The organism is Ruegeria sp. YTSC192 (assembly GCF_059609705.1).
This window is the reverse complement of sequence record NZ_JBXWMG010000001.1, coordinates 393,652-619,494: the sequence shown is the minus strand read 5'-3', so window position 1 is coordinate 619,494 and position 225,843 is coordinate 393,652. Positions and strand designations below refer to the sequence as shown.

Annotated in this window: 220 protein-coding genes, 2 tRNA genes and 1 riboswitch (2 of these 223 cut by a window edge); of the genes, 124 read left to right on the top strand and 98 right to left on the bottom strand. The window is 59.1% G+C overall.

The window, feature by feature from the left end:
- The 3 genes in view from coaE to AC2FD8_RS03040 are tightly spaced (each overlapping or abutting the next) and all read right to left on the bottom strand, a layout consistent with a single transcriptional unit that may run on beyond the window.
- On the bottom strand, positions 1–564 hold the 5' portion of the coding sequence (coaE, locus tag AC2FD8_RS03050; protein ID WP_496853365.1) for a dephospho-CoA kinase. 30 nt of this gene lie to the left of the window's left edge; 564 of the gene's 594 nt are visible here — the first part of the coding sequence; the start codon lies at positions 562–564; its stop codon lies off the left edge, out of view.
- On the bottom strand, positions 561–1,394 hold the full coding sequence (locus tag AC2FD8_RS03045) for a shikimate dehydrogenase (protein ID WP_496853366.1): 834 nt from the start codon (positions 1,392–1,394) through the stop codon (positions 561–563). The genes coaE and AC2FD8_RS03045 overlap by 4 nt, the downstream gene beginning before the upstream one ends.
- Positions 1,391–1,990: a Maf family protein gene (locus tag AC2FD8_RS03040; protein WP_496853367.1), complete on the bottom strand. Its 600-nt coding sequence runs from the start codon at positions 1,988–1,990 to the stop codon at positions 1,391–1,393. Before AC2FD8_RS03040 ends, AC2FD8_RS03045 begins: the two co-directional genes overlap by 4 nt.
- A gap of 403 nt (positions 1,991–2,393) precedes the next feature.
- Between AC2FD8_RS03040 and hemJ the strand changes: the two genes are divergently transcribed.
- The 7 genes from hemJ (at position 2,394) to AC2FD8_RS03005 (ending at position 9,771) form a co-directional block, all read left to right on the top strand.
- On the top strand, positions 2,394–2,843 hold the full coding sequence (gene hemJ / locus AC2FD8_RS03035; protein WP_496853368.1) for a protoporphyrinogen oxidase HemJ: 450 nt from the start codon (positions 2,394–2,396) through the stop codon (positions 2,841–2,843).
- A gap of 135 nt (positions 2,844–2,978) precedes the next feature.
- Positions 2,979–4,250: a transcription termination factor Rho gene (gene rho, locus AC2FD8_RS03030; protein ID WP_170462843.1), complete on the top strand. Its 1,272-nt coding sequence runs from the start codon at positions 2,979–2,981 to the stop codon at positions 4,248–4,250.
- Positions 4,251–4,280: 30 nt separating this feature from the next.
- Positions 4,281–5,567, top strand: a complete 1,287-nt coding sequence (mnmE, locus tag AC2FD8_RS03025; RefSeq protein WP_496853369.1) for a tRNA uridine-5-carboxymethylaminomethyl(34) synthesis GTPase MnmE — start codon at positions 4,281–4,283, stop codon at positions 5,565–5,567.
- A 12-nt stretch (positions 5,568–5,579) separates the two neighbouring features.
- Positions 5,580–7,448 carry a tRNA uridine-5-carboxymethylaminomethyl(34) synthesis enzyme MnmG gene (gene mnmG / locus AC2FD8_RS03020; protein WP_496853370.1) on the top strand — a complete coding sequence of 623 codons (1,869 nt, stop codon included), beginning with the start codon at positions 5,580–5,582 and terminating at the stop codon, positions 7,446–7,448.
- The gene (gene rsmG, locus AC2FD8_RS03015; RefSeq protein ID WP_496853371.1) at positions 7,445–8,056 is read left to right on the top strand and encodes a 16S rRNA (guanine(527)-N(7))-methyltransferase RsmG; all 612 of its coding nucleotides are present in this window, start codon (positions 7,445–7,447) and stop codon (positions 8,054–8,056) included. The genes mnmG and rsmG overlap by 4 nt, the downstream gene beginning before the upstream one ends.
- The gene (locus tag AC2FD8_RS03010) at positions 8,049–8,852 is read left to right on the top strand and encodes a ParA family protein (protein ID WP_496853372.1); all 804 of its coding nucleotides are present in this window, start codon (positions 8,049–8,051) and stop codon (positions 8,850–8,852) included. Before rsmG ends, AC2FD8_RS03010 begins: the two co-directional genes overlap by 8 nt.
- 22 nt (positions 8,853–8,874) lie before the next feature.
- Entirely contained in the window at positions 8,875–9,771 is an 897-nt protein-coding gene (locus tag AC2FD8_RS03005) for a ParB/RepB/Spo0J family partition protein (protein ID WP_496853373.1), read from the top strand.
- Here the strand turns inward: AC2FD8_RS03005 and AC2FD8_RS03000 are convergent.
- Genes AC2FD8_RS03000 through rph form a run of 4 tightly spaced genes read right to left on the bottom strand, consistent with a single transcriptional unit; the run spans position 9,761 to position 12,586 of the window.
- The gene (locus AC2FD8_RS03000; protein WP_496853374.1) at positions 9,761–10,114 is read right to left on the bottom strand and encodes a YbaN family protein; all 354 of its coding nucleotides are present in this window, start codon (positions 10,112–10,114) and stop codon (positions 9,761–9,763) included. The genes AC2FD8_RS03005 and AC2FD8_RS03000 overlap by 11 nt on opposite strands.
- Before the next feature lie 3 nt (positions 10,115–10,117).
- On the bottom strand, positions 10,118–11,272 hold the full coding sequence (hemW, locus tag AC2FD8_RS02995; protein ID WP_496853375.1) for a radical SAM family heme chaperone HemW: 1,155 nt from the start codon (positions 11,270–11,272) through the stop codon (positions 10,118–10,120).
- Positions 11,262–11,876 (bottom strand): RdgB/HAM1 family non-canonical purine NTP pyrophosphatase, encoded by a 615-nt coding sequence (gene rdgB, locus AC2FD8_RS02990; protein WP_496853376.1) that lies wholly within the window; start codon positions 11,874–11,876, stop codon positions 11,262–11,264. The genes hemW and rdgB overlap by 11 nt, the downstream gene beginning before the upstream one ends.
- Positions 11,873–12,586, bottom strand: a complete 714-nt coding sequence (gene rph, locus AC2FD8_RS02985; protein WP_170412685.1) for a ribonuclease PH — start codon at positions 12,584–12,586, stop codon at positions 11,873–11,875. The genes rdgB and rph overlap by 4 nt, the downstream gene beginning before the upstream one ends.
- Before the next feature lie 112 nt (positions 12,587–12,698).
- Between rph and hrcA the strand changes: the two genes are divergently transcribed.
- Together hrcA and AC2FD8_RS02975 are read left to right on the top strand one after the other, a co-directional pair.
- Positions 12,699–13,763 (top strand): heat-inducible transcriptional repressor HrcA, encoded by a 1,065-nt coding sequence (gene hrcA / locus AC2FD8_RS02980; RefSeq protein ID WP_496853377.1) that lies wholly within the window; start codon positions 12,699–12,701, stop codon positions 13,761–13,763.
- 10 nt (positions 13,764–13,773) lie between these two features.
- Positions 13,774–14,337: a nucleotide exchange factor GrpE gene (locus AC2FD8_RS02975; protein WP_496853378.1), complete on the top strand. Its 564-nt coding sequence runs from the start codon at positions 13,774–13,776 to the stop codon at positions 14,335–14,337.
- Positions 14,338–14,395: 58 nt separating this feature from the next.
- Here the strand turns inward: AC2FD8_RS02975 and mutS are convergent, their stop codons facing one another.
- Positions 14,396–17,008 carry a DNA mismatch repair protein MutS gene (mutS, locus tag AC2FD8_RS02970; RefSeq protein WP_496853991.1) on the bottom strand — a complete coding sequence of 871 codons (2,613 nt, stop codon included), beginning with the start codon at positions 17,006–17,008 and terminating at the stop codon, positions 14,396–14,398.
- Between the two features lie 162 nt (positions 17,009–17,170).
- On the opposite strand from mutS, the gene AC2FD8_RS02965 reads away from it, so the two are divergent.
- Entirely contained in the window at positions 17,171–19,432 is a 2,262-nt protein-coding gene (locus AC2FD8_RS02965) for an NADP-dependent malic enzyme (protein WP_496853379.1), read from the top strand.
- Positions 19,429–20,301: a ribokinase gene (locus AC2FD8_RS02960; protein WP_496853380.1), complete on the top strand. Its 873-nt coding sequence runs from the start codon at positions 19,429–19,431 to the stop codon at positions 20,299–20,301. The genes AC2FD8_RS02965 and AC2FD8_RS02960 overlap by 4 nt, the downstream gene beginning before the upstream one ends.
- Here the strand turns inward: AC2FD8_RS02960 and msrA are convergent.
- Both msrA and AC2FD8_RS02950 read right to left on the bottom strand, forming a co-directional pair.
- Entirely contained in the window at positions 20,298–20,969 is a 672-nt protein-coding gene (gene msrA / locus AC2FD8_RS02955) for a peptide-methionine (S)-S-oxide reductase MsrA (RefSeq protein WP_496853381.1), read from the bottom strand. The two genes, AC2FD8_RS02960 and msrA, sit on opposite strands and share 4 nt — an antisense overlap.
- Positions 20,970–21,133: 164 nt before the next feature.
- Positions 21,134–21,904, bottom strand: coding sequence for a transporter substrate-binding domain-containing protein (locus AC2FD8_RS02950; protein WP_496853382.1), 771 nt, complete (start codon positions 21,902–21,904; stop codon positions 21,134–21,136).
- Between the two features lie 120 nt (positions 21,905–22,024).
- Here AC2FD8_RS02950 and AC2FD8_RS02945 point away from each other — a divergent pair, with 120 nt between their 5' ends.
- From AC2FD8_RS02945 to AC2FD8_RS02935, 3 genes are read left to right on the top strand one after another with little or no spacing between them, the layout of a single operon-like run.
- Entirely contained in the window at positions 22,025–22,765 is a 741-nt protein-coding gene (locus tag AC2FD8_RS02945; RefSeq protein WP_496853383.1) for an amino acid ABC transporter ATP-binding protein, read from the top strand.
- Between the two features lie 9 nt (positions 22,766–22,774).
- Complete coding sequence (locus AC2FD8_RS02940) at positions 22,775–23,533, top strand: amino acid ABC transporter permease (RefSeq protein ID WP_496853384.1); 759 nt, start codon at positions 22,775–22,777, stop codon at positions 23,531–23,533.
- Between the two features lie 11 nt (positions 23,534–23,544).
- Entirely contained in the window at positions 23,545–23,886 is a 342-nt protein-coding gene (locus AC2FD8_RS02935; protein WP_496853385.1) for a carboxymuconolactone decarboxylase family protein, read from the top strand.
- Here the strand turns inward: AC2FD8_RS02935 and AC2FD8_RS02930 are convergent.
- Positions 23,883–24,164: an SCP2 sterol-binding domain-containing protein gene (locus AC2FD8_RS02930; protein WP_496853386.1), complete on the bottom strand. Its 282-nt coding sequence runs from the start codon at positions 24,162–24,164 to the stop codon at positions 23,883–23,885. The two genes, AC2FD8_RS02935 and AC2FD8_RS02930, sit on opposite strands and share 4 nt — an antisense overlap.
- Positions 24,165–24,407: 243 nt before the next feature.
- The gene (locus AC2FD8_RS02925) at positions 24,408–25,634 is read right to left on the bottom strand and encodes an argininosuccinate synthase (protein WP_496853387.1); all 1,227 of its coding nucleotides are present in this window, start codon (positions 25,632–25,634) and stop codon (positions 24,408–24,410) included.
- 91 nt (positions 25,635–25,725) lie between these two features.
- Between AC2FD8_RS02925 and AC2FD8_RS02920 the strand changes: the two genes are divergently transcribed.
- The 4 genes from AC2FD8_RS02920 (at position 25,726) to AC2FD8_RS02905 (ending at position 30,536) form a co-directional block, all read left to right on the top strand.
- Positions 25,726–26,544, top strand: a complete 819-nt coding sequence (locus tag AC2FD8_RS02920; RefSeq protein ID WP_496853388.1) for a hypothetical protein — start codon at positions 25,726–25,728, stop codon at positions 26,542–26,544.
- Positions 26,545–26,600: 56 nt separating this feature from the next.
- Positions 26,601–27,827, top strand: a complete 1,227-nt coding sequence (gene ilvA / locus AC2FD8_RS02915; RefSeq protein ID WP_496853389.1) for a threonine ammonia-lyase IlvA — start codon at positions 26,601–26,603, stop codon at positions 27,825–27,827.
- A gap of 184 nt (positions 27,828–28,011) precedes the next feature.
- Positions 28,012–29,646, top strand: a complete 1,635-nt coding sequence (locus AC2FD8_RS02910) for an SAM-dependent methyltransferase (RefSeq protein ID WP_496853390.1) — start codon at positions 28,012–28,014, stop codon at positions 29,644–29,646.
- On the top strand, positions 29,643–30,536 hold the full coding sequence (locus AC2FD8_RS02905; protein WP_496853391.1) for a glycosyltransferase family protein: 894 nt from the start codon (positions 29,643–29,645) through the stop codon (positions 30,534–30,536). Before AC2FD8_RS02910 ends, AC2FD8_RS02905 begins: the two co-directional genes overlap by 4 nt.
- Before the next feature lie 23 nt (positions 30,537–30,559).
- Here the strand turns inward: AC2FD8_RS02905 and AC2FD8_RS02900 are convergent, their stop codons facing one another.
- From AC2FD8_RS02900 to AC2FD8_RS02890, 3 genes are read right to left on the bottom strand one after another with little or no spacing between them, the layout of a single operon-like run.
- Entirely contained in the window at positions 30,560–30,706 is a 147-nt protein-coding gene (locus AC2FD8_RS02900; protein ID WP_496853392.1) for a hypothetical protein, read from the bottom strand.
- Positions 30,707–30,754: 48 nt separating this feature from the next.
- The gene (locus AC2FD8_RS02895; protein ID WP_496853393.1) at positions 30,755–30,886 is read right to left on the bottom strand and encodes a hypothetical protein; all 132 of its coding nucleotides are present in this window, start codon (positions 30,884–30,886) and stop codon (positions 30,755–30,757) included.
- Between the two features lie 52 nt (positions 30,887–30,938).
- Positions 30,939–31,277 (bottom strand): Hpt domain-containing protein, encoded by a 339-nt coding sequence (locus tag AC2FD8_RS02890; protein ID WP_496853394.1) that lies wholly within the window; start codon positions 31,275–31,277, stop codon positions 30,939–30,941.
- A gap of 157 nt (positions 31,278–31,434) precedes the next feature.
- Here AC2FD8_RS02890 and AC2FD8_RS02885 point away from each other — a divergent pair, with 157 nt between their 5' ends.
- On the top strand, positions 31,435–32,706 hold the full coding sequence (locus AC2FD8_RS02885) for a PP2C family protein-serine/threonine phosphatase (protein ID WP_496853395.1): 1,272 nt from the start codon (positions 31,435–31,437) through the stop codon (positions 32,704–32,706).
- Here AC2FD8_RS02885 and AC2FD8_RS02880 read toward each other — a convergent pair.
- Positions 32,703–33,146 (bottom strand): NUDIX hydrolase, encoded by a 444-nt coding sequence (locus AC2FD8_RS02880; RefSeq protein WP_496853396.1) that lies wholly within the window; start codon positions 33,144–33,146, stop codon positions 32,703–32,705. The genes AC2FD8_RS02885 and AC2FD8_RS02880 overlap by 4 nt on opposite strands.
- A 76-nt stretch (positions 33,147–33,222) precedes the next feature.
- Between AC2FD8_RS02880 and hslO the strand changes: the two genes are divergently transcribed.
- From hslO to AC2FD8_RS02840, 8 genes are all read left to right on the top strand, one after another.
- The gene (gene hslO / locus AC2FD8_RS02875; RefSeq protein ID WP_496853397.1) at positions 33,223–34,209 is read left to right on the top strand and encodes an Hsp33 family molecular chaperone HslO; all 987 of its coding nucleotides are present in this window, start codon (positions 33,223–33,225) and stop codon (positions 34,207–34,209) included.
- The gene (locus AC2FD8_RS02870) at positions 34,202–34,798 is read left to right on the top strand and encodes a CoA pyrophosphatase (RefSeq protein ID WP_496853398.1); all 597 of its coding nucleotides are present in this window, start codon (positions 34,202–34,204) and stop codon (positions 34,796–34,798) included. Before hslO ends, AC2FD8_RS02870 begins: the two co-directional genes overlap by 8 nt.
- Complete coding sequence (locus AC2FD8_RS02865; protein ID WP_496853399.1) at positions 34,795–35,949, top strand: CCA tRNA nucleotidyltransferase; 1,155 nt, start codon at positions 34,795–34,797, stop codon at positions 35,947–35,949. Before AC2FD8_RS02870 ends, AC2FD8_RS02865 begins: the two co-directional genes overlap by 4 nt.
- 192 nt (positions 35,950–36,141) lie before the next feature.
- Positions 36,142–37,980, top strand: coding sequence for an ABC transporter ATP-binding protein (locus tag AC2FD8_RS02860; RefSeq protein ID WP_496853400.1), 1,839 nt, complete (start codon positions 36,142–36,144; stop codon positions 37,978–37,980).
- Positions 37,977–39,809, top strand: coding sequence for an ABC transporter ATP-binding protein (locus AC2FD8_RS02855; RefSeq protein ID WP_496853401.1), 1,833 nt, complete (start codon positions 37,977–37,979; stop codon positions 39,807–39,809). Before AC2FD8_RS02860 ends, AC2FD8_RS02855 begins: the two co-directional genes overlap by 4 nt.
- A gap of 38 nt (positions 39,810–39,847) precedes the next feature.
- Entirely contained in the window at positions 39,848–41,077 is a 1,230-nt protein-coding gene (locus tag AC2FD8_RS02850; protein ID WP_496853402.1) for a class I SAM-dependent RNA methyltransferase, read from the top strand.
- Positions 41,078–41,092: 15 nt separating this feature from the next.
- Complete coding sequence (locus AC2FD8_RS02845; RefSeq protein ID WP_496853403.1) at positions 41,093–41,878, top strand: ion transporter; 786 nt, start codon at positions 41,093–41,095, stop codon at positions 41,876–41,878.
- A 57-nt stretch (positions 41,879–41,935) separates the two neighbouring features.
- Positions 41,936–42,454: a L,D-transpeptidase family protein gene (locus AC2FD8_RS02840; protein WP_496853404.1), complete on the top strand. Its 519-nt coding sequence runs from the start codon at positions 41,936–41,938 to the stop codon at positions 42,452–42,454.
- Here AC2FD8_RS02840 and AC2FD8_RS02835 read toward each other — a convergent pair.
- The 7 genes from AC2FD8_RS02835 to cysQ form a co-directional block, all read right to left on the bottom strand.
- Positions 42,451–43,872: a nodulation protein NodH gene (locus AC2FD8_RS02835; RefSeq protein WP_496853405.1), complete on the bottom strand. Its 1,422-nt coding sequence runs from the start codon at positions 43,870–43,872 to the stop codon at positions 42,451–42,453. The two genes, AC2FD8_RS02840 and AC2FD8_RS02835, sit on opposite strands and share 4 nt — an antisense overlap.
- Positions 43,873–43,878: 6 nt before the next feature.
- Positions 43,879–45,579, bottom strand: a complete 1,701-nt coding sequence (locus AC2FD8_RS02830) for a DUF5927 domain-containing protein (protein ID WP_496853406.1) — start codon at positions 45,577–45,579, stop codon at positions 43,879–43,881.
- Complete coding sequence (locus AC2FD8_RS02825; RefSeq protein ID WP_496853407.1) at positions 45,576–46,562, bottom strand: glycosyltransferase family 2 protein; 987 nt, start codon at positions 46,560–46,562, stop codon at positions 45,576–45,578. Before AC2FD8_RS02825 ends, AC2FD8_RS02830 begins: the two co-directional genes overlap by 4 nt.
- A 160-nt stretch (positions 46,563–46,722) precedes the next feature.
- A complete protein-coding gene (locus tag AC2FD8_RS02820) occupies positions 46,723–47,775 on the bottom strand; it encodes a glycosyltransferase family 2 protein (RefSeq protein ID WP_496853408.1) in 1,053 nt (350 codons plus the stop codon).
- A gap of 7 nt (positions 47,776–47,782) precedes the next feature.
- On the bottom strand, positions 47,783–48,766 hold the full coding sequence (galE, locus tag AC2FD8_RS02815; protein WP_496853409.1) for a UDP-glucose 4-epimerase GalE: 984 nt from the start codon (positions 48,764–48,766) through the stop codon (positions 47,783–47,785).
- A 69-nt stretch (positions 48,767–48,835) separates the two neighbouring features.
- Positions 48,836–49,636 (bottom strand): 3-deoxy-manno-octulosonate cytidylyltransferase family protein, encoded by an 801-nt coding sequence (locus tag AC2FD8_RS02810; RefSeq protein ID WP_496853410.1) that lies wholly within the window; start codon positions 49,634–49,636, stop codon positions 48,836–48,838.
- Positions 49,636–50,433, bottom strand: a complete 798-nt coding sequence (gene cysQ / locus AC2FD8_RS02805; RefSeq protein WP_496853411.1) for a 3'(2'),5'-bisphosphate nucleotidase CysQ — start codon at positions 50,431–50,433, stop codon at positions 49,636–49,638. The genes AC2FD8_RS02810 and cysQ overlap by 1 nt, the downstream gene beginning before the upstream one ends.
- A gap of 122 nt (positions 50,434–50,555) precedes the next feature.
- Between cysQ and AC2FD8_RS02800 the strand changes: the two genes are divergently transcribed.
- Complete coding sequence (locus AC2FD8_RS02800; RefSeq protein ID WP_496853412.1) at positions 50,556–51,377, top strand: ABC transporter permease; 822 nt, start codon at positions 50,556–50,558, stop codon at positions 51,375–51,377.
- Here the strand turns inward: AC2FD8_RS02800 and AC2FD8_RS02795 are convergent.
- On the bottom strand, positions 51,374–51,976 hold the full coding sequence (locus AC2FD8_RS02795) for an alpha-ketoglutarate-dependent dioxygenase AlkB family protein (RefSeq protein WP_496853413.1): 603 nt from the start codon (positions 51,974–51,976) through the stop codon (positions 51,374–51,376). The two genes, AC2FD8_RS02800 and AC2FD8_RS02795, sit on opposite strands and share 4 nt — an antisense overlap.
- A 214-nt stretch (positions 51,977–52,190) precedes the next feature.
- Between AC2FD8_RS02795 and dnaK the strand changes: the two genes are divergently transcribed.
- The 13 genes from dnaK to radC all read left to right on the top strand — a co-directional run bounded on the left by dnaK (position 52,191) and on the right by radC (position 63,864).
- Complete coding sequence (gene dnaK / locus AC2FD8_RS02790; protein ID WP_496853414.1) at positions 52,191–54,098, top strand: molecular chaperone DnaK; 1,908 nt, start codon at positions 52,191–52,193, stop codon at positions 54,096–54,098.
- Between the two features lie 74 nt (positions 54,099–54,172).
- On the top strand, positions 54,173–55,321 hold the full coding sequence (gene dnaJ / locus AC2FD8_RS02785; protein ID WP_496853415.1) for a molecular chaperone DnaJ: 1,149 nt from the start codon (positions 54,173–54,175) through the stop codon (positions 55,319–55,321).
- Between the two features lie 247 nt (positions 55,322–55,568).
- A riboswitch (TPP riboswitch) is annotated at positions 55,569–55,673 on the top strand.
- A 44-nt stretch (positions 55,674–55,717) separates the two neighbouring features.
- Positions 55,718–56,521: a bifunctional hydroxymethylpyrimidine kinase/phosphomethylpyrimidine kinase gene (gene thiD / locus AC2FD8_RS02780; protein ID WP_496853416.1), complete on the top strand. Its 804-nt coding sequence runs from the start codon at positions 55,718–55,720 to the stop codon at positions 56,519–56,521.
- Entirely contained in the window at positions 56,518–57,495 is a 978-nt protein-coding gene (locus AC2FD8_RS02775; protein WP_496853417.1) for an FAD-dependent oxidoreductase, read from the top strand. Before thiD ends, AC2FD8_RS02775 begins: the two co-directional genes overlap by 4 nt.
- On the top strand, positions 57,479–57,673 hold the full coding sequence (thiS, locus tag AC2FD8_RS02770) for a sulfur carrier protein ThiS (protein ID WP_170660915.1): 195 nt from the start codon (positions 57,479–57,481) through the stop codon (positions 57,671–57,673). The genes AC2FD8_RS02775 and thiS overlap by 17 nt, the downstream gene beginning before the upstream one ends.
- 2 nt (positions 57,674–57,675) lie before the next feature.
- The gene (locus tag AC2FD8_RS02765; protein ID WP_496853418.1) at positions 57,676–58,440 is read left to right on the top strand and encodes a thiazole synthase; all 765 of its coding nucleotides are present in this window, start codon (positions 57,676–57,678) and stop codon (positions 58,438–58,440) included.
- Positions 58,437–59,033: a thiamine phosphate synthase gene (locus AC2FD8_RS02760; protein ID WP_496853419.1), complete on the top strand. Its 597-nt coding sequence runs from the start codon at positions 58,437–58,439 to the stop codon at positions 59,031–59,033. Before AC2FD8_RS02765 ends, AC2FD8_RS02760 begins: the two co-directional genes overlap by 4 nt.
- Positions 59,030–59,992 carry a HesA/MoeB/ThiF family protein gene (locus AC2FD8_RS02755; protein ID WP_496853420.1) on the top strand — a complete coding sequence of 321 codons (963 nt, stop codon included), beginning with the start codon at positions 59,030–59,032 and terminating at the stop codon, positions 59,990–59,992. Before AC2FD8_RS02760 ends, AC2FD8_RS02755 begins: the two co-directional genes overlap by 4 nt.
- Before the next feature lie 20 nt (positions 59,993–60,012).
- Positions 60,013–60,948, top strand: coding sequence for an ABC transporter substrate-binding protein (locus tag AC2FD8_RS02750; protein WP_496853421.1), 936 nt, complete (start codon positions 60,013–60,015; stop codon positions 60,946–60,948).
- Positions 60,945–61,619 carry a thiaminase II gene (tenA, locus tag AC2FD8_RS02745; RefSeq protein ID WP_496853422.1) on the top strand — a complete coding sequence of 225 codons (675 nt, stop codon included), beginning with the start codon at positions 60,945–60,947 and terminating at the stop codon, positions 61,617–61,619. The genes AC2FD8_RS02750 and tenA overlap by 4 nt, the downstream gene beginning before the upstream one ends.
- On the top strand, positions 61,616–62,341 hold the full coding sequence (locus AC2FD8_RS02740; RefSeq protein ID WP_496853423.1) for an ABC transporter ATP-binding protein: 726 nt from the start codon (positions 61,616–61,618) through the stop codon (positions 62,339–62,341). Before tenA ends, AC2FD8_RS02740 begins: the two co-directional genes overlap by 4 nt.
- Positions 62,338–63,072: an ABC transporter permease gene (locus AC2FD8_RS02735; protein WP_496853424.1), complete on the top strand. Its 735-nt coding sequence runs from the start codon at positions 62,338–62,340 to the stop codon at positions 63,070–63,072. The genes AC2FD8_RS02740 and AC2FD8_RS02735 overlap by 4 nt, the downstream gene beginning before the upstream one ends.
- Positions 63,073–63,108: 36 nt before the next feature.
- Positions 63,109–63,864 carry a RadC family protein gene (radC, locus tag AC2FD8_RS02730; protein ID WP_170462892.1) on the top strand — a complete coding sequence of 252 codons (756 nt, stop codon included), beginning with the start codon at positions 63,109–63,111 and terminating at the stop codon, positions 63,862–63,864.
- A 111-nt stretch (positions 63,865–63,975) separates the two neighbouring features.
- Here radC and AC2FD8_RS02725 read toward each other — a convergent pair whose 3' ends face one another.
- The 4 genes from AC2FD8_RS02725 to secA form a co-directional block, all read right to left on the bottom strand.
- The gene (locus AC2FD8_RS02725; RefSeq protein ID WP_496853425.1) at positions 63,976–64,674 is read right to left on the bottom strand and encodes an imm11 family protein; all 699 of its coding nucleotides are present in this window, start codon (positions 64,672–64,674) and stop codon (positions 63,976–63,978) included.
- A 9-nt stretch (positions 64,675–64,683) separates the two neighbouring features.
- A complete protein-coding gene (locus AC2FD8_RS02720) occupies positions 64,684–66,240 on the bottom strand; it encodes a phosphate ABC transporter substrate-binding/OmpA family protein (RefSeq protein ID WP_496853426.1) in 1,557 nt (518 codons plus the stop codon).
- A 24-nt stretch (positions 66,241–66,264) separates the two neighbouring features.
- Positions 66,265–67,173 (bottom strand): hypothetical protein, encoded by a 909-nt coding sequence (locus AC2FD8_RS02715; RefSeq protein WP_496853427.1) that lies wholly within the window; start codon positions 67,171–67,173, stop codon positions 66,265–66,267.
- A gap of 100 nt (positions 67,174–67,273) precedes the next feature.
- A complete protein-coding gene (gene secA, locus AC2FD8_RS02710) occupies positions 67,274–69,991 on the bottom strand; it encodes a preprotein translocase subunit SecA (RefSeq protein WP_496853428.1) in 2,718 nt (905 codons plus the stop codon).
- A 176-nt stretch (positions 69,992–70,167) separates the two neighbouring features.
- On the opposite strand from secA, the gene AC2FD8_RS02705 reads away from it, so the two are divergent.
- From AC2FD8_RS02705 to AC2FD8_RS02640, 14 genes are all read left to right on the top strand, one after another.
- A complete protein-coding gene (locus AC2FD8_RS02705) occupies positions 70,168–71,016 on the top strand; it encodes a peptidylprolyl isomerase (protein WP_496853429.1) in 849 nt (282 codons plus the stop codon).
- Positions 71,017–71,021: 5 nt separating this feature from the next.
- Positions 71,022–72,248, top strand: coding sequence for a bifunctional glutamate N-acetyltransferase/amino-acid acetyltransferase ArgJ (gene argJ / locus AC2FD8_RS02700; protein WP_496853430.1), 1,227 nt, complete (start codon positions 71,022–71,024; stop codon positions 72,246–72,248).
- Positions 72,245–72,643, top strand: coding sequence for an 8-oxo-dGTP diphosphatase MutT (mutT, locus tag AC2FD8_RS02695; RefSeq protein WP_496853431.1), 399 nt, complete (start codon positions 72,245–72,247; stop codon positions 72,641–72,643). Before argJ ends, mutT begins: the two co-directional genes overlap by 4 nt.
- Before the next feature lie 69 nt (positions 72,644–72,712).
- Positions 72,713–73,126 carry a hypothetical protein gene (locus tag AC2FD8_RS02690; protein ID WP_496853432.1) on the top strand — a complete coding sequence of 138 codons (414 nt, stop codon included), beginning with the start codon at positions 72,713–72,715 and terminating at the stop codon, positions 73,124–73,126.
- Positions 73,127–73,448: 322 nt separating this feature from the next.
- Positions 73,449–75,392 (top strand): AMP-binding protein, encoded by a 1,944-nt coding sequence (locus tag AC2FD8_RS02685; RefSeq protein ID WP_496853992.1) that lies wholly within the window; start codon positions 73,449–73,451, stop codon positions 75,390–75,392.
- 79 nt (positions 75,393–75,471) lie between these two features.
- A complete protein-coding gene (locus AC2FD8_RS02680) occupies positions 75,472–76,290 on the top strand; it encodes an ABC transporter ATP-binding protein (protein ID WP_496853433.1) in 819 nt (272 codons plus the stop codon).
- A 29-nt stretch (positions 76,291–76,319) separates the two neighbouring features.
- Positions 76,320–77,306 (top strand): branched-chain amino acid ABC transporter permease, encoded by a 987-nt coding sequence (locus tag AC2FD8_RS02675; RefSeq protein WP_496853434.1) that lies wholly within the window; start codon positions 76,320–76,322, stop codon positions 77,304–77,306.
- Between the two features lie 2 nt (positions 77,307–77,308).
- Entirely contained in the window at positions 77,309–77,566 is a 258-nt protein-coding gene (locus AC2FD8_RS02670; protein ID WP_171178538.1) for a hypothetical protein, read from the top strand.
- A gap of 3 nt (positions 77,567–77,569) precedes the next feature.
- Entirely contained in the window at positions 77,570–78,646 is a 1,077-nt protein-coding gene (locus AC2FD8_RS02665; protein WP_496853435.1) for a branched-chain amino acid ABC transporter permease, read from the top strand.
- A 74-nt stretch (positions 78,647–78,720) separates the two neighbouring features.
- The gene (locus AC2FD8_RS02660) at positions 78,721–80,004 is read left to right on the top strand and encodes an ABC transporter substrate-binding protein (protein ID WP_496853436.1); all 1,284 of its coding nucleotides are present in this window, start codon (positions 78,721–78,723) and stop codon (positions 80,002–80,004) included.
- Between the two features lie 66 nt (positions 80,005–80,070).
- Positions 80,071–80,904: an ABC transporter ATP-binding protein gene (locus tag AC2FD8_RS02655; RefSeq protein ID WP_496853437.1), complete on the top strand. Its 834-nt coding sequence runs from the start codon at positions 80,071–80,073 to the stop codon at positions 80,902–80,904.
- A 19-nt stretch (positions 80,905–80,923) separates the two neighbouring features.
- Positions 80,924–82,141 (top strand): phenylacetate--CoA ligase family protein, encoded by a 1,218-nt coding sequence (locus tag AC2FD8_RS02650; protein ID WP_496853993.1) that lies wholly within the window; start codon positions 80,924–80,926, stop codon positions 82,139–82,141.
- Between the two features lie 115 nt (positions 82,142–82,256).
- Positions 82,257–83,921 (top strand): ABC transporter permease, encoded by a 1,665-nt coding sequence (locus tag AC2FD8_RS02645; protein ID WP_496853438.1) that lies wholly within the window; start codon positions 82,257–82,259, stop codon positions 83,919–83,921.
- A gap of 73 nt (positions 83,922–83,994) precedes the next feature.
- Entirely contained in the window at positions 83,995–84,345 is a 351-nt protein-coding gene (locus AC2FD8_RS02640) for a DUF2794 domain-containing protein (RefSeq protein ID WP_496853994.1), read from the top strand.
- On the opposite strand, the gene AC2FD8_RS02635 is transcribed toward AC2FD8_RS02640, so the two are convergent.
- From AC2FD8_RS02635 to AC2FD8_RS02625, 3 genes are all read right to left on the bottom strand, one after another.
- Positions 84,342–85,079 carry a C40 family peptidase gene (locus tag AC2FD8_RS02635; protein ID WP_496853439.1) on the bottom strand — a complete coding sequence of 246 codons (738 nt, stop codon included), beginning with the start codon at positions 85,077–85,079 and terminating at the stop codon, positions 84,342–84,344. The genes AC2FD8_RS02640 and AC2FD8_RS02635 overlap by 4 nt on opposite strands.
- Entirely contained in the window at positions 85,076–86,458 is a 1,383-nt protein-coding gene (locus AC2FD8_RS02630) for a leucyl aminopeptidase family protein (protein WP_496853440.1), read from the bottom strand. The genes AC2FD8_RS02635 and AC2FD8_RS02630 overlap by 4 nt, the downstream gene beginning before the upstream one ends.
- A gap of 64 nt (positions 86,459–86,522) precedes the next feature.
- Positions 86,523–86,912, bottom strand: coding sequence for a hypothetical protein (locus AC2FD8_RS02625; RefSeq protein ID WP_170640975.1), 390 nt, complete (start codon positions 86,910–86,912; stop codon positions 86,523–86,525).
- Positions 86,913–87,056: 144 nt separating this feature from the next.
- Between AC2FD8_RS02625 and AC2FD8_RS02620 the strand changes: the two genes are divergently transcribed.
- Positions 87,057–87,707: a carbonic anhydrase gene (locus AC2FD8_RS02620; RefSeq protein WP_496853441.1), complete on the top strand. Its 651-nt coding sequence runs from the start codon at positions 87,057–87,059 to the stop codon at positions 87,705–87,707.
- An 88-nt stretch (positions 87,708–87,795) separates the two neighbouring features.
- Positions 87,796–88,332 carry an SRPBCC family protein gene (locus tag AC2FD8_RS02615; protein WP_496853442.1) on the top strand — a complete coding sequence of 179 codons (537 nt, stop codon included), beginning with the start codon at positions 87,796–87,798 and terminating at the stop codon, positions 88,330–88,332.
- Here the strand turns inward: AC2FD8_RS02615 and AC2FD8_RS02610 are convergent, their stop codons facing one another.
- From AC2FD8_RS02610 to AC2FD8_RS02595, 4 genes are all read right to left on the bottom strand, one after another.
- Positions 88,333–89,964, bottom strand: coding sequence for a DUF4139 domain-containing protein (locus AC2FD8_RS02610; RefSeq protein ID WP_496853443.1), 1,632 nt, complete (start codon positions 89,962–89,964; stop codon positions 88,333–88,335).
- A gap of 126 nt (positions 89,965–90,090) precedes the next feature.
- Positions 90,091–91,113, bottom strand: a complete 1,023-nt coding sequence (locus AC2FD8_RS02605; protein ID WP_496853444.1) for an aspartate-semialdehyde dehydrogenase — start codon at positions 91,111–91,113, stop codon at positions 90,091–90,093.
- Positions 91,114–91,216: 103 nt separating this feature from the next.
- Positions 91,217–92,248, bottom strand: a complete 1,032-nt coding sequence (locus AC2FD8_RS02600; protein ID WP_496853445.1) for a glycosyltransferase family 4 protein — start codon at positions 92,246–92,248, stop codon at positions 91,217–91,219.
- Between the two features lie 21 nt (positions 92,249–92,269).
- Entirely contained in the window at positions 92,270–93,442 is a 1,173-nt protein-coding gene (locus AC2FD8_RS02595; RefSeq protein WP_496853446.1) for an MFS transporter, read from the bottom strand.
- Positions 93,443–93,583: 141 nt separating this feature from the next.
- Between AC2FD8_RS02595 and AC2FD8_RS02590 the strand changes: the two genes are divergently transcribed.
- The 3 genes from AC2FD8_RS02590 (at position 93,584) to AC2FD8_RS02580 (ending at position 96,485) form a co-directional block, all read left to right on the top strand.
- Positions 93,584–94,726, top strand: coding sequence for a DUF3095 domain-containing protein (locus tag AC2FD8_RS02590; protein ID WP_496853447.1), 1,143 nt, complete (start codon positions 93,584–93,586; stop codon positions 94,724–94,726).
- Between the two features lie 99 nt (positions 94,727–94,825).
- Positions 94,826–95,260 carry a homoprotocatechuate degradation operon regulator HpaR gene (hpaR, locus tag AC2FD8_RS02585; RefSeq protein ID WP_496853448.1) on the top strand — a complete coding sequence of 145 codons (435 nt, stop codon included), beginning with the start codon at positions 94,826–94,828 and terminating at the stop codon, positions 95,258–95,260.
- Between the two features lie 529 nt (positions 95,261–95,789).
- The gene (locus AC2FD8_RS02580; RefSeq protein ID WP_496853449.1) at positions 95,790–96,485 is read left to right on the top strand and encodes a fumarylacetoacetate hydrolase family protein; all 696 of its coding nucleotides are present in this window, start codon (positions 95,790–95,792) and stop codon (positions 96,483–96,485) included.
- Positions 96,486–96,488: 3 nt separating this feature from the next.
- Here the strand turns inward: AC2FD8_RS02580 and AC2FD8_RS02575 are convergent, their stop codons facing one another.
- On the bottom strand, positions 96,489–97,703 hold the full coding sequence (locus tag AC2FD8_RS02575; RefSeq protein WP_496853450.1) for a winged helix-turn-helix domain-containing protein: 1,215 nt from the start codon (positions 97,701–97,703) through the stop codon (positions 96,489–96,491).
- 4 nt (positions 97,704–97,707) lie between these two features.
- Positions 97,708–98,733 (bottom strand): LacI family DNA-binding transcriptional regulator, encoded by a 1,026-nt coding sequence (locus tag AC2FD8_RS02570; RefSeq protein ID WP_496853451.1) that lies wholly within the window; start codon positions 98,731–98,733, stop codon positions 97,708–97,710.
- Between the two features lie 115 nt (positions 98,734–98,848).
- On the opposite strand from AC2FD8_RS02570, the gene AC2FD8_RS02565 reads away from it, so the two are divergent.
- Positions 98,849–98,925 (top strand) — tRNA-Arg (locus AC2FD8_RS02565).
- A gap of 435 nt (positions 98,926–99,360) precedes the next feature.
- Here the strand turns inward: AC2FD8_RS02565 and AC2FD8_RS02560 are convergent.
- The 5 genes from AC2FD8_RS02560 to AC2FD8_RS02540 form a co-directional block, all read right to left on the bottom strand.
- Complete coding sequence (locus AC2FD8_RS02560; RefSeq protein ID WP_496853452.1) at positions 99,361–99,633, bottom strand: hypothetical protein; 273 nt, start codon at positions 99,631–99,633, stop codon at positions 99,361–99,363.
- Between the two features lie 199 nt (positions 99,634–99,832).
- Complete coding sequence (locus AC2FD8_RS02555; protein ID WP_496853453.1) at positions 99,833–101,575, bottom strand: adenylate/guanylate cyclase domain-containing protein; 1,743 nt, start codon at positions 101,573–101,575, stop codon at positions 99,833–99,835.
- A gap of 531 nt (positions 101,576–102,106) precedes the next feature.
- Positions 102,107–102,949, bottom strand: a complete 843-nt coding sequence (locus tag AC2FD8_RS02550; protein WP_496853454.1) for a PhzF family phenazine biosynthesis protein — start codon at positions 102,947–102,949, stop codon at positions 102,107–102,109.
- A gap of 117 nt (positions 102,950–103,066) precedes the next feature.
- Entirely contained in the window at positions 103,067–104,029 is a 963-nt protein-coding gene (locus tag AC2FD8_RS02545) for an alpha/beta fold hydrolase (RefSeq protein ID WP_496853455.1), read from the bottom strand.
- Positions 104,030–104,042: 13 nt separating this feature from the next.
- Entirely contained in the window at positions 104,043–104,708 is a 666-nt protein-coding gene (locus AC2FD8_RS02540) for a pyridoxamine 5'-phosphate oxidase family protein (RefSeq protein WP_496853456.1), read from the bottom strand.
- Positions 104,709–104,825: 117 nt separating this feature from the next.
- Here AC2FD8_RS02540 and gcvA point away from each other — a divergent pair, with 117 nt between their 5' ends.
- The gene (gcvA, locus tag AC2FD8_RS02535) at positions 104,826–105,731 is read left to right on the top strand and encodes a transcriptional regulator GcvA (protein ID WP_496853457.1); all 906 of its coding nucleotides are present in this window, start codon (positions 104,826–104,828) and stop codon (positions 105,729–105,731) included.
- 185 nt (positions 105,732–105,916) lie between these two features.
- On the opposite strand, the gene AC2FD8_RS02530 is transcribed toward gcvA, so the two are convergent.
- The 3 genes from AC2FD8_RS02530 to AC2FD8_RS02520 are packed head-to-tail and all read right to left on the bottom strand — an operon-like array spanning position 105,917 to position 110,142.
- Complete coding sequence (locus tag AC2FD8_RS02530) at positions 105,917–107,530, bottom strand: AMP-binding protein (protein WP_496853458.1); 1,614 nt, start codon at positions 107,528–107,530, stop codon at positions 105,917–105,919.
- Between the two features lie 16 nt (positions 107,531–107,546).
- Positions 107,547–108,356 carry a methylthioacryloyl-CoA hydratase gene (gene dmdD, locus AC2FD8_RS02525; protein WP_170379890.1) on the bottom strand — a complete coding sequence of 270 codons (810 nt, stop codon included), beginning with the start codon at positions 108,354–108,356 and terminating at the stop codon, positions 107,547–107,549.
- Between the two features lie 22 nt (positions 108,357–108,378).
- Positions 108,379–110,142 (bottom strand): acyl-CoA dehydrogenase family protein, encoded by a 1,764-nt coding sequence (locus AC2FD8_RS02520; protein WP_496853459.1) that lies wholly within the window; start codon positions 110,140–110,142, stop codon positions 108,379–108,381.
- 113 nt (positions 110,143–110,255) lie between these two features.
- On the opposite strand from AC2FD8_RS02520, the gene AC2FD8_RS02515 reads away from it, so the two are divergent.
- Both AC2FD8_RS02515 and AC2FD8_RS02510 read left to right on the top strand, forming a co-directional pair.
- On the top strand, positions 110,256–111,284 hold the full coding sequence (locus AC2FD8_RS02515) for an AraC family transcriptional regulator (RefSeq protein WP_496853460.1): 1,029 nt from the start codon (positions 110,256–110,258) through the stop codon (positions 111,282–111,284).
- A gap of 108 nt (positions 111,285–111,392) precedes the next feature.
- Positions 111,393–112,799 (top strand): bifunctional enoyl-CoA hydratase/phosphate acetyltransferase, encoded by a 1,407-nt coding sequence (locus tag AC2FD8_RS02510; RefSeq protein ID WP_496853461.1) that lies wholly within the window; start codon positions 111,393–111,395, stop codon positions 112,797–112,799.
- Positions 112,800–112,804: 5 nt separating this feature from the next.
- On the opposite strand, the gene arsB is transcribed toward AC2FD8_RS02510, so the two are convergent.
- Genes arsB through AC2FD8_RS02485 form a run of 5 tightly spaced genes read right to left on the bottom strand, consistent with a single transcriptional unit; the run spans position 112,805 to position 117,105 of the window.
- Entirely contained in the window at positions 112,805–113,827 is a 1,023-nt protein-coding gene (gene arsB, locus AC2FD8_RS02505) for an ACR3 family arsenite efflux transporter (protein ID WP_496853462.1), read from the bottom strand.
- Positions 113,824–115,089 (bottom strand): organoarsenical effux MFS transporter ArsJ, encoded by a 1,266-nt coding sequence (gene arsJ / locus AC2FD8_RS02500; RefSeq protein WP_496853463.1) that lies wholly within the window; start codon positions 115,087–115,089, stop codon positions 113,824–113,826. Before arsJ ends, arsB begins: the two co-directional genes overlap by 4 nt.
- On the bottom strand, positions 115,086–116,084 hold the full coding sequence (locus AC2FD8_RS02495) for an ArsJ-associated glyceraldehyde-3-phosphate dehydrogenase (protein ID WP_496853464.1): 999 nt from the start codon (positions 116,082–116,084) through the stop codon (positions 115,086–115,088). Before AC2FD8_RS02495 ends, arsJ begins: the two co-directional genes overlap by 4 nt.
- Position 116,085: 1 nt before the next feature.
- The gene (locus AC2FD8_RS02490) at positions 116,086–116,913 is read right to left on the bottom strand and encodes an arsenate reductase/protein-tyrosine-phosphatase family protein (protein WP_496853465.1); all 828 of its coding nucleotides are present in this window, start codon (positions 116,911–116,913) and stop codon (positions 116,086–116,088) included.
- A gap of 3 nt (positions 116,914–116,916) precedes the next feature.
- Positions 116,917–117,105, bottom strand: coding sequence for a hypothetical protein (locus AC2FD8_RS02485; protein WP_496853466.1), 189 nt, complete (start codon positions 117,103–117,105; stop codon positions 116,917–116,919).
- Here AC2FD8_RS02485 and AC2FD8_RS02480 point away from each other — a divergent pair.
- Positions 117,079–117,154: transfer RNA gene (locus AC2FD8_RS02480), tRNA-Thr, on the top strand. The genes AC2FD8_RS02485 and AC2FD8_RS02480 overlap by 27 nt on opposite strands.
- A 232-nt stretch (positions 117,155–117,386) precedes the next feature.
- Here the strand turns inward: AC2FD8_RS02480 and AC2FD8_RS02475 are convergent.
- The gene (locus AC2FD8_RS02475) at positions 117,387–118,862 is read right to left on the bottom strand and encodes an NAD-dependent succinate-semialdehyde dehydrogenase (RefSeq protein WP_496853467.1); all 1,476 of its coding nucleotides are present in this window, start codon (positions 118,860–118,862) and stop codon (positions 117,387–117,389) included.
- Between the two features lie 261 nt (positions 118,863–119,123).
- On the opposite strand from AC2FD8_RS02475, the gene AC2FD8_RS02470 reads away from it, so the two are divergent.
- The 8 genes from AC2FD8_RS02470 (at position 119,124) to AC2FD8_RS02435 (ending at position 126,490) form a co-directional block, all read left to right on the top strand.
- On the top strand, positions 119,124–120,203 hold the full coding sequence (locus AC2FD8_RS02470) for a hypothetical protein (RefSeq protein WP_496853468.1): 1,080 nt from the start codon (positions 119,124–119,126) through the stop codon (positions 120,201–120,203).
- A 254-nt stretch (positions 120,204–120,457) separates the two neighbouring features.
- Positions 120,458–121,576, top strand: coding sequence for a hypothetical protein (locus tag AC2FD8_RS02465; protein WP_496853469.1), 1,119 nt, complete (start codon positions 120,458–120,460; stop codon positions 121,574–121,576).
- Between the two features lie 57 nt (positions 121,577–121,633).
- Positions 121,634–123,565 carry an AAA family ATPase gene (locus tag AC2FD8_RS02460; RefSeq protein ID WP_496853470.1) on the top strand — a complete coding sequence of 644 codons (1,932 nt, stop codon included), beginning with the start codon at positions 121,634–121,636 and terminating at the stop codon, positions 123,563–123,565.
- Positions 123,565–123,858: a hypothetical protein gene (locus tag AC2FD8_RS02455; protein WP_496853471.1), complete on the top strand. Its 294-nt coding sequence runs from the start codon at positions 123,565–123,567 to the stop codon at positions 123,856–123,858. The genes AC2FD8_RS02460 and AC2FD8_RS02455 overlap by 1 nt, the downstream gene beginning before the upstream one ends.
- 39 nt (positions 123,859–123,897) lie before the next feature.
- Positions 123,898–124,233 (top strand): hypothetical protein, encoded by a 336-nt coding sequence (locus AC2FD8_RS02450; RefSeq protein WP_496853472.1) that lies wholly within the window; start codon positions 123,898–123,900, stop codon positions 124,231–124,233.
- Positions 124,230–125,567 (top strand): DUF6638 family protein, encoded by a 1,338-nt coding sequence (locus AC2FD8_RS02445; RefSeq protein WP_496853473.1) that lies wholly within the window; start codon positions 124,230–124,232, stop codon positions 125,565–125,567. The genes AC2FD8_RS02450 and AC2FD8_RS02445 overlap by 4 nt, the downstream gene beginning before the upstream one ends.
- A gap of 1 nt (position 125,568) precedes the next feature.
- A complete protein-coding gene (locus tag AC2FD8_RS02440) occupies positions 125,569–125,835 on the top strand; it encodes a hypothetical protein (protein ID WP_170379920.1) in 267 nt (88 codons plus the stop codon).
- 10 nt (positions 125,836–125,845) lie between these two features.
- A complete protein-coding gene (locus AC2FD8_RS02435) occupies positions 125,846–126,490 on the top strand; it encodes a DUF1523 family protein (RefSeq protein WP_496853474.1) in 645 nt (214 codons plus the stop codon).
- 24 nt (positions 126,491–126,514) lie between these two features.
- Here the strand turns inward: AC2FD8_RS02435 and AC2FD8_RS02430 are convergent, their stop codons facing one another.
- From AC2FD8_RS02430 to AC2FD8_RS02405, 6 genes are all read right to left on the bottom strand, one after another.
- On the bottom strand, positions 126,515–127,609 hold the full coding sequence (locus tag AC2FD8_RS02430; protein ID WP_496853475.1) for a flagellar basal body P-ring protein FlgI: 1,095 nt from the start codon (positions 127,607–127,609) through the stop codon (positions 126,515–126,517).
- Complete coding sequence (locus tag AC2FD8_RS02425) at positions 127,606–128,613, bottom strand: flagellin (protein ID WP_496853476.1); 1,008 nt, start codon at positions 128,611–128,613, stop codon at positions 127,606–127,608. Before AC2FD8_RS02425 ends, AC2FD8_RS02430 begins: the two co-directional genes overlap by 4 nt.
- 2 nt (positions 128,614–128,615) lie before the next feature.
- Positions 128,616–130,067 (bottom strand): flagellar hook-associated protein FlgK, encoded by a 1,452-nt coding sequence (gene flgK, locus AC2FD8_RS02420; protein ID WP_496853477.1) that lies wholly within the window; start codon positions 130,065–130,067, stop codon positions 128,616–128,618.
- Between the two features lie 27 nt (positions 130,068–130,094).
- Positions 130,095–131,390: a flagellar hook protein FlgE gene (locus AC2FD8_RS02415; protein WP_496853478.1), complete on the bottom strand. Its 1,296-nt coding sequence runs from the start codon at positions 131,388–131,390 to the stop codon at positions 130,095–130,097.
- A gap of 91 nt (positions 131,391–131,481) precedes the next feature.
- A complete protein-coding gene (locus tag AC2FD8_RS02410; protein WP_496853479.1) occupies positions 131,482–132,321 on the bottom strand; it encodes a flagellar motor protein MotB in 840 nt (279 codons plus the stop codon).
- Positions 132,322–132,408: 87 nt separating this feature from the next.
- Positions 132,409–133,746: a FliI/YscN family ATPase gene (locus AC2FD8_RS02405; protein WP_496853480.1), complete on the bottom strand. Its 1,338-nt coding sequence runs from the start codon at positions 133,744–133,746 to the stop codon at positions 132,409–132,411.
- An 87-nt stretch (positions 133,747–133,833) separates the two neighbouring features.
- Between AC2FD8_RS02405 and AC2FD8_RS02400 the strand changes: the two genes are divergently transcribed.
- The 9 genes from AC2FD8_RS02400 to AC2FD8_RS02360 are packed head-to-tail and all read left to right on the top strand — an operon-like array spanning position 133,834 to position 138,384.
- Positions 133,834–134,223, top strand: a complete 390-nt coding sequence (locus AC2FD8_RS02400) for a FlgB family protein (protein WP_496853481.1) — start codon at positions 133,834–133,836, stop codon at positions 134,221–134,223.
- A 12-nt stretch (positions 134,224–134,235) separates the two neighbouring features.
- Positions 134,236–134,622, top strand: coding sequence for a flagellar basal body rod protein FlgC (gene flgC, locus AC2FD8_RS02395; RefSeq protein ID WP_170479807.1), 387 nt, complete (start codon positions 134,236–134,238; stop codon positions 134,620–134,622).
- Positions 134,623–134,634: 12 nt separating this feature from the next.
- On the top strand, positions 134,635–134,925 hold the full coding sequence (gene fliE / locus AC2FD8_RS02390; protein WP_496853482.1) for a flagellar hook-basal body complex protein FliE: 291 nt from the start codon (positions 134,635–134,637) through the stop codon (positions 134,923–134,925).
- A gap of 3 nt (positions 134,926–134,928) precedes the next feature.
- A complete protein-coding gene (locus tag AC2FD8_RS02385; protein ID WP_496853483.1) occupies positions 134,929–135,201 on the top strand; it encodes a flagellar biosynthetic protein FliQ in 273 nt (90 codons plus the stop codon).
- On the top strand, positions 135,201–135,911 hold the full coding sequence (locus tag AC2FD8_RS02380) for a flagellar hook-basal body complex protein (protein ID WP_496853484.1): 711 nt from the start codon (positions 135,201–135,203) through the stop codon (positions 135,909–135,911). Before AC2FD8_RS02385 ends, AC2FD8_RS02380 begins: the two co-directional genes overlap by 1 nt.
- Before the next feature lie 15 nt (positions 135,912–135,926).
- A complete protein-coding gene (gene flgG / locus AC2FD8_RS02375; RefSeq protein WP_496853485.1) occupies positions 135,927–136,712 on the top strand; it encodes a flagellar basal-body rod protein FlgG in 786 nt (261 codons plus the stop codon).
- Entirely contained in the window at positions 136,712–137,128 is a 417-nt protein-coding gene (gene flgA / locus AC2FD8_RS02370) for a flagellar basal body P-ring formation chaperone FlgA (protein WP_496853486.1), read from the top strand. Before flgG ends, flgA begins: the two co-directional genes overlap by 1 nt.
- On the top strand, positions 137,128–137,859 hold the full coding sequence (gene flgH / locus AC2FD8_RS02365; RefSeq protein ID WP_496853487.1) for a flagellar basal body L-ring protein FlgH: 732 nt from the start codon (positions 137,128–137,130) through the stop codon (positions 137,857–137,859). The genes flgA and flgH overlap by 1 nt, the downstream gene beginning before the upstream one ends.
- A gap of 9 nt (positions 137,860–137,868) precedes the next feature.
- Positions 137,869–138,384: a flagellar basal body-associated protein FliL gene (locus AC2FD8_RS02360; RefSeq protein WP_496853488.1), complete on the top strand. Its 516-nt coding sequence runs from the start codon at positions 137,869–137,871 to the stop codon at positions 138,382–138,384.
- A gap of 5 nt (positions 138,385–138,389) precedes the next feature.
- Here the strand turns inward: AC2FD8_RS02360 and AC2FD8_RS02355 are convergent, their stop codons facing one another.
- The 7 genes from AC2FD8_RS02355 to AC2FD8_RS02325 form a co-directional block, all read right to left on the bottom strand.
- Positions 138,390–138,770 carry a hypothetical protein gene (locus AC2FD8_RS02355; protein WP_496853489.1) on the bottom strand — a complete coding sequence of 127 codons (381 nt, stop codon included), beginning with the start codon at positions 138,768–138,770 and terminating at the stop codon, positions 138,390–138,392.
- Entirely contained in the window at positions 138,767–139,852 is a 1,086-nt protein-coding gene (gene flhB, locus AC2FD8_RS02350; RefSeq protein ID WP_496853490.1) for a flagellar type III secretion system protein FlhB, read from the bottom strand. Before flhB ends, AC2FD8_RS02355 begins: the two co-directional genes overlap by 4 nt.
- Positions 139,849–140,622 (bottom strand): flagellar biosynthetic protein FliR, encoded by a 774-nt coding sequence (locus AC2FD8_RS02345; protein WP_496853491.1) that lies wholly within the window; start codon positions 140,620–140,622, stop codon positions 139,849–139,851. The genes flhB and AC2FD8_RS02345 overlap by 4 nt, the downstream gene beginning before the upstream one ends.
- Positions 140,619–142,646, bottom strand: a complete 2,028-nt coding sequence (flhA, locus tag AC2FD8_RS02340) for a flagellar biosynthesis protein FlhA (RefSeq protein WP_496853995.1) — start codon at positions 142,644–142,646, stop codon at positions 140,619–140,621. The genes AC2FD8_RS02345 and flhA overlap by 4 nt, the downstream gene beginning before the upstream one ends.
- A gap of 69 nt (positions 142,647–142,715) precedes the next feature.
- Entirely contained in the window at positions 142,716–143,414 is a 699-nt protein-coding gene (locus AC2FD8_RS02335; RefSeq protein ID WP_496853492.1) for a lytic transglycosylase domain-containing protein, read from the bottom strand.
- A gap of 73 nt (positions 143,415–143,487) precedes the next feature.
- Positions 143,488–143,916, bottom strand: a complete 429-nt coding sequence (locus tag AC2FD8_RS02330; RefSeq protein WP_496853493.1) for an Lrp/AsnC family transcriptional regulator — start codon at positions 143,914–143,916, stop codon at positions 143,488–143,490.
- Positions 143,917–143,965: 49 nt separating this feature from the next.
- Entirely contained in the window at positions 143,966–144,352 is a 387-nt protein-coding gene (locus AC2FD8_RS02325; RefSeq protein ID WP_496853494.1) for a metal-sensitive transcriptional regulator, read from the bottom strand.
- A gap of 217 nt (positions 144,353–144,569) precedes the next feature.
- Between AC2FD8_RS02325 and AC2FD8_RS02320 the strand changes: the two genes are divergently transcribed.
- The 7 genes from AC2FD8_RS02320 (at position 144,570) to AC2FD8_RS02290 (ending at position 149,348) form a co-directional block, all read left to right on the top strand.
- Positions 144,570–145,184: a ribonuclease D gene (locus tag AC2FD8_RS02320; RefSeq protein ID WP_170641863.1), complete on the top strand. Its 615-nt coding sequence runs from the start codon at positions 144,570–144,572 to the stop codon at positions 145,182–145,184.
- Positions 145,181–146,143 (top strand): KpsF/GutQ family sugar-phosphate isomerase, encoded by a 963-nt coding sequence (locus tag AC2FD8_RS02315; protein WP_496853495.1) that lies wholly within the window; start codon positions 145,181–145,183, stop codon positions 146,141–146,143. The genes AC2FD8_RS02320 and AC2FD8_RS02315 overlap by 4 nt, the downstream gene beginning before the upstream one ends.
- An 11-nt stretch (positions 146,144–146,154) precedes the next feature.
- Positions 146,155–146,754, top strand: a complete 600-nt coding sequence (locus AC2FD8_RS02310; protein ID WP_496853496.1) for an LPS export ABC transporter periplasmic protein LptC — start codon at positions 146,155–146,157, stop codon at positions 146,752–146,754.
- A gap of 33 nt (positions 146,755–146,787) precedes the next feature.
- Positions 146,788–147,252: an LptA/OstA family protein gene (locus tag AC2FD8_RS02305; RefSeq protein ID WP_496853497.1), complete on the top strand. Its 465-nt coding sequence runs from the start codon at positions 146,788–146,790 to the stop codon at positions 147,250–147,252.
- The gene (gene lptB / locus AC2FD8_RS02300) at positions 147,252–148,010 is read left to right on the top strand and encodes an LPS export ABC transporter ATP-binding protein (protein WP_170702772.1); all 759 of its coding nucleotides are present in this window, start codon (positions 147,252–147,254) and stop codon (positions 148,008–148,010) included. The genes AC2FD8_RS02305 and lptB overlap by 1 nt, the downstream gene beginning before the upstream one ends.
- Positions 148,011–148,262: 252 nt before the next feature.
- The gene (hpf, locus tag AC2FD8_RS02295; RefSeq protein ID WP_170379957.1) at positions 148,263–148,826 is read left to right on the top strand and encodes a ribosome hibernation-promoting factor, HPF/YfiA family; all 564 of its coding nucleotides are present in this window, start codon (positions 148,263–148,265) and stop codon (positions 148,824–148,826) included.
- 57 nt (positions 148,827–148,883) lie between these two features.
- Positions 148,884–149,348 carry a PTS sugar transporter subunit IIA gene (locus AC2FD8_RS02290; RefSeq protein WP_496853498.1) on the top strand — a complete coding sequence of 155 codons (465 nt, stop codon included), beginning with the start codon at positions 148,884–148,886 and terminating at the stop codon, positions 149,346–149,348.
- Between the two features lie 68 nt (positions 149,349–149,416).
- On the opposite strand, the gene dalA is transcribed toward AC2FD8_RS02290, so the two are convergent.
- Positions 149,417–149,932 (bottom strand): divisome-associated lipoprotein DalA, encoded by a 516-nt coding sequence (gene dalA / locus AC2FD8_RS02285; RefSeq protein ID WP_496853499.1) that lies wholly within the window; start codon positions 149,930–149,932, stop codon positions 149,417–149,419.
- Positions 149,933–150,102: 170 nt separating this feature from the next.
- On the opposite strand from dalA, the gene AC2FD8_RS02280 reads away from it, so the two are divergent.
- Both AC2FD8_RS02280 and AC2FD8_RS02275 read left to right on the top strand, forming a co-directional pair.
- A complete protein-coding gene (locus tag AC2FD8_RS02280; protein ID WP_496853996.1) occupies positions 150,103–150,702 on the top strand; it encodes a L,D-transpeptidase in 600 nt (199 codons plus the stop codon).
- Positions 150,703–150,842: 140 nt separating this feature from the next.
- The gene (locus AC2FD8_RS02275) at positions 150,843–151,025 is read left to right on the top strand and encodes a hypothetical protein (RefSeq protein WP_010442520.1); all 183 of its coding nucleotides are present in this window, start codon (positions 150,843–150,845) and stop codon (positions 151,023–151,025) included.
- Between the two features lie 167 nt (positions 151,026–151,192).
- Here AC2FD8_RS02275 and hemH read toward each other — a convergent pair whose 3' ends face one another.
- Together hemH and AC2FD8_RS02265 are read right to left on the bottom strand one after the other, a co-directional pair.
- A complete protein-coding gene (gene hemH, locus AC2FD8_RS02270) occupies positions 151,193–152,242 on the bottom strand; it encodes a ferrochelatase (protein WP_496853500.1) in 1,050 nt (349 codons plus the stop codon).
- A gap of 56 nt (positions 152,243–152,298) precedes the next feature.
- Positions 152,299–153,129, bottom strand: coding sequence for a class I SAM-dependent methyltransferase (locus AC2FD8_RS02265; RefSeq protein WP_496853501.1), 831 nt, complete (start codon positions 153,127–153,129; stop codon positions 152,299–152,301).
- Between the two features lie 40 nt (positions 153,130–153,169).
- On the opposite strand from AC2FD8_RS02265, the gene AC2FD8_RS02260 reads away from it, so the two are divergent.
- The 5 genes from AC2FD8_RS02260 to AC2FD8_RS02240 all read left to right on the top strand — a co-directional run bounded on the left by AC2FD8_RS02260 (position 153,170) and on the right by AC2FD8_RS02240 (position 155,892).
- Positions 153,170–153,874: a double zinc ribbon domain-containing protein gene (locus AC2FD8_RS02260; RefSeq protein WP_496853502.1), complete on the top strand. Its 705-nt coding sequence runs from the start codon at positions 153,170–153,172 to the stop codon at positions 153,872–153,874.
- A 38-nt stretch (positions 153,875–153,912) separates the two neighbouring features.
- Positions 153,913–154,170, top strand: coding sequence for a glutaredoxin 3 (gene grxC / locus AC2FD8_RS02255; RefSeq protein WP_170702767.1), 258 nt, complete (start codon positions 153,913–153,915; stop codon positions 154,168–154,170).
- Positions 154,170–155,000, top strand: coding sequence for a carbon-nitrogen hydrolase family protein (locus AC2FD8_RS02250; RefSeq protein WP_496853503.1), 831 nt, complete (start codon positions 154,170–154,172; stop codon positions 154,998–155,000). The genes grxC and AC2FD8_RS02250 overlap by 1 nt, the downstream gene beginning before the upstream one ends.
- 14 nt (positions 155,001–155,014) lie before the next feature.
- A complete protein-coding gene (locus AC2FD8_RS02245; RefSeq protein ID WP_496853504.1) occupies positions 155,015–155,455 on the top strand; it encodes a MarR family winged helix-turn-helix transcriptional regulator in 441 nt (146 codons plus the stop codon).
- 125 nt (positions 155,456–155,580) lie between these two features.
- Positions 155,581–155,892 carry a hypothetical protein gene (locus tag AC2FD8_RS02240; RefSeq protein ID WP_496853505.1) on the top strand — a complete coding sequence of 104 codons (312 nt, stop codon included), beginning with the start codon at positions 155,581–155,583 and terminating at the stop codon, positions 155,890–155,892.
- 2 nt (positions 155,893–155,894) lie between these two features.
- Here AC2FD8_RS02240 and AC2FD8_RS02235 read toward each other — a convergent pair whose 3' ends face one another.
- Both AC2FD8_RS02235 and ubiG read right to left on the bottom strand, forming a co-directional pair.
- Positions 155,895–156,329, bottom strand: a complete 435-nt coding sequence (locus AC2FD8_RS02235; RefSeq protein ID WP_496853506.1) for a hypothetical protein — start codon at positions 156,327–156,329, stop codon at positions 155,895–155,897.
- Positions 156,330–156,340: 11 nt separating this feature from the next.
- Positions 156,341–157,090, bottom strand: coding sequence for a bifunctional 2-polyprenyl-6-hydroxyphenol methylase/3-demethylubiquinol 3-O-methyltransferase UbiG (gene ubiG, locus AC2FD8_RS02230; RefSeq protein ID WP_496853507.1), 750 nt, complete (start codon positions 157,088–157,090; stop codon positions 156,341–156,343).
- A 49-nt stretch (positions 157,091–157,139) separates the two neighbouring features.
- On the opposite strand from ubiG, the gene pip reads away from it, so the two are divergent.
- The 7 genes from pip to AC2FD8_RS02195 all read left to right on the top strand — a co-directional run bounded on the left by pip (position 157,140) and on the right by AC2FD8_RS02195 (position 165,444).
- Entirely contained in the window at positions 157,140–158,117 is a 978-nt protein-coding gene (gene pip, locus AC2FD8_RS02225; RefSeq protein WP_496853508.1) for a prolyl aminopeptidase, read from the top strand.
- The gene (locus AC2FD8_RS02220; RefSeq protein ID WP_496853509.1) at positions 158,114–158,932 is read left to right on the top strand and encodes an ABC transporter substrate-binding protein; all 819 of its coding nucleotides are present in this window, start codon (positions 158,114–158,116) and stop codon (positions 158,930–158,932) included. Before pip ends, AC2FD8_RS02220 begins: the two co-directional genes overlap by 4 nt.
- Before the next feature lie 159 nt (positions 158,933–159,091).
- Positions 159,092–159,682, top strand: coding sequence for a ribosome maturation factor RimP (gene rimP / locus AC2FD8_RS02215; RefSeq protein WP_496853510.1), 591 nt, complete (start codon positions 159,092–159,094; stop codon positions 159,680–159,682).
- Positions 159,682–161,292, top strand: a complete 1,611-nt coding sequence (nusA, locus tag AC2FD8_RS02210) for a transcription termination factor NusA (protein WP_496853511.1) — start codon at positions 159,682–159,684, stop codon at positions 161,290–161,292. The genes rimP and nusA overlap by 1 nt, the downstream gene beginning before the upstream one ends.
- A gap of 23 nt (positions 161,293–161,315) precedes the next feature.
- Positions 161,316–161,939 (top strand): RNA-binding protein, encoded by a 624-nt coding sequence (locus tag AC2FD8_RS02205; protein ID WP_425084209.1) that lies wholly within the window; start codon positions 161,316–161,318, stop codon positions 161,937–161,939.
- An 8-nt stretch (positions 161,940–161,947) separates the two neighbouring features.
- A complete protein-coding gene (gene infB, locus AC2FD8_RS02200) occupies positions 161,948–164,422 on the top strand; it encodes a translation initiation factor IF-2 (RefSeq protein ID WP_496853512.1) in 2,475 nt (824 codons plus the stop codon).
- 257 nt (positions 164,423–164,679) lie between these two features.
- Positions 164,680–165,444, top strand: a complete 765-nt coding sequence (locus tag AC2FD8_RS02195; protein ID WP_496853513.1) for a caspase family protein — start codon at positions 164,680–164,682, stop codon at positions 165,442–165,444.
- Positions 165,445–165,514: 70 nt separating this feature from the next.
- On the opposite strand, the gene AC2FD8_RS02190 is transcribed toward AC2FD8_RS02195, so the two are convergent.
- From AC2FD8_RS02190 to AC2FD8_RS02165, 6 genes are all read right to left on the bottom strand, one after another.
- A complete protein-coding gene (locus AC2FD8_RS02190) occupies positions 165,515–166,342 on the bottom strand; it encodes an alpha/beta hydrolase (RefSeq protein ID WP_496853514.1) in 828 nt (275 codons plus the stop codon).
- Positions 166,342–167,217 (bottom strand): tryptophan 2,3-dioxygenase, encoded by an 876-nt coding sequence (locus AC2FD8_RS02185; protein ID WP_496853515.1) that lies wholly within the window; start codon positions 167,215–167,217, stop codon positions 166,342–166,344. The genes AC2FD8_RS02190 and AC2FD8_RS02185 overlap by 1 nt, the downstream gene beginning before the upstream one ends.
- Before the next feature lie 64 nt (positions 167,218–167,281).
- Positions 167,282–168,310: an L-threonine 3-dehydrogenase gene (tdh, locus tag AC2FD8_RS02180; RefSeq protein WP_496853998.1), complete on the bottom strand. Its 1,029-nt coding sequence runs from the start codon at positions 168,308–168,310 to the stop codon at positions 167,282–167,284.
- A 19-nt stretch (positions 168,311–168,329) separates the two neighbouring features.
- The gene (locus AC2FD8_RS02175) at positions 168,330–168,548 is read right to left on the bottom strand and encodes a hypothetical protein (protein ID WP_496853516.1); all 219 of its coding nucleotides are present in this window, start codon (positions 168,546–168,548) and stop codon (positions 168,330–168,332) included.
- Positions 168,545–169,732 carry a glycine C-acetyltransferase gene (locus AC2FD8_RS02170; RefSeq protein ID WP_496853517.1) on the bottom strand — a complete coding sequence of 396 codons (1,188 nt, stop codon included), beginning with the start codon at positions 169,730–169,732 and terminating at the stop codon, positions 168,545–168,547. The genes AC2FD8_RS02175 and AC2FD8_RS02170 overlap by 4 nt, the downstream gene beginning before the upstream one ends.
- Positions 169,733–169,832: 100 nt before the next feature.
- Positions 169,833–170,396 carry a helix-turn-helix domain-containing protein gene (locus tag AC2FD8_RS02165; protein WP_496853518.1) on the bottom strand — a complete coding sequence of 188 codons (564 nt, stop codon included), beginning with the start codon at positions 170,394–170,396 and terminating at the stop codon, positions 169,833–169,835.
- Between the two features lie 117 nt (positions 170,397–170,513).
- On the opposite strand from AC2FD8_RS02165, the gene AC2FD8_RS02160 reads away from it, so the two are divergent.
- Positions 170,514–171,689, top strand: a complete 1,176-nt coding sequence (locus tag AC2FD8_RS02160; RefSeq protein ID WP_496853519.1) for an acetyl-CoA C-acyltransferase family protein — start codon at positions 170,514–170,516, stop codon at positions 171,687–171,689.
- A gap of 97 nt (positions 171,690–171,786) precedes the next feature.
- On the opposite strand, the gene ubiB is transcribed toward AC2FD8_RS02160, so the two are convergent.
- Positions 171,787–173,316, bottom strand: coding sequence for a 2-polyprenylphenol 6-hydroxylase (ubiB, locus tag AC2FD8_RS02155; protein ID WP_496853520.1), 1,530 nt, complete (start codon positions 173,314–173,316; stop codon positions 171,787–171,789).
- On the bottom strand, positions 173,317–174,069 hold the full coding sequence (gene ubiE / locus AC2FD8_RS02150; RefSeq protein WP_496853521.1) for a bifunctional demethylmenaquinone methyltransferase/2-methoxy-6-polyprenyl-1,4-benzoquinol methylase UbiE: 753 nt from the start codon (positions 174,067–174,069) through the stop codon (positions 173,317–173,319).
- Between the two features lie 86 nt (positions 174,070–174,155).
- On the opposite strand from ubiE, the gene mutM reads away from it, so the two are divergent.
- The 6 genes from mutM to recF all read left to right on the top strand — a co-directional run bounded on the left by mutM (position 174,156) and on the right by recF (position 180,754).
- Entirely contained in the window at positions 174,156–175,007 is an 852-nt protein-coding gene (gene mutM / locus AC2FD8_RS02145) for a bifunctional DNA-formamidopyrimidine glycosylase/DNA-(apurinic or apyrimidinic site) lyase (RefSeq protein WP_496853522.1), read from the top strand.
- A gap of 66 nt (positions 175,008–175,073) precedes the next feature.
- Entirely contained in the window at positions 175,074–175,850 is a 777-nt protein-coding gene (gene acuK, locus AC2FD8_RS02140) for an acryloyl-CoA hydratase (RefSeq protein WP_496853523.1), read from the top strand.
- Positions 175,851–176,077: 227 nt separating this feature from the next.
- The gene (rpsT, locus tag AC2FD8_RS02135; protein WP_496853524.1) at positions 176,078–176,341 is read left to right on the top strand and encodes a 30S ribosomal protein S20; all 264 of its coding nucleotides are present in this window, start codon (positions 176,078–176,080) and stop codon (positions 176,339–176,341) included.
- Between the two features lie 534 nt (positions 176,342–176,875).
- Complete coding sequence (gene dnaA, locus AC2FD8_RS02130) at positions 176,876–178,252, top strand: chromosomal replication initiator protein DnaA (protein WP_496853525.1); 1,377 nt, start codon at positions 176,876–176,878, stop codon at positions 178,250–178,252.
- Positions 178,253–178,475: 223 nt separating this feature from the next.
- Entirely contained in the window at positions 178,476–179,597 is a 1,122-nt protein-coding gene (gene dnaN / locus AC2FD8_RS02125) for a DNA polymerase III subunit beta (RefSeq protein WP_496853526.1), read from the top strand.
- Between the two features lie 59 nt (positions 179,598–179,656).
- Positions 179,657–180,754 (top strand): DNA replication/repair protein RecF, encoded by a 1,098-nt coding sequence (recF, locus tag AC2FD8_RS02120; protein ID WP_496853527.1) that lies wholly within the window; start codon positions 179,657–179,659, stop codon positions 180,752–180,754.
- On the opposite strand, the gene AC2FD8_RS02115 is transcribed toward recF, so the two are convergent.
- Positions 180,751–181,317, bottom strand: coding sequence for a carboxymuconolactone decarboxylase family protein (locus AC2FD8_RS02115; protein WP_496853528.1), 567 nt, complete (start codon positions 181,315–181,317; stop codon positions 180,751–180,753). The two genes, recF and AC2FD8_RS02115, sit on opposite strands and share 4 nt — an antisense overlap.
- A gap of 100 nt (positions 181,318–181,417) precedes the next feature.
- Here AC2FD8_RS02115 and AC2FD8_RS02110 point away from each other — a divergent pair, with 100 nt between their 5' ends.
- Both AC2FD8_RS02110 and gyrB read left to right on the top strand, forming a co-directional pair.
- Positions 181,418–181,990, top strand: coding sequence for a TetR/AcrR family transcriptional regulator (locus AC2FD8_RS02110; RefSeq protein ID WP_496853529.1), 573 nt, complete (start codon positions 181,418–181,420; stop codon positions 181,988–181,990).
- Between the two features lie 102 nt (positions 181,991–182,092).
- Positions 182,093–184,510, top strand: a complete 2,418-nt coding sequence (gene gyrB / locus AC2FD8_RS02105) for a DNA topoisomerase (ATP-hydrolyzing) subunit B (RefSeq protein ID WP_496853530.1) — start codon at positions 182,093–182,095, stop codon at positions 184,508–184,510.
- A 64-nt stretch (positions 184,511–184,574) separates the two neighbouring features.
- On the opposite strand, the gene AC2FD8_RS02100 is transcribed toward gyrB, so the two are convergent.
- The 8 genes from AC2FD8_RS02100 to AC2FD8_RS02065 form a co-directional block, all read right to left on the bottom strand.
- Positions 184,575–185,747, bottom strand: a complete 1,173-nt coding sequence (locus AC2FD8_RS02100) for a saccharopine dehydrogenase family protein (protein WP_496853531.1) — start codon at positions 185,745–185,747, stop codon at positions 184,575–184,577.
- On the bottom strand, positions 185,744–186,409 hold the full coding sequence (locus tag AC2FD8_RS02095; protein WP_496853532.1) for a DUF4166 domain-containing protein: 666 nt from the start codon (positions 186,407–186,409) through the stop codon (positions 185,744–185,746). The genes AC2FD8_RS02100 and AC2FD8_RS02095 overlap by 4 nt, the downstream gene beginning before the upstream one ends.
- A 76-nt stretch (positions 186,410–186,485) precedes the next feature.
- Positions 186,486–187,049, bottom strand: a complete 564-nt coding sequence (locus AC2FD8_RS02090; RefSeq protein ID WP_496853533.1) for a GbsR/MarR family transcriptional regulator — start codon at positions 187,047–187,049, stop codon at positions 186,486–186,488.
- Between the two features lie 653 nt (positions 187,050–187,702).
- Complete coding sequence (locus AC2FD8_RS02085) at positions 187,703–188,245, bottom strand: DUF3833 domain-containing protein (RefSeq protein WP_496853534.1); 543 nt, start codon at positions 188,243–188,245, stop codon at positions 187,703–187,705.
- Complete coding sequence (locus tag AC2FD8_RS02080) at positions 188,242–188,859, bottom strand: DUF3833 domain-containing protein (protein ID WP_496853535.1); 618 nt, start codon at positions 188,857–188,859, stop codon at positions 188,242–188,244. The genes AC2FD8_RS02085 and AC2FD8_RS02080 overlap by 4 nt, the downstream gene beginning before the upstream one ends.
- The gene (locus AC2FD8_RS02075; RefSeq protein ID WP_496853536.1) at positions 188,856–190,079 is read right to left on the bottom strand and encodes an MFS transporter; all 1,224 of its coding nucleotides are present in this window, start codon (positions 190,077–190,079) and stop codon (positions 188,856–188,858) included. Before AC2FD8_RS02075 ends, AC2FD8_RS02080 begins: the two co-directional genes overlap by 4 nt.
- The gene (locus AC2FD8_RS02070; RefSeq protein WP_496853537.1) at positions 190,079–190,624 is read right to left on the bottom strand and encodes a hypothetical protein; all 546 of its coding nucleotides are present in this window, start codon (positions 190,622–190,624) and stop codon (positions 190,079–190,081) included. The genes AC2FD8_RS02075 and AC2FD8_RS02070 overlap by 1 nt, the downstream gene beginning before the upstream one ends.
- The gene (locus AC2FD8_RS02065; RefSeq protein ID WP_496853538.1) at positions 190,578–191,909 is read right to left on the bottom strand and encodes an NAD(P)/FAD-dependent oxidoreductase; all 1,332 of its coding nucleotides are present in this window, start codon (positions 191,907–191,909) and stop codon (positions 190,578–190,580) included. Before AC2FD8_RS02065 ends, AC2FD8_RS02070 begins: the two co-directional genes overlap by 47 nt.
- Positions 191,910–192,124: 215 nt before the next feature.
- Between AC2FD8_RS02065 and AC2FD8_RS02060 the strand changes: the two genes are divergently transcribed.
- The gene (locus AC2FD8_RS02060) at positions 192,125–192,850 is read left to right on the top strand and encodes an SDR family NAD(P)-dependent oxidoreductase (RefSeq protein ID WP_496853539.1); all 726 of its coding nucleotides are present in this window, start codon (positions 192,125–192,127) and stop codon (positions 192,848–192,850) included.
- Between the two features lie 16 nt (positions 192,851–192,866).
- Here the strand turns inward: AC2FD8_RS02060 and AC2FD8_RS02055 are convergent, their stop codons facing one another.
- On the bottom strand, positions 192,867–194,519 hold the full coding sequence (locus AC2FD8_RS02055) for a Y-family DNA polymerase (RefSeq protein WP_496853540.1): 1,653 nt from the start codon (positions 194,517–194,519) through the stop codon (positions 192,867–192,869).
- A gap of 61 nt (positions 194,520–194,580) precedes the next feature.
- Positions 194,581–194,868, bottom strand: a complete 288-nt coding sequence (locus tag AC2FD8_RS02050; protein WP_496853541.1) for an I78 family peptidase inhibitor — start codon at positions 194,866–194,868, stop codon at positions 194,581–194,583.
- 130 nt (positions 194,869–194,998) lie between these two features.
- On the opposite strand from AC2FD8_RS02050, the gene AC2FD8_RS02045 reads away from it, so the two are divergent.
- Positions 194,999–196,111, top strand: coding sequence for an S-(hydroxymethyl)glutathione dehydrogenase/class III alcohol dehydrogenase (locus tag AC2FD8_RS02045; protein WP_496853542.1), 1,113 nt, complete (start codon positions 194,999–195,001; stop codon positions 196,109–196,111).
- A 53-nt stretch (positions 196,112–196,164) separates the two neighbouring features.
- On the opposite strand, the gene AC2FD8_RS02040 is transcribed toward AC2FD8_RS02045, so the two are convergent.
- The 3 genes from AC2FD8_RS02040 to AC2FD8_RS02030 form a co-directional block, all read right to left on the bottom strand.
- Positions 196,165–197,103, bottom strand: coding sequence for a DMT family transporter (locus AC2FD8_RS02040; RefSeq protein WP_496853543.1), 939 nt, complete (start codon positions 197,101–197,103; stop codon positions 196,165–196,167).
- A 142-nt stretch (positions 197,104–197,245) separates the two neighbouring features.
- Positions 197,246–197,659: a group III truncated hemoglobin gene (locus AC2FD8_RS02035; protein ID WP_496853544.1), complete on the bottom strand. Its 414-nt coding sequence runs from the start codon at positions 197,657–197,659 to the stop codon at positions 197,246–197,248.
- A gap of 48 nt (positions 197,660–197,707) precedes the next feature.
- Positions 197,708–200,626 carry an error-prone DNA polymerase gene (locus AC2FD8_RS02030; RefSeq protein WP_496853545.1) on the bottom strand — a complete coding sequence of 973 codons (2,919 nt, stop codon included), beginning with the start codon at positions 200,624–200,626 and terminating at the stop codon, positions 197,708–197,710.
- A gap of 120 nt (positions 200,627–200,746) precedes the next feature.
- Here AC2FD8_RS02030 and AC2FD8_RS02025 point away from each other — a divergent pair, with 120 nt between their 5' ends.
- Positions 200,747–201,214 carry a DUF1203 domain-containing protein gene (locus AC2FD8_RS02025; protein ID WP_496853546.1) on the top strand — a complete coding sequence of 156 codons (468 nt, stop codon included), beginning with the start codon at positions 200,747–200,749 and terminating at the stop codon, positions 201,212–201,214.
- On the opposite strand, the gene AC2FD8_RS02020 is transcribed toward AC2FD8_RS02025, so the two are convergent.
- Positions 201,211–202,203, bottom strand: a complete 993-nt coding sequence (locus AC2FD8_RS02020; RefSeq protein ID WP_496854000.1) for an ABC transporter ATP-binding protein — start codon at positions 202,201–202,203, stop codon at positions 201,211–201,213. The two genes, AC2FD8_RS02025 and AC2FD8_RS02020, sit on opposite strands and share 4 nt — an antisense overlap.
- 87 nt (positions 202,204–202,290) lie before the next feature.
- On the opposite strand from AC2FD8_RS02020, the gene AC2FD8_RS02015 reads away from it, so the two are divergent.
- From AC2FD8_RS02015 to polA, 3 genes are all read left to right on the top strand, one after another.
- On the top strand, positions 202,291–202,467 hold the full coding sequence (locus AC2FD8_RS02015; RefSeq protein ID WP_496853547.1) for a zinc-finger domain-containing protein: 177 nt from the start codon (positions 202,291–202,293) through the stop codon (positions 202,465–202,467).
- 90 nt (positions 202,468–202,557) lie between these two features.
- Positions 202,558–203,019, top strand: a complete 462-nt coding sequence (locus tag AC2FD8_RS02010) for a hypothetical protein (RefSeq protein ID WP_496853548.1) — start codon at positions 202,558–202,560, stop codon at positions 203,017–203,019.
- Between the two features lie 70 nt (positions 203,020–203,089).
- Positions 203,090–205,885, top strand: a complete 2,796-nt coding sequence (gene polA / locus AC2FD8_RS02005; RefSeq protein WP_496853549.1) for a DNA polymerase I — start codon at positions 203,090–203,092, stop codon at positions 205,883–205,885.
- A 43-nt stretch (positions 205,886–205,928) separates the two neighbouring features.
- Here the strand turns inward: polA and AC2FD8_RS02000 are convergent, their stop codons facing one another.
- Positions 205,929–206,159, bottom strand: coding sequence for a DUF2798 domain-containing protein (locus tag AC2FD8_RS02000; RefSeq protein ID WP_170472889.1), 231 nt, complete (start codon positions 206,157–206,159; stop codon positions 205,929–205,931).
- Positions 206,160–206,208: 49 nt separating this feature from the next.
- A complete protein-coding gene (locus AC2FD8_RS01995) occupies positions 206,209–206,988 on the bottom strand; it encodes a hydroxypyruvate isomerase family protein (protein WP_496853550.1) in 780 nt (259 codons plus the stop codon).
- A gap of 175 nt (positions 206,989–207,163) precedes the next feature.
- Between AC2FD8_RS01995 and AC2FD8_RS01990 the strand changes: the two genes are divergently transcribed.
- Positions 207,164–208,105, top strand: a complete 942-nt coding sequence (locus AC2FD8_RS01990) for a DMT family transporter (protein ID WP_496853551.1) — start codon at positions 207,164–207,166, stop codon at positions 208,103–208,105.
- Here AC2FD8_RS01990 and AC2FD8_RS01985 read toward each other — a convergent pair.
- A complete protein-coding gene (locus AC2FD8_RS01985; RefSeq protein ID WP_496853552.1) occupies positions 208,102–208,680 on the bottom strand; it encodes a DUF1285 domain-containing protein in 579 nt (192 codons plus the stop codon). The genes AC2FD8_RS01990 and AC2FD8_RS01985 overlap by 4 nt on opposite strands.
- Positions 208,681–208,744: 64 nt before the next feature.
- On the opposite strand from AC2FD8_RS01985, the gene AC2FD8_RS01980 reads away from it, so the two are divergent.
- From AC2FD8_RS01980 to AC2FD8_RS01965, 4 genes are read left to right on the top strand one after another with little or no spacing between them, the layout of a single operon-like run.
- Positions 208,745–209,752 carry an AAA family ATPase gene (locus tag AC2FD8_RS01980; protein WP_496853553.1) on the top strand — a complete coding sequence of 336 codons (1,008 nt, stop codon included), beginning with the start codon at positions 208,745–208,747 and terminating at the stop codon, positions 209,750–209,752.
- Complete coding sequence (locus tag AC2FD8_RS01975; protein ID WP_496853554.1) at positions 209,749–210,624, top strand: DUF58 domain-containing protein; 876 nt, start codon at positions 209,749–209,751, stop codon at positions 210,622–210,624. The genes AC2FD8_RS01980 and AC2FD8_RS01975 overlap by 4 nt, the downstream gene beginning before the upstream one ends.
- Entirely contained in the window at positions 210,621–213,383 is a 2,763-nt protein-coding gene (locus tag AC2FD8_RS01970) for a DUF4159 domain-containing protein (protein WP_496853555.1), read from the top strand. The genes AC2FD8_RS01975 and AC2FD8_RS01970 overlap by 4 nt, the downstream gene beginning before the upstream one ends.
- Entirely contained in the window at positions 213,380–215,422 is a 2,043-nt protein-coding gene (locus AC2FD8_RS01965) for a hypothetical protein (protein ID WP_496853556.1), read from the top strand. Before AC2FD8_RS01970 ends, AC2FD8_RS01965 begins: the two co-directional genes overlap by 4 nt.
- Before the next feature lie 43 nt (positions 215,423–215,465).
- On the opposite strand, the gene pbpC is transcribed toward AC2FD8_RS01965, so the two are convergent.
- A complete protein-coding gene (pbpC, locus tag AC2FD8_RS01960; RefSeq protein WP_496853557.1) occupies positions 215,466–217,526 on the bottom strand; it encodes a penicillin-binding protein 1C in 2,061 nt (686 codons plus the stop codon).
- Entirely contained in the window at positions 217,523–222,946 is a 5,424-nt protein-coding gene (locus tag AC2FD8_RS01955) for an alpha-2-macroglobulin family protein (protein WP_496853558.1), read from the bottom strand. Before AC2FD8_RS01955 ends, pbpC begins: the two co-directional genes overlap by 4 nt.
- Before the next feature lie 116 nt (positions 222,947–223,062).
- Here AC2FD8_RS01955 and AC2FD8_RS01950 point away from each other — a divergent pair, with 116 nt between their 5' ends.
- Positions 223,063–225,252, top strand: coding sequence for a response regulator (locus AC2FD8_RS01950; RefSeq protein WP_496853559.1), 2,190 nt, complete (start codon positions 223,063–223,065; stop codon positions 225,250–225,252).
- A 126-nt stretch (positions 225,253–225,378) separates the two neighbouring features.
- On the opposite strand, the gene yaaA is transcribed toward AC2FD8_RS01950, so the two are convergent.
- Positions 225,379–225,843 carry the 3' portion of a peroxide stress protein YaaA gene (gene yaaA, locus AC2FD8_RS01945; RefSeq protein ID WP_496853560.1) on the bottom strand. 306 nt of this gene lie beyond the right edge of the window, so the window shows 465 of its 771 coding nt (coding positions 307–771); its start codon lies beyond the right edge, outside the window; the stop codon is at positions 225,379–225,381.

The following is a 225,843-nucleotide window of genomic DNA, read 5'->3' as shown; positions in this document are numbered from 1 at the left end:
CCTGACCACATCCTGCACCTGCGCGCGAGCATGGTCCAGTGTGTCGGTGTCGATCACATAGTCCGAGCGCGCGCATTTCTCGTCATTCGGCATCTGCTTGGCGCGGATCTGTTCGAATTGCGCCTCGGACATTGTGCCGCGTTCCATCACACGACGCTTTTGTTCGTCAGGCGATACCCGAACGCAGGCAACCGCATCCATCGCGTCCCCACCGCCCGTTTCAAACAGAAGGGGGATATCGAAAACCAGAATATCAGCCGCAGCACTTTCGCGAAACGCGGCACGATCTGCAGCGACCAGAGGGTGAACGATCCCCTCGATCCGTTTCAACGCAGAACTGTCTTCCGAGATAATCTGTTTCAATGCCTCGCGGCTGACCGCGCCCTCAACGATAGCCAAGGGAAAAGCCTCACCCATTGGTCCAACCGCCAGGCCACCTTTGGCATAAAGACGATGGACCGCCGCATCCGCATCCCAAAGCGCGCAACCTTCATCGACGAACATCTGCGCCGTGGTGCTTTTGCCCATCCCGATTGAGCCTGTCAGGCCAAGCGCAAACCTCATGCCAGCACGACCGCGCGCAAGTCGTCATTGACCTCGGGGCGCACGCCGAACCAGCGTTCAAAACCCGGCACTGCCTGATGCAGCAGCATGCCCAACCCGTCGACAACGGTGCATCCAGCCTCTTCCGCTGTCTCCAGCAGGTTGGTCTTGAGCGGCGCGTAGACCAGATCGGTCACCACGGCGCCCGGCTGCAATCCATCCAATGGCACCCGCAACTCGGGCTGACCTTGCATGCCCAAAGACGTCGTGTTGACCACAAGTTCCGCGTTTTCGATCACGTTGCCGGCCTGCACCCAATCCAAAACGGTGATGCGCTGGCCGAATTCTTCTTTCAGATGATCGGCACGGGCGCGGGTCCGGTTGGTCAGCAGAATCTCGGGCACGCCCGCATCCGCCAGCGCCTGTAACACGGCGCGCGCCGCTCCGCCCGCGCCAAAGACAACGGCGGGGCCATCCTTGGCGTTCCAATCCGGTGCGCCAGCGCGCAGGTTCTCCATGAACCCGTATCCATCGGTGTTGTCCGCATGGATCGAGCCATCCTCGCGGAACACCAGCGTATTCGCGGCCCCGATCACGGTCGCCCTGTCCGAGACATGGTCGGCAATGCGCAACGCAGCCTCTTTATGCGGAACCGTCACGTTGGCCCCCACAAAACCGGCCTTGGGCAGGGTGCGCAGGACGGTTTCAAGATCAGCCGGGGCGACATCCATGGGAATGTAGTGCCCTTCCAGCCCGTAGGTTTTCAACCAATGCCCATGCAATTTAGGCGAGCGGGAATGGCCCACAGGGTGACCGATCACTCCGGCCAGAGGAATCTTGTGGTCCGTCATTGATCTATCACCCCTTTGACAGCCAGATAATTTAGCAGCTCCAACAGTGGCATACCCAAAACGTTAAAGTAATCACCGTCAATGGTCGCGAACAGGCGCACGCCTTCTTCCTCAAGCTTATATGCGCCCACCGCGTGGCGGATGCTGTCCCAGTTGCGGTCGACATAGTCTCGCAGGTAGGCGTCCGAGCTCATCCGCATCCGCAGGCGCACTTGACCGACATGGCGCCAGATCGGCTCTCCATCCTGATAAATCACCGCCGCTGACAACAGCATGTGCCGTTTGCCCCGCATCATCTTCAACTGGGCCAAGGCGTCCTCGGGCGTCTGAGGCTTTGACAGCAGCTGCCCGTCGAAATCCAGAACCTGATCACAGCCCAGCACCATCGCTCCGGGTGTCTTGTCACTCACCTTGCGCGCTTTCATTTCCGCCAGCGCATCGGCAATATCACGCGGCGAGGCGGCTTCGGCCAACAAGGCACGCTTTATACTATCCTCGTCCACGCGGGCGATCTGAACAGAGAAAGGCACGCCTGCATTTTCCAGCAGTTGCGCACGAATAGAAGATCCTGAGGCCAGGACGATGGGGACAGACATGTGGACAACCCCGTGGGCAAATTGTTGAGCGGTCTTGGACGCTTTGTATGGTTTTCAGATTGACACGCAAGCCCGGGAATTTCGCGAAAAACTTCCCTGAGTCGCTCAAACATCATCCAATCGGGGTAAGGATAACTTGGAAACAGCGGATAACCGGGAAATCTGGATTTATTCAATGTGTTATCCCCAGATACATCCTCGGAATTGAGAATTAAGATACTGTTTTACAATAGTTATTTCTGAAATTCACAGAATCGTTCAAATCCTGCTCAAAACTGTCCACCTGGGGAAAACCAATGAGTAAAAAAGTAATCCACGGATTTTGCCCACCCTACAAAACCATCTTCCTTTCTTCTTTCTTCTTTTTTTATTAGGAGGGTTCCGAGCAGCACCCGGAGCCAAGATGACTGATCTTCTTTTCACGATTTACCCGTGGGTGAAGGCACTTCATATCATGGCAGTGATTTCGTGGATGGCAGGTCTGTTCTACCTACCCCGTCTGTTCGTCTATCACGTAGAAAAGGCGCAAGAGGTTGATGGGGCCGAGACCATCTTCTTTGAAATGGAAGAAAAGCTGCTGCGCGTGATCATGCGCCCTGCGATGATCGTGGCCTGGGTTTGTGGTCTGATCATGGTGTTCACGCCCGGTATCGTCGGCTGGGATTTTGCATGGCCGTGGCTCAAAGGCGCAGCCGTGATTGGCATGACCTGGTTTCATCATTGGCTGATGGCCCGCCGCAAGGATTTCGCAGAGGGGCGAAATAAGCTCACTGGGCGGCAGTATCGCATGATGAACGAGGTTCCGACTGTTCTGATGGTTGTCATCGTTCTGGCGGTCATTCTGAAGTTCTGAGGGCCATTCCAACAAGGGCCTGTTTGACTCCGCAGATCGACGCAACTATGTAGGGGTCAACACGCCCGTCCGGGCGGCGTCTTTTCCGTACTGAAATTCCACTTCGAGCCGCAGTCTGCGGTGAAGGTATGCATCATGTCCAATGAATCCCTGAATCTGGCCGATCTGAAAGCCAAAAGCCCCAAAGACCTTTTGGCGATGGCCGAAGAGCTGGAGATCGAAAACGCCTCGACCATGCGCAAAGGCGAGATGATGTTCCAGATCCTGCGCGAACGCGCGGATGAAGGCTGGACCGTTGGCGGTGACGGCGTTCTGGAAGTACTGCAAGACGGCTTCGGCTTCCTGCGCTCGCCCGAGGCGAACTATCTGCCGGGTCCTGATGACATCTATGTCTCGCCTGACATGATACGTCAGCACTCGCTGCGCACCGGCGACACGGTCGAAGGTGAGATCAAGGCACCCGACGATAGTGAGCGTTATTTTGCGCTGACCAAAGTCACCAAGATCAACTTTGAAGATCCTGAAAAGGCCAAGCACAAAATCCTGTTCGACAACCTGACGCCTCTGTACCCCGATGAGCGTCTGAAGATGGAAATCGAAGACCCAACCATCAAGGACAAATCGGCCCGTGTGATCGATCTGGTCTCACCGATTGGTAAAGGCCAGCGGTCGCTGATCGTGGCGCCGCCGCGGACCGGTAAGACGGTGATCCTGCAGAACATCGCGCACTCGATCGAACAGAACCACCCGGAATGTTACCTGATCGTCCTGCTGATTGACGAACGCCCGGAAGAGGTGACCGACATGCAGCGCTCGGTGAAGGGTGAGGTTGTGTCCTCGACCTTCGACGAACCTGCAACGCGCCACGTGGCCGTGTCCGAGATGGTGATCGAAAAAGCCAAGCGTCTGGTCGAACACAAACGAGATGTTGTTATCCTTCTCGATTCGATCACAAGACTTGGTAGAGCTTTCAACACCGTAGTCCCGTCCTCGGGCAAAGTTCTGACCGGTGGTGTGGACGCGAACGCACTGCAACGGCCCAAGCGGTTCTTTGGTGCTGCGCGGAACATTGAAGAGGGTGGCTCGCTGACCATCATCGCCACCGCGCTGATCGATACCGGCAGCCGGATGGACGAAGTTATCTTTGAAGAATTCAAAGGCACGGGTAACTCGGAAATCGTTCTCGATCGCAAGATCGCAGACAAGCGCGTGTTCCCGGCGATTGACATCCTCAAATCCGGTACACGGAAAGAGGATCTGCTGGTGGACAAGGGCGATCTGGCCAAGACCTTCGTTCTGCGCCGTATCCTCAACCCGATGGGCACCACAGACGCAATCGAATTCCTGTTGTCGAAGTTGAAACAGACAAAGACAAACGGCGAGTTCTTCGATTCGATGAACACCTGACACAGGTTTTAAACGACGCGAGGCCTTCGAATGGATACGATATTCGCCTTGGCCAGCGCGCAGGGCAAAGCAGGGGTGGCGGTCATTCGCCTTTCTGGTCCTGACGCGCATCGTGCAGCGGCCGGTATGACCGGCGGCGCGCTTCCGGCGCGTGGGATCTCTCTGCGGGTTTTGCGGGATTCTGACGGGGCTCGGCTGGATGATGGGTTGGTGCTGACGTTTAAGGCTCCGGCCAGCTTCACTGGCGAAGACGTGGCTGAGTTGCAGATTCATGGAAGTACGGCCTCGGTCAATGCTGTCATGCGCTGCTTGTCGGAAACGGATGGTCTGCGCCTTGCCGAACCGGGGGAGTTCACACGCCGTGCTTTGGAAAACGGCAAGATGGACTTAGCCCAGGTCGAAGGCCTAGCTGATTTGATCGACGCCGAGACGGAAGCGCAGCGCAAACAGGCGCAAACGATCCTCGCCGGCGAGTTGGGAAACCTGGCTGAGCGCTGGAGGAGGGACCTGATCCGAGCGGCCTCTCTGTTGGAGGCCGTGATCGATTTTGCCGACGAAGAGGTTCCAACCGACGTCACCCCCGAAGTGCGCGACCTGATCTCGGGCGTGATGGCAGATTTGAAGCGCGAAGCAGATGGCGTACAGATCGCGGAACGAATCCGAACCGGGTTCGAAGTTGCAATTGTGGGCCTTCCTAACGCGGGCAAGTCTACCTTGCTGAATGCTCTGGCAGGGCGAGATGCTGCCATCACATCAGAATACGCGGGGACGACGCGGGATGTCATCGAGGTCCGTATGGATCTGGCTGGACTTCCGGTGACGCTGCTGGACACCGCCGGGCTGCGAGATACTGATGACCATGTCGAAAGCCTTGGTATCGCATTGGCCAAGAAACGCGCTGAAGCTGCCGATTTGCGTGTTTTCCTGTCTGACGCGCCGTTGGACCTCGGTGTCGATATTCAGCCAGATGATATTCAGGTGGCACCGAAAGCAGATCTTCGTAAACCCAAAGACGGTGGGGTTTCCGGGAAGACGGGTCAGGGGATTGATCAGCTAGTATCCAACATATCGCGTGTGTTAGGTGAACGAACCACAAGCCATGGTATTGCAACACGAGAACGCCATCGTCTCGCTTTGATTAAAGCACTGGACGCTTTGACTGCCGCAATGTCGGTTCTGGAATCGGGTCCAGACATGTATGATATAGCAGCAGAAGATATGCGCACAGCGATCCGCGCACTTGAATCTTTGGTAGGAAGAATTGGTGTTGAGGATCTGTTGGATGAAATATTCTCAAGCTTCTGTCTGGGAAAATAGGGAGTGTTTCACGTGAAACATTCAAACTTCGATGTTGTCGTTATTGGCGCGGGGCATGCGGGCACCGAGGCTGCGCATGCCGCCGCCAGAATGGGTGTTTCGACAGCCTTGATCACTTTGTCGGCGGCAGATATCGGTGTGATGTCCTGCAATCCTGCAATCGGAGGTCTGGGTAAAGGCCATCTCGTGCGTGAGATAGATGCTTTGGACGGCGTAATGGGCCGTGTAGCAGACCAGGCTGGAATTCAGTTCAGGTTGCTGAACCGTCGAAAAGGGCCAGCAGTTCAAGGCCCAAGGACACAAGCGGATAGGGCGCTTTACCGAGCAGCGATGCAAAAGGAAACGGATAGGCAGGAAAACCTGTCTGTCCTAGTTGGAGAGGTCGTAGACTTTCTGATGAATCGCGACCGTGTTGTTGGCGTGAGATTGGGTGATGGATCTGAAGTTTCAGCCCAATCTGTCATCCTTACGTCAGGCACATTCCTTCGAGGCGTGATTCATATCGGTGATGTCTCGCGGCCAGGTGGTCGGATGGGGGATCGCCCTTCCGTCAAATTGGCTGAGCGCCTGGATTCTTATGATCTTCCGACCGGACGTCTAAAAACGGGAACCCCGCCGAGGCTGGATGGACGTACCATTGATTGGTCGGGGCTAGAGCGTCAGGATGGGGACGATGAACCAACCTTGTTTTCGTTTCTATCGACATCGGTTGTAGCGCCTCAAATTTCGTGCGGGATTACCCACACGAATGCCAAGACTCATGAGATAATTGAAAAAAACCTTAGTAAGTCAGCGATGTATGGCGGGCATATTGATGGGGTGGGACCCAGATATTGCCCGTCAATCGAAGACAAAATCGTTCGGTTTGCAGATAAAGAGTCGCACCAGATTTTTCTGGAACCTGAAGGTGTGGGTGATCACACGATTTACCCCAACGGCATTTCAACGTCGCTGCCGCAGGATGTACAACTACAATATGTTCACTCGATCAAAGGCCTGGAGAGTGCGGAAATATTGCAGCCCGGCTACGCCATCGAATATGACTATGTGGATCCGCGTGTCTTGTCAGCTTCATTGTCACTACCTGAGATTCCAGGCCTATATCTAGCCGGTCAAATCAATGGAACCACAGGATATGAGGAGGCCGCAGCGCAGGGCATGGTCGCCGGTCTTAACGCAGCTTTAGCTGTTCAGGGTAAGGACCCGATCCATTTCACCCGCGCCGATAGCTATATTGGAGTAATGATAGACGATCTAACGACCCGGGGCGTCGCAGAACCGTATCGGATGTTTACCTCCCGTGCGGAATTCAGATTATCGCTGCGCGCAGATAATGCGGATCAGCGTTTGACGCCAGTAGGCCTCCAACTGGGATGTGTTGGTCGTCTGCGTCGTCAGGCGTTCAACAAGAAAATGGAACACTTGAGTGCCGCGAAATCGCTTCTGACCGATAGGACATATACGCCGAAGGAGGTCTTGGTCGCTGGCATCAACGTTAATCAGGACGGCAATCGGCGAGATGGTATGGCGATTCTGGCTTTTCCGGACGTAGATTTTGAAGATCTGCTACCTTTGATACCTGAATTGGACACGGTGACGTCAGACATCAGACTTCAGGTTGCTCGGGATGCGCTTTACGCAAACTATATTGCGCGCCAACAGCGCGATGTCGAAGCTATGAAAAGGGATGAAGCTCATGAGATTCCCCGGGACTTTGATTATTTTGCATTGGATGGCCTGTCATCCGAAATGAAACAAAAGCTTTCGCAAGCAAAACCCGGAAATATCGCCCAGGCCAGCAGGGTGGAAGGCGTTACTCCTGCAGCCTTGACCTTGGTGCTGGCAAAGCTCCGACGTGATCAAAAAGTTAAACAAGCATGAAGCCAGAGTTTTCCAAGTTTGATGTTTCACGTGAAACATTTGATCGGCTGGATACATATGTGGAGCTGGTGAAACGCTGGAATCCCAAGATCAATCTGGTCTCAAAGAACAGCCTGGAGGACATCTGGGATCGACACATTTTGGATTCCGTTCAGGTGTTTCGTTGTGCATCGGCTGTAAGCACATGGGTCGATATTGGGACCGGAGGTGGATTTCCGGGGATGGTCTGCGCGATCATGGCACTGGAAGAATCGCCCGACACACGTTTCCAATTCGTTGAAAGCGATCAGAGAAAATCCGCTTTTCTGAGAAATGTTGCCCGTGAATGCGGGGTGAGTTGTCAGGTTATCTCGAAACGAATCGAATCTGTTGACCCGCTTGATGCAGACATTCTGTCGGCCCGCGCATTGGCGGATCTGCGTACGCTATTGTCCTTTTGTGATAGGCATTTAGGAAAAACGGGTACAGCTTTGTTGCCGAAAGGCGCGAACTGGAAAAAAGAACTGTCAGAAGCTCAGGAAGAATGGAAATTCAATGTTGAGCCGATTACAAGCTTAACAGAACCCCAAGCCGTTATCCTTAAAGTTAAAGGAGTATCCCGTGGTTGATCTTTCTCGTCCTTCAGGGCCCCGGATAATTGCGGTTGCCAATCAGAAGGGCGGTGTTGGAAAAACGACGACGGCGATCAATTTGGCTGCTGGTTTGGCCGAGGCCGGTTGTCGGATTTTGGTTGTTGATCTAGATCCTCAGGGCAACGCTTCGACCGGGTTGGGTGTAGAAGACCGGGATTGGACCACGTATGATCTTATTCTGGATGATGCACCGCTTGAGGCTGTCGTTCAGGAGACTGAAATAGATGGTCTTTTTGTCATTCCAGCGACTGTAGACCTGAGTTCGGCGGATATCGAACTGATTTCAAACGAAAAGCGCAGCTACTTGTTGCATGATGCTTTGCGGCAAACCTCAATAGATGGGTTTGAGCTGGATTTCGTGTTGATTGACTGCCCCCCGTCCTTGAACCTACTGACGGTCAACGCGATGGTTGCCTCGCATTCTGTTCTTGTTCCATTGCAGAGCGAGTTCTTTGCCTTGGAGGGTCTGTCCCAACTGATGCTGACGATACGAGAGGTCCGCCAAACTGCGAATCCGGACCTGAGAATCGAAGGTATTGTGTTGACTATGTATGACAACCGCAACAACTTGTCCCGTCAGGTCGAAAAAGACGCGCGTGACAATCTGGGCGAGATGGTCTTTAAGACCAAGATACCCAGAAATGTGCGGGTCAGTGAGGCACCGTCTTACGCGTTGCCGGTTCTGCAATATGATTCGGGCTCGCTTGGGGCGATGGCATATCGTCATCTGGCTAGGGAAGTCATGCATAAGAACAACAAAGTCGCCGCTTAAGCGACAATGAGGAGAGGGCGACATGAGCGCCAAAAAAGCAAAACCCAGAGGACTTGGTCGCGGTCTGTCTGCCCTTATGGCGGACGTCACGCACGAAACGGACGGGCGCTCTCCGACAGAGCCGCGCCGGCCGGACATGACAGTTCCCATCGAGAAACTGAAGGCGAATCCAAACCAGCCTCGCCGGACTTTCCAGCCTGAGCAGTTGGATGAACTGGCGTCATCGGTCAAGGAAAAGGGGATCATCCAGCCTTTGATCGTGCGATCCATCGGTGCGGGTGAGTATGAAATCGTTGCCGGCGAACGCCGCTGGCGCGCGGCGCAGATGGCCCAACTACATGATATTCCAGTCATTATTCGCGATTTTGATGATACCGAAGTTCTGGAAGTCGCCATTATCGAAAACATCCAGCGGGCTGATCTGAATTCCGTCGAAGAAGCAGCTGGATACAAGCAGCTTATGGATCGGTTTGGCCACACGCAGGAAAAACTGGCCGAGGCTTTGGGTAAAAGCCGAAGCCATATTGCTAACCTCCTGCGGCTTTTGTCTCTGCCCATGGACGTCCAGACCCTTGTGATCGAGGGAAAACTGTCGGCGGGCCATGCAAGGGCGTTGATCACGGCCGACAATCCGTCGGAACTGGCCAGGCAAGTCGTGAAAGACGGGCTTTCGGTACGGGCCACAGAAGCTCTGGTCAAAAAGCAACAGCAAGGCACCGAAGATCGCCCGGCGCCTAGGTCTCGGGATCTGAATGCAGGCAAAGATGCGGATACCCGCGCGTTGGAAAAGGACCTCTCGGCCATCTTGGCCATGAAGGTTTCGATCAATCACAAGGCCGGGACAGAAACGGGTCAGGTAGTTTTGACCTATGAAAACCTGGACCAGTTGGACGATCTTTGCGCCAAACTCAGCCGTTAGGGCGGGTCCAGATAAAGATCATGACGCCGCTTAGAACAACGGCCTGAATGATCAGGACATGAGACGGCAAAGACAGCAGAACCGATATTCCAAATACGGCGGCGACCGAAACGGTGGCCGCCTTTTTTGCGCGCGGACGGATCGCGCCGGAGTTTTGCCAATCCACGATCATTGGCCCAAATATCTGATGTGTCAGAAGCCAATTGTGTAGCCGGGAAGACGAACGGGCAAAGAAAAACGCGGCCAACAGCAGAAAGGGAACGGTTGGAAGCAAGGGCAAGACCACACCAATCATGGCGAGCGCGACGCAGAGCAAACCAAGACCGGCCCAGAGGTACTGCATCGGCTACTCCAACAACTCGCGGATCACCGCGTTCAGAACGGCACGCCCGTCTTTGGTTGCTTTCAGATGTGTGTCTGACACCTCTATCATGCCCAGGTCAGCCAGAGAGTCGAGCTTGTTCTTGGGGAGAGGGTGCCCAGAGAGCGCGCAGAATCTCTCTATATCTAGGCCTTCCCTCAACCGAATACACATCATAAGGTATTCGATTGCTTGTTCGTTCAAAAGAACTTCGGTTCGATCACTTTCTCCTGATCCTTTGAAAACTGCATTTAGCCAGGCATTCGGGGACAAATGAGTTTCCGTCGCGAACTTCCGTCCGTTCAAAGTGACCCGACCATGCGCGCCGGGTCCGATACCCACATAGTCGCCGTAGCGCCAATAGATCTGGTTGTGCTGCGACTCGGCCCCGGGGCGGGCATGGTTGGAGACTTCGTAGGCGGGCAGGCCGTGCGTCTCGCAGATCTCTTGCGTGGCCAGATACATGTCGGCGGCGTGGTCGTCCTCGGGCAAGCCGCGCAGTTTACCGACCGCATAGCGATCCCCAAAGGCGGTGCCTTCTTCGATCGTCAATTGATAGAGCGACAGATGATCAACGGCCATCGACAGGGCCTCGGTCAACTCGGTCTGCCACGCTTCAACAGTTTGATGTTGGCGCGCGTAGATCAAATCAAAGCTGACGCGGTCAAAACAGGTGCGGGCGATGTCGAAGGCGGCGCGCGCCTCGGCGACGGTGTGGATGCGACCCAAGCGGCGGAGGTCTTCATCGTTCAGCGCCTGCACACCCATCGAAATCCGATTGACGCCGGCATCGCGATAGGACGCAAAGCGCCCGGCCTCGACCGATCCGGGGTTGGCCTCAAGCGATATTTCCATGTCGTTGGCAGGCCGCCAGAGGCCGCGGGCTTCATCAATGACGGCGGCAACGGTGTCGGGGTTCATCAGTGATGGGGTGCCACCGCCAAAGAAGATCGTATTGAGAACCCGGTCAGGCGTTTCACGAGCCGATCTTCGCAACTCGGCTAGATACGCATCAAGCCATTGTTTTTGATTAATATTTTTAGAAACATGGCTGTTGAAATCGCAATAGGGGCACTTGGCCTCGCAAAAGGGCCAATGCACATACAGGCCAAAGCCCCCGTTGCGCCAATCATCCGCCAAAGCAGCCCTTCACGAACATCTCCACCGCGCGACCGCGATGGCTGATCTTGTTCTTTTCCCAACGATCCATCTCGGCAAAGGTAGTGTCGTGGCCTTCGGGGACAAACATCGGGTCATAGCCGAAGCCGTCCTTGCCTCGGATTGGCCAGGTCAAGTGGCCGGGGGCGACGCCCTCGAACACCTCATCATGCCCGTCGGGCCACGCCAGAACCAGAGTGCAGCGGAATTGCGCGGTACGGGGATGGGCTGCGCTTTTGGCCTCTAGTTCGTTGTGGGCGCGGGTCATGGCCATCATGAAATCGCGGCCATTGTCGGTTTCGGCCCAGTCGGCCGTATAGACGCCCGGCGCACCGTCCAGCGCGTCGATGGTGATCCCGGAATCGTCCGACAGGGCAGGCAGGCCGGTGGCCTTGGCAGCAGCATGCGCTTTGATCCGGGCATTGCCGACAAAGGTATCCTCGGTCTCTTCCGGTTCGGGCAGGTTCATTTCAGCCGCGCCGACCACCGTTACGCCAAATGGGTTGAGGAGATGTGCCATCTCCTCAAGCTTGCCTTTGTTGTGCGTGGCAACCAGCAGCCTGTCGCCGTCGAACTTGCGGGTCATGCGGTGGCTGCCTTTTGGGCGGCAGCCAGCTCACCCACGCCTTTTTCGGCCAGATCCATCAGTTGATCCATCTGCGCGCGGCTGAAGACCGAGCCTTCGGCGCTCATCTGGACTTCGATCAGTTTGCCCGAGCCGGTCATGATGAAGTTGCCGTCCACGCCTGCTTCGCTGTCTTCGGGGTAGTCGAGGTCCAGCACCGGCTGGCCCGCGTAGATACCGCAAGACACAGCTGCAACAGGGTCTACCAAGGGGTCCGAGATCACGTCGCCCGCTTTCATCAGCTTGTTCACGGCAAGCCGCAGCGCAACCCAGCCACCGGTGATCGAGGCGCAGCGGGTGCCGCCATCGGCCTGAATGACATCGCAATCGACGGTGATCTGACGCTCGCCCAAAGCAACCCGGTCGACGCCAGCGCGCAGGGCGCGGCCGATCAGACGCTGGATTTCAACGGTACGACCGCCTTGTTTGCCCGAAGCCGCCTCACGCCGCATCCGGGTGTTGGTTGCGCGGGGCAGCATGCCGTATTCGGCAGTGACCCAGCCAAGGCCCGAACCCTTGATGAAGGGCGGCACGCGATCTTCGATCGTGGCGGTACACAGCACATGGGTATCGCCCATCTTGATCAGGCAAGACCCTTCGGCATGTTTGGTAAAGCCTGTCTCGATTGAAACGGCGCGCATTTCGTTTAGATCACGTCCTGAGGGTCGCATGGGAATTCCTTTGTTTGCTGGGTTGGGGATAACGTCCTGCGGCATTACGATGCAACCCCGATTGACCTTTCATTTACCTGCGATTTAATGACAGTCCAGCAGGGGACCGAGGATGAGCGAAGCCAGCAGAATTCTGTCAGAGATGAACGACCGGTCGCGCGAGGTGTTTCGGCTGATCGTCGAAAGCTATCTGGAAAGCGGTGAGCCGGTGGGAAGCCGCACCTTGACGCGGACTCTCTCAGAAAAAGTGAGCGCAGCAACCGTGCGCAATGTGATGCAGGATCTTGAGTTTCTGGGCCTGCTCGACAGCCCCCATGTGTCTGCAGGACGAATTCCGACACAACAGGGCCTGCGGATGTTCGTGGATGGTTTGCTTGAGGTCGGCGATCTAGGCGCCGATGATCGGCAGAAACTGGATGAGACTTTAGGCTCTAACGCAGGCGATGTTGGCGGTATGCTGGATCGCGTGGGCGCGGCCCTGTCACACGTGACACATGGCGCGTCGCTGGTTCTGACGCCCAAACACGAGGCCGAGATCAAGCATATCGAGTTTGTTTCCTTGGCGCATGACCGGGCGCTGGTGGTTCTGGTTTTCTCGGACGGGCATGTTGAAAACCGGCTGTTCACGCCGCCGCCGGGTCAGACGCCCAGTTCGATGCGGGAAGCTGCGAATTTCCTGAATGCGCTGATCGAGGGGCGAACCCTCAGCGAAGTGCGCCGTCAGATGCTGTCGCAGATCGATGCGCGAAAGCAAGAGATCGACGTTCTGGCCCGCGAGATGGTGGAAAGCGGGATTGCGGCCTGGGACGGGGATGGAAGCGACTCGGCGCGTCTGATCGTACGCGGCCGGGCGAATCTTCTGGCGGATTCGGGTGAGGTTGAGGAGTTGGACCGCATTCGGACCCTGTTTGATGATCTGGAACGCAAGCGCGACATTGCCGAATTCCTTGAATTGACCGAGGAAGGCGAGGGTGTGCGCATTTTTATTGGGTCAGAGAACAAACTTTTCTCACTTTCGGGTTCCTCTTTGGTTGTGTCTCCATATATGAACGCTGATCGAAAGATAATTGGTGCGGTCGGGGTCATCGGACCCACACGTCTGAATTATGGACGGATCGTACCGATCGTGGATTATACGGCGCAACTGGTCGGCAAGCTGATATCCGACCGGAGCTAGAGGGTAAGAGATGGCAGAGCCCAAAAACGAAGAATTTCTGGACGACATCATGGCGGCAGAAGCGGAAGAACTGGCTGAAGAGTTCGCTGAGATCAGCGACGAGGCGCTGGAGCTGGATGAGTTGCGCGCCGAGCGGGATGACTACAAAGACAAGTTCATGCGCGCTTTGGCTGACGCGGAAAACGCACGCAAGCGTGGCGACAAGGCGCGTCGGGATGCGGAGCAATATGGTGGGTCGAAGCTGGCCCGCGACATGTTGCCGGTTTATGACAACCTGAAACGCGCGCTTGAGGCCGCAACCGATGAGCAAAAAGAAGTGGCTGCCGGTTTGCTGGAAGGTGTTGAGCTGACCATGCGGGCGTTGAAGGATGTGTTCCAGAAGCACGGTATCGAAGTGATCACGCCTGAGGTTGGGGATCGGTTCGATCCGAATGTGCATGAGGCGATGTTTGAAGCTCCGGTGCCTGGAACGCGCGCGGGGGACATCATTCAGGTTTCGGCTGAGGGGTTCATGTTGTACGACCGTTTGCTGCGCCCGGCGCAGGTTGGCGTGTCGTCGACACCTGCGGGCTGATTGGCCTCTGCGAGGCCAAGCCTCCGGCGGAGGTATTTTTGAACAGAAGAAGGGGCGGTCAGGATTTGGCCGCCTCTTTCAGTTTGTAGATCAGGTCGAGGGCTTCGCGCGGGGTCAATTCGTCTGGCAGGATGTCGTTCAGCATATCTGTGACTGGCGAGGTTTTGGGTGCGGGTGGCGGCGGTGGAGCCGCCGAGAAGAGCGGGAGGTCGTCGATCAGGGATTTCTGTTTGCCGCCTTCGCGTTCGGTTTTTTCCAATTGGTCCAATACGATGCGGGCGCGCTCAACAACTGAGGCAGGCAGACCCGCCAGTTGCGCGACTTGCACACCGTAAGACCGGTCAGCGGCGCCTTTGTGGACTTCGTGCAGGAAGATGACCTCGCCTTCCCATTCCTTCACGGCGACGGTGGCATTGTCGACGCCTTTGAGCTTTCCGGCAAGTGCGGTGAGTTCGTGGTAATGCGTGGCGAACAGGGCGCGACATTGGTTGGCGGCGTGCAAGTGCTCCAGCGTGGCCCAGGCGATGGAGAGGCCGTCATAGGTGGCAGTTCCGCGGCCGATTTCATCCAGAATGACCAGAGCGCGGTCATCGGCCTGGTTCAGAATGGCGGCAGTTTCGACCATTTCGACCATGAAGGTCGAGCGGCCTCGGGCCAGATCGTCGGAGGCTCCGACACGGCTGAAGAGCTGACTGACAAGGCCGATATGGGCCTGTTCCGCAGGAACGTAGCTGCCCATTTGGGCCAGTAGGGCGATTAGGGCGTTCTGACGGAGGAAGGTTGATTTACCGGCCATGTTGGGGCCGGTCAGCAGCCAGATGGCGGCGCCGTCTTCGGCACTGAGATCGCAGTCATTGGCGATGAAGGCGTCACCGCTTTGCTGGCGCAGCGCGTGTTCGACCACCGGGTGGCGTCCGCCCTGAACATCGAAGGCGCGCGAGCTGTCGACCTGTGGGCGGCACCAGTTCTCACCGCGTGCGAGATCGGAAAGCGCTGTGGTCAGGTCGAGTTCGGCCAGACCTCGGGCGGCTTGGTTGAGGCGGGCAGCGAGGGTCAGAATTTCGTCAGAAATCCCCTTATAGAGCCGCTTTTCGATCTCAAGCGCCAAGTTTCCAGCATTCAGGATACGGGTTTCGATTTCCGAGAGTTCGACAGTGGTAAACCGCACCTGATTGGCTGTGGTTTGGCGATGGATATAGGTCTCGGAGAACGGCGGGTTCAGCATTTTCTCGGCATGGGTGGCCGTGGTTTCGATGAAATAGCCCAACACGTTGTTGTGCTTGATCTTCAGCGAGGTGATGCCGGTGTGCTCCGCGTATTTCTGTTGAAACCCGGCGATGACAGACCGGCCTTCGTCGCGCAGGGTGCGCGCTTCGTCCAGCTCGGGGTCGAAGCTGGGAGCGATGAAACCTCCGTCACGGGCCAACAGCGGCGGTTCTGCCACCAAAGCCTCATCCAGCAAGTTCAGGAGGTCGTCGAACCCCACAAGGTTTTGCAAGGCGGTCGCCAGCATGACCGGAAGATCCTGCCCCTCGCAGATACCCGCAATTGCGACAGCCTGCGTCAGGCCATTACGGACCGCAGCCAGATCGCGGGGGCCGCCGCGGTCCAGCGACAGGCGCGACAGGGCGCGGTCCAGATCGGGGGTTTTGCGCAAGGCTTCACGCAGGTCCGAGGCGGTCAGGCTGTCTTGGGTCGCAAATGTCACCGCATCCAGCCGGGCGTGGATTACATCCAGATTGCGCGACGGGCTGGACAGGCGTTGTTCCAGCAGACGCGCGCCGCCGGGTGTCACAGTACGGTCGACCACGGACAACAACGATCCGGCGCGGCCACCAGAGAGCGACCGCGTCAGTTCCAGATTGCGGCGGGTGGCGGCATCGATCTGCACCACGCGGTCTTCGGATTCCTTTAAAGGCGTTTGCAGCAGGGGCAGTTTGCCCTTCTGCGTGATCTCAAGATAGTCGATCAGGGCACCCATCGCAGACACTTCGGCCCGGCCAAAAGACCCGAACGCCTCCAAAGCGCCGACGTGAAACAGCCCGCAGATGCGTTTTTCCGCCGCTGTACTGTCAAAACTGGCCCGTCCGACAGGTGTCAGCGAAATCCCCAGATCGCGGACGGTTTCGTTCAGCGACTGCTCCATCCCGTCGGCGACGATCAACTCGGACGGGGCCAGTCGTGCAAGCTCAGGGCTTAAGCGAACCGACGTCAAAGGCATCACGTGAAACGCCCCGGTCGAGATATCGGCCCAGGCGAGCGCGGCCTCATCCCGGACCTCGGCATAGGTGGCCAGAAAGTTGTGGCGGCGGGCTTCCAGCAGGGCGTCTTCGGTCAGTGTGCCGGGTGTCACCAGACGCACAACATCGCGCCGAACCACTGATTTAGAGCCTCTTTTCTTGGCCTCAGCGGGGCTTTCCATCTGTTCGCAGACGGCCACGCGGAACCCTTTGCGGATGAGGGTCAGCAAATACCCCTCGGCCGCATGAACCGGGACGCCGCACATCGGGATATCATCGCCATTGTGTTTGCCACGCTTGGTCAGGGCGATGTCCAGCGCCTCGGCGGCGTTGATGGCGTCCTCGAAAAACATCTCGTAGAAATCGCCCATGCGGTAGAACAGCAGGGCGTCGGCATGGCCTTCTTTGATCTCGAGATACTGCGCCATCATCGGCGTGACTGTGGACAAGGCGGCCCCCTTCTGGCGTATTCCGGACGCGACCTTACAAACCCGGTCCCTGCGACGAAAGGTGAAAACGTATTGTCGTTGAGACGCGCCCGTGCCTGCGCTATGAGGCAAAAGCCTAACAGATGTAAAGAAACGACATATCCGATGCCCAAAGCGAAGATCACCAAAGAAGAGGCGCTGGCCTTTCACCTCGACCCGACCCCCGGCAAGTGGGAGGTGCAGGCCACCGTTCCCATGACCACGCAGCGCGATCTGTCGTTGGCCTACAGCCCCGGTGTGGCTGTTCCATGTGAAGCCATCGCCGAAGCGCCCGAGACCGCGTATGACTATACCAACAAGGGCAATCTGGTTGCTGTGATCTCAAACGGGACTGCGGTTCTGGGTCTTGGCAATCTTGGCGCGCTGGGCTCGAAACCGGTGATGGAGGGGAAATCTGTCCTGTTCAAACGGTTTGCGGATGTAAACTCGATCGATATCGAACTGGATACCGAAGACCCGGATGAGTTCTGCCGCGCGGTGCGTCTGATGGGGCCGACATTTGGCGGCATCAACCTTGAGGACATCAAGGCGCCCGAGTGTTTCATCATAGAACAGCGCCTGAAGGAAGAGATGGATATCCCCGTCTTCCATGACGATCAGCACGGCACGGCGGTGATCTGTGCGGCGGGTCTGCTGAATGCGCTGCATATCTCGGGCAAGAAGATCGAGGATGTTAAGATCGTTCTGAACGGTGCGGGCGCTGCGGGGATCGCCTGTATCGAACTGCTCAAGGCGATGGGCGCAAAGCATGAGAACTGCATCGTCTGCGATACCAAGGGCGTGATCTATCAGGGCCGGACCGAAGGGATGAACCAGTGGAAATCGGCCCACGCGATCTCGACCGAACTGCGCACGCTGGAAGAGGCCATGAGGGATGCCGACGTGTTCCTTGGCGTCTCGGTAAAAGGGGCGGTGACGCAGGATATGGTCGCCAGCATGGCCGACAATCCGGTGATTTTCGCGATGGCGAATCCCGACCCCGAGATCACGCCGGAAGAGGCGCACGAAGTCCGTGTTGATGCCATCGTGGCCACCGGGCGCAGCGACTATCCCAATCAGGTGAACAACGTTCTGGGCTTCCCCTATCTGTTCCGGGGCGCGCTGGACATCCATGCCCGCGCCATCAATGACGAGATGAAGATCGCTTGCGCCCATGCTCTGGCCAATCTGGCACGCGAGGATGTGCCGGATGAGGTGGCGATGGCCTATGGCAAGTCGCTGACATTCGGCCGCGATTACATCATCCCGACGCCGTTCGACCCGCGCCTGATCCACCGCATTCCGCCCGCCGTGGCCAAGGCCGGGATGGATACCGGCGCGGCGCGGCGTCCGATCATCGACATGGACGCGTATGAGCTGAACCTGAAGTCCCGCATGGACCCGACCGCCAGCATCCTGCGCGGCCTGAACGCCCGCGCCCGTCAGGCGCAAAGCCGGATGATCTTTGCCGAGGGCGACGATCCGCGCGTGCTGCGTGCGGCGGTGTCCTATCAACGCTCGGGCTTTGGCAAGGCGCTGGTTGTGGGCCGCCCTGATGATGTGAAAACCAAGCTGGAAGAGGCTGGTCTGGGCGATGCCGTGCGCGAGCTTGAGGTGGTGAACGCCGCCAACACTGCGCATCTCGAGACCTATTCGAATTTCCTGTATAACCGATTGCAGCGCAAAGGCTTTGATCACAAGGATATTCACCGTCTGGCGGCGCGGGACCGGCATGTGTTTTCCTCGTTGATGCTGGCGCATGGGCATGCGGATGGTTTGGTGACCGGGGCCACCCGCAAATCCGCGCATGTGCTGGACCGGATCAACCATGTGTTTGACGCCGATGCCACACGCGGGTCGGCAGGGATCACGGCCCTGTTGCACAAGGGGCGGATCGTTCTGATGGGCGATACGCTGGTGCATGAATGGCCGGATGAAAACGATCTGGCCAATATCGCCGAACGCGCCGCCGAAGTGGCCCGCCATATGGGGCTGGAACCGCGCGTTGCCTTTGTCAGTTTCTCGACCTTTGGTTATCCGGTCTCGGAACGGGCCGAAAAGATGCATCGCGCGCCTGCGGTTCTGGACCAGCGCGGCGTAGATTTCGAATACGAAGGCGAGATGACCGTCGATGTTGCCCTGAACGTGGATCAGCAGGCTGCATACCCGTTCCAGCGTCTGACCGGTCCGGCCAATATCCTGATTGTGCCCGCGCGGCATTCGGCCTCGATTTCGACCAAGTTGATGCAGGAAATGGGCGGAGCTACAGTGATCGGCCCGATCCTGTCTGGTGTCGACAAGCCGATCCAGATCTGTTCGACCGTATCGACGGCCAATGATATCCTGAACATGGCCATCCTGGCCTCTTGCGATATTGGCAAGTCATGACGATCTGGAACCTGGGCTCGATCAATGCCGACATGGTTTACGGCCTGCCGCACCTACCTGCGGCGGGCGAGACTTTGGCGGCAGAGGGGCTTGAGCGGTTTCTCGGCGGCAAAGGGGCCAATATGTCCGTTGCCGGATCGCGCGCGGGTTCTCGGGTCAGTCATATCGGTGCCGTTGGTCCCGATGGGCGCTGGGCCAAAGATAGACTGACGGAATATGGCGTCGACACGCGGTTCATCGCTGAGGTGAATGTGCCGACCGGTCACGCCATCATTGCCGTGGATGGGCAGGGCGAAAACCTGATCATCCTTTACCCCGGTGCCAACCACGCGTTGGACAGCGCGCAGATCGGGCAGGCGCTGGCCTCGGCCAATACCGGGGATATACTGGTTTTGCAGAACGAAACCAACGCTCAGGTCGAAGCGGCCCGTTTAGGGCATGAGCTTGGCCTGACTGTCTGCTACGCCGCCGCGCCGTTTCAGGCGCAATCAGTGCAGGAGGTTCTGCCCTATCTGGATTTCTTGATCCTGAATGAGGTCGAGGCCGAGCAATTGCGGCAGGAAACCGGGCTGGACGCAGCAGAACTGCCCGTGCGCCATGTGATCGTCACGCTAGGATCGAAAGGTGCGAGATATCTGCAGCATGGCTGTGACCCGATGGATTTCGCCGCGCATAAGGTGCAGGCGGTGGATACGACCGGCGCAGGGGACACGTTCACCGGCTATGTTCTGGCCGGGATGGACCGGGGCATGCCGATGGAACAGGCCATTTTACAGGCAAACCGTGCCGCGGCCCTGATGGTCACGCGGCACGGCACTGCAGATGTCATTCCGGATCTGAGGGAAGTCCGGGACGCACAGCTGGATTAAGATCCGGTAAAGGGCGCGTCGCTTCCCCAAAGCTGCTTCACCCGGGCATCCCGACCGCAGGCCTTGCGGTAGGCTTTATAGGCGTTCTTCTGGCGCTTGGGGCCAAAGCGGGTAAAGACCAGTTTCTCGCCTTTGTAATAGTCCTGATGGTATTCCTCGGCGGGGTAGAACGCGCCCTCCTGCAGGATTGGGGTGACGACCGTTTGGCCAAGTGTGCGCTGCGCACTGGATTTGGCTTGCTGCGCAAGCGCCTTTTCCCCCGCGTCAGAGACGAAAATCGCCGTACGATAGCTATCCCCCCGGTCACAGAACTGCCCACCGGCATCCGTGGGATCGACTGAGCGGAAGAACATGTTCAGCAGCGTCTCGCGTGAGACACGCGCGGGGTCAAACGTGATCTGCACCGCTTCGTAATGGCCCGTTCCGCCTTTGGTCACCTGATCATATGTCGGGTTCGAGGCAGAGCCGCCTGTATACCCCGACACAGCACCTGTGACGCCGGGTACGGATTCGAAATCGGATTCAACACACCAGAAGCATCCTCCGGCAACCGTCAGGGTCTCGGTCCCTGCAGCCGGGGCCGGAACGGCGCGAAAGGTGGCAGTCAATGCAATCAGGGTGAACAACAGGGCGGGTTTGAGGCAGTCGAGATATGCAGTCCGGGTCATGGTATGTCTCCTTCCGAGACTCAAGGTGACTGGTGTTCGCACAAGTTGCAATTGTCTGACATGGAATGTCACGCGCTGGTGACCCGAGTTTATTTACCGACCTGTTTACCCTTGGGGCAGCCAGAAATGAAAACGCCCGGCTGTTGGGCCGGGCGCTGACAGGATCACAGACCCCATTTCTTTTGGTTTTCCTCAAAGAAGCCCTGGGCTTTCTTCACCTCGATCCAGTTGTTCACATAGTTGATCCAGACCTGATCATCCTGTGGCAGGATCATCGCAATCGGCGAGGGGGACCGTGGACCAGCATTCTTTACACGCTCGATCGGGAACTTCTCTTCCAGGGTCGAGCCTTCGATGTTCGACGTGATGAACACATCGGCCCGTCCGGCGATCACTTCCTGAAAACCACGCGCCGGGGCTTCGACCACTTTGATTTCGGCATTCGGGAACCATTCGCGCACACGTTTTTCAAAGGTGGTGCCCAGCGTGGTGGCGACCGTCACACCCGGCTGGTTGATCGACTCGTAACCATCGAATTTGTCGGCCTTGTCTTTTAACGTGTAAGGAAACAGCTCGACCGAGATATAGCTGTCCGAGAACCCTGCAACCTTCATGCGCGGCGGCGAGATCGAGGCCGAGCCGGTCAGGTGGTATTTCTTCGCCACGACACCATTCACCAGCGTTTTCCAGTCGGTCGGGACGTACTCGACCTCGACCCCCAGATCAGCGGCGAGTTCGTTCATGATGTCGATGTCATAACCTTTGTAGCTGTTCGTGGCGGGATCCCGCAGGGACATCGGGTTCCAGTCACCGGTCGTGCCGACCTTCAACACACCGGAATCCAGGATTTCATTCAGTGCCGATTGCGCATGGGCTGCGCCCGACAACACCAGGCCAAGCGCAGCGGCTGCTGCTGCTCTCCAGATTGTGTTCATTTAATTCTCCTGTTGGTGGCAGCTGGGACTTGCTGTCTTATATAGTTCGTTGTTTTAAGCGGGAAGGGGGCGCAGGCCCATTAAATTATCCACCCGCGCCAAATAGGGACGTATCGACCAATGCCAGACCCCGCCATCGAGCTTGTCGATGTGAACAAGTGGTTCGATACGTTCCATGTCCTCAAGAATATCAACCTGACGGTCAATAGCGGTGAAAAGGTTGTGATCTGCGGGCCGTCCGGCTCGGGCAAGTCTACGGTCGTGCGTTGCATCAACCAGCTGGAGAAACACCAGAAAGGGACCATCCGCATTGACGGGATCGAGTTGAAGGATGACGCCAGATCCGCAGCCACCATCCGGTCCGAGGTCGGTATGGTATTTCAGCAGTTCAACCTGTTCCCGCATCTGAGCGTTCTGGACAACCTGACCCTTGGCCCCATCAAGGCCCGGGGGCTGAGCCGAGCACAGGCTGAAGAGCGCGCGCGCCACTACCTTGAGCGTGTCCACATCCCCGATCAGGCCGACAAACGCCCGACCCAACTGTCCGGCGGCCAGCAACAGCGCGTGGCCATTGCCCGGTCACTGTGCATGGAGCCGAAGGTTCTATTGTTTGATGAGCCGACCTCGGCCCTTGATCCCGAAATGATCGCCGAGGTGCTGGACGTAATGGTCGAGCTGGCGCATGAAGGCATGACCATGATCGTTGTCACCCACGAGATGGGCTTTGCCCGCAAGGTCGCCGACAAGATGATCTTCATGGATGAGGGTGAGATCGTGGAACAGGGCAAACCGGAACATTTCTTCACCAATCCGACCTCGGAGCGGTGCCGTAAGTTCCTCGGCCAGATTTTGCAGCATTAAGTGGGTATGATGAAAAAAGCGCTCATCCTCGTACCGCTTCTGCTGCTGGCGGGCTGTTCCTCATCCCAGACATGGGGCTGGTATGTTATCGATCCGCGGACCGCTTCGGGTTGGACCAATGTGAAATTCCTGATTTCAGGCATGGGCGCGACGATCCTGATCTCTCTGATCGCGGCGGTGCTGTCGATTGTGATTGGCCTGTTGGTTGCCTTGCCCGGATTGTCCGAGAAACGCGGCTGGCGGCTATTGAACAGGGTCTATGTCGAGTTCATTCGCGCCATTCCGCTGTTGCCCATGCTGTTCTGGGTATTCTACGGCCTGCCGATCGTGTTCCAGTCGATGGGCCTCAACATCCCGATTGACCCATTCTGGGGTGCGATCATCACCTTGGCGATTTCCGACAGTGCGTTCACGGCTGAGATCTACCGCGCGGGCATCCAATCCATCGCACGCGGTCAGCGCGAGGCGGCGCAGACCATCGGGCTGAACTATGTGCAAACCATGCGTTACGTGATCCTGCCGCAAGCGATCCGGCGTATCCTGCCGCCCTTGGCAAACCAGTTCATCTACATCGTCAAGATGAGCGCCTTTGCCAGTGTCATCGGCATGCAAGAGCTGACCCGCCGCGCGAATGAGCTGGTGGTGACGGAATACCGCCCTCTGGAAATCTACACTTTACTGATTTTTGAATACTTGGTTCTGGTTCTGATCATCAGCGCCGGGGTACGCTGGCTGGAACGCCGCATGGGCGCGGACGAACGCAGATAAGGAGGCATATTGTGGACTGGAAAGACTTCATGGCCGAGACCGAGGCCAATATCGGCACGCTCTCGAAAGAGATACCCGACACCGTGCGCGGCTTCGGGATGATGGGCAAAGCGGCCAAAACCGACGGTGTCCTGAGCGAGAAAACCAAAGAATTCATCGCGCTGGGCATTGCCATCGCCACACGTTGCGACAGTTGCATCGGGTTTCACGTGAAATCGCTGGTGCGCCTCGGCGCCAGTCGTGAGGAGTTGTCCGAGGCGCTTTCAATGGCGACCTATATGGGCGGAGGCCCGTCTTTTGCCTACAGCGCAAAGGCGCTGAAGGCGTTTGATGTGTTCTCGGAAGGCGATTAACCCAGCAACTGCCCCAACTTCATCGCCACACCCATGTTGCCCGAGATTTTGAGCTTGCCCATGGCAACACCAGTCATCGGGTTCAGCTTGCCGGTCAGCAGTTTGGTCAGGTTTTCCTGCGAGATACGGATGGTGCAGTCGGTATCCTGATCCTGCGTGGTGGCTTTATTGTCGGCCAGCACGATCACACCCGCATCGCCACAATCGAACTTGAGCGAGCCGTCAAAGCTTTTGCCATTCAGCCCGTTTTGAATTCCGTCGGCGATCTCTTGCAGCATGGTGTGTCCTTTCAAACTTGACGTATGCGTAAAGACATGGCCCCACATCCGGCAAGCATGACGCTGGGTCCGCTATAGCGTTTCGGGTTCAACCTGGGACACGAATACCCTGCCACGCTTTCAGCGTTCTCGGGACATTCGTGTCACTTGGCGATTCAGGTAAAACCCGAAACGCCATAGGCAAAAGAAAACCCCGGCAACCGTGTGATTGCCGGGGTCTTGAATTCTAAGCTGTTGGCCAGATTACTTGGACAGACGCTTGTCGCGCGCCGCGAGCAGTTTCAAACGCAGCGCGTTCAGCTGGATAAAGCCGGCCGCGTCGGTCTGATCATAGGCACCGGCATCTTCCTCGAAGGTCACGTGTGCCTCGGAATACAGCGAGTGATCGGACCAGCGGCCAACGGTCGAGGCCAGACCTTTATACAGTTTCACACGGACGGTACCGGTGACATGCTCTTGGCTCTTGTCGATGGCGGCCTGCAGCATCTCGCGTTCGGGGGAATACCAGAAGCCGTTATAGATCAGTTCGGCATATTGCGGCATCAGCTGGTCTTTCAGGTGCATCGCGCCACGGTCCATGGTGATGGACTCGATACCACGGTGTGCTTCCAGCAGGATAGTGCCGCCAGGGGTTTCGTAGATACCGCGCGACTTCATGCCAACGAACCGGCCTTCGACCAGATCCAGACGACCAATACCGTGCTTGCCGCCATATTCGTTCAGCTTGGTTAGGATGGTGGCCGGGCTCATCGCCTCGCCATTGATGCTGACCGCGTCGCCTTTTTCGAAACCGATCTCGATGAATTCGGGCTCGTTGGGCGCGTCCTCGGGGTGGACAGTGCGCTGGTAGACATAGTCGGGCGCCATATCGGCTGGGTCTTCCAGAACCTTGCCTTCCGAGGAGGTGTGCAGCAGGTTGGCATCGACCGAAAAGGGCGCCTCACCGCGTTTGTCCTTGGCAATCGGAATCTGGTTCTGTTCGGCAAACTCCAACAGCTTGGTGCGGCTGGTCAGGTCCCATTCACGCCACGGCGCGATGACCTTGATGTCGGGGTTCAGTGCATAGGCAGCCAGTTCGAACCGCACCTGATCGTTGCCCTTGCCGGTTGCGCCATGGGCCACGGCATCGGCACCGGTGGCTTGGGCAATCTCGACCAGACGCTTCGAGATCAGAGGCCGCGCGATGGACGTGCCCAGAAGGTACAGCCCTTCATATACCGCATTGGCGCGGAACATCGGGAAGACGAAATCGCGGACGAATTCCTCGCGGATGTCTTCGATATAGATGTTTTCGGGTTTGATCCCCAGCAGCTCGGCCTTTTGGCGGGCAGGCTCCAACTCTTCTCCCTGACCCAGATCGGCGGTGAAGGTCACGACCTCACAGCTATACTCGGTCTGCAGCCATTTCAGAATGATCGAGGTATCAAGGCCACCGGAATAGGCCAGAACAACTTTCTTGGGCGCGGACATCTGACTTCCCCTTATTCGTAAGACGATTGGCCCCTAACGGGTTTTGTGGGCGGGGGCAAGCTGTGTGGATTGACGCAGGCCGCAAATTGGGGTGAAACGACCGGACAAAGAACAAGAGATGGTTGAACAGGGGCAGTTCCAGATGTTGGCGTTCGAGATTTTCATGCATTCGATCAAGATGGTTTTGCGAAATCTGAAACAGGCGCTTCAGATCACGTTGATCCCCGCACTTATCGGCGGTCTGGCCATCATCGCGTTCAGTCATCTGTTCGGTATTTCTTTCGAAGATATCTCGACCGAGCCAAACGGCCTGCCCGATGCAGCATCGCCGGGGGCGATCACAGCTTTCCTGTTCTGCGTGGTGGCCTCCCTTTTTGCGATCATGGTCTGGATCATCGTGTCCTGGCATCGTTTTGTGCTGCTCGAAGACTACCCGGCCGGTTTTCTGCCCGCTTTCAGATCAGATCGAGTACTCGCCTATATTGGGCGGATGGTGATGCTGGTCTTGCTGGGGGCGGTCATCTTGCTTCCGGCGATGCTCGTCATCGGATTTCTGACACAAGCGTCGGCTGTGATAGGCATATTGGCGTGGCTACTTGTTGTCGTGGCGCTTTCGGTGGCCTTCTACCGGGTGTCTCCGATCATGCCCGCCGCAGCAATTGGTGAACCCTTGAAACTGTCTGATGCGTGGCAGGCAACGTCGGGCGCGAACGGAACCATAGTGACGTTGCTTGTGTTGTCGGTGTTGTTTCAGTTTGTGCTTCAACTGGTGTCTGCGGTGTTTCTGATCATCCCGGTGATTGGCGGTTTGGTGGTGATTTTCTGTGGCATGCTGATCGTGCCACTGATCAATGTCAGCATCCTGACCACGATCTACGGCGTTTACATCGAAAAACGCGCGCTGTCGTAATTCGTACACATATGTATTCCTTGCCCTTTTGGTCGGGATAGGCCACTGACACCGGCATGAGCGATTTCATGACCCGTGCCCGCGCCGCCGAACAGGCGATGCGCTCTGTTTTTCCGGCAACGCCTTTGCAGCGGAATGCCCATCTGTCTGACCGCTACGGTGCTGATATCTGGCTCAAGAGAGAGGACCTCAGCCCGGTACGTTCCTACAAGATCCGGGGCGCGTTCAACGCTATGCGCAAGCAGCAGGGGCAGGAGCTGTTCGTTTGCGCCAGCGCCGGAAACCATGCGCAGGGTGTGGCCTTTATGTGCAGGCATCTGGGTGTGAAGGGGGTGATCTTCATGCCGGTCACCACGCCTCAGCAGAAAATCCAGAAGACCCGAATTTTTGGCGGCGACAATATCGAGATTCACCTCAGCGGTGACTATTTCGACGACACGCTTGCCGCAGCACAATCTTGGTGCGCAAAGGAAGGCGGGCATTTTCTGTCGCCGTTCGATGATGAGGATGTGATCGAAGGCCAGGCGTCGCTTGCGGTCGAGATCGAGGAACAGCTTGGCCGCGTGCCCGACCATGTGATCCTGCCAGTCGGTGGCGGTGGCATGTCGTCCGGCGTGGCAACCTGGTTCGACGATCGGACCCACTGTTTGTTTGTCGAACCCAAGGGCGGGGCCTGTCTGCATGCGGCGATGGCCGCTGGGCATCCGGTTGCCTTGGATCATGTGGATAATTTCGTTGACGGCGCGGCGGTCGGCAAGATCGGGGCAAAGCCCTTTGAGCTGTTGAAAGACCGTCACCTGTCGGATGTGCTAGTCCTTTCCGAGGATCGCATCTGCACCACAATGATTGAAATGCTGAATGTGGAAGGCATCGTGCTGGAACCCGCCGGCGCGTTGGCGATCGAGGCGGTTGCTGATGTGCAAAGCTTTATCCGCGGCAAAACGGTCGTCTGCGTCACCTCCGGCGGCAATTTCGATTTTGAGCGTCTGCCCGAAGTCAAGGAGCGCGCGCAGCGCTATTCCGGGGTCAAGAAGTATTTCATCCTCCGCCTGCCGCAGCGCCCCGGCGCGTTGAAAGAGTTCTTGGGCATCCTCGGCCCCGAAGATGATATCGCCCGGTTCGAATACATGAAGAAATCGGCGCGCAATTTCGGTTCGGTCCTGATTGGGATCGAAACCCGCAAGCCCGAAAACTTTGCCCGCCTCTTTGCACATCTGGATGAGGCCGGGTTCACCTATACCGACATCACCGAGGATGAGACGCTGGCGCAGTTTGTGATTTAGGGCGGTCTAAATACGAACTTTTTGTCCTGAGATTGCTGCATTTCTAACAGCTGCGTGCAAACCCAGTGTTTTTGATCTGAAGCGCAATCAAAATGGCAATTGTCTGGATCAAGATTCCCTCTGGAGGCGGACCGGGTAGCTGGGTATTGTGCGCTAAACAGTGTTATAAGATAGCTTGATCAAAATGACCTACGTACACGATGCAGAACACAATGTCTGGGTTCGCGAAGATTCTACAGACATTCAGTATTCCGATGGTGTTGGGAAAGAAGACAGGCTCTTTTCCGGAGTATCAAGCTGCACAGACCGATCTGTAAACTCTCCTGAAATCAACGCGTTGATAACCGACTGGGCGTCAGAGTATCATTTTTCCGCCAAACGCCACTTCGTCCTAAGAGGGCTTGAGTTCAAAAAGAATCAAGCTGTGTTGGAGTTGGGTTGTGGGTGTGGAGCGATATCACGCTACTTGGCTGAACAGGGCGTTGAACTCACGTCTGTTGAAGGAACTGTTTCCCGGGCTCGCACAGCATCGAAAAGATGCGAAGACCTGCCCAATGCAAAATTCCATGTGGACAATTTCACCAAGTTTCAGTCGGAGAAGAAGTTCGATTGGGTGCTGTTTATTGGTGTATTGGAGTATGCACCGTTGTACGGAGAGCCATCCGATCCGTTTGCTTCGTATTTGGAAGTTGCGAAGCGACACCTCAAGCCGGGTGGAAAAGTCGTTGTCGCAATCGAGAACAAGCTTGGGCTGAAGTATTGGAACGGGGCATCGGAAGATCATGTTGGCCGACCTTACTACGGAATTCACGACCTGTATGATGGACGCTCAGCAGAAACATTCAGTAAATTGGAAATGGCTACGCTGCTCTCCGACAACGGGTTCCCGCATCAAGAATTCCACTATGCTTTTCCAGACTACAAGGTTTGTGACACGCTGATCACCGATGCCGGTCTCGCGTCCAAGGGGTTTAGTGCCTCTGATTTGCTTTTTGGTACCCGTTCACGCGACTATAGTCGTAAATTTTTGCCGGCGTTTTCAGAAGGCCTTGCAATTTCCACGCTAAGCCAAGCCGGGCTTCTTGGTGAATTTGCCAACTCATTCCTGATTGTTGCAAGCGCGCAAGATTTCCCGCAATCAACTAAGCTTGCGCTTACGCACAACATTGGAAAACGGCACCCGACCTACACTTGTGAAACTTCTTTTGCTGGGCTCGATGGTGAAATAGTTGTCAAAAAGACCGGGACACTTTCGGAAGAACCCAAAGAATTTGAAGTGGATTGCTACACAGTCCGTCACAATACTGCGCCCGCACCATATATAGAAGGGGTCAGCGAAGCCGCACAGATTGTTCGCCAAATGCACCGAACCCCGCGCCCAAGTCGCGTTTGGCGCAGTTTCATCCCTTGGGCGGAGTATCTCAAAGCAGCAAGCACGCAGAAGGCAGATGCTGGCGCTTTGGAAGATTGGACAATTGACGGCTCATATCTCGACGCAACCCCATTTAACTTTGTCAGAACAGCTGAAAGATTGAATCAGATAGACGTTGAGTGGCGAGCAGAACAGGAAATTCCGCTGCGTTGGGTGATTACACGTGGCGTGAGGCAAGTTCTTATGCACGGATCGTCTCAGATATCCTACGGCCGGGCAAGGATATTTGGTACCGCCAGAATGGTGTTGGAAGGCATTGGCTTGTCTCTCTCACAAGACGAATTTGAACGTATTCAACAGCTAGAACGTGCCTTTATGGGGGCGGTTCAATCCGCTCCTTTAAAAAAAAAGTCAGAACGGCATCGCGTGAAACAAACCCAACAGTGATCGCAGTGAAGTCTCCGTATCAGGAGGGCAAGCGACATAGTTGGGGCGAGCAAATTTATTCACAAAGCCTTGCTGATGCATTTACGGATATCGGTCTCAAAGCTCGTGTCGACAATCACAACGCATGGGCTTCAACCGCTGAAGCGGCAGAAGCAGCAGTTGTGATACGAGGAAAGATCGCCTACCCGCATGCCGCTAAACATGGTGTTGCAAATTGGATCATCAGCGAGCTTCCCCCGGCCGGAAGGCCGGAAGGATTTGATAGCGGCACAGCGAATTTTTATGCTTCGCACCTATTCTTCGAACAAATAGACGCGCGACCCCAGGATTCCGTACTTTACCAAGCAACGGATCATCGCATTTTCCATTCGGGCGAACGCAACGTGAATGGTCCAACCCTATTTGTTGGCAACAACTACAAGAGATGGGAGATCCGACCGGTTATTGAAAAGGCGCTTGCTGAAGACTTGCCTGTGGATGTCTACGGCGACCGGTGGAATCGACAACTGAAATCAGATCGTCTTCGCGCTACGAGAGTTCCAAATTCGCAGCTGGGTCATCTCTATCGTTCAGCAGGTGTCGTCCTAAATGATCACCGTCCTTTGATGCGGAACAATGGTCTGATTTCAAATCGTATTTTTGACGTTCTTGCCTGCGGTGTACCTCTGATATCCGATAGAATAATGGGCCTGCCTGATGGGTTTGAAGAGTTTATCTATGTATTTGATGAAGATACGCCCTTGGAAGGTTTGATTGCGCAGGCAAAATCAGAGTCTGATGCCGTTCGACGTAGACGCGCGGATTTTGCCGAACATGTCGTACAGCAGTACAGCTTTCAAGCTGCAGCCAAGACCATCGCCGCCAACTTGGGCATAACGCCGAAACCCTAATCTGTATGCTAGTTCTTGAGCTGCTAAGCCTGTGCAACAGTGCCGTCAGGATGGAGTTTGGCGTTTGTGCTGTCCAAGCCTAGGCTATCGACAGACACGCGGATCATTTGGTGTTCCTGAAGCGCATCAAACAGCCGGTCCAGAACACCCCCGTCTGTCCAACGGCGCATCCGAGTTTAAACCGTGTGCCATTTACCAAAGCGTGGCGGCAAGATCCGCTATTTGTTGTCGCTTTCAACCACAAACAGGATCACGTTGATGACAGTCAGGTTCGAAACGCGCACATTCCCGCGCTGAACCGGTAGATGGGGACGGATAAGTGCATCCTGTTCTTCGGTTATCTCATTCATAACAGATGTTTAGCATAGATCGGCGCATCCCAATAGAGTTAGCACGCCCCAGCTAATCTTGGGATTGTACGACCTGATCAGGATCTTTTTTGAATTCGATCACAGAGTTCTGAAAGCTTTGTACGATACAAGGGACATCGACCTTATCGCCTTGGCCTTGCGCGGCCAGCCTTTCGCCATCCTGACACAGCTTTGAGAAGGTCTCGAACCCGAGGCTCAGGGCGCTGCCCTTCAGGAAATGCAGGTTCTGTTCCAGATCCAGCCGCGCGGTATCGGCATGCAGGCGGGCTATGACCTCTTGCACCTCGTCCAGAAAGATTTCGACAACCTCATCGAACTCATCCGCGCCAACCTCGTCGCGCAACTGTCGAACTCGGGGCCAGTGGATCATGGGTCGCGTCCTGCATCGGTTTAGAATTGTTCCTTGGTAGCCCGGATTGAGTAAATGTCGGGTTAAGCTTCGGTCTCTGCCAGCCTTCACCTGATGTTAAGCCCCTGATGGGTAGGGTCCCTTCATCCCGATCAAAGCAAGCGAGTGGGGTTGCGCAGTGCCAACGGCAAGTCTTGAGGAAACCAGTTCCGATCTGGACTTCGGTGCAATCCGAAGGGTGCTGGTCGTGGATGACAGCCGCCTGCAACGACGCATTCTTGTGGCCTCGCTCAAGAAATGGGGTTTTGAGGTTCTTGAGGCCGACAATGGAGAGGCCGCTATAGACATCTGTACCGAAGCCGCCCCCGACCTTGTTCTCAGCGATTGGGTCATGCCGGGGATGAGTGGGCTTGAGTTCTGCCGCGCCTTCCGCGCGCTTGAGGCGGAACACTACAGCTATTTTATCCTGCTCACCTCCAAAAGCGAAAAGCAGGAGGTGGCGCGGGGTCTGGACTCGGGCGCGGATGATTTTCTGATCAAACCGCTTGAGGCGGATGAACTGCGCGCACGTATTTCGGCCGGGGCGCGGATTCTGGACATGCAGCGCGAGTTGTCACAGAAAAACCGCCTGATAGAATCGGCTTTGCAAGAGCTGAAACTGGCGCATGAGGCCATCGACAAGGATCTGATCCAGGCGCGCAAAATTCAAGAATCCCTGGTGCCCGACCTCACGCAGGAGTTCGGAAAATCACGCGTCAGCCTGTTGTTGAAGCCCTGCGGTCATATCGGGGGTGATCTGGTGGGGATGTTCTCACCCGGTCCGAACCGCCTTGGGTTCTACAGCATTGATGTATCCGGTCACGGCATCACATCGGCCATGATGACGGCGCGGTTGGGCGGCTATCTGTCCAGCAAACATTTCGACCAGAACGTCGCCATGGAAAAACGTTTTGACAAGTTCTATGCCTTGCTTCCCCCGGCAGAGGTCGCAGGGATGCTGAATTGTCGATTGCTGGCGGATGCCGGGATCGAAGAGTACTTTACGATGGTCTATGCGATTGTCGATCTGCGCAACGGGCATGTCAGGATGGTCCAGGCCGGGCATCCACATCCGCTCATGTTGCGACGCGACGGCAGGACTGAGTTTCTGGGCGAAGGCGGACTGCCCATAGGGTTGATCGAGGATGTGAAGTTTCAGCAGATTGAGACGATGATGGAGCCGGGAGACCGGTTGTTATTGCATTCGGACGGGTTCACGGAATGCGCCTTGGCCGAAGGCGGAATGCTGGATGAGGAGGGCTTGCGGCAGATGGCTCTCGACTGTGCGGCAGGTCGTGGCGGGCCTGAGTTTCTGGACGATTTGTTCTGGCGCCTGACGCAGGCCATGTCATCTGATAGTAGTATGGGGGACGATGTCTCGGCGGTGTTCTTTGAATATAACGGGGTTTAAAGCCTTTGAGCGTGCAGTTTCGCGAAATGGCGATCCCCGTCGTTGCCCAGCGTCTCAACTGCGTCGGCGGCGTGCATCCAAAGCGCTTCGTGGAAGGGCTCGCTTGGCGGGCCAAGACGGCGTACGGGACGCGCCTGATAAATCAGGCAGATCTTCTCGGCCCAGAGGTCATATTCCGGCATATAAGTGAACCGCCGGAATGCGCCGACACGACGGGGTGCTGCGATCAGCCAGCCCGTTTCCTCGAAAACCTCGCGGTGCAGGGCGGTTGTGGGTGATTCGCCCGGATCAATACCGCCGCCGGGCAATTGCAGATCCGGCCCCGGTTCGGTCTGACAGGTCAAAAGAAGGTGCCCGGCGCGGGGCAGCAATGCGTAAACTCCGACCCGCCGAGTATACTTGCGCCCGGGTTCAGGGCTTTCGCCGAACCGTCTGATCATGTATGGCCCCTTACAACCCAATCTCTGCGACCTATATGGTGCCGGTATGCCAACCCTTGGCGTGTAAGGAAACCCCATGTCTCTTGGAACAAAAATCGCGTGGGACGATACCGTCCTGCCCTTTCAACTTGATGTATCTGACATGCGCGGGCGCGTGGCCCGTCTGGATGGCGTATTGGACGGCATCCTGAAACAGCATGACTATCCGGAAAAGATTGAGGCCCTGGTGGCCGAGATGGCCCTGCTGACCGCGTTGATCGGCCAGACCGTCTCGCTGCGCTGGAAGCTGTCGTTGCAGGTGCAATCGAAGGGTCCGGTGCGCATGATTGCAACCGATTACTACGCGCCGACGCAAGAGGGTGAGCCGGCCCGCATCCGCGCTTACGCCAGTTTCGACCGCGATCGTCTGACCGATGGCGCGCCATTCGAACAGGTGGGCGAGGGCTATTTCGCGATCATGATCGACCAGGGCGAAGGCACGCAGCCCTATCAGGGCATCACTCCGCTGGCCGGAGGCTCGATCAGTGCTTGCGCCGAAGCCTATTTTGCGCAGTCCGAGCAACTGCCGACCCGGTTCTCGCTAAGCTTCGGCAAATCGACCGAACCGGGTGTGGGTGAGCATTGGCGCGCAGGCGGCATCATGTTGCAGCATATGCCCAAAGCTTCGCCTTTTGCGGCATCCAGCGAAGGGACCGGAGAGATCCTGACCGCCACTGATCTTGTCGATGGCGAAGAGGGTGAGAACTGGGGCCGCGTCAATATCCTTCTGGACACGGTCGAGGATCTGGAGCTGATCGGCCCCTCGATCGCGCCAACCGATCTGCTAGTGCGTCTGTTCCATGAGGAAAACCCACGGGTCTATGACGCGCAGCAGGTGCAGTTTGGCTGTACCTGCTCGGAAGAGCGTGTGCGCCAAAGCCTGTCGATCTATTCGGCCAAGGACATCGAAAAGATGACCACCCCCGAAGGTCAGGTTACGGCCGATTGTCAGTTCTGCGGTGCGCATTACGTGTTGGATCCTGCCACCGTGGGGTTTGACGCTGAAGACAGCAAAAGTGTCTGAGTTAGAGACACAGCTCCGGACGGCTTTGGGTCGTCCGGGCCATGGGTCCAGTGATTTTGACCTGAACCCAGACACCGTGCTGCCGTCGGGGCGCAAGTTGCGCCCGGCGGGGGTGCTGGTGCCGATCACGGTCGCGGACGGTGTGCCGCGGCTGATCCTGACCAAAAGATCCTCGGCTTTGAAGCACCACCCCGGCCAGATCGCTTTTCCCGGCGGCAAGCAGGATGAAGGTGACGCGGATGTCACTGCCGCTGCCCTGCGCGAGGCGCGGGAAGAGGTCGGTCTGCCCATCCATCTGCCCGAGGTTTTGGGTTTTCTGCCCATGCATGAAACCGTCACCTCGTTTTCGGTCACTCCGGTGGTGGCGATTATCCGGGAGGTCTTCGACCCGGTGCCTGAACCCGGTGAAGTAGACGAAATTTTCTCGGTCCCTCTTGCGCATGTGCTGAACCCTGCGAATTATGTAATCGAGTCGCGCCGTTGGCAGGGGACAAGACGGAAGTATTTCGCCGTGCCCTATGGCCCTTATTACATATGGGGCGCGACCGCCCGCATATTGCGCGGGCTTGCAGCACGGGTGAGTGAATGAAGCAAATCAGCGCGGCTTGGGTTTCGGACCCTGCGACACAAAAGGTATGCGCAGCCCTTACGGATGGCGGCGCGCAAGCGCTGTTTGTGGGGGGGTGTGTGCGCAACGCGCTTTTGGGCGCGCCGGTGTCGGACATTGATATCGCAACAGATGCGCATCCCAAAAGGGTACTGGAGCTGGCGCAGAGCGCTGGGCTCAAGGCGATTCCCACGGGGATTGATCACGGCACGATCACTGTGGTCTGCAACCACATCCCGCATGAGATCACCACCTTTCGCCGTGACGTGGAAACCGATGGCCGCCGCGCGGTCGTGGCCTTCTCGGACAAGGTGGAAGAGGATGCAGCCCGGCGCGATTTTACCATGAATGCGATCTACGCAAAGCCAAATGGCGCAGTGTTAGACCCGCTTTTGGGCCTGCCGGACCTTCAGGCGCGCCGGGTGCGGTTCATTGGAACTGCAGAAAACCGCATCCGTGAAGACTACCTGCGATCCCTGCGCTATTTCCGGTTTCATGCCTGGTACGGAGATGTCGAGGCCGGGTTCGACCCGGATGCTCTGGCCGCGATTGCAGCGAACCTGGACGGTTTGTCCACCTTGTCGCGGGAACGTGTCGGGGCCGAGCTGTTGAAACTGTTGGGTGCGCCCGACCCGGCCCCTTCTGTTGCTGCAATGCGCAGCACCGGAGTGTTGGCGCAGCTTCTGCCGGGCGCAGATGATCGCGCCCTTGCGCCTTTGGTTGCGATCGAGCAGGCCGCGGGTGCCGAGCCGGACGCGGTCCGCAGACTGGCAGCCATTGCCACGCCCGAGGACGCTGAGACGCTGCGCCTGAGCCGCAATCAATTGCAACGACTGACCCGGATGCGGGATGAGGCGCAGGCCTCGACCAGTGTGGCCGAATTGGGCTACCGCTACGGTGACGAGGGCGGCTTGCACGAAACACTGCTGCGATGCGCATTCCTTGAACAACCTTGGTCCGAGGATCTACGAAAGGCGCTGCATTCCGGAGCCGCCGCGCAGTTTCCGATCAAGGCGACTGATCTGATCCCCAGCTTCTCAGGCCCCGCGCTGGGCAAGAAACTGGCCGATCTTGAGGCAAGCTGGATCGCATCCGGCTTCACCCTGACGCGCGAGGATTTGCTGGCCGTCTAGCACGAAGTCTCAAAAGGGGATGACAAATCAGAACCTTTGTGCTTACGTGCGGCCGTCACATGGATGGAGGACTGCGAATGTATTACGGGATTTGGTTCGGCTAAAGCTGGGACGCTTACCCCGTACAGGGTGGTGTTCAGGCGCCATTCTTCTTCGCATGTCTAATTTTCCGCTCAATCGGAGCACTCCTCTATGTTTCGCTATTTCGAAAACCTCGTTGACCCTTTTGGCCCCTACAAAGAAGCCGACGCGCCACCAACCAAGCTGTGGCCGTTCATGCTGGACTATTCGCGCCCGTTCTATCGGGTGTTTGCCTGGGCGGCGCTGATCTCGATCATCGTGGCCGGAGTTGAAGTCGGACTGATCGCTTATATGGGTCGCGTGGTTGACCTTCTGGGCGGTACCCCGGCCGACGTCTGGCAGAACCACGGGACTGAGCTGCTGCTGATGGCTGCGTTTGTCCTGCTGCTGCGTCCGTTGCTGCATTTGATCGACGTGCTGTTGCTCAACAACACGATCCTGCCGAATTTTGGCACACTGATCCGCTGGCGAGCGCATAAACATGTTCTGCGCCAGTCGGTTGGCTGGTTCGAGAATGACTTTGCCGGGCGGATTGCCAACCGGATCATGCAGACGCCTCCTGCCGCGGGTGAGGTTGTGTTTCAGGTCTTCGACGCGATCTCGTTCTCGCTGGCTTATCTGATCGGCGCAGCCATTCTGCTCTATGCGGCGGACCCACGATTGCTGATCCCGCTGCTGATCTGGTTTGCGTTCTATGCGTTGTTGGTGCGCTGGACGATCCAGCGCGTTGGCCCGGCGTCCAAGGCGGCATCCGAAGCGCGCTCGACCGTGACGGGGCGCGTGGTGGACAGCTATACCAACATCCACTCGGTCAAGATGTTCGCCCATGGCCGGCAAGAGATGGACTATGCCCGCGAAGCCATCGAAGAGACGCGCCGCACCTTCCAGATCGAAATGCGGATTTTCACCATCATGGACGCAGTTCTGGTCGCTCTGAACGGTCTGCTGATCGTGGGCGTCGTGGGATGGGCGATTTCCCTGTGGATGCAGGGCACAGCCTCGGTCGGCGTTGTTGCGGCGGCGACGGCCCTGACCTTGCGCCTGAACGCGATGACCGGGTGGATCATGTGGGCGCTGACCAGCTTCTTCCGCCAGCTTGGCATCGTCGCTGAGGGGATGGAGACCATCGCCCAACCCATCGACCTGCTAGATGCGCCGACGGCGAAGCCATTGCAGCTGAGCAAGGGCAAGATCGAAATCGACGATCTGTCGCACCACTATGGCCGCGAGGCCGGAGGTTTGGACCGCATCAATCTGACCATTCAGCCGGGTGAGAAGATTGGTCTGATCGGGCGCTCTGGGGCCGGGAAATCGACCCTAGTAAAGCTTCTTTTGCGGTTTTATGACGTTGAGCGCGGCGGAATCCTGATCGACGATCAGAACATTGCGCAGGTCACGCAGGACAGTTTACGCAGCCGTATCGGCATGGTCCAGCAGGACAGCGCCCTGCTGCATCGGTCAGTCCGCGACAACATCCTCTATGGCCGTCCGGACGCGACCGAGGATCAGATGATCGCCGCGGCCAAACAGGCCGAAGCGCATGAGTTCATCCTCGACTTGCAGGACCCTCAGGGCAGAACCGGGTATGACGCGCATGTGGGTGAGCGTGGCGTGAAGCTATCTGGTGGTCAGCGACAGCGGGTGACGTTGGCGCGGGTCGTTCTGAAGGACGCGCCGATTTTGCTGTTGGATGAGGCGACATCCGCCCTAGATTCCGAGGTTGAAGCGTCCATTCAGGAAACCCTCTACGGTATGATGCAAGGAAAAACCGTGATCGCGATTGCCCACAGGCTCAGCACTATCGCTCAGATGGACCGTATTCTGGTGATGGATGCGGGCCGGATCGTGGAAGAGGGTGCGCATGCCGATCTTTTGGCGCAGGGTGGCCTTTACGCGCAGTTCTGGGCGCGGCAATCTGGCGGCTTCATGAATCCGGAGGCCGCTGAATGAGGGTTGCCGACCTTATCAACCCGTTCAAGAACATCGAGACGCCCCCACCACAAACGCTGGGGGCGTTCATTCGCTGGAGTCTGTCTGGCGCCTGGCCCATGCTGTTCGTTGCAGCGGCGTTCTCGGCGATCGCTGGCGCGATGGAGGCCGCCACGGCATGGATACTGGGCCGTGTCATCGACGTCGCGACCTCGGGCGGGCCCGAGCGTTTTCTGTCCGCCGAAAATATCTGGATGATTCTCGGCGCGGCGGCGTTCTTCATGATGATCCGTCCGATCCTGTTCGGGCTGTCCTCGGTGTCGAACAACTATATCGTCATGCCGAACATCCCGCCCTTGGTTCTCGCTAAGCTGAACCGCTGGACACTGGGTCAGTCTGTCACCTATTTCGACGACGATTTTGCCGGGCGGATTGCCCAGAAACAGATGCAGACCTCGAACGCGATGGCCTCGGTCGTATCAGAAACGATCAGTGCGATTGTCTTTGCTTTAGCTTCCCTTGTGGGGTCTTTGCTTTTGTTAGGGTCTATTCATCCATTGGTGATGCTGCCCTTTGCCGGTTGGCTGGTGGTCTACTTCATGCTGGTCCGCTGGTATCTGCCCCGCATTCGCAAACGCTCGGCCGCACGAGCTGGTGCGCGGGCCATGGTGTCCGGGCAGGTGGTGGATACGATCACCAACATCAAAACCGTCAAACTGTTCGCCCACTCCGCGTTCGAAGATCAGACAGCGCGCAATGCGATGGTCGACCTGCGTGAGAGGTCTCTGGATTTCGGCAAACTCTCCGCCACGTTCCGGTTCATCCTGATGGTTCTGGCCGGGGTCCTGCCCGTGATGCTTCTGGGTGCAACGCTCTTGCTGTGGCAACGGGGCATGGCTACGGCTGGGGATATCGTGGCGGCGGGTGCGGTTGCGATCCGCATTTCCCAAATGACGGGCTGGGTCAGCTTCACGCTGATGGGCCTTTACGCCAATGTTGGCGAGATCGAAAACGGTATGAAAACGCTGGCCAAGCGGGATCGGGTTGAGGATGCCGAGGCAGCCAAGGATCTTGCCGTGTCTCAGGGCGGCATCGCCTTTGAGGCGGTCAGCTTTGCCTATGGTCGCGATATCGGTGGTGTTTCCGATTTGAACCTGACGGTCACACCGGGCGAAAAACTGGGCATCGTCGGCGCCTCTGGTGCGGGCAAGTCGACCCTCGTTTCGCTTCTGATGCGGCTCTATGACGGGGAAAAAGGTGCAATTTTGATTGACGGACAGGATGTGTCACAGGTGACGCAAGACAGCCTGCGCCGTCAGATCGGGATGGTCACTCAGGAAACCGCCATGTTCAACCGCTCGGCGCGTGAGAACATTCTATACGGTCGCCCCGACGCATCCGAGGCCGAGATGATCGAGGCCGCCGAGAAGGCTGAGGCCCATGAGTTCATCCTGAGCCTCGAAGACGCGCAGGGCCGGAAGGGCTACGACGCGCATCTTGGTGAGCGGGGCGTAAAGCTCAGCGGTGGACAACGGCAGCGGATCGCCCTGGCCCGTGCAATTCTAAAGGACGCCCCTATCCTTGTTCTGGACGAGGCGACCTCGGCGCTCGATTCCGAGGTCGAAGCCTCGATCCAGACTGCGCTGCATCGGGTGATGGAGGGCAAAACCGTACTTGCCATCGCGCATCGCCTGTCGACCCTCAGCGAAATGGACCGGATCGTGGTGCTGGATCAGGGGCGGATTGTTGAGGCTGGAACACATGAGGCGCTTTTGGATCAGGGCGGGCTGTATGCGCGGTTCTGGCATCGCCAGTCGGGTGGTTTCATTCAGGCTGAAGCCGCAGAATAAGGGTTTTGTTGCAGGCAAACCCCGGCTATCAGGCCCCCATGACGCAGCAATTCACCATAAATCGCCTTGGTCACCAAGGCGACGGCATCGCAGACGGCCCTGTCTATATTCCCCGGACTTTGCCGGGCGAAGTGGTCAGCGGAACTCTGGTCGGCCAGCTATTGGAAGACATGCGGGTGGAAACCCCGTCGGATCAACGGGTTAAAGCCCCGTGCCGCCACTACAAAGCGTGCGGAGGCTGCCAGTTGCAACATGCCTCGGACGCATTTGTGGCGGATTGGAAAGTGGAGATCGTGCGCACAGCGCTGTCGGCACAGGGCCTTGAGGCCCCGATGCGGCCGATCCACACTTCGCCCGAGCGGTCTCGTCGGCGGGCAACAATTGCCGTGCGGCGGACGAAGAAAGGCACGCTGGCCGGATTTCACGGGCGCGCGTCCGACACGATCACCGAAATCCCGGATTGCCATCTTCTGGACCCGGCTCTGATCGACGCGATCCCGGTTGCCGAGGCGCTGGCGCTGCTGGGCGGCAGCCGCAAAGGTGTGTTGGCCGTCACGCTGACCCTGTCCGAGGGTGGTCTGGATATCGCTGTGTCAGGGGGCAAGCCCTTGGACGGCCCGCTGGAGCTGGCCTTGGCGCAAGCGACCGAGAAACACGGGCTGGCGCGCCTCAGCTGGGATGGTGAGGTGATCGCGATGCGGCAACCGCCAGTTCAGCGCTTTGGAACCGCCGGGGTGATCCCGCCGCCGGGGGCTTTTCTTCAGGCGACAAAAGACGGTGAACAGGCACTAACAAAGGCTGTTTTGGAGGCTACGCAGGGCGCCAAACGGGTTGTGGACCTGTTTTCCGGCAGCGGAACCTTCTCTCTCCCGCTTGCGCAGGAGGCTGAAGTTCACGCAGTGGAAGGCGAATCCGCGATGACGCAGGCGCTGGATCAAGGGTGGCGCAAGGCCACAGGGTTGAAACGTGTCACCTGTGAGGCCCGCGATCTGTTCCGGCGTCCTCTGATGCCGGATGAGTTCAAGGGTTTCGATGCAGTTGTCCTCGACCCGCCGCGTGCGGGGGCCGAAGCGCAGGTGGCAGAGCTGGCGCAGGCGCAGCCCCCGGTGATCGCCTATGTCTCGTGCAGCCCGGTTACCTTTGCGCGGGATGCAAAAACGCTGGTTGACGCTGGCTACACGCTTGAATGGGTACAGGTCGTTGACCAATTTCGATGGTCGTCGCATACGGAACTGGCCGCGCGGTTTGTGCTGAACCGGGCACGTTAAGGAGAAAGCCAACCCATGGCGTTCAAACAGCGCTTGCAGAGCATCATCGAAGCCCCCCTTTTCGGGCAGTTGATCACGGCTGTGATCATCTTCAACGCGATATTGCTGGGGATGGAAACCTCACCCACGCTGATGGATGCAGCGGGGCCATTGATCGTTATTCTCGATAAACTGTGCCTTGCGGTTTTCGTGGTCGAGATTGCGATGAAGCTGATCGTCTCGGGCCGCAACTTCTTCAAGAATGGCTGGAACCTGTTCGATTTCACAATCGTCGGTATCGCTCTGGTCCCAAGTGCTGGCGGGTTGTCGGTGCTGCGGGCCCTGCGAATCCTGCGGGTTTTGCGCGTGATCTCGGTTGCGCCGCGTCTGCGCCGGGTGGTCGAAGGCTTTATCTCGGCCCTGCCGGGTATGGCCAGTGTGTTCCTGCTGATGGCGATCCTGTTCTATATCGGAGCGGTGATCTCGACCAAATTGTTCTCGTATTCCTTCCCGGATTGGTTCGGAGATCTGGGCCTGTCGGCCTATACGCTGTTCCAGATCATGACGCTGGAAAGCTGGTCCATGGGCATCGTGCGCCCGGTGATGGAGATCTACCCATACGCCTGGCTGTTCTTTGTGCCTTTTATCATGGTGACCACCTTCGCGGTGGTGAACCTGCTGGTCGGTCTGATCGTAAATTCGATGCAGGATGCGCACCACGCCGAGGACGAAGTGAAGACAGATGCCTACCGGGATGAGGTGCTGGAGCGCCTGGAAGCCATAGAACGCCGACTGATTGAGCAATCAAACATCAAAAAGTGATTTCAGTTTTTTCATATTTTGGCATAATACCCAAAAAAAAGCAGCAGGCAGTGAATCATGGATCGTCGAGCATTTGGATTGGGTGCGATGGCAACGCTGAGCCTTTCGGCTTGCGCCTCAGCCAACCCTAGAATTCTGACATATAATGGACCCGAGGTAACCTCTCTGGTCGTCAATAAAGGTGCACGCAAGATGTACCTTCTGCATCATGAGCAGGTCTTGCGAGAATATGATGTTGATCTGGGCTTTGCGCCCAATGGCACCAAATTCAAGCGTGGTGACGGACGGACACCCGAAGGCAGCTACCTGATCGATCGTCGCAACCCGAACAGCCGGTATCATCTGTCATTGGGCATTTCATATCCCAACACGCAGGATGTGGCGCAGGCCAAAGCGGCGGGTGTCGATCCGGGTGGTGATATTTTTATTCACGGACAGCCCAATTTACGGTCCGAGCTGAAGCGCGCCAAGAAGACGCCGGACTGGACTGCCGGATGCATTGCCGTCAAGAATGACGAGATCGAAGAGATCTATGCGATGGTCAACCGCGGTACGCTGATCACCCTGCGACCCTAGCGCCAGGGCTCAAACCCGAATTTCGCATAGTCGCGCTGGTAGGCTTTGGCGGCCAGCGCCTCGAGCGTTTCGTCGTAGATATCCTGCAAGGCATAAGGCGCATCCGCAGCGCGGCTTTCAGGCATGGGCGGATTTCTGTGCCCCAAGCTTGTCGCGAGGTCGGGCAGAGCGGTCTTTAGCTCACTCTCTCGCAAGATCAGATCGGGCAGGGCGACAGGCGCCATCGCCTCGATCACTTTGGACTGGCTGCACCACATCGCATCAACGCGGATCGGGGTCTGGCCGTTCAGGTTGTGGTGCAGGAAGGTCAGGAACGCCGCAAATGCCGTATGGTGTTGATCTTTCGAGTAGTTCTTTTCACGCAACTGTCCTGGGATCGGCAGTTTGAACCGATTGCGCAGCATGTGGCGGATATCGGCATAGTCGTCATGGTCCTTGGCCAGAACATAGTCGCAAAACGCAGTATGCGCGCGGGCGATCGGATGTTGCAGCACGGTGAATTTGCGGTGTCCGGGATGGGTTTGCATCCAGCTTTCAACCGCGTCGGGGGTGTCGTGCAATGCACCCTCGTCGCACCCGTCCATCCGTGCCAACCACTGGGTAATAACAGGCTCTAACCTTCCGGGAATAGGCAGAAACAGCAAAGAAGTTGCTGGAGCCGCGAATTGTCTTTGCAGCTTTGGCGCGCGTCTTGGTTCCAGATCCGGCGTGCGATGCAGGGCGAAACGGTCCATCCCGGACACGGCGCTCGTCATCTCCTCCGGGTTAGTCACCTTGGTCACGGCGGCCGACGGGTTTTGTGGCTTTAGCGTATCGTCCAGCGCATCCAACCGCCCATCGGCCCCCAGCCATTGGGCCAACCCGTTCAAGATCTGTAAATCGCCAAGATCTTCATAGTTGATGTAAAAGGCGGTCTGACCCGATCTTTGCAGGTGGTTCAGCAGAGAGGTCTGATAAGAGGTGAGGGTGTCGACATAGTCCGAGAACTCAGCCGCGTCGAATTCGACTGTTTCCTCCAACCGGCGTTTGATGTTCTTCAACTGCCATTGCTTGGTTACACGAACGATCTTCAGCGACAGATAGCTGTCCAGCGGATTGCGGCTGAGGATGATCTTGGCGCAGAGCGGATCGTTCAGGACCTCAGGCAAGATGCGCGGGTCGTGTTCCTGAAAGTACCGAAACCCGTGCAATCCGTCCGGGGCTGTGCGGATGGCTGTCAGAAGTTTGCCGGGATCTTCGTCCCTTTCGTCCAGTGTTAGACCCAGAATCTGGTCTGATTTCACCCGACCGATGAAATGAGGATTAAAGGCCTCGCCATGGCAGGTGAGGCCGTTGATCTGGTTCAGGTTGGCCTCTAACAGGTTTGATCCGGTGCGCATCGCACCCAGGATCACGAAGGATTCAAAGGGACCGGCCATCGGGGATCACTGCACCAGATAAGGTTTGCGGAAAGGTTTGGTGCGGGTGCCAAACACATCATCGACGGGAAAATCGCCCATCAGTTGCGGGTGCATGCCCTGGTTTTTGAGGTTCTGGAGGAACTGCCCAAAGCCGGCCAAATCGACCATCAGGGGGGCCTCGGTCAGGTGGCGGGCCGTCTGTGGTGTGATTTCGTCCAGTATGGTTTGCAGCGGCTCCATCGGCGCCTCAATGAACTCCGCCAGCGTCCAGCTCCGAACACGCGCCTTTGTCCAGACCGAGCTCAGTACCTCAAGCTGTTTGCTTTCGATCTGCTGCAAGCGGGCGGCTTCGCACCGGATATCGGCGAAGTTCATGTTTGATCGGAACAGCGGGATCGCCCACGCGCCTGTAATCACTGAAATCTGCGCGTTCTTGTCCCGCGCCAGAAACCAGTTGATGTCCTGCGTGTCCCGCGGGCCGAACTGGAAACACTGGCGCTGGCCGCGCGTGTTCCAGATCAGGTTCGACAGGAACGCCTTGGGGTCATAGTCGCGCAAGGACGCACTGTCGCTGATCGCGCCATTCGTAATCGTCTCATCCTGTGCAAATTCGGCGCGGTTCGGGGCAAAGAGGTGCCCGTGAACCCGTGTGTTGGTCGCGGTTTCCAGCCAGGTTTCGAACTCTTCAAACAGGTCCGAGAACCCCTGAAACACCGAATAACCCGCCGCCGTCAGGCCGTTCTCGCTACCGTGGCGGGGAAAGCGGCTTTGCATATAGAGGCCATCGCGCCCGTGGGTGCGCCGCTCAACCGCTTTGGAAAAGACGCGGTCGATCTTGCCCGGGTTAGGTTCGGCCGGTCGCATCGCGCTCGTCTGGTCGGTCAGGAAAGAGTGATACAGTCTTTCGGCGCGCGGCCAGATTTTACGGGCAACAAAGCAGTCCGACCGGCGCAGCAATTGTAGGTGATCATCGTAAAAGATGTGGGGCCGCCCTTGGTAGTCGAATTTCGACAGGGTCAGGGACCGGCTTTCGATATGTGTGGAATAGAGCCGCGCAAGGGTCTGAAAATAGCTTTCATCCGGTATCCAGACATGGCGGAAATAGCGGTCATAGAACTTGCGCCTGGGGTCCTGCAGGATGGCCGAAAGAGTCTGCCGCGTCAGGCACCACCATTGGCTGCCCATATGCGGGGTCAAACCGTCCGGGATGCGACGGCGCATGCCAATCGCTCGTTGCAGTTTCACATAGGCGTCAAACAATTTGCGCTGATTGCGCCAGGAAAACGGGAACCGCAGGGTAAAGCGTTCGTGGTCCAGCCCGCCAATCGTCCAGCTGACATCGCCAGTTGTTGCGCTTTCGATGAAATCGACGCGGGGACGGTCGGACAGGTAGTCGATCAGTTCTTGCACCGGGCGCAAAGGCAGACACGCGCCGGACGACAGGAACACGTGGCGCACGTCCGGGTAGGTTTTCAGCATCTGCTCGGATGCAGATTGTGAGGCCGCCACGATACCCCAACGGCCCCAATCGCATTTGTGTCGCTCCGAGAAACCGATCAGAGGGTTGTCCGCGCACGAGGCGACAAAGCGGGAATATATCTTCTGAGAGACATTGCCATCCACGTGGATCACAACAGGGCAGCCCGCGGCGGTCCAGTGGCGGGCGACCTGTTCGGCACGGTCCAGGGCCGTGTGGACAAGCATGACGATGCCCAGCGAACTCATGCCCAGTTGCCTTTCGACATGAGGCCCAGAATCTCAAGCTGTCGCCAGTTGATATATTGTTCAGACCAATCGCAGCGGAAAACGGGTTGCTCCTCTAGCTGTTTGGCGTAGACCTTGTATTCACTGGAACCGCGATAGTGCTGCCGGCGCTGCATCTCTTCGCGCGCCTTGTCACCTAGGGTGTTGATCAGCTTGGCATGCAACAATGCGCCGCTGGTCTTTTCCCCGCCCCATTCGTCATAAACCTGGTTCAAACCGCGTGGCAGCAGCGAATGGGTCGAGCTGATATAGACATAGCGCCGATCCCATTTCACCAAGGGTATCTTGTTCAGCGCCGGGGCCTTCCATGGGTTGTCCTGAAAAAAGACACGTGCCCTTGGGCCGCCCTGAATCCAAAGGTTTCCATATTCGGGGTTCTTGGAAATCATGTAATTCCCGGCATCGAACCAACGCGCGATTTCAAACGGGTCCTGGCCCTCGTGATAAGGTTCGGCGTCTACGTGGCCTTCGGGATACATGTCGATCAGCATGGTGCCGAAACTGCGTACTGCACAGCTGTCCAGCCAGTCGGTCAGTGCGCTGATCGGGCGGGTGTCGCAAAACGGATAGATAAAGAACTCATCAGGGTCGACGGTCAAAACCCAATGCCCATGCGCGTATTTGCGCAGCAGGTAATTGGACCAATCCAACCCGAACCCTGCTTTTTTATAGCTGGTTTTTGTCTGCCAGACCGAGACGTCGGGCTGCGCGCGCAGAAACTCTAGGCTGCCATCCTCGCTGTTATTGTCGACAAACAGAAAGTGGTCGACGCCCAGTTTGCGATAGTAGTCCAGAAAGAAGGGAAGGCGGATCATTTCGTTGCGGACGACGCTCATCAGCAACACGTCGGCAGGGCGGATGGCTGCGGTATTGGTGCTGACGGGCTTCAGCTCACGCCGTCTTTTGACGCAGCGCACCAGACGGCGCTTGCGCCGTAACCTCATGCGATAAGATTCAAAAAGGCCCACGCGACTGCCCAACCCTTGTTATTGACGCGAGCGTCCCCGGATTGCCTGGTGAGTGTCCAAAACCCGAGTTCTGCCGACTATGCCATTTTTTCATCTTGCGAGGCAATGCATTTACAATAGGTTAGTGGCATGCGTCTCAGCCCTGCTGATCCGACCAGCCCCCTGCATTCATCAACCCCAACTGCTGCAGTTTTGACCAGTCGGTATAGGCCTCGGACTGGTCCGTCCACATATCCGGCTGGGCGATGATCCCATCATAGTACGTCTGGAATTGGTCGGGATCGTGAAAATGCTGGCGGCGCTGTTTCTCAATCCGTGACTTTGCGGTGATCTCGGGCAGGAACTTCGTGTGCAAAAGCACCCCCGAAGGCGCAGCTCCGTTCGGCCCGTCATAAAGCGCGTTCAGGTGCCGGGGCAGCGCGGAATGGGTCGCGTTTACATAGGCATAACGCTGGCACCACTTGATCAGAGGGATCTTGTTCAAAGTCGGTGAGCGCTGGCGTGTATTGGCGAAAAACACCCGCTCGCGCGCGCCGCCCTGCACCCATAGGTTGCCCATCGGGGTCTGCCGCTGCGTGCGGTAGGGGCCAGCGTCGAACCAGTTCAACACGTCTGTGGGGTCGCTGTCCGGGTCGTGGGCTTGTGATCCCAGCGGGCCTTTCGGGTAGAGATCCAGCATCAAAGCACCGAACCCTTTACGGCCTCGCCCCTCCAGCCAGCGGGTCAGGTCTTGCAAAGGTCGGGTGTCGTGATGCGCATAGATCAGCAGCTCATCCGCGTCGACCGTCAGACACCAATGGCCGTGGCCATACCGGATTTGCAATGATGTCAGCCAGTCCAGCCCATAGCGTGCGGCGCGGTAGCTGGCCTGAGTGTGCCAGAGCGATACGTCCGGCTGTTGCGCCAGAAACTCGGTCGATCCATCGTCGCTGCCATTGTCCACGACCAGAAAATGATCGACGCCCAAGGCGCGATAGTGCCGGAAGAACCACGGCAGGCGTTCCAGTTCGTTGCGCAGGGTGACGAAGGCCAGAATAGCACCGGGTTGGATAGCCGAAGTTCTGTTCTGCAAACAGGCCAACTGGTGCCGGCTGCGCCAGGATTGCCACAGCAGCCTGCGCCGTTTCCAGCGTAGCCGGTATTTCCGGGCCAGGCTGACACGGGGAAGCTGGGTGCTGACGGGGGTCAACGGCGGCTCATTTCTGGTAAGTGCCGGTTTGGTGCCAGCGCCACGCGTCGGCAACCATAGTCTCTAACGTTGAGCGTTTCGGCCTCCAGCCCAGCTCACCCTCAGCGCGGACCGAACCTGAAACCAGCTTGGTGCAATCCCCTGCGCGGCGCGGTCCGGCGCTGTAGGGAACAGCGCGATTGGTGACAGCCTTGGACTGTTCGATGACCTCAAGAACCGAGAATCCCGACCCGGTGCCCAGATTGAACACACGGCTGTCCTTGCCCTGTTGCAGCCAGTTCAGGCCCAGAACATGCGCGTCGACCAGATCGCAGACATGCACGTAGTCGCGGATGCAGGTGCCATCTGGCGTGTCGTAGTCTGTGCCGAACACGGTCAAGCCATCCCGCTTGCCATCAATCGCATCCAGCATCAGCGGGATCAGATGGGTCTCAGGCTGATGGAATTCACCAACCTCGCCTTCGGGATCGGCACCGGCCACATTGAAATAGCGGAAGATCACATGGCGCAGGCCATGGGCGGCCTCAAAATCGCGCAGGATATCTTCGATCGCGCGCTTTGACGCTCCATAAGCGTTGATCGGGTGCTGAGGAGTGTCCTCCTCCAGCACCACGTTGTCCTGATCGCCATAGGTCGCGCAGGTCGAGGAAAACACGAAATCCAGACAGCCTGCGGCCACAGCCGCCTCGATCAGAGTCAGCGAGCCGGTCACATTGTTCGACCAATAGCGCGCGGGCTGTTTCATGGCCTCACCCACCTGGCTGAGGGCGGCGAAATGCATCACAGCCTGAGGCTGATACTTGGCGAAAACCTCATCCAGCCGCGTGCGGTCCAGAAGATCACCCTGTTCAAACGGGCCAAACTTGACCGCATCCTGCCAGCCGGTGACAAGGTTGTCGTAGGTCACGGGTACAAAACCCGCCCGCGCCAGCGCCTTGCAAGCATGAGAGCCGATATAGCCTGCGCCACCCGTGACAAGGATCGTGTTCATTTCAGGTCCATTGGTTGCTTTAGGGTGTTCTTAGGCCAATGTGACCGGCTTGGTCAGGGGGAAAACGGGTCACTCCAGACCCATATCTACCATCATTGCCTCGATCTTGGGCACGTCCTGAGGGTTGTTCAGCTCCCAGAACTGGCGGCCTTTGGCTTCGACCTCGACGCATAGAACCTTGCGACCGTTTTCCATGAACCGCAGTTGTTCCAGCCCTTCCAGTTGCTCTAGGGGGCCGGTGGACCAGTTGGGATAGGCCGCCAACGCATCCGGTCGGTAGGCATAGACGCCGACATGGTGAAACACCGGTGTCAGATCCGTACCCGAATAGCTGTCAGCGGTGAAGGGCACCACCTCTTTCGAGAAGTACATCGCGCTGTTATCGCTGGCAAAAACGGCAGTCGTGCCACCGACGCGCCCGTGTTTGCGATCATTGAGCAGACTGTTCAGCGCGTCTCCGTCGCAGCGCAGAACAGGTGTGGCGACACCGGCCTCGGGCGCGGCGCGCAGGCCCGAGATCAGATCCTCGACAAACCAATGCGGCGTCAGCGGTGCGTCGCCTTGCAGGTTCACGATGATCTCATAGCTGCTGCCCAAAGCCTCATGCGCTTCGGCACAGCGTTCGGTGCCATTCTGGCAGTTTTCCGAGGTCATCACGACCTCGGCCCCGAACCCTTCGGCGGCATCGCGGATGCGGTTGTCGTCTGTGGCGACAACCACCTTGTCCACGCCTGACACAGACTTGGCCGCGCGCCAGGAGCGTTCGATCAGTGTCATGGATTTGCCCGTCGCGCCGGTCAACGGTACCAAAGGCTTGCCCGGATAACGGGATGAGGCGTAGCGGGCGGGAATGGCGATCAGAACAGACATCAGGCTTCCTTCAACTCAACACCCGGAGCGTAGGCGATGAAGAACGGGTTTGCATAGCCGTCCTTGCCGTAAGTCAAGGGCATGTGGTCATCGAACCGGACCACCTGACCACCGGCCCCGGCCAGAACGGCATGCCCGGCGGCGGTGTCCCACTCCATCGTGCGCCCGACCCGCGGGTAGAGATCCGCCTCGCCCGTTGCGACCAGACAGAACTTGAGGGACGAGCCCGCGCTCTTGCTGTCCCGCACGTGATATTTGTTTATGTAATCCTCGGTTGCCTGATCCCGGTGCGATTTGGATGCGACGATCAAAAGGGCAGAATTGTCTGGATTAGAGACTGAAATCGGTGTGGTTTCCCCGGCTTGGACTTTGTCCAATGCGCCGGTTTCTTCTACCGATTGACCGTCGGCTTGGGTGTAGAACATGCGACCGCGCGCAGGGGCATAGACGACGCCGCGTGTCGGGGTGCCGTTCTCGACCAGCGCGATATTGACCGTAAAGTCGCCGCGCCTGTTGATGAATTCCTTGGTGCCGTCCAGCGGATCAACGATCAGGAAGGTTTCGCCTTTCTCGGAATGCGAAGCGGCCTGTTCCTCGGTTACCAAAAGAATGTCAGGGAACGCAGCGCGCAGACCCGCCGAGATCAGCGCATCGGCGGCCTCATCAGCCTCGGTCACGGGGCTTTCGTCGGATTTGACCTTCACATCGAACGTGTCCGAGTTGTAAATCTCCATGATCTTGTCACCGGCTTCCAGTGCCAGCCGCCGGATGACGGGGATAAGGGCGTCGTAGGTCACAAAAAAGCTCCGATTTGGTGGTTTATTGATCGAATGTTGTGACGGACTTATGATGTGCTGGTTACCGAACGGCAAGGTATTCGTGAAAGACTGAGGTCAACAGAGCAGGAAAGACCCGACACGTGTTCTATTTCAGGAATAACAAAACCCTGCTGGGTGGTGCGTTTACCACGGCCGAGCTGATATTTCATGCCGTTGTGCGCAACATCCGATCTCAGCATTCCAATGCTGTCGTGGCAATTGTACGCAGTGTCGTTCAGGTCCTTGTGATGGTGATGGTATTTTACCTGATCATGTCCTTTTTGGGCACACGCGTTGCCAAAGTACGCGGTGACTTTGTTCTGTATCTTCTGTCAGGCGTGTTCCTGTTTCTGCTGCACATCAAATCCGTGAAACGGATTGCGAGCATCGGAACGGGAAACAACCCGATGATGCTGCATTCACCAATGAACATGATGATCACGATTCTCGCGACAGCTTTTGGCATTCTCTATAATATGATGGTGACGATGTTCGTCATTCTGTTCCTTTACCATGCGGCCGTGAAGCCCTTGGTGATCGAAGAGCCTGGCGCCGCCTTTGCGATGGTTGTTCTGGCGTGGTTCACCGGATGCGCGGTGGGGTTGGTGTTGATGGCCCTTAGGCCTTGGTTTCCAATGACGTCAGAGATTTTGACGACAGTGTACCGACGGTTGCAGATGATCTTTTCGGGCAAGATGTTTCTGGCCAATGCATTGGGTGGTTACATGTTGACCCTGTTTGCCTGGAACCCGCTGTTTCATTTGATCGACCAATGCCGCGGCTACGTTTTCCGCAATTATTACCCGCGCAACACAAGTTGGGAATATGCGGTCTGGGTTGGGGTTGCACTGGTGATGATCGGCCTGTTGGGCGTCTTCTTCACCAAGAAACACGTCTCGCAAAGCTGGAACGCGCGCCGCTAGCGCGCAACACGCAGGGTCAGGTTGATCCGCCCGCCCTTGGGCAGCAGTTTGGATGATTTGAACCGGATGCGATCTACGCCATGATAGGTCAATCGCGCCGGGCCACCCATGATCACCACATCGCCCGAGTTCAGCCAGAGGGATTCTGTTTTGCCTCCGCGTGTTGAGTTGCCGATGCGGAACAGCGCGTCATCACCGAGTGAGACCGACAGAACAGGCCATGAAAAATCGGCCTCATCCTTGTCCTGATGCAGGCCCATCTTCGCGTCTTCACCATAGTAGTTGATCAGGCAGCAATCCGGTGCGCGATCAATCCCCACCAGATCCTGCCAGATCGCAAGGACGGGTTCTGGTATCACTGGCCAGTCCATGCCCTTGGGATGTTGCCCCTGATAGCGGTAGCCCGTCTTGTCCGTCACCCATCCCAAATCCCCGGCCGAGGTCATGCGCACCGACATTTCTTTGCCTGATGGTGTCACGGGGCGAAACAGGGGAGCAGATTTCAGAATCGGACGCAGCGCGTCGATCAATCGGATCTGGGCGACACTGTTCAGATAGCCCTTCCTGATCTCAAATCCCCGTAAATGCAGCCGAGTCATGCCGGATTCCCCATTCCTTACCAAATCCTTGCCCAAAAAGGCCGCAGATTCCCGAAAACCTGCAATTCAGAACGCTTGCAGGCCTGTGGTGCGGCCCTTATATACGCCGAGACGCGCGATGGTGTAGTGCTGTCGCGCACATCAGATCGGGGACGGGATGCCAAAACGGGTCCGGCCCTCGGGACATCGCCTTGAAGAGAAAGGGATTGAAAATATGGGAAAAGTAATCGGGATTGACCTCGGCACCACCAACTCGTGTGTTGCGATCATGGACGGCTCGCAGCCGAAGGTCATCGAAAACGCCGAAGGGGCGCGGACCACGCCCTCGATCGTCGCCTTCACCGAAGATGAGCGACTGGTCGGTCAGCCTGCAAAACGTCAGGCGGTCACCAACCCCGACAACACGATTTTTGGCGTCAAGCGTCTGATCGGTCGTCGTGTGGATGATGCCGAAGTCGAAAAAGACAAGAAAATGGTGCCGTTTGCCATCGTCAATGGTGGCAATGGCGACGCGTGGGTGGAAGCCCGCGGTGAAAAGTACTCCCCAAGCCAGATCTCGGCCTTCACTCTGGGCAAGATGAAGGAAACCGCAGAAAGCTATCTGGGTGAGGAAGTCACGCAGGCGGTCATCACCGTTCCGGCCTATTTCAACGATGCTCAACGTCAGGCCACCAAAGACGCCGGTAAAATCGCCGGTCTGGAAGTGCTGCGGATCATCAACGAACCGACAGCCGCTGCGCTGGCCTATGGTCTGGACAAAGAAGAAACCCAAACCATCGCGGTCTATGACCTTGGTGGTGGTACCTTCGACGTGACCATTCTGGAAATCGACGACGGCCTGTTCGAAGTTAAGTCGACCAATGGCGACACCTTCCTGGGTGGTGAAGACTTTGACATGCGCATCGTCAACTATCTGGCGGATGAGTTCAAAAAGGAACACGGTGTCGACCTGTCGCAAGACAAAATGGCCCTGCAGCGCCTGAAAGAAGCCGCTGAAAAAGCCAAGATCGAGTTGTCGTCGACTTCGCAGACCGAAATCAACCAGCCGTTCATCTCGATGGGATCGAACGGTCAGCCGCTGCACATGGTCATGAAACTGACCCGCGCCAAGCTGGAATCGCTGGTTGGAGACCTGATCAAGAAGTCGATGAAGCCTTGCGCCGCTGCTCTGAAAGACGCCGGTCTGTCGGCTGCTGACGTGGACGAAGTTGTTCTGGTCGGTGGTATGACCCGGATGCCGAAAGTGATCGAAGAGGTCACCAAATTCTTCGGCAAAGAGCCCCACAAAGGTGTGAACCCTGACGAAGTTGTTGCCATGGGCGCCGCCATTCAGGCCGGTGTTCTGCAAGGCGACGTGAAAGATGTGGTACTGCTGGACGTGACCCCGCTGTCGCTGGGGATTGAGACGCTGGGTGGCGTGTTCACCCGCCTGATCGACCGTAACACCACGATCCCGACGAAAAAGTCTCAGGTCTTCTCGACCGCCGAGGACAACCAGAACGCGGTGACCATTCGTTGTTTCCAAGGTGAACGCGAAATGGCCGCGGACAACAAGATCCTGGGTCAGTTCAACCTTGAAGACATTCCGCCCGCGCCGCGCGGCATGCCGCAGATCGAGGTGACTTTTGATATCGACGCCAACGGCATTGTCTCGGTTTCGGCCAAGGACAAAGGCACCGGCAAAGAGCAGAAGATCACCATTCAGGCATCGGGCGGTCTGTCCGATGAGGACATCGACAAGATGGTCAAAGACGCCGAAGAGAACGCGGAAGCCGATAAGGAACGCCGCGAGCTGATCGAGGCGAAAAACCAGGCGGAAAGCCTCATCCACTCGACCGAGAAGTCGATGGAGGAGCATTCCGACAAGGTTGATCCGACCACCATCGAAGCCATCGAGCTGGCAATTGCCGCGCTGAAGGACGAGCTGGAAACCGAGAACGCCGACAAGATCAAATCTGGCATCCAGAACGTTACTGAGGCTGCCATGAAGCTGGGCGAAGCCATCTACAAGGCGCAGGCCGAAGAGGGCGAGGAAGAGCCTGCAGCCGCAGATGCGGGTCCTGTGGATGATGACATTGTCGACGCTGAGTTCGAAGATCTGGACGACGACAAGCGTAAGTAACCGGTAACCGGGCCAATCTGGGTCGGTCCGCTTGCCGGGCCGGCCCGATTACGTTGAGGCAGAAGGGAAAACTGATGTCAAAACGCGACTATTATGATGTGCTTGGCGTAGCCAAGGGCGCATCTGCGGATGAGATCAAGAAAGGTTTTCGCAAGAAAGCCAAGGAATTGCATCCGGACCGCAACAAAGACAACCCCGATGCCGAGGCACAGTTCAAAGAAGCGAACGAAGCTTACGATGTTCTGAAGGATGCCGAACGTAGAGCCGCTTACGACCGCTTTGGTCACGCCGCTTTCGAAAACGGTATGGGCGGCGGTGGTCGTTCGGGTGGCGGCTTTGGGCAGGGCGACTTCTCCAACGCGTTCTCGGACGTTTTCGATGACCTGTTTGGCGATTTCATGGGCGGTCAACGTGGCGGCGGCGGTGGACGTCGCGCGGCACGCGGGTCCGACCTGCGTTACAACCTGCGCGTGACCCTGGAAGAGGCGTTTTCAGGCCTGCAGAAAACCGTCAACGTTCCTGCCGCCGTGGCTTGCTCGGCCTGTGATGGCTCGGGCGCTGAGGGTGGTGTTGAACCGACGACATGCCCAACTTGCTCTGGCATGGGTAAAGTTCGTGCGCAGCAAGGGTTCTTTACCGTTGAGCGGACTTGTCCGACCTGTTCGGGTCTTGGACAGATCATCAAGAACCCCTGTAAATCCTGCAATGGCGCGGGTCGTGTGGAAAAAGAGCGCGCCCTGTCGGTAAACATCCCGGCAGGTGTTGAAACCGGTACGCGCATCCGCCTGGCGGGTGAGGGTGAGGCCGGTATGCGCGGTGGTCCTCCGGGTGATCTCTATATCTTTGTTGAGGTCTCGGAACACAAACTGTTCGAACGTGACAGTGTGAACCTCTATTGCCGCGTGCCTGTCAGCATGGCCAAAGCCGCACTGGGCGGGTCTATCGAGGTGCCGACCATTGATGGCGGGCGCGGACGGGTGCAGATCCCGGCGGGCAGCCAATCCGGTCGCCAGATGCGCCTGCGCGGAAAGGGTATGCCTGCGTTGCGAGGCGGTGGCATCGGCGACATGTTCATCGAACTGGCTGTGGAAACACCGGTCAACCTCACTTCTCGCCAGAAAGAGCTCTTGCGTGAGTTTGATGACTTGGGTGAGGATAACCATCCAGAATCAAAAAGCTTTTTCTCATCCGTTAAGTCCTTTTGGGACGGGATGAAAAACTAAACCGCAGGCCGTTCCGTTTGAGGCGGCCTGTTCGCTTTGGGGGCTCTGCCCCCGCCGCCCTTCGGGCGCCTCCCCCGAGGTATTTCCAGCCAGATGAATATGGGATCCTGTACTTCATCTGGCCAAAAATACCTCGGAGCGCGAGGCAGAGCCTCGCTGAATCCTGAACGGGCCACGTTTTTTTGTTGGGACCGTCGAACCCATCGGAATAAGGCTTGATTTTTTCGGATTGCCCTGAGATTGTCCGCGCCAACCGTTGGGGTGCCCTTGTCAAAGGGCTGAGAAGCGCATGCGCTAACCCATCGAACCTGATCCGGGCAATTCCGGCGTAGGGAACGGTCTAAAGCAAACAGACGTTTTCCATGCCCGGTTGCCCAAAATAGATGGAGCAACGACGTGGCACCTATCGCCTTGACCATAGCAGGATCCGACAGCGGCGGCGGCGCGGGGATTCAGGCCGATCTCAAGGCAATGTCAGCTTTGGGTGTCTTCGGGGCCAGCGTGATTACCGCCGTCACCGCTCAGAACACGCGGGCAGTCACCGCTGTGCATGGAATTCCGTCCGAGGTTATCTCCGCCCAGATCGAAGCGGTCCTGAACGATTTAGACGTGTGCGCGATCAAAATCGGGATGCTCGCAACGCCTGATATTATTGAGACCGTGGCGCAAGGGATTTCCGGGTTTCAAGGGCCTGTCGTAGTAGACCCGGTGATGATTGCGAAATCTGGTGATGCCTTACTGGCTGATGAGGCTGTTCAAACCCTGCGCGATGTTCTGCTGCCCTGTGCGACCGTTCTGACACCCAATCTACCCGAGGCGGCGTGTTTGTTGGATCAAGGTGAGGCCGACACGCCTGAGGCGATGGCGGAGCAGGGGAAAACCCTTTGTGCGCTGGGCGCAAAAGCGGTTCTGATGAAAGGTGGTCATGGCAAAGGCGAGGTCTGCCATGATCTGCTGATCGACGAAACCGGGGTGATTTCTGAACTTCAGGCCCCTCGGAGAAACACCAGCAATACCCATGGCACGGGCTGCACACTGTCTTCTTCCATCGCTGCTGGCTTGGCTAAGGGCCTGACGCTTGTCGATGCCGTGGCGCAGGCGCATGAATATCTGCAGGGCGCCATCGCGCGGGCGGATGAGCTGAAGATCGGCGCAGGGCACGGGCCTGTGCATCATTTCTATCGGATTTGGCCTGCATGACCCTCTGGTCCGTCATGGGGGCCGGGGTTGCCGGTTTGGCCGTCGCGTCCGAGCTGGTCTCGCGCGGGGCAAGGGTGCAGGTTTTTGATCCTGGCGGCCCTCCGGGTCCGCATGGATGCTCGTGGTGGGCGGGGGGTATGCTGGCCCCGTGGTGCGAGTATGAAAATGCCGAGGAACCGGTCCTCAGGCTGGGTCAATCTGCAATCGACTGGTGGGCGTCCAGAACGCAGGTGCTACGATGTGGTACTCTGGTCGTGGCCAACGCGAGGGACATTCCGGATTTACGCAGATTTGCCCGGCGGACGAATTCCTATTCCGAAGTTGATCGGGCAAATATTGCTGATTTAGAGCCTGATTTGCATGGATTCGGAAAGGGGTTGTACTTCGACCAGGAAGCGCATCTTGACCCCCGTCAGGCGTTGTTGGACCTGCACCGGGGCCTTAAAGACAAAGGCGTAGAATTCCACCGTAAACTCGCACCTGCGCAGTTGGAAAACGCTATCGACTGCCGGGGGTTGCATGCGCGCGAATACCTGCATGACTTGCGCGGTGTGAAGGGTGAGATGCTGGTTGTGCGTTGCCCAGACGTGACGCTGAACCGTCCTGTGCGTCTGTTGCATCCGCGGATGCCCCTTTACATCGTGCCGCGCGATGAGGGCATTTACATGCTGGGCGCGACCATGATCGAAAGCGAAGACAGTAGCCGGATCACCGCGCGTTCGATGCTTGAACTGCTTAGCGCCGCCTACGCTCTGAACCCGGCCTTTGGTGAGGCTGAGGTGCTGGAGATCGGCGTCGATCTGCGCCCTGCCTTTCCCGACAACCTGCCGCGCATCCGGCGCTTGGGCCGGACGATCTATGCCAACGGCCTCTACCGCCATGGCTACCTGTTGGCCCCTGCATTGGCGCAAGGAGTGGCTGATCTGGCGCTTGAAAACAAACATTCGGAGATGGTCGATGAAGATCGTGCTTAATGGCGACCCCAAGGAGGTAAAGGCCTCCACCTTGGCAGAGCTGCTAGATGAATGCGGTTTCTCGGGCCGTGTCGCAACGGCGGTGAACGAGGAATTCGTCCCCTCCAGTCTGCGCATTGCCCATGCCCTGTCCGAAGGTGACCGGGTCGAAATCCTGTCGCCGATGCAAGGAGGGTAAGGATGAAAAGCTTCTATGGCGCCGATCTGCCCAACCCGCTGATGCTGGGCACCGCGCAGTATCCCAGCCCTGCAATCCTCGAACAGGCATTCCGTGACAGCGGCGCGGGCGTGGCGACGGTCTCTCTGCGGCGGGAATCGGGGGCCGGGCAGACCTTTTGGCAGATGATCCGCGATCTGGGGGTGCTGGTGCTGCCCAACACGGCTGGATGCCACACGGTGAAAGAGGCGGTAACCACCGCGCATATGGCCCGCGAAGTGTTTGAGACTAAGTGGATCAAGCTGGAGCTGATCGGCCATACCGACAGTTTGCAACCTGACGTCTTCCAACTGGTCGAGGCCGCGCGCATCCTGACCGAGGACGGGTTCGAGGTCTTCCCATACACCACCGACGACCTGATCGTGGGTGAGCGGTTGCTTGAGGCTGGCTGCGAGGTTCTGATGCCCTGGGGTGCGCCCATCGGCTCGGGCCGGGGGTTGAACAATGAATACGCCCTGCGCGCGATGCGGGCCGAGTTTCCGGATGTTCCGCTGGTGGTTGATGCCGGGATCGGCCTACCCAGCCATGCGGCCCACGCAATGGAGCTGGGCTATGACGCGGTATTGCTGAACACAGCCGTTGCTCGCGCCGGTGATCCAGCGCTGATGGCAAAGGCCATGATGCGCGCGGTTGAGGCCGGGCAGCTGGCCCATCAGGCCGACCCGATCGAGGCCCGCGACATGGCCGAACCCTCAACCCCTGTTGTTGGAAAGGCGTTCCTGTCATGAGCTTGGACCGTTTCTACCCGATCTTTGACACCTCCGACTGGCTGCGGCGGATGCTGCCCTTGGGTGTAAAGCTGGTGCAGTTGCGCATGAAGGATCAGCCGGACGATGTTGTCCGGGCCGAGATCGCGACCTCTCGCGATCTGTGCACTCAGCATGGTGCGGTTCTGGTGGTGAACGACTACTGGCAGGCTGCGATAGATGCGGGGTGCGACTGGATTCATCTGGGGCAGGAAGATCTGGATGACGCCGACCTCAAAGCGATCCGAAAAGCGGGTCTAAAGCTGGGCGTTTCCACCCATGACGATGATGAGCTAGAGCGCGTTCTGGCCATGAACCCCGACTATGTCGCGCTGGGGCCAGTCTATCCGACGATCCTTAAAAAGATGAAGTGGGAGCAGCAGGGCCTGCCGCGCGTCACCGAATGGAAAGCCCGTCTGGGCGATATCCCTCTGGTCGGGATCGGCGGTATGAGCGTCGAACGCGCGCCTGGCGTGCTTGAGGCGGGGGCTGATATCGTCTCGGTCGTGACAGATATCACCCTCAACGCCGATCCCGAGGCGCGGGTGCGCCAATGGATCGAGGCCACCAGATGAGCCGCTACGCCCGCCAGATGATCCTGCCCGAGGTCGGGGCCGAAGGGCAGGCGCGCCTGTCCAAGGCGCGGGTTTTGGTTGTTGGGGCGGGCGGTTTGTCGGCTCCGGTCCTGCCTTTGCTGGCCGGGGCGGGCGTTGGGTATCTGACGATCCTTGATGCGGATGAGGTGGCGCTGTCGAACCTGCATCGACAGACGCTGTTTACCGAGATCGATTGCGGACGCCCAAAAGCCGAAGTTGCAGCCGATCGTTGTCGTGCTTTGAATTCTGATATCAACGTTGTCGCGCAAAAACAGGCTCTAACAAGTGAAAATGCGGCTGGTTTTGTTTCACAGGCCGATCTGATCCTCGACTGTGCGGACAGCTATGCCGCCAGCTACACCTTGTCGGATATCTGCCTGACCTTGGGCAAACCACTGGTCAGCGCCTCGGTGTTGGGCCTTTCTGGCTATGTGGGCGCGTTCTGCGGCGGTGCGCCTTCGCTGCGGGCCGTTTTCCCCGAGGCCCCGACCAGCGGGGCGAGCTGTGCCACGGCAGGTGTGCTAGGGCCGGTCGTGGGCATGATCGGCGCGATGCAGGCGCAGATGGCGTTGGCTTTGATCCTGGGTCTCGACCCGTCGCCCCTTGGCCAGATGGTGCAGGTGGATGCCAAGACCTTCCGAAGCTCCAGCTTCCGTTTTGACGCAGCACCTGAGCCTGAGCAGTCCTTTGCCTTCGTTGCCGCCTCGCAGCTGTCCTCAGATGATGTGATTGTTGAGTTTCGGGGTGAAGACGAAGCCCCTCAACCCATCCACCCTCTGGCACGTCGCCTAAGCGTGGAACACCTTAAATCAGAGCCTAACAAAGCAAAAAGGCTGGCTTTGTGCTGTGCAACCGGCCTGCGCGCCTGGCGTGCGGCTGAACAGATTGAACCGGACTGGCCGGGCGAGATTGTCCTCGTCGCGGCCTCAACCTCGTGAATGAAAAGGAAACGCGAGACATGAAAAAGCTGATGACAGCCATCGCCATTCTGGCCGCTGCGCCGGCCTGGGCCGAAGACAAGATGACCGTTCTGCTGGATTGGTTCATCAATCCCGATCATGGGCCCATCATCGTGGCGCAGGAAAACGGCTATTTCGCCGAGCAGGGCCTCGAGGTTGAGATCGTTCCGCCCGCTGATCCCTCTGCCCCGCCGCGTCTGGTGGCCGCTGGTCAGGCCGAACTGGCCGTATCCTATCAGCCGCAGCTGCACCTGCAGATTCATGAAGGCCTGCCGCTGAAACGTGTCGGCACGCTGGTTGCGACTCCTCTGAACTGTCTGCTGGTTCTGGAAGACGGCCCGATCAAGTCGCCTGCGGACCTGAAGGGCAAGAAAATCGGCTTCTCGGTCGCTGGTGTGGAAGAGGCTGTTCTGACCACCGTGCTGGGCAAATATGGCGTGGCGCTGGAAGATGTTGAACTGATCAACGTGAACTTCTCGCTCTCGCCGTCGCTGATGACCGGTCAGGTGGATGCGGTGATCGGCGCCTATCGGAACTTCGAGTTGAACCAGATGGATATCGAAGGCCGCCCCGGCACCTGCTTCTATATCGAGGAAGAAGGCGTTCCGTCCTACGATGAACTGATCTACGTCGCCAATCCTGAGACGATGGATAAGGACAAGATCGCGCGTTTTCTGGCCGCGACTGAAAAAGCGACCCAGTATATCGTCAACAACCCGGAAAAAAGCTGGGAGATTTTCGCCGCGACCTCGCCCGAGTTGCAGGATGAGCTGAACGCCCGCGCATGGGTCGACACTCTGCCGCGCTTTGCTCTGCGCCCGGCGGGTTTTGATGCAGGCCGCTACGCCCGGTTCGAGACCTTCCTGAACGAAAGCGGCATGATCGACAGCGTTCTTCCGGTCAGCGACATCACAATCGACGTGACCGCGCAATGAGCGACTATGGCAAAGCCTTCACGCTGATGCGGGATGCGGCGCAGGGGCCGTGGCAGGATTTCACCCGCCACGCCTTTGTCGAAGGGATGAAGGACGGCTCTCTGCCCCGCGAGGCGTTCCTGCACTACCTGCGTCAGGATTATGTGTTCCTGATCCATTTCAGTCGCGCCTGGGCGCTGGCGGTGGTGAAATCGGAAACGCATGAAGAGATGCTGACGGCTGTGGGCACTGTGAACGCCTTGGTCGCAGAAGAGATGCAGCTGCATATCGGGATCTGCGAAGCGGCTGGTATCTCTCAGGAGGAGCTGTTTGCGACCCCTGAACGTGCTGAAAATTTGGCTTATACGCGCTTCGTGCTTGAGGCCGGGTATAGCGGCGATCTGTTGGACCTGTTGGCAGCGCTTGCGCCCTGTGTGATGGGGTACGGGGAAATCGGGTCACGGCTGGCCTCCGAGGTCACATCTGAGGCGTATCGTGACTGGATCAACACCTATGCCGGTGACGACTATCAAGGTGCGTGCAAAGCGGTTGGAGAATTGCTGGATTCGGCTCTAACACGCAGGATTGGTGCGGATTTCGAGGCCTCTCCGCGCTGGAGTCGTCTCTGCGAGACGTTCAAGACAGCCACAGCTCTGGAGGTCAATTTCTGGCAAATGGGTCTGACCCCATGACCCTGGCGCCCGATCTTACCATCAGCGGACACGCGAGCATCGGCGATACGCCCTTGTTCGCACCGCTGACCCTGACCCTTGGGGCGGGGCAGTGGACGTGTCTGTTGGGCGGATCGGGCGTTGGCAAAACCACCGTTCTGCGCCTGATCGCCGGGTTGGAAACGGGCGCGGCTTTCACCGGCCAGACCTTGGCCAGCGATGGCCAAACGGTCCCGACCCGCGTGGCCTATATGGCGCAGGATGACCTGCTGCTGCCTTGGGCGACAGTGGCGCAAAACGTCTCGCTCGGCGCACGGTTGCGGGGTGAGAAACCGGATCTGGATCGCCGGGACCGTCTGATCGAACGGATGCGCCTGCAAGACCATATGGCCAAAAAGCCGTCGGAACTGTCGGGTGGCCAACGACAGCGCGTCGCCTTGGCGCGGACCCTGATGGAGGATCGCCCCATCGTGCTGTTGGATGAGCCATTCTCGGCCCTCGATGCGCGCACCCGCGCCGACATGCAGGACCTGGCCGCCGAGGCGCTGCAGGGGCGGACGGTTCTTCTGGTGACCCACGACCCGGCCGAGGCCGCGCGTCTGGGCCAATCCATCGTCGTGATGACGCAGCAAGGGCTGACCCCGTGCGCCCCACCTGCCGCGCCCGCGCCGCGCCATGTGGATGATCTGGAGACATTGGAAACCCAAGGCGCGCTGCTGAAACTGCTGAGAGAGGCGGCATGAAATTCCTCTCTGCCCTCGCTGCAACCTTGTTCGCTCTGGCTGTCTGGCAGACGATTGTCAGCCTGACCGGCCTGCCCAAGTTCATCCTGCCCGGCCCGGCGCTTGTAGCCGAAACCTGGTGGCAGAACCGCTGGGTGATTGCGGAACATACCTGGATTACCGCGGTTGAGGTCGTGATCGGCCTGGCGGTGGGAACCGTTCTAGGCGTCGTCACCGCGCTGCAACTGGCCAATTCGCGGGCCGCACGGGTGCTGGTGCAGCCGATGCTGGTTTTCACGCAGGCTCTGCCGGTCTTTGCGCTGGCGCCGCTGCTGACCCTGTGGCTGGGCTATGGCCTTTGGTCGAAGGTCGCGATGGCGGTGCTGATCATCTACTTTCCGATTACCTCATCCTTCTTTGACGGTCTGATGCGGACCCCGCCCGGGTACCTCGATCTGGCGCGTACGATGCAGGCTAGCCCGCGTTCGGTCCTGTGGCACATCCGTATCCCGGCGGCGCTGCCTTCGCTGGCCTCGGGGATGCGGTTGGCTGCGGTCTATGCGCCGATTGGCGCGGTGATTGGCGAATGGGTCGGGTCGTCCCAAGGGTTGGGCTACCTGATGTTACTGGCCAACGGCCGGGCCAAGACCGATCTGATGTTTGCGGCCATGCTGACTTTGGGCGTGTTTTCCATCCTGCTACACATGCTTATACGCCGCGCCACAGCCCGCATGGCCGGTGAGGCGCGTTAACGTTTCAGAAACCGATTCTGCGCCAAGGTGAGGCCCATGACACAGGACGCCTTTGCCGAAGCCCCCATGCTATTCGATACGGACGAAGCGCCAGCGCAGCCGCTGCCGACGGGTCGGTTACCCTCCTACATCAAAGACCATCGCAAGCGGCTGCGCGAACGGTTCATGTCTGGCGGCTCGGGCGCGATGCCGGATTATGAGTTGCTGGAGCTGGTGTTGTTCCGATCCATTCCACGGCAGGATGTGAAACCTCTGGCCCGGCTGCTGATGGATACGTTCGGCGATTTCAACCGTGTTCTGACCGCACCTGAAGAGCGGTTGCGTCAGATCAAGGGCGTCGGGGAAACCGTCATCACCGATCTGAAAATCCTTGAGGCCTGCGCCCATCGCATGGCCCGCGCGCGGGTGATGCAGCGCCACGTGATCTCGGGCTGGGATGCTCTGTTGGACTATTGCCACACAACGATGGCGCATCGAGAAATCGAGCAGTTTCGCGTGTTCTATCTGGACCGCAAGAACGTGATGATCGCGGATGAAGAGCAGGCGAAGGGCACCGTCGATCATGTCCCGGTCTACCCGCGCGAGGTGGCGAAACGGGCGCTGGAGCTGAATGCCTCGGCCTTGATTTTGGTGCATAACCATCCCTCCGGCGACCCGACGCCGTCGCAATCGGATATCGACATGACCAACCGCATTCAGGATGCCTGCACGGCTTTGGGGCTGACGCTGCACGACCATCTGATTATCGGAAAATCAACCGAGCTGAGCTTTCGATCCGAGGGGTATTTGTGACGAGTAGAGTCTTGTTTTGATGCGTTGCCAATAGGTCAGGATGAGGTGTTTGTTAGGAAAGCTTTGGCCCGCGAGCATCCCGGCTTTGAGCGGCGGCACCCGTGTTCCGATCTAGTTCGAGTCTGGCAGAATGGGGCAGCGCAGCGCGGTTATCTTTCCTAATAGATTTGTTTTTCTCAACGCTCGATAAACCGCATCGCTTACAAAAATCGACTTTCCTAGAGTGGGATCGATCCAGACGTCTGCCCCACTAGCTGAAGCTAGAAGTCTAATTTCATCATCTTTTTGAGTGAGAGAAACCAGCCCGAGGAATGTCTGATGATCAAACTCACGAGGTATATAGTTTACCGAGTCTTTCGTTGAGAACGCCCGCTTGATCTCGCGAATTTGAAACAGATAGAAGGGTCCACCCTCAAATAGTGTTTCCCGATCATGTTTGAAAAACGACATTGGCCAAAAGACGCTTTGCCCAAGATCGAATGGTTTCAGCGCATCTACGAGTGATTGGGAACATGCGAGGACGCCCCCGGCGGAGAAAATATGTGGGAGCTTCCTTTTGCTATCGCCTGGAAATGCTATGTCGATCCACATCCTAGGTGGTAACTCATTGCTTTCGACCTTGTCGCCTCTGTTAAAGCGCGCGGAAAGCTCGGTTCGATCTGTGTTGTTTCGCTCCCAAATCTCGTCGCGAAACCCAAACCCAATGCTCATGTTGCGGCGCGCATCTAAATACCAGACATGGTTCGCACTCGGTTGCGCTGTACCCTCACTGATTGCAAAGGCGGTTTCGCCTGAGTTTCTGTCCGACATCGTCACTCTCTAGTTCACCCAAACCTCAACCCGGCGGTTTGTTTTTCGACCCCATTCCGTGTCATCGCAGGCCATGGGCATCGCCTCTCCGAAGCCTTCGGTCGTGATCTCGATACTGTCGGGGATTTCGGTCTCGATGGCGGCCAGAACCGCATTGCGCACCGTTTGTGCCCTGCGATGAGCGATCCGGGCATTGGCGCTGGCGCCTCCATCCCCGTCGCTGAACCCGGCAAAGACAAGCTTGCGAGGGGTCAAACTGCCGGACTCAAGCGCCTGGGCCAATTGCAGAATATTAGACCGCGATTGCGCATCCGGGCGAGAGCTTCCCGGTTCGAACCGGAAGGAGATCGACAACCTAGACAGAGGCCGCAGAGTTTCGACCATGTTTTGAAGCTCTTCCAGCCCGACCTCGGCCCCACCGGAGACGATGGCATTGGCGAGCCGATCCCCTTGCAGCCCAATGGGCAGGTTCTCGGTCGCCTGATCCACAAATCCGGCCTGCCGTATTATCATCTGCGCATCGGATGAGCGGGTATAGGCCAGAAACTGGCGCGCGATTCGTGGCAGGCGGCGTTGCGGCAGATAAAGGAACATCGGAGAGGTCAGCGGGTAGTCCTCGGTCTTGATGGACTGGCGGGTCGCGGCAAGCGCATGACCGCAGCCTCCGGCCAAAGGCAGCGGGCGGGTGGGCCCCGAGGCCGCCTGAGTCGTGATGCCAATCGCAAACGGGTCGTTGGCGACAGCCCCAACAAGATCGCGATTGCGCGGGTGTCGGAGAACGGTGTCAGATAACTCGGCCTGAGCAGGGCGCAAAAGCTGATCTTCGACATCCTGCGACAAGCCAGATCCGCCGTCCGGAAGGTGCAGGGCAATCGGAGCGTCTGGCCCTTCCAGATCGGCCCAGTTGGCGATCTCACCGGACAGAACACGGACCAGATCCGCGGGCGAAATCTGCTGTACAGTGTTCTCTGGCGCGACGACCGGGACGATTGCATCGAGCGCCACAATCCGCGCGCGGCGGGGGTTGGTCAGATCGCCCAGACCTGCGGTCTCGGCCGCATTGCGTTCCTCATCCCGGATTTCGCGTTGCGCCATCACGATGTCGGCGTCGTTTTCCATGAGGTCGGCAAACCCCTGATCCGTCGTACCGACACGAAAGAACAGGCGGGCCAGAGGGGCCGTGCGGTCAGGCTGGCGCAGTTCATAGGCAAAGCTGCGTTCGTCCACCCGCGACGGGGTTGCTGTCAGACCCTCTTGCCGGGCGAAACCGATGATCAGCGCGGGCAGGACCGTCTCGGCCATGACGGATGATCCCGAGAACCGGACCTCGGCCACGAAATCGGTCAGGCTGGGGCAGGCGGGACCGTCGCATGTGACGCCCGAGCCATCGACCGTCAGCTCTCCGAACTGGGTGTCGACCCGGTAGAATTCACCATCAAAGCCCAGCAGAGTGCCGGAGACTTCGATCTTGCCATCATGCGATGTCAGAACGATATCCTGCGCGGCGGCTGAAACAGCCAGCGAAACAGAAAACAGTACGGCCAGCGCCGCACGAATACGTGTCATGAGAAGGTCGAGCCTGCCTGCGGTTTAATTTGCCGCGATTGTCAGGTCTTGGAACAGATTATTCAACACCAGAAACTCACCGACTTGGGTACACATGGGCATCGTCAGGATCAGATCGCGCGACCGCAGCCGGCGATCACTGCGCAACTCCAGTGACTGGACGTTCAGATCGCGCCCGCAATTGGCCTCGGTCACCTCGGTCTCAACCGTCAAAGCGACCGAGCCCGATTGTTCCGAACGCGCGGCAGGGAACGAATAAATCTGGATGTTTTGCGCGTCATGAAAGCCCGCGCTGCCCAGATGGACCACTGAACCCGCGCCCTGCGTTGCGCCATCAGCCGAGATATGCCCCGGTTCACCATAGCTTGCGCCGAACTCTAGCGCGTGGATTTGCAGATCGGTCTGACCCTGCCATTGCAAAGCGACCCGGTCGAACTGGTCGATGTCCATGATGTGAGTGGTGGCGACCGTGCCGGTTTGATCCTCGAACGAGATCAGGAAAATGGCGTATTCGGACAGGGCCGGAATGGTCAGGTCCAAAGCGCCGTTTTCGTCGGTTTGCTGTGTCAGCGTCAGACCGCTGTGGTGAATTTCAACACGTTCGTTGCTGCGGCAGGGGGCCTTGATCCGCAGTCGCGCATTCGCACCAGCCTGGGCGGTGGCACGTGCGCTGATATTGCAATTGGTGTGTTTCTGGACTGCTTCAGGCGCGGGGCGCTGGATCGGCTGAGAGGGGGTCTCGGCAGAGGAAGAGGTTTGCACGATACGCTCAAGCCCGGCAATGACCGAGGCCTGATCCGCGACAGAGGCCATAGCAAAGGGTTCTTGCGCGCCATTTGGCTGCGCAGGCGCACCGTTTTGCATCAGGTAGCCAATACCAAGGGCACAGGCGACTGTGCCGCACATGGTCACATAGTTTCTTACAACGAACAAAACACCCTCCCCAGTTGAAGGAGCGAGTCGCACTCTCGTCAACAATCGCGGCCAATTTGTGGCCGCGAAGCGGAGCGAATGTGACTGATATTTGTTGACGTTAGGTCAATCTGCCATGGCAGTGTTTGAACTTTTTGCCGGACCCGCAGGGGCAGGGATCATTGCGCGAAGGGTTGCCCCAAGTCGACGGATCGTTCTCGTCAAATCCCGGCAGTGCATCGCCGGACGCGGCGGCCTCGGCCTTGGCTTCGGCGGCACCTGCGGCCTGATCAACAGCCTGCTGAGCTTGCGCTTGCTGGGCCGCCATTTGCGCCAACATCTCGCGCTGTTCTTCTTCGGTCAGCGGGCGCACGCGCGACAATTGCTGAGTCACGGTTTCGCGCAAACTGTCCAGCATGCCTTCGAACAGCTGAAAGCTTTCGTTCTTATACTCGTTCAGCGGATCGCGCTGGGCGTAGCCCCGGAACCCCACGACCGAGCGCAGATGTTCAAGCGTCAGCAGATGCTCGCGCCATTTGCCATCGATGGTCTGCAGGAGGACCTGCTTTTCGATGTTGCGCATGTTCTCGGGGCCGAAGGCGACCGCCTTTTGCGCCATCATCTCATCGGCGGCCTTGACCAGACGCTCACGCACCTGTTCGTCATCTACGCCTTCCTCGGCGGCCCAGTCCTGTACGGGGGCGTCGATGGTCAGCTTTTCCTTGATCGCCTCGTGCAGCCCATCGGTATCCCACTGATCTGCATAGGATTTTGGCGGCATGTATTCGTCGATCAGATCGTCGATCACCTGTTCACGCATGTCCGAGACGATCTCGGACAGGTCGTCGGCTGACATGATCTCACGCCGCTGGCTGAAGATCACCTTACGCTGATCGTTCATCACGTCGTCGAATTTCAGAACGTTCTTGCGCATGTCAAAGTTGCGGCCTTCGACCTTGGACTGCGCGCGTTCCAGCGATTTGTTGACCCAGGGGTGAACGATGGCTTCGCCCTCTTTCATGCCCAGTGTGGTCAGTACCTTGTCCAGACGTTCCGAGCCGAAGATGCGCATAAGGTCGTCTTCGAGGCTCAGATAGAACACCGTACGACCCGGATCACCCTGACGGCCCGAGCGGCCGCGCAACTGGTTGTCGATGCGGCGGCTTTCGTGGCGTTCCGAGGCCATGACATACAGACCACCCGCATTCAGAACCTTTTGTTTTTCCTCGGCGTGTTTGGCCTCTTCTGCGGCGCGCAGTTCGGCTGGGTCGGCCTCGGGGTTTTCGGCCAGCGCCTGCAGGACCTTCATCTCGACGTTGCCGCCCAGCTGAATGTCGGTACCACGACCGGCCATGTTGGTAGCGATGGTGACCGCACCATAGCGGCCCGCATCGGCCACGATCTGGGCCTCTTGTTCGTGCTGGCGGGCGTTCAGAACGTTGTGTTCGATCTTTTCCTGACTCAGCATCTGGCTGAGAACTTCCGATTTCTCAATCGAAGTGGTGCCGATCAGAACCGGTTGGCCCTTTTCCTGGGCCTTCTTCGCCTCAGAGATAATCGCGCCGTATTTCTCCATCGCGGTGCGGTAGACCTGATCGTCTTCGTCCAGTCGGGCAATCGGGCGGTTGGTGGGGACTTCGACCACGCCCAGACCGTAGATTTCCTGAAACTCTTCCGCCTCGGTCAGCGCGGTCCCGGTCATTCCACCCAGCTTGTCATAAAGGCGGAAATAGTTCTGGAAGGTCACGCTTGCCAGCGTCACGTTCTCGGGCTGAATCTGGACGTTTTCTTTCGCTTCAATGGCTTGGTGCAGACCCTCCGACAGGCGCCGGCCCGGCATCATGCGGCCGGTGAATTCGTCGATCAGAACCACATTGCCGTCACGCACGATATAGTCCTTGTCGCGCTGGAACAGTTTATGCGCACGCAGGCCCTGATTGACGTGATGCACCACGGTGGTGCTTTCGGGATCATATAGCGAATGCCCTTCGGGGATCAGGCCTGCCGCGATCAGCTGCTGTTCCAGAAACTCGTTGCCTTCATCGGTGAAGGTCACGTTGCGGGATTTCTCGTCCAGCGAATAGTGATCGTCACTCAGGCTTGGGATCAGCGCATCGATGGCAGAATACAGATCCGAACGGTCCTGCGCCGGCCCCGAGATGATCAGCGGTGTCCGCGCCTCATCAATCAGGATCGAGTCGACCTCATCCACAATCGCGAAATTGTGGTGTTTCTGATAGATGTCGGCCATATCGGCCTTCATGTTGTCGCGCAGATAGTCGAAGCCAAGCTCGTTATTCGTGGCGTAGGTTACGTCACAGGCATAAGCAGCTTTCTTTTCGGCATCGGGCTGGCCTGACCAGATCACGCCGGTGGTCATGCCAAGGGCGCCGAACACTTTGCTCATCCACTCGGCATCGCGTTTGGCGAGGTATTCGTTGACCGTGACAACATGCACGCCCTTGCCGGTCAGTGCGTTCAGATAGGCGGGGAAGGTGGCAACCAGCGTCTTGCCCTCACCCGTCTTCATTTCCGAGATATTGCCCTGATGCAGGAAGGTGCCGCCCATCAGCTGCACATCAAAGGCCCGCAAACCCAGCGCGCGCTTGGCACCTTCGCGCACGTTGGCAAAGGCTTCGGGCAGCAGGTCATCCAGGCTTTCGCCATCCAGCGCACGTTTGCGCAGTTCGGCGGTCTTTTCGATCAGACCCTCGTCAGAGAGTTTTTCGAACTCGGGCTCCATCGCGTTGATCTTTTCGATCAGGGGGCGGGTCGCCTTGATCTTGCGGTCGTTCGGTGTTCCGAACACCTTTTTGGCGAGCGTTCCGAGTCCCAGCATGTTCACTCCAGCGGATCTGTTCTTGTCTTGGTTGCGACAGGCTTGCCCACCTTGCGCGCAACCCATAGATACGGGGGGTGAAAGGCGGCCCTGTCCAAGGCTTCAAAGCGATGTAAGCGGCAGGTTCTGAAGTGTCAACGCTGCGCCCTGTCGCGGCAAAGAAATAGGATGATTCCATGCCCAAAGGCCTCACTTTTCTGCCATCGCTGGCTTTGACCGCTGTGATGGCGCTGCCGTTGGCCGCCGAAACCAAGCCTGATGCAGGCACCGTTCTGGCCACGGTTAATGGGGACGAGATCACACTGGGTCACGTTGTCGCCACCGTCGCGACATTGCCGCAGCAATACCAGCAGATCGAGGATGATGTGCTGTATGACTTCGTGCTTGAACAGCTGATCCAGCAGCAACTGCTGGGCCAGCAGCAGGAAGAGCTGACCCGGCAAAATGCCCTGACGCTGGACAATGAGACACGCTCTCTGCTGGCGGTGCAGACCGTTAGCGCCCTGACCAACGATGTTGTGACGGATGAGGCCGTACAAGCGGCCTATGACGCGCAGTTTGCGGAATTTGAAGGTGAAGACGAGTTTGACGCCAGCCATATTCTGGTTGAATCCGAGGACGAGGCCAAAGCCCTCAAGGCGCAACTGGATGACGGTGCAGATTTTGCCGAGATGGCGCGTGAGCATTCGACCGGGCCGTCCGGTCCCAACGGCGGCGCGCTGGGTTGGTTTGGCAAGGGCCAGATGGTGCCTGAATTTGAAAGCGCGGTGCTGGGTCTTGAAAAAGGTCAGATTTCCGAGCCGGTGCAAACGCAGTTCGGCTGGCACCTGGTGATCCTGAACGACAAGCGCAAATCCGAAGCCCCCGCGCTTGAGGTCGTGCGCGAAGAGCTGGCTCAGACCATTCAGCAAGAGGCTATTCAGGCCCGTATTGATGAGCTGACCCAACAGGCTCAGATCGAACGCGCCGCGCTTGAAGGGGTTGGTCCTGAAGTCATTCGCCAGTTGGACGTTATTCAGGAGTAAACCCCGTGGCCACGATCACCAAAACCTCGCCACTGGCCCCTGCCGGTTTCCCCGACCTGCCCGCAATTGACGGGGTGCGTTTTGCAACCGTCGAGGCAGGTGTGCGCTATACAGGCCGGACTGACGTCATGTTGGCGGTTCTCGATCCCGGCACGTCCGTGGCCGGGGTGTTTACCCGCTCGGCCACACGCGCAGCCCCTGTGCTGGATTGTCAGGACAAGATCGGCGGCGCCAGCGATGGGCCAGCGGCGATTTTGGTGAACTCGGGCAATGCCAATGCGTTCACCGGCCATTACGGCCAAAACTCGGTTGCCGAGGTGACACAAGCGGTTGCCAAGGCGACCGGCGTGCCGGTTGAACGTGTCTTTACCTCATCCACGGGCGTGATCGGAGAGCCGCTGCCGCATGATCGCATCGTCTCGCAGCTTGAGGCGCTGAAATCCGGCCTCAGCCGCCACGCGATCGAGGACGCGGCGCGGGCGATCATGACCACCGATACCTTCCCGAAAGGGGCCTCGGCACAGGTCGAGGTTGACGGCAAAACAGTCTCTATTGCAGGGATTGCCAAGGGATCGGGTATGATCGCGCCGGATATGGCGACGATGCTGGTCTACATTTTCACGGATGCCGTGGTCGACCAATCCGCGCTTCAATCCATGCTGGGTGCGCAGACCGACCGGACGTTTAACTGCATCACCGTCGATAGCGATACCTCGACCTCGGACAGCCTTTTGCTCTGCGCCACCGGAGCCTCGGGTGTCGATGCCACCGGAAACGCCGCATTTTCCGAAGCGCTGGAAACCGTGATGCTGGATCTGGCGCAACAGGTTGTGCGCGATGGCGAAGGGGCGACGAAATTCGTGGAAATCCGCGTGACCGGAGCCGCCTCGGACGCAGATGCCAAGGTGCATGGGTTGGCGATTGCGAACTCCCCTCTGGTGAAAACCGCCATCGCAGGTGAAGACCCCAACTGGGGCCGCGTCGTCATGGCCATAGGCAAATCGGGCGCTGCCGCCGACCGCGACCTGCTGAGCATTTCCTTCGGCGATATTCTGGTTGCGGAAAAAGGCTGGGTCAGCCCCGATTACAGCGAAGACGCCGCCGCTGAATACATGAAAGGTCAGGACCTCGTGATCGCCGTCGATCTGGGGCTGGGCGAGGGCCACTCTACCGTTTGGACCTGTGATCTGACCCATGGCTATATCGAGATCAACGCGGATTATCGCTCGTGAAGACCTTATTAGTGTCTGCTGTCGCCCTGATCGACATCGAGGGGCGCGTGCTGCTGGCCCAACGCCCCGAGGGTAAATCCATGGCCGGTCTGTGGGAGTTCCCCGGCGGCAAGATCGAACCCGGCGAAACCCCGGAAGCCGCCCTGATCCGCGAATTGGAGGAGGAGCTGGGCATCAACACCTGGACCTCCTGCCTCGCGCCGCTGACCTTCGCCAGCCACAGCTATGACGATTTCCACCTGCTGATGCCGCTGTTTGCCTGCCGCAAGTGGGAGGGTATCCCGCAGTCCAAGGAAGGGCAGGCGCTGAAATGGGTTCGGGCGAATGATCTGCGGAACTATCCGATGCCTGCGGCGGACGTGCCGCTGATTCCGATTTTACGGGATTGGTTGTAGTTTGAGGTAGTCGACGGCATGCCGAATAGGCTTTTAGGAATCCTTGTCGCAGCTACGTGCCTAGGAGCGTTGGCGGTAGGAATATTCAGTTTTTGGGTTGGAGAGCAAAAGATTTTCCTTCCCGAGAAAGCTGAGGCCGCGATTTCCTCGAAGACACCCGTATCGGCATCGGAAATTCTACCAAACAACGCGCACTCCATTTGCGTTTTGGGTCCCTATCAGGACCCCAAGTTTCAAAGCGGTAGTGATAGGCCCGAATTGCTGATCCAAATTGACCAATCAAGTGTGCCCGAAGGCTCGGTTAGAGTGGCAATCTTTGATGACCAGTCGCAACTCCTGTCGGAGGATGATATCTCCAGAGGGAGCGGGCAAATCCGCATAGTTGTTCCAAGCGTCGACCCCATTTTTTGCGAAGATGCCAATGCTGTCATGGTGATGGTTGATGAGCAGGCAGGCTTCAATACAATTCAGTTTCTAAGATGAAGGGACCTCAGCTCCTGCTCGCATAAGCAGTTGTTGCCGAGATCTGATTCTAGCCAATGGAGTTGAGGTACTGATTAATTTCACGCTCGCATGAGGAATGAGCTTGTAGATCTTGTAAAACTCAAAAGATTCCCCTCCAGCCCTGTTACAATTCGTAAGAATTGAGAAAACATCAGGCAAAACTTGACGCTGATCCTTCGCCTGTCCCTAATCGGGGCATTGGCGTTCGGGCACCATCCCGGACCCGCCATTTCCGACCTCGGGGAGGGGTCGGGTGGGGAGGAGAGAAAGATTGGCTCAGACGCAGTCGGGCGCTGAAGGGATGCAGTCCCTGCCGGCGCTGTTACACCGCAATGTTGCTCAGTTCGGGGATGCTCCGGCTTACCGCGAAAAGGAATTCGGGATCTGGCAATGCTGGTCCTGGGCCGAGGTCGCCGATGAAATCCGCGCCATCGCGCTTGGGTTTCTGGAAATCGGTGTTGAACCGGGCGACCACATTGCCGTCATAGGCCGCAATCGTCCGGCGCATTACTGGTCGATGGTGGCCGCTCAGATGGTGGGCGCGGTACCGGTGCCTCTGTATCAGGACTCGGTCGCGGAAGAGATGGCGTATGTGCTGGAACATTGCGGCGCGAAATATGTCGTCTGCGGTGATCAGGAGCAGGTCGACAAGGTCGTCGAGATTCAGGAGAACCTGCATCAGGTCAAACACATCCTCTATACTGACAAGCGCGGGATGCGGAAATATGACCATTCGCAGATGAACGCGCTTGAGGACATCATGGCCGAAGGCAGTGCCGGTCACGCACGGTTCGATACCGAACTGGACAAGCGTATCGCGGCGATCACCTATGACGATACATGCGTGATGCTCTATACATCGGGCACGACGGGCAAGCCCAAAGGCGTGGTGTTGTCGAACCGGAATGTCATTGAAAGCGCCAAGAACTCGGCTGAGTTTGACCATCTGACCCGGAATGAAGACATCCTGTCTTACCTGCCGATGGCCTGGGTGGGTGATTTCATCTTTTCCATCGGTCAGGCCTATTGGTGCGGCTTCTGCGTGAATTGCCCGGAAAGCCCGGACACGATGATGACGGACCTGCGCGAGATCGGGCCGACTTATTTCTTTGCTCCGCCGCGCGTGTTCGAGACGCAGCTGACCAATGTGATGATCCGGATGGAGGATGCGGGCAAGCTGAAGCAGCGTATGTTCCATCACTTCATGGCGCATGCCAAGAAGGTTGGTGGCTTGTTGCTGGACGGCAAGCCGGTAGGCTTTGGTGACAAGTTGAAATACGCGCTGGGCAATCTGCTGGTCTATGGCCCGCTCAAGGATACACTCGGCTATGGCCGCTTCCGTGTCGGCTATACGGCGGGTGAGGCCATCGGCCCGGAAATTTTTGATTTCTACCGCTCGCTGGGGATCAACCTGAAACAGCTTTATGGTCAGACCGAGGCGACCGTGTTCATCACCGTCCAGCCGGATGGCGAGGTACGCGCCGATACGGTTGGTGTTCCGGCCCCGGATGTCGAGCTTAAGATCGGCGACAACGGTGAGATCTACTATCGCTCGCCCGGTGTGTTCGTTGAGTACTATAACAACCCCGATTCCACTGCCTCGACCAAGGATGCCGAAGGCTGGGTCGCCACCGGCGACGCCGGATTCATCGAGGAAAGCAGCGGCCATCTGCGGATCATCGACCGCGCCAAGGACGTGGGCAAGATGGCCGACGGGTCGATGTTCGCGCCGAAATATGTTGAGAACAAGCTGAAGTTCTATCCCGATATTCTTGAGGTCGTATTGTTCGGCAACGGCAAGGATCGCTGCGTGGCCTTCATCAATATCGATCTGACGGCGGTCGGGAACTGGGCGGAACGCAACAATGTGGCTTATGCGTCCTATCAGGAACTGGCGGGTCATCCCCGTGTGTTAGAGACGATCAAGGCCCATGTGGAAGAGGTGAACAAGTCGGTTGCGGCGGATGAAATGCTGTCGGGCTGTCAGGTGCATCGCTTTGTGGTTCTGCACAAGGAACTGGATGCTGATGATGGCGAGATGACCCGGACCCGCAAGGTGCGGCGCGGTTTCGTCGAGGACAAATTCCATGACATTATCGCGGCGCTTTATGACGGGTCCGAGAGTGTCTCGACGACAACCGAAGTGACCTATGAGGATGGTCGCAAAGGGTCGATTTCTGCGACGCTTGAGATCGTTGATGCGCCGGTTGTGTCGGTCGCGCAGCACAAGGTCGCGGCGGAATGATGGGCCGTTCGAGCGCCGCTCGACCTGCGGTCATCGCCCCGCCCGCCGTCCCGTTTTTGCGTAAGTCTGGGAGAGGCTGATGCTGGATAATTCCGAAGGATATGTCACCGAAGACGGCCGCAAGATCGGCGGCGTGGTGATGGAGATGAAAAACATCACCCTGCGTTTTGGCGGCGTGGTGGCGATCAAGGATATCTCGTTCGATATCCGCGAGGGTGAGATTCGCGCCATTATCGGGCCGAACGGGGCGGGCAAGTCCTCGATGCTGAATGTGATCTCGGGGTTTTATGTCCCGCAGGAGGGTGAGGTCTGGTTCCACGGCGCCAAGCGTCCTCCGATGCGACCGTTTGAGGTGGCACAGCAGGGGATCGCGCGGACCTTCCAGAACATCGCCCTGTTCGAAGGCATGAGCGTTCTGGACAACGTCATGACCGGGCGCCTGAGCTTTATGAAGACCAATATCCTTCAACAGGCGTGGTGGAAGGGGAAGGCCGAGGCGGAAGAGACTGAGAATCGTGAAGCGGTTGAGAGGATCATCGACTTCCTCGAGATCCAGCACATCCGCAAGACGCCGGTGTCGCGCCTGCCTTACGGGTTGAAAAAGCGAGTGGAACTGGCGCGCGCTTTGGCGGCAGAGCCGAAGCTACTGCTGCTCGATGAACCCATGGCGGGCATGAATGTTGAAGAGAAAGAGGACATGAGCCGCTTCATCCTCGACGTGAATGACGAATTTGGCACCACCATCGCACTGATCGAGCACGACATGGGCGTGGTGATGGATCTGAGCGACCGGGTCGTGGTGATGGATTACGGCAAGAAAATTGGTGACGGCACGCCCGACGAGGTGCGCAACAACCAAGAGGTCATCGACGCCTATCTGGGGGTCAGCCATGACTGACATCGGGGTAGTAAATTGGGGAGGCACCAATGCCTGAACAACTCGTATTTGCGATGGAGGTCATCCTCAACGGCCTGATGGCCGGGGTGCTTTATGCGCTGGTCGCGCTGGGCTTTGTGCTTATCTACAAAGCCTCGGGGATTTTCAATTACGCCCAAGGGGTTATGGCGCTTTTTGCGGCGATGACGCTGGTCGGGATCATGAACGGACAGGTGCCGTTTGCGCATCTGATCAACGCGACGTTTGGTACTCATGTGCATAATTTCGGCTGGAACGTGCCGGCGCTGCTGGCGATCCTTCTGACCATGGCGGTGATGGTGTTGCTGGCGTGGTGCGTGCAGCGCTTTGTCATGCGCCATCTGGTCGGGCAGGAACCGATCATCCTGTTCATGGCCACCATCGGTCTGGCCTATTTCCTTGAGGGCGTGGCCGACCTGATGTGGGGGTCCGAGATCAAGACGCTGGATGTGGGTCTGCCGCAGGGTATCAACCTGTGGATCGACGAGACCACCTTTAACATCTTCGACTACGGCTTCTTCATCGACAATCTGGACATTGTGGCGACGATCATCGCGGCGCTTCTGGTGGCAGCGCTGGTCGCGTTCAGCCAGTACACCAAACAGGGCCGGGCGATGCGCGCCGTGGCCGATGACCACCAGGCGGCGCTGTCAGTCGGGATTTCGCTGAACTTCATCTGGGTGATGGTCTGGTCGGTGGCCGGGTTCGTCGCTCTGGTTGCGGGGATCATGTGGGGCACCAAATCAGGCGTTCAGTTCTCGCTTTCGCTGATCGCGCTCAAGGCGCTGCCGGTTCTGATGCTGGGAGGGTTCACCTCGATCCCCGGAGCCATTGTGGGCGGGCTGATCATCGGCGTGGGTGAGAAACTGTTCGAGTTTGCCATCGGCCCCATGGTCGGCGGGGCGACCGAGAACTGGTTTGCCTACGTGCTGGCGCTGATCTTCCTCGTGTTCCGACCGCAGGGCCTGTTCGGCGAGAAGATCATCGAGAGGGTGTAGCGATGACCAAGCTGATCGCCATCATCAATGTTATTGCTTGGGCCGGCTTCTGGGCGTTTGGGTATATCGCCCTCACCTCGGACGATTTGACCGAAGGCCAGCTGACCATTGCGGCAATCCTGGCTTTTGCGGGTCTGATCATGGGCGTTCTGGCCTATCTGAAATTGGTCCGTGCGTCTGAGGCGAGTGGATATGCCAAGGGCTCAAACCAATTGGACGCCGCGGCCCGGAACCGGGCGCAGGAAGAATGGGGAAAGTAAGACATGTTCTATCGTGAGGCCGGGGATTTCAAAACCTCGTACATTGCTGACAGCCAGACTTTCCCGATCAAGTTCGACCGGTATCGCTATTATGTGGTGCTGGCGGTGGCGTTCGGGATCATTCCCTTCATCATCAACGACTATTGGGCCAACGCGCTGCTGCTGCCTTTCCTGATCTACGCTATCGCGGCGATCGGGCTGAACATTCTGGTGGGGTATTGCGGGCAGGTCTCGCTGGGGACCGGAGGGTTCATGGCTGTGGGGGCCTATGCCTGCTACAAGCTGATGACTGCTTTCCCGGATGTCAGCATGTTCATCCACGTGATCCTAGCCGGAGGTATCACGGCCTTTGTGGGTGTCTTGTTCGGCCTGCCGAGCCTTCGCATCAAAGGTTTCTATCTGGCTGTGGCAACGCTGGCGGCGCAGTTCTTTCTAGTGTGGCTGTTTAACCGGGTGCCGTGGTTCTACAACTACTCGGCCTCGGGACAGATCAACGCACCGGAACGGGATGTGTTTGGTATCATCATCACCGGCCCAAATGCTCCGGCCTGGGCCACCTACCTGTTCTGCCTGATCTTCCTGACCATCTGCGCCATCCTCGCGCGCAACCTGACGCGGGGCACCACGGGTCGGACCTGGATGGCGATCCGCGACATGGACATCGCCGCCGAGATCATCGGCGTGAACCCTCTCAAGGCCAAACTGACCGCCTTTGCCGTTAGCTCATTCTTTGTGGGCATCGCGGGGGCGCTGTTCTTTGCGGTCTATCTGGGCGCGGTCGAAGTCGGTGAGGTCTTTGGCATCCAGAAATCATTCCTGGTGCTGTTCATGGTTATTATCGGCGGATTAGGGTCTATCTTCGGGTCTTTTGCGGGGGCTGCTTTCCTTGTTCTGTTGCCGGTGGTTCTGAAAGTGGTCGGCGTCGATGTTCTGGGGTGGCCCACGGATATCGTGGCGCATCTGAACCTCGTGATCGTGGGGGGGCTGATCATCATGTTCCTGATCCTCGAACCGCATGGGCTGGCGCAGCTGTGGCGCGTGGCGAAAGAGAAACTCAGACTCTGGCCGTTCCCGCACTAGCGGGCAGGCCCAAAGGAAAAACGGGCGGCAAGTCCGGAACCCAACATCGGATCAATCAAGGGAGGAGACACCCGATGAACAAGACACTGGCAACCCTGACGCTGAGCGCGCTGATGGCCACTGGCCCGGCGCTGGCCGATTTGGTCATCCCCGATCTCAGCTATCGCACAGGGCCATATGCTGCGGGAGGCATTCCGTTCTCGGACGGGTATAACGACTATTTCACCCTGCTGAACGAACGCGATGGCGGCATTGGCGGCGAGCCGGTCCGCGTGATCGAATGCGAGACGGGCTACAACACCGAAAAAGGTGTGGAATGCTATGAATCTACCAAGGGCGAAGGCGCGTTGGTCTATCAGCCGCTTTCCACCGGGATCACCTATCAGCTGATCCCCAAAGTGACCGCCGATGGCATCCCGCTGCACACGATGGGCTATGGCCGGACCTCGGCTGCGAATGGCAAGGTGTTCAGCAACGTGTTCAACTATCCGGCCAACTATTGGAACGGAGCCTCGGGCGCGATCAACTATCTGCTGAGCGAGAATGGCGGAGATCTGAGCGGCAAGAAAATCGCGCTGGTCTACCACAACTCGGCCTATGGCAAGGAACCGATCCGCACGCTTGAGATGCTGTCCGAGAAGCACGGCTATGATCTGACCCTTCTGCCGGTCGACCACCCCGGTCAGGAGCAGAAATCGCAGTGGCTGCAGATCCGTCGTGAAAAGCCGGACTATGTGGTCATGTGGGGCTGGGGCGTGATGAACCAGGTCGCCGTGCAAGAGGCCGCCAACATCCGCTTCCCGATGGAGAACTTCATCGGCGTTTGGTGGTCGGGTGCTGAATTTGACGTTCAGCCTGCAGGTGAAAAAGCAAACGGTTACAAAGCGTTGACCTTCACCGGTCTGGGCGATGACTACCCGGTCTATGATGACCTGCGCAAATATGTCGTCGATGGCGGCAAGGCAGCCGGAGCGGGCGACCAGCTGGGTGCGGTGCAGTATAACCGCGGCCTCTATGCGGCCATGCTGGCAGCCGAGGCGATCAAGACCGCGCAGGAGATGCACGGTGTTGCCGATATCACGCCTGCGATGATGCGCGACGGTATGGAAGCGCTTGAGATCACCAACGCCAAGATGGAAGGTCTGGGCATGGCCGGTTTCGGGCCTGAATTCTCGGTCAGCTGTGAAAACCACGGTGGTCCCGGTCTGGTTGGCGTCGTGCAGTGGGACGCGTCGGCCGGAACCTGGAACAGCATTCAGGAGTTCATGCCAACCGATGCCGAAGTGATCGGCCAATTGATCGCGGAAGACTCCGCCGCCTATGCAGCAGAAAACAACATCGAAACGCGCTGCAACTGATGAACCCCTCGGGGCGGCGGGCAGCTGCCGCCCCGACCCAGATACAAGGCATGAGGACACGCGCTGATGCTGGATGCGTCCCAAACCACGGATGTGCAGGCGGAAACCCTGCTTGAGGTCAACAATATCGAGGTGATCTATAATCACGTGATCCTCGTGCTGAAGGGCGTCAGCCTGACGGTTCCCAAGGGCGGCATTACGGCGCTGCTGGGGGGGAATGGTGCGGGCAAGACCACGACGCTCAAGGCGGTGTCGAACCTGCTGCATTCCGAACGGGGCGAGGTCACCAAGGGCTCGATCAAGTATCGCGGCCAAAGCGTGCATGAAAGCGACCCGGCTGTACTGGTTGAAAAAGGCGTCATTCAAGTGATGGAAGGGCGCCACTGTTTCGAACACCTCACGGTCGAGGAAAACCTGCTGACCGGGGCCTATACCCGAAAAGACGGCAACGCCGCGATCCAGAGTGATCTGGAACTGGTTTATGATTACTTCCCGCGCCTTAAGGAGCGCCGCAAAAGTCAGGCGGGCTATACCTCGGGCGGGGAACAACAAATGGTCGCGATGGGCCGGGCTTTGATGTCACGCCCCGAGACGATCCTGCTGGACGAACCCTCGATGGGTCTGGCCCCGCAGCTGGTCGAAGAGATTTTCGGCATCGTCAAAGACCTGAACGAGAAAGAGGGCGTCTCGTTCCTGTTGGCCGAACAGAACACCAATGTGGCGCTCAGGTTTGCGCACTACGGATATATTCTGGAATCCGGTCGCGTGGTGATGGACGGCCCCGCCGCCGAATTGCGCGAAAACCCGGATGTGAAGGAATTCTATCTCGGCATGTCGGATGATGGCCGCAAAAGCTTTCGCGATGTGCGCTCGTACCGTCGCCGCAAGCGGTGGTTGTGATCTGATGGAGGATATGGCGATGACCTATTTCGACGCTCTCGAAACGCGCTCGGCGGATCAGCGTGCCTCGGATCAGGCGGCAGCGCTGAGGGCGCAGTTGGAACGGGCACAGTCTGCGCCGGGTTTCATGGCGCATTTCGCTGAAACAGACACTAATGCGGTGAAAACGGCCGAAGATCTGCCCCTGCTGCCGGTGCTGCGCAAATCGGACCTGACCGGCGCGCAAGGGGATCGCCCGCCCTTTGGCGGCTTTACGGTCAAACCGGCGCGGCACTTTCACTATGTGTTCCAATCACCCGGCCCGATCTATGAGCCGGGCAGCACCGACCACGATTGGTGGCGCATGGGCCGCTTCCTGAACGCCGCTGGTATCGGCATGGGCGATATCGTTCAGAATTGCTTTGGCTATCATCTGACACCTGCGGGCATGATCTTTGAAAACGGCGCGCGCGCGGTTGGTGCGGCTGTTCTGCCGGCCGGGACCGGCCAGACCGAATTGCAAGTGACTGCCGCCCGGGATGTTGGATGCACGGCCTATGCCGGCACGCCGGACTATCTGAAGGTCATTCTGGACAAGGCCGACGCCATGGGCGTTGCGCTGAGTTTCTCGAAGGCCGCTGTGGGTGGCGGGGCGCTGTTTCCCTCGTTGCGGCAGGAATATGCGGATCGTGGGATCGCCTGTTTGCAATGCTATGCCACGGCCGAACTGGGCAATATCGCCTATGAGAGCGCCGCGATGGAGGGGATGATTCTCGACGAACACGTCATTGTCGAAATTGTCACCCCCGGCACTGGTACCCCAGTTGCGCCCGGTGAGGTTGGCGAGGTCGTGGTGACCTCTCTCAATCCGGACTACCCGCTGATCCGGTTTGCGACCGGTGATCTGTCGGCCATCATGCCGGGTCAGTCGCCTTGTGGTCGCACGAACGCTCGGATCATGGGGTGGATGGGGCGCGCCGATCAGACCACCAAGATCAAGGGCATGTTCGTCCGGCCCGAGCAAGTGGCCGCGTTGGTCGACAAACATACCGAGATCGTCAAAGCCCGCGTGATCGCGGCCCGTCAGGGTGAGATGGACACGATGACCGTCCAGATCGAAAGCGCTGGTGGCGATGACACGGCTTATGCGAAATCTGTGGTCGAAGTGCTGAAGCTGAAAGGCGCGATCGAGGTTGTGGCCCCCGGATCGCTGCCCAAGGATGGTCTGGTGATCGAGGATCAGCGCGTCTATGACTGATATCTGCGGCGTTTGATGCCGCAGATTTGTTGCTAGATTTGTTGCTCTGGGCACTGGCGTTTCCTAGCGTTTTAGTCGAGAAAGAGGGCGCCCTCGCCACCTACAAGCCCGGACAATGGCCCAGATCGAATATTCTGAAAATGGATCACGAAACCGCGGCGTGCGTGGCACGCGGCTGTTGGCGGGTATTGCCTATATCGTGGCGGCGGCCTGTCTGTTGCCGATGGTGGCGGTTGTTCTGGCGGCGCTGACCGGTGGCACGGAAACCATCTCGCACCTGGCTGAAACCGTTTTGCCCCGCTACACGATGACCACCGCCATATTGGTGGTTCTGGTGGCTGTTGGCACGTTCAGCATCGGGACCGGAGCCGCGTGGTTGGTGACGATGACGCGGTTCCCCGGCGTGCGCCTTTTGGAAATCGCGCTGGTCCTGCCGTTGGCCTTCCCGGCCTACGTTCTGGCCTATGCCTACACGTTCATACTGGATCATCCTGGTATCGTGCAGGCCACGCTGCGCGATATGACGGGGTGGGGGCCGCGCGACTACTGGTTCCCCGAAATCCGCTCGACCGAGGGCGCGGCGGTGATGCTGACGCTGGTGCTTTACCCCTATGTCTACCTGTTGGCGCGGGCAGCGTTTCTGCAGCAAAGCGCCACCGCATTTCTGGCGGCACGGGCGTTGGGAAACAGCCCCTGGCTAGCGTTTCGGCGGGTCTCGCTGCCGATGGCGCGCCCGGCCATTGCCGGGGGCGTTCTGCTGGCGATCATGGAGACCATCGCCGATTTCGGAACCGTCTCGTATTTCGGCGTCCAGACCTTCGCCACCGGCATTTATACCAGTTGGTTTTCGCTGGGAGATCGCGCCGGCGCCGCACAACTGGCCTTGTGCCTGCTGACCTTCGCGCTTGTGCTGGCGGTGGCTGAACGCACGCGGCGCGGCAAGGCCAAGTACTATCAAGCGGGCAAGCAGCATGCAGCTCTGCCCGCGGCGCAACTGACCGGATGGCGCGCGATCGGGGCCTTTGCCCTCTGCGCCATTCCCGTGTTTTTTGGGTTCCTGCTGCCGGTGGTTGTTCTGTTCGAGATGGGGTTGAAGTCTGAGCAGAACCTGCTGTCGCCCCGCTACCTTGGGTTCATTCAGAATTCGCTGATCCTCGCCGGGACGGCTGCTGTCATCACCGTTACTGCGGCCGTCAGCGTTGGGTTCTTTCAGCGCCTGAGACCTGGGCGGCCCTCGACCATCGCGGGCTATATCGCGCGGCTGGGCTATGCGGTGCCGGGCGGGGTGATCGCGGTTGGTCTGCTGGTGCCTTTCGCCAGTTTTGACAATGCGCTGGATGCATGGATGCGCGCGACGTTTGATGTATCGACGGGCCTGCTGGTGACTGGCTCAATCTGGCTGCTGGTGGCCGCCTATATGGTGCGGTTCCTGGCGGCGGCCCTAAGTGCCTATGAAGGCGGGCAGAGTACGGTTCACGCCAATATGGATGCCGCCGCACGGTCCTTGGGACAGACGCCTCTGGGTACACTCAGGCGGGTGCATCTGCCGATCCTGACGCCCTCGTTATTGACCGCGCTGTTGATTGTCTTTGTCGACGTGATGAAGGAACTGCCCGCAACCCTGATCATGCGCCCCTTCAACTTTGACACGCTGGCGGTGCAGGCCTACCGGCTGGCCTCGGACGAGCGTCTTGAGGGGGCGGCGGTGCCATCCTTGGTCATTCTGGCCGTTGGGTTGCTGCCTGTGATCCTGATCTGCCGACAGGTCGGGCGGCGGTAACACAGGTTGACGAATTGTGGCTCGCTTACGCATCGGGCTTGATTCAGCGGCGATTTCCGGCAAGGCTTGGGGTATGAACATGCAGCCTCCTAGCCGGTTCCCTACAAACTCGGCCCAGATGCCCGTCGCGTTCGACCGGCGTGAGATGTCCCATATCCTGTCCGTCTATGGTAAGATGGTCGCCGCCGGAGAATGGCGCGACTACGGAATTTCCAACCTGCGCGACATGGCGATTTTCTCGATCTTCCGACGCACCGCCGAGCATCCGATCTACCGGATCGAGAAACACCCCCGTCTACGCCAGAAACAGGGGATGTATTCCGTGGTAGGGATGGACGGGCAGATCCTGAAACGCGGCCAAGACCTACGCACGGTTCTGAGGGTGCTGGAGCGTAAGCTGATCCGCTCAGTTTCCCCGGATTAGAGCCTTTTATGGGCCGTCACAGGCCCGTCACCCTGCGCCTGAATGCGGGTGATGGCCTGATCCAAGGCCTCATACGCGACCGCCATGTGATGCGCATTGGCATGCAACAGCATATTCGGTCCGGAAACCCATGCGACATGCCCTTTCCAAAACAACAGATCGCCACGCCTGGCTTCTGATCCTTCGGGCAGAGCGGTGCCAACGGCCTTTTCCTGATCGCCGCTGTCGCCGGGGCAGGCGATTCCGCACGCCAGCAACCCCGCTTGAACCAGCCCCGAGCAGTCGATCCCGAACCGACTGTTACCGCCCCACAGATAGGGGGTGCCCAGAAACAACTCGGCCACAGTGACAGGATCACGGTTCAATTCGGCAACCGGGGCCGTGTGGACCTTTGGGATGAACCCCAGCTCAGTTTCAACAAAACTATCCGTTTGGGAAAGGGCGTGTATCGAGCCGCCAAAACTTAGCAAGGCCAGATCGCGGCTTTTCATGTCCGCTTGTTCATAGGCATGCGTCGCAGGTGCAACAATTCTGTGCGTCAGGGTCCGCTGCGGCCCCAATTGGGCCGAGCGCACCCATCCGACATAGCCGTCTTTGTCAGCTTTGATACGGCTCCACCCGTTTAGCTTTTCTGAAAGCTGTACCGTGTCTCCGAACAGTAACTGCCGGTCACGCGGGCCATCGGGACTGCGCAGCAGGTCAATGACGGGTTCCACGACGCTAAGCTGGGTCATAGGCCCAAAATCTCGGGCAGTGCGGTCAGCAGGGCGCGTGGGCCTTGCCCCAAACCTCCCTTGCTGCGACCCGGTTGTTTGCTGGGCTGCCAGGAATAGATGTCGAAATGCATGTAATTGCTGTCTTCAACAAAGCGGCGCAGGAACAGAGCTGCGGTGATGGAGCCTGCAAAACCGCCCGAGGGCGCGTTGTCCAGATCGGCGATGCCGGGTTCAATCATTGCCTCATAGGGCGTGTGGAAGGGCATGCGCCAGACCGGATCAGCGGCTTGGGCGGCAGCCTTGCTCAGCGCCCCGGCGGCGCGGTCGTCATCGGTGTAAAACGGCGCCAGATCGGGCCCTACGGCCACACGGGCCGCGCCGGTCAGGGTCGCCATCGAGATCACGAGGTCCGGTTTCCCCTCATCCGCCAGCGCCAGCGCATCGGCCAGAACCAGCCGCCCTTCGGCATCGGTGTTGTTGATCTCGACTGTCAGATTCTTGCGCGAGGTCAGGATATCGCCGGGACGGAAGGCATTGCCAGCCACCGCATTCTCAACCGCCGGGATCAGCACCCGCAGTTGTAGCGGTAGGTTTAGCGCCATGATCATCCGGGCAAGGCCCAGCACATTCGCGGCCCCTCCCATGTCCTTTTTCATCAGACCCATCGACGCGCCCGGTTTCAGGTTCAGCCCGCCCGTGTCGAAACACACACCCTTGCCGACAAGCGTCAGCGTCGGTCCGGTCGCGCCCCAATTCATCTCGATCAGACGCGGAGCTTGCGCCGCTGCCCGCCCGACTGTGTGGATCATCGGGAAATTCTGCTCCAGCAACGCGTCGCCGGTAATCGCTTTGCAGGTGGCTCCGAATTCGTCCGCCAATGCCTCAGCCGCCGCTTGCAGTTGATCCGGCCCCATATCGGAGGCTGGCGTGTTGACCAGATCGCGGGTCAGTGCCTCGGCATTTGCCAGCACCTCCAACCGCGCGGCATCAACCCCCTCAGGAGCAACCAGACGCGCCTTGGCGGCGGATTGAGGGGCATAGTGATCAAAGGCGTAGCCGGTCAGCAACCAGCCCAGACACTCCATCTCCAGATGCTCCGCCGGGACGCCCGCCTTGATGTGATAGCAGCCTTCGGGCAGCGCATCCGCCGCAGCGGCCAAAGGGAACCGCTTGCGCGCGCGCGTTCCCTTGGTCCCGTAACCTGCCAGCGCGAAACCGGCATGGCCATCCGTGTCTGGCACCGTCAAGACCTGACCCAGTGCGCCCTTGAACCCGTTTGCCGCAACCCAATTGCGGATGTGATCGGACTGACCGGCCAGCCAATCGTTCAGATCAGGTTGCGCCATCACATGCAGCGGCACAGAATTGTCAGAGGGTTGAGCAAAGCTGAGGATCATGGGCGTCTCGGGCTGAGTGAATATGCGACCAGACTATCCGCCTGCGGCCCGCCCGCAACCCCCGTCAAACCGAAAGGTCCTGCTGATCCCAGATCGCGGTCAAAGAGCGTTCGCCAACCCGGATCAACCGCCCCAGCGTTGCACCTGCTGCAACCGCATCGCCCGCATCCACGGCACCGGTGACATCGCCGGCAACCCGCGCCAACGCCGTCATTCCGATTTGATCGGCGATTGCCACCAGCGACTTGGCGCATTTGCGCAATGCTTCCCAATCGCGCTGCCGCCAGTGCCGTTCGCAATTCGACAGGCGTACGGCCAGCTCCTCGACCGTGCGGCACAGCACGTCCAGCGCGTTTTTGTCGCCCAATTGCCGGTACAGACCGCTGAGACGATCCGGATCCAGTCGCACGGTTTCCTTGTGTTCAAGCCTGAGTATGTTTTCCACCACATTCACCCTAGTTTAAGCGCCCCCACGGCGTGGCATTGATCCTTGCTGTCAATTCCTTTGTAAAACCTTGCGATGAATTGGGATAATGGCTCGAATTTTTCTTGAATTCGGTTTACAGCAGGCTTCGCAACGATAGACGGGAATGCCGAAATGGATATAGCTAAACCTTTGCCAACCTATCTGGTGAAACGGTATCACGGCTGGAAAGCGACGACCTATTCTGAAAATCAGGTCTGGTATCGGCGTCTGGCCGACGAGGGGCAGCGCCCCCGTGCAATGGTCATTTCCTGTTGCGACAGCCGGGTTCATGTGACCTCGATCTTCGGTGCTGATCAGGGTGAGTTCTTCATTCACCGCAACATTGCCAATCTTGTACCGCCATACGCCCCGGACGGGGATCACCACGGCACCAGCGCGGCCATCGAATATGCAGTGACGGCGTTGAAAGTGGCGCATCTGATCGTGCTTGGTCATTCGCAATGCGGCGGCGTGCAGGGCTGCATCGACATGTGCAAGGGGCAGGCCCCGCAACTGGAAGCGAAAGAAAGCTTTGTTGGCCGTTGGATGGATATCCTCAAGCCCAAGTTCGAACAGGTCGCGGATATCGAAGACGGCGTCGAACAGGCCCGCCAGTTCGAGCGTCAGGCCGTCGTTGCGTCGCTGGAGAACCTGATGACCTTCCCGTTTGTGTCCGAGGCGGTCAAGAATGACACGCTTAGCCTGCACGGGCTTTGGACAGATATCGGTGCAGGCGGGTTGGAGTGTTTCGATCCCTATCAGAAAAAGTTCGTTCCGGTCTGACGTGCTGGTTTCGCGGGAAGCACCAGGGTCGTCGATTTGATTTCTTCTGATATACTCCGGGCAAAGAATTTACCCTTTGGAGCATATTATGAAATTGATAAAACGTGCTTTTCTTGGTCTGATCGTTCTTGTGCCGGCGCTGGTCGGCATTGCGTTCCTGCTGCCCTCAAAGGCCGATGTGTCCCGCAGCATCACCATCAACGCCCCGCCCGAGGCGATCTTTCCCTACGTGAACTCGATGCAACAGACCGAGCATTGGTCGCCCTGGCTGCACCGGGACCCCGCGACGAAACTGACCTATTCCGGGCCAGAGTCAGGGGTGGGAAATACTTTGAACTGGAGCTCTGACGACCCGCAGGTCGGCACTGGATCGCAAGAGATCGTGGCGAGCGTTGAGAACCAAAGTGTTCAAACCGCGCTTGATTTCGGTCCGATGGGAACGGCCTCGGCCGCGTTCCTCCTGCAGCCTGACGGCGATCAGACGCAAGTTACATGGGGCTTCGAAACGGAACTCGGTATGAACCCGATGTCTCGTTGGATGGGGGTGATGATGGACCGCTGGCTTGGCCCGGATTATGAGCGCGGACTGATGAACCTCAAGGTGTTGGTGGAAGGGCAGGGGTGACTACCTGAGATCCATCCCCTCTGGCCAATTCAACTCCAGATCCAGCGTGATCGTTTTGGTTTCTGTGGGGGCCAGATCCACCTCCCATTGCAGAATGCCACGCCTGTTGTCTTTGCTTTCTTCATGCGGGCGGGGCTGGGCGCTCCAGGTGATTTCAAGATCATCCTGCTCGGAATAGGGAACCCGATCCAGAAGACGCAGAGGCCAGCTTTGATCCGTTAGGTTTTCGACGCGGATTTCGGTCTTTTCAATATGCTGATTGGATCGGGTGATGATCCCGGCATCGCCACTGCTGCGGTTCAGGACCTGCCGGGACAATGTCAGGCCATGGATCGGTCCAAAGCCCATTTCAACCTCTTGCCTCGGGCCGATTTCCATTGATTCCCCGGCCGAGACAAGAACACCATCGACAAACCAGCGCGCATGGACCGAGGCCGGCAGTTTCTGATCCATCGGGTTGGTGAACCGGGCCGTTCGGTAGGCAGATGTATCGCGCGCAGGCACGCCAAGGGCAAAGATCTCGGCGGTTTGGCTGGTCGAATCCAGTGCGACATCAGTCACCTCGTCACCGGTCGAAACCGAGATCGGCGCGGGTAGAGTATAGGTCACACCCGTCCCCGTGACCGAGGATGTCTGCGGCAGACCTGACACTGTTTCCTCGAAGACAACAGGTGCTTCGACAGCCGGTTCCGCGAGGCTTGCGAAGTTTTGTACGCGTTTCGTGGCGGGTGGCGTTTCATGAATGCTACGGCGCCATGTCGACAACCACGACGCTGCGTTCTGGCCCGTGGGCGCAATGGTTGAGACATGCATCGTAACATCGCGCCAGTTTTCCCCAGTGTCCTGCGAGATCAGGATACTGCGGTCGATCCGAATGGTTGGCTCTTCTTCGGTTGTCAGATGAAACGCGTAGGCTGGTTGCCACTCTGCCGCGTAGGCATCGATATAGGAAACGATCACGTCACCCTGCACGGGTTCCGTGACCTTGACGTCAACGGCGGCGTAGATATGCGCGGTGGCTTCCGGGATCAGCGCGGCCAGTTCGGCTTGCGCGACTTCAAGGTCTGTTTCCAATCGTTCAAGTTGACGTTCGATCTTGCGGGCTTCGATCTCAGCTTCTTGCATCTGCTGTTCGGCCCTGAGGGATTCCTCGGCGATCATGCGCGCAATGTCGCGCAGGTTCTGGGGGTCGGCGGTCAACCCCTCATTCTGTCCAAGATGTCCCAGAAACACGAGCGATTGCTGTGCGGCCTCACCGCGCAAACGCGCCGTTGCGGCTTGGTCGAGGACAGCTGTCATCTGATCCCGAATGGATTGGACCCGATCCTCGGCTTCGCGGATTTCGTCGCTTTTGCGGTCCTGAATCGGCAGGCTGTCATAGCGCCAGATCGAGGCCGTCTGTTCCAGGCCGTCGGTCAGAATCTGGATCGTTTTCAACGCGTTGCTGCCGTTTGTGGGGATACCTTGAATGACAAGACGATGGGTTCCGGCAGGAATGTCGTAAGATCCAGTCCGTATGATTTCAGCGCCCGAGGGGTAAACGGTGACTTCGCTGACCCGTGTGTCGATCAGGAATGTTTCGGCATGCAGCGCGGTTGGCGCCAGCGCCAGCAGGTAAATCAGGGGTTTCATAATCGCTCGCAGAAAATCGGGTTCGTATTCCGGTGAGCGTTGCAGGCGCGGTCGTCTTCCGCAAGTGCAAAGAAAAAGGGCTGCCCGGAAAAGGCAGCCCCTGAAGACGATCAGACTGATCGGAAATCAGCCCTTTTTCAGAACCTCACGGCCCAGAAGTTCAGCAATCTGGACTGCGTTCAGGGCGGCACCCTTGCGCAGGTTGTCCGAGACGCACCACAGGTTGATGCCGTTTTCGACGGTCGAGTCCTGACGGATACGGCTGATGAAGGTTGCGAAATCGCCGACGCATTCGGTGGGCGAGACGTAGCCGCCGGCCTCACGCTTGTCGATCACCATGATGCCCGGCGCTTCGCGCAGGATATCGCGGGCTTCATCCTCGTCGAGGAATTCCTCGAACTCGATGTTCACGGCCTCGGAGTGGCCGACGAACACAGGCACGCGGACGCAGGTGGCCGTGACCTTGATCGACGGATCGACGATCTTCTTGGTCTCGACAACCATCTTCCACTCTTCCTTGGTCGAGCCGTCTTCCATGAAGACGTCGATCTGAGGGATGACGTTGAACGCGATCTGCTTCTGGAACTTCTTCGGCTCAACCTCGTTGATCGGGTTGTAGACGGCCTTGGTCTGCTCCCAAAGCTCGTCCATGCCATCTTTGCCTGCACCGGATACCGACTGGTAGGTCGAAACGACAACGCGTTTGATCTTGGCGCGGTCATGCAGCGGCTTCAGCGCGACGACCATCTGCGCGGTCGAGCAGTTGGGGTTGGCGATGATGTTCTTGTTCTTGTAGTCGTGGATCGCCTGCGGATTGCACTCGGGCACGATCAACGGGATCTCGGGGTCGTAGCGATAGAGCGACGAGTTGTCGATCACCACGCAGCCCGCCGCAGCGGCCTTGGGCGCATAATCCTTGGTCGCGGCAGAGCCCACGGCGAACAGGGCCATATCCCAGCCGGTGAAATCAAAGGTGTCCAGGTCTTTGGTCGTGAGTGTCTTGTCGCCAAATGTCACCTCAGTACCCAGCGAACGACGGCTTGCCAACACGGCAATTTCGTCCACGGGGAACTGGCGTTCCGCCAGGATGTTCAGCATTTCGCGGCCCACATTACCTGTGGCGCCGACGACGACGACGCGATAGCCCATTTCATGTCTCCAAAGTTAAGGACGCGCGTTCATAGCCGCGTTGCCGTCAGGACAAAAGGGCTTTCGCAATGTATTTTGACGAATGACGCTGATTTAAGGCGCTTCACTCGCTCAGCAGGTGCTTGTAGAGGGCCACGAGGGTCTGTGCTTCGCCGTGGATATCGAAATTCTGCTCGACATGTCTACGGGCGGCCTGTCCGGCCTGAGACAGGGAATCACGATTTTCCAGCATTTCTGCCGCTGCATCGGCCAGTGCCGGGATGTCACCGGGGGCCACCACCCGGCCCAGGGATGGGTCGGTCACAATCTCGGAAAACGCACCCACATCGGTTGCAACGACGGGCACGCCGCAGGCCATCGCCTCAAGCGGGGTAAGGCCGAAGCCCTCCCACCGTTGGGGGGCGATGAACAGGTCCAGCACCTGATACCATTCGGCAATCTGGTCGACCGTCACCTCGGGCATAAAGAGGATACGGTCCGACAGGCCCGCCTTGGCAACCTTGTCTTTCAATTCGGCCAGAAAAGTCGTGTGTTTTTCCGTCGCGCGGCCCATGACGATGCCCGAAACGTCCTGGGACCGGGCGCACAGATCAATCATGGCGTCGACGAACGCGTCCGTGCCTTTTTGATGGCGGATGCGGCCGTAGCAGCCAAGCAGCAGGCCATCTGGTAGCCCTAGCTGTGCGCGAAGGGCGGCTTTGTCCTTGGGCGGGGTAAAGTCGTCCAGGTTGATGCCATGCATGATCACCTGTGCGTCCCGGTCCAGATAGCCCGCGGTCTTGCGCGAGGTCGCGACAACCGCGTCCATCTTGTCGACCAGCCACTTCGTATAACCCGTATGCGACCGCTGCGAAGCGCTAGTGAACAGTAGTTTCAGCTTCAATCGGAACACATTGCGCAGGATCAGACCCAGCAGCATCTCGGTATTGCGGCGCGCGTGCCAGACCCGCAGCGTGCGACGAGAAAGGAAGGGCAGGCGGCCCAGCGGGATATGCGGAATGTCAGAGGGCAGCCCCGGCCCGGTGGCGGCGATGTCGATCCGTTGTGCCTGCAAGGGGACCAGCCGCGCAATCGTTGCGGTCACGCCCGAAAGCCTGCGTTTGAGATTTGGGGCAATGACGACGGGGTCTTTCACCGGGCTCTCCTGATCGTTGCGTCAGTCGACGCTATCCCGGCTGAATAGATAGATCACGCATCCAATGGCAAGGGTCACCGCGAAAAAGCCGAATATTGCCGTATAGGGGGCCGTAGGGCTTGCGTCCGCATAGGCGGCGTGAATCTGCCCGGTGGCAAATTGTGCAAGCCCTACCCCGCCGATGCCAAAAAGGTTCAGCAAGGTTACGCCACGCCCGGTCAGATGCGGCGGGATGAAGGCTCGGCCATGGGCCATGATGACTGGAAAGCTCGCGCCCAGAAACCCGATTAGCGATAACATCACGACCGACGCCCAGACAGCGCTGTCGACCCACAGGCACAAAAGCCCAAGCGCGACCGCGCCGAGGACATTGCCGCCGACAATCACCCATTTGCGGGTGCCCAGAAGACGATCCAACGGGCCGTAGACAAAAGTTCCCGCGATCATCGCGGTTCCCATCACCAACGTGGCCGTGCCGATCTGCGTGGTGGTCAGGCTGAACACGTCGTTCAGATATGGCCCCGCCCAAAGCCCGCGCAATGCCGCCGCCGGAGCGTAAGCGACCAGCATCAGAGGCAGGATGAGCCACAAGGCAGGCTCTTTCAGCAGGTCCAGCAGAGATCCTTTGTGGTCGGTCTCGACCTTTTTCGGATCACGCACGCTGAACCAGATACCCAAGGCGATTGCAGCGGACAGAACCGCCAAACCAACCATCGTGGCGCGCCAGCCAATCAGCTCGACGGCAAGTGCCGTTGGGTAGGACGCAACCAGATTGCCAACCGACCCCACGCCCAGCATCAGCGCTGCAAGCGTGGCGAACCGGGCTGGGGGGAATTCGCGCGCAAAGATGAAGTACGAAGCCATCAGAACCGGTGAACAGCCAACACCGATCAGGGCCATCGCGATGCTGACATGCAGCGGGCTGGCGGCGGCGGCAAAAACAAGCGCCCCTCCGGCCCCACCGATCAGCAGCAGGACGGATGCGCTCAGCCTTGGCCCAATCCGGTCCAGCGCCCAGCCGACCGGCAGTTGCATCGCGGCAAAGACCAGAAACCACAGGCCCGAAGCAAAGGCCAGATCCTCGGGCGAGGCCCCGATATCGCGCTCAAGATCAAGGCTGAGAACGGCAAGGAACGCGCGGAAAAACTGGCTCAGGACGTAAGCCAGACACAAAACGATCAAACCTGCCTGCATGAACGGCCCCTTCCTGCGCAAATCCTCGATCCTGATTGGCACGCCGTGGCAAAACGCACAAGCACGTGTACTATGTTGCAAGGGGGAGACAGCGATCACATTCGGGCTAGCTTCATCTGCAATGAGAACCCAGGGGGGACAATGAAAGACCTCCATTCCGATTTTTACGAGTCCCTGCCGCTTTGGCGCGACTTCACCCTTCTGTCGGACCCGGCGCAGTTTGCCTCGGTTCCGGACGATTGGGTTGTAGGTGTTGCCGATATTGTGGATTCGACCGCGCAAATTGCGCAGGGACGGTACAAAACCGTCAACATGGTCGGTGCTGCAGTGATCTCGGCCATGATCAACGCTTTGGAAAACAAGCCTTTTCCTTACGTCTTTGGCGGCGACGGGGCTGGCTTTGCCGTGCCCCCCAGTGCGGCGGATACCGCTTTGGATGGGCTGGCAACCCTGCGGCGCTGGGCCGAAGAGGAGTTCGCAATGCCGTTGCGCGCCGCCCTCGTTCCGGTGGCTGAACTGCGCAAAGCCGGAAAAGACCTGAGGGTGGCGCGGTACGCCCCGTCTGCCGGGGTGGACTATGCCATGTTCTCGGGCGGAGGTCTGGCCTGGGCCGAGGCGCAGATGAAGGCCGGGCGCTACATGGTCGACCCCGCCGCGCCCGATGCCCAACCAAACCTGACCGGTCTGTCCTGCCGCTGGTCCAACAGTCCCGCGCAGCATGGCCAGATCGTCTCGGTCGTGGTGCAGCCGACGGCCCAGGCGACCGAGCGGGATTTTGCGGATCTGGCGCAATCTGTTGTCACCATGGCCGCCGAACTGGATCGTTCGGGTCACCCGGTTCCGGAAAATGGGCCTCCGATGACGTGGCCGCCGCCGGATGTTGGGCTGGATGCCCATGTATCGCGCGCGGGGGGCAATCTGTTTGCGCAAAAGCTGAAACTGCTTGGGCAGAACCTGTTGATCGCCCTGTTGTTTCTGACGGGCAAGCGGTTGGGGCAGTTCGAACCGGGCCACTATCGGCATATGGTCAGCCAAAACGCGGATTACCGCAAATTCGACGATGGCCTGAAGATGACGTTGGACTGTGACCCAGCCACTTTGGGTCGACTCCAGCGCTTGTTGGATGACGCCCGAGGTCGCGGCAAGATCCGCTACGGCCTGCACGTGCAGGATGAGGCGATGATGACCTGTTTTGTCCCCTCTGCCATGCGGGACGATCATGTGCATTTCGTGGATGGGGCTTCGGGTGGATATGCCAAAGCGGCCGAGTTGATGAAAAGTTAGCTTGCGGGATTTGGTTTTATACTGTTGTTTATCAGTATCTTAATGACCTTTCTTTGTAGGGCGACTTGAGGCTTCTCCGATTTTCGGCGATGATTCAGCATGTCCGATCAACTCCCCCTGGTGTCGCGATCCCTGCCTATCGCGTTGTTACGCGCCCGAGAAAGGGTGATGGGCCCCATTCGCAAATTGCTGGTCGATGCCGGGGTGACAGAACAGCAATGGCGCGTGTTACGTCTTCTGAACGAAGAGGGGCCAAGCGAGCCGACGGACATATCGGAACGGGCGTGCCTGTTGTTGCCCAGCCTGACGCGCATTCTGCAAAAGCTGGAAGAAAAGGGCCTGATCAAGCGCCGTTGTCACCTCAAGGATCGGCGACGTCAGATTGTCGAGATCACCGCCAAGGGCGAACGGATCATTCAGGACAACCTGACAGGTATTGTTCAGCAGGCCGATCGCATGCGCGCGCATCTTGGCCCCGAAAAGCACGAAACGCTTCTGGATATCCTGAATGAGCTGAAAGACTTCGAAGAGTGATCGTTGTTTAAAACCCCGCCGGAGAAGGTAGGGGGAACTCTCCGGCGGGGTGGCCAGACCCGGGTTGGATTCTGTGCCTGGCCCAAGGCCGTTGCGTGTCGTCTTACCCGACGGCCCGGCCCACGTGTCGGAGGGTGCGTCAGCCCTGAAACAGGGTCTAACACGGGCAAATATCCCAGGGGGATGGGAGTCTTCGCCTGTCGTCTCCGATACGTTCACGTCCCAATGCCGACATGTTGAGGCGCCCGCAAGGGGTATTTTCGCGTCATCTACGTCGTATTGATCTTTCCGGCAGAATTCCTGCGCCGGGCAGGCGATGGGGTCTGTATCACGTCTGAAATCTACGCGGTGAATTAGTGTGATATTGCCTGTTTCCAAGGGTTTTGTGCGACCGAATACAACGCTGCGGGAATTGGGCAACTTTACGCCTGATCACGCGACCGGTGTCGGCATGAAGCGGCGCATTGCTACGGGTTGCCTGTTGCGTGGCAGACGATAAGCTACCCGGCGCAACATTTAGGGGATCGTCATGCCGCATCTGTTTTCTTTGCCCGAACCGGTCTCGATCCCCGTGGTTGGTGAAGGGGTAACCTATCCCATCGGCCGTATTTTCTGCGTCGGGCGCAACTATGCGGCGCATGCCGCCGAAATGGGTCACGAAGTAGATCGCGAGGCGCCGTTCTATTTCACCAAATCGCCCGCAAACGCCATTCTGACCGGAGCCAGAGTGCCGTACCCGCCGGGCACCGAAAACTACCATCATGAAATGGAGCTGGCCGTCGCCATCGGACGCCCGGTATTTCGCGCCTCCAGCGCCGAAGCCTGGGCAGCGGTCTATGGCTATGGCTGCGCGCTGGATATGACCCGTCGCGATCTTCAGATCCGCGAACGCAACAAGCAGCGCCCCTGGGATCTGGGCAAGGACGTGGAGAACGGCGCTGTCTTTGCGCCTTTGACCCGCGCGACTGAGTGGTCCCCCGAAGACAGCAAGCGAATTCACCTGAGCGTCAATGCCGAAATCCGGCAGGACGCGACATTGCACGAGTTGATCTGGAAAATTGATGAGATCATCTGCCACCTGTCCGGGTTTTATCATCTGCGCCCCGGAGATATGATCCTGACGGGCACCCCTGCCGGGGTAGGTCCGGTTGGTGCCGGGGATGAGATTGCAGGTGGCATTGATGGGTTGGAGCCCATTCATCTGACCTTAACGGATGCGCAATAGGCTCTATTTAGGCGTTTTCAGCCAATCCTCGGCAAATTCAACCGTATCGAGGCCGGTAAACCGGCGAACCCTGTCCAGCTCGGATTGTAGCCGGCGGGTGCGTGCGCCCGACCAGCGTATCGCGCGCTCCGGCCACAGGGCTTTGACGCGCAGGACGCCGTCGTCCCGATGGGCTTTCATGTCGATCCGACCAATCAGCTTGTCCCCTTCCAGCAGCGGGAAAACATAGTAGCCGTAGGTCCGCTTGGGCTCGGGCACGAAGACCTCGATCCGGTAGTGAAAGCCAAACAGCCGCTCGGCTCGGTTCCGGTCACGCAGCATCGGATCAAACGGGCTGAGAACCCGGATGCGGCCTGTTGGTACGGGCAGATCTTTCAGACCATCGGTCAGATCGGGGCGGGCAAACAGCTTACGCAGGCGCCCATCGACACAAGTGACCTCGACCTCCTCCAATGCGCCTGATTGCAACCCTCGGGCGCACCATGTCTTAGCCTCAGTCGCGCTGACGGTATCCCAGAACGCGGCCAGCTCACCCGATGTGGCAAAGCCAAGCCGATCCAGCGCCGCATTGCACAGCCAATCAACCGTCGCCTCGGCATCACAGGGTTGCTGACCGGGGCAGAGATCCGCGTCGATCACTCGTTCAGTCAGATCATAGCGTTTCTGGAACCCCTCACGCCCGACAACAGTCAGCGCGCCAGAGCGCCACAGATATTCAAGCGCAGTCTTGGACGGGTGCCAATCCCACCACCCGCCAGAGCCCTTCTTTTCATCCTTCCCCACGTCGGACGAGGATACCGGCCCATGATTGCGGATGTGGTTCAGCACAGTCTCGAACTGCTGTTCGAACCCATCCCGACGCCAGTTTTTGTACCGCGATTTCAGCAGATCCGCATCGCGTTGAAAGCGCAGATGCCAATGGGCGTAATACTCCATCGGAATAACCGCAGCATCGTGGGTCCAGTGTTCAAACAGCGCCCGGTCACGTTCGTACAAACGCTTGAGGTTACCGCTGCGATAGCTGGGCCTGCGCGAGAACAGAATCATGTCATGCGCGCGCGCCACCGTGTTGATGCTGTCGAGTTGAACGAAGCCCAGCCTCTGGACCAGATCCAGCAGATCGGCGCCTTTAGAGCCACCCGAAGGAGATTCGGCCAACGCGTGACGATCCATGAAGATCGCCCGCGCCGTGCGATTGTCCAGCCGTTTCAGCGCCACGATATCAGCGCCGCTTCAGTGTATCCCCAAAGTTGACCTTGGGGGTCAGAGTCACGCGGGTCTCGATCTCGGCATTCGGATCGTCAAGCTGCGCGGCGATGATCTTGGCCGCTTGCTGTCCGATCTCAAGTCGGCAGGCATCCATCGTCGCCAGTTTACGGGGCAGGCCTTGCAGAAGTTCGACATTGTTGAATCCCGCCAAGCCAATCTGGCCGGGAATGTCGATGCCCTGCTCTAGCAAATACAACAGTCCACCTGCGCCGATCATATCATTGGAATAATACAGAAAATCCAGATCGGGCGAGCGGTCCAACATGGCCTGCGTCATCTCACGCCCCTTGGCCAGAGCCGAGCCGCCGGAATAGAATTCCCGATCTTCAATCTCGATCCCGTGCTTGCCCATGACCTCGGTGAAGCCTTCGAACCGTTTCCGCGCCCGGTGGTCCAGCGGCATCTTGGTACCCATGAAGCCGATATGTTCATAGCCCGCTTTCAGAATCGCCTGCGCCATCTCGCGCCCCGCGCGGCGATGTGAAATCCCGACCATCGCATCAACCGGTTTGCCATCGGTATCCATGATCTCAACGACTGGAATTCCGGCCGAATCCAGCATCGCCCGCGCTGCGTCTGTATGCTCGAGCCCGGCAATGATCACACCTGATGGCCGCCACGAGAGCATCTCATACAGCACCTTTTCCTCTTTCTCGGGCAGGTAGTCGGTCACCCCGACCACAGGCTGCAGATCGGTGTCTTCCAGCACCTGATTGATGCCGGTCAGAACCTCGGGAAAGACCATGTTGGACAGGGATGGAATGATCACCGCGACCAGGTTGACCCGGCTTGAGGCCAGCGCGCCCGCGATCTTGTTGGGCACATAGCCCAGTTCTTTCGCGGCGGCCAAAACGCGGGTGCGCGTTGCGTCCGACACATCGCCCCGATTGCGCAGGACCCGGCTGACCGTCATCTCGGACACCCCGGAGGCCTCAGAGACATCGCGAAGCGTAAGCGGGCGTTTTGTTTCTGTGTTCACTGAGGGCACCTGCGTTGTTGTTTTGTCCGATGCTAGCGTAAACAGCGTAGGGTTTACAACTGTTCAGCAAACCTCATGACAAGCCGAAAAAACACAGGTAGAGAGGGCTTTGCACGGCCCCGTGGCTCAACTGGATAGAGCAGCCCCCTCCTAAGGGGCAGGTTGCAGGTTCGAATCCTGCCGGGGTCGCCAGCAACAACAAAGTCGCGTTAAATAACTGTAATTAAATAATTAATATTGGGTGAGTATTTGTACCACCACACACGCTTACCACACACGTCCACCACACACATAAGCAACCGGGCGTGTCCTCTACCAGCTCTTTGGCCGACGTTGAGGTTTCTTGATGCTCATTCGAGCAGGGGAATATCTCAATAGGGCAGCCTTCGTATCGCTATTTTTGTGGCCCGAGGGGATGGGTATTGAGGCCCACCATTGAGATACAGAGGAACAGTTTTGCGCGTGTCGCTGCGGCTTGGCTGGTTGTCCTGCCAGACGGCGCCATATCCCTTCAGTTGAACCACAAATACCTCGGCGTCTCATCAACTTCAAAACGACGCCCAGCGCTTCAGGATCGAGGCACGACGCCTGAACGGTCCCTATGCTCTCTAAAAACACAAGTCTTATTCAGAACCAGCCAGCAGCCTCGCCGAGCGCTAAGACAAACATGCCAAGGGTCGAAAAAGAGGCTATGCCAGCAAGCCACAGTTCTTTCGAACCCAGTCGAACAACGCTGCGAGTTGCGATCTCTTTGCCATCCCAGAAGAGCGTGTTGTCCATCGCATGGACACCAAGCAGCGACAACGTATCAAGGCCGATAGAATAGACCTCTTCGGGCCAATCGTCGGGCCGTTCGCCTGTACCTGCGTATTTTCGGATTTCGTCAAAATCAGTCGACATTCGATACCTCCAAATTATTAGGCGAAATTGAAGTGCCGCAGAGTAGGGGCCAATACGCAGCTTCAGTTGAAAAGAGAACAGTTCCTCGACACCACTCGATCACAGCGAACCTGCAGGCGCGGTGAACGAAGAGAATCCGGTCTCTCAGAAACCGCAATCGACTGGCATAATGCGCTGCACGGGCCCTTGATAAAGTGAGTCAGGCGGGCAAACCAGCTTTCCGCAGACCCGTTGTCAGGACTTCGAAGTCTTCCGGTCGGCGCCACATGCTTTTGAATCCGCGCGCAAGACACGAGATGTTCTCTTCGGTCACCTCAATGCCCCGGCTACCAAACTCATCTCGACGTTCCGCGACAAAATCCTGCAAGGCTGTCGCCGCCTCCGATTGCCTGCCAAGATGCGCATAGGAGGCGGCCACGAAAGCCGCAGCCAAAGAGTTAAGCCGTGCCTCCCCAATCAACAAGCCGAGTGCAGCATCGAAGTTTCGGCAGAAGAATTCGACCTGGCCCATAATCCAGTCAATGGCAGGTGGGTGCAATGGATCCAACCGTATCGCCTCTGAGACCACTTCGCGCGCCTTTTCATGACGTCCGAGCAATAGAAACCCGTAACCACACCAAGCCATAGATTCAGCTTCGTTTTCGATCAGAGAAATTGTCTTTTCGAACTGTGTGTCGGCTTCGTCCCAAAGCCTTGCACAAAGATAGGCAAACCCCAACTGGTCTTGAATGTAGGGGTCCCGGTTGTCCAGCGCCGCGCCCTTGCGCGCAATATGCAGCGCGTGGTCAGGAGCGTCCGGGTCAGCCAGTCCCAGCCAGAGGTCAATGACATAGGTGTCAGAGAGGTACATGTACGATCGAGCGATGGACGGATCCAGTGTCACCGCGCGCTCCAGCAAAGCCCGCGCTTTGGCCGTATCTCTGGCATTCAGGCCGTCGCGGAGCGCCTTGCTTCTCAGCATCAGTTCATAGGCCTTCATCTCATCTGCCGGTTTCTGCGCTGAGCGGTCGACGAAGTCATGCTGCACACGGCCTGGGAGGACCGCTACGATGCTGCGGGTGACCTCATCCTGAACGGATAGGATGTCTTCCAATTCGCGGTCAAAGCGTTCCGACCACAACTGCGCCCCACCAGCGGCTTCGGCGAGTTGCACTGAAATCCTAACCCGACTTCCAGCCTTACGAACGCTTCCTTCCACAAGATAGTCGGCGCCCAACGCCTCGGCAATTTCCGCAGGATCTTTGTCTTGTGCTCGGAACCGAAAAGACGCGTTTCTGGAAATGACCTGAAGCGTACGGAAGCGCGACAATCCAGTAATAATGTCTTCCGCGATTCCATCGCTAAAAAACGTCTGCTCGGGGTCGTCGCTCATGCTGTGCAGAGGAAGAACAGCTATAGTCGCCTTGCGTGTTGTTATTCGCTGCGGCGGTTCGGGTTGAGTTTGCCTTTCTCCCCCAATGCGCCACGCGCGTACCGGTTCTACAACGTTTTTAATAGAGTGCGTTCCAGCGTCCTTCCATAGCACCGGAACACGGTTACCGACAACGCGATAGACTGCGTCGGACACGAGCACACCTCCGGGTGGCGCCAGCTGCTCTAGACGCGACGCAAGGTTAACGCCAGACCCAAAGATATCTCCATCTTGCATGATAATATCGCCAAGATTGATGCCGATCCGGAACTGTATCGGATCTGGTGTTTTTGCCGGTGTCTGTTGCCACTCGACCGCACAGGCCACCGCATCGGCAGCGCTACTGAAACTTGCCAGAAGACCATCGCCCATGAGTTTGACGATGTGCCCACGGTGACGATCGATTAGCGGTGTTACTGTGCCATCAAAATAGGCGGAAAAAGCGGAAAGAGTGCCAGCTTCGTCCTGTTCCATCCTACTTGTGTAGCCGACCATGTCAGCTGCCAGAATTGCTGCAAGTTGGCGCTCCACACTGTTCCTCCCACCCCTGCATATCGGTCGCAGAGCAACATAACCATGCAAAACTGACAAACCGGCCTCGTTGGGGCTGGTTCTGCTGTCGCGTCACGAACAGACCTTTGCGCAGCAGAAACGAAAGCTCACTTTGTCCACGACTTGTAGTTTCGCCGCTCAATCTATGCTGCGCGCTGCACCAATGATCGCTTCTCTCGCTGCGAGACGGCATGGCGGTCTTCGCTTGCGCGGCATTTTTTTCGCTGCAAGCACATGCAGCGAAAAATTCAAATTCACAGTTTGGGCTCTCTCCCACCTTTCTTTGCGGCTCGCATAGACTGGCGGTCAGAGCCCTTGCCAGACCTTCACCGCCATATTTTACTTTGCTAGCGCAGAGAGCCGCGAACGGCGTAATCCGGACATTCAATTCCACCAAGTGAATTGGAAAGGCGCGGACAAAGCCGCCGCTAGTACTATCAGTGCAAGCGGCGGCTTCGAGTACGTTGCGACTCAGGCGAGAGTCACCCTTGGTGAAACACACTTGATTTTCTATCTACTTATGATCCGTGTCCGCCCCGAGACGCGAATTCCTTCGCCGTGAGCAGAGCTGATACATGCTTTCAGCATTGATCTCGCGCCCATGTCCTCGCCCTGAACGATGTCGATTTCACCGCCGTGGGGCCATCCGATGTCGCGAAGATAGCCAGACAGTGCCGCTGCCGCGGCCCCCGTCGCCGGGTCTTCGTTGACGCCACCGATCGCAAACGCATTGCGGCTGTGAAACCGGCGTGGCGTTTCCGCCCATAGCAGACTGATTGTGGTCAGATCATACTGCCGCATGAGCCGTGCGCCTTCGGCCAAGTCGTAGGATATTTCGGAAAGCGTCAACCTGTCGCCTAGCGCCAGAATGAGATGGTTGTTCCCGGCATTGGCAACCGCAGGTGGAAGAGCGGGGTCAAGGTCAGCGACCGTGAGATCAAACAGGTCAAGCGCGGACGTCAACAGGACCTGGTCTGCCGCCGCGCTATGGGTCGGGGGGGACGTCAGGGTTGTGCTGCCACTCTCGTTCGTCTCAACGCTGATGCGTCCTGAGTTGAGGTCGAGCTGAAACAGCCCATGGCCATTGCGCTCAGCTAAAACACTGCCCAGAGCAATGGTGGCGTGTCCACAGAAAGCCACCTCTTCCTCTGGCGAGAAAAACCGCACCCGCCACCCATCGTCCTGGGGAGCGGCAAAGACGGTTTCGGAATATCCAATCTCTGTTGCGATGCGTTGCATCTCGGACTCGGAGGGAAGCACTTCGCCGACGACGACACCTGCGGGGTTGCCGCCATTGTTGCCATCCGAAAAGGCAGCGATGCGAAGAACGGGTCGATTGGGTTCAATTTTCATGGTCAAAATCCTTTTTCTGCTGTCGTGGGACTGGAACGGATCGGCGACGGGGTCTGAAGCCTTCGCGGCCTGCGTCCGTTGAGCCCCAGTGGTGATGCCCACCGGGGCCCGATGTGGTCATTCGGTTATGCGCGCCAGAAAGTCCTGCATCTCGGCCGCAATCACATCGCCATATTCCTCAAGCGCGAAGTGCCCGGTATCAAGCAAATGGAATTCCACGTCCTTCAGATCGGCCTTATAGGGGTACGCTCCGTCAGCCGGGAAGATATGATCGTTCTTTCCCCAGACGATCAGCGTCGGCGGCTGGTGTTCCCGGAACAGGGCTTGCCACTTGGGATACTCGGCGACATTGGTGCCGTAATCCAGAAACATCTCAAGTTGCACGTCCTGGTTGCCTGGACGGTCGAGCAGATACTGCACGTGCCAGAAATTGTCAGGGCTCACCGTTGAGACGTCACCAACACCGTGGGTGAATTGCCATTTGGTGGCGTCGAGCGTCAGAAAGCCACGCAACGCGTCACCGTTCTCAGAACTGGGGTCAGCCCAGTAAGCTTTGATCGGATCCCAGAATTCGCGCAGACCCTCGTCATAGGCATTGCCGTTCTGGATGACAAAACCGGTGACCCGTTCGGGATGCTCGGCGAACATACGAAACCCGATTGGCGCGCCGTAATCCATCAAATAGACGGAGTAGTCATCGACACCTATTTCGTCGATCAACCGTGTTACTGTTTCCGCAGTATTGGCGAAGCTATAGTCATACGTTTCGGCAGGCGGCATGTCCGATGCGCCGAAACCAAGATAGTCCGGGGCAATGATGTGATAATCCTCGGCCAGGACCGGGATCAATTCGCGGAACATGTGCGAGGAGGTGGGAAAGCCGTGCAGCAGCAGGACCGTCGGGTTTGATGGATCACCAGCCTCGCGATATGCGATGGTTTGCCCGTCGATCTCCATCGACTTCATGTCGACAACAAAGGGGCTCTGGGCTGCGGAGGCGTTATTCGGCAGGGTTACCGGCAAAAGCGTGGTGCTGGCAAACAGTGCGGCGAGGATGGATGTGTGCATACGTTTCTTCATTGTTCCGGTCCTTTCAGGATTGGGTTGGTGAGCCCGAAGCGCTGGATGTACGCAGGGCGCGGGTTTCGGCCCTCAGGGCCTCGTTCTCACGGCGCAATGCCGCGATCTCTTGATGTGCCTCATCAATGGTAAAGCGACGCGGAATGTGGCTTGGGCAATTCCAGTCGAATGCCTCGACTGTGATCAGGACGGCGCGTTCGGGACGCGCCGGGTAGTTTCGGTCGTGCAACTGGCTTAGAATTTCGGGATTGTCGGCGCCTTCGATCAGGTGCGCCCGGCCCCAGAGTTTCAAACGGCGGCGGTTGGGATAGTCCATCAGGATCATTGAAAGACGATCGTTGCCCGACAGGTTGCCGGCGCTGATGTACTGGCGGTTTCCCCGGAAGTCGGCGTAGGCCAACGCTCTGGATGACAGCACCTTCAGAAATCCGGTCGGGCCGCCGCGGAACTGGACATAGGGCCACCCGGTCTGGGATACAGAAGCCTGGTAAAACCCATCGCGTGCGCCGATGAAGCTGACCTCTTCCGGTCCAAGCTCTTCTGAGCTTGCAAAGTCGTTGCTGAGGAATTTTCCGTACCCTTCAGCGGACCCCATCCGCGATTGCTGCGCGCGGACGTCAGGCGTAAAGGCAATGGTCGCAAAGGCCCGTGCCATGGCGTTTTCCTTTCGGACAATCATTAGTTTCTTTGCATCGAGGTGCCTGGTAAGGCTCTCTGTGGCCCTAATTTGTGAAAGGTTGGGCGATTTGACAAACGACGTTGTCTATCGCAGGCTTAGAAAAAGTTAGCCAACGATATGAACCGCAAAAACTACCCTCTGAACGCACTTCGCGCGTTCGAAGCATCGGCACGACATCTCAGCTTTGTTGCCGCAGCCGAAGAATTGTCCGTGACACCCGCTGCCATCAGCCATCAGGTCAAGAAGCTGGAAGACTATCTCGGCGTTCCGCTGTTTCGACGACGGACGAGAGGTCTGGTTCTTGTCGAGGCAGGGCAGCTATTGGCCAAGGAACTTCATTCTGTGTTTCTGACCCTCGATCAGGCCATGGAGAATGTGATGGAGACGGACAAGGGTGGATCTTTGGCGCTGACCGTGGCGCCAACATTCGCCGCAATGTGGCTGATCCCGAGGCTACAAAAGTTTTACGCGCAACACCCAGACATTGACGTGCTTGTTTCGACCAGCCTGGGCCTCGTGGATTTTCAGCGAGATGACTTTGACGCAGCCATCAGGCTTGGGAACGGGCAATGGCCAGGACTAGAAGCGATCAAGCTGTTCGACGAGTCGGTGATCCCGATGTGCAGTCCGCGTCTGCTCGAAGGACAAAACGCCATCAAAACGCCTTCTGATCTCAGGAACCACGTTCTGTTGCACAACCAATCGATGGATTTTGACCCCAATGCCCCGACCTGGCAGACTTGGCTTGACGCAAGCGGCACACAGGGTGTCGATGCCTCGCGCGGCATGCAATTCAGTCTACCGGATCATGGACTTCAAGCCGCGATCGACGGTGCAGGCGTCGTTCTGGGTTGGCGGTTTCTTTCTGCAAAAGATGTTCGGGCAGGTCGCGTGGTCGAGCTTTTCGACTTGGCCATACCTCTTGGGTCAACATTCTACCTCGTCTATCCAGAGGCCCATTCGCGGCGACCCAACATTGCTGCCCTTCGCAATTGGATTCTAGGAGAGCTCAAGGACCCCTAAATGGAACGCTTGGTATGTGCTTTTGGCTCACACCCCCTTTTCTCTGCGGCTCGACGCTTGTAGCTGATGGACGATGAATTCATCGGTGCGATCTACGACTAATTCCAAACGCGAACAAACGATCGAGGGTTAGCGTGACAACACCTTTGCCCGAGCTTTGTTGGAGAAACCCGGGCAAAGCTATGTCAAAGCGACAAGGTTCTGACGCGGTCGCGTAGTTGGAATTTCTGGATCTTGCCGGTTGAGGTTTTGGGAAGCGTCTCGAATATAACCGCTTTTGGGGCTTTGAAACCGGCTAGGTGATCGCGACAAAAGGCGATGATATCCTCGGCGGATGCCTCGGCCTCGTCGCGCAATTCGACAAAGGCGCAGGGGACCTCGCCCCATTTTTCATGCGGCATTGCGACCACGGCGGCGGCCTGAACCGCGTCATGGCGGTACAGCACCGCTTCGACCTCGACGGACGAGATGTTTTCGCCGCCCGAGATGATCACATCCTTCAGCCGGTCGCGGATCTGGATGTAGCCATTCTCATGCATCACCGCTCCGTCGCCGGACCAGAACCAGCCGTCCTCGAAGGCGTTCGAGGTCGCCTCGGCGTCTTTGTAATACCCGGCCATGACCGTGTTGCCCCGGATCGCGATTTCACCTTGCGTGGCTCCGTCACGCTGTACTGGTGCGCCGCTGTCGCGGTCGATCACGGTGACCTCTTCGACCATCGGGAAGGCAATGCCTTGTTGCGCTTGCAATTCAGCCTGCTCTGCAGGGCTAAGATCGTTCCACTCCTCCTGCCAGAGGCATTGCGAGATGTGGCCGTAAGTCTCGGTCAGACCATAGACCTGCATGACATCAAGCCCCATCGCGCGAGTCTTCTCCAAAACCGAAGGGGGTGGAGGTGCGCCGGCGGTCAGCACTCGGATCGCGGGGTCAAAGGGGGCGGCGTCGCTTTCGGCCTCAGTCAGCATTTGCAACACAATGGGGGCGGCACCGAAATGAGTCACACCATGGGTACGGATTGCGTCCAGAATTCGGTCTGCGGCGGGGATGCGTGTGAAGACAATCGTTCCTCCAAGCATCGCCATTAGCCACGGATGGCCCCAGCCGTTGCAGTGGAACATCGGCACGACGGACAGGTAGACCGGATAGGGCGGCATTTGCCATGCTGTGCCCGTACCCAACGCCATCAGGTACGCGCCACGGTGGTGATAGACCACGCCCTTGGGACGGCCAGAGGTGCCCGAGGTGTAGTTCAGCGCAATCGCGTCCCACTCATCATCGGGCAGATCGACTGGCAGGGGCGGGGCTGTGGTCAGCGCCTCATAGGTCTGGCCTCCGAGGCTTTCACCAATGGCGGCGGGATCGGCGATTTCGACCACAGGTATTGTGCGACCCAGCAGATCAAAGGCTTTGGACAGAAGCGGCACCAGTTCCCGGTCCACGATCACCAGCTTGGTGTCCGCATGGTCCAGGATATAGGCGATGGTTTCGGGCTCGAGCCGGGTGTTGAGCGTATTCAGCACCCCTCCGGTCAGTGGCAGCGCGAAATGCAGCTCAAACAGTTCCGGGATGTTCGGGCTGAGGACCGAGACCGTATCCCCTTTTTGCACGCCAAGCGCGGCTAACCCGCTGGCCACTGCGCGAATGCGGGCGGCGGTTTCCGCCCAGCTTCGTCGGATGTCACCATAGATAACGGCTGTGCGCGCGCCGTGCAGAGTTTCGGCCCGGCGCAGGAAGGACAAGGGCGACAAAGGCACGTGATTGGCCCGTGTCTTCTGTAAGGCTTCGAAATGGTGACGCATCCGGGTCCTGCCTGTCTTAGCTGTTGGGCCGCACGCGGGCGGCGGTTTTGTTGGCAAAAGCTTCCAGCCGTTCGCGGGCGGCGGGCTGGGTGTTGACTACGCCGCCGACCACGGCTTCGGCATAAGCGGCATCCATGCCGGACATGTTATTCAAATGGCTGATCGCCGAACAGATTGCAAAATTGGTCAAGGGCAGATTCTGTGCGATTTGTTCCGCCAGTTCCATTGCCTTGGCCATGCTGCCACCGTCTTCGGTGATGTACTGAGCCAGGCCCAGATCGACGGCCTCTTGCCCCTGATAGACGCGGCCTGTCAGGATCATGTCGATCATGCGGTATTTGCCGATCATGTCCGAGACGCGGATGGTTGCGCCTCCGCCTGTGAAAATCCCGCGCTGACCCTCGGGCAAAGCGAAATAGGTGCCGGGGTCGATGACGCGGATATGGGCGGCGCTGGCAAGCTCCAGCCCTCCGCCAACCACCGCGCCTTTCAGGGCGGCGATGATCGGAACACCACCATATTCCATCTTGTTGAACGCCTCATGCCAGCGCAGGCAGACATGCATGAAGTCATCCGGGCTGCGGTCGGCTTTCCAGTGTTCAACCAGATCCAGGCCTGCGCAGAAGTGATCGCCTTCGCCGGTCAGCACCACCGCCCGCACGCCGGCCATACGTGCGCCGCTGAAAAAGCGGATCAGTTCCTCAATCGTTGCCACGTCCAATGCATTGCGCTTGGTCGGGCGGTTCAGGGTCACGACATAGAGGCCGTTGTCACGCTCGGAAATCGCGAGGTTCTCATAGGTGGCGGGGTTCACGACATCATTCATGTTGCGGATCCTTTTAAAGGCGTTATTCGGGGAAGGCCGCGTCAAGCAGGCTGCGCGCGCCGTGCAGGATGCGGGTGTGTTCGGCACTGCATTCGGGCAAGATGTGCTGGGCAAAGAACAGCGCAGTGGCGATCTTCTGGGTCATGAACTGCGTGTTCTGCCCATCGTTCAACGCAGCCTGCGCCGGGGTGACAGCTTTTGCCAGTTTCCAACCCGCCGCAAGCGTACCTGCCAGCATTAGGAACGGGACCGAGCCCGCAAACGCGGCATCGATATCTTTGCGGCTGTTTTCCAATAACCATTCCAACGCGGCTTCGAAAGCGCCGCGTGCCTGCGCGAGGCTTGCGCCGATGGCTTTCGCGGTGGCATCGCCTTCTGCAAGCTCGGCCTCGGTCGCTGCGATACGGGCAGCGAACCGGCGGGCGGTCTCGCCCCCGTCGCGCATGACCTTGCGACCCAGAAGGTCGTTGGCCTGAATGGCGGTGGTGCCCTCGTAAATCGGCAGAATGCGAGCGTCGCGATAGTGCTGAGCGGCGCCGGTTTCTTCGATGAAGCCCATGCCGCCGTGGATTTGAACGCCCAGCGAGGCGACTTCGACCGCGCGTTCCGAGCAGAAGCCCTTGACCAGCGGAACCATGAACTCGGCCAGAGCGGCCATGGCGGGGTCATCCTGATGATGTGCAATGTCCAGCAGTCCGGCCGTGGCTGCCGCCATGGCCCGCCCGCCTTCGGTGAGGCTGCGCATCCGCATCAACATGCGGCGCACGTCAGGGTGTTCGATGATCGCCACCGCCTCCTTGACCTGACCACTCACGGGGCGGCTCTGGACCCGGTCCCGCGCGTAAGCCAAGGCGCGCTGATAGGCGCGTTCTGATGTCGCGATGCCCTGAACACCAACGGAAAAGCGCGCGGCGTTCATCATGATGAACATATATTCCAGCCCGCGGTTTTCGTCACCGATCAGAAAGCCCGTGGCGTCTTTGTATTCCAGCACCGCCGTCGGGCTGGCGCGCACGCCCAGCTTGTGTTCGATGCTGACACAGTTCACTGAATTCTCAGCCCCGACCGAGCCATCCTCTGCCACCATCTTCTGCGGGACGATGAACAGGCTCAGCCCCTTCGGTCCGGCTGGCGCGTCAGGCGTGCGGGCCAGAACCAGATGGATGATGTTCTCGGTCAGGTCATGCGCGCCATATGTGATGAAAATTTTGGTGCCGGACACACCATAGCTACCATCTTCGCGCTGCACCGCCTTGGTCGAGACACGACCCAGATCGCTGCCCGCCTGCGGTTCGGTCAGGTTCATCGTGCCCGACCAGCGCCCAGCAATCAAAGGCTCTAAATAGGTAGCTTTCTGCGCGTCCGAGCCTGTCAGCAGCAGTGCCTCGATCGCGCCGTCAGTCAGCAGGGGGCACAGGCCAAAGCTCATGTCGGCAGCATTCAGCATCTCGACCGCCGCTGCGCCAACCGTTCGCGGCAGGCCCATGCCTCCGAACTCAGGAGGGTGGGTGAGGGCTTGCCAGCCCATCTCAACAAATTGCGCATAGGCCTGCGCGTCCCCTTCGGGCATCGTCACGCGGCCGTTGTCAAACTGTGCGCCCAACGTGTCGCCGATATGGGACAAGGGCGCGATCTGTTCGCTGCAGAAACGGGCATAGCCTTCTAGCGCAGCGCCGATATCGGTCAGTTCGAAGTCCGAGTATGCGTCCAGCGCGGACACTGTTTCCCAATGGGACAGGTGTTCGATACAGAACATCAAATCCTGTACGGGCGGCTGATAGGACATGCCAGATTCCCCCAAGGGCAATTGTGGTTTCACGTCATTTATCTACCGAATAGCTTGCCGAAAAGCTCATATATTGCCAAGTTAATATCCGATATTGCCAAATCGGGGCTGCCATGGCCAGCAATGACCCACCTTCACTCACAACTGTTTCAGTTGGTTTTATCCAGGATTGGCTGGAGGCGCTGAGGGCGTGTTGCAGCGCTGATCAGATGCAGGTCCTGCTGAAGCGCTCGGGCCTCGAAACCAGCGCTTTAGAGCCTTCGCAGCGTGTCACACTTAAGGAAATCGCCCGCCTGTACCAGCTTGCCGCGCCTGAGACCGGGGATGAGATGATGGGCCTCTGGAGCCGTCCCATTCGGCCACGTGCCCTACAGCATCTTGTGACCGTTCTGCGCGAAGCAAGCAGCCTGACCTCGGCACTGTATCGTTTCTCGACATTTTGGAACTTGTTGCTGGATGATTTCCACCTGAACCTGCGCACCGGGCCGGACGTGGCTGAACTTTCGCTCGTGCCGTATCGGCCAGATACAGCACCCCAGCGCTTTGGCCATATGCTGATCCTGAAGCTTGCGCATGGGCTGCTGTCATGGCTGAGCGGATCGGAAACGCCGGTAAAGGCCGTTCGCTTTGCCTTTGCGCGGCCCGGTTTTGCGGCGGACTATGCGGTCGTCTTCCCCTGCGCGGTCATGTTCGATGCCTCGCAGACAAGCATCCTGCTCGACCCGCGCCGCTTTGACCGCCCGATCACGCGCAGCCCGGCTGAGGCCTCCCTGTTTCTGGAGCGCGCGCCGATGGACTGGATTTTCACCAACTCGCGCGTGCATACGAACAGCCTGCAGGTACGTGCGTTCCTTTACCAGTCATCGTGGAAAAGCAGCCAGCTGCCCGACGCGGCCCTGGCCTTGAATATGACGCCCCGGACGCTGAACCGGCGTCTCAAGGACGAGGGCACCTCGTTTCAGGACATCAAGGATGCCCTGCGGCGCGATATCGCAATCCGGGCCTTGCAACAAAGCGGCGACAGTATCGAACAGATTGCCTTTGATACGGGGTTCTCGGCCCCGGCGAATTTTCACCGCGCATTCCGGAAGTGGACCAACCGCAGCCCGGGTTCGTATCGCGCACAGGATCACGCAGTCTGAATGCAGCGACGCTTGCATATCGCTGTCATATTGAGCCTCTATGGGTGGCCGGGCCGCAATGGTTCGGAGTGTCTGTCCAAGGGCAGGCATTTGCATAAGGGGAAATGAATGCCATCGGATAAGAATACCGGCATCGGCTTTATCGAAAACCGGCCGTTTGATGAGATCAATGTCGGTGACACGGCTGAGCTATCCCGGACCCTGACTGCGCAGGATATCGACGCCTTTGCGGCGGTTTCAGGAGATGTGAACCCGGCCCATGTGGATGAGGCCTTCGCCCAGGAGGACGTCTTTCACAAGGTGGTCGCGCATGGCATGTGGGGCGGCGCGCTGATTTCCAATGTGTTGGGCACGCAATTGCCGGGGCCGGGAACGATTTATCTGGATCAGACCCTGAAATTCCTCAAACCCGTTGGCATCGGCGATACGGTCACTGTGCGCGTCACTGTGAGTGAAAAGCGGCCCGAGAAGAACCACGTCGTTCTCGATTGCCTCTGTACAACTGGCGATGGCAAGCCTGTCATCACCGGACAGGCCGTTGTGATTGCGCCGGACAAAAAGGTCAAAAGGCCGCGAATGGCGATGCCGGATCTGGTTTTGCACCACCGGGGCGCCTCGTATGACCGATTGCTGAGCGCGGCTCAGAAAATGGACCCATTGCCAACCGCTGTGGTCCATCCCTGTGATGCAAGCGCGCTGGAGGGAGCGCTCTCGGCCCGTGACTTGGGTTTGTTAGAGCCTGTTTTGGTCGGTCCGCGTAGCCGGATCCAACATGCGGCGGACGCGGCCGGGTTGGATATCAGCGGGCTCAAGATCATTGATACACCGCACAGTCACGCCTCGGCTGAAAAGGCGGTGCATCTGGCGCGGGATGGCCGTGTAAAGGCCCTGATGAAGGGCGCGTTGCACACGGATGAAGTCATGTCGGCGGTTGTCTCCAAGGCCAATGGTCTGCGCAGCGAACGCCGGATGAGCCATGTTTACGTCATGGATGTGCCGACCTATTCCAAACCGCTTTTGATCACCGATGCGGCCATCAACATTGCGCCCGATCTGCAGACCAAGGCGGATATGGTTCAGAACGCGATTGATCTGGCCCGCGCCATCGGGATCGAGACGCCAAAGGTGGCGATCCTGTCAGCGGTTGAGACGATTACACCCCGGCTTCAATCCACGGTCGAGGCTGCTGCGCTGTGCAAAATGGCGGATCGCGGGCAGATTACGGGGGGCGTGCTTGATGGCCCTCTGGCCTTTGACAACGCCGTGTCGATGCGCGCGGTCACGACCAAGGGCATCAAGTCCGATGTAGCTGGGCAGGCCGATATACTGGTCGCACCGGACCTTGAGGCCGGCAACATGATCGCCAAGCAGCTCATGTATCTGGCCGGGGCCGAGGCCGCGGGGATCGTACTGGGTGCGCAGGTGCCGATCATGCTGACCAGCCGCGCCGATGATCGCCGCACCCGCATCGCCTCGGCGGCGATTGCGGTGTTGTATGACCAATCGGTGCGCTGATTAATTCACCGCGTCGCGGGTTCGGGAAAGCGGGCCCGCGTGCGGTTGGCGAAGGCGACCAGTGACAACATCACCGGCACCTCGACCAGCACACCCACCACCGTTGCAAGCGCCGCGCCAGAGTTCAGGCCAAACAGGCTGATAGCGACCGCTACGGCCAGCTCGAAAAAGTTCGAGGTTCCGATCATGGCGCAAGGGGCCGCGATGCGGTGTGGAACTTTCAGAGCATAGGCCGCCCCATAGGCCAGCGCGAAGATGCCGTAGCTTTGGATCAGGATCGGCACGGCGATCAGGACGATGACCATTGGTTTGGCCAGGATCGTCTCTCCCTGAAGGCCGAACAGGATCACCACCGTTGCGATCAGTCCCATGATCGACCACGGCTTAACGCGGGCGGAAAAGGCGTCGATAGCCTCTTGCGATCCCAGTTTCCGACGCGTGAGCAGCCCGGCAATCAGGGGCAGAACCACATAGAGAACGGTGGCCAGAACCAGCGTTTGCCACGGCACCGAGATATCTGTGACCCCCAACAGAAAGGCGACGATCGGCGCAAATGCCACCACCATGATCAGGTCATTCACCGAGACTTGCACCAGCGTATAAGTCGCATCCCCTTTGGTCAGTTGCGACCAGACAAATACCATCGCTGTACAGGGCGCGGCCCCCAACAGGATCAGACCCGCAGTGTATTGCGCTGCGTCTTCTGGCTGAATCCACGGGGCAAAGACATAGTCGAAGAACAACACCGCCAGCAGGGCCATGGTGAAGGGTTTGATCAGCCAGTTGACCGCCAGCGTCACGATCAGGCCCTTGGGTTGCCGCGCGACGCCCGCGACTGCTTTGAAATCGACGCCCACCATCATCGGGTAGACCATGGCCCAGATCAGCAGGGCCACGACCAGGTTGACGCTGGCCACTTCGGCCCCGGCGATCAGCCCGACCAGACCGGGCGCAGCCAGTCCGATCAGCACGCCGCCGACCATGGCGAGGGCGACCCAGATGGTCAGATAGCGCTCGAAGATGCTCATGAATATGCCTCAGTTGTTTGATCGGTCAGTTTGCCCGAAGTGAGCGCCGCAAGCGCCACCATGACAGCCGCTGTGCCCAGCACAAGGGGCAGGCCGCCGACCTGATAGGTAAAGCCGGACAGGACGGTGCCCAAAAGGCGGCCTGTCGCGTTGGCCATGTAGTAAAAGCCGACATCCATCGTGACCCGCTCGGACTTGGTGAAGGCGAGGATCAGGTAGGAATGCAGGGATGAGTTGACAGCGAAAATTGCTCCAAACACCAGAAGGCCAACGACCAGAGTGATCGTCAGCCAAGTCTCCGGCCCGGAAGACAGCAATACTGCCAATGTTAGAGCCGCTGGAACGCAGAACAGCATTGCAGCCCAGCTGCGTGCGGCGCGGATCAAATCGCCTTCGGATCGGTCTGAGGCCCTCAGGATTTTGGGCGCGTTGGCCTGAATAACGCCGTAGAGGATGATCCAGAACGCCATAAAGGTGCCGATCATGAAAAAGGCGGCGCGGTTGCCCTCTTCGGTGCCATCCGAGAGGACGGCGTAGAAATAGATCGGGATGCCAACCACGAACCACACGTCGCGGGCACCGAACAGGAAAACCCGCGCGGCGGAGAGCCAGTTGACGTTGGCAGATTTCGAAAAGACCTCAGAGAACTTCGCGCCTTTGCGCCCTTTGGGCAGGCCGGGCGGCATGAAGCGGATGACGGCGAACAGGATCACCGCCAGAACAACCGCCATCACGATGATCGCCGCCTGAAAGCCCAGCGTTGCGAGCATCGCCGCGCCCAACAGGAAGCCTAGCCCTTTGACCGCGTTTTTTGATCCGGTCAACACAGCCACCCAGCGAAACAGCCCGCCGCCTTCGGTCGGGGCCAGCAGTTTCACTGCGGATTTTGAGGACATCTTGGCCAGATCCTTGGCCACTCCGCTTGCGCCTTGCACGATCATGACAAAGGCCACGGATGCGCCAATCGCCCAATTAGGGTCTAGTTGCGTCAATGCCAGCAACGCCACCACCTGCAACCCAAGCCCGGCATAGAGTGTCGAGGTCAAGCCAAACCGCGCCGCGATCCAGCCCGCGGCAAGGTTCGTCGCCATCCCGGCGATTTCATAGAGGACAAACAGATAGGCCAGCTGCACCGGTGAGAAGCCCAGCGTATGAAAGTGCAACAGCACCAGCATCCGCAGGGCCCCGTCGGTCAGCATAAAGGCCCAATAGGCCGCCGTGACCGCGATATAGGCCGACAGCCCCTCGGGTCGGTCGGTCACAGCGAGGCCCCGACCATCAGCGCCACATCGACCAGGCGGTGGGCATAGCCCATCTCGTTGTCATACCAGGCATAGATTTTCACCTGCGTTCCGTTCACCACCATGGTCGACGGCGCATCCACGATCGAGGACCGTTCGTCATTGGTGTAGTCGGTCGATACCAGCGGACGGGTCTCATAGCCCAGAATGCCATTCAATTCACCTTCGGCGGCGGCTTTGAAGAAGGCGTTGACCTCTTCGACGGTGGTCTCACGCTCAACCTCGAACACGCAGTCGGTCAGTGAGGCGTTCAGTAGCGGTACCCGCACCGCATGGCCGTTCAAGCGCCCCTTGAGTTCAGGGTAGATCAACGTGATCGCCGTGGCCGAGCCGGTCGTGGTCGGGATCAGTGAGTTCAGGGCCGAGCGCGCGCGCCGCAGGTCCTTGGCGGGGCGATCGACGATGGTCTGTGTGTTTGTCACGTCATGGATCGTGGTCATTGAGCCGTGGCGGATGCCCAGATTCTCGTGGATGACCTTGACCACCGGGGCCAGACAATTCGTGGTGCAGGAGGCTGCAGTCACGATCTGATGGGTCGCCGGGTCATAGATCTCGTCATTCACACCCATCACGATATTGGCGGTTGGGCCGTCCTTGACCGGGGCGGAAACGACAACCTTTTTCACACCCGCCTCAAAGTAAGGGGCCAGCTTTGCCTCGGTCTTGAAGACACCGGTGCAGTCGATCACCACATCGACGCCGTCCAGCGGCAGGGCGCTCAGGTCCTTGGTGCCGACAAAGGGCAGGCGCGTGCCGTTGATGGTGACGCTGTCCGCATCATGCGCGAAACTGGCGTCCCAGCGGCCATGAACCGTGTCGAATTCCAACAGATGCGCGTGCATCTCGGCGTCACCGACCGCGTCATTGATCCAGGCGATCTTGGCACCTTTTTCCAGCAGCGGTTTCAGGGCCAGCTTTCCCATCCGGCCCAAGCCGTTCACAGCATATGTGGTCATTTCAGTCTCCGACAGAGGTTCTGCCGATGTCATCGACAGCAGATTGCAGGGCGATCCGGTCGAGGCTTTCGACCGGCAAAGAGGTAAACGCCTCGATCCGGCGCTTCAGCGCGCCATAGGCGTTTTGAAAGGCGAGGCTTTTTTCGGCGTCGGTTCCGGTGGCTTTCACCGGGTCCTCCATGCCCCAATGGCCGCTGATCGGCTGGCCTTCCCAGGCTGGGCAGTCTTCGTTGGCGGCCTGATTGCAGACGGTAAAGACAAAGTCCATCTCGGGCGCGCCGTCGGCTGCAAATTCCGACATGTGTTTGGAGCGCAGGACCGAGGTATCGTGGCCCTTGTCCCGTAGCACCTGCACGGCAAATGGGTTCAATTCGGACGCGGGCTGCGTTCCGGCGGAGTAGACGGTGAACCTGTCGCCACCCATTTGGCGCAACAGGGTCTCGGCAAAGATCGAGCGGGCGGAATTGCCCACGCATAGAAACAGGACGTTGAACTTGCGGTCAGTCATGTCTTCATTTCCTTGTGTGAACGGCATGCAGATATCAGGGCGACCCCGGCAGCAATCGACGACCAGAAAGTCCAGCATCCTCTGCACCTTCGCCATGTCGACGGAATAAAGCAGCGACGTGCCCGAGCGTTCCTGAGTCACCAGCCCGGACCGTTGCAGCGCATTCAGATAGTTCGACATGGTGCTGGGTTTTATATCCAACTCCGAGGCCAGCTCACCTGCTGGCACGGTGTCAGGAAACCGTCGCATTAACATGCGAAAGACAGTGATGCGTTGCGGATGGCCCAGAATGGCCAGCTGATCGGTGATCTCTTTTATCATATTTCATGAAATATAGAAATACATGTTGGCGGTCAACGGGGAAACCTGTTGTTTCACAGAACTTTCATGAAACTTCAGCACGCCGATCCGGGCTTGCAGGTTCAAACCTGAAGAATTAAAGAAATCACCGCATCCTTCCGAGTTCAGTTTCGGAAGTCCAATGGTGCCGCTGTAGCTCAGCTGGTAGAGCACGTCATTCGTAATGATGGGGTCGGGGGTTCGAGTCCCTTCAGCGGCACCACCTGTTTCCAAATATTGACCCTATCGACAAAGGGTATCCTCCAAACGCGTGTTTTGTAGTGATGCGCGTGAAACCAAAGGCCTGGCTTCCTTCGTCAATCCCGATGGCTCAGGGCACGAAAAGATATCGCGCAAACAAAGCGTCGTAGCCACAGATTCTCCCCCCTCTCAATGCGATGAGAGGGGGGAGCTTTCCAGAACCCCTTGCAGGGTTAAATCGTGGAGTAGTCTGATCAGACCGACAGGCAGACGTATTTCATTTCCATATAGTCTTCCATGCCGTGGTGGCTGCCCTCGCGGCCAAGGCCGGACTGTTTGACGCCGCCGAACGGGCCGACCTCGGTCGAGATGATGCCGGTGTTCACGCCGACGATGCCATATTCCAGCGCCTCGGCCACCTTGTAGACGCGGCTCAGATCCTTGGCATAGAAATATGAGGCCAAACCGAAGATCGTGTCATTGGCCATGGCGATGACGTCATCTTCGTCCTCGAACTTGAACAAAGGGGCCAGCGGGCCAAAGGTTTCGTCCTGTGCCACCATCATGTCCTGCGTTACGCCGGTGACGATAGTGGGTTGGAAGAAGGTGCCGCCCAGATCATGAGGCAGGCCGCCGGTCAGAACCGCGCCGCCTTTGTCGGTGACGTCCTTGATATGCTCTTCGACTTTGGCCACCGCGTCGTCGTTGATCAGGGGGCCGGTGGTCGTACCAGCACTCAGACCGTCGCCGACTTCGAGCGCCTCAACTGCGGCTTTCAGCTTGGCGGCAAAGGCATCGTAGACGCCCGCCTGCACGTAGATGCGGTTGGCGCAGACACAGGTCTGGCCATTGTTACGGAATTTGCACAGCATCGCGCCTTCGACTGCCGCATCCAGATCGGCATCGTCGAACACGATGAAGGGCGCGTTGCCGCCCAGTTCCATCGAGCATTTCATGACCTGTTCGGCCGCCTGACGCAGCAGGATGCGCCCCACTTCGGTCGAGCCAGTGAAGGTCAGCTTGCGCACGCCGGGGTTTTCGCAGAACTCCTTGCCGATCTCGCTAGCCCGTGACGATGGCACCACGTTGAACACGCCAGCCGGAACGCCTGCTTTCTCGGCCAGAACCGCCAGCACCAGCGCCGACAGAGGGGTTTCCTTCGCGGGGCGGGCAACAAAAGCGCAGCCCGCTGCCAAAGCTGGCCCGGCCTTGCGGGTGATCATCGCGTTGGGGAAGTTCCAGGGCGTGATCGAGGCCGCAACGCCAATGGGTTGCTTCATCACCATGATCCGCTTGTCGCGCTGGTGGCCGGGGATGGTTTCACCGTAGACGCGTTTGGCCTCTTCACCGAAGAATTCGATGAAAGACGCGCCATAGCCGATCTCGCCAACAGCCTCGGCCAGCGGTTTGCCCTGCTCGGCGGTCAGGATCTTGCCCAGATCCTCGGCGTTTTCCATCATCAGGTCGAACCAGCGACGCAGGATCGCGGCGCGTTCCTTGCCGGTCAGCTTGGCCCATTCTTTCTGTGCGGCTTCTGCTTGCGCGATGGCGCCTGCGACCTGCGCGCGGCTGACATCGGCAACTTCGGCAATCACGTCCCCGCGTGCGGGGTTGGTCACTGCGAACGTGCCGTTGTCACCATCCACCCATTGGCCGCCGATATAGGCCTTGGTCACCAGAAGGTTGGGATTCTTGAGCAGGGATTTCAGATCAGTCGTCGCGTCCAGCATGGGTCAGCCTCCGGCAATATTTGCGTTGCGCGCACCCAAACAGGTGTCATGCGCTTTGTCTATGTCCATCGTGGCGGGGCGATGAACCCAGTTGTGCCCCTTTTCCACCGCGCAACGAATTTGGCCCCCGCCTTTGCCCATATGGCTTTCATTTCGCTTGGGAGTTTGCGACAGTTTCCGAAATTTCCGGGCGATAGGGGATGTAAATGATCATTACATTGCCTATCTATATAGTAATATAAAGAAAAAGGGATAGCATAGATGTCGAACCAGCAGTTTGAGGCCTTGATCAAAGAGACTCAGTCCAAGGTGCGTGAGTCGCAATCACAGATCGAAGGGCTGACATCGCGGATTGAGGCTGCGCGGGCCAAGATCGGCACCGCCGAGGCGGATATCGACATCGAAAACGCCACGCTTGAGGACGTACATGCCCATACCGAGGTGATGAACGCCAATATCGCCGAGCTGATCATGGGGCTGGACGATGTCACCAGCGCATTCTCGAAGGATTTCGATGAGATGCGCTCGAAAACCGGGTGGGAATCGTTTGTTGGCATCTTCTCGAAAGGCAAATCCGAGTCGCTGCGGCAGGAGCGGATGCGCACGGCCAATATCGACGACAAACTGCAGGACCTGATCGCCAAGTCCGACGTGATCGTCAAACTGCTGGAGGGGCAACTGTCCGTATTGGAAGAACAACGCGTCAAGGTCGAGGAAAACCTGACCGTCACTCTGGATGACCGTGAAGCGACCGTGGCGGAGCTTGAGGCGCTGCGGGCCGAGATTCAGGGCATGGACCCGGCGATTATCACGCTGGAAAACAAGATCAGCGTCGAACAGGATGCCGCCGCGCGGACCCAGCTGGAAACTGAACTGGCCGAGCTGAACAAGCAATACAACGCCAAGGTTCAAGAAGAACAGGTCAAGCTGGCCAAGTCACAGACGCTGGAGCGCTATATCGAAAAGGGGAAGACCTGGGTCGACTCACTGCAGAACCAGGCGGCGACGCAGATGGTGCTGATCAACAAGCTGCAGACAGACACGCAACAGCGCGTGGTGCTGTATGACGCCCTGACCAAATCGTTGAAAACCGCGCAGCAGCAGGACGTGGCCCACCGCATCAATGAGATCGGTGTGAAGACGGATCAAGAGGCGCAAACCGCCATGGCCGCCATTGGCACCGCGACCAACCAGAAAATGGCCGACATGCTTGAGGCGCATGAGGACCACATGGTCTTTGCCCGCGACGTGCTGGAGAAAAAGGCCAAGGCGGATGAGCGCTTTGCCCGCCGGTTCGCGTCGATTGTCGAGAAGCATGACAAGAATTTGTATGGCGGATGAATGTTGCGCTTTTCGGACGTCAACTGGTCAACTTTCGGCAAACCCAACAACTTGTCCAGTTGGGTGGCAAGCTGGCTGGGTCTGGTCTTCGTTCTATGGCTCATCTACCTAGCCGTGGGCTTCAAGCCATGGATGCCGGTTATTCCTCTCGTGCAGATTGTTCATTTCAAATTCGGTTGGTTGACGAGGAATGAAGACTAGTTCTCATAAAAGACTGGCTTTTTTCAGTAGTCAGCCCAAAGGAGGTTCTCTTTTTGAGTGACCCCACCCAAGACCATGTCGGCTTGACCGACACTTTCGCTTCGCGCCGGTATTTTCGCAAATTCGAGGTGATCACCGTCCACCTCCTGCGCGTGGCTGCAACGATGGAGGCTGAGGGCGCGATCAGCAAGCAAGAGGTGCGGATCGTGTCGCGCTACCTCTCGGGGTTGCTTTACACATTCCGCGCGCTCTCCATGAAATACCTACTGGTCGGGCGTGATACAGGGCGGTTCTTTGGCAGCCTTGCGATGGACAAGCGCGACAGCGGGTTCCCGGTGGCGGCCGAGTTGCTGACTATGGCCAACGACGCGCAGCAGGCTCAGGTGCATCTGGCGAATATGCCCTCGGAAGATGATCTGAAAACCGACATGGTGCGGACGATCATTGGCGATCAGGAAATCCCAACCAAGCTGCAATTCGCGCTGTCCCAAAGGCTCTATTACGAGGAATTGTTGAAGGGAGAGCTGTTCTGGGCCCGCAACGATCCCGAATGCCACTGGATCGGGAATGAGGATGAACGGCGCAAGTTCATGATCCATTGGGCGGTCTATGACAGCCAGATCAACCTGCCGGTGATCTACCTGATGCAGTTGGAGGACAGCGGCAAGACGGCCCTGCCCAAAGACCAACGCCGCTGGCCCGAGGTGCAGGCGCATCTGATGGCGCAATCGCTGGGCGGGCTGAAGCTGGTGACCATAGCCAAGGGCTTCGATCAGGATTTCGACGACCTGCACCCCAAACATCTGCGGCGTATTCATGTGGGGCCGATGTATTCCTCGGCCTATACCGAGCAGTCCGGCCCCTTACGGCAGGTGCTGGAGGACGCGCAGGCGCCTCAGGGGCAAGACTGGGCTTTGGCTTGGACGACTGAGGAGCTGGAAAGCGAAGAGGTGATCGAAGAGCGCGCCGGGTGGTTCTCGAGCGTCGAGCGTGAGGTGTTTGCGCTGGACCCGTTCGGCGGGCAAGGGGCCGAGACCGGAGCGACACGCACGCAGCGTTCGATCATTCTGCCCCAGCGTCCGTTTCAGGTTCTGGCCGAGCGAAACCCGCCGGGCTTTGCCGATGTGCGCAAGTTTGTGGTCAGCAAGGCGGGGCAGGTGTTGCGCTATTAGATTTTATGCCTCCGGCGGAGGTATTTTTGAACAGAAGAAGAATGGGCGGTTTTTGAGATGAGTTTGACGTCAGATCAGATGGAATTGCGCGAGGCCGATATTCGCAAGCATTATCCGGCGGCGACGGCCTTGTTGAATGGGTTCGAACACGCGCCGCGGATTGCCAAGGCGGTTACGGCTTCGGTCGAACGGTCTCCGGGCGTGTCGACGGGGCGGCGGTTTCGCTCCACCACGCCGGGATTGGTGACGCGGCGCACGGTGCGCGCTGATGGGGTGCATCTGGTTGAGCGGATCGAGGCCTCGGATGATGGCGATACGCTGGTCTCGCCTCCTCAGGCAACGACGCAGCAGGCTATTCGGCGTGCGATTGCCATCGCTCTGGCCGTGGCCGAAGCATATGCAGAACAGACTCCTTTGGCCGATTTGAAGCGGGCCAATCTGGCTGGAGATTTGCCTGTTGCGCGCAAGACCGAGTTCTCGGAATTGCTGACGGCTGAGGCGCTGATCACATCACACACATTCGGCAATGCGCTGGCTTATCTGATGTCGTCCCATCTGGGCGAAACTACCGTTGATCTGGGTGAGATCGAAGAGGTTCTGACCGACAATGGCCAGCTTGCCCTGCACGGATCCTTGTGGGAGCTGGATCAGGTGCTGGCAAAGCATGCCCCTGACGACGCGCATCTGATCGCCGCCATCAGCGCCTATGCTGAGCAACTAATGGAAAAGGCCGCCCTGCGCGCGCAATCCGCTGGCCATCTGGCCCCTTTCCAAAACGCGGCCTGGCATATCGAGGCGGACGATCTGACGATTCGGGGTTTTGAGCCGGCCTCCAAGGCCAAGTCCACCACCCTGACCATGACATTCAAGAAACCGAACGAGGTGGTCGGCAACCATATCGCCAAGTATCAGGCGATGAAGTTGGCCAAGATGGTGATGGCCTATGATTTCGACCGCCGCCTGAACCCGTTTGCGGAACTTGGCGGGTTCATCTTTACCTTCATGGGCGACGGCAAGCCGGGCACGGGCAAGACCACTCTGATCCAGATGATGGCCGGGCTGATCAACGACTACTGCCAGAACGCGGGCTATCCGTTCCGTTATCAGAACCTGAGCACCGACAATATCGACAGCTATCAGGGCAAGTCCGGTCAGAACGCCAAAGCCTTCATCAACACGATCATCGACCCTTCGGTCATCGGCTTTGGCACCATCGACGATATCGACCAGCTGGCGGGCAAACGCGGCGACCGGCAGTCCTCAGCCGGGCAGTTGGAAATCACCGCCGTGCTGATGGAGAGCTTTGCGGGCGCCAACACCGTTGTGCGTGGCAACTGCACTTTTGGCATGTTCTCGAACTACCCCGAGAATGTGGATGACGCCCTGCGCCAGCGCGCGGGCGCGCGGTTTCTGGTGGACGGGCCGCAAACGCGCGAGGACTATATCGACATCCTGCACCTGCTGATGGGCCGCAACCACGATATCCCGCTGGGCGAGCACGAAGCCTATGCCGCGCAGGAGATCAAAAAGGCCGTCGCCGCCAGTTTCGAAAGCCACGCCCGCCCGCATGAGGACGCCCTGATGCAGGTCTATGACCGGGTCTCCGGTCAGATCGGCCAGATGGACACGATTGCCAAGCTGGGCACCTACCTCAAGGCGATCCAACAGGCGGATGAGCGGTTCACCGGCCGCGCGATCAAGAACATCACCGACGCGGTCAAGGTCCGCGCGATGGACTTCGAACTGCCGGACGAGTGGATGGAGAACCCCGACTTGTTCCTGTTCCGCGACTACGACACCAAGAAGGCCATGATCGAAGACCTGCGCCAGCCGATCACGGTGGAGATGGTGATGCAGGAGATCAACCGCTACGCCGACAGCGAATTCCGCTATGCCGACAAGAGCGATGAGGTCGCCATCGAAAGCGCCGTGCGTGAGATGGGCCGGATGGAAGAGGCCAAGCGGCGGTATCTGGAGGGGAAGGGATAATGCTCGTTTACGCGATTTCTGGTCTGGCACTTGTGATAGGCCTGATCCTGCCTCTGCGTTGGGGCGTGATCGGATTTCTGGGCGCCGTGGCGGTTCTGTTTCTGACCCAATTCGGAGTGAATGCAGGCAGCGGGTTTGAAGGCACCTCATGGGAAGAGTCGCTGATCCTGTTTGAGGGCAGCGTGGTGTCTTACCTTGGGTTCAACTTGCAGATCACAGGGCGAGCGTTTGCGTTGCCGCTGTCGGCGTTGGCGGTCGTGATTGTCGGTCGGTTTAGCAGGAGAACAAACTGAGTGGATCACTATCTCGAACCGAAGAGAAGGGCCGACTGAGTGCTTGATATACTATTCCTGATAGCATGCGCTCAAATGGCTTATGCGGGTACCAAATTTGTCCTTTGGGTGATCCGCCGCAGTTTACCTGTTCCCTTGGGCGGGTTCATGTGGCTGAGGTTTTTCTTCTGGTGGTCTGCCAGTTTGTTTGCCGCTGTCATTGTTTTTTTTGGGTTCGTTATCGCATCTGGTATTTTGGTTTTTGATGTCTGGGGGCTGGGTGAAAGGCTGGACCCTTCTATTGTGCTTATCGGAGGCCTCATCTTGTCTGCACCCTATTGGATTGGTTTGATTAAAGGGATAGATATACAAGTTACGCATAGGTTTTCGGAATGATCCGCCTCATCGAAAAAGGCCTGATGTTCGGCAACCTCGTCCACATCTCCAGCCCGGCTCTGGTCGAGCGGTATAATCGCGCGCTGCAGCATCTGGCTGGCAAGACCACGGCGCTGACGGATTTCCATGTCGATATCTCGGGCTATTCGCCGGAGGTGGGGATTGAGTTGGACGACCCGCTCTACCTCAACCCCAACGGGGTCAACCGGCAGTTCATCCTGCTGACGACCGAGCAGAAACGCGCGCCTTTGCTGAACGTCAAATTCTCGACCTCGCGCGATATCCTGCGCGAGTTTATCGAGATGAACGAGGCGCAGTTATTCGCCCTGACCGCAACCGATGCGGTGGCCGGAGAGTTGGTGAATTCGGTCTTCAAACTCACCACGCCCGATGATCTGCTGAACCTGCGCAAGATCGAGATTGAGGCAGATACCGCAGGCGGCACCCTGCGCAAGGCCGAGCAGCTGGCCGGCATGGTCGAACAGTTAAAAACCGCCGAGGATGCCTGGTTCGATGACGTGCTGATCGCCCGGATGATCGAAACTGCCAAGGAAACCGGAGACGTCACCCGCAACCCGGTCCGCCTGCGCCACACGGCGTTTGAGCAGCGCAACTTCTGGACGGCGCATTTCGGCGGGCTGTACCTGTTCCCGGACATGGATCACCCGGCGGCGATTTGCATGGGCGAAAAGCCCGATGATCTGAAAATCAAGTACACGTTTGACCCGTCTCAACGGAACCAGATTGCCAAATTCCTCGACTATAACGATCTGGTCGAACCCATCGTGAAGGCGCGCGGCGTGGATGCGGCGGCGATCCTTCAGCAAAAGATGGATTTCCTGACTGTCGCAGCGGCCGCAGATGCTGATGTTGACCTGACGGGATTGGATCGCAGCGACATGCGGCGTCTGGCGCGAAACCACTCGGATCGCCTGCCCGAGGCATATCACGGCCTTGCTCAGCTGTTGCGCTGGGCGACGGATGGCGGGCCTTGGCCGCGGATCACCTCGGACCATCCGGCGTATTTCTACACGCTGCGCGCCGCGGATACGCCGTACCGCGATTTGGTGAATATGTTGCTGTCGGAGCTGGCCCCGCTGGATCCCCGCCAGATGTTCATTTGCCACAAAGAGCTGTTCTACAGCACCTATGCCACGTGGCCTGAGGCCAAGAAGGCCTATGTTGCCGAGTTTCTGGCCCGCGAGTATCAAGTGGATAAATCCGGTGCCCGTGCGGCTCTGTTTGGTCATGAACCGGATATGAGCGGAGAAGATCGCGTCAGCGATGCGGTCATCGCGCGGGTCGGCCCATGGGGCGCAGTCGGGAGGGATTGATATGTTCGGAGCGATGCGCCTGTTTCTGGTCCTGCTGGTCTTGCAGACGATTGCCTATTTCGCGCTGTCGCTTTATTCGCGCGGCGTCCGCCGTCGCAAGCTTGAAACGTGGTGGGACGAGAAAGGCAAACAGGGAAACAAAGAGGCCTTTGTAGAGCGCGGGCTGCACGTCTATGACAATTCGTTCCGGCGCAAACTGATCCTGGCGGTGTATATTGTCCCTTGGGTGGCAATCGGCGCGTTGATCTACATCGTGAATTATATGTGAGGGTTACGGCATGGCCTATTTGAAATGGGCATTCATTATCATCTTTTGGGGCACGATCGCCGTGATCCTGCAATATTCGCTTCCGCAGCATGACGTGGTGCGCATCGTCAACACCTATGAAGAGCGGCAAGACCTGAACGATTGGACTCGCATCTTCTGGTCTGAACCCGAAGATCAATCCGCCAGTCTGTCGAACCGCGACGTGCAGTTCATCCAGGCCGTTCGCGCCAATGGCAAACCCATCGTCTACCGGAATGAGGATACCGGCTGGGGCTGGCCGTTCTATTTCAAGTTCGACACCGCCAACCTGTACACCGAGGCCAATGACGCGATCTCGGATAAGAACAATCCCGACTGGGTGGTTGTAACCCACTATGGCTGGCGCAACGAGTTCATGTCGATCTTCCCCAACGCCGTCTTTATCAAACCAGTCGAGGGGCCGGACGTGCGGATCATCCCGTGGTTCAACATTGTCTTCCTGACGGTCTTTGCCGCCATTGTCTGGGCGCTTTGGGTGCGTTGGCGCCGGTTCCGTCAGGCCCGGATCGACCCGATGCTCGAGTCGATGGAAGATGGGATCTACGCCGCAGGCGACGCCATCGACGAACGACGCAGCCGGTTCCGCCGTTGGCTGGACAGTTGGAAATCGAAATAGAAGCCCGGCCCATGAAGGGTGCCTTTATCGCACGATGAACTCGGCATGCAGGGCCCCCGCGGCTTTGATCGTTTTCAAAATGTCGATCATGTCGCGCGGCGAAACCCCCAGGGCGTTCAGCCCGGCCACGACCTCGGACAGGGTGGTGGCTTCGGGTATTTCAGCCAGGCCGGTGCCTTCCTCTTCTTCGATGCCGGCGAAGGTTCTGGGCACTACGACGGTCTCTCCGTCAGCAAACGGGTTGGGTTGAACCGCGATCGGAGCCTCCTCGACTGTCAGGGTCAGGTTGCCTTGCGACACCGCGACCCGGGAAATCCGAACTTCCTGCCCCATGACAATCGTGCCCGAACGCTGATCCACCACAACGCGGGCCTTTGTTTCAGGCTCAACCAGAATGTTCTCGATCCGGCCGAGTGCATGCGCAGTCGACGCGGATTGAGTGGCCGCGATGTTCAGCTCAACAGTTCCTGAATCGCGCATGATCGCCACAGCGCGGTTGAATTCGCGGTTGATGGCCGTTTCGATCCGGCCTGCTGTGGTAAAATCAGGCTCACGCAGGGCCAACCGCATTTGGGTCAGGGTGGATAAGTCAAAGTCGATCTCGCGCTCGACCCGCGCCCCGGATGGGATTACGCCCGAGGTTGGAACGCCCCGTACGACGGTCGCGGCCTCACCCTCGGCCGAAGCGCCGCCTGCCAGAACTGTGCCTTGGGCCACGGCATAGATCTGCCCGTCCGCAGCGTTCAGAGGCGTCATGATCAAAGTACCGCCCAATAGGCTGCTCGAATCCCCGATAGCCGAGACAGTGACGTCGATTTGCCCTCCGACCCGTGAAAACGGGGGTAGGCTGGCCGTCACAAGGACTGCAGCAACATTCTTGGGGCGAAAATCCTCGCCATTCACGTTCACGCCCAGCCGTTCGAGGATGTTAGACATAATCTCTTCGGTGAAGGGCGAATTCCGCAGCCCGTCGCCGGTTCCATTCAGGCCCACGACCAGGCCATAGCCGACCAGATCATTGCCGCGCACCCCATCGAAATCAACCAGATCTTTCAGACGGATTGCGCCGGCGAAAGCAAGGCTGGGCATCAGAGCCAGGAGAAAGACAAGAACCCTCATCTCAGGAAATTCACCAGTGAGAGGTTCGCATTGCGAACCGTAACGGAATAGAGGCTTTCCAGTTGGAATTGCACCGCCTGAAGCTTGGTGGCCGTTTCATAGGGATCGGCCTCGATCAGGGCGTTACGAGTGTATTCCAGACTGGTGCGCGCGGCGGCGTTGCGGCTTGTCGCCTGTTCGACACGCGCTTCGGCTGCGCCGACTTCGGCCCGCAAAATGACCGTGTCATCCTGTGCATTTGCCAAGGCAACACCTAGCTGTCTGAACAATCCGGTACGCTGATCGTTGGGCACTGCCAAGGCATCATCGGCAACGAGTGCGGCAACAGCGACATCCCTGATGGCTGCCTTCAACGCAGGATCCGTCGCCATGATGTCGAGGTTAATGCGTTCATTCTCGGCAATTTGCATGGACGGCAATGCCGCGTTGGACCCTTGGTAGATCACCGCGTCAAAACCTGCGGGATCGTCGAACCAGGCCTCGGCTGCGTTTCGAATATCGGTAACAGTCGCCAGGCCGGTCAACTCAGCCTCAAGCGCCGTCAGCAAGGTCGCGGCCGATGGCAGTGGTGAGACATCCGTGGCGGTGCCCGAAAACAAGCTGCGGCCGCCAATCCGTGTGTTCAGCGCGGACATCATCGTATCCAGCTCATTCCGGGCCTGGACCGAGGCCTGTTCGTGCGTCACAGCGTGATTGGCGGTTCCGAAGGCCAACAGCGTCGCCGTCATCTCGCCAGTTGAGTCGCTGAACACGCCAAGGCTCTGCTGCATGGCGCCCGAGAACAGTTTGGCCTCGGACGTGGCGATGCCAAACGCATCCAAACGTGTCAGGCTGCGGTCCAAATCGAGGAGATGCGAATAGTCGCCGCCCAGATGGCCCGAGACGTCCTGTACCTTGCCGGTCGACATTTCATACGACAGGGTTTCGATCTGTTGCTTGATCTGGGTGGACCGGGTCTGCAAGGTCAGACCGCGGGCAAGATCGCCTATGGATGTCAGTGTCATGTCTATAGCCTCAATAGGGTGTCCATCAGCTCATCCACGACCGAGATGAGACGCGCATTGGCCGCATAGGCCTGTTCGATCTGCATCAGCTGTTGCAGTTCCTGATCGGTATCAACGCCCTGTTCCGCCTCCAGCTGTTGCATCTGCTTTTGGGCGCCGGTGGCGAATGTCTTGCGTTGCTCGGCGACATGAGCATTTGCACCGACGCGCGACATCATCGCCTCGGCGATCTCAGAGGCGCGTAAGGCTCCGGTGCCAAAGATCGCGCCGGCGACCGGGCGAGTTTCGACCAGAATTGCGCTGAACGCCTGCAGCTGCGTCGAATCTCCGGGGTCGTTCGGGATGGCTGCGCCCAGGCCTGCTCGCAGTCGCCAACTGTCGCCACCGGCATCCGGGTTGACGACCGCGTTGAGGCTGATGCGCGACGCCAGCCCCGACAGCATCGCTAAATCCAGACGGTTGCCGTCGTCCGTGAACAAACCTGGATCGGTTGCCAATGCTGTCGGATCCAAACCGGGTGTCTCGAACCGCTCCACAAGATCGTGTGCCACCGTGTCGAGCTGGGTTTGAACCTCGGGTGCAAGCTGGTCGCGGATTTCAAACTGGGCCGCCAGCGCCCCGCCGCGGATCTGCGCGCCATCACCACTGGTCCGCACCGGGTTTCCGTTCATTTCCAGCCCCGACAGTAGGCCGTTGCCAACGGTCATATGGGGTTGGGTGTCGCCTGTGGTGGTGAAGGAAAACTCGGCCGCTTTACCTTCAAGCAGGATCAGCCCGCCATCGGAGTAGAGAGAAACACGGTCATTATCGCGCGGGACGACATTGACCGGAATCAGTTCATTGACCTGGTCGATCAGAACCTGCCGCTGATCCAGAAAGGCATTGATATCACCGCCCGAGTTCCGGATCGCAGGAATTCTGGCGTTCAGATCCTCGATATCCTTGAGGGTCTGGTTCAGGCTGGCAATCTGCGACCCGATCGCCCGGTCTGCGTCCGAGCGCAATTGGCGCACTCCTTCGGACGCCCGGTTCAAACTGGCGGCCAGATCGCCGCCGCTACGGGCCACTTGATCCAAACGCTCGACTGAATCGGGCAGGCTGGCGGCGGTGATCAGGCTGCTTTCGAACTCGGCCAGACGATTGGAGAGAGACGCCGCATCCTCAGGCGTACCCACGACCCTTTCCAGCTGCGTGTGAAAACCTGACACAGCGGATTGGTATGACATATCGGCGTCCGTGGCGCGGCGGTTGGCCGTCAGAACCGGGTCCTGATGCCGTATGATGCCCGCAGTGCGCACGCCGTTGCCCGATATCAGGCTGGTGGTTAGTTCCAACGAGCGTTTTGCGTAGCCGGGCGTCAGGGCGTTTGCGATGTTTCCGGAAACGACCGACGCACCCCGGCTGGTGGCGGTCAGGCCGGTCATGGCGTTGTTCAAAGCTGTCGACAGGTTCATCCGACGGGTCCTTTCCGAGGGTCAAAGTCAGCGTTTGATATTGGTGGTTTCCTGCAGCATCTCATCGACGGTCTGGATCACCTTGGCGCTTGAGGAATAGGCGCGCTGTGTCTTGATCATCGAGGTCAGCTCGGTCGCGACATCCGTGGTGGATTCCTCGCGCGCGAAGGATACGAGATCACCTGTTGGGCCCTCGCCTGCATTCCACAGGAAGAACGTGCCGCTTTCGCGCGACGGTGCATATGTCTGGCTATCCAGCGCGGTCAGGCCGTTGGGGTTTGGGACATCAGCCAGAGGGATCTGGAACATGCGGCGACTGACGCCTGTGTCATAAAAGGCGTAGACATATCCGTTTTCATCAACCTGAACGCTGGTCATCGTTCCAACCGCCGACCCGTCGCGTGTGATCGAGACGGGGGCAAATGTGTCCGATAACTGCGTAATCCCATTCGCATCGCCGATCTCACCGATATTGATCTCCATCGGGCCGCCCGCGACGTTCACAACCACGCTGCCGGTTGCCGGATCATACGCCCCGCCCGTTACCGGAGTGACCGTGGCAAGTGTGCCACCCGCGGTCCGGCTGTCGGTGAAGGTCAGAGTGTATTCGCCGATCACCGCCCCGCCCGATGCAGAATCACGCATGATCATGGTCCATTCATTGCTGGACCCCGTTGCCGGAACGGTTGGCACCAGCTCGATATCGACGCTTTCGGACTTGCCCAGGTTGTCGAAATACTCAACAGACAGGGGCTGCGTATCACCCGGCGCGCCCGCATCTGTGGCGGTCGCGGGCAGGTTCATACGCAGGTTCATCTGAGTTGTCGGGGCACCGGACAGCTGGTTTACACTCAGCTGAATGGGCTCCAGCGCCGCTGGCGTATCACGTGGCACTGCGGGGATCGAGCCATCCGGATTCGCGCGCCACCCCAGAAGCACCAGGCCGGATTCGGTGACCAGATAGCCCTGATCATTGGTGCGAAATGACCCGGTAGTGGTCAGCAGCATCTCATTCGAGCCGCCTGCAATCTGCGAGCTTGGCCGCACCGGCAGCATACCCCGCCCGCGCACCGCCAAATCGGTCGAATTGTTCGTAGTGACCAGCGATCCGCGTTGATCAATCAGCCGCTGGCTTGTGGTGCGCACACCACCGGCGGAATAGCTGCCCCCCTGACCCGAGGTGACCATGGAATGAAAATCCGTCTCCACCCGCTTGTAGCCATAGGTTGAGGAGTTGGCGATGTTGTCTGAAATCGTAGCCAGCCTGTTGGCATTGGCCTTCAACGCCGCCACACCGGCATTCAGCGAAGAGGAAATGGTCATTGGCACGCCCTTCTGTTGCGTCAATCGTTGATGCAACAGCTAACGCGCTGGGCCTTAACAGCGCGCTAACATGTAAAATGCCACCTATCCTTTAGCGATTTCGCAGAAAGATAATTTCGATCCGGTTGTTGCGAACGGCCATGGGATTGCTGCTCGACAACTCTCGGTCCGCGTGTCCGGTTACCCGGTCAAGTCGTTGTTCTATAAAACCTTTATCCTCAAGAAGCTGCCGGACAACCTGCGCTCGCGCAGTGGACAGATCCCAGGCCGGGTTGTCGGCCAGAACCACCGGAGACGCGCTGACATGCCCTTCGACGGCGACATCGTTGCGCACCAGGTCCGATGATCGGGCCACCAACAAAGCAAGCGCGCGCATCATCGCGGTCGGCTTGTCAGTTCCCGATTCGAACAGAGGCTGATCTTCGGTCTCGAACAGTTCGACCACCAACCCTTCGTCGGTGACGCGCGTGACGATGTGCTTCAGCACCTTGTCCGACACGATACTTTCGCCGGTGCGCCCCAATAGTTGCGCCTCGAGCGTCGAGAATTCCTCGGTCGTTCCCTTGCCTGCGCCGTCTGCATCCACCCCGGTGGACCCCCGCGCCTTTTGGGCCTTGGTCGGGACGCGGGCGCTTGCGCCCGACCCGTCCATTACCATCGTCTTCTCGGAAAACATGTTGTTGCCGCCAAAGGCGCCGTCCCCACCACCCGAGACCGGGTTGACCGGGATCGTTGGCGAGAAGTAATCCGCCAGCCCTTTGCGTTGTTTTTCGGTCGTTGCATTCAGCAGCCACATCAACATGAAGAAGGCCATCATGGCCGTGACGAAGTCCGCATATGCGACCTTCCACGCGCCACCGTGATGGCCATCGCCACCTGATACACGCTTCTTCTTGATGATGATTGGCGCCGCATTGGTTTGCGCACCCATCTCCACCACCTTTTTATCACCCAGTTACAGGGGTAGCAGCGAAGGTCTTAAGGGCGGCTTAATACTTAAAATGCTTCGGATTTCGCATCATCGCGGCAAACCCGCCGAAGCCCGGCGCAGGATCAGGGACAACCGGTTGAAGCTGTTCTCAATACCCTCCGGATCGGTTTTGCCGAAGAAGCTGTCCAGCTCTTCATGAACACGAACGGCCTGATCCAGCAGCGGGTCCGAACCTTCGGCATAGAGACCGGCCCTTATCATCACCTCGGACTGCTCGTAGCTGCCCACCAGCTTGCGGGTTTCCGAGATCATCTGGTTCTGGGCCTCGGTCGCGGCAGCAGGCAAGCTGCGCGACACCGAGCGGCTGAGGTCAATCGCGGGGAATCGCCCGCGTTCGGCGATGTCGCGGCTCAGGACGATATGGCCGTCCAGAACCCCGCGCAGGATATCCGCAACGGGTTCGTCCATATCGGAGCCAGCGACCAGAACGCTGAACACGGCAGTGATGTCACCCTGCGCCTGTGTGCCCGGACCGGCGCGCTCACACAGATTGGCGATCAAAGGGGTCACCGACGGAGGGAACCCGCGCAGCGAGGGTGATTCCCCCATGGCTACGGCGATTTCTCGATGCGCCTCGGCAAAGCGCGTGACCGAATCGGCCAGAAACAGGACATTGAGGCCCTGATCGCGCAGAAACTCGGCCACCGACATTGCCGACCACGCGCAGCGGCGACGGACCAGAGCGGACTGATCCGAGGTCGCCGCCACCACAATAGCGCGTTTCATCGCCTCGGGCCCCAGCGCATGGGTCACGAACTCATTCACTTCGCGCCCGCGTTCCCCGACCAGAGCCACCACAACCGCATCCGCCTGCATCGACCGGGCCAGAGTCGCCAGCAGCGTCGACTTACCGACGCCCGAGCCAGCGAAAAGGCCAACGCGCTGGCCCTGCACGATCGGCAGCATGGTGTTGAGCACAGACAAACCCGTTGCAATTCGCTTACCCAGCGGTTTGCGCTCCACAGCGGGCGGAGGAGGTTGCACAATGTCCCGCGCCTGCGCCCCTGGCAGCAGCGGTTTTCCGTCCAGCGCCCGGCCAAACGGGTCAATGACCCGACCCAACCAATGTATCCCTGGCGAAAACTCGGGCGAGGCCTTCAGGCTCACACGATCACCAAGGCTGACGCCATCGGGGGCAGAGCCGGGAATCATGTGAATATGCTCGGCCCCCACATGTAGAACTTCGCCCTCAAGATCAGGGCCCGAGCGGCGGTGCAGTTTCAACAGATCACCGATTCGCGCGGGTTCGGTCAGACCGCTGACCTCGATCATCCCATGCGCCACACCGGACACAAGGCCCACATGGCGCACTGCGGACAGCCTGTCGAATTCGTATTTCAGAAGCATCGGATCGAGATCGGACATTGTGGGTTCTCCAACTGGGTTCTGAAAACGGTTTCTAAAGGAATCGGGGTTAAGCCTTGATTGAAATTGATCGAGGGAGAAGCCCCGATGTTCTCTGACCTGAACGTCTTTAAGACAGCGTACGCAATGGCAACCCATGCCGGACAACGGCAGGCAGTCATTGCGCGCAACATGGCCAACGCAGATACGCCGGGCTACCAGCCACGCGATATCGAGGCCTTTGAAACCGCATTCGAAAACACCGCCGCCAAGACCGAGATGACTGCCAGTCGGCAGGGCCATTTGAACGGCAGCAGCCCAACCGGGCAGAGCTGGGCCGAGTATGAAGCTGAGCCGCACGGGGATCCCAATGGCAATGGCGTGTCGCTGGAAGGCGAGATGCTCAAAGCGATTGAAGTCAAGCGCCAGCATGACCGCGCCCTGGCGATCTATCGCTCGTCCATCGGCATTCTGCGCACAAGTCTTGGCCGCGGGTAAGGAGCGTTTGATATGAGCGATTTTTCCCATTCCCTATCCGCTTCGGCCAGTGCGTTGCGCGCGCAGGCGGCCCGGCTACGGCACGTGTCCGAGAATATTTCGAACGCGGATACGCCCGGATACCGGCGCAAAACCGTCCCATTTGAGACCGTCCAGCAGGACGGTAAGGCGATGGTGCAGGCGGGCCGTGTGCAACTGGATCGCCGCGACCTGTCGCGCATTCACGACCCGAGCCACCCGCTTGCGGATGAAAGCGGGCACTACCTCGGCTCGAATGTCGATCTGATGATCGAGATCGCCGACGCGCGTGAGGCGCAGCGCAGCTACGAGGCCAATCTGAAGATGTTCGATCAGACGCGGCAGATGTCGTCGTCACTTATGGAATTGCTTAGAAAATAAAGGAAAGCCAGAATGGATATCCGATCCCTGACCGCCGCACAGAACTACACTGTGGCGCGACCCGCAACGCAGGCCAATCCCGACCATGAAGGTATGGCACAGGGCCTGCGTTCAACGATTCAGGACTTTGCTACAACGCTCAAGCAAAGCGAACAGATGTCGCAGGCCGCGATGACAGGGCAGGCCGACCCGCATGCGCTGGTGCAGGCGCTGGCCCAGACTGAACTTGCGGTCGAAACCGCCGTGATCGTCCGCAACAAGGTGGTCGAGGCCTATCAGGAAATCCTGAGAATGCCGGTCTGAGCCATGCTGAGCGAAGGTCTTTTCTACGACATCGTCCGTCAGGCGCTTTGGGTCGCGGTGATCACCTCGGTCCCGATCCTGACGGTGGCGCTGATCTCGGGCCTGATCGTGGGTCTGTTTCAGGCCCTCACCTCGGTGCAGGAGATGACGCTGACCTTCGTGCCCAAACTGATCGCCATCGTCGCCGTGTTCTGGATTTCGATGGGGTTCATGACCCAGACACTTGTCACGTTTTTCACGGGAACCCTGGTTCCGTTGATCGCAGGAGGTCGCTGATGGATACCGCCTATGTCACCTTGTCTCGCCAATCCGGGCTGATGAATGAAATGCGGTTGGTGGCGAATAACATAGCCAATGCCAACACCACCGGCTACCGCGCGCAGGGGCTGGTGTTCTCGGAATTTGTCCGCGACATGCCGGGCAACCCGTCCCTGTCCATGAGCCGGGCCGAGGCGCGCAATACCTCTCAGCAGCAGGGTGTCCTGACTGAAACCGGAGGGCAGTTCGACTTTGCAATCGAAGGGGACGGCTTCTTCATGGTGGAAACACCCGACGGCAACCGCCTGACCCGCGCGGGCAGCTTCTCACCCAATGCCGAGGGCGACTTGGTCGCCCCGGATGGCGCACGGGTGTTGGACAGCAATGGCTCGCCGGTTTTCATCCCGCCCGATGCGGCCTCGATTGATGTGGGCAGCGATGGGACACTCAGTGTCGAGGGGCAATTGCTGGGCCAGATCGGAGTCTACCGCGTTGAAGACCTCAAGGATCTGGTGCGTGAGGGCAATACGCGGTTCAGCGCGACCGGCAATATAGACCCTGTTGATGAGCCGGTTGTGCTGCACCGATTTCTCGAAGGTTCGAATGTCAACGCCATCGCTCAGGTGACCCGGTTGATCGAAATCCAGCGCGCCTATGAATTGGGTCAAAGCTTCCTCGAAACCGAACATGAACGGGTACGCGGCGCGCTCAAGGCGCTGATGCGCTAAGAAAGGAGACATCCCATGCGGGCATTGAAAATCGCAGCGACAGGTATGACCGCGCAGCAAATGCGGGTCGAGACGATCTCGAACAACCTCGCGAACATGAACACCACCGGATATAACGCACGCCGGGCCGAGTTCGCGGATCTGCACTACCAACAGATGGCGCGGGCCGGGGCGGTCAATGCCTCAGACGGTACGGTGCTGCCAACGGGTATTCAATTGGGTCTGGGCGTGCGCCCGGCCGCCGTAACGGTGCAACTGGCGCAAGGGGCCGTGTCGGCCACGGGCAATGATCTGGACGTGGCCATCGAAGGGCGCGGCTATCTTGAGGTGGCGCTGCCCAACGGTCAGGCCGCCTTTACGCGCGATGGCAGTCTGAAACGCTCGGCCGAAGGGCTGATCGTCACGTCGGACGGGTTCGCCGTCTCACCCGAGATCACAATCCCGGACGATGCGCGGTCCATTTCGATCAACGCCTCAGGCGAGGTCTACGCCTATTTCGACGATGCCCCCGAAGGCCAACGGCTGGGCGAGTTCACCTTGACCAGTTTCTCCAACGCCAAGGGACTTGAGGCCATTGGCAGCAACCTGTTCAAAGAGACCGAGGCCTCTGGCGCGCCGGTGCAGGGCGTCCCGGGCGAGGACGGGCTGGGCACATTGCGGCAGGGATACCTTGAGGATAGCTCGGTCGATGCCGTGCGCGAGGTGACGGAACTGATCGAGGCCCAGCGGGGCTATGAAATGAACGCCAAGGTCATCACCGCCGTCGATCAGATGATGAGCGCAACGACGCAGGTGCGCTGATGCGTGTGTTGCTATTGAGCCTGGCCCTGATGGCGCCTGTTGGGGCCCTCGCCGAGATTGTGGTGCCGACCCGGACGATCCGCGCGAAAGAGATCATCTCGCCCGCGGATCTTGAAACGAAGCCCCGCGATCTGCCGGGGGCTGTAACCGATCCGAATGCTCTGATCGGACAGGAGGCCCGCGTTGCTCTCTATCCCGGCCGCCCCATTCGCGCGGCGGATGTCGGTCCACCCGCGCTTGTGGATCGCAACGATCTGGTCGTTCTGGTGTTCAGCAGCCAGCCGCTGTCGATCACCACCGAAGGCCGCGCGCTGGGCCGTGGTGCGGTGGGGGACCGAATTCGTGTAATGAACCTGTCCTCGCGGACAACAGTGACAGGCCGCATCCGGTCTGATGGTCAAATCGAGGTAAAATGATGTCTGGATTGTCAAAACCCCTTCTTCTTGCGGTACTTACGATTTCGGCATGCGGACGGTTGGATCACCTGGGCAAACCGCCCAGCTTCACTCCGGCCGAGGACTCGCCGGAACAGGTGGCGATGCTGTGGCCGGGCCTGCCTTTACATACCCAACCGCAGCGAACGGTGGATCGATCATCGCTCTGGAGTGGCGGGCAGCAGTCTTTGTTAGGCGACCAGAGGGCCATCAAGAAAGGCGATATTCTGACTGTCGTCATTGAGCTGGATGAAGAGGCCGAGATTTCCAATAACACCAACAGGTCGCGGTCAGGATCTGAAAATCTATCGGTCCCGAACCTGTTCGGATTGCCGCAAAGGGCACAGGATAAACTGCCCGAGGGGGCCTCGTTCGACGAGGCAGTTGGGATCGAGTCCGAGGCCTCGAGCTCCGGCCGTGGGTCAGTGCGGCGGAATGAGAAACTGACCCTGCGCGTGGCAGCGACGGTGATCGATGTGCTGCCGAACGGAGTTCTGTCGATCTCCGGCGCGCAAGAGCTGCGCGTGAATTTCGAACTGCGAGAGTTGCTGGTGGCGGGCTATGTGCGCCCTCAGGATATCTCGCGCAAGAATGAGATCACCTATGACAAAATCGCCTCGGCACGGGTGTCCTATGGTGGTCGCGGGCAAATTACGGATGTGCAACAGCCGCGCTATGGTCAGCAGATCCTCGATACCGTTTTGCCATTTTAAGGGGCTCTCATGATCAAGAAACTGCTTCCCGTGATCTTTTTGGTCGTTGGCACGGGCGCCGGTATCGGCGCTGGGACCTTCCTTGGGTCCGGCGAAAAGAAGAAAGAAACCGAAGGTGTCGAAAAAGTTGAAAAGGCAGACAAAGAAACCAAGAAAAAGCCTGACATGCCCAAGGATAAGGGAAAAAAGGGTGAGGGTGGAGGCTTCGAGTACCTCAAACTCACCAAGCAATTTGTCGTGCCGATTGTGGAGGATGAGGAGATCTCAGCCCTTGTCACCATGTCCCTGAGCCTTGAGGCAAACTCGGCCATCACAGAAACCTTTTATGCGATCGAGCCAAAGCTGCGGGACGGTTTTCTGCAAGTGTTGTTCGATCACGCCAATACCGGGGGGTTTGACGGAGCTTTCACGCATTCCGACAATCTCAGCACCTTGCGAAATTCGCTACTTGAGGTGGCGAAGAAGGATCTGGGCGATGATGTCTCGAAGGTCCTGATCATGAGTGTCAGTCGGCAGGATACCTGAGGCATTCACGGCTTGTGCCGTGCTTGCAAGCGCTTCTGTTCTGCCTTGAGGGCGTCATTCAGCCGTTCAACGGCCTGTTTGCGCCCAAAGGCCTGACGCAGTTGCTGCAGGGCCGCAAGTTTTTGCGCCCGGCATCGCGCCAATTCCATGTTCAATTGTCGCCGCGTCGCGGCCTCCCACCCGTTCCACAAGACATCGGTTCCGGTGATCTGATACCCATCGGTTACTGCGCTGTCCTGACGAGTTTGCACAACCTGGGCATCAAGACGCGCCAACTGCGCCTGCACACGCGCTTCGGCCTCCAACACGGGGCGCAGCTTTTGGTACTCGCTTTGATAGACCGCTTCGGTGACCGATTTCAGGGCGGGCAATTCGTGACGTTTCATCCAATCTGTCCTTTTGCGCGTTTTCGCATGGCTTCGGCAAAGCGGATCGCAGCGGCGACCGGGCGGTAGTGCTCTTCGGTGATCTCCTGCCCGATCTCGACCGCTGCATGAATCGCGCGCGCCGTTGGTGGATCCGAATGGATGGGAACGCCAGCCTCGCCCGCAGCCGACCGGATTGCGGCGGCCACCTCGTCGACACCCTTGGCAACACAGACAGGGGCCGCCCCCACCGCACGGGACCATTTCAACGCGACAGCATAGTGGGTCGGGTTCACGATCACGACGTCGGCTTTCGGCACATCGGCCATCATCGGATTGGTCGCAATCTCATGCGCCCGCGCGCGGCGTTGTTGTTTGACATGCGGGTCACCCTCGGCGTCCTTGGTCTCATCCTGGATTTCCTTGCGCGACATCCGGTTCTTGCGCATGTGTTCGGCATATTGCCACACGTAGTCGACGACCCCGATCGCAAGTGCGATGGTGATCACGATGAACAGAAAGCGAAACAGCAGGTTCATCATCAGCAAGATCGACCCATGAGCCGGGGCTGCGCTGGCGGAAACGATTTCGGTCAGATTGGCCTTGAGGAACAGGGCCAGACAGGTGCCGTAGATCACCAGTTTTGCAAAGCTCTTGGCGAATTCGAACAGCCCGCCCCGCCCGAACTTGTTCTTGGCGTTGGACAGGAGTGAAATCCGCGAGAGTTTCGGTTGCAACTTGGTTGGCGCAAAAATCAACGCGCGTTGGGCGATAAGGCTGAGGAGGACGGCCGCTGCCGGAAGCGCAAACAGAAAGGCCACCGGCAAAAGCGCGCCTTTCAGCAGTCCGGCGACCGGTGCGGATGCCGGCCCCGATGTGACAAGATGAGCGATATCATCCGACTGGTCGATCAGAACCACAAACAATGTGCCCATCTGATCGACTGTAAACTTGCCGACCGTCAGCAGCGCGATCAGCAAGCCGGTATAGGCGGCGACAACGGACAGGTCGTTGGACTTTGCAACCTCACCTTTTTCACGCGCTTTCTGCAGCTTCTGCGGCGTCGGGTCAAAGGACTTGTCACTGTCGTCGTCCGCGCTCATCGACCGGATTCCAGTGGATTGAGGGTGAATGAGAACAACGCATCCGCCCAAACGGACAGGATCAGGGGTGTTCCGGCAAATAGCAGGAACAGCCCGGCAAAGGTGATCGCGGGGGCGCCGACAAAGGCAACCATCAGCTGCGGCATCGCCCTGTTGATAACCCCAAGGGCGAGGTTGTAGATCAATGAAGCGATCACGAATGGGGTTGCCAGCGCAAAGGCCAGACCAAAGCTGTGAGCGATCTGTCTGACACCCCATTGCGACAGATCAGAGGCCGAAAGGACCTGACCTATCGGGAACATCGCGTAGCTGTGGATCAGAAACTCAGCAACCCGGATATGCAGCCCCATCAGCACCGCCAAGGTCAGCCCGGCCAGGGTCAGGAACATCCCCAACGCAGGGGCCGGGTCGGCGGCCGCGCCACCCAGAAGCTGAGACAGCGAGGTCGATTGTGCCGCAATGGACCCGGCGGTCTGCAGGGCCAGCACAAACAGGCGTAGCCCCAATCCCAGAACCATGCCGATCAGAACCTCGGTGCCAACCAGACGGGCCATCGGCAGCAGCCCTGGACCCGTTTCCGGGGAAGGCACCGCAGGTAACACGATCAGGGTAAAGGCCGCGGCGACCGCAAGCTTGACCCGGACCGGGATGCTGCGTTCGCCAAAAGCGGGCAAGAGGGTGACCAGGGCGGACACCCTCAGAAAAACGGCAAACACATGCCACAACCCCGTGCCGAGGTGCCCCAACAGCTCGGGGGGCAGGGCGATCATGCGGGTACGGTTCCGACCAGGGCGGGGCGTGCCTCGAGCCCGATCTCTTCGAAGGAAAGAACCGGATTGGACACCCCGCGCGCCTGCATGATGGAACGCAGCAGGCGACGTCGGCGGGTAGAGGTCACGACCGCCGGAAACAACCCGTGATCGGCGGATTGTGCGACGCTGTCCACCACACCATCGGCCAGCTTGTTGAACAGGTTGGGGGGCAACGCCACGTCCAGACCGGCAGCGGGGCCGTCGATCTGGTAGCTTGCAAACGTATCCTCCCATTCCGGAGCCAGTTGGATCAGCGGGATTGAGCCATCCTCACGTTTCATCTCGGCCACCAGCTGAAAGCCCAGCCGTTGGCGGACCAGCTCGCAAATGCCTTCGGGCTGGGTGGTGGTCAGGCGCGCTTCGGCCACGCTTTCAAGAATCAGGGCCATGTTGCGGATCGAGACACGCTCATCCAGCAACAGCCTCAGAACAGCGTGCAGGGTGTCGATAGGGACCTTGTCCGGGATAAGCTCGTCCAGCAATTTGCGGTTGGCTTCGGCCCGGACAGGATCGCTGAGGCGGGTCATTTCCGACAGCAGACGCCGTAGAGATTTCAATGTCAGCAGGCGTGAGAAGTTCTGCTTGATGATCTCCAGAAGATGGGTCGCCAGAATCTCGGGCGGTGAGACGATAGTGGCGCCGTTCAGGGCGGCTTCCTCTTGATCTTTCGGTAGAATCCAGCGAGCGGGTGCACCATAGACGGGCTCGGTCACGTCATTGCCGTCAGGCAGAAACTCGTGCCCGTCCTGCACCAGCGCCAGCACAAGATCGGGGTTCAGCACGCCGCGCGCCTGTTCGACGCCATGCACCTTGATGACATAGGTACCTGTGGGCAGCTCAGCGCGGTCGGTCAGGCGGATCTCGGGCAGGATAAGACCAAAGGTCGAGGCCACATAGGTCCGCATATTCGCAATGCGCGCGTCCAGCCCGGTTCCGGGGTTCAGCACCATGCTGACAAGGTCGGGCGCGAATTCCAGATGCACGTCGTCCAGATCCAGAATATCGCCAATGGCTTGGGACACAGGCGTTTCCGCCTCGGGCGTGGGGGTCTGGGCCTGAAGCGCTTCGGCCTTCTGCTTTTGATGGACACTGTAGGCTGCGTATCCCAACACGCCCGCGCCCAGAATGAAGGGAAGGAAGGGCAGGCCGGGTACGAGTGCGAAAAGAACCATCAACACAGCCACTGTGCCCAGCGCGGCCGGGTGTTTGCCCAGTTGCGAGAAGATGGCATTGTCAGTCGCGCCCTGCGTGCCGCCGCGTGCCAGCAATAAGGCCGACGCGATGGAGATGATCACCGCCGGGATTTGCGAGACCAGACCATCGCCAACAGTCAGAATAGCGTAGGTTTCAAAGGCGGAGATAACCGGCATGCCATGAACGATCACGCCCATGACCAGCCCCATCACAAGGTTCAACAGCGTGATCAACAGCCCGGCAACCGCATCACCTTTGACGAATTTCGACGCCCCGTCGAGCGAGCCGAAAAAGGTCGTCTCTTGCTGTTCGCGTTCGCGACGCTCTTTCGCTTGCTGGTGGTCGATGGCCCCGGCGGACATGTCGCTGTCGATGGCCAGCTGTTTGCCCGGCATCCCGTCCAGAGCAAAGCGTGCACCAACTTCGGCCATCCGCGCGGCACCCTTTGTGATCACCATGAAATTGACGATCAGCAGGACGCAGAACACCACGAGGCCCAGAAAGATACTGCCGCCCATCACGAAATTGGCGAAGCCTTCGATGACGTTGCCCGCCGCATTTGGCCCGGTATGGCCCTGACCGATGATCAGTTTGGTGGATGAGACGTTCAGCGACAGCCTCAGCATCAGTGAGGCCAGCAGGATCGTCGGGAAGGATGAGAAATCCAGCGGGCGTTCGATAAACAGCGTCAGGGTGAAAATCAGAATCGCCAGCGCAAAGGAGGCGGCCAGCCCTACATCCAGCACCCAGGCGGGCATCGGCAGGATCATCATCACGATAACGGTCATCAGCGCCACCGCCAATAAGACAGTGGGCGAGAACAGGGAGCGGGCGTTTATGGTGGGCACGCTGACCTCCTAGTTGAATGCGATGAAGGCGGTGGCAGCACCCGCTGCCGGAACCAGAGACCCCAGAGACCCGCCATTGGATTCAACCGGCTGCACTGGGATCAGCGGGGCTGCGGCGCCGGTGAAAGGGTCTCGCGATGCGACATGGGTCTGCGGCGGAACGGATCCGTCGAGCTGCGCCAGAACGGTCTGGAACCGACCGCGATATGCCTCGGCCAGGGAAGGCGTGCGGGAATGATAGGCCCCGGCAGCGGCGGGCCAGGATCCAAGCTCGGCATAGAGATCCTTGAGAAACCTTGCGGCGTAGGTGGCGTTCTCGTGCGGGTCGAACATCGCGTCAATCGATCGGAAGGCCTTGCCGTGCCATCGGTAATTTATCTGAAAACACCCAATGTCAAAGCTGCGCTTGCCGGCTTTGAAAATCCGGAAAACATAGGCCTTCGCCTCAACCTCGGAGGTGAACCAATAGCCCCGCCCTTCGACATTGATGGTCCAGGGCCAGGGTTGCAGCCGCCCGTCATGGGTGCGCCCCGTCTCAACCCGTGAAATGGCGCGCAGAACGTCCAGTGGCACGTCTTCGGACAGTGCGGCCCGGCGCGCGGCCTGATCGCAGATGTCACCTGTTCGGGCATCGGGCATGGCAAGCCCGGCCTGCGGTATCAGCGCAAGCGTCAGCACAAAGACGATCGAGGCGAAACGATGGGGCATTCTGCCGGTCCGGGATTCGGGTCATTCCGGGCCAAGCTAGCCAGTGATGGGTTTACAGAGGGTTATCGCCCCATCATTTTCGGTCGATCCGACGCCCGAATACGACGCTGGTATTGGTGCGCAGAACGCCGGGGATTTTGGCAAGTTCATCGACCAGAATATCCAGATCCTCGATCCGGGGGGCCTCGGCAGACAGTAGCAGGTCAAATTCGCCATTGATCGACAGGCAGCGTTTGACTTCGGGATAGGCCTCAAGCCGTTTGATGATGCGGTTGGTTTCTTTTTGCTGGACCTCAAGCATCACGATCACCTGCACGCGCGGGGTATCGTCGGTGGCGTGCAATTGAACGGAATAGCCCGCGATGACGCCGCGTTCTTCCATGCGTTTGATCCGCTCGTGCACGGTCGTACGCGCCACGCCCAGCCGGGCCGCGATATTCGTGGTCGATTCACGGGCATTGTGCTGCAGCGCAGTGATGATGCGGCGGTCGAGCTGATCCATGGGGCCTCCGGCAGGGTCGCTTTGGTGTAAAGCACAAGCGCCCGTAGGCTCAAGGCTTCTGCGCTGCGGGTTCTTTGCCGGATCGCGGCCAGATGATCAGTGCAGCAGCGATCCCCAAGACCGATGCGCAGGCTATCATGGTCATGACCACGGTTGCGCCGAAACGGGTCATCAGCCACCCCGATAGCGGATAGAGGAGCAGCCAGCAGGCATGGGAGGGGGTGAACTGGGCGGCAAGACGGCAGGTCGATCCTCGGGCTGGGCCGAGTGGGTCAAAAGGCGTCCCGAGGGGGTCAGGGTTATTGAATAGCCAAAACCCACGCAGGCACAGGGCGACTGCGACGCGGATCAGCACCCGCGTGGCATTTGTGATTGCTTTCCCGACTGCAAACAGCTGCTGGGCAACGTCGGAGCAGAGCGCGCGATCCTCGAGCATGGCAATGACTTTCGCCAGATGCCCATGCGCCCGTTTCAGGCGGGCGGTGATTTGCGGGTGCGATTCATGCGCGCGATCAGTTTTGATTTATCCTTCTCCTCGCCATGAGGATACTATCAGGGCTGCAGAGCGACAGAATGCCCAACCACAGGGTCAGCGTTGAGTTTGCCGGACAAACCGCCTATCTCGGGGGCGAGACCGCACAAAGGAAACCTCTGTGGCAAACCACCTGTATAAAAACGACCTGCCCGACGGGCTGGACCTTGGGCCGATCGTGGCCATTGATTGTGAAACCATGGGGCTGAATCCGCATCGGGATCGTTTGTGCGTGATCCAGATGTCCGGCGGCGACGGCAACAGCCATATTGTTCAGGTTGAAAAGGGGCAGACGGAGGCTCCGAACCTTTGCGCCATGCTGGAAGACGCAGATGTGCTGAAACTGTTTCATTTCGGGCGTTTCGATATTGCCGCGATGTATCATGCCTTTGGGGCATTGGCCGCGCCGGTCTATTGCACCAAGATCGCCAGCCGCCTTGTGCGCACCTATACCGACCGCCACGGGCTGAAAAACCTGTGTCAGGAGCTGATTGGCGTTGATATCTCGAAGCAGCAGCAGATGAGCGATTGGGGGGCCGAGACCCTGTCTGAGGCGCAACTGGAATATGCGGCGTCAGACGTATTGTATCTGCACCGCCTGCGGGATGAGTTGAACAAACGGCTGGCCCGCGAAGGCCGGACCGAGATGGCGCAGGCCTGTTTTGACTTCCTGCCGATGCGTGCGAAACTCGATCTTGCAGGCTGGCCCGAAACGGATATTTTTGCGCACTCATGACCGATACCGAAGCATTCCTGAAAACCGCCCGTCAGGTTGTCACTGACGAGGCCCGCGCGCTGGACGCGCTGGCCGAAAGCCTGAACGAGGATTTTGCCGAAGCGGTGCAGCTGATCCTGCAGGCCACCGGTCGCATCATCATCAGCGGTATCGGCAAGTCGGGCCATATCGGCCACAAGATCGCGGCCACATTGGCCTCGACCGGCACGCCCGCCTATTTCGTCCACCCCGCCGAGGCGAGCCACGGTGATCTGGGCATGGTATCCAGAGGCGATGTGGTTCTGGCGATCTCGAATTCCGGCGAGGCGCCGGAGCTGGTGAACCTGCTGGCCTTTACGCGCCGCTTTGGCATTCCGCTGATCGGCCTGTCCAGCAAGCCGGAAAGCACGCTGATGAAGCAGGCAGACGTGCATCTGCTGATCCCGTCCATGGGTGAGGCCTGCGGGTTCGGCATGGTGCCCTCGATCTCGACCACGCTGACGTTGGCCATGGGCGATGCGCTGGCGATTGCGCTGATGAAGCACCGTGATTTCAAGCCCGAGGATTTCCGCGCCTTCCACCCCGGCGGCAAACTGGGCGCGCAGCTGTCCACGGTCCGTGACCTTATGCATGCCGATCTGCCCGTGGTACGGTCCGGCACCTCCATGAGTGAGGCTCTGCTGGTCATGAGCCAGAAAAGCTTTGGCGTGGTGGGTGTGACAGATGATTCAGGTCGCCTTTTGGGCATCGTCACGGACGGCGATTTGCGCCGTAATATGGACGGGCTGTTGAACAAGACCACGGATGAGGTCATGACCCGTGACCCTATGACCATCGCGCCCAACGCCATGGCGGAAGAGGCCGTGGGCATCATGAACGACCGCAAGATCACATCGCTGTTCGTGGTTGATCCCGACGCGGATGGGCAGGCTCAGGGTCTGTTGCATATCCACGATTGTCTGCGCGTCGGTCTGGGTTAGGGAGTGACACGGTGGACCGCTATTCCCGCATGGTTCAGTTCCTCAAGGTGCTGCTGCCGCTGACGGCGATTGTCTTGCTGTCCACCGTTTTCCTTCTGTCGCGCAGCATCGAGACGGATGTCTCGGTGCCCTTCTCGCAGGAGGATATTGAAGATCGTCTGGCCGGGCAGGTCATCACGCAGCCCAACTATCGCGGCACCACCAAAAAGGGCGAAGAGGTCCAGATCCAATCGACCAAGGTAGCCCAAGGGGCCGAAGGCGGCGGGCCCACAGCATCGCAGTTTCGTGGTCGGTTCGGGATGCTGAACGGAGGTGAGATCAAGCTGGATTCCAATTCGGGCCTGATCCGGCCCGACAAGGGGACGGCAACCTTTGTCGGCGATGTGGTGATTACCACCACGGATGGCATTCTGGTCACGACCGACCTGCTGAATACATCGCTGGACGAAATCCGCGGCGACACCCCCGGCCAGATCGATGGCACCGGCGTCATAGGCACATTCTCTGCCGGTCGTATGCAATTTGGCACTGAAAAAAAGGACGGTCCGGTCCATATTCTTTTTACAGACGGCGTGAAGTTGGTATATGAGCCAACAAAAGCAGAAAGATAACCTGTGATCCATTTTCGATTTCTCTTTGTTTGCATGGCTCTGTTGACGGGCCCTGTTTCTGCCATTGCTCAGGAAGCGCAGGTCGCGTTCGGTTCGGTCAAGGCCGACCCCAGCCTGCCGGTCGAAGTGACCTCGGACTCACTAAACGTCAATCAAGAGGACGGATCGGCCGAGTTTGTCGGCAATGTGATCGTGATTCAGGGCGAAATGCGCCTGTCGGCTGAGCGGGTACTGGTGATCTATAGTCAGGATCGATCCTCCATCGAACGGATGGAGGCGACCGAGAATGTCGTTCTGGTCAGCCCTCCGGATGCCGCCGAGGGGGATCGGGCCGAATATACCATCGACACGGGCGTGATCGTGATGAAGGGCAATGTGCTGCTGACACAGGGGCCCAGCACGATCAGTAGCGACCAGATGATTGCCAACCTGACCTCGGGCACCGCAACGATGACGGGCCGTGTCAAAACCATCCTGCAGCAGGGCGGTGGAAACTGATGGCGGCCCCGAACCTGTCTGTCGCGGAAGGAAGCGCAGGTCTGCGCATCGAGAAACTGCGCAAGTCCTATCGGAAAAAGACCGTGATCCGGGATGTGTCCATGACGCTCGACCGGTCCGAGGTTGTCGCGCTGCTGGGTCCGAACGGGTCGGGCAAGACCACGACCTTTTACTCAGTCGCCGGGCTGGTCTTTCCCGAAGCGGGGAAAGTCACGATAGACGGTCAGAATGTCACGACCCTGCCGATGTATCGACGCGCGCGTCTTGGGATCGGGTATCTGCCGCAGGAGATGTCGATTTTCCGCGGCATGAGCGTCGAGGACAATATCGCCTCGGTTCTGGATATCACCGTCAAGCACGCCCATCGCCGGAAAGAGCGGTTGGAGGAGCTGCTGTCGGACTTCTCGATCGAACACCTACGCCGCGCGCCAGCGCTTGCCCTTTCGGGCGGTGAACGGCGCCGGGTCGAGATCGCGCGCTGTCTGGCCGCCGATCCGAAATATCTGCTGCTTGATGAACCTTTTGCGGGTGTTGACCCGATCAGTGTGGGCGACATCCGGCATCTGGTGGCAGACCTCAAGAAACGTGGGATCGGCGTGTTGATCACCGATCACAACGTGCGCGAAACGCTCGAGATCGTTGATCGCGCTTATATCCTGCATGACGGGCAGGTTCTGATGTCGGGCACGCCCGACGAAGTGGTCGAGAACGAAAATGTGCGCCGGGTTTATCTTGGCGAAAACTTCCGTATTTCATAGGGTTGGGCGATTTTCTGCCGGACGCTTCGCGGAAATCGAGTATATACACCTCTGTTTTGATTGACTCTTCCGCCGCCTCTTGTCTCAAATGGGGTATGGCATTTATTCGGTTCCAGTCTGGATCTCGACACCCCTTCACCGAAGGGCTGGGACGGCAGCAACCGATCAAAATGTCGACATCCCCCACCCGATAAAAACAAGCATGTTGCGCGACGCGACGTCAGAATGGGTGTGAATTGTGAAGGAGAACACATGCGTTACCAAATCAGCGGAAAACAGATCGACATCGGTGCGGCCCTGCAGACCCACGTGCAGACCGAACTGGGCGAGGTTGTTGGCAAATATGCCCAGCGCCCGACCGACGCCAATGTCGTCTTTTCCCGTTCGGCGCATGAATATGTATGCGAAACGACTGTACATTTATCCACCGGCCTGACCGCTCAGGCCAAGGCCCACGCAACCGAAATCTATGCGGCGTTCGAAGCATGCTGCGACAAGATGGAAACGCAGCTGCGCCGCTACAAGCGCCGCCTGAAGGACCATCACAAGGATCGTTCTGAGCCTGTTGAACTCTTTGGGGCGTCCTCTTATATCCTCGCCTCTGACGAATCGAACACGGCAGATGAACCCGAATCGCTGCAGCCCATGATTGTGGCTGAGATGGAAACGAAGATCCCATCGCTCAGCGTTGGTGAGGCCGTAATGCAAATGGAACTTGCCGGAGCGCCGGTGTTGGTGTTCCGGAATGAGAACAAGGATGGGTTGAATGTCGTATATCGCCGCGACGACGGTAATATCGGCTGGATTGATCCTTAAACAGGCAAGTTGAGAGAGGTCGGCCCTGGCATGCCGGGGCCGCTATGGAGCATGATCATGGAGCTTTCGAGCATTCTCAAGCCCGAAGCAGTGCGTGTGTTATCTGCTGCGTCCAGCAAGAAGCGACTGTTTCAGGAAATCGGCGACGTCGCAGCCGGAGCCTTGGAGCTGGATGCCCAGGTCGTGGTAGATTGTCTGCTGGAACGCGAAAGCCTCGGGCCCACGGGTGTGGGTCATGGTGTGGCTCTGCCGCATGCGCGATTGGGCGGGATTGATTCGGTCTCGGGCGTTTTTGTGATGCTTGAGAAACCGATCGACTTTAGCGCGGTAGACCGCCAGCCGGTGGATATCGCCTTTGCGCTGTTTGCGCCCGAAGAGGCGGGTGTGGATCACCTCAAGGCTTTGGCGCTTGTGTCACGCACCCTGCGGGATAGCGCGGTTTGCGCCAAGCTGCGGGCGAACCCGGATCCGGTCAAGCTCTATGCGATTCTGACCGAGGCGCAATCCATGCAAGCCGCCTAAAGCCTTGTGAAATTGAAAAAAGCCCGCGAAAACCGCGGGCTTTTTTGTTTCTGGGGTCGGGCCTGTCGTCAGCCGCCGGTTCCCATTTCCAGCGTCCACCAGATCTTGCCGCCGTTTTCCTGATGCCAGGCAAAGCCCATCTGGGTGGCCTTTGGGTCCATGATCACCGACCGGGGGCCGGGTTCCTGCATCCAGGCGGCCAGAGTCTCGGTTTCCGTCTCATAGGTTTCCGAGATCGCCTCGCCCAGGAATGTCCCGAAATAGCCCACGCGCGCTGCCCGGTCGATCGGGGATGAGCCATCCGATCCAAAGTGCCAGGGGCGATTCTGCCGGGCCATGTCCTTGGAATGCGTAGCGGCTGCTGCGTTCAACTGAGCGTTCAGCTGAACGGACTGCAAACCCTGCGCCTGCCGCAGCGCGTTCACCGAATCGAGCATGCGGAACTGCAGCTTCTCGGGGTTGCCGCGAATTTTGTAAGCTTTGGGCAAAGGGCGACCATCGGCACCCAATGCCGTGGTGCTCGTGTCGGTACATGCCGCCAAGGCGACAAGGCAAATCAACAGAAAAGAAAAGATACGCGTCATGGTCGACCTGATTATTGTGTCGCTACCGGGCATAACGCGCTAGGCTGTCTTGAGCAAACGCACAATGACCACAGCCTGCATGATTCTGCCGGTTTGGTTTGCGACTGAAGCATTCTGGCAATAAAATGGGACAAATTTTCCATTTCACCATAACGAAGGACCGTTTTGTCATGGTCAAGAAGCACATTCCTCTTTCGTCCCGCCGGGGATTTCTGGCCGGCGCAACGGCTATGCTGGCCTCGCCTGCCATCGCGCAATACATTCCGGGCGACCCGCTGCGCCCGGCACCTGAACCCGAAGCCCCTGTTCGGCGCAATGTCTCGGGCTTTCGGGCGCTGGACTGGCAGCCCTATTTCTCGAACACCAGAAACGGGGCCATTCTGGTCGATACCACGTCACGAGCGCTGCATTATTGGTCAGATGATCAATCTCTATACAAACTCTACCCCTCTTCGGTTCCGTTGACCGAGGAAATGACCCGTCGCGGGCGCACCAGCGTCATTCGCAAGGTCGAGGGGCCAAGCTGGTCTCCGACACCGTCGATGAAGAAACGAAACCCCGAATGGCCCGACTACATCCCGCCCGGCCCCGATAACCCGCTGGGAACGCACGCTTTGTACTTGGGGTGGAAATATTACCGTATCCACGGCACCCATGACACGCGCAAGATTGGGCGAAAATCGTCGAATGGCTGCATCGGCCTGTTCAACGAAGATATCGCCGAGCTGTTCGCAATGGCCAAGGTCGGCACGCAAGTGTTGCTAATTTGACGACATTTTCGCACGCCAACTCGTTTTATCGGCAAGTTGTAATTGCATTCCAACCGCTTTGCTGATTAGAAAAATATTACGAGGTAAGTCTTAGATGTGCGGTTCCGAGGAATGGAGCCGTGCAGATTCTGGAGGTTAATATGAAAAAACTCGTTCTCGCCGCTGCACTGACCGCTGCTGCTTCGACCGCTTATGCCGGTAACCTGGAAGAGCCGGTAGTTGAGGCACCTGTTGTTGTTGAAGAAACCCAAGGTTCGTCGCAGGGCATCATCCTGCCGCTGATCCTGTTGGTTGTTGTTGCCGCAGCTGTTGCAGCAAGCTAATTCGACGAGCATTATCCAGAGAAAAGGCGGTGGAGCTTTCCACCGCCTTTTTTCATGCCCAGCTGTCGGGGCTGGCTATAGCGTTTCGAGTTTGTGCTGAATCGCTTATTCGGTGCCTCTCCCGTTGATCGAACGCGAAAAACGATTCAAATCAAACGCAAAGCGATCTAGCCCAGCCAGCCGTTCAGGTTGTCTTCGATGATCTTGCCCAAAGCGGCGATATGCGAATCATCGTCATTGAGGCAGGGGATATAGGTGAAGTGTTCACCGCCAGCCTCTTCAAAGCTTTCCTTGATCTCTTCGTTGATCTCTTCCAGCGTTTCGATGCAATCGGCCGAGAAGGCCGGTGCAATCACCGCGATGTTCTTTTTGCCCTGTTTTGCCAGATCAGCGACGTGGTCGACCGTATAGGGCTTCAACCACTCTTCCGGGCCAAAGCGTGACTGGAAGGTTGAAACAAGCTGATCGTCCGACCAGCCGAGCCGCTCTTTAAGCAGCCGAGAGGTCTTGACGCATTGGCAGTGATAGGGATCGCCCTGTTGCAGATAGCGTTCCGGCATCCCGTGATAGGAACAGACCAGCACATCCGGCTTGGTGTCCATCTTGGCATAGGCGCGCTCGACGGATTGGGCCAACGCTTCGATATAGGCGGGTTCGTCGTAATAGGCGGGCACCGTACGGCTTGCAGGTTGCCACGGTTCCTCCATTAGGCAACGGAAGAACTGGTCATTGGCGGTTGCCGTCGTGGCACCGGCATAGTGCGGGTAGAGCGGGAAGAACAGGATGCGGTCGCAGCCTTCCGCCACCATATTCCGGACCTTGGATTTGGTCGACGGATTGCCATAGCGCATGCAGAAATCGACCATCACCTGATCGCCATAGCGGGCCTGCATCGCATCGCGCAGCTTGGCGGTCTGGTCCTTGGTGATCGTCATCAGCGGGCTTTCACCCTTGTCGTGATTCCAGATCGATTTGTACGCCTCGCCCGAGCTGAAGGGGCGCTTGGTCAGGATGATCGCCTGCAGAATCGGCTGCCATTTCCACGCCGGATAGTCGATCACACGGCGGTCCGAGAGGAACTCGTTCAGATAGCGGCGCATCGGCCAATAGCTGTAGTGGTCGGGCGTGCCCAGGTTGGCCAGCAGGATGCCCACGCGCCCCATTTTAACCTTGGGGTGGTCGGCTGGTGCATGCACGGGGCGTGTGGCGTCAAACATTTGGGTCTTCCTGCATTTTCTGGGTCTGGCCTGAGATAAGGGGAAATGTCCGGTCGTCAATCAGACAGTTTGCCCTCGTCGGTGCCAAGGGCTTCGGCAAGGCGCATCCGTGCGGATCCGGGGCGCAGCGGTTTGGGTTGGCTGTCGTCGGGCGACCAGCCGGTCAGGCAGATCATCTCGAACGTTGCGGGCAGGCGGCCTTGAGGCGTTGCGAAGTGTTCTGCGTAGATGCTCTGCGCGCGTTCGAACACTTTGCGTCGGGTCGCGGTTTTCAATCGGTTGGTCAAAACGTTTGTCTCGCCCATCGCGCGCAGGTCCTGCATTAGGTGGGTCAGGTCGCGATACTCCGCCGTCAAAGGCACCGCATCCGCCACCGGCAGCGCCAGCCCGGCGCGTTGCAGCAGAGCGCCCAGATCCCGCAGCTCTCCCATCGGGGCGATTCGGGGGCTGAGCCCGCCGGTCACTTCGACCTCGGCCTGTCCGAGGGCAGCGCGCAACTGGTGCAGGGTTTCTCCGCCAAGGCAGACGATCAGAAGCAACCCGTCCGGGCGCAAGGCCCGGTGACATTGGATCAGCTGGCCGACCGGGTCATTGGCCCAGTGCAGGGCCATCGCGTGAACAACCAGATCATGTGCGCCGGGCGTAAGCTCGAGCGTTTCCTGATCCGCCACAAGTGTCGCGCCGGGCAGGGCATCCTGCCAGATATGCACAAAAGGGGTCACAATCGCGGGTGCCGTAAAGGTTCTGTTAACCATGCTCAGCCGATCCTGCACTTCGTCCACAGCGGCGCGGTGCAGGAACAGGGCCTCATCCCGAACCCGCGCGCGGCGGTGGCGCAGGGTGGCTCGGTCGAACAGAGAGGGTGCATTGGACGCAGGCATTTTCATACCCCGCAGGTATCGCATTTGGCCCAAAGTTCAAACCGCGTTGCACCTGATCTATCCCCCGCGATGCCTGAACTGCGGAGAGCTGACCGAATCCGACTTTGGCCTATGTGCCACATGTTGGCGGGACACGCCGTTCATCGGCGGAACGGTCTGCGACAGTTGCGGCATGCCCGTCCCCGGCGAAAGCGACGGCTTTCGGATCGACTGTGACGATTGCCGAAAAACACCTCGCCCCTGGAAAGACGGGCGCGCGGCACTGCTGTATAAAGGGCGGGCGAAATCCTTGATCCTCGCGTTGAAACATGGCGACCGCCCCGAGCTGGCCAAACCCGCCGCGCGCTGGATGGCGCAGGCAGGCCGAGAGGTTCTGAAGCCTGACATGTTGATCGCTCCGGTTCCGTTGCACTGGTCTCGTTTGGTGAAACGGCGGTACAACCAATCGGCGCTTCTGGCGCAGCATCTGGGGCGCGAGACGGGGTTGGAGGTCTGCCCGGACCTGCTGGTGCGAACGGCGCGCACGCCGGTTCTGGACGGCAAAACAGCCGCCCAACGCGCCGAGGCACTGGATGGGGTCATTGCGCCGCATCCCAAGCGGCGTCAGCGCGCCAAAGGGCGCGATATCCTGCTGGTGGATGACGTGATGACTTCAGGCGCCACACTGGCGGCCTGTACGCGGGCATGCCTTGCCGCCGGGGCAAATCATATTTTCGTGTTGGTGCTGGCGCGCGTTGCCAAGGATGCCTAATTCGCACAAGATCGTGTGAAACCCGAAGGGACGGATTTATGAAACCTGTTGAAATCTACACATCGCCTCTGTGCGGCTTCTGCCACGCGGCCAAGCGCCTGCTGAAGCAAAAAGGGGTCGAGTTCAAGGAAATCGACGTCTTGCTGCACCCCAAGCGCAAGCCCGAGATGATCAAGCGTGCCGGTGGCAAACGCACCGTGCCTCAGATCTTCATCGGCCCCGATCACGTGGGCGGGTGCGATGAGTTGTATGAGCTGGACCGTCAGGGCAAGCTGGATCGCCTTCTGGCGGCGTGATGAAAACCGCTCTGCTGCAAATCACCTCGTCGGACGATCCGGCCGCGAACCTGCAAATGGTGCGCGCCATGATGGCCGAGGCCGCCGAGCAGGGCGCGCAGTTCATCCTGACCCCCGAGGTCACGAATTGCGTGTCCAACAGCACCACGCGGCAGCGCGAGGTGTTGCAGCATGAGGAAGACGACACCACTCTGGCCGGTCTGCGCGCGCAGGCCGCCGAGTTGGGTGTGTGGCTGCTGATCGGATCACTGGGGATCAAGACCCATGATGCGGATGGCCGGTTTGCCAATCGGTGTTTCATGATTGACCCCAAGGGGCAGATCGTGGCGCGCTATGACAAGATCCACATGTTCGATGTGCAGGTGACCGAGACCGAAACCTTCCGCGAATCGGCCAATTACCGCCCCGGCGCCAAGGCCGTCATCGCCGAGACGGATTTCGGCAAGGTCGGGCTGACGATCTGCTATGACATCCGCTTTCCGCATCTGCATGCCGCTCTGGCGCAGGCCGGGGCGCGGATTCTGACGGTTCCGGCGGCGTTTTCGCCCGTCACCGGGGCCGCGCATTGGGAATCGCTGCTGCGCGCCCGCGCGATTGAGACCGGCTGCTGGGTTCTGGCCCCTGCGCAAACCGGTGCGCATCCCAAAACGCGGGGCAAAACCCGCCACACCCATGGTCACAGCATGGTCGTCGCCCCGTGGGGAGAGGTTCTGATCGACGCAGGGACCAATCCGGGCATTCACTTTTTCGAATTGAATGATAGTTCTGTGTCCGAGGCGCGCCGTCGCGTGCCCTCATTGACGCATGTGCGGGCTTTTGACGGCCCCTGAACCAGAACCGGACCATGACAGACGACACCAATGCCCTTGCGGTCACGCTGTTCAGCGAGATCCTGACCGCCGACCAACTATTGCGCAACCGGCTGAGCCGGGTGCTGCCCAAGGGCATGGAAATCTCGCATTTCTCGGTTCTGAACCATCTGGCCTATGCCGGTGGCGAGCGGTCGCCTGCGCAACTGGCCAGCACTTTTCACGTGACCCGAGGGGCGATGACCAACACTTTGGCCAAGCTGGAATGGGCCGGATACATCCACATCCGCCCTGACTGGGACGACGCCCGCCGCAAGATGGTCGCGATCAGCCCAGCCGGTCGCCGCGCGCGCGATCAGGCGATTTCGTCCATCGCCCCGCTGATCAACCGAGTCGTTGGAGAGCTGGGGTTGGAGCGCGTCCGCAGCACTCTGCCCGTGCTTCGGGATTTGCGGTTGCAGCTTGAGGGGGAGTAGGGCGCGCGTTGGCCTGTCGCAAGCGTGCAAAATCCATGCGTATGGCATCGCCAAATTTGTGTGTGCGAATTCATTTCTCAAATCGAAAACTTGGTACTGCTCATGGCAGAGAATGAGGTCAGAAATTGAAGAAATTGCTTGTCTTGATTTTTCTAGCCAATCCTGCATTTGCTGAGGAAATGGTTAGTCTGAACCAGATTGAACAGTTTGCTGGTGAGTTTCTGAATCAGGAAACATGCGAAGAAATGATTGATCGCGCCAGACAAGGTAAGGTCAAGGAAACCAGTGCGGAAGATCAAATAAAGTCTATGGTTTTTTACACCTACATGCAGGGCTTCGCAAAAGGTAGAAACATCAGTGTCAAAGAGAGCGGTCGTCAGATATTTCAGTTCTGCGCGAAGAACCCCAGATCGCTCGTATCTCAATTCCAAGACTGAGATTACAACAGCTTCCATTTGAACTCTCGAACATTGCTTCTTACGGCGCCGCAGTTGGAAACATACAATATTGTCCCTTTTTTCAGCAGCTGTAGGTCGTGTTTTTCGAGTCCTGCGTGATCATAGTTGACAAGTGCGTACGCTCGAAATCCGCCGGAACGTTTTACCCAAGAAGGGACTTTTTCTTCATCCCGAACTTCGGAATGTGAGACCAGCCGAACTAAAAAGGCGGCGTCGCGGTAGTCAGGATCCTTTCGCAAAGGGTTACTTTGCATTGCATAAGTTCTTGCGAGCGCCAGACTTTCCTTATCTGAAAGTCTTTGACCTGTCTCGATGCAATATCCCTTGGCCCGCGTTTTGCCTCTATAAACAGAAGCTGAGATAACGATTGCCAATGCTGCAAGTGCAATGAACTTAAAGAAACGGCCAATCGTCATACGATATCTTCCTACGACCCCGCCTTCACACTCGCCGTCACATAATTCACGCTCAGATCCCGGTCCGAGATCGACCATCTCCACAGGATCGGGTTGAAGACGAACCCCTTGCGGTCCACCGGCTCCAGCGCAGCCTGACGCAGCAGGTCAAACAGCTCATCTGGGGTGATGAACTTGTTCCACTCATGTGTGCCGCGCGGCAGCCAGCGCATGACGACCTCGGCCCCGAAGATGGCCATCGCATAAGATTTCGGGTTGCGGTTGATGGTCGAGCAGATCAGCAATCCGCCCGGTTTCAGCAAGTGCTGCGAGGCGGTCAGGAACCCCAGAGGGTCGGCCACGTGTTCCACCACTTCCATGTTCAGCACCACGTCGAACTGCTCGCCCGCGGCGGCCATGTCTTCGGCGGTGGTGTGACGGTAATCGATCTGCAACCCGGACTGCTCGGCATGGATTCGGGCGACGGGCAGGTTGCCCGCAGCGGCGTCGGCCCCCACGACCTCGGCGCCGAGGCGGGCCATGGGTTCGCTCAGCAACCCGCCACCACAACCGATATCCAGCAGGCGCAGGCCCTCAAACGGCACAGGTGCGGTCAGGTCGCGGTCAAACTCACCCGCAATCTGCTGTGTGATATAGTCCAGACGACACGGATTCAGCATGTGCAGAGGTTTGAATTTCCCATGAGGGTCCCACCATTCCGCTGCCATCGCCTCGAATTTAGCGATCTCGGATGGGTCGACCGTGTTCGGATGCGCTTGCATTCCTGTCTCCGTATGCTCTTTTACGTCTTAAGGACTATATAGGGCCATAATGGACAAGTACCCGGACCAAAAGCGCGCAGTGCAATATCTCTACCCGCCGATCGATCCTTTTGATCAGCGGTTGGTCAGTGTGGGCGATGGGCACCAGATTTATATGGAGCAAAGCGGCAATCCCGACGGGGTGCCGGTGGTTGTGCTGCATGGTGGGCCGGGCGGCGGCTGCAGCCCTGCGATGCGGCGGTACTTTGATCCACGTCATTACCGGGTGATTCTGTTCGATCAGCGCGGATGCGGGAAATCGCGGCCTCATGCCTCGGTCGAGGACAACACGACATGGCATCTGGTTGAAGACATCGAGCGGCTGCGGACGTTGCTGGATATCGACGAATGGACGGTGTTTGGCGGCAGCTGGGGGGCGACTCTGGCCTTGATCTACGCGCAGGCGCATCCGGATCGGGTCAGCCGTCTGGTTCTGCGCGGGGTGTTTCTTGCCACGCAGGCCGAGCTGAATTGGTTCTACGGCGGCGGCGCGGGTAAATTCTGGCCCGAACAGTGGGCAAAATTCACCGCCCTGCTGTCCGAGGAAGAACTGTCGGACACGATTGCAGCCTACAACAAACGCCTGTTCTCGGGCGACCGGGCAACCGAGGTTCTGTACGGGCGCGCCTGGTCCGCGTGGGAGAACGCTCTGGCGTCGATCCATTCGAACGGATCGACGGGCGAAAGCCCCGGTGAATACGCGCGGGCCTTTGCGCGGCTTGAGAATCACTATTTCACCAACAATGCCTTCCTGCAGAAGGATGGGCAGATTCTGGATCAGATGGATCGCATCGCGCATATCCCCGGACATATCGTTCAGGGTCGCTATGACATGATCTGCCCGCCTCAGGCGGCGTGGTCACTGGCCGAACGCTGGCCCAATGCCGATCTGAAGATGGTTCGCAACGCAGGCCACGCCCTGTCGGAACCCGGAATAAGTGCCGAGCTGGTCCGCATCATGGACCGCGTGGCCGAGGGGGTCGTATGACCCGGATGGACCGCCGTGCCCTGTTTGCCTCGGGTGCCGCTGCTGCGTTGCTGGCGGCCACGGGGGCGTCTTTGGCCGATACTCCGAAGAAAGGTGGCGCGCTGCGGCTGGCAGTTCCGCGCGATGACAGTCTGGAACAGTTGGCCCGTGGGGCCGTGTTCGACACCCTGACCGAGATCGCGCCGGACGGCACGTTGCGCGGAGAGTTGGCGGCAGGGTGGCAGACCGAAGACAATGCGCGCATCTGGCGATTTGATCTGCGCCAAGACGTCTCGTTCCACGATGGAACGGCGCTGCGGGCCGATGATGTTGTGGCCGTGCTGGCCGAACTTGGTCAGGCCGAGGCCCTGGCTGCCGATCACGTGCGACTGGAACTGGCCGAGGCCAATCCCGGCCTTCCCTTTCTGCTGGCTGATAGCCGCTTTGTCGTAACCCGCGATGGGCAGGCGGTGACGCCTTTGCACGCGGCCAACGGGACCGGATGCTACCGCGTCGAGCGGGCCGAAGATGGGCGTCATTTCCTGGGTCGCAGAGTCTCGGGTCATTACAAGGACGGTCAGGCCGGTTGGGCCGATACAGTGGAAATCATCGTGATCCCTGACGCGCGTGTTCGGGCCGAAGCTTTGCGCGACGGGTATGTGGACATTGCCGCCCTTCCCGAAGCGGACGATCTGAAATCCCAGCGGGGGCTGCGCTATTACCCTAGCGAATCGGATATGGCGCTGGCCGTGGCGGCTCAGGTCGGGATGCCGAGGCAGATCGGCAAAGCCACGCTTGACGATGGCCGCATCGCCGAACGGTGGTGGTTGGCTTAAATCCGATCACGAATCGCGCCGGGGGTTGCAGACTCGGGAACTCCTGCGTATATGCAGTTGCAACAGCGGCGCGTTGGACTTCTGGTCCAAGGCTCCACCGGAAAATTCGACGGGCCGCGCGCCCGTTTTTTTGTGCCCGATGACAGGGTAGAGTACCTGATGACAAACGACCTGATAGCCAAAGCAGCCATTGACCGGCGACTGGCCGAGATCATTACCCCCGTGATCGAGGATCTGGGGTATGAACTCGTCCGCATCCGTTTGATGAGCGGCAAGACCACCACGATGCAGATCATGGCTGATAAGCCCGATGGCGGTATCGAAGTGGATGATTGCGCCGAAATCTCGAACGCCGTCAGCGCCACGCTGGATGTCGAGGACCCGATCCTTGATGCCTATACGCTGGAAGTATCCAGCCCAGGTATCGACCGCCCTCTGACCCGTCTCAAGGATTTTGAGAATTTCGAAGGGTATGAGGCCAAGATCGAAACCGCGGAACTGATCGACGGCCGCCGCCGCTTTAAGGGTGAGCTGGCCGGGATCGAAGGGGATGAGGTTCTGATCAACATCCCCGAGGGGTCCGAGACGATCACCATAGGTCTGCAATTCGACTGGCTGAGCGATGCCAAGCTGGTCCTGACCGATGACCTGATCAAGGAAATGCTGCGCCAGCGCAAAGACGCCGGTGCCCTGAACGAAAACGCTTTCGACGAGATTGAGACCGAAGGGTCCGAAGAGGAGACGAACTGATGGCAATCACCTCAGCCAACCAGCTGGAGCTGCTGCAGACCGCCGAGGCCGTGGCCCGCGAAAAGATGATCGACCCGGGTCTGGTTGTCGAAGCGATGGAAGAATCGCTCGCCCGTGCAGCCAAAAGCCGCTACGGCGCCGAGATGGATATTCGCGTCAGCATCGACCGCAAGACCGGCAAGGCGACCTTCACCCGCGTCCGTACCGTGGTCGAGGATGAAGAGCTTGAAAACTATCAGGCCGAGATGACCGTCGAACAGGCCAAGCAGTACATGGAAGCCCCCGAGGTTGGTCAGGTCTTTGTTGAAGAAGTGCCCCCGGTTGAAATGGGCCGTATCGCGGCACAATCCGCCAAGCAGGTGATCCTGCAAAAGGTCCGCGAAGCCGAGCGGGATCGTCAGTACGAAGACTTCAAGGATCGTGCAGGCACCATCATCAACGGCGCCGTTAAACGCGAAGAATTTGGCAATGTCATCGTCGATCTGGGCGGTGCCGAGGCCGTTCTGCGCCGCAACGACAAGATCGGTCGCGAAAGCTATCGCCCGAATGACCGTGTGCGTGCCTATATCAAGGAAGTCCGCCGTGAGGTTCGTGGCCACCAGATCTTCCTGTCGCGCACCGCGCCGGAATTCATGGCCGAGCTGTTCAAGATGGAAGTGCCGGAAATCTATGATGGCATCATCGAGGTCAAGGCCGTGGCCCGTGACCCCGGCTCGCGCGCAAAGATTGCCGTGATCTCGTATGACGGCTCGATTGACCCTGTGGGTGCCTGCGTCGGTATGCGCGGCAGCCGCGTGCAGGCCGTTGTGAACGAACTGCAGGGCGAAAAGATCGACATCATCCCGTGGAACGAAGATCAGCCGACTTTCCTGGTGAACGCTCTGCAGCCTGCCGAGGTTTCCAAGGTGGTTCTGGACGAAGAAGCTGGCAAGATCGAAGTTGTTGTTCCTGAAGAACAGCTGTCGCTCGCAATTGGCCGTCGTGGTCAGAACGTGCGTCTGGCCAGCCAGCTGACCAACCTGGACATCGACATCATGACCGAGGCCGAGGAATCGGCGCGCCGTCAGAAAGAATTCGAAGCCCGCACCCAGCTGTTCATGGACAGCCTGGATCTGGACGAGTTCTTTGCGCAGCTTCTCGTTTCCGAAGGCTTCACCAACCTCGAAGAGGTTGCCTATGTTGAGCTGGACGAACTGCTGGTCATCGACGGCGTCGACGAAGGCACCGCGCAGGAACTGCAGGCACGTGCCCGTGATTTCCTTGAGGCACAGGCCAAGGCCGCATTGGATGCCGCGCGCGCTCTGGGTGCCGAGGACAGCCTTATTGAATTCGAAGGCCTGACACCCCAGATGGTAGAAGCGCTGGCCAAGGATGATGTGAAGACGCTCGAAGACTTCGCAACCTGTGCCGACTGGGAACTGGCCGGCGGCTGGACCACGGTCGATGGTGAGCGTATCAAGGATGACGGTGTGCTTGAGCCCTTCGGCGTATCGCTGGAAGAGGCGCAGGATCTGGTCATGACGGCTCGTATCATGTTGGGCTGGGTTGATCCGGCCGAGCTGGAGCAGGCAGAAGAAGACGTTGAAGCCGAAGAGGAGGCCGAGGCCTGATCTCAGGGCCTCGGGTGGCTGAGATGGGTCGCGGTGGCGTCCATAAGGATCGGTCTGACGGACCTGAGCGCAAGTGCATCGCCACGGGCGAGGTTCAGCCCAAATATGGGCTGATCCGCTTTGTGACGGGGCCGGATGGTCAGGTCTATCCCGATGTCGCGGCGAAATTGCCGGGGCGTGGGGTCTATGTGGCGGCAGATCGTGCGGCCCTGGACAAGGCGGTCAGCAAAAAGCTGTTCTCGCGCGGGTTCAAGGCGCAGGTCTCGGCCCAAGCGGACCTGGCCGATGAGGTCGAAAAACAAGTCGCGCGCCGTGTGGTTGAGCTTCTCAGCCTGGCGCGCAAGTCCGGCGATGCGGTCGCCGGATACGAAAAGGTCAAGACGTGGCTGGACCGGGAAGAGGCTCAGGTACTGATTCAGGCCAGTGATGGATCGGGGCGCGGCAAGTCGAAACTCAGCACGCCGCACTTCGGAAAATACATCGGATGGCTCACGGCAGACGAGTTAGGGGCGGCATTTGGGCGCCAAACCGTGATTCATGCGGCGCTGGCCTCTGGCGGACTCGCCAAACGTGTTGTAGAGGAAGCGCAGCGCCTGCGTGGCTTGCGCGAAACGGATGACGGCGGCAGGGGCCGCGCGGAAGGGTAAGAAGCTTTATGAGCGATAATGACGGCAAAAAGACATTGGGTCTTCGTGGCGGGGCACGCCCCGGAAATGTGAAACAGAGTTTCAGCCACGGACGCACCAAGAATGTCGTGGTGGAAACCAAACGCAAGCGCGTGGTGGTTCCCAAGCCGGGCGCTGGCAAGCCGGGTGGCGGAGCAACGCCCTCGGGTGATCCGTCGCGCCGTCCTGCCGGGATCTCCGACGCGGAAATGGCCCGCCGGATGAAGGCATTGCAGGCCGCCAAGGCGCGCGAGGTCGAAGAGGCCGCCGCTCGTGAGGCAGCTGAAAAGGCGCGTGAAGAAGAACGCGCCCGTCGCCGTGCCGAACAAGAGGCCAAAGAACGCGAACAGCGTGAGGCCGAAGAGAAAGCCCGCGCCAAGGCCGAAGAGGAAGAGCGCAAGCGTAAAGAGGCAGAAGAAGCTGCCAAACGCGCTGCTGCCGCCCCGGCACCAGAAGAGCCCAAAGCGGCCCGTAGCCCGGCCAGCAAGCCTGCGCCTGCGGCTGCTCCGCGCAAGCAAGATCGTGAGCGTGAACAGCGTGGTCGTGGCAAAGGCCGTGACGACAACCGCCGTTCGGGTAAGCTGACCCTGGGTCAGGCCACCGGTGGCGAAGGCAACCGCCAACGCTCGATGGCTGCGATGAAGCGTAAGCAAGAGCGTGCGCGCCAGAAAGCCATGGGTGGTTCGGTCGAACGCGAAAAGGTGATCCGCGACGTCCAGTTGCCCGAGGCGATCATGGTCTCGGAACTGGCCAACCGCATGGCCGAGCGTGTGGCTGATGTGGTCAAGTCGCTGATGAACATGGGCATGATGGTCACTCAGAACCAGACCATCGACGCCGACACGGCTGAACTGATCATCGAAGAATTTGGCCACAAGGTGACCCGCGTATCCGATTCGGATGTCGAGGACGTTATCAAAGAGGTCGAAGACGACGACAATGACCTGCAGCCGCGTCCGCCGGTCATCACCATCATGGGTCACGTAGACCACGGTAAGACATCCTTGCTGGACGCGATCCGCGATGCCCGCGTTGTGGCCGGTGAGGCCGGGGGCATCACCCAGCATATCGGCGCCTATCAGGTGAAAACCGACGATGGCGTGACGCTGTCTTTCCTGGATACACCGGGCCACGCGGCCTTTACGTCGATGCGTTCGCGCGGTGCTCAGGTCACGGATATCGTGGTTCTGGTGGTTGCTGCCGACGACGCGGTGATGCCGCAGACCATCGAGGCAATCAACCACGCCAAGGCGGCCGAAGTCCCGATGATCGTCGCGATCAACAAGATCGACAAGCCTGATGCCAACCCGGACAAGGTGCGGACCGACCTGCTGCAACACGAAGTCATCGTCGAAAAGATGTCGGGTGAGGTTCAGGATGTTGAGGTTTCGGCCATCACTGGTCAAGGTCTGGACGAGCTGCTTGAGGCAATCGCGCTGCAGTCCGAAATTCTGGAACTGAAAGCCAACCCCAATCGCGCCGCACAAGGCGCCGTGATCGAGGCGCAGCTGGATGTGGGCCGCGGCCCTGTTGCCACTGTTCTGGTTCAGAACGGCACGCTGCGCCAAGGCGATATCTTTGTTGTGGGTGAGCAATACGGTAAGGTCCGCGCGCTGATCAACGACAAGGGCGACCGCGTGAAGGAAGCCGGCCCCTCGGTTCCGGTCGAGGTTCTGGGTCTCAACGGCACGCCCGAGGCCGGTGACGTTCTGAACGTCACCGAGACCGAAGCGCAGGCACGTGAGATTGCTGCCTATCGTGAGCAAGCCGCCAAGGACAAACGCGCCGCCGCCGGTGCTGCGACCACACTTGAGCAGCTGATGCAGAAGGCCAAGGAAGACGAAAACGTCACCGAGCTGCCGATTCTGATGAAAGCGGATGTGCAGGGTTCTGCCGAAGCCATCGTTCAGGCGATGGAGAAGATTGGCAACGACGAAGTGCGCGTACGCGTGTTGCACTCGGGCGTGGGTGCGATCACCGAAACGGATGTCGGTCTGGCCGAAGCCTCAGGCGCGCCGATCTTCGGGTTCAACGTCCGTGCCAATGCCTCGGCACGTAACACGGCGAACCAGAAGGGGGTGGAAATCCGCTATTACTCGGTGATCTATGATCTCGTGGATGACGTGAAAGCGGCCGCATCCGGCCTGCTGAGCGCCGAGATCCGCGAAAAGTTCATCGGCTACGCGGAAATCCGCGAAGTCTTCAAGGTCACGGGCGTTGGCAAGGTTGCTGGCTGTCTGGTCACCGAAGGCGTGGCGCGTCGTTCCGCAGGCGTCCGTCTGCTGCGCGACAACGTGGTGATCCACGAAGGCACGCTGAAGACGCTGAAGCGCTTCAAGGACGAAGTGGCCGAGGTTCAGTCGGGTCAGGAATGCGGTATGGCGTTCGAGAACTACGACGATATCCGCGCAGGCGACGTGATCGAGATCTTCGAGCGCGAAGAGGTCACCCGCACGCTGGACTGATCCGGTTGCACAAGTAAGTTTGAAAACAGCGGCTCAACTTGGGCCGCTGTTTTTTTGGCACATCGCGATACATCTCATTTTTTCGGTCAACGTGTTCCGTGTCACATGCAAACTCTGCAGAGGATGGCATAAGTTTAAATATAGACTTTCGAGGCCCGGTCTTGATTTACTGTTGGTCGTGATTGAACGAACCCGCAGCACTTAAGGGCCAAACGAACAGGCCTGCTTCTCTCGTTCGACAGGATTTGGAGGTAGATTTGACGCGTATTTTTACAGCACTCTGCTTTGTCATCACCCTGATTGCCGGGCCCGCATTGGCGCATGAGCGGTTCGCCCTCGTGATCGGGAATGCCGGGTACACAAGTATCCCAGCCCTCGACAACCCCGTGAATGACGCGCGCTTGATGAGCGATGAGCTGCGCGGCGCGGGATTTGCGGTCACGACACTGATGGATGCAAGCCGCGCAGAGATGGAGCAGGAGGTTGAGGCTTTTGCCCGCACTGTGCGTGCGGCGGGGTCCGAGGCCTTGGCGGTGTTCTATTTTGCCGGGCACGGGGTGCGCAGTGACGATTTCAACTACCTGCTTCCGCTGGGCGTAGACATTCAGTCCGAAGCCGATATTGCGGACCAGGCTGTCCCGGCAGAGTGGATTTTGGACCGAATTCACACGCCTCAGGCCGTCAGTGTCATGATATTGGACGCTTGCCGCGACAACCCTTTTGACAGCGAAACGGACGGATCTCTGGATGTCGGCGACGGGCTTGCGCGCATGACGGCCCGCACCAACAACCTGATCGCCTATGCCACCGGACCCGGCGATGTCGCATTGGACGGCACCGGAGCAAACAGCCCGTACACAACAGCCATCGCGCGCGCGATCGGGACCCGAGGTCTGAGCCTAGAGCAGATGTTTGATCAGGTGCGCACGGATGTGATCGGCGAAACGGACGGGGTGCAATCCCCTTGGGCCCGGTCATCCCTGAATATTCGGATTGGGATCAAGGACCCGAGTGTGAACTGACAGGGGCCAGACCCGGCATCGCGAATGTTAAAGCGTCTCAGGTTTAACTCGAAACGATATAGGGCGTTCCCTACTGCTTTGAAGCTGTGAACGTCCCCGGATGCATGATGATGTCGAAATGCTGCATCCCCTTTTTCAGATCGAAGCTGACGGAATGCCCGGCCTTGCGCAGGTGTTCGGCGTAGTCCCGGCTTTGGCGGATGAACTCCGGCGTATCCCTCTCGGCCACGGTCACGTGGTAGCGCGGTCCGGGTCGGGGCACGTGACGAATGGGGGACAGGTCGTTGACCTCAACCGGGGTCAATTGCAGCGGGTCGTTGACCGAGGTCAGGCTGATCGGCTCCAGATCGTAGACACCGCTGATCAGGATTACGTCGCGCACCCGCAACCCGGCGCGGGCCAACGCGTTGGCGGATTGCGCCATGACCATGCTGGCCAGATGGCCCCCGGCACTGTGCCCTGACAGGGTGATCCTGCTGGGATCAAAACCCAAGGTTTCGGCCTGCGTCGCCAGCCACAACAACGCCTTGCGGCACTCTCCGATCATGTCAGCGATGCGGGCATCAGGGGCCAGAGTGTAGTTCAGCGTCGCAAAAGCCTGCCCTGCCTCGATCAGCGCCGGCGCCATCATGGCGGACTCGCGCTGGCTGAGGGCCTGCCAATAGCCGCCATGGATAAACACATGCAGCGGCGCGTCTGCTTTGGCCGCCGGGAAAAAATCCAGAACCTGAGCGGGGCCTGCCCCATAGGACAGGTTTTCCTGAACTGTCAGGCTGTCCCTCGCCTGCGCGCTGAGGGCATCGTAGCTGGCAATGTAAGGCGTCAGATCACCGCCGACCATCGAACTGGGCGAATACTCCTGTTCCAATTCAGCTTGTGAAAACCCGCGATACAGCATCAATCCTCCGCATAGATCAGTTCTGTGCGCATATCATACAGATCGTGGAAGAAGCGCAATTCCAATGCTTTGCGTAAGAATCCGACGCCGCTGGAGCCGCCTGTTCCCGGCTGCATCCCGATGACACGCTCAACGGCGGTCGCGTGATCGAACCGCCACCGTTGGAACAGGCATTCCACATCCATCAGCTTCTCTGCCAGCGCATAAAGCTCCCAGTGTTTTTCGGTCTCGCGAAAGACCTGAACCCAGATTTTCACCACCCGAGGATCGCCGGAGTAGGGCTGCGCATAATCCCTCTCCAGCAGGTCCTGTGGCACGTCAAAGCCCTGACGGGCCAGCATGTGCAGCACCTCGTCATAGAGTGAGGGCTTGGTGAGGGCCGCGTTCAGCATTTCCATCACTTCGGGATCATGGGCGTGAACCTTCAGGGTCGAGGGGTCCTTGTTGCCCAGAATGAACTCGATCTGGCGGTAGCCATAGCTTTGGAACCCGGAGGAACTGCCAAGCGCCTGCCGAAAGGTCATGTAGTCGGCGGGCGTCATAGTCAGCAGGGTTTCCCAGGCCGCGATCAGCTGATGTTGAATGGCTTTGATGCGGTCGAGGTTTTTCATCGCCGGACCAAACGCGTCCTGCTGCAGGAAGCGGCGCACCTCGACCAGTTGATGGTGCATCAGTTTCAGCCACAGCTCGCTGACCTGATGGATGATGATGAACAACATCTCGTCGGGCTGGGCGGGGTCCTGAAACGTCTTCTGCAGGTTCAGCAGCGTCTTGAGTTGCAGAAAATCGCCATAGCTTTTGCGATGGGTCTCGGTGAAATCGGTGACCAGAGAGTCTTCGATCCCACGCTCAAGGTATCGGTCGTCGTCGCTCATTTGCTCCTCCAAACGCCTGAGGTTCCCCGATGTGTAAGGGGTCAGCCCGCGCAGCGCCAGAGGGTCAGGTCCAGTCCAGTACCACCTTGCCGGATTGGCCGGATTTCATGGCGGCAAACCCTTCGGCAAAATCGTCGACTTTCATCTGATGGGTGATCACGCGGCTGACATCCAGACCGTTTTGCAGCATGGCGATCATCTTGTACCAGGTCTCGAACATCTCACGCCCGTAGACGCCCTTGATGGTGATGGCCTTGAACACGATGCGGGACCAATCGACAGGGGATTTCCCGGGCGGAATACCCAGCAGGGCGATCTTGCCGCCCATCACCAGCGCCTCGACCATCTGGTCCAGTGCGATTTGCGAGCCGGACATTTCCAGCCCCACATCGAAACCTTCCTTCAATCCCAACTCAGCGATGACATCCTGCAGGTCCTCTTTGGAAACGTCGACTGCGCGGACCGTTGGCACCACATGTTCCGCCAGTTTCAGGCGGTCGGGGTTGATGTCGGTGATGACCACATTGCGCGCGCCTGCGTGGCGGGCGACGGCAGCGGCCATGATGCCAATCGGTCCTGCACCCGTGATCAACACATCCTCGCCCAGCAGATCAAAGCTGAGCGCGGTGTGAACGGCGTTTCCCAGCGGGTCGAGAATGGCTCCGATTTCGTCAGGAATATCGTCGGGCAGGGGGACGACATTGAAGGCTGGCAGTTTCAGATATTGCGCAAACGCGCCTTGTTCGTTGACGCCGATCCCGCGTGTGCCGGGGTCGAGGTGGAACTTGCCAGCGCGGCTTTGGCGGCTGTCCGTCCCGATCAGGTGCCCCTCGCCTGAGCAGCGCTGTCCGATCTCGAGCCCAGTTACATTGCGACCGATCTCAACGATCTTGCCTGCGAATTCATGGCCAGTGATCATCGGAACGGGAACGGTGGCAGACGCCCAGTCATCCCAGTTCCAGATATGAATATCGGTGCCGCAGATGCCGGTCTTGTTGATCCGGATCAGGACCTCATCCGGGCCGATCTCGGGCACCGGGGCTTGTACCATCCACAGGCCTTCTTTCGGTTCGGATTTTTCCAGTGCTTTCATTGTATTGGGATGCATTGCACTACTCCCATAAATCGGTGGGCGGGTATTTCAGACCGCTGTTGCACATGACAATCGCGACGCAGCCGCCAGGGTTCGGGCCGTCCTTTTTCGAGAAACCGGGCAAAAGATAGTCCAGCTTGGCCAGCATGCGACCGTCCAGCTGAAGCTGCCGGCAGATGCGCGACAAGTTCACCAAAGGGGTGTTGCCGATGCCGTCGATGACCGAGGCAAAGGTCATGTGATGACCCCAAGCTCTTTGCCGACTTTCTCAAAAGCGGCCAGCGCCTGGTCAAGCTCCTGCCGTGTCAGGGCGGCGTTCATCTGGGTTCTGATCCGGGCCTGCCCGCGCGGGACGACGGGAAAGAAAAAGCCCGAGACATAGACGCCTTCGTCAAACAACCGGGCCGCCATGTCTTGCGCCAATGTCGCATCGCCCAGCATGACGGGAATGATCGGGTGTTCCCCCGGCAAAAGGTCAAAACCCAACTTCTCCAGCCCGGCCCGCCAGTATTTGGCATTGCCGAACAGTTGCGCGCGCAGCATGTCGCCTTGTTGGGCCAGACGGATAGCTTCGATGCCCGCAGCAACGATGGACGGCGGCAGCGAGTTCGAGAACAGATAGGGCCGCGCCCGCTGCCGCAGCAGGTCGATCACTGGCTGCGGCCCGGCGATGTAACCGCCGATTGCCCCCCCAAGTGCTTTTCCCAAGGTTCCCGTCAGGATGTCGACATCGACATCGAAATGATCCGGCGTGCCCGCGCCATTCGGTCCCATGAAGCCTGTGGCGTGGCAATCATCGACCATGACGATGGCGTCGTATTTGTCGGCCAGCTCACGGATTTTCGGCAGGTTGGCCAAATAGCCATCCATAGAGAACACGCCGTCGGTGGCGATCATGATGTGCCGCGCCCCGTCCTCACGGGCCTGTTTCAACCAGGCTTCGAGGTCGTTCATATCGTTGTTCAGATAGCGATAACGCTTGGCCTTGCACAGCCGCACCCCGTCGATGATCGAGGCGTGATTCAGACTGTCCGAGATAATGGCGTCTTCGGGGCCTAACAAAGGTTCAAACAGCCCCCCGTTCGCGTCGAAACAGGCGGCGAACAGGATCGCGTCATCCTTGCCAAGGAATTCGGCCAGTTTCTGTTCCAACTCGCGGTGGATGTCCTGCGTGCCGCAGATAAACCGGACCGAGGCCATGCCGAAACCCTTGGGCCCCATCGCCTCTTTGGCCGCGTCAATCAGCGCGGGATGATCGGCCAGTCCCAGATAGTTGTTGGCGCACAGGTTGATGACCTGCTTGTCGCCCACTGTGATCTCACCGCCCTGAGGCGAAGTGATCATGCGTTCGCGTTTATACAGACCTTCGGATTCAATCTGCGCGAGGGTGTCCGTGATATGGGACAGGAATGCATCAGCCATGGCGATCTCCGTTCATCTGAGTCGGATGTCTAACATAGCGGACGAAATTCCCAAATAGGAGAATTACGCTATACGGGAAAAATTTCCGTGAAGGTGGAAATCAGGCGTTTTTGACGATCAGAAACACGCGTGCGGGGCCTTTCGAAGCAATGGAATGGGTCACATCCGCTGCATATCGAGCGGTGTCGCCCATTTGCATTTCGGAAACTGCAGTGCCCGAGGTGACACGCACCGCGCCTTCCAGAACCGTCAACTGTTCACGTGTGCCACGGGCATGCGGCTGACTGTTCAGCGTGCCGCCCTCGTCAAAGCGAATGTCGTAGACCTCGTGCCCTCCGGCCTCTTCTGGCGGGGACAGGATACGGATGCGGCAGTTCTGGCCCATATTGTCGATGCTGGGCACTTCGGCCTGTCGCAGAACCTCGATCTGGTCCGATGTCTTGGTCTCATCCAGAAGTCCCGCGAAATCGACCTGCAAAGCCCGCGTCAGGTTCCACAGGGTCGAGATGGTCGGGCTGCTTTCTCCCCGTTCGATCTGGCTGACCATCGAGCGGGACACGCCGCTGAGATTGGCAACGGCTTCGAGGGAAAGACCCTTGGCGCGGCGCGCCTCTTTCAGGCGGGCGGGCAGCAGGGTCAGGATATCGTCTGTATATTCCGTCATGACGGAATCTCATGCGCTTTGAGCGGTCACTTGTCAATTCCGGGCGTGACGGCACGTCTTGCGCGACAGGTCTATTCTGCGGGTGCATACTGGCCCCAAATTCAGGAGGAATCTTCCATGACCGAAATCGTAATTCTCGATGGTGCCCGCACCGCGATCGGCACTTTTGGTGGTGCACTGGCATCGACCGCGCCGATTGATCTGGCAACTGTGGCGACGGAAGCCGCGTTGGAGCGCTCCGGGGTTGAAGGTGCTCAAATCGGGCATGTGGTGTTTGGCCATGTAATCAATACCGAACCGCGTGACATGTATCTGTCGCGGGTTGCTGCGATGCAGGCGGGCATTCCAAATGGTACTCCGGCGATGAATGTGAACCGCCTTTGCGGATCGGGGGCACAGGCGATTGTGTCGGCGGTACAGTCTCTGATGCTGGGCGATGCAGAGTTCGCGGTGGCCGGTGGCGCTGAAAGCATGTCGCGCAGCCCTTACATCATGCCTCAGGCGCGGTGGGGTGCAAAGATGGGGGATGTGGCCGCGTTGGATATGATGCTGGGCGCGTTGAACTGCCCGTTTGGCACCGGTCATATGGGGGTAACGGCCGAAAACGTCGCCGATGAGCATCAGATCAGCCGCGAGCAGATGGATGAGTTCGCCCTGACCAGCCAAACCCGTGCAGCCGCAGCGATTGAGGCCGGGTATTTCAACAGTCAGATCACGCCGGTTCAGGTGAAGGTCAAGCGCGACATGGTCGACTTCAAGGTGGACGAACACCCCAAGGCGACAACGGCCGAAGCTCTGGCCGGATTGCGCCCGGTTTTCAAGAAAGACGGCCGTGTGACGGCAGGCAATGCTTCGGGCATCAATGATGGCGCGGCTGCCATGGTTCTGGCGACGGCGGGTGCGGCAGAGAAAGCCGGTCTGAAACCGAAAGCGCGCGTGATCGGCTATGCTCATGCGGGAGTGCGGCCCGAGGTGATGGGTATTGGCCCGGTCCCGGCTGTGCAGAATCTGTTTGAGAAAACAGGTCTGTCTGCGGGTGACTTCGATGTGATCGAAAGCAACGAAGCGTTTGCTGCGCAAGCATTGGCGGTCAATCAGGAGCTTGGACTGGACGCCTCGAAAGTGAACCCGAACGGTGGTGCGATTGCGTTGGGTCATCCGGTGGGTGCCACCGGTGCGATCATCACGTTGAAGACGCTGTACGAATTGGAACGTACAGGCGGTTCCAAGGGTCTGATCACCATGTGTATCGGTGGCGGTCAGGGTATTGCGATTGCCATCGAGCGGCTCTGACTTCTGGTCGGGCAGGGGGGCTGTCTGCCCCCCATCGCGCTTGGGCGCGATTCCCCCCCGAGGATATTTTCAGCCAGATGAAGCAGGCGGGTTGCGTCTAGCCGAGGGCTGTTAGCAGCAGGACAAGGGCTGCGCCTGCGATGGCGCCGAGAGTGGCCGGAAGGGCTTTGGACCACAGGCGGGAAATGGTCTGATCGTCTTTCTGGGTTTGTGCGATCAGAGCGTTTTCCACAAGGGCGGGTAGGCGCGGGCCGAACCGGGCCAGGACCAGTGCGGTTTTGCCAAAATCGCGGATCGCTGCGCGGGGGCCAATGGATTTCTTGATGTAATCCTCGACGACCGGGCGGGCGACCTCCCATATATTGATATGCGGGTCGAGCGAGCGCGCGACGCCTTCGACCACAACCATGGTGCGTTGTAGCAGGATCAGCTCGGTCCGGGTTTCCATGCCGAACCGTTCGGTGACTTCGAACAGGTAGTTCAGCAGGCGACCCATCGAGATATGAGTGGCGTCCATACCGAAGATAGGTTCGCCCACTGCGCGCAGGGCGCGGGCGAATTCGTCTACGTCTTGATTGGCGGGGACATATCCGGCTTCGAAATGGACCTCGGCCACGCGTTTGTAGTCGCGACGGATGAAGCCGAAGAGGATCTCGGCATAAACCCGGCGGGTGTATTCGTCGATATGGCCCATGATGCCGTAGTCATAGGCGATGATATCGCTGTTGGCGGCGACTTTGAGGTTGCCCTGATGCATGTCGGCATGGAAAAAACCGTCGCGCAGGGCATGCAGCAGGAACAGGCGTAGGACACGTTCGCCCAGATCGCGGCGGTTATGGCCCGCGGCGTCCAGTGCGTCGTTGTCGCCCAACGCGACGCCATCCGCCCAGCTGAGCGTCATCACGCGCCGGGCGGACAGAGACCACACGACCGGAGGCAACCAGAACCCGGCATCATCCTTGGTGTTGGCGGCATATTCCGAGGCCGCCGCGCTTTCCAGACGCAGGTCCAGCTCACCCCGCACCACACCGTCGAAATGTTCGATCACTTCCATCGGACGCAGGCGGCGCGCGCCTGGGGCGCAGAGTTGCACCATACGGGCGGCGAAATAGAACGCGTCGACATCCTTGCGGAAGGCGCGCTCGATGCTTGGACGCAGGACTTTGACGGCGACGTCTTCGCCTGTGGTGGTCAGCTTGGCCTTGTGGACCTGCGCGATCGAGGCTGCAGCGATCGGTTCGCTGAATTCGCTGAACATTTCCGAGATCGGCTGGCCCAGCTCTTTCTCGACCTCGGCCATGGCTTCGGCTTTTGGGAACGGGGGTAGTTTATCCTGCAGAACGCGAAGTTGCTCGGCCAGTTCATTGCCGACCACGTCGGGACGGGTCGAAAGGACCTGCCCGAATTTGATGTACGCCGGACCCAGTGCTGTCAGGGCCCGGGTGGCAGGGGGCATCTCGGGGTCGCCCTTGTAGCCCAGCCATTGGAACGGTTTGCCGAGCGCGTGGGCAAGAAAGCGGACCGCGTGTGGGGCTTCGAACGCGTCCAGCACGACATTCATCGCGCCTGTGCGCTCTAGCGTGGCGCCTGTTCGGATCAGGCGGATGATATTGTGAGGGCCGCGCATCTAGATCTTCCAGCCGGAATGCAGCGCGGCGATTCCCATGCTCAGGTTGCGGTATTTGGCGTTCTCAAAACCGGCGGTGCGAACCATGTTCAGGAAGGTTTCCTGATCGGGGAAGTTGCGGATCGATTCCACAAGGTACTGATAGCTGTCATAGTCATTCGCGATCAGCTTGCCCATGCGCGGGATGACGTTGAAGCTGTAAAGATCGTAAAGCTTCTGCAGTCCTTCATTCGGCAACTGGCTGAATTCCAGCACCATCAGGCGACCACCGGGTTTCAGCACGCGATAGGCCTCGTTCAGCGCCTCTTGCGGGCGGGTGACGTTCCGGATGCCGAAGGAAATGGTGTAGACGTCGAACGTATTGTCCTCGAACGGCAGGGACATCGCATCGCCGACGACCCAGTTCAGACTATCCGACATCTGATCGGCCTCAGCCCGTTGGCGGCCTTCGACCAGCATCGGTTCGGTCAGGTCAAGAACGGTGGCGTGGCCATAACCCGCGCGTTTGAGAAAGCGGAACGAGATATCTCCGGTTCCGCCTGCGACGTCCAGCAGGCGCTGACCGGGGCGTGGGGCAAGCCAGTCCATCATCGCGTCTTTCCAGACCCGGTGGATGCCCATCGACATGACATCATTCATCACGTCGTATTTTGAGGCCACCGAGTTGAAAACGCCCTGAACGCGCCCGGCCTTGTCGGCCTCGCGCACGGTTTCGAACCCGAAATGAGTCGTCTTGTCGCTGTTGTCGGACATTTGCCTTGCCGTTTGTCGAATTTCGTCTCTGTTATAGGGCGATCAGAGGCGGGCACAATGCGGCCCTTTGGAATAGGAGCCATCTAATGCCCGAATTGCCCGAGGTCGAGACAGTAAGACGCGGCCTGACCCCTGCGATGGAGGGGGTGGTGATTGAGCGTGCAGATGTGAACCGCCCCGATCTGCGCTGGCCTTTTCCGGAGCGTATGGCCGAGCGGTTGACGGGGCAGCGGGTAGAGCGGCTGCGGCGGCGGTCGAAATATGTGTTGGCCGATCTCAGCAGTGGCGAGACGCTGTTGATTCACTTGGGCATGTCGGGGCGTATGACGGTATCAGGTGACCCGTTGGGGCAGTTCGTCCATGACCATCCGATGCCCGAAAAGCATGACCATGTCGTGTTTCACATGGCCAATGGTGCTCGCGTGACGTTCAATGATCCGCGCCGGTTCGGGGCCATGGATTTGCTGCCAACCGCTACGGCAGAAGATCACAAGCTGCTGTCCGTTCTGGGGCCCGAACCATTGGGCAATGATTTTCACGAACAGCACCTGATCGATGCGTTCAAGGGCAAGAACACGCCGGTCAAATCGGCGCTTCTGGATCAGGGAATCGTTGCCGGGCTGGGAAACATCTACGTGTGTGAGGCACTTTTTCGCGGCAAGGTGTCGCCCCGTCGCAAGGCCGGACAGATTTCTGCGCCGCGTGTTGCAGCCCTTGTGCCGATTATCCGGCAGGTGTTGCGGGACGCGATCGAAGCAGGCGGGTCATCTCTGAAAGATTTCCGCCAAGCCGATGGAGAGCTTGGATATTTTCAGCACAGCTTTGATGTCTATGGCCGCGAAGGGGAACCCTGCCGAACCCAGGGCTGCGGTGCCGAAATCAAGAGAATCACCCAGTCCGGTCGCTCATCCTTCTATTGTGCGCAATGCCAAAGATAGCTTGATCCACAGAAATCGCGTGTTAAGGAATCGTACCTGAACGGAACAACCGGAAGCTTACACCTCATGGCTTTTGAGACGATCATCGTCGAAATCGAAGACCACGTCGCCCTTATCAAACTCGACCGACCAGATGCGATGAATGCGCTGAACACCCAATTGGTGGGTGAGCTGTGCGACGCGCTGGAAGAGGCGGATCAAAACGACAAAGTGCGCTGCATCGTGCTGACCGGCTCGGAAAAGGCGTTCGCCGCTGGTGCGGACATCAAGGAAATGTCCGAGTTGAGCTTTGTCGACGTTCTCAGCGCCGATCTGTTTGCCTCGGTCAACGAGCGTGTCTCGGCTATTCGCAAGCCGATCATCGCGGCGGTTGCAGGCTATGCGCTGGGCGGCGGTTGCGAAATCGCCATGATGTGCGATTTCATCATCGCGGCGGACACCGCAAAATTCGGCCAGCCCGAGATCAATCTGGGCGTTATCGCGGGTATCGGCGGCACCCAGCGGCTGACGCGCTTTGTTGGCAAGTCCAAGGCGATGGACATGAACCTGACCGGTCGCTTCATGGACGCCGAAGAAGCCGAACGCGCGGGCCTTGTCAGCCGCGTGGTTCCGGCAAAGAAGCTGATCGAAGAAGCCATGGGCGCTGCACAGAAAATCGCCGAGAAATCTTTGCTGACCGCTGCTGCGGCCAAAGAGGCAGTGAATCGCAGCTATGAACTGCCGCTGAGCGAAGGTCTGTTGTTCGAGCGTCGCGTCTTTCATTCGATGTTCGCGACAGAAGATCAGAAAGAGGGCATGGCGGCGTTTCTGGAAAAACGCGCCGCGCAATTCCGCGACAAGTAAGGGCGCGACACAGAAATTCCAAAGGCAGGCTTCGGCCTGCCTTTTTTTGTTGGGCGCGCCGGGCAAGAATCGGCTTGGCAAACCTGAAAAACTTGGGTAGAGACCGCCGTCATACATGCGCGTGCGGCCCGCTTGGCCCGACTCACACTCGTGATTTCTGATCCGGTGCGGATAATTCCGTGGCGCGCAACCCTAGATAACCGTACCGAACAAAAGGTCAGAGACACATGGCAAATTCGCCCCAGGCAAAGAAACGCGCCCGTCAGAACGAAAAGCGTTTCGCCGTAAACAAAGCACGCCGTTCGCGCATCCGCACCCACCTGCGTAAAGTTGAAGAAGCGATCGCATCCGGTGACAAAGACGCTGCGACCGCAGCTCTGCGCGCAGCTCAGCCTGAACTGATGCGCGGCGTTACCAAAGGCGTTTTCCACAAGAACACCGCATCGCGTAAAATGTCGCGCCTGTCGGCACGCGTTAAAGCGCTGGGTTGATTCCCGCTGGGATGCGTCAAGCATTTTCCTAAGTAAAGGCGTCGCGCATTGCGGCGCCTTTCTTGTTTGTTGCGAGAAAGCCGCGTCCTCACGAAGTCGAGAGATTCTTTCGCCCAGAACCCCGAGTCAATATCAGAGTTTCGTTGCTGCGGTGGGCAACATCTTGCTACCACTGAGTCAGCGATTCACTCGCTTGGGGGGACAGGCTGTTCCGGACATCTGACTGACGGGCATCAGTCAGATAGCAGGAACAAGTTTTCGACAACTGGCCTTTGGCCGGAAGGAAGATCTGCTTAAGGTCTCGGATTTTCCGATGATCTCAGCCCTGTCAAACAATTGGGTTATGACGCGTGCCCCGGGTTTCCGGGATCCTGCTGCGGGATACGACTTGTGCACGTCGATTGTTCATTTACCCGCCGGATTGGACAATCCGGCGCAGGGTACCCTTGTGCGTGAACGCCAAAATAACCGGGAAACCGGTGACGATTGATAAGACCGACAGGTCAAAAAAGAATGGGATGCGTGAGGCGCTTGATGACACAAGAGAAATGGGGACAACTGCGTAGCAAACTGCTGAAGGCCGTTGGCAAGAACAACTTCACTACCTGGATTGAGCCTCTGGAATTTCAGGGGCTGCAGGACGGTGTCGCCGTGTTCTCGGTACCGACGAACTTCATGGGGAACTACGTCAGCCAGAATTTCGCAGATTTGATTCTGTATGAGCTGAATACTGCGGGTGAGACGGTCCAACGTCTTGCGTTCAAGGCGGCTGCCAATTCGACCACCCGACCGGCGACTGCTGCGGATGAACCCAAGCTGGCCGCAGCTGCTGCACCGGTTGCCGATTTTACCAATACCGCGCTTGAGGATCTGCAGGCCGCGCCTTTGGATACGCGCTTTACCTTCGATAGTTTTGTTGTCGGCAAGCCCAACGAACTGGCCCATGCCGCCGCGCGCCGCGTGGCCGAAGGTGGCCCGGTCACGTTCAACCCGCTGGTTCTCTATGGCGGTGTTGGGCTGGGTAAAACCCACCTGATGCACGCCATCGCATGGGAGCTGAAGACCAAAAGCCCCGAGTTGAACGTGCTTTACCTGTCGGCTGAACAGTTCATGTATCGCTTTGTTCAGGCTCTGCGCGAACGCCGGATGATGGATTTCAAACATCTGTTCCGCTCGGTCGATGTGCTGATGGTGGATGATGTGCAGTTCATCGCCGGCAAGGACTCGACCCAGGAAGAGTTCTTTCACACCTTCAATGCGCTGGTGGACCAGAACAAACAGATCATCATCTCGGCCGACCGCGCCCCGGGTGAGATTAAGGATCTGGAAGATCGCGTGAAATCGCGCCTGCAATGCGGTCTGGTCGTTGATCTGCATCCCACCGACTACGAGCTGCGTCTGGGCATTCTGCAGAACAAGGTCCAGCAGCATATCGCCACATATCCCGATCTGGTCATCGCCGACGGCGTGCTGGAGTTTCTGGCGCATCGCATTTCGACCAATGTACGCGTTCTCGAAGGCGCCTTGACCCGTCTGTTCGCCTTTGCCTCGCTGGTGGGGCGTGAGATCGACATGGAGCTGACGCAGGATTGTCTGGCGGATGTGCTGCGCGCGTCCGAGCGCAAGATCACCGTCGAGGAAATCCAGCGCAAAGTGTCGGATTACTACAACATTCGCCTGTCCGACATTATAGGCCCCAAGCGTCTGCGGTCTTATGCCCGCCCGCGTCAGGTGGCCATGTATCTGTGCAAGCAACTGACCAGCCGCTCTCTGCCTGAGATCGGCCGCCGTTTCGGAGGGCGCGACCACACAACCGTCATGCATGGGGTCAAGCGCATCGAGGAACTGAAAACGACCGATGGTCAGATCGCAGAAGACGTGGAAATGCTGCGCCGCTCGCTAGAGGCCTGAGCCGCACACATGTCGGAAAATGCCCCGGGCCAGTGTGACCGGGGCATTTTCTTGTGCGCTAATCTCCACGGTTGCGGGGGAATGGACGCGTTTCGCGCGCGTACCTCTTGACCACCGCGGCATTCCCACCCAGAAATCGGTAAAAAATCCTTGTGCCTCAGGGCTGAGACGCTAACGTGCCAGTCCCGCCTATGTTGGCACGCAAGTCAGAGGAATAAAGGGTATGAAGATCAGCATCGAACGCGGCACCCTTCTCAAGGCCGTTTCTCAGGCCCAATCCGTCGTGGAGCGTCGCAACACGATCCCGATTCTTGCCAATGTGTTGATCGAGGCCGAAGGCGACCAAGCCCTGTTCCGCGCCACCGATCTGGATATCGAGGTTGTCGACAAAGCGCCTGCGCAGGTCGAAAAAGCCGGTGCGACGACAGTGGCCGCCACGACCCTGCATGAAATTGTGCGCAAACTGCCCGATGGCGCGCTGGTCACCCTGACGGCCGACAGCGCAGCGGGCCGTCTGACGGTTGAGGCGGGGCGGTCGAACTTCTCTCTGGCGACCTTGCCGAAAGAGGATTTCCCAGTCATGGCGTCCTCGGAATATCAGTCGAATTTCACCGCGTCGGCAGCGTTGCTGCGTCGCTTGTTCGATAAATCGAAATTTGCCATCTCGACCGAAGAGACGCGGTACTATCTGAACGGTGTCTATATGCATGTCTCGGATGGGTCTGAGGGCGGTAAGGTGCTGCGCTGTGTGGCCACCGATGGTCACCGACTGGCACGGATCGATGCGGACCTGCCGGATGGCGCTGCGGACATGCCGGGCGTGATCGTTCCGCGCAAAACCGTGGGTGAACTGCGCAAACTGCTGGATGATGACGAGATGGATATCGCTGTCTCGGTCAGCGAAACAAAGGTGCGCTTTGCCACGCCGGATATCACGCTGACCTCGAAGGTCATTGATGGTACCTTCCCCGACTACACACGCGTTATTCCGCAGGGCAACACGCGCCAGTTGGAAGTGGATGCTGCCGAGTTCGCGCAAGCCGTGGATCGGGTTGCAACGGTTTCGTCAGAGCGTTCGCGTGCTGTGAAACTGCAGCTGGATGCGGATAAGCTGGTGCTGTCGGTCAATGCCCCGGATAGCGGCGCGGCTGAGGAAGAGCTGGCCGTTGCATATAATGATGAGCGGTTGGAGATCGGATTCAACGCGAAATATCTGCTTGAGATTGCGTCGCAGGTGGATCGTGAGAACGCGGTGTTCCTGTTCAACTCGGCCGGTGATCCAACCTTGATGCGCGAAGGCAGCGATCTGAGCGCGGTCTATGTCGTCATGCCGATGCGCGTCTAATCGCGCTGGCGCGCGATGCCTCCGGCGGAGGTATTTTTGAACAGAAGAAGGGAGGGGTCATGGGATTGGCCCTGACCGAGCTTACGGTCTCGCATTTTCGGTCTCACAAACTGGCGCGTTTGTCTTTGGATGGGCGCCCGGTTGCGATCCATGGGCCGAACGGGGCCGGGAAGACCAATATCCTTGAAGCGGTGTCTCTGTTCTCGCCCGGTCGCGGGATGCGGCGGGCCAGTGCGGCTGAGATGACCCGGCGGCCCGAGGCCTTGGGCTGGAAACTGTCCGGCCTGCTGAGCGCGCAGGGCGGGCGATATGAGATCGAGACGTGGTCCGAGGGCGGTGCGGCGCGTCAGGTTCGGATTGATGACAAGGCCGCCAGTCAGATTGATCTGGGCAAACTCGCGCGCGTGGTGTGGTTGATCCCATCGATGGATCGGTTGTGGATCGAGGGGGCCGAGGGGAGGCGGCGGTTTCTGGACCGCATCGCGCTGAGTTTTGATCCCGCGCATGCCGAGGCATCGCTGACCTATGAGAAGGCCATGCGTGAGCGGAACCGGCTGCTGAAAGATCAGGTCCGGGACGCCCATTGGTACACGGCCCTGGAAGGTCAGATGGCCGAGACAGGGTATCGGATACATGCGGCGCGTCTTGCAGCATTGGATCATTTGCGTGCCGCGCAGGAAGAGGCCGAAACGGCGTTTCCTTCGGCCGAGTTGGAGTTGATCCAAACGGAAGGCGCGATGCCCGAGACAGCGGATGATCTGCGCGAGGCGCTGAGCGAAAGTCGTTTCCGCGATTTGGCTGCGGGGCGGACACTGGTTGGGCCGCATCGCTCGGACCTGTACGGGGTGTTCGCGGCCAAAGCCGTTCCGGCCAAGGATTGTTCCACGGGCGAACAAAAGGCGCTGCTGGTTTCGCTGATCCTGTCAAACGCACGGGCGCTGGCGGGGATGGTCGGTGCGCCGCCGATCGTTTTGCTGGATGAGGTGGCCGCACATCTGGATGCCGAGCGACGCGCGGCGCTCTATGATGAGATCTGTGCGCTGGGCGCTCAGGCCTGGATGACGGGCACCGGGCCTGAGTTGTTTGCGGAATTGGGCGACCGGGCCCAAACGCTGGTTGTTACCGAAGGCGATGAGGGCTCGGTCGTGTCAGCTTAGGCCGGTTCGTTGACTTTACGCTCCCACAGGAAGCCGCGCATGACCTGATCGACCGGAGTTTTGGCCATGTGGTTGACGTAGTTTGACATGGTTTTCTGCGCCAGACCCAAAACAACATCCAGAACGGCGCGGTGCGAATAGCCTGCGTCAAAGAACGCCTGCAGCTGTTCTTCGGTCGGGTTGCCGCGGGTTTCCATCACCTGCAGTGTGAAGGTGCGCAGGGCCTCCAGCTTGGCAGTCGGCAGCGGGGTTTCGTTGCGCAGAGCCTCGGTGATTTCGTCCGAAACCTTCATCATTTTGGCGATGCCGGTATGGGCGGGGACACAGTAGTGGCATTCGTTTTCAACGTTGATGGTCTGCCAGACGACGGTTTTCTCATCATTGTCGAAATCGGTTTGCATGAACAGGCCATGCAGAACCTGATAACCTTCCAGATGCTGCGGGCTTTCCGCCATCACCTTGTGCAGGCCGGGCAGGCGGCCAAAGGCGGCTTGCGATTTCTCCAGCAGCGGCTTGGACCCCTCAGGGGCGGATTCAAGATCGTGAGACGGGAAGTTGGCCATGTCAAAACTCCTGAATTCTGGCGCGATGAGGTGTATTTAGGGTTTCTTGAGTGATCACTCAAGTATATATTTGAGCAAGCACTCAAGAATTGGTGACCCGATGCCGCGTAAACCTACATATGACCGAGACGCGCTGATCGCGCAGGCGCGTGATATCTTCTGGCGTCACGGCTGGGCCGGGACGTCTCTGAAGGACCTTGAGCGCGAGTTGAAGCTGAAGCCGGGTAGTTTCTATGCGGCGTTCGGCTCGAAAGACGCCCTTTATGCGCTGGCGTTGGAGCGTTACGCGCAAGACGGGGTTGCCAGCATGATGGCTCTGGCCGAAGAGCTGGGGCCGCTTGGGGCGCTCAAGGCGCAGCCGTTTCGCGTGATAGCGGCCTCTGACCTGCCGACCAAGGCCTGCATGTTGGCCAAGACCTATGCCGAGTTGCAGGCAAAGGATCACGATCTAGCGGGCCAGGCAGGCGCGCATATGACCACGATGAAATCCTGTTTTGCAGATCTGTTCCAACGCGCCCAGTTGGGTCAGGAGATCAGCCCCGATCACGATCCCGAACGCCTTGCCGCGCGCTATCAGTCGGATCTTCTGGGCCTGCGGTTGACAGCCGAGCGGGACGACGCCAACGCAGCCGAAATCGCCGAGGATATCGCCGCAGACCTTGATCGGCTGTGATCCGCAGATAAATCGGAGCGGAACCACAAAATATTGGGGGAGCGCGTGACAATCCCCACCAGAAAACGTATAAGTTACCAAAATAATATAGGTACTAACGGCATGTCCGAAGACGCACAGGCACCCCAGGAATACGGCGCAGATTCCATTAAAGTTCTCAAAGGTTTAGAGGCGGTCCGCAAGCGTCCCGGTATGTATATCGGTGACACGGATGACGGCTCGGGTCTGCACCATATGGTGTATGAGGTCGTGGACAACGGAATTGACGAGGCTCTGGCTGGTCATGCCGACCATGTGACCGTGAAAATTCACGCCGATTCCAGCGTTTCAGTCAGCGACAATGGGCGCGGCATTCCGGTGGATATTCACCCGGAAGAAGGCGTCTCAGCGGCCGAGGTCATCATGACCCAGCTGCATGCGGGTGGTAAGTTCGACAGCAATTCCTACAAGGTGTCAGGCGGCCTGCACGGGGTGGGTGTTTCCGTTGTGAACGCGCTGTCCAACTGGTTGGAGCTGCGCGTCTGGCGCAATGGCAAGGAACATGTGGCCCGGTTCGAAGGCGGCGAGACGGTCGAGCACCTGAAGGTGGTCGATGATTGCGGCGACCGGACAGGGACAGAAGTACGTTTTCTGGCCTCGACAGACACATTTTCCAACCTTGAGTACTCGTTTGAGACGCTGGAAAAGCGCCTGCGCGAACTGGCCTTCCTGAACTCGGGCGTGCGGATCATTCTGATTGATGAACGCCCCGCAGAACGGTTGGAGACCGAGCTGTTCTATGAGGGCGGCGTCAAGGAATTCGTCAAATACCTCGACCGTTCGAAAACCTCGGCCATGCCCGAGCCGATCTATATCAAGGGTGAGCGCGACGATATCGGCGTCGAAATCGCGATGTGGTGGAATGACAGCTACCATGAATCGGTGTTGCCCTTTACCAACAACATTCCACAGCGGGATGGCGGTACCCATGTGGCCGGTTTCCGGGGCGCTCTGACCCGGACGATCAACAACTACGCGCAATCCAGCGGGATCGCGAAAAAGGAAAAGGTCAGCTTTACCGGTGATGACGCGCGCGAAGGTCTGACCTGTGTGCTGTCGGTCAAAGTGCCTGATCCGAAATTCTCATCCCAGACCAAGGACAAGCTGGTCAGCTCGGAAGTGCGCCCGGCGGTCGAAGGTATGGTGAACGAAAAACTGGCCGAATGGTTCGAAGAGAACCCCAATGAGGCTAAAATAATCGTCGGCAAGATCATCGAAGCCGCTCTGGCGCGCGAGGCCGCCCGCAAGGCCCGCGAACTGACCCGTCGCAAAACGGCAATGGATGTGAACTATCTGGCGGGTAAACTGAAAGACTGTTCCGAAAAAGACCCGTCGAAGACCGAGGTTTTCCTCGTCGAGGGGGACTCGGCCGGTGGTTCCGCCCAAACAGGCCGGGATCGTCTGACTCAGGCCGTTCTGCCCCTGCGCGGTAAAATCCTGAACGTGGAACGCGCGCGGTTTGACCGGATGCTGTCGTCTCAGGAAATCGGCAATCTGGTTATGGCGCTGGGCACCGGTATTGGCCGCGATGAGTTCAATATCGAAAAGCTGCGTTACCACAAGATCGTCATCATGACCGATGCGGACGTCGATGGCGCACACATCCGGACGCTGCTGCTGACCTTTTTCTACCGGCAGATGCCGGAACTGATCGAAGGCGGATACCTCTATATCGCGCAGCCTCCGCTTTACAAAGTGGCGCGCGGCAAGTCCGAGGTTTACCTGAAAGATCAGGCCGCGCTGGATGATTACCTGATCAATCAGGGTGTTGAAGGCGCAGCGCTGAAGCTGGGCTCGGGCGAGGAAATCATCGGGCAGGATCTGACCCGTGTGGTGGACGAGGCGCGCCAACTAAAACGCGTACTGGATGCCTTCCCGACGCATTATCCGCGCCACATTTTGGAACAGGCCGCTGTGGCCGGTGCCTTTGTGCCCGGTGCCGTCGATGCTGACCTGCAGGGTGTGGCCGACAAGGTCGCCGCTCGCCTGGACCTGATCGCGTTGGAATACGAGCGCGGTTGGCAGGGCCGTATCACGCAGGATCACGGCATCCGTCTGGCCCGCATCCTGCGCGGCGTGGAAGAGGTGCGTACTCTGGACGGCCCCATGTTGCGTTCGGGTGAGGCGCGCAAAACCGGCAGTTTCACCCAAAGCCTACAGGAAATTTACAACACCCCCGCGACATTGGTCCGCCGCGACCGATCGCAAGCGATCCACGGCCCTCTGGACCTGTTGCGCGCCATTCTGGAAGAGGGCGAAAAGGGCCTGTCGCTGCAGCGCTACAAGGGCTTGGGCGAGATGAACCCGGATCAGCTCTGGGAAACCACACTGGACCCGGACGCGCGCACCCTGCTGCAGGTACGCGTTGATGATATGGTTGAGGCCGACGATCTTTTCACCAAACTGATGGGAGACGTGGTCGAACCCCGCCGCGAGTTCATTCAGCAAAACGCCCTGAGCGTGGAGAATCTGGATTTCTGATAATTTGTAGGCGTCCGACCTTCAGTCGATTTTTGCAACACGACCACTTCGTCAAAAAACGCGATCAGCGGGCTGATGGGATGAGATCCTGCATGTCTTTGTGTCCGGAGTCTTTGCCGTTTTGCATGTCGCCTCGTGGATTGGGATTGCTCTGATCCAACTGGTCGACGATCTCGGTGCGGATTTCCAGATCCGCCATTGCGTTTTCGACCAAGGGTCTTGGCAGCTCTGCCAGACAAGGCCGCGCACCTGCGTCTATGGATTTGTGCTCTCGCAAGATTGCGCGGCACATGACCCCGGGCACAAAGGGGCCGTGTCCATTTTCTGCAATCAGCGTCCATTTGCGGGTTACGATATGCCCGTTCAGCTTTCCCGAAACACGCACCTGCATACCGCCACGGTCGCTGCCAAAGGGAAAAAGCGCGTTTGAGAGGGCGTGGAGCGCCGAATGTGCCACGTCCGGAAGTTCATAGCGACCGTGCTGCCTCAATTTGGCCAACAGATGCAGCGCCCAATTCATCAACGGAAGCTCAAGGCCCGCGCGAAACATGACGCTTTGCGCGCCTGTCTTTGCAGGCAGAAGTGCAATGTCGGGAACGTCTACGCTGTATCCTGCGCGTATCATCCCTGGCTCCAGCTTATACATCTTGCGATCCGTCCATCCGGTGGCCGTCTGCCAAGTGCCGTCTTTCCACACTTGGTATGGCCGCCCGACACCGCTTACGATGCTTTTGATAACGGACATACCGCGCGGCGCCCGATTGCCCGGCAGGATTGCGATGTCGATAAGGTCAACCTCATCAAGGCGTTCGATCAAGTCTTCGACGATGCATGAGGACAGGCCCGGCACGCTGGATGCCCCGGAAAGAACGAAGACACCCGAGGCCAAGGCTTCGGGGTTCAAGGTCGCGATACCCTTTGTGAACGTGGCACTGTCCGATAGGTCAAGATAGTGGCAGCCATGGGATATGCAGAGCCTTGGAACTTTGTAAGGATCATCGCCGTAGTGCTGGAACGGACCTGCTGCATCAATCACCACGTCCGGTTCAACCGCGAAAAGAGCCTCTGGTGCTTTGCCGATGTCCAACTCCAATGTCTGAGCGCGGAGTTCCTGAGCCAAAGCACGGCCCTTTTGCGGGCGTCGCCCGGCCAGCCAAAGCTGGTGCCCATCGCGTGCCAGTAACCGGGCGGTCAGGGATCCGAAAACACCATACCCTCCGATGATCACGACTTTCATGACGGGGCACCCCCGACGATTTCGGCATCTTGGAATGTTGCGTCCTGCCAGATCAGCTCGCCAAAAAGTGGGTGCGCCAGTTCCAGGGTGAACCGAAATTGCCCACCCCCGATCTCTTCGTGGCCAACCCGCAGTCTGCCCGGACAAGCCCACATTGGCAAAGGCAGCCGCTGTCGGCCCAATTTCAGGAAATACCGGTCGCTGACGAAATAAAGACCGCATTCCGAGCTTTCGAGCCGCAGTGAGATACCAATACCAAAGCCGATATATTCCTCCAATCCGGTGGGTCCGGCAAAGCGTTTGGAACTGCCAACCATTTGCGGAAACCCGGTGGCCCGGCCATACTGCCGGATCCAGAACTGCCCGCCCGTCGCCGCGTCTTCGGTGACTGTGACCACGGCAGATCGACCGACAGAAGTACGATCAAACGGCAGCGGTGCCCCAATCACGCGCAGGGCAAAAGCCAGCGCGCGTCCAGCCGGGTTCATCCGCATCTGGGTCACGCGGCCTTGGTAAGTAAGGCTGGAATCCTCCAAATGCCGTTTGCTGAAACGCCGCTGAATTGCCCTGGGCAGACGGGCCCATGCCGCGGCCCCCAGCAGGGTCTTGAACCGATCATCCCGGTCGCTGGTCGCATCGGATTGCGCTGCGGGGTGCTTCATGCTGGGTCGGGCAAAATTTTGCGTGTTTTCGAACATTCTGGCATTTCCGTCATAAGAGAAATTTGGGGTCAAATTTTTATCTGCTGTTTTTGCCTCCGGTGAAGTTGAGCAAAGAGACGACTTTGGTTCCCATTTTCATCAACATCACCAGCTTGGCCCTCGGCACGGTCAGCATATCGCGGAACCACGTGTCAGCCGTTGTCAGGAACGCTTGCATGTCTTGCATCCGTTGCAGCGCAATAGGGTCCAGGCCGCCTTCGGTTTCTGCTTGGGCCACGCAGGCGCGCAGGGCGTGTGTCGCCGGATCAATCTCGCGTTCCTTGCGCCCCTGAGCAATACGGAGCCCCATTTCCCAGACATCCACCTCGGCTTCGTAGTGTTCGCGCCGGTCGCCCGGAAGGGGAATACGGCGAATGAGCCGCCAACTGACCAGTTCTTTGAGAGAGTTGGACACATTGGATCGTGCAATGCCTAGGGCCTCGGCGATTTGTTCGGCATTGAGGGGCCGGGCGCTGAGATAAAGCAGCGCGTGAATCTGCGCCACAGAGCGGTTGACGCCCCATTGATTGCCCATGTCCCCCCAATACAGGATGAACTGGTTTACAGCGGTTGATTTCGTTATGTCATTAGTTTCTGTCATGACAGAAATATCAGATAAACGGAGGTGAAAATCAAGACCTAAAGCGTCACAGGTTTAACTTGAAACGCCATAATTTGGCGCTGGTTTCATACTTACCGACAATGGGCCAGACTGTTTCTGGCATATTGTTGCTGCCTGGCATCCAAGCGAAAAAGTGAAGCCGCCAATGCCACGTTTATGAGGTTTGTTTTCAACTCTGCCAGAATGGGGTACTTTGGGTCGTGAAACACGTTAACTGTACCACTCTTGGTTGCTTGCAAATTTTTGCTATATATTTAAACGTGTTAATTGACGTTCTGTTAGTGGATTTCCGCCTGCGTCCATCGAAAAATTTGCCAGATTCAGGGATTGTTGCTACGATTCTGCCAAAGGGCGATAAAAAACCCGGGGGCAAAAATCGAACAGAATTCCGGAAAACCCTCAAAAGTGGTGTGGGTCAATATACCCGAACATCTCAACGGCACGCGTCGAGGTTTGTTTTTCTTGTGGGCCGAGGTCGAGCGGGCACAGGTGAAACCCAAAGCCGCACCTCCGCCTCCGGTACCGCGCGCGCCCGAGGCGAACAAGATGTTCGGGTGGGTGGATGAGTTTATTTTCTATGACGGAGATAGGGTTGAACAACCCGATCAGCGCGCCGAGGCCCCATCTAGCCGTTACAGTTTCTCGAAGAACAGGATGACCTCGCCCAGACGGACGCCAAAGCGCGAAACATAAGCGCGGTTCAGCAGGCGGTCGTCTTCCAGAAGCCACATCCAGTCATCGAAATTCACCCGCATGGTGCCGTCCTTGACGGGCAGGTCGATCTTGTATTTCCAGTTGAAGGTATCGCCGCGCTCGATCCCTTGGGCCACACCAAGAACGCCCGGTGCGGTGCCGGTCCAGCTGTCTTCGCCGGTTTTGGTCAGGGTCCAGACGCGCTGTTCGGTAGCGCCGTCATCATAGACGAAATCCTCGACCAGCGTCAGGGTTTCTCCGTCCCATGCGCCGTCGATCTCAACCGTGAAACGGCGCGGCACGTTGCCCAGAATGTCCTGGAACTGACCATAGGCCACGGTTTTGCCGTCAAAGAACTCTTCAAGGTTCAGCTGCCGGTCTGACAGAAAGCTTTTCGGCACCCGCGGTTTGGCCGAGCAGGCCGCAAGCAGTGTCAGGCTGGCGATTGCGACCAGAGAGATCAGAAAACGCAACCGGGTCATTGCAGGCGCCTGCTTTCAGCATCCGCATCATACCCGTTTGAACCGGGCAGATGCGCGGTCTGAACTTCGGGGGCTGGGCGCATGGTTGCCACCAGTTCAGCAACCTTGAGGCCGAATTTGCGCATCTCTGAGCGGTTCATGATCGCTCCGTTTTCGGTCAGGTACATCCAGTCGGTGACGTCCAGCGTATGCCCGCCGGCATCTTCGGGAAGAATGATCCGGTAGGTAAGCTTGACGGTCGAGCCCGAGATCACGCCTTTGCCTTCACCGACGATATCATCTGCTGTGGCCGTGAACGTATTGCCGGTGCCCAATGTCAGGAACCACTTTCGGGTCATCTGTTTGCCGTTCGAATAGGTGAAATACTCGGCCAGAGTGCCCGTGTTTCCATCCCATTCGCCGACCATACGCGCGACGAAGCTGTTCGACATCTTACCGTTGGGGCCATAGATCAACCCCTCGGACAGGATGTCGCCGTTCAGGTGTTTGGTCAGGGAAAACTCTGGTCCCGTTCCCGAATAGTCGGCCGGGTTTTGCGAGCGAAAGCTCAGGAACCGTCTTTTGACCGCGACGATAACAAGGATGGCGAGCAGAAACACAATAAGTGTATTCATTTGGCTGGGGCCTCCGTAGGCAGGGTCAAGACCATCCCGAATGCGCCCAGTTTGAGGATGCAGGGCAGCAGGGCATAGGCGAATGTGAGTGTGCTCAGAGCCTGTGCCGAGTTGGCTTGACCGGGAGAAAAGCCGCTGCGTTCCAGCAGGGGCAGGGTGAAAAAGGCAGCGAGCGCGAGGCCCAGCTTGCCAGCGAAAGACCAGATGCCAAACGCGGCCGAGGCATTCAGCCCCGCGCGCGTCAGCACCACGGAAAACATGGCGGGCAGGATCACGATATCCGCCCCTGCGGCTGCGCCCGAGGCCAGGCAGATCAAGGCAAAGGCAGTCAGCTCTCCGGCCGAGAGGGTGGCCGCGCCGATGAAGGATGCGATGCCCAGCGGCATGGCGATCATCAGGGTCTGTTTCGGGCCAATCCGGTTGCTGATCCGCGCCCAGACCGGCACGCTGGCGCCGGCGCTGAGGAAGAACAGGATCAGTAAGGGGCCGGCCATACCGGAAAGCTGCAGTTTGTCCTCGACGAAGAACAGAAACAGCGTGGCGGTCAGGGCGACCGGCAGGCTGTTGATCAGCGCCAGAACCAGCAGGCGGAGGGCACCGGATTGTCCAAGCGCGGTGAACGAGATGCCCTCGCCCGTGATGGGCGTACGCCGCCATATCGGGATGGTGACGATCAGGGTCAGTAGCGCGAGCGCGCCCAGAAACAGGCCAAAGGCGGGATAGCCCTGCCCCTGCGCACCAAGGGCAACAAACAGAGCCGGGGCACTGGCGGCCAGAACGACTCCGGTCAGTTGGCCGCCTTCGCGGAAGGCGGCGAGGCGCATCAGCTCTTGCGGGTCGGCCTGTTTGGCCAGCGTTGCACTGCGGCCATAAAGCAGGATCGTGCCAAGGCTGTAGGCCGAAAAAAGAAGCACGAGGGTAGCAACCAGCGCGCCAACGCTGGCCCCGTCCGGCAGGCCGAACAACAGCGGAAACCCAACTGCCAGCCCAAGCGCCGCCAGCGCGGCAAACAGCAGTTGCGCGCCGGGCCAGTGGTCGATGGCCCAACCGATCAGCGGATCCTGCACCAGATCAACCAGGCGGATCACCAGCAACACGGTTCCGATCACCCCAAGGCCAATGCCCAAATTCACCGCTGCAAAACGCGGCAGGTGAATATAGAGCGGGATGCCCGCCGCAGCGAGCATCAGCGCATAGAGGCTGACCCTGGGATACAGCATCACTGCCCCTTCAACTGTCGTGTGAAACTGGCCGATCGCGTATTGCTGCCCAGAAAGACCGACATGAAGGCCCGCTTGATGCCGGGATATTTGATGGTGCAGGCCTTCTGGCCGTTGCGCCAATAGGTGACTTGATCAGGCCCCTGCGAGATCGCGAGGTATTTGTCGCCGTTGCTGACGCCTTTGAAGCACTTGTTCAGCTCGGGGCCGATGGGCAAAGGGTTGCCTTGCCGTGACATCTCCTCCAGCGTCGAGTCGACGATGGCCTTTTTCTTGATGTTGCGACGGTAGGTGAGCTCCAGGCCGAAATCCTGCGACCAGTTGAAGGGCGCGCCGCCGGGTGTGTAAAGCCGTGCGTCATACATCGCCAACCCCAGGAAACGGAAGGTGGCGGTGCCGCGCAGCTGAGGGTCGCTCAGGCTAGCGGATTGCGGCAGGGCCTCGGCCCCGCCCGGCATCAGCAGGGTGAGGGACAGCAGCGCTGCGGATAGGGTGGTTCTATTCGGCGGCCACATGGATGGCCGGATCTTTTTCAAGAATGCCATTGTCAGCTCCGGTTGTGTGTGGGGCGCCGCGCAAGCGGTCGACGACATGCATCGCGCTGGCGATCCCGTCTTCGTGAAACCCGTGCCGGTTATAGGCTCCGGCGTACCAGGTGTTATTCTGTCCCTGCATGTCGCGAATTTGTCCCTGCGCTTTCAGCGCGGCTTTGTCGAAAACCGGGTGAGCGAACTCGACCTGATCGTAGATCTTGTCCTCGGCAATTTGCGAAGACGCGTTCAACGATACAAACAGCGGATCGCTGTCCGGGATGTTCTGCAACCGGTTCATCCAATAGGTCACGCCGACATCCCCGTCTTGCGAGCGATAGGTCCAGCTGGACCAGCAGGCGCGCCGCTTTGGCATCTGGCTTTCGTCACAATGCAGGATCGCGTGGTTGGCCTGATAGCGGATCGCGCCAAGGGCCGCAGCCTCATCCGCTGTGGCGTCGTTGCCCAGAATGGCCAGTGACTGGTCCGAGTGGGTCGCAAGGATGATCTCGTCAAACTGATCGGCATGGCCCTGGCTGGTGACCGTCACACCGGTGTCATCGCGCTGCACGTGATCTACCGGAGCCGCCAGACGAATGTCGCATCCGCGCGACCGCAGCGCGGCATCGATACGGCGCACATATTCGATGCTGCCGCCTTTGACCGTGTACCACTGATGCTGGTTGGCGCGTCCGCTGGCCAGCAGGGCGTGGTTGCGGAAGAACTGCACCAGCGAACGGGCCGGAAACTGATCCACAAACTCAACCGGAGTGGACCAGATCGCGCCACACATCGGCAGCAGGTAGTTGTGGCGGAACCAATGTCCCAGACGCATCTGGTCCACCAGCTCTCCGATGGTTGTATCATCATCCTTTGCGGCTTCGGGGGCCTCTTTGCCAAAGCGCAGGATGTCCGCAATCATCTTGTAGTAGGATGGCCGCAGCAGGTTGCGTTTCTGGGCTGTCAGGGTACGCAGCGTGTTCAGCCCGTATTCAATGCGGCCATTGTCGATGGTCGCGCCAAAGCTCATCTCGCTTTTCTCGACGGGGACGTTCAGCTCATCAAACAGCTTGGTCAGGTAGGGATAGGTCGCATAGTTGAAGACGATAAAACCGGTATCGACCGGTTGATCTCCGTTCTTGCCTGCCATCACTGTTCGGGCATGTCCACCGAGGCGCGGCTCGGACTCGTAAACGGTGATGTCGTGCTGTTCAGAAAGGTAGTACGCTGCGGATAAACCTGAAATGCCTGCACCTATAACTGCGATTTTCTTGCGCTCGCCTCGCGTTTCGTCGAACATGTGATCCCCTTAAGTGCGACATTTTACAAAGACATACGTAGCAGGTTCCGACGCGGATCAGTCAGGTTCGATTTATTTTTCAAGCGCACTATGTTGTGATGTCTGGGCTAATTTTACCACAGGCTCTGATGATCCGTCTGCAATGCCAGTTCGTAAATGCTTAGAGTGACTGAAATTCGCACGCCGCTTTGGTGTGCTCTCCGATCGGACCGGGCATGAATAGTTTTGACGGCAAGACATACTGGATTGTAGGCGCGAGCGAAGGGCTCGGGCGCGCCTTGGCGCAAGCGCTCAGCGAGCGCGGCGCGCATCTTGTCCTGTCGGCGCGCAATGCGGATCGGCTGGCCGAGATATGCGCATCCCTTCCCAATGCGCGTGCGGTGCCCTTTGACGTGACCGATCTTGAGGCCGTTCGCCGTGCCGTGGCTGAAGTCGGAGAGGTCGATGGCCTTGTCTACAACGCCGGAGTCTATGAGCCGATGCGGACCGGTGATTGGGACACCGAGGCGGTCCTGATGATGACTGACGTGAACTACACCGGAGCGTTGCGGGTGTTGGGTGAAACCGTTCCGGGCTTCGTCAGCGCCGGACGCGGGGACATCACGCTGATCGGCTCTCTGTCCGGTTATCGTGGCTTGCCTGCGGCGGTAGGATATGCAGCCAGCAAGGCGGCGTTGGTCTCGCTGGCCGAGACCATGCGGTTTGATCTGGCGGGGACGGGCGTGACGGTTCGGATCGTCAATCCCGGCTTTATCAAGACCCGTCTGACCGAAAAGAACAATTTCAAGATGCCCATGCTGATGTCGGCCGAGGACGCGGCAGAGCGTGTGATCAAAGCGATGTCGCGCCGCCGCTTCCGTACTGATTTTCCGGCCCCGTTTTCCTGGGTGGTTCGGCTGCTGGACTATCTGCCAGATATCCTGATTTATCGCGGAAAATAGACTCTAATTTGGGTTTTTAGCCAAATTGCCCCTGACAGAACCAGCCTGCGGACATGGTGCCTCCATGGCCATAAAACAGCCAGAGCCTCTCGCCCTGTTCGGTCACCACAACCCAGTAATCGCGCACACCGCTGCGCCAGTTGGGATCATCCAGCCACCATTCCGGCGCGATCCGTTCCGGGCCGGTGGCTTGTACCAATTGCCAATCACGTCCGCGCCAGCGAAAGGCGGAGGGCACATCCGGAGTTTCCGGGGCCATCACCGGCTCGGGCTGCCACATCTGCAGGGGGCGCGGGCGTGGTGGTGCGGGCCAGTCTCGCGCCGGTTCGGACCATGCCGCCGCCAGCACCTGCGCGGTTTTCTCGGGGATATGCGATGCCGCAGGGTGACGCCGAGTGATGACCTCCAGCCCTACCCGCGCGCCCAACTTGGCCATAAGGTCTTCGACGGCGGTGTTGCCCTCAAGCCGGTTGCGGGCCACACGGCGGGCCTCGGCATGACCGGCAATGGTGCGGGCGTGGATGGGTTCGGTCTGCACCGCCTCAAGCCGCAGCATGTCAATGCCATAACCCGCGTCGATCTTGTCAACTTTCATCTCTAACAAAGGGCGAATGCGGTGTTTGTCATGAGTTGGCCGGGCCAGCCCAACCTCGAGAACCTCGGCCGCCTGATCGGCACGATGGGCCTCAAGCCGCAGGGTGCGGACGCCGCGGCCCTTTTCCTCCAGCTTGGAGCAGAGTGTCGGCAGAACCCGGTCGATGGCGGCCATCACATCCTCGACCAGCCCAATCGGATTGGGCAGAGTCATCCGCACCGCGAAGTGATGCGGCGGGCGGGCCGGAGAGACCGGCTCGGGCGCGCTGCCCATCGCCTGATCCAGCCGCAAGACCAGCCCACGTCCGAACCTGCGGGCGAGAGAGGCGCGGGGTTGCCCCAGCAGATCCCCGATCTGGCGCAGGCCCAGACGGTTCAGCTGCGCGACCACCTGACCCTCAAGCCGCAGCGCCGCGATGGGCAGCGGGCTGAGCGCCCCATAAGACTGCCCCGGCGCCGCGATCCGCGCCCCGCCGCCCAAGGCCACCACCTGCGGCGCGGCCCCGCCCTTGGTCCAGTGTCGTCGCTTGCTGGCCCGGGCACGGGTGGCGCGGGCCTCTTGGCTGATGGCGTCGCCGTTGCGGTCGGATATGGCCTCTTGCCCGGCATAGCGCGCCAGCGCCCAGGCCGCGCCCAACGTGTCGGCAATGCCCATCTGCACGCTCAGGCCCATATCGGCGCAATCAACCTCAAGCACGCGCAGCAAGGCCTCTTCCCCACCAAACAGATGCGCGCAGCCCGAGAGGTCAACGATCAGCCCGTCCGGCGCCTCTTCGGCGACCCAAGGGCTGAACTTGCCTGCCCAGCGGCGCAACGCGGTCAGGAACGCGGCCTCGGCCGGGGCATTGCGGTGCCGCGTGATCAGAGACGCGCACATGGCATGGGCATCGCGCACCGGCTGACCCACCTGCAGCCCGGCGGCCTGAGCTTCCGCGTTCAGAGAGGTGATCACCTGCATGTTCGATTGCTCGGCCACCACGGCCAAAGGCCCGACATGCAGCCCCCGCGCGGCGCGGATCAGCCGTTCAGCCCCCAGACGGGGAAACCAGAGTGAAAGTATTCGGCGTTTTGGCATCGGCAGACATCAAAATGTTCTCATTTTGTTCTTATTCGAGAATCAGCGCCAGAGTCCACGCTTACCCGCAGGTCAGGCGCTGAATGAGGCCCGCCTCGTTCACGAAGACATTCAGCCGGTCGATACGGTAGTCCTGTGTCGCAATGTCATTGGGTCCCAACACCCGCGCGCGCTCGGGCAGGCTGGCCTGAATGGTCGAAACCGGTTGGCCGATGGAATCCGCAAACGGATCGCCCTTGCAGAAGGCCAGATCGACAGGCGAGGCCTCGGGCGCAAGGTCTGCACCTTCCAAGGTCGAGGTGTCGGCGCAGGCGGCCAGAAGGATCAGGATCGGGATAAATCGGCGCATTGGCGTTCCCCAGTATGACAATGTCGTTTATGCAATATCAAATATTTAGCCAATCTGCCATGAAAGTGCAGTTGAAAACACCCTGCATTTGACGCAGGGTCGGGTCAAACAAGATTGGGAGACAAGCACCATGCGTACCCGTGCAGCCGTCGCCATTCAGGCAGGCAAACCTTTGGAAGTGATGGAGGTGAACCTCGAAGGCCCCAAGGCGGGCGAGGTTTTGGTCGAGATGAAGGCCACCGGCATCTGTCATACCGATGAATTCACCCTGTCCGGCGCTGATCCCGAAGGCCTGTTCCCGGCCATTCTGGGCCACGAAGGCGCAGGCGTCGTGGTCGATGTTGGCCCTGGCGTCACCAGCCTGAAACCGGGCGATCATGTGATCCCGCTTTACACACCCGAATGCCGTGAGTGTGAATACTGTCTGAACCCCAAGACCAACCTGTGTCAGGCGATCCGTGAAACTCAGGGTAAGGGCTTGATGCCCGATGGCACCTCGCGCTTCTCGACTTTGGATGGCGATCCGATTCTGCACTACATGGGCTGCTCGACCTTCGCCAACCACACTGTCCTGCCTGAAATCGCGCTGGCCAAAGTGCGTGAGGACGCGCCGTTCGACAAGATCTGCTACATCGGTTGCGGTGTCACCACCGGAATCGGCGCTGTGATCAACACCGCCAAGGTGGAGATTGGCAGCCGTGCCATCGTGTTTGGTCTGGGTGGTATCGGCCTGAACGTGATTCAGGGCCTGCGTCTGGCCGGGGCCGACCAGATCGTCGGCGTCGATCTGAACCCCGCCAAAGTCGAAATGGCGACCAAGTTCGGCATGACCGATTTCGTCAACCCGACCGAGGTCGAAGGCGATCTGGTGCCTTATCTCGTCAACCTGACCAAGGGCGGCGCGGACTATACCTTTGACGCCACCGGCAATGTCGGCGTGATGCGGACCGCTCTGGAAGCGGCGCATAAGGGCTGGGGTGAGTCGATCATCATCGGCGTTGCACCAGCGGGGGCCGAAATCTCGACCCGTCCGTTCCAGCTGGTCACCGGTCGTTCCTGGCGCGGCACCGCCTTTGGCGGCGCGCGGGGCCGGACCGATGTACCCAAAATCGTCGACTGGTACATGGACGGCAAGATCGAGATCGACCCGATGATCACCCACACCATGGGCTTGGACGACATCAACCACGGTTTCGACCTGATGCATAAGGGTGAAAGCATCCGCTCGGTTGTGGTCTACTAAGGCTCTAAACCGATAAGACTCGCTGATGCGGCGCGCTGTCTGGCGCGCCGTTTTTATTTGCCGGGCCGTGATGCGCCCGTATCTGACCTTGGCGACCGAACCCGCAGAACCGGCGTATTGACCGAGGTGGTGTTCGATCGGCTTTCGCGCCAGACAACGAAGATGCCTGAGGCGATGATGATGCTGGCTCCAACTGCGACCCAGCCGTCCGGTGTTTCACCAAAAAAGATCATGCCGAACAAGGTGGCCCAGATGATCTGGCTGTACTGGCTGGGGGCCACAACGCCCGCCGGGGCGGCGCGATAGGCCAGAATGATCAGATGCTGCGCGATGACCGAGAACACCCCCACCAGTGCCATCATCGCCAGATGCAAAAGCGAGGGCGGCTGATACACGGCGGGCTGCATCAGGCTCATGACCAAAATGGCGAGCAACAGCGGGTACAGAATCAGTACGGCCGAGCGTTCTTCGTTTCCGATCTTTCGCACCAGAACAGACCCTAACGCGCTGCAAAACGCGGCTGTCAGGGCGGCGAGGTGGCCAAGCGTGATATCCGTCGCGCCGGGGCGCAGAACGATCAGAACGCCGATCAGGCCGACGCCGACGGCAGCCCAACGCTGGACACGCACGACCTCTCCCAGAATCGGGATCGACAGGACCGTAACGAACAGGGGAAAGGCAAACAGCAGCGAGTAGACCTCGGCCAGAGGCAGGACCGAGAATGCATAAAACGCGCAGGACATGCCTGTCACCATCAACCCCGACCGCAACAGCACCAGCCAGGGGTGGCGGGGCATAAAATTACCCGTCGCGCGGTCTGTCAGGATCGTCACCGCCATGGGCACAAAGGAAAACAGCGTGGCGAAAAAGATGATCTGCAGCACCGAATAGGTGCCGCCCAGCACTTTGATCAGCGCGTCATGGCTGGCAAAGACCGCGAATCCCAGAAACGCGAAACCAAGTCCCCGGAGGGTGGTGTTTTGAGTGCTCATGATCTGGCCTCAGGCGATGTCGGTGTGGTGACTTTAAGCCGGCGCAGCCAAATAGGCTGTCTTAACTCTGATTAGACGCATTTTCCCGGACCGCATAGCCCCTATTTTATCGCTAACATGGCAAAGCCGCCATGTTGTGAGGTCAACGCAGGATCGGCGGCGCGTCCTTGGGGTGTCGGGCGGATTGCACGCCCGCTTTCATCCCCACACCGATACGTCGGGCCAGCGCGACCCAGGGGGTGGCCGTTTGCTGGGGTAGGGTTTGGGTGGCGACCTCCTCAAACAGGTCCAGCCAGTGTGCGAACATATCGGGCTGCACGTCGGGCCTTTCGCTGTGGATGCGTTGCGGATTGCCGTTGTAGCTGCGCTCAAAAAGGATGGCGTTGCGCCAGAAGGCGGCGATCTTGTCCTCATGCGCGGGCCAGTCATGGACGTGCTTGTTGAACACCGGCCCCAGAACGGCATCCTCGCGCACGCGGGCATAGAAGGCGTGGACCTGCGCGTTGATCTGATCAGGTGTTGCCGGAAAGCGCGGCGGCAGGGTGGGTTTGGTCATGAAAGCACCGAATGCGACTCTGTTTTGGGCCAATATCCCGTTCAGTCGTCAGGCAAAAGGTGTGGTTTTGTCGCGCGGCTCGGGCGTCAGCAGGTGCCGGATCAGGGCCACTGGATGTGCCTTCAGGCTGAGGCGGGTGGCGACGTAATCCTCGACCACCTGTTCGCCCAATGTCATCTGCGGCAGATAGGCTTGAGGTTCATCCAGCGTCTCGCCCTCCAGATCTTGTGAAAACAGCGGCAAAGGTTTGGCGGTCGCAATCGCCTTGGCCTGCCACAGAGCCTCGCGCCGGGTCAGATCGCAGGCGGCGAAGGCATCGGCCTCGGCCAGACGTTCGATCACCGACGGCCCCAACCCTGCGCGGCGCCAGACGTCATCCACCTGAGTGTAGCCGTTGCCCCGTGCGGCGGTCAGCCAGCTGGCGTCTTCCTCGCTGAGGCCCTTGATCTGGCGGAACCCCAGCCGCAGGGCCAGCCCGCCACGGCCATCGGGTTCCATCACATTATCCCAGAAGCTGGCATTGATGCAGACCGGGCGTACCTGCACCCCGTGTTCACGGGCATCCCGCACGATCTGGGCGGGCGCATAGAAGCCCATCGGCTGAGAGTTCAGTAGCGCGCAGGCGAAAATCCCCGGATGGTGGCATTTGATCCAGGCCGAGGCATAGACCAGCAGCGCAAAGCTGGCCGCGTGGCTTTCGGGAAAGCCATAGGACCCGAACCCTTCGATCTGTGAAAAACAGCGCTCCGCGAAATCCTGCTCGTACCCGTTGCGCTTCATCCCGCGCAGGAACAGCGCGCGGAACTCGCTGACATTGCCATGCTTCTTGAAGGTCGCCAAAGACCGTCGTAGCCGGTCCGCCTGTTCCGGAGTAAAGCCTGCGCCGACAATGGCGATCTGCATCGCCTGTTCCTGAAACAGCGGCACGCCCAGTGTTTTGCCCAGCACATCCCCCAATGCGTCCGAGGGAAAGCTGACCTCCTCCTCTCCGTTCCGGCGGCGGATATAGGGGTGGACCATATCGCCCTGAATCGGGCCGGGGCGGATGATGGCAACCTCGATCACCAGATCGTAGAAATTGCGCGGCCGCATTCGGGGGAGGAAGTTCATCTGCGCCCGGCTTTCCACCTGAAACACCCCAATAGAGTCTGCTTTGCACAGCATATCGTAAACCTCGGGGTCCTCGGGCGGCAGGGTGGCGAGGGTATAGCCGGTCTGATGATGCTGCCCGATCAGGTCGAACGCCTTGCGGATACAGGTGAGCATCCCGAGGCTGAGGACATCGACCTTCAGGATGCCAAGGCTGTCGATATCGTCCTTGTCCCAGCAGATGACCGTGCGCCCCTCCATCGTGGCGTTCTCAATGGGGACAAGCTCGTCCAGACGCCCCTCGGTGATGATGAAGCCGCCCACGTGCTGTGACAGATGACGGGGGAAGCCGTCGATCTCATAGACCAGCATTAGAGTCTGTTTTAGCCGTCGATCCTCAGGGTCGAGGCCGATTTCGCGCATCCGATGCGCCTCGAGCCCTTTGGTCGAGAAAAAGCCCCAGAGCTGTGAGGACAGGGCCGAGATCGTGTCCTCGGTCAGACCCATGGCGCGGCCGACCTCACGAATGGCACGCTTGCCGCGATAGTGAACAACCGTGGCGCAGAGGCCCGCGCGTTCGCGGCCGTAGCGGTCGTAGATATGCTGGATCACCTCTTCGCGGCGTTCATGTTCGAAATCGACGTCGATATCGGGCGGCTCGTCGCGGGCCTCGGAGACGAAGCGCTCAAAAACCATCGTGCCCATTTCGGGGCTGACCTCGGTGATGCCGAGGCAGAAGCAGACCACCGAGTTGGCCGCCGAGCCGCGCCCCTGACACAGAATGTCGCGCGAGCGGGCGAAATGGACGATATCCCGGACGGTGAGGAAATAGGGTTCATATTTCAGCTTGCCGATCAGGGCGAGTTCGTGCGCCAGCATCTTTTTCGCCTTCTCGGACGCGCCTGCCGGATAGCGCCATTTCAACCCCTCATGCGCCAGGCGGTGCAGGCGTTGGGTCGGGGTTTCTCGTTCGCTGCCCTCGCTGGGATATTCATAGCGCAGCTCATCCAGCGAGAAATTGAGCTGTTCGCTGAGGTCAAGGGCGCGGGTGACAGCCCCCTCGTGAGTTTTGAAGATACGCAGCATTTCCCCGTCAGAGCGCAACCGCTGTTCGCCATTGGCCAGCGCGTCGCGGCCCAGCTCATCGACCTTGCGGCGCAGGCGGATGGCGGTCAGCACATCGGCCAGCTTGCGACGCGCGCCGTGGTGGATCATCGGCGCGGCACTGGCGAGGGTGGGGATGTTGAGATGCTTTGATTCAGCCTCTAATAAAGAGAAATACGCACTATCCGCACCATCATAGCGAGGGTGCATCAGCAGATGCATCCGCCCACCAAAGCGGCGCGTCAGCTGTTGCGCCTGTGTCCGCCACGCGCTCGCGCCGCCCTTTGACCGGCCCGATTGTGGCCAGAGTAGCAGGTGGAGGCCGTCGGAAAACTCCAACAGGTCGGACAGGTGTAGGATGCAATCACCTTTTTCCGCACGCAGGCGGCCTTTGGACAGGATACGGCACAGGTTTCCCCAGCCCTGTCGGTTCAGGGGCAGAGCGGTGACGGTGGGCGCGTCGGTGAAGATCAGCCGTGCTGCCGGGATCAGGCGCGGCACCGCGTGGATGGGATATGAGGGTGGTTTGGGGATGTGATCGGGGCAGGGCGGGCCTAGGCTCGTGTTCTGCGCCTCCCACTCCAACCGTTCGCGCACCTTACGGGCGATCTCGCGCCCCCTTGTATGGGCACGAACGATTCCGGCGACCGAGTTGTCATCCGCAATTGCGATGGCGGGCAGGCCAAGGGTCACGGCACGTTCCATATACTCCTCGGGGTGAGAGGCCCCGGTGAGGAAGGTGAAGTTTGACGTGATCGACAGCTCGGCATACATGACGAGTCACTATTATATTCACGTTTTGTTCTTTTTCGAGTCCTTTGCGCCATTGCGCAGGAAACGGGTCGCCCGACACTTTGCGGATGGCCATGGTCGGGACAAAGAAGGAGACACATCATGCTCAGAATTTCCGCACTGCCCACTGATCAGGTCGAGGCTTATCGCAACGGCGCGCAGGACGGATACGGGAACCCGCCGGAACGCGCCATATCGAACGGCCAGGGCAACCCCTGCCGCCATTGTCTGACCTATATCCCGAAAGGCAAAGAGATGCTGGTTCTGGCCCACAGACCCTTTCCCGAAACACAGCCTTTTGCCGAAACCGGGCCGATATACCTTTGTTCAGAGTCTTGTGAGCGCTATGAGGCACCAGCCGATCTACCCGAGGCGTTGACCTGTTCACCCAACTATCTGATCAAGGGATACGGGGTGGATGACCGGGTCGTTTACGGCACCGGAATCATAACACCACAAGCGCAACTGCACGAAGCGGCCAAGGATATCTTTGAGCGAAAGGACGTGGCATATATCCACATCCGGTCAGCCTTGAACAACTGTTATCACGCGCGGATCGACCGAGCCTAGAGCTTGACTCGGTGCATGCCCCGGCGCGGCTGATCCTGATCCTCGGCCGGGGTGTCATTCGCACGCGATGAGGTCAGCGCAAGGAACACATCCTCAAGGTCTGCTTCTTCGGTCCGGACGTCGCGGATGCGGATATTGGCGGCACGCACCGATTCCAGAACCTGCTCGGCGCTGGTTTGGGCGCTGCGATACTGCAGCACAAGGCTGCCATCGTCGCGCAGGGTGGCCTCGACACCATCCGTCATGGGCAAATCGGTGACTGGGCTGTCAGGGGCGATCACCATCGTCCGGCTATCCATGCGGCCCAGCAGATTGGCGGTGCTGTCCTGGGTGATCTTTTCGCCATGGTTGATGATGGCGATCTCATCACACATCTCTTGCGCTTCTTCCAGGTAGTGCGTGGTCAGGATGATGGTCATACCCTGTTCGTTCAGCTTGCGCACATTGGCCCAGAGCATCTGGCGCAGCTCGATATCCACGCCTGCGGTGGGTTCATCCAGCACAAGGATCTTGGGGTGATGCACCAGTGCCTTGGCCAGCAGCAGCCGACGCCGCATCCCGCCGGACAGCGTGCGGGCATAGGCCTCGGCCTTGTCGCTGAGGCCCACCAGTTCCAGAATCTCGTCGCTGCGGCGTTCAGCTTTGGGCACACCGTAGAGACCGGCTTGAACCTCCAACGCGCCGCGCGGGGTGAAAAAGGGATCAAGATTAAGCTCTTGCGGCATGACGCCAATGGCCGCGCGGGACGAGCGCGGGTTCTTGTCCTGATCATATCCCCAGATCGAAACATGGCCCGAGGATTTCACCACCAACCCCGCAAGGATGTTGATCAGGGTCGATTTCCCCGCACCGTTCGGACCCAGCAAACCAAAGACCGACCCGCGCGGCACGGTCAGGTCGATGCCCTTCAGCGCGTGCTTCTCGGGCTGGCCTTTGCCGCCACGATAGGTTTTGCGCAGCTCTTCGATCCTGATTGCCGCATCGCTCATGTGGCTCTTGCCCCCGGTTTGCTCATCGCTCATAAACGCACCTAATGCATGCCCGCGAGGCCGACAACCAGTGAAGGATCGCCAGCCGTGACAATCGAAGCGCCGGAAACGAAGATCGTGGAAACTTCTCGTGTTGCCTGTGATGGCGGCGAAGGCGCGTTGGGACACCCGCGGGTATGGCTGCAGATACCGGAAGACACCGGATGGGTCGAATGCCCCTATTGCGATTGCAAATATGTCCTCAAGGGCACAGAGCAAAGCTGATTGCCTGCCCAAAAGGGGCCGCCCCAATCTCGCCGCGATTTTCATGGAAACTCTTTGCCGAGACCAACGCAGGTGAGTGCAATGACTGACATGACTGCAACAGAGACTGCCAACCCTGTGTTCGGTTGGATCGGGTTTTGCCTCGCAGCGATGGCCTTGTTCGCCGCGCTGTTCGTGTTCTGGGCCGGGCCTTTCGCGCCGCAGCAGTCCACCGGCGTGTCACTGGGGGAATTGGCGGCCGAACTTGGGAAATCCACCCTGCGTGCCGCTGCCGGGCTAGATCAGCCTGAACCCGTCGCCCAAACCCGTGATCTGGACGATTTCCTGCAAATCGGTGTCGCCATGCTGGGCGGCTTGGCCATTGTCGTTTCGGTTATTGGCCTTTTGCGTCATGAGCGCATGCGGCCCGCCATCGCCGGGGTGACCATTGGCGTCGGCGCAATCCTGTTTCAGTTCTTCGCGATGGCGTTCTTTGCCTTCCTGGGCGTGCTGGTGATCATGGCACTGCTTCATAGTTTCTCGGATGTGTTTGATGGCCTCTTTGGGGGTTAACTGACGTTCCTCACTGGTCAGTCGCGCGGCCCTGTGGCAGAACCATCCCTGACCGACAGGGAGCGCACGCATGAGCAATTTCGGAAAAGGATGTCACCTGCATCTGATCGATGGATCGGCCTTTATTTTTCGGGCCTATCACGCGCTGCCTCCGCTGACGCGCAAGTCGGATGGTCTGCCGATTGGCGCTGTGTCGGGCTTCTGCAACATGCTGCAGAAATATGTTGAAGGAAATACAGGGCCCGACGCGCCGACCCATGTTGCGGTGATCTTCGACAAAGGCTCACACACGTTCCGCAATGATCTCTATGACCTCTATAAAGCCAACCGTGAGGCGATGCCCGAGGATTTGCGCCCGCAGATGCCCCTGACCCGCGAGGCGACGAAGGCTTTCAACATCGCCTGCAAAGAGCTTGAAGGCTATGAGGCTGACGATATCATTGCCACGCTGGCCGTTCAGGCGCGTGAGGCTGGCGGGCGCGTGACTATCGTCAGCTCAGACAAGGACTTGATGCAGTTGGTCGGCGGCGGCGTTGAGATGCTGGACGCGATGAAGAACAAACGCATCGATACGGATGGCGTGGTCGAGAAGTTCGGCGTCGGGCCAGATCGCGTGGTCGATGTGCAAGCTCTGGCTGGGGATAGCGTGGATAACGTGCCGGGTGCTCCGGGGATCGGGATCAAGACGGCGGCCTTGCTGATCAACGAATATGGTGATCTGGAAACCCTGCTGGACCGTGCGGAAGAGATCAAACAACCCAAGCGCCGCCAGACCCTGATCGAAAAGCGCGATCAGATCGAGCTGTCGAAGAGGTTGGTGCAGTTGGATGAGAACACGCCGCTGGATTTCACTCTCGACGACCTAGAGGTTCAGGATCCCGACCCCGAAACCCTACTGGGCTTTCTGGCGGATATGGAGTTCCGCACCCTCACCAAGCGGATTGCCGACAAGTTGGGGGCCGAGGCCCCGGTCATTGCCGATGCGCCCGCGCCGGTCGAAGCGGAAGAGGTCGAGGCTCTTCCGTTTGATGCGTCGAAATACGAGTGCGTTCGGGACGCGGGCGCTGTGCAGAAGTGGATTGATCAGGCCTATGAGCGCGGCTGGGTTGCCGTAGATACCGAGACCACCGGGCTGAACGAAATGATCGCCGATCTGGTCGGTATTTCGCTTTGTATCGAAGCCGGAGAGGCCTGTTACATCCCGCTGACCCACCGTGACGGATCAGCGGATGATCTGTTCGGCTCGGATGCGCTGTCCGAGGGGCAGATGCCGCTGAATGAGGCTCTGACGCTGCTGAAACCGCTGTTCGAAGACCCCTCGATCATCAAGATCGGGCAGAACATGAAATATGATGCCAAGATCTTTGCGCGCTATGGCATTGAGGTGGCGCCGATTGATGACACGATGCTGATGTCCTACGCCATGCATGGCGGTGAGCATGGGCATGGCATGGATACATTGTCCGAGCGCTATCTGAGCCATACTCCGATCCCGATCAAACCTCTGCTTGGATCTGGCAAGTCGGCGATCACCTTCGACAAGGTCGCAATTGATGAGGCCACGGCCTATGCGGCCGAGGATGCGGATATCACGCTGCGCCTGTGGAAACTGTTCAAGCCGCAACTGCATCAGGCTCAGGTGACGACGGTTTATGAAACACTCGAACGCCCGTTGGTGCCGGTTCTTAAAGAAATGGAGATGCACGGTATCAAGGTGGATCGCGATGTCCTCAGCCGGATGTCGAATGCCTTTGCGCAGAAAATGGCCGGGTTAGAGGCTGAAATTCACGAATTGGCCGGTGAGAACTTCAATGTCGGCTCGCCCGCGCAGCTGGGTGAAATTTTGTTCGACAAGATGGGTCTGGAAGGCGGCAAGAAGGGGAAAACTGGGAAGTACTCGACTGGGGCCGATATTCTTGAGGATCTGGCGACCGAGCACGAGTTGCCGCGCCGGGTACTGGACTGGCGACAATTGTCCAAGTTGAAGTCGACCTACACGGATGCGCTGCAGACCCATATCAACCCAGACACAGGCCGCGTGCATACGTCTTATTCGATCACCGGGGCGAACACGGGCCGTTTGGCCTCGACCGATCCGAACCTGCAGAACATTCCCGTCCGGACCGAGGAAGGCCGTCGCATTCGTGAGGCGTTCATCGCTGAGCCTGGCAATGTGATGGTCAGTCTCGACTACAGCCAGATTGAGCTGCGTATTCTGGCGCATATCGCTGAGATACCGGCGTTGAAACAGGCCTTTGCCGACGGGTTGGACATTCACGCGATGACTGCCTCCGAGATGTTTGATGTGCCACTGGATGAGATGACGCCGGATATCCGCCGTCAGGCCAAGGCGATCAACTTTGGTGTGATTTACGGCATCTCGGGCTTTGGTCTGGCGCGCAATCTGCGGATTCCGCGCGCCGAGGCACAAGGGTTTATCGACCGCTATTTCGAACGTTTCCCGGGTATTAGAGCCTATATGGACGACACAGTCGCCTTCGCGAAAGAGAATGGCTATGTGCAGACCTTGTTCGGACGCAAGATTCATACGCCCGAGATCAACGCGAAGGGGCCACATGCCGGGTTCTCGCGTCGGGCGGCGATCAATGCTCCGATTCAGGGGACGGCGGCGGATGTGATCCGGCGCGCGATGGTGCGGATGCCAGAGGCGATCAATGGGTTGCCGGCCAAAATGCTGCTGCAGGTCCACGACGAATTGCTGTTCGAAGTTTCTGAGGAAGCGGTGGATGAGGTGATTGGCGTTGCGCGGGATGTGATGGAAGGTGCCTCGGACCCTGCCGTAAAGCTGAACGTGAAGCTGGTTGTGGATGCGGGACAAGGGGCGAACTGGGCCGAAGCGCACTAAAAGGCGCTGCTCATCAGGCCCGGCGGGCCCTCTTCGCAGCGGGTCAGTCCTGCGGCCTGACCATGCGGTTGACGAACCGTTGCACGCTGGGGCCGAACAGCAGGATTACGGTGAAGGCGATGGGCCAGCAAAAGGCCCATGAGGCCATCCAGTCGCCAAGGGTGGAGGGGCCAAAGCCGATGGCTTTAACCGTTGCAATCCCGGTGACGATGCAGGACATCAACCCGGACATGATCAGGCTGAACACGGCGCGGGCATAGCGGGCAGGGATCATAAGGCGTTTCCTTGGTATCTACGGTAGGACGGACGGCGCTATTTGCGGATCAGAGATCTGCATTGGCAAGAACTGCCTTATGCATCCAATCCAGGGATGAGCTCGTCAAAGCTGTTGAGGGAGTATATTCCGCACTGACCCATCCTTCATAGCCAGAGACCTCCATCGCCTTAAATAGGGTCTGAAAATCCAGATCTCCGCTACCCGGTTCGGACCTGTGGGGCGCTGCGCCGATCTGGGCGTGGATGACGCGATTGTGAAAACGATCCCAAATCTCCAGCGGATCCGAGTGGATCATCTGTGCGTGAAAGCTGTCGTATTGCAGGCCCAGATTGGGGCGATCCACGCGGTCCAGAACCTCGGCGGCCAAATCGTAGTCGTTGAGGAAATAGCCGGGCTGGGACACCGGATTCAGCGGCTCGATGGTGAAGGTCTGGCCGGGGGCCGTATCGGCGGCCCATTGCAGGTTGCGGACAAAGCAATCCAGCGCCTCGGACCCCGACGCATAGCCGGACATGATGTGGATCAGACCCGGTTTCAGCACCTCGGCATAGCGCAAGACGCGGCGGATATCGGACTGGAACCGCGCCTCACCGCCGGGAATGGCGGCATAGCCCGGCTCGCCGCCGGTATAGTTTGGCGGAGGCGCGTTGATCAGCACAAGCTCCAGCCCGTTGGCCAGAAGCGCGCGGCGGGTCTCTTTCGCGGCCAGTTCATAGGGAAACAGAATTTCAACGGCCTTGAAGCCAGCCTCGGCCGCGGCCTGAAACCGCTCCAGATACGGGAGTTCGGCAAAGAGCAGAGAAATATTGGCGGCGAATTTGGGCATGAGAGGCCTTTGGGTCGGTTATCCGCCCAAGCTTAGTCGCCACCGATTTTCGAGGAAAGGGATTGAAAACGACAGATTGTCGAAAATCGACAAGAAGGCAGGCGCAAGGCCGGTGATGTTTGGGCTAACACGGCGAATCATTTTTCTGCGCCGTTCCAACAGAAGGTCCGATCCCATGGCGATGAGCCTCGACCCCGTGCGCGGGAACACTCTTCCTATGTCCACTGGCCGCAGCTCGGCCTTGTCCGGAAACGGTCTGGCTGTGGCGTCCATGCTGACCTGGGCAGCGGGGTTTCCCGCAGCCGAAGTGTTGCTGCAAACCTGGCCTCCGGTCGCGCTGTTCGCGGCGCGCCTGGCGCTTGCCGTGGCGGTCATGCTGCCTCTGTGGTTTTTGATCGACGGGCCAAGCCGGGTTTTGCGCGCCCGTTGGGGTCGTGCGTTGCTTGTTGGCGGGACGCTTGGGACCGGGATGTTTCTGATTATCGTGGCGCAGAAGCTGACAGATCCGGTGACCGTCGCCATCATTGCCTCTTGCGCGCCATTGTTTGCCACTCTGATTGAACTGGCAGCCGGGGCACGGCGGTTGCGCTGGAACTTTGCGCTGGGCGTTGTGGTGTCCATCATCGGCGGCCTGATCGCGACCAGTGCAGTGGCGCCCGCGCAATTGGGTTTGGGCGCGATCTGCGCCATCGTGTCCACCGGGTTGTTCTGCTGGGCGACCATGGCAACGGCAAGGGATTTCCCCGAGCTGAGCCAGACCGGGCGCAGCACCATCACGTTCTTCGGAGGCTTGGTTGTCGCTTTGCTGCTGTTCTTCGGGGCGCATCAATTGGGTATGGACATCATGCCAACGGCGCAGATTGATGTTCAACAGATCGGAATGCTTGGGATCTATGCTCTGGTGTCTATGGGCCTCAGTCAGGTCCTTTTCGTCGGATCCGTTGGGAAGCTGGGCGTTGCTTTGGCCTCGTTCCATATCAACACCGCGCCGTTCTACGTGATGCTGATCATGCTGGTGCTGGGGGAAGAGTGGAACTGGACCCGCGCATTGGGCGCAGGGGTCGTTGCAGCGGCCGTCGTTCTGGCGCAGGATCGGAGAATATTGAGGGCGGCTTAATCCGGTAGGTCTTCTGACTTGATCAACGGAAAGAAGCGCTGTTCGGACCAAACTCCGAACCAGCCCTCGTGATGGGTTCCCATCTCGACCAGCCGGTAAAAGCTTTTGCGGTCAATCCGGGCCTCAAGGCCGTCGCGGATCAGAATGTATGGAGAGGGTTCCTGGGTCTGCGGGTCCATCACAACGCGGATCGGATGATCCTGCCCGGCCACGGCGATATCGCCGACTTTGGTGGTGAAGGTCAGAGCTTGCGCTTGCCCCTGGCCCGAGGCATCGACGTCGACCGCGATGAACGGCGCATCCTCGACAGTGATTCCCACCTTCTCGACCGGGGTCACCAGATAGTATTTCCCGTCCTCCAGCTTAAGAATTGAGGAAAAAAGCTTCACAAGCTCGAAACGGGTGATGGGTGAGCCTAAATAACTCCAAGTGCCATCTTTGGCGATCCGGATGTCCAGATCACCGCAAAAAGGGGGATTCCAGAGGTGAACGGGGGGTAAACCCTTGGTTTTGGTCGCTTTGATCGAGGCCGCCAGACCATCAGGGGAAGGTTTCACAGGTTTTTGTCCGCTCATTGCTTTTGCCATTTCCTCTCAGCGCGATAGACTTCATCTATAATAGTCCACGGAAGGGAAAGTCATGTCCGAACCTGCCGACCTCGTGTCCGAGATCGAAGCGTTGGAAAACAAGCTGCAAGAGGCGAAATCCTCGATCACCCGCCGCTTCATCGGGCAGGAGAGGGTCGTGGACCTGACCCTGACGTCGCTGTTGTGTGGGGGGCATGCCCTGCTGATAGGCCTGCCAGGTTTGGGCAAAACCCGACTGGTCGAGACGCTGTCGACCGTGATGGGCCTGCATGGCAACCGCATTCAATTCACGCCCGACCTGATGCCCGCCGATATTCTGGGGTCCGAGGTTCTGGATACAGCCGATGACGGCACGCGCCATTTCCGGTTTATTTCGGGGCCAATCTTTTGCGAACTGCTGATGGCGGACGAGATCAACCGCGCCAGCCCGCGCACGCAGTCGGCATTGCTGCAGGCGATGCAGGAGCGCACGGTAACCGTTGCGGGCGAAGATCGCGTACTTGGTACGCCATTCCACGTGTTGGCAACGCAGAACCCGATCGAGCAAGAGGGCACCTATTCGCTGCCCGAAGCTCAGCTGGACCGTTTCCTTGTGCAGATCGATGTGGAATACCCCGATCGCCAGACCGAGCGGGATATCCTTCTGGCCACCACTGGCGTGGCCGAGGACGAGGCGCATCAGATCTTCAGCAAAGAAGAGCTTTTGGCCGCTCAGACGTTGCTACGCCGGATGCCTGTGGGGGATTCGGTTGTGGAACTGATCCTCGATCTTGTTCGCGCCTTCCGTCCCGAGGAAGCGGGCGTCTCGGATCGCGTCGCTGAAACCGTTGCCTGGGGTCCTGGTCCGCGTGCGGCGCAGGCGCTGATGATGACCGTGCGAGCGCGGGCGATGCTGCAGGGGCGTCTGGCCCCGAATGCCGAGGACGTTCTGGATATGGCCCGCCCGGTTCTCAGCCATCGGATGGCTCTGAATTTTGCGGCCCGTGCGCGGGGCGACAGCCTTGCCGACCTGATCGAAAGCACAGCCGCTGGTCTGATCCGCACTGAGGCTGCGGCGTGAATGCTGCGCTGACCCTTCGTCAACGATCCGAGGCCGAGGCGTCCCGGCTGCCGCCCCTATTGGCACGCGCCGAGCACCTGGCAGGCACTGTTCTGTTGGGTGACCATGGCCGGCGGCGGTCCGGCATGGGGGATGATTTCTGGCAATACCGTCCCGCCCAGATCGGAGACAGCCGCCGGATGATCGACCATCGCCGTTCAGCGCGCGGGGATCAGCAATTCGTGCGCGAACGCGAGTGGCAGATCGCGCAATCGGTGATGCTTTGGGTCGATCAGGGGGCCTCGATGCGCTTTGCGTCGGATAAGACGCTGCCTTCTAAGGCGGATCGCGCCCGACTGCTGGGTCTGGCGATCGCGATCCTACTTGTGCGCGGGGGCGAGCGTGTTGGCCTGACAGGAACGACCCTGCCGCCCCGGCGCGGGAATGCGCAGATCATTCGTCTGGCCGAGGCGTGGTCCGAGGACTCGGAGGTCGACTACGCCCCGCCGGAACACCGCGCCATGATCCCTCATGCCCGCGCGGTGTTCATCTCGGATTTTCTTGGCCCGATGGATGAGGTCGAACTGGCCCTGACCAAAGCCGCAGATCGCGGCGTTCGGGGCGTCTTGTTGCAAGTCCTAGATCCGGGGGAAGAGACGTTTCCCTTCGCGGGCCGCACCATTTTTGAAAGTGTCGGCGGCACCGTTCGGCATGAAACGCTGAAGGCCGGAGAGCTGCGCGACAGGTATCTGGACCGGCTTGCCGCGCGCAAGGATGCGCTGACGCATCTGTGCCGTGCAACCGGCTGGCAGTTGGGTCTGCACCACACCGGCGATAGTGCGCAATCGGCTCTATTGTGGCTCTATCGTGCGCTGGACGGGGGTGTTCAATGACCGTTTTGGCGGGCATCGGCTTCACAGCGCCGTGGGTGTTGTTGGGTCTGCTGACCCTGCCGATCCTGTGGCTGATCCTGCGCGCGGTCCCACCCGCGCCGATCCGTCGTATGTTCCCGGCGGTCACACTTTTGCTCGGCCTCAAAGACGACGAAAGCGTATCGGACCGGACGCCGTGGTGGTTGCTGCTACTGCGGATGCTGGCGGCGGCAGCGATCATCGTCGGTTTGGCGGGTCCCGTGTTGAACCCGTCACGCGACCAGACGGGCACGGGTCCCCTGATGTTGGTGCTGGATGCAAGCTGGGCCGGGGCGACGCGCTGGTCGTCAACGCTGGACCAGATCGAAGCCCAATTGACCGAGGCTGGGCGCGCGGGCCGCCCCGTTTCGATCCTGCGCCTGACCGAGCCGGAACCCCCCGTGTTTCAGGCGGCCGAGGCGTGGCGCAACCGTTTGCCGGGTCTTGTTCCGAACCCGTGGCAGCCGACCGGGGATCAGGTTGATCAGGTCATCGCCGCGCTGGACCAGGTCGAAGGCGGGTTTGATACGCATTGGTTCAGTGACCGCTTGGGCTATGAAAAACGCCCAGAGTTAGTGTCTGAACTGCAGTCCCGAGGGCAGGTCACCGTCTACCGCTCGAACGCGGCGGCGTTGGCGCTTTTGCCTGCCGTTTATCAGGACGGCGTCATTCAATTGACCGCATTGCGGGCCGAACCGGGCCCGGAGGAGAGTGTGACCGTTCTGGCGCAAGGCCGCGACCCTGCAGGCACGGCACGGGTACTACAATCGGCCGAGATGACTTTTGCCGCCGGAGAGACACAGGCCCAGATCGACCTCGCCCTGCCGTCCGAGCTGCGTGCCCGGATCACACGGTTCGAGCTGCAGGGCCAGCGTTCCGCCGGGGCGGTGACATTGACCGATGACAGCCTGCGGCGGCGCGAGGTTGCGTTGATCGCGGGATCCCTCAACCGCGAGGGGCTGGAGCTGTTGTCGCCGCTCCACTACCTGACGCAGGTTCTGATCCCGACCGCCGATTTTGTCGATGGCGGCTTGCCCGAGGTTCTGCCCGCCAATCCCGATGTGATTGTGCTGTCGGATGTTGCTCAGATCTCGGGCCCGGAAGAGGTTGCTCTGATCGAATGGGTCGAACAGGGCGGTCTTTTGCTGCGGTTTGCAGGGCCCCGCATGGCGGCCAGCGATCTGGGGCGCGACGAAGAGGATACGCTGCTGCCCGTTCGCCTGCGCAGCGGAGGGCGCACTGTTGGCGGCGCGATGAGCTGGGGGGAATCCAAGACACTGGCACCGTTCCCTGAGGACTCGCCCTTCTACGGGTTGCAAATACCAAGTGACGTGACCGTGTCCACGCAGGTTATGGCGCAACCAGACCCTAACTTGGCCGATCGCGTGATTGCGTCGCTGTCGGACGGCACCCCTCTGGTCACGCGCAAAGCGCTGGGCTTGGGGCAGGTTGTCCTGTTCCACGTGACCGCCGATGCGGAATGGTCCAGCCTGCCGCTTTCTGGCCTGTTCGTGGAAATGCTGGACCGGTTGGCTGTCGCCTCGGCTGCGAAATCGCGTCAGGTCGCGCAATTGGAGGGCACCACATGGGAGCCGGTCCAGATCATGGACGGGTTCGGTGCGTTGTCCGATGCCGGTACGCTGGCGGGTGTGGACGGGGTAGAACTGGTTTCAGGCCAGATCGGGCCCGACCTTCGCCCCGGCCTCTATGAAAGTGGGAAGCAAAAGCTGGCGCGGAATGTGTTGTCCGAGGACACAACACTCAGCCCCGTTGTCTGGCCGGCAGATGTGCCGATCCGCGGGCAGGAGGTCTCAACCGAGACGCCCTTGGGAGGGATATTGCTGAGCCTCGCATTGATTTTGCTGACCGTGGATGTCATCGCGTCTCTGGCCTTGTCGGGCCGTTTGGGTCTGGCGAAGGCGGCAGCGGTTGCCATAGGGGCCGTGCTGCTCGTGCCCGAGGCGCAAGCGCAGTCACCCGATGAGACCGACTTTGCCCTCGCCGCGACACATGAACTGGTTTTGGCGCATGTACTGACGGGCGACGGTCAGGTGGACGACATCGCGCAAGCCGGGTTGCGAGGATTGGCTCAGACATTGAACTACCGCACCTCGGTCGAACCCGCTGCGCCGATTGGCGTTGATCTGGAACGGGATGAGCTGGCCTTTTTCCCGCTGCTTTACTGGCCCATCACGCCGGATCAGCCGCGTCCCTCGGATGAGGCCTATGCCAAGCTGAATGCCTATCTGCGCTCGGGCGGTATGATCCTGTTTGACACGCGCGATGCGGATATCGCGGGTTTTGGAGCCTCCAGCCCCAATGGGCGCAAGCTGCAGCAACTGGCTGCGCCGCTAAATATCCCCGCGTTAGAGCCGATTCCGAACGATCACGTGCTGACGCGGACCTTCTATCTTCTGCAGGATTTCCCCGGTCGCTACGCCGGAACCGATGTCTGGGTTGAGGCCGCTCCGCTGGACGCGGAACAGATCGACGGCATGCCCTTCCGCAACCTCAACGACAACGTGACACCTGTGGTGATTGGCGGCAATGACTGGGCCGGGGCCTGGGCGGTGGATCGCAACGGGCAGGCCCTTTTGCCCGTCGGGCGCGGCTATGCGGGGGAACGTCAGCGCGAGCTGGCCAATCGCTTTGGCGTTAATCTGGTGATGCATGTGCTGACCGGGAACTACAAATCCGATCAGGTCCATGTGCCTGCTCTGCTGGACAGGTTGGGACAATGACCGGAACCGTTATCTTTGATCCGTTGATCCCGTGGCCCGTTCTGGTGGTGGTGGCTTCGGTCGCTATTGCAGGCGTGGTCTTGGCAGTCTGGCGTGGGTTGTCCGGATGGGCGTTGCGTGGGTTGGCTGCTCTGGTTGTGATCGCGGCACTTGCAGGTCCGGTCTATCAGGTCGAAGACCGCGTGCCGCTGACAGATATCGTCCTGATGATCGAGGATGAAAGCGCCAGCCAGACGCTCTCGGACCGGGCCGACCAAACCGCCCAAGCGGCCGAGGCCTTGGCGGCCGAGATCGAATCGCGTGACAATACCGAATTGCGCCGCATCCGCGTGGGCGACGGCGATGGCGACGAAGGCACGCAGGTCATGGCCGCGGTGAATGCGGCCCTGGCCGAGGAGCCGCGCGCGCGGGTGGCCGGTATACTTGTTGTCTCGGACGGGATCGTTCATGACGTTGATCAAGCGCCCGACTTGCCTGCGCCACTGCACCTTTTGCAGACCGGGCGTGAGAGCGACTGGGACCGCAGGCTCATCGTCCGCAACGCGCCTGCCTTTGCCATCATCGGTGAACCCGTAACCCTGACCCTGCGCGTTGAAGATAGCGGGGCGGCTCCGGGCGGGGCCACGAACGCTCCGCTTGAGATCTCGGTCGATGGGGGCGAGCCCGATGAATTCCGTATTCCTATTGGCGTGGATGTCGAACTGCCGATTTCTCTGCCGCATGGGGGCCGCAACGTCATCCAATTCACCGTCCCGGAGGCCGAAGGTGAGCTGACCGATCGCAACAATACCGCATTGATCCAGATGAACGGTGTACGTGACCGGCTGCGCGTTCTGCTGGTGTCGGGCGAGCCGCATCCCGGCGGGCGCACCTGGCGCAACCTGCTGAAATCAGACAGCTCGGTCGATCTGGTGCATTTCACCATTCTACGCCCGCCCGAGAAACAGGACGGCGTCCCGGTGGATGAGCTTTCGCTGATCGCCTTCCCGACGCGCGAGCTGTTTCTGGAAAAGATCAACGATTTCGACCTGATCATCTTTGATCGCTACAAACGCCGGGGCATCCTGCCTGCGATCTATCTGGACAACGTCGCCGACTATATCGACAACGGCGGCGCTGTGCTGATTGCTGCAGGCCCCGATTTCGCCACCGCAGACAGTATCTTTCGCTCGCCCCTTGCGGGCAGCCTTCCGGCGCAACCAACCGCGCGGGTGATCGAAGAGCGCTATGTTCCCATGGTCAGCGATCTGGGGCATCGCCACCCCGTGACCACCAATCTGGGCGATTCCGAGGATTGGGGCGCGTGGCTGCGCCAGATCGACGTGAATGAACGCTCGGGTCAGGTGCTGATGACCGGACTTGAGGAACGGCCGCTGTTGGTGTTGGACCGGGTCGGTGAGGGGCGGGTGGCCCTGCTGGCGTCCGACCACGCCTGGCTGTGGAGCCGCGGTTTCGAAGGCGGTGGGCCGCAGCTGGAATTGCTGCGCCGTCTGGCCCATTGGATGATGAAAGAGCCCGAGCTTGAAGAAGAAGCGCTTTGGGCTGAGGCCAATGGCCAGTCGATGCGCATCATTCGCCAGACCCTCGAAGAAGAGGTCGGGTCGGTCACGATCACTCGACCTAATGGCGAAACGCTTGAGATCACCCTTGAGGAGGTCTCGCCCGGACGGTTTGAGGCGCAATGTTTCGGGCCTGAGATTGGCCTCTATCGCCTGCAGGAAGGCGAGCTGATGGCCGTGATCGGCCTTGGTCCCGCGGCCCCGAAAGAGTTCGAGCGTACCATCGCAACCGGCGATGTTCTGGAACCTGTGATCGCGGCCATGCGCGGTGGCGTGATCCGGCTGGAAGAGGGTTTGCCCTCAATCCGCAACGTCCGCGCCGGGCGTCCGGCGGCAGGGCGTGGCTGGATCGGTCTTACCCCGCGTGAGGCTTATGAGACACGGGACGTCACCCAAGCCGGGCTGCTGCCGCCATGGCTGGTTCTGCTGCTGGCGGGTGGGTTCTTGCTGGGCGGGTGGCTGCGCGAAGGCCGTCGCTAGATCGCTTCGGGTTAAGCCTGCGATACGAATACATTGCCACGCTTCAGTCGATCCGAACCGACACCCGATCCGACGCGCCATGGGCGTCCACCACCACGAGCGCGGAATACCCGCGACCCGGGTTCGGGATTTCGAACTCGCGATGCCGTTGCCCAGTTAACACCGGAACGCCATCCGCCAATAGCGAGAATGGCCCGACCCCGCCGCGCAGTTTGACGGTAACCGGGCCTCCTGCAGTCTCTAACACAGAATTATTGGGCGGAAAGATAAGGTCCGGGGCGCTTGGGTCATCGTCGAATGCTGCCCCTCGGGGCTTAAAGCGTTGCAAGGGTTTCGGCAGTTCGGTGGCCCCCACGATCAGAGTTGAAGGGGGCGGTGGGCGCAGCGGGGTGGCAGCCGGTTTCAGATGGCCGAAGGCTTCGAACAGCAGTGGGGCCGCCAGCTCTCCACCAAAGGCGCCGGGGACCGGAGTGCCATCCGCGCGCCCCAGCCAAACACCGATGACATGCTGGCCGTCAAAGCCGATCGCCCAGGCATCCCGGTGCCCGTAAGACGTGCCGGTCTTATACGCCAAGCCAAACGTGGCGGCCCCTGGTGGAGGGGCAAGACCGGCCAGAATATCGCTCACCTGCCAAGAGGCGACATCTGACAGAACCAGAGGCGTCTCAGTGCGGTCCGCCAAGGCCTCGTGGCGCAACACTAGCCCCTGCCCACCTGCGGCCAACGTGGCGTAGAGTTGCACCAGATTATGCAGACTCAGCCCAACGCCACCCAATGAAATGGCAAGGCCCGGGGTGCCTCCGTTCAGTTTCGGGTGGGCTCCGGCCTGCTGTAGGGCGGCCATCACGCGCGCAGGTCCAAGCTCATCCGTCAGCCGCACAACCGGAATATTGAGCGACAATTGCAACGCATCCCGCACTCGCACGTCGCCGCGAAAGACGCCATCGAAGTTGCGCGGCGCGTAGCGGCCATACATCACTGGGCTGTCACTGATCAGTGTTTCGGGATGGGCCAGCCCCTGATCGAAGGCCAACCCATAAACCAAAGGCTTCAGCGTCGACCCCGGAGAGCGCAGCGCCCGCGTCATATCCACGAACCCTTTCCGCGCGCCCGCGTAGCCCGCAGAGCCGACCGAGGCCAGAATCTCTCCGCTGCGGTGATCAGCTACGATCAGCGCCCCTGAAATACGTGGCCCCGCTCGTGCCGCTGCCTGCGCCACAAGAGGTTCCAGCCGTTTCTGCAGCCCGGCATCCAGTGTCAGGTCCAAAATCTCGGCTTCCGGGTTTTCGCGCCGCGCCCGGTCTGTCAGGTGAGGGGCCAAGCGCGGAAACGCGCGCATCTGATCCGGGATGTTTTCGGTCAGCGCGCTGCGCGTCTCGGATTCGGTCAGAACCCCATAAGACTGCATCCGCTTCAGAACCCGGTCGCGCGCGTCTCGGGCAGCCAAAGGCGCGCGGTCCGGGCGTCGGACCTCGGGCGATTGCGGAAGGGCAATCAGCAGAGCGGCCTGCGCGGGGGTCAACCGTGCCGGGTCTTTTCCAAACCACGCAAGACTACCCGCGCGAAGGCCTTCCAGATTGCCGCCATAGGGCGCGTGGGTCAGGTAGAGGTTTAGAATCTGCTGCTTGCTCAGACGCCGTTCCAGCGCCAAAGAGACCCTAACTTGGCGAATTTTGCCACTCCAACGTCCGGTTGAGCCGTCCTCGATCAACCGCGCGACCTGCATGGTGAGCGTTGAACCACCCGAAACGGTACGTCCATTCCAAAGGGCTTGTACGGCAGCGCGGAGGAAGGCGAGGGGGTCAACGCCGGAATGTGACCAGAACCGTTTATCCTCATACCGGATCAGCATCTCGGTAAAGGCCGGGTCTACCGGGCCGGGGCGCAGCCGCCAGATGCCATCCTCCACCGGGAAGGCCCGCAAAAGCGCTCCGTCCCGGTCCCTCATTTCTATCGAGGTTTCGGCCAGAACAGGCGGCAGGACAGTCGCGTCTACCCACGCATCCAACCGATCCCGCGCAAAGGCGGTCAGGTAGAGCGCAGAGGCCAGCGCCAGCAACGCTGGGGCGAACCCCTTGCGCTGATATGGAGGGCGCGTGATCACCGCACCTCAACCCGCCCGGTTTCCGTCCGCGCGCGGTTTTGCGGGCGATACATATCCTCGACCGAGGCGGCCGGGTGGTGGAACGCACCGGGCGTAACTGCGCGGGCCAAATAGGCCAGCGTCACCGTCTCGCCCCCGGACAGATCGACCGCCGCCAGGAAGCGGTCTGCGCGGAACTCGGTATGGGTCGCGTCGGACAGGTTCAGCCAATCCAACGCGCGCACATCGCCTGATCGCAACAGGTTTGGGTTGTCGATCTCGATCCCCGCTGCCAGCGGGTCATCGATCATCAACCGCGCTCCACCGCTCTCGAATGGTGTGACGGTCAGAACGGTTACGAAGCGGTCACCTGCAGTGAAGGTGGACGGGTCCAGAGGGTCGCCTTCCAGCGAATAGTAGGCTCTGTTTATGGCGTATCCGGTGCCTCCGGCCTCGGGCGGGGTGGTTGGGATGCCGGTCACTGTCAGCGTGATATCGGTTGGGTTGGCTGCGGTGGCCGAGATGTTCAGATCATCCGTAAACCCCGTCTCACGCACCTGAACGAAGGGGCCCGAGACCGGCGCGCCGTTTACCATCAACCCCGATCCGGATGGGTCGGATACAAGCGCATGCGCGGCCAGCAGGGACCATGAGGCCTCTTGCGTCGACAAATGCGCGCGGCCTGAGGTGACACGCTGGATCAGCGCGTTCCGATCCACCGCTTGACTGCCCGCATCGACGGCAAGGGTCAGCAGCCCGGCGGCATCCCGCAGATCTGTGCCGTAGTCGACCCGCCACAGGTAGCGCTCCTGCGCGGGTCGGCGCTGGAGCAGCTGGGCCGCGCGGGCGAACATAGCGTCGGCGCGGGTCTGATCTCCGTAGGACGCCAGAGCTGCCCCAAGTTGCGCGGCTGCAAGAGGGGTATCGAACGCCTCACCCTTGGTATCCGCATAGTATCGCAGATCACCCATCGAGGCCGCGCCTTCACGTGCCAACACCATCAAGGCATAAGCGATATCTTCACCGCCTTCGTCGAAATCCGGGGCATAGTTCACGCGGTTACGCAGATTATCCATGGCCTGCGCAAAGGCGCGGTCCGACACCGGGTGGCCTTGCGCTCGGGCGCGCGACAGGAAGTCGGTGACATAAGCGTCCAGCCAGAAATCCCCGCTCGCTGCGCGCCAGAGGCCAAACGCTCCGTTCGGGGCCTGCCGGGTCAAGATGCTGCGGATCGAGTCGCTGATGTGTTGATCCACAATCGGCCCGTCACCCAGCCCCGACGCTTGTGCAACGGACGACAGGTACAGCAGCGGCAGAGCCTTGCTGGTGATCTGCTCGGTGCAGCCATAAGGGTAGCGATTCAGCTGATCCAGCAGGGCAGGCGTGTCGAACTTTGCCAAAGCTCCCGCAGACAGGATCGCCTTTGCGGTGCCGGGCTGGAAGCCATCGAACACGTCCTGAGTGAACAGGAAATTGTCGCCCGTGCCCAGCGAAAACCGCCGTGTTTGAGCCACAATAGGGTCGTTTGCGCGTATTGGCATCCGGAGGGCTTGCGACAAGTCGCGCCCATCAGGCGTCGTGATCGCCACGCTGATTTCCGGGTCTCCGACGGCAAGCGCGCGAAGCGGGATTTCGAACACCGCCTTACCGCCGTCCTCAAGCACAAAGCTGGCGGGTGCTGTTCCCAACTCCACCCCGGATGAGGCGGTCAGCCCCAGTCCCATCTCACCTGATGGGCCATCGGCATGGACGATCTCAAGCAACATCCGGCTTTGGTCGCCCGGGGCCAGAAAACGGGGCAGGCTGGCTGTGACGACCACGGGGTCGCGCACGATCATCTCGGCCTCGGCCTGTCCGACGGCTGCCGCCGACCAGGCGACCGCCATCAGCCGCACGGTGCCGTTGAAGGCGGGCAGAGGGATGTCGACCTCGACCTCTCCGTTTGCATCCACCTGAACCGGACCGCTGAAAACGGCCATCAGGTCTTGTGTGGGCGGCGGGGATTGCCTCTGCATTCCCGAATTGTCTCCACCAGATCGGATCGTGCCCATCGCGCCGTTCATGCCGTCGATCAGGCGGCCATAGACATCACGCAGGTCCACGCCCAGACGGCGCTGGCCGAAATAGTACCCCTGAGGATCGGGGCTTTCGAAACCGGTCAGATTCAGAATACCCACATCCACGGCGGCCAGGGTTAACCAAGCAGGTTCTCCCTGTGGGGCATTTTCGATCCTAACAAGGGCTTTTTGCGTCGTTCTTGGAGAGGTCACCTGCGGCACATCAATGCTCACATCCAATACGCGCCCAACAGGCTCAACCGTTGCGTGGGCCACGCCCATCGCCCGTGCCGGGTTCTGGCCGGCGGCGACATCCATGGGGCGGATCACGGTGGCGGTGACATAGGCGCCAGCACCCCAATCCTCGGTCACGTCAATCGGGATCACGGTTTCGCCCTCTGGCACGTCGACCATCTGGCGGTGGATCAAACGGTTCGAGAGGACTTCGATCTGCGCCACGCCTGCCATGCGCGGCACTATCCGCAATTGCGCCGTTTCACCCGGGCGATAGCTGTCGCGGTCCAGTGACATCTCAAGCCGGTCGGGTGAGGTTGAGGCGTCTGCCGCCTGATACCAGCCCGCGCTGAACTCCACGGCGGTTTCCGCGTAAGCGCCATCGAGCCGTTCGACCACGAGTTCGTATTGCCCCCAGTCAACCGGCTGCGACAGGTTCAGTGGCTCTGCGCCTGTTTCAATCTCGCCTGTGGCAATACGGGTGCGGCGCGTAGTCGGCTCCCAATTCCAATCGCCATAGAGCTGATACCATTGATAGCGGGTTTCCAGCCTGTTCAGCGTCCAGCGCAGGCGCATGGGTTCAGCGCTCAGGTCCGGAGACAGGCCAATGATCTGGAACGCGGCCTCGGTGCCTTCGGGGATCGCATCCTCGAACAGAGGGCGGATACCGATCATCGCCTGTGCAGAGCGGATCGGAGCCGTCAGGCGGCGTTCCACCGGACGGCCCGATCCATCGGTGAGGCGGGCGATGATTTCGGCCTCCAGAGGTTTGCTATTCGTCTCTAATTCAGGGATTTCGACGGCAATCGAGGCCTGCCCAGATGCATCCGTCTGCGCATCGCCGAAATAGGTACTTTTCGTCGACGCCTCGGCGTCGTAACGGCCAAAGCGATAGGTTTCAAAACCGGGAACGGCGTCGGTTAGGCGGGCGATGACCTGACCGTCAATGCTCAGATCCGACCCCGGCGCGCCGAACAGATAGCGCGCGTCGATCTGCAACGGCGGCGTATCGCCGGGGCGCAGAGGGGCGTCCGGCAGGCTGAGGTCAAAGTCGATGCGTTCGGGCAGGAAATCCTCGACCAACACGGTTTGACGCGCCAGAGCGTCGGCCTTGGGGTCGGTCTTGATCTCAATCTTCCACGTCCCGCGCGGCACATCCGGGGCGACCGGTAGGCTGAAGACATGGCCGCCCGCAACACCGCCATCTGAGACCGCGCGGCGATATTCCACCCCATCGGGGCGATAGAGAATGGCGGTCAGGGGCAGACCTTCGATGGCCTGAGCCGTGTTGTCGCGCGACAGGGCTGTGATGTGAATGACCTCTCCGGCGCGATAGGCGCCCCGGTCGGTGGTCAGGAACACATCCACAGGACCCGCAGGCGCACGCCCTTCGACCCCGCGATCCGACAGGTCAAAGGCGGGATCGGTCAGAGAGAGAAAGCTGAAATCGCTATCCCCATCAGCCACCATCACCAAAGCCGGTGCGCTGGCCCCTTTGCCTCGGGTCAGGCCCGCTTCGAACTGCGCATAGCCGCTGGCATCTGTCTGCGCCTTGGCAATCACCGCGTTCGCGTTTGAGACCAGCGAGACCTCGATCCCTTCGCGGGGGGCCGCGTCGTGCAGGCCACGTACGGTGACATGCAGCCCGTCGGTGCCAAGGGCAGTGCTGATTCCCAGATCGGTCAGCACAAACCACTGTGTTGCGCCCGGATCATCATAGGGATCGGCCCCGGGGACGCGCGCAGTCAGAGCATAGATCCCGGCGGGTTGATCGGCAATCGCCTCGGCCATGGGCAGGCGGGCGGTCATGCTCTGGTTCAGCTCGTTCGCGATCTCGGCGGTGCCGGTCCAGACATCCTCGGCAATCTCGTCCGAGAATTCTCGTTCCTGCCATTCGCTTAGGGGGCGACCAAAGAAATCCTGCTGCACGGCCCGGATCAGGTTGCGATCGCTGACGCGCCGCAAGGTCAGGTCCAGAAAGCCGGTATTGACCGTCTCGACCGGCAGGGCCGCATCCGCTGATTTCGGTAGCACATAGCTGCGGCCCGGAAACCGGACCGACGGGGCACGGTCCCGAACGTAATGCGTCAATTCGACAGTACGGTTCAGGGCCTCACCCGAGGCCGCCGGAAGCCCGTCGCGCAGGGAAAAGCGATAGCGCTGACCATGCGCAACGCCATCCAGACAAAGGCTTTTGCCATCGACCTGCACCACCAGCCCATCGTCGCTGCGTTGCACAAACGGGTCGTAATCGACCCCCGCCTTGACCAAGGGTTCCGAGAACTCAACGCAGATACGCGGCGCGGCGGCGTTGCTTTCAACCGTGCTGTCGATGATGCGGAACCCGTATTTGCCGATGGCATCGTCCAACGCCGCCAGGACATCCTCACGCGGTTGCACCTGTTCGGCCAGCCTCAGCGCCGACACCATATCGCGCCCGCGTTCGACCGCTTCCAGGGCCTCCGACATCACCATCAGCGCCGCGATTTGGCCGCCCGGAGTGTCCGCGCGCAGATAACCGTTGATGGCGGCGTTCAACGCGCGGGTGCGGAAATCCTGCTGCTCCTGATATCCGTTCGGGTTCAGGCGTAGCAGCAACCGGGCGTATTCAACCCAAAGGTCGGGCGCATCGCTGAGGGTCACGGCCGCGCCAGTCCACAACATCGCAAGCCGGTCCGTATCTGCGTTCAGTGCTGATTCCAGCAAAACCTGCAGGTCACGCCCTCCGGCAGAGTGGCGAAACCCAAGATCGCGGGCTTGTTGAAACGCTTGGTTCAGGTCTTTCTGGCCTAGGAATGTAAGGGCCCCTGCACGCGTTTTCCCCAATATTTGGGTCTGTTCTGGCGTGAGTGCTTTCTGTGCCGATACTGCGCCCTGATAGGGCTCCTGCCGGTTCACACCGCTTTTGGGAAAACAGGCATCCGACCGGGTGTTATAGGTAAAGGCCGTGCAGCTTTGATTGGCCGAACACGCCCGGATGCAGGACTTCAGATCCGTATCGAAAAGCGCATCCAGATCCGAGCCGTAAAAATCCGCGTCTCGGGTCGTGATATATCGGAACTCGGGCACGGCGGTCTGGGCCAGCGCGCCCAAGGTCAGAATGAAAGTGAAAATGATGTAAGTTATTGAAAAAAATAAAAAGTGGCGCATTGTGACCTCCTGCTTGGGATCAATTTGACATGTGCGATGCCCCGCAGGCAACGGCTTAAACACTTTTTCACCGATTGCCCGGATGCTGACGGCAGAGCAGACCGGAATCACCTATCATGAGCCTTGCACAAAAACTGGCACAGGAACGGCGCGCGCGCCTTGCGGCGGAACGGATGTTGGCGCTGAAACAGGCTGAGCTGTCCTCGGCCAACCGCAAACTGGGCCGCCATGCGATGGCACTGACCAAACGCATTGGCGAAACCCAGGCCGAGGTTGAAAACGTCCGGGACGAGAATGAAAAGGTAAAATCCGATCTGACCGAGGCCCATGCCAAGGTCGAAGTGGCCGAGCGTCGCTTGTGGCATTCGATCCAGACCATTCAGGACGGATTTGCCTTTTTCGACGGTAACAGCTGTCTGATCGGGGCCAATACGGCCTATCTCAGCGTGTTCGAAGGTCTGGATGAGGTTGCACCGGGTATCTCTTACACGCGCATTCTTGAATTGCTGACCAACGAAGGCATTGTGGATATCGGTCCGGAAACGTCTGAGGACTGGCAGGCGCGTATGCAAAGCCGCTGGGCGCGCGCCAACCCGCCAGCCGAAGTGATCCAACTGTGGAACGGCCAATATATCCGCCTGATCGACCAGCGTGGCAGCGGCGGCGATATGGTCAGCCTTGCCCTGAACATTACTGCGTCTGTCCGGCATGAGGCTGAATTGCAGGCCGCCCGCGACCGGGCCGAGGCTGCGAACCGCGCCAAATCGGCCTTTCTCGCGAATATGAGCCACGAAATCCGGACCCCCATGAACGGTATCGTCGGCATGACCGAACTGCTGTCCGAAACGCCGATGGACGAAGAACAGCGCCTTTATGTCAACACGATCCGAAACTCGGGTGAGGCGCTTCTGGTCATCATCAATGATGTGCTGGACTATTCAAAGATCGAAGCGGACAAGCTGATCCTGCACCCCGAGCAGTTCGATCTCGAACGCTGCATCCTTGAAGTGGCGATGCTGCTGCAGCCCAGCGTGCGCGACAAGGGCCTGACCCTGCTGGTGGACTATGACCTCTTCCTGCCGACGCTGTTCGTGGGGGATCCGGGTCGCGTGCGGCAGGTTTTGACCAACCTTGTGGGCAACGCCGTCAAGTTCACCAGCGAGGGGCATGTTCTGATCCGGGTGACCGGTGTCCCCCATCCGGACCAACAGGATTGCGATGTCCACATCGCCATCGAAGACACTGGCATCGGGATTGAGGACGACAAGATCAGCCACATCTTTGGTGAGTTCAATCAGGTCGAGGATGAGCGCAACCGTCAATTCGAAGGGACAGGGCTGGGCCTTGCGATCACCAAGCGCCTGATCACCATGATGGGGGGCAATATCTGGGTCGAAAGCGAAGTTGGGCAAGGGTCGTGTTTTGGGTTCCGGGTGTCTTTGCCCACTGCCGAAGGGCCGCAACCCTCTCCGCCCGATCTGCAGGGACACCTGAAACACGTTATGCTGGTTGAGGATATGGCCGCCAACCGGGCCATCCTGGCCAAGCAACTGGGGCGTCTTGGGGCAAAGGTCACGGTCTGCGCTTCTGGAGGCGAGGCGCTGTCGAAACTGGACCCCTCGATTGATCTGTTTCTATGCGATCATGACCTGCCCGACATGGACGGGATGGAGCTTGCGACCATCTTGCACGATCGCGGCTGGACCGAGTTGCCGGTGGTCATCATGTCCACCAATCCGGGTGTCATTCACGCCAGCCCCGCGCGGCACCTGATCGAAGGCGTTTTGCAAAAACCCATCCCCCGGTCCGAGCTTTACAGCCGGCTGATTGCCTTGGGGGATACCGCAACTCAGCCAGATACCTCGCCCCAACCTACGCCAGAGGTCCACCCAATCGGGAACCGCGTGATGCGCGTTCTGGCGGCTGAGGATAACCGGACCAACCAGCTGATCCTGAAGAAGATGGTCAAGGATATGAACATCGACTTGCGTTTCGCAGGCAACGGGCAAGAGGCCGTTGACCTCTATCACGAGGTTTCACCCGATTTGATCTTCATGGACATTTCGATGCCGCGAATGGATGGCAAACAAGCCACCGCCGAAATCCGCCGCCGCGAGGTTGAAACCGGTCGTCACGTACCAATCGTCGCACTGACGGCTCATGCCATGGCTGGCGACGATCAGGGCATTCTGGAGGCCGGTCTGGATCACTACCTGACCAAACCGCTGCACAAGAACCTCATCCAGCAAATGATCCTGGACCATTGCCCTGAGGGCGCTAAACCTGTAACGCCCAAGCCCGATTAAGCAGCGGCAGAGACCCTAACAAGGGATCCCACCTTCATCTGGCTAAAAATATCTCGGGGAGCCGCCATTGGTACGCCATTGGTTCAAGTTCCGATGGCGGCGGGCTGGCCCCTCGCTTCCTGCCCTCTATGCTGCGTAAGGACGCACGAAAACGGGCTTGTCGTCCTCGGACAGATCGGGGCGGTATTCATAGCCACCGCTGTCAAAATCCAGCAACCCGGCCGGATCGGTCAGGCGATGTTGAATGATGTACCGTGCCATCGCGCCGCGCGCTTTCTTGGCGAAAAAGCTGACGATTTTGGGCGTACCGGCTTTGTCCTCCATGAAGACCGGAGTGATGACTTTCAGATTCAGCGCTTTCAGATCGACCGCACCGAAATACTCCTGACTGGCGCAGTTGACCAGGACTTCGCTGCCAACCTCGGCCCCTTGCGCATTCAGGGCTTTGCTGAGCTGATCGCGCCAATACTCATACAGGTTCTTGCCGCGCCGGGTTTTCAGCTTGCTGCCCATTTCCAACCGATAGGGCTGAATCGCGTCCAGAGGGCGCAATACGCCGTAAAGGCCGGACAAGATTCGCAGGTGGTCCTG

Excerpts from the sequence above, each read along its gene's own strand:
- AC2FD8_RS02520 (WP_496853459.1), bottom strand. The coding sequence starts at position 110,142 with ATGTCCTATCAGCCGCCCGTACAGGATTTGATGTTCTGTATCGAACAC.
- AC2FD8_RS02680 (WP_496853433.1), top strand. The coding sequence starts at position 75,472 with ATGCTGGATAATTCCGAAGGATATGTCACCGAAGACGGCCGCAAGATC.
- AC2FD8_RS02720 (WP_496853426.1), bottom strand. The coding sequence starts at position 66,240 with ATGACACGTATTCGTGCGGCGCTGGCCGTACTGTTTTCTGTTTCGCTG.
- AC2FD8_RS02460 (WP_496853470.1), top strand. The coding sequence starts at position 121,634 with ATGAGTTTGACGTCAGATCAGATGGAATTGCGCGAGGCCGATATTCGC.
- ubiB (WP_496853520.1), bottom strand. The coding sequence starts at position 173,316 with ATGCGCGGCCCTCACAATATCATCCGCCTGATCCGAACAGGCGCCACG.
- AC2FD8_RS02070 (WP_496853537.1), bottom strand. The coding sequence starts at position 190,624 with ATGGCATTCTTGAAAAAGATCCGGCCATCCATGTGGCCGCCGAATAGA.
- AC2FD8_RS02940 (WP_496853384.1), top strand. The coding sequence starts at position 22,775 with ATGAAAAAAGCGCTCATCCTCGTACCGCTTCTGCTGCTGGCGGGCTGT.
- AC2FD8_RS02425 (WP_496853476.1), bottom strand. The coding sequence starts at position 128,613 with ATGACACTGACATCCATAGGCGATCTTGCCCGCGGTCTGACCTTGCAG.
- AC2FD8_RS02345 (WP_496853491.1), bottom strand. The coding sequence starts at position 140,622 with ATGATCGCCCTGCCCCCCGAGCTGTTGGGGCACCTCGGCACGGGGTTG.
- AC2FD8_RS02275 (WP_010442520.1), top strand. The coding sequence starts at position 150,843 with ATGAAAAAACTCGTTCTCGCCGCTGCACTGACCGCTGCTGCTTCGACC.
- AC2FD8_RS02550 (WP_496853454.1), bottom strand. The coding sequence starts at position 102,949 with ATGAAAATTGAACCCAATCGACCCGTTCTTCGCATCGCTGCCTTTTCG.
- AC2FD8_RS02080 (WP_496853535.1), bottom strand. The coding sequence starts at position 188,859 with ATGAATACACTTATTGTGTTTCTGCTCGCCATCCTTGTTATCGTCGCG.
- AC2FD8_RS02355 (WP_496853489.1), bottom strand. The coding sequence starts at position 138,770 with ATGAAACGTCACGAATTGCCCGCCCTGAAATCGGTCACCGAAGCGGTC.
- AC2FD8_RS02490 (WP_496853465.1), bottom strand. The coding sequence starts at position 116,913 with ATGATAAAAGAGATCACCGATCAGCTGGCCATTCTGGGCCATCCGCAA.
- AC2FD8_RS02945 (WP_496853383.1), top strand. The coding sequence starts at position 22,025 with ATGCCAGACCCCGCCATCGAGCTTGTCGATGTGAACAAGTGGTTCGAT.
- AC2FD8_RS02960 (WP_496853380.1), top strand. The coding sequence starts at position 19,429 with ATGACGATCTGGAACCTGGGCTCGATCAATGCCGACATGGTTTACGGC.
- AC2FD8_RS02560 (WP_496853452.1), bottom strand. The coding sequence starts at position 99,633 with ATGTCGACTGATTTTGACGAAATCCGAAAATACGCAGGTACAGGCGAA.
- AC2FD8_RS01995 (WP_496853550.1), bottom strand. The coding sequence starts at position 206,988 with ATGCCCAAATTCGCCGCCAATATTTCTCTGCTCTTTGCCGAACTCCCG.
- ubiE (WP_496853521.1), bottom strand. The coding sequence starts at position 174,069 with ATGTCCGACAACAGCGACAAGACGACTCATTTCGGGTTCGAAACCGTG.
- AC2FD8_RS02580 (WP_496853449.1), top strand. The coding sequence starts at position 95,790 with ATGCCGCATCTGTTTTCTTTGCCCGAACCGGTCTCGATCCCCGTGGTT.
- AC2FD8_RS02280 (WP_496853996.1), top strand. The coding sequence starts at position 150,103 with ATGGTCAAGAAGCACATTCCTCTTTCGTCCCGCCGGGGATTTCTGGCC.
- AC2FD8_RS02435 (WP_496853474.1), top strand. The coding sequence starts at position 125,846 with ATGGCCTATTTGAAATGGGCATTCATTATCATCTTTTGGGGCACGATC.
- AC2FD8_RS02830 (WP_496853406.1), bottom strand. The coding sequence starts at position 45,579 with ATGAGTTCGCTGGGCATCGTCATGCTTGTCCACACGGCCCTGGACCGT.
- acuK (WP_496853523.1), top strand. The coding sequence starts at position 175,074 with ATGGCTTTTGAGACGATCATCGTCGAAATCGAAGACCACGTCGCCCTT.
- AC2FD8_RS02330 (WP_496853493.1), bottom strand. The coding sequence starts at position 143,916 with ATGGATCAGCTCGACCGCCGCATCATCACTGCGCTGCAGCACAATGCC.
- AC2FD8_RS02515 (WP_496853460.1), top strand. The coding sequence starts at position 110,256 with ATGGCCAGCAATGACCCACCTTCACTCACAACTGTTTCAGTTGGTTTT.
- AC2FD8_RS02950 (WP_496853382.1), bottom strand. The coding sequence starts at position 21,904 with ATGAACACAATCTGGAGAGCAGCAGCAGCCGCTGCGCTTGGCCTGGTG.
- mnmE (WP_496853369.1), top strand. The coding sequence starts at position 4,281 with ATGGATACGATATTCGCCTTGGCCAGCGCGCAGGGCAAAGCAGGGGTG.
- rpsT (WP_496853524.1), top strand. The coding sequence starts at position 176,078 with ATGGCAAATTCGCCCCAGGCAAAGAAACGCGCCCGTCAGAACGAAAAG.
- rsmG (WP_496853371.1), top strand. The coding sequence starts at position 7,445 with ATGAAGCCAGAGTTTTCCAAGTTTGATGTTTCACGTGAAACATTTGAT.
- AC2FD8_RS02175 (WP_496853516.1), bottom strand. The coding sequence starts at position 168,548 with ATGACCTTTGCCTCGGTCATCGACGGCATCGGCAACACCCCTTTGGTG.
- AC2FD8_RS01965 (WP_496853556.1), top strand. The coding sequence starts at position 213,380 with ATGACCGGAACCGTTATCTTTGATCCGTTGATCCCGTGGCCCGTTCTG.
- AC2FD8_RS02510 (WP_496853461.1), top strand. The coding sequence starts at position 111,393 with ATGCCATCGGATAAGAATACCGGCATCGGCTTTATCGAAAACCGGCCG.
- gcvA (WP_496853457.1), top strand. The coding sequence starts at position 104,826 with ATGAACCGCAAAAACTACCCTCTGAACGCACTTCGCGCGTTCGAAGCA.
- AC2FD8_RS02050 (WP_496853541.1), bottom strand. The coding sequence starts at position 194,868 with ATGCGCCGATTTATCCCGATCCTGATCCTTCTGGCCGCCTGCGCCGAC.
- AC2FD8_RS02615 (WP_496853442.1), top strand. The coding sequence starts at position 87,796 with ATGAAATTGATAAAACGTGCTTTTCTTGGTCTGATCGTTCTTGTGCCG.
- AC2FD8_RS02000 (WP_170472889.1), bottom strand. The coding sequence starts at position 206,159 with ATGATCCCTGCCCGCTATGCCCGCGCCGTGTTCAGCCTGATCATGTCC.
- AC2FD8_RS02840 (WP_496853404.1), top strand. The coding sequence starts at position 41,936 with ATGGATCGTCGAGCATTTGGATTGGGTGCGATGGCAACGCTGAGCCTT.
- AC2FD8_RS02835 (WP_496853405.1), bottom strand. The coding sequence starts at position 43,872 with ATGGCCGGTCCCTTTGAATCCTTCGTGATCCTGGGTGCGATGCGCACC.
- ubiG (WP_496853507.1), bottom strand. The coding sequence starts at position 157,090 with ATGCAAGCGCATCCGAACACGGTCGACCCATCCGAGATCGCTAAATTC.
- AC2FD8_RS03040 (WP_496853367.1), bottom strand. The coding sequence starts at position 1,990 with ATGTCTGTCCCCATCGTCCTGGCCTCAGGATCTTCTATTCGTGCGCAA.
- dnaK (WP_496853414.1), top strand. The coding sequence starts at position 52,191 with ATGGGAAAAGTAATCGGGATTGACCTCGGCACCACCAACTCGTGTGTT.
- AC2FD8_RS02610 (WP_496853443.1), bottom strand. The coding sequence starts at position 89,964 with ATGAAACCCCTGATTTACCTGCTGGCGCTGGCGCCAACCGCGCTGCAT.
- AC2FD8_RS02315 (WP_496853495.1), top strand. The coding sequence starts at position 145,181 with ATGACCGATACCGAAGCATTCCTGAAAACCGCCCGTCAGGTTGTCACT.
- AC2FD8_RS02290 (WP_496853498.1), top strand. The coding sequence starts at position 148,884 with ATGGAGCTTTCGAGCATTCTCAAGCCCGAAGCAGTGCGTGTGTTATCT.
- AC2FD8_RS02055 (WP_496853540.1), bottom strand. The coding sequence starts at position 194,519 with ATGCCAAAACGCCGAATACTTTCACTCTGGTTTCCCCGTCTGGGGGCT.
- flgG (WP_496853485.1), top strand. The coding sequence starts at position 135,927 with ATGCGGGCATTGAAAATCGCAGCGACAGGTATGACCGCGCAGCAAATG.
- AC2FD8_RS02400 (WP_496853481.1), top strand. The coding sequence starts at position 133,834 with ATGTTCTCTGACCTGAACGTCTTTAAGACAGCGTACGCAATGGCAACC.
- AC2FD8_RS02095 (WP_496853532.1), bottom strand. The coding sequence starts at position 186,409 with ATGAAGCACCCCGCAGCGCAATCCGATGCGACCAGCGACCGGGATGAT.
- AC2FD8_RS02380 (WP_496853484.1), top strand. The coding sequence starts at position 135,201 with ATGGATACCGCCTATGTCACCTTGTCTCGCCAATCCGGGCTGATGAAT.
- AC2FD8_RS02590 (WP_496853447.1), top strand. The coding sequence starts at position 93,584 with ATGAAAGACCTCCATTCCGATTTTTACGAGTCCCTGCCGCTTTGGCGC.
- AC2FD8_RS02100 (WP_496853531.1), bottom strand. The coding sequence starts at position 185,747 with ATGAAAGTCGTGATCATCGGAGGGTATGGTGTTTTCGGATCCCTGACC.
- msrA (WP_496853381.1), bottom strand. The coding sequence starts at position 20,969 with ATGACCCGGACTGCATATCTCGACTGCCTCAAACCCGCCCTGTTGTTC.
- AC2FD8_RS02440 (WP_170379920.1), top strand. The coding sequence starts at position 125,569 with ATGTTCGGAGCGATGCGCCTGTTTCTGGTCCTGCTGGTCTTGCAGACG.
- AC2FD8_RS02040 (WP_496853543.1), bottom strand. The coding sequence starts at position 197,103 with ATGAGCACTCAAAACACCACCCTCCGGGGACTTGGTTTCGCGTTTCTG.
- AC2FD8_RS02890 (WP_496853394.1), bottom strand. The coding sequence starts at position 31,277 with ATGATCCACTGGCCCCGAGTTCGACAGTTGCGCGACGAGGTTGGCGCG.
- flhB (WP_496853490.1), bottom strand. The coding sequence starts at position 139,852 with ATGAGCGCGGACGACGACAGTGACAAGTCCTTTGACCCGACGCCGCAG.
- flgA (WP_496853486.1), top strand. The coding sequence starts at position 136,712 with ATGCGTGTGTTGCTATTGAGCCTGGCCCTGATGGCGCCTGTTGGGGCC.
- radC (WP_170462892.1), top strand. The coding sequence starts at position 63,109 with ATGACACAGGACGCCTTTGCCGAAGCCCCCATGCTATTCGATACGGAC.
- mutM (WP_496853522.1), top strand. The coding sequence starts at position 174,156 with ATGCCCGAATTGCCCGAGGTCGAGACAGTAAGACGCGGCCTGACCCCT.
- mutS (WP_496853991.1), bottom strand. The coding sequence starts at position 17,008 with ATGATGGCGCAGTATCTCGAGATCAAAGAAGGCCATGCCGACGCCCTG.
- dalA (WP_496853499.1), bottom strand. The coding sequence starts at position 149,932 with ATGACGCGTATCTTTTCTTTTCTGTTGATTTGCCTTGTCGCCTTGGCG.
- AC2FD8_RS01985 (WP_496853552.1), bottom strand. The coding sequence starts at position 208,680 with ATGAGCGGACAAAAACCTGTGAAACCTTCCCCTGATGGTCTGGCGGCC.
- AC2FD8_RS02675 (WP_496853434.1), top strand. The coding sequence starts at position 76,320 with ATGCCTGAACAACTCGTATTTGCGATGGAGGTCATCCTCAACGGCCTG.
- AC2FD8_RS02605 (WP_496853444.1), bottom strand. The coding sequence starts at position 91,113 with ATGGGCTATCGCGTCGTCGTCGTCGGCGCCACAGGTAATGTGGGCCGC.
- AC2FD8_RS02910 (WP_496853390.1), top strand. The coding sequence starts at position 28,012 with ATGACCTACGTACACGATGCAGAACACAATGTCTGGGTTCGCGAAGAT.
- AC2FD8_RS02305 (WP_496853497.1), top strand. The coding sequence starts at position 146,788 with ATGGCTCTGTTGACGGGCCCTGTTTCTGCCATTGCTCAGGAAGCGCAG.
- AC2FD8_RS02035 (WP_496853544.1), bottom strand. The coding sequence starts at position 197,659 with ATGACCAAACCCACCCTGCCGCCGCGCTTTCCGGCAACACCTGATCAG.
- gyrB (WP_496853530.1), top strand. The coding sequence starts at position 182,093 with ATGTCCGAAGACGCACAGGCACCCCAGGAATACGGCGCAGATTCCATT.
- AC2FD8_RS02470 (WP_496853468.1), top strand. The coding sequence starts at position 119,124 with ATGTCGAACCAGCAGTTTGAGGCCTTGATCAAAGAGACTCAGTCCAAG.
- AC2FD8_RS02415 (WP_496853478.1), bottom strand. The coding sequence starts at position 131,390 with ATGACCATTTCCTCTTCGCTGAATGCCGGTGTGGCGGCGTTGAAGGCC.
- AC2FD8_RS02090 (WP_496853533.1), bottom strand. The coding sequence starts at position 187,049 with ATGACAGAAACTAATGACATAACGAAATCAACCGCTGTAAACCAGTTC.
- AC2FD8_RS02665 (WP_496853435.1), top strand. The coding sequence starts at position 77,570 with ATGTTCTATCGTGAGGCCGGGGATTTCAAAACCTCGTACATTGCTGAC.
- AC2FD8_RS02385 (WP_496853483.1), top strand. The coding sequence starts at position 134,929 with ATGCTGAGCGAAGGTCTTTTCTACGACATCGTCCGTCAGGCGCTTTGG.
- fliE (WP_496853482.1), top strand. The coding sequence starts at position 134,635 with ATGGATATCCGATCCCTGACCGCCGCACAGAACTACACTGTGGCGCGA.
- AC2FD8_RS02165 (WP_496853518.1), bottom strand. The coding sequence starts at position 170,396 with ATGACGGAATATACAGACGATATCCTGACCCTGCTGCCCGCCCGCCTG.
- AC2FD8_RS02170 (WP_496853517.1), bottom strand. The coding sequence starts at position 169,732 with ATGGCTGATGCATTCCTGTCCCATATCACGGACACCCTCGCGCAGATT.
- AC2FD8_RS02895 (WP_496853393.1), bottom strand. The coding sequence starts at position 30,886 with ATGAATGAGATAACCGAAGAACAGGATGCACTTATCCGTCCCCATCTA.
- AC2FD8_RS02775 (WP_496853417.1), top strand. The coding sequence starts at position 56,518 with ATGACCCTCTGGTCCGTCATGGGGGCCGGGGTTGCCGGTTTGGCCGTC.
- AC2FD8_RS02495 (WP_496853464.1), bottom strand. The coding sequence starts at position 116,084 with ATGACCACATATGCTGTGAACGGCTTGGGCCGGATGGGAAAGCTGGCC.
- AC2FD8_RS02620 (WP_496853441.1), top strand. The coding sequence starts at position 87,057 with ATGGATATAGCTAAACCTTTGCCAACCTATCTGGTGAAACGGTATCAC.
- AC2FD8_RS02630 (WP_496853440.1), bottom strand. The coding sequence starts at position 86,458 with ATGATCCTCAGCTTTGCTCAACCCTCTGACAATTCTGTGCCGCTGCAT.
- AC2FD8_RS02825 (WP_496853407.1), bottom strand. The coding sequence starts at position 46,562 with ATGAGGTTACGGCGCAAGCGCCGTCTGGTGCGCTGCGTCAAAAGACGG.
- infB (WP_496853512.1), top strand. The coding sequence starts at position 161,948 with ATGAGCGATAATGACGGCAAAAAGACATTGGGTCTTCGTGGCGGGGCA.
- AC2FD8_RS02410 (WP_496853479.1), bottom strand. The coding sequence starts at position 132,321 with ATGGGTGCGCAAACCAATGCGGCGCCAATCATCATCAAGAAGAAGCGT.
- arsB (WP_496853462.1), bottom strand. The coding sequence starts at position 113,827 with ATGAGCATCTTCGAGCGCTATCTGACCATCTGGGTCGCCCTCGCCATG.
- AC2FD8_RS02740 (WP_496853423.1), top strand. The coding sequence starts at position 61,616 with ATGACCCTGGCGCCCGATCTTACCATCAGCGGACACGCGAGCATCGGC.
- AC2FD8_RS02360 (WP_496853488.1), top strand. The coding sequence starts at position 137,869 with ATGATCAAGAAACTGCTTCCCGTGATCTTTTTGGTCGTTGGCACGGGC.
- AC2FD8_RS02110 (WP_496853529.1), top strand. The coding sequence starts at position 181,418 with ATGCCGCGTAAACCTACATATGACCGAGACGCGCTGATCGCGCAGGCG.
- dmdD (WP_170379890.1), bottom strand. The coding sequence starts at position 108,356 with ATGAATGATGTCGTGAACCCCGCCACCTATGAGAACCTCGCGATTTCC.
- hpf (WP_170379957.1), top strand. The coding sequence starts at position 148,263 with ATGCGTTACCAAATCAGCGGAAAACAGATCGACATCGGTGCGGCCCTG.
- flgK (WP_496853477.1), bottom strand. The coding sequence starts at position 130,067 with ATGAACCTGTCGACAGCTTTGAACAACGCCATGACCGGCCTGACCGCC.
- AC2FD8_RS02060 (WP_496853539.1), top strand. The coding sequence starts at position 192,125 with ATGAATAGTTTTGACGGCAAGACATACTGGATTGTAGGCGCGAGCGAA.
- AC2FD8_RS01980 (WP_496853553.1), top strand. The coding sequence starts at position 208,745 with ATGTCCGAACCTGCCGACCTCGTGTCCGAGATCGAAGCGTTGGAAAAC.
- AC2FD8_RS02245 (WP_496853504.1), top strand. The coding sequence starts at position 155,015 with ATGACAGACGACACCAATGCCCTTGCGGTCACGCTGTTCAGCGAGATC.
- AC2FD8_RS02670 (WP_171178538.1), top strand. The coding sequence starts at position 77,309 with ATGACCAAGCTGATCGCCATCATCAATGTTATTGCTTGGGCCGGCTTC.
- AC2FD8_RS02430 (WP_496853475.1), bottom strand. The coding sequence starts at position 127,609 with ATGAGGGTTCTTGTCTTTCTCCTGGCTCTGATGCCCAGCCTTGCTTTC.
- rdgB (WP_496853376.1), bottom strand. The coding sequence starts at position 11,876 with ATGACCCGCAAGTTCGACGGCGACAGGCTGCTGGTTGCCACGCACAAC.
- AC2FD8_RS02650 (WP_496853993.1), top strand. The coding sequence starts at position 80,924 with ATGACCTATTTCGACGCTCTCGAAACGCGCTCGGCGGATCAGCGTGCC.
- flhA (WP_496853995.1), bottom strand. The coding sequence starts at position 142,646 with ATGACCGTTATCGTGATGATGATCCTGCCGATGCCCGCCTGGGTGCTG.
- AC2FD8_RS02185 (WP_496853515.1), bottom strand. The coding sequence starts at position 167,217 with ATGAGCGACGACGACCGATACCTTGAGCGTGGGATCGAAGACTCTCTG.
- rho (WP_170462843.1), top strand. The coding sequence starts at position 2,979 with ATGTCCAATGAATCCCTGAATCTGGCCGATCTGAAAGCCAAAAGCCCC.
- AC2FD8_RS02025 (WP_496853546.1), top strand. The coding sequence starts at position 200,747 with ATGCTCAGAATTTCCGCACTGCCCACTGATCAGGTCGAGGCTTATCGC.
- AC2FD8_RS02735 (WP_496853424.1), top strand. The coding sequence starts at position 62,338 with ATGAAATTCCTCTCTGCCCTCGCTGCAACCTTGTTCGCTCTGGCTGTC.
- AC2FD8_RS02530 (WP_496853458.1), bottom strand. The coding sequence starts at position 107,530 with ATGCGTCACCATTTCGAAGCCTTACAGAAGACACGGGCCAATCACGTG.
- AC2FD8_RS02855 (WP_496853401.1), top strand. The coding sequence starts at position 37,977 with ATGAGGGTTGCCGACCTTATCAACCCGTTCAAGAACATCGAGACGCCC.
- AC2FD8_RS01990 (WP_496853551.1), top strand. The coding sequence starts at position 207,164 with ATGGCGATGAGCCTCGACCCCGTGCGCGGGAACACTCTTCCTATGTCC.
- AC2FD8_RS02160 (WP_496853519.1), top strand. The coding sequence starts at position 170,514 with ATGACCGAAATCGTAATTCTCGATGGTGCCCGCACCGCGATCGGCACT.
- AC2FD8_RS02865 (WP_496853399.1), top strand. The coding sequence starts at position 34,795 with ATGAAGCAAATCAGCGCGGCTTGGGTTTCGGACCCTGCGACACAAAAG.
- AC2FD8_RS02235 (WP_496853506.1), bottom strand. The coding sequence starts at position 156,329 with ATGACGATTGGCCGTTTCTTTAAGTTCATTGCACTTGCAGCATTGGCA.
- AC2FD8_RS02900 (WP_496853392.1), bottom strand. The coding sequence starts at position 30,706 with ATGCGCCGTTGGACAGACGGGGGTGTTCTGGACCGGCTGTTTGATGCG.
- dnaJ (WP_496853415.1), top strand. The coding sequence starts at position 54,173 with ATGTCAAAACGCGACTATTATGATGTGCTTGGCGTAGCCAAGGGCGCA.
- nusA (WP_496853511.1), top strand. The coding sequence starts at position 159,682 with ATGGCAATCACCTCAGCCAACCAGCTGGAGCTGCTGCAGACCGCCGAG.
- AC2FD8_RS02020 (WP_496854000.1), bottom strand. The coding sequence starts at position 202,203 with ATGAGCGATGCGGCAATCAGGATCGAAGAGCTGCGCAAAACCTATCGT.
- AC2FD8_RS02645 (WP_496853438.1), top strand. The coding sequence starts at position 82,257 with ATGGCCCAGATCGAATATTCTGAAAATGGATCACGAAACCGCGGCGTG.
- galE (WP_496853409.1), bottom strand. The coding sequence starts at position 48,766 with ATGAACACGATCCTTGTCACGGGTGGCGCAGGCTATATCGGCTCTCAT.
- pip (WP_496853508.1), top strand. The coding sequence starts at position 157,140 with ATGGACAAGTACCCGGACCAAAAGCGCGCAGTGCAATATCTCTACCCG.
- AC2FD8_RS02975 (WP_496853378.1), top strand. The coding sequence starts at position 13,774 with ATGGCAGAGCCCAAAAACGAAGAATTTCTGGACGACATCATGGCGGCA.
- AC2FD8_RS02545 (WP_496853455.1), bottom strand. The coding sequence starts at position 104,029 with ATGAAGAAACGTATGCACACATCCATCCTCGCCGCACTGTTTGCCAGC.
- AC2FD8_RS02075 (WP_496853536.1), bottom strand. The coding sequence starts at position 190,079 with ATGCTGTATCCCAGGGTCAGCCTCTATGCGCTGATGCTCGCTGCGGCG.
- AC2FD8_RS02065 (WP_496853538.1), bottom strand. The coding sequence starts at position 191,909 with ATGTTCGACGAAACGCGAGGCGAGCGCAAGAAAATCGCAGTTATAGGT.
- tdh (WP_496853998.1), bottom strand. The coding sequence starts at position 168,310 with ATGAAAGCACTGGAAAAATCCGAACCGAAAGAAGGCCTGTGGATGGTA.
- AC2FD8_RS03045 (WP_496853366.1), bottom strand. The coding sequence starts at position 1,394 with ATGACGGACCACAAGATTCCTCTGGCCGGAGTGATCGGTCACCCTGTG.
- AC2FD8_RS02705 (WP_496853429.1), top strand. The coding sequence starts at position 70,168 with ATGCCCAAAGGCCTCACTTTTCTGCCATCGCTGGCTTTGACCGCTGTG.
- hemH (WP_496853500.1), bottom strand. The coding sequence starts at position 152,242 with ATGTTTGACGCCACACGCCCCGTGCATGCACCAGCCGACCACCCCAAG.
- AC2FD8_RS02965 (WP_496853379.1), top strand. The coding sequence starts at position 17,171 with ATGCCCAAAGCGAAGATCACCAAAGAAGAGGCGCTGGCCTTTCACCTC.
- AC2FD8_RS01955 (WP_496853558.1), bottom strand. The coding sequence starts at position 222,946 with ATGCGCCACTTTTTATTTTTTTCAATAACTTACATCATTTTCACTTTC.
- AC2FD8_RS02265 (WP_496853501.1), bottom strand. The coding sequence starts at position 153,129 with ATGAAAATGCCTGCGTCCAATGCACCCTCTCTGTTCGACCGAGCCACC.
- AC2FD8_RS02220 (WP_496853509.1), top strand. The coding sequence starts at position 158,114 with ATGACCCGGATGGACCGCCGTGCCCTGTTTGCCTCGGGTGCCGCTGCT.
- AC2FD8_RS02655 (WP_496853437.1), top strand. The coding sequence starts at position 80,071 with ATGCTGGATGCGTCCCAAACCACGGATGTGCAGGCGGAAACCCTGCTT.
- AC2FD8_RS02930 (WP_496853386.1), bottom strand. The coding sequence starts at position 24,164 with ATGCTGCAAGAGATCGCCGACGGAATTCAAAACGGGCTGAATGGCAAA.
- AC2FD8_RS02880 (WP_496853396.1), bottom strand. The coding sequence starts at position 33,146 with ATGATCAGACGGTTCGGCGAAAGCCCTGAACCCGGGCGCAAGTATACT.
- AC2FD8_RS02925 (WP_496853387.1), bottom strand. The coding sequence starts at position 25,634 with ATGTCCGCGCCCAAGAAAGTTGTTCTGGCCTATTCCGGTGGCCTTGAT.
- AC2FD8_RS02190 (WP_496853514.1), bottom strand. The coding sequence starts at position 166,342 with ATGCTGTATCGCGGGTTTTCACAAGCTGAATTGGAACAGGAGTATTCG.
- tenA (WP_496853422.1), top strand. The coding sequence starts at position 60,945 with ATGAGCGACTATGGCAAAGCCTTCACGCTGATGCGGGATGCGGCGCAG.
- AC2FD8_RS02810 (WP_496853410.1), bottom strand. The coding sequence starts at position 49,636 with ATGTCTGTTCTGATCGCCATTCCCGCCCGCTACGCCTCATCCCGTTAT.
- AC2FD8_RS02030 (WP_496853545.1), bottom strand. The coding sequence starts at position 200,626 with ATGTATGCCGAGCTGTCGATCACGTCAAACTTCACCTTCCTCACCGGG.
- AC2FD8_RS02445 (WP_496853473.1), top strand. The coding sequence starts at position 124,230 with ATGATCCGCCTCATCGAAAAAGGCCTGATGTTCGGCAACCTCGTCCAC.
- AC2FD8_RS02640 (WP_496853994.1), top strand. The coding sequence starts at position 83,995 with ATGAACATGCAGCCTCCTAGCCGGTTCCCTACAAACTCGGCCCAGATG.
- thiS (WP_170660915.1), top strand. The coding sequence starts at position 57,479 with ATGAAGATCGTGCTTAATGGCGACCCCAAGGAGGTAAAGGCCTCCACC.
- AC2FD8_RS01970 (WP_496853555.1), top strand. The coding sequence starts at position 210,621 with ATGACCGTTTTGGCGGGCATCGGCTTCACAGCGCCGTGGGTGTTGTTG.
- rph (WP_170412685.1), bottom strand. The coding sequence starts at position 12,586 with ATGCGACCCTCAGGACGTGATCTAAACGAAATGCGCGCCGTTTCAATC.
- grxC (WP_170702767.1), top strand. The coding sequence starts at position 153,913 with ATGAAACCTGTTGAAATCTACACATCGCCTCTGTGCGGCTTCTGCCAC.
- AC2FD8_RS02860 (WP_496853400.1), top strand. The coding sequence starts at position 36,142 with ATGTTTCGCTATTTCGAAAACCTCGTTGACCCTTTTGGCCCCTACAAA.
- AC2FD8_RS02045 (WP_496853542.1), top strand. The coding sequence starts at position 194,999 with ATGCGTACCCGTGCAGCCGTCGCCATTCAGGCAGGCAAACCTTTGGAA.
- AC2FD8_RS02115 (WP_496853528.1), bottom strand. The coding sequence starts at position 181,317 with ATGGCCAACTTCCCGTCTCACGATCTTGAATCCGCCCCTGAGGGGTCC.
- rimP (WP_496853510.1), top strand. The coding sequence starts at position 159,092 with ATGACAAACGACCTGATAGCCAAAGCAGCCATTGACCGGCGACTGGCC.
- lptB (WP_170702772.1), top strand. The coding sequence starts at position 147,252 with ATGGCGGCCCCGAACCTGTCTGTCGCGGAAGGAAGCGCAGGTCTGCGC.
- ilvA (WP_496853389.1), top strand. The coding sequence starts at position 26,601 with ATGAGCGATTTCATGACCCGTGCCCGCGCCGCCGAACAGGCGATGCGC.
- AC2FD8_RS02335 (WP_496853492.1), bottom strand. The coding sequence starts at position 143,414 with ATGCCCCATCGTTTCGCCTCGATCGTCTTTGTGCTGACGCTTGCGCTG.
- AC2FD8_RS02760 (WP_496853419.1), top strand. The coding sequence starts at position 58,437 with ATGAGCTTGGACCGTTTCTACCCGATCTTTGACACCTCCGACTGGCTG.
- AC2FD8_RS02845 (WP_496853403.1), top strand. The coding sequence starts at position 41,093 with ATGGCGTTCAAACAGCGCTTGCAGAGCATCATCGAAGCCCCCCTTTTC.
- hslO (WP_496853397.1), top strand. The coding sequence starts at position 33,223 with ATGTCTCTTGGAACAAAAATCGCGTGGGACGATACCGTCCTGCCCTTT.
- AC2FD8_RS02595 (WP_496853446.1), bottom strand. The coding sequence starts at position 93,442 with ATGCAGGCAGGTTTGATCGTTTTGTGTCTGGCTTACGTCCTGAGCCAG.
- AC2FD8_RS02725 (WP_496853425.1), bottom strand. The coding sequence starts at position 64,674 with ATGTCGGACAGAAACTCAGGCGAAACCGCCTTTGCAATCAGTGAGGGT.
- AC2FD8_RS02475 (WP_496853467.1), bottom strand. The coding sequence starts at position 118,862 with ATGCTGGACGCGACGACTGATCTGAAATCCCTGCTCAAGAATCCCAAC.
- AC2FD8_RS02765 (WP_496853418.1), top strand. The coding sequence starts at position 57,676 with ATGAAAAGCTTCTATGGCGCCGATCTGCCCAACCCGCTGATGCTGGGC.
- flgH (WP_496853487.1), top strand. The coding sequence starts at position 137,128 with ATGTCTGGATTGTCAAAACCCCTTCTTCTTGCGGTACTTACGATTTCG.
- AC2FD8_RS02010 (WP_496853548.1), top strand. The coding sequence starts at position 202,558 with ATGACTGCAACAGAGACTGCCAACCCTGTGTTCGGTTGGATCGGGTTT.
- AC2FD8_RS02795 (WP_496853413.1), bottom strand. The coding sequence starts at position 51,976 with ATGACTCGGCTGCATTTACGGGGATTTGAGATCAGGAAGGGCTATCTG.
- flgC (WP_170479807.1), top strand. The coding sequence starts at position 134,236 with ATGAGCGATTTTTCCCATTCCCTATCCGCTTCGGCCAGTGCGTTGCGC.
- dnaN (WP_496853526.1), top strand. The coding sequence starts at position 178,476 with ATGAAGATCAGCATCGAACGCGGCACCCTTCTCAAGGCCGTTTCTCAG.
- AC2FD8_RS02205 (WP_425084209.1), top strand. The coding sequence starts at position 161,316 with ATGGGTCGCGGTGGCGTCCATAAGGATCGGTCTGACGGACCTGAGCGC.
- AC2FD8_RS03000 (WP_496853374.1), bottom strand. The coding sequence starts at position 10,114 with ATGCAGTACCTCTGGGCCGGTCTTGGTTTGCTCTGCGTCGCGCTCGCC.
- AC2FD8_RS02850 (WP_496853402.1), top strand. The coding sequence starts at position 39,848 with ATGACGCAGCAATTCACCATAAATCGCCTTGGTCACCAAGGCGACGGC.
- hrcA (WP_496853377.1), top strand. The coding sequence starts at position 12,699 with ATGAGCGAAGCCAGCAGAATTCTGTCAGAGATGAACGACCGGTCGCGC.
- AC2FD8_RS02755 (WP_496853420.1), top strand. The coding sequence starts at position 59,030 with ATGAGCCGCTACGCCCGCCAGATGATCCTGCCCGAGGTCGGGGCCGAA.
- AC2FD8_RS02635 (WP_496853439.1), bottom strand. The coding sequence starts at position 85,079 with ATGACCCAGCTTAGCGTCGTGGAACCCGTCATTGACCTGCTGCGCAGT.
- polA (WP_496853549.1), top strand. The coding sequence starts at position 203,090 with ATGAGCAATTTCGGAAAAGGATGTCACCTGCATCTGATCGATGGATCG.
- AC2FD8_RS02660 (WP_496853436.1), top strand. The coding sequence starts at position 78,721 with ATGAACAAGACACTGGCAACCCTGACGCTGAGCGCGCTGATGGCCACT.
- AC2FD8_RS03005 (WP_496853373.1), top strand. The coding sequence starts at position 8,875 with ATGAGCGCCAAAAAAGCAAAACCCAGAGGACTTGGTCGCGGTCTGTCT.
- dnaA (WP_496853525.1), top strand. The coding sequence starts at position 176,876 with ATGACACAAGAGAAATGGGGACAACTGCGTAGCAAACTGCTGAAGGCC.
- AC2FD8_RS02405 (WP_496853480.1), bottom strand. The coding sequence starts at position 133,746 with ATGTCCGATCTCGATCCGATGCTTCTGAAATACGAATTCGACAGGCTG.
- AC2FD8_RS02540 (WP_496853456.1), bottom strand. The coding sequence starts at position 104,708 with ATGATTGTCCGAAAGGAAAACGCCATGGCACGGGCCTTTGCGACCATT.
- secA (WP_496853428.1), bottom strand. The coding sequence starts at position 69,991 with ATGCTGGGACTCGGAACGCTCGCCAAAAAGGTGTTCGGAACACCGAAC.
- recF (WP_496853527.1), top strand. The coding sequence starts at position 179,657 with ATGGGATTGGCCCTGACCGAGCTTACGGTCTCGCATTTTCGGTCTCAC.
- AC2FD8_RS02455 (WP_496853471.1), top strand. The coding sequence starts at position 123,565 with ATGCTCGTTTACGCGATTTCTGGTCTGGCACTTGTGATAGGCCTGATC.
- AC2FD8_RS02250 (WP_496853503.1), top strand. The coding sequence starts at position 154,170 with ATGAAAACCGCTCTGCTGCAAATCACCTCGTCGGACGATCCGGCCGCG.
- AC2FD8_RS02685 (WP_496853992.1), top strand. The coding sequence starts at position 73,449 with ATGCAGTCCCTGCCGGCGCTGTTACACCGCAATGTTGCTCAGTTCGGG.
- hemJ (WP_496853368.1), top strand. The coding sequence starts at position 2,394 with ATGACTGATCTTCTTTTCACGATTTACCCGTGGGTGAAGGCACTTCAT.
- AC2FD8_RS01950 (WP_496853559.1), top strand. The coding sequence starts at position 223,063 with ATGAGCCTTGCACAAAAACTGGCACAGGAACGGCGCGCGCGCCTTGCG.
- hpaR (WP_496853448.1), top strand. The coding sequence starts at position 94,826 with ATGTCCGATCAACTCCCCCTGGTGTCGCGATCCCTGCCTATCGCGTTG.
- AC2FD8_RS02085 (WP_496853534.1), bottom strand. The coding sequence starts at position 188,245 with ATGACCCGGTTGCGTTTTCTGATCTCTCTGGTCGCAATCGCCAGCCTG.
- AC2FD8_RS02750 (WP_496853421.1), top strand. The coding sequence starts at position 60,013 with ATGAAAAAGCTGATGACAGCCATCGCCATTCTGGCCGCTGCGCCGGCC.
- AC2FD8_RS02325 (WP_496853494.1), bottom strand. The coding sequence starts at position 144,352 with ATGCTCGAGGATCGCGCGCTCTGCTCCGACGTTGCCCAGCAGCTGTTT.